The following is a 165,008-nucleotide window of genomic DNA, read 5'->3' on the forward strand; positions in this document are numbered from 1 at the left end:
CAGGCCCTCGGCACCCGCCGCGGCATCCAGCGCGGCCTCACCGTCACCGGCGGTGTGATCACCTCGGCGGGCCTGGTCCTGGCGGCCACGTTCGCCTCCATGGTCACGCTGCCGCTGGTGTTCATGGTCGAGATGGGCTTCGCGGTCGCGTTCGGGGTTCTGCTCGACACCCTCATCGTCCGGTCCCTGCTGCTTCCCGCGCTGTCGTACGACATCGGGCGGCGGATCTGGGCGCCGGGCCGCCTCGCCAAGCGCGAGCCGGTCGCCGACCCGCCCAAGGTGCTCGACCCGGTCGGCTGACGCCGCCACCGACCCCGGCTCCGGCCGGGACGGGAAGGGAAGGGGGCCCGGCTTCGGCCGGGCCCCCTTCGGCTCTTCCGGTCCTGTCGGCTCTTCCGGCTTTGGACGCGGAGTTATCCACAATCGGCGGACGGCCTCCCGGGCGCCTGCGCGAGGTGGCTAATGTCGGCGCATGTCCACTCAGCCTTCCGCCGCACCGCCAGCCGCCGAGATCGGGGTCATCGGCGGCTCCGGGTTCTACTCGTTCCTCCACGACGTCGAGGAGGTGCGGGTCGAGACCCCGTACGGCCCTCCCAGCGACCCCATCGCCGTCGGCGAGCTGGCGGGCCGCCGCGTCGCGTTCGTCCCCCGGCACGGCCGCGACCACCGGTTCCCGCCGCACAAGATCCCGTACCGGGCCAACATGTGGGCGCTGCGCTCACTCGGCGTCCGGCAGGTCCTGGCGCCGAGCGCGGTCGGCTCCCTCACCCCCGGCCACGGCCCGGGCACGCTCGCCATCCCCGACCAGCTCGCCGATCGCACGTCCGGGCGCGAGCAGACCTACTACGAGGCGGGCGCCGCCGTGCACGTGTCGTTCTCCGACCCGTACTGCCCGGCGGGCCGCCGCGCCGCCGCGGAGTCCGCGCGGACGGCCGGCTGGGCCCCCGTCGACCGCGGCACCCTCGTCGTCATCGAGGGGCCGCGCTTCTCGACCCGGGCGGAATCGCAGTGGTTCGCCTCCCAGGGCTGGACGCTCATCGGGATGACCGGCCACCCCGAGGCCGTCCTCGCCCGGGAACTCGCCCTCTGCTACACGTCCCTGTGCCTCGTCACAGACCTCGACGCGGGCATCGAGGAGGGTGAGGGCGTCACCATGGAGGAGGTCCTCCGCGTCTTCGGCGAGAACATCGACCGTCTCCGCACACTCGTGGCCGACGTCGTCAAGACGCTGCCCACCGAGCGCGCCTGCCCCTGCCCGGACGTCCTGGAGGGCATGAAGCTCCCCCTGGAGCTGCCGTGAACGCCCGCTTAGCCGGCCTGCGACGGCCGCTCGCGGCACTGCTCGCCGCGGCCGCCGCCGGCCTCGCCTTCATGGCGCTGCGCCCGGCCCCGCCGCCGTCCGTCCGCGTCCTCGCCGCCGCCCGCGACCTCCCGGCTGGAGCCACCCTCGCCCCATCCGACGTGCACCACGTGGACCTGCCGCCCGCCGCCGTCCCGTCCGGCACCCTCCGCTCCGGCACCGGCCGCGTCCTCGCCGCCCCCATGCGCGAAGGCGAACCCCTCACCGACGCCCGCGTCGTCGGCGACGGCCTGCTCCGCGCCTACGGCCCCGGCACGGTCGCCACCCCGGTCCGCATCGCCGACGGCGACGCCGTCCGCCTCCTCCACCCCGGCGACCACATCGACGTCCTGACCGGCCCGGCACCGCCCGCCTTGCCCGACGCCACCGCGGGCCGGCTACGAGGCGACGCCCGGGTAGTGGTGTCATCGGTGTCCGTCATCACCGTCCCCGCACCGAACGAAGCCGGCGGCCGGCAGGGCGCCCTGATAGTCCTCGCGACCGACAGAGCCCAGGCCCTCGCCCTCGCGGCCGCCCCCGCTCCCCTGACCCTGACGATCGCCCCCCGTCAAGGCGACCCCGTCCCCTGACGACCCGGCCGGCAACGAGTCCGCTTGGCATGTCTCGCCAGGTTTCATTACTATCCGTGGCCGTTCCTGCGCTCCCGTTCCCCCGGCGGGCGCACCCCCGATTCCCCGGAGCCGGCATGAGTGGTTTCAAAAAGTTCCTCCTGCGCGGAAACCTCGTCGAACTCGCGGTCGCGTTCGTCGTCGGAGCAGCGTTCGCCAGCCTCGTGAAGGACTTCGCGAGTTCCTTCATCACACCGCTGATCGCGTTGATCGGCGGCGAGCCCGACTACACGGCCCTGGCCGTGACGATCAACGGCACCAAGTTCCCTTATGGAATCTTCGTGACCTCGGCGATCGCGTTCGTCATCACGGCGGCGATCGTCTACTTCCTCGTGGTGCTGCCGACGGCCAAGCTGATCGAGCGCATGGACCGGGGTAAGGAGGCCACCGAGCACGAGTGCCCGCAGTGCCTCAGCGACATCCCCGTGAAGGCCCGCCGCTGCCGCTACTGCACCGCCGAGGTCGTCCCCGCCACCGAGGTCCCCTACCAGGGCGGCTCCGCCTAGCCTCGGTACGCCCGTGCCGTGTGTCGCCCTCGGGCGATGTCCGAAGGCGACACCCCGCGCGCAGACGGCCATGGAAGGGGCGATTCGGTCCGGGTCATTCGTTCTCGGTGCCGAACTCCCAGTGCCACGGCTCGAACGGGCTGCTGTAGGCCCACGCCGGGTGGATCCATCCGAACTTCCCTGCGTTGGCCTCCATCCAGTTGAACTGGACGGAGCCCGAGCGCTGAATGCCGCCGCAGAGGTCGAGCGCCTGGCCCTTGCCGTGGTTGCTCGTCCCGGGGACGGCCGCGAAACCGGGCCTCCGCGCGTAGACCGAGTGCTGCTCCGACAGGCTCCGGTACGCGTCCGTGACGCACATGTCGCGGCCGAACCGGCGCTTGTACGACGCGTTCAGCTTGTAGAAGCCCAGTGCCGCGTCCGCCCGCAGCTTGTGCCCCTTCTGCGGCAGGGCACAGAGATACTTCGCCGGGATCAGCCCGTTGGGGAACTGCTTGGCGTCGGCGGCGAGGCTCTCGTCGCATTTGAGCTGCAGACGCTTCAGCCTGCTCACCGCCAGCTTGTCGAGCATCGTGTTGAGCTGCTCGGTGAGCTGCGCCGACTTGCTCTTCAACCCGTCCACCTCCTGCTGGAGGCGGGTCTGCTCGACCGCGTTGCGCGACTGCAGTTCCTGGGCGGTCGACGCGAGCCGTTTCCGCCGCGACTGCAGGTCGTCGGCACGGTCCACAAGCGCCTGCTGCGACCTGGCGAGCAACGTCACGTCCGCCGTCGAACGAAGCGCCTGGCTCGGATCGCCCCCACCGAAGATCGCCATGGACCCGACGGATCCGCTCTGCTTGTACGACGAGTTCGCCAGCCTGGCCAGCGGCTCCCGGATCTTGTTCAGCTCCGCCTCGGCCACCGCGAGGTCCTTCAGGGTGCCCCGCAGCTTGACCTGCGAGGCGTCCAGATCCTTCTTCCGGCCCTTCATCTGCTTCGTGGCCTTCTCCAGCTCGTCGCGAGCCTTCGACGCCTCACGGCGCAACGACTCCAGGGTGTCCCCTTCGGCCGCGCCTGCGGCGCCAAGCGGTGAGAGCGTCGTCATCACCAGGAAGACCGCGGTCAGCGCCGCCGACCGGGGGTAAGGCACGGTGGTTTTCCTCCTGATGCCCAAATACGGAACAGCGGCAGAACGGTACTACACGTTCTACGATGACCTGTGCGTAATCGGTTCAGCGGCCACGGTGACCGTCACGATCATCGCGCTGCTCGCACCACCGGCGCATCCACCAGACGTCCTCCCACCCCGGCGGGCACGGCCTCCTGGTCGACGGCGACGGCGACGGCGACGTGGGGCGCCTCGTCCGCCGCGGTGTGGCCCTGGGAGCGGGCGCCCGCCTCGGCGCCTTCGTCGCCGCCTGCGGCTCCTGCTCGGGCGGTATGTACTTCCCGTACGTCGGCTCTCCCGCGGGGGCGGGCGCCACCTTCTGCGCGGAGGTCCCCACCGTCCCCGGAAGGTCCCCCGGCGGCTCTTCACGCGACCCGAACACGATCAAGGTGACCAGCACGACGGGCACCACGACGGCACCGGCGGCGACGCCGATCCATTTGCCCCGGGACGAACTCTCGTCCACCTCGTCTTCGGCGGCCTTGCCACCCGGCTGCCCGCGATGCCGACCCGTCACGGCACCGAAGCGTACCCACAGCGGCCCCAGCAGGCCTAGGGCCCCAGGGCGCCACATAAGAGGGAGCGGGCAACGCGCCCCTTCCCCTACCCTGTAGGTGCCGTCCGCTACGCTCTTGCCGCGAGCGACGACATGCCTCCGTAGCTCAGGGGATAGAGCACCGCTCTCCTAAAGCGGGTGCCGCAGGTTCGAATCCTGCCGGAGGCGCACAGCATCCAAGGCGTCTTCGCCGGCCCGGTTTCCAGCGATCCGATGGCAGGAGGACCGAGGGTCAGGTGTCAGATCATGTGCTCGCCGGCCGCTACCGCCTGGGGGAACGGCTCGGCAGCGGGGGAATGGGCACGGTGTGGGCCGCCGTGGACGTGACGCTGCGCCGCACCGTGGCGATCAAGGAGATCGTCTTCCCGGACGTTCTCACGGCGGAGGAGCGCCGGGTGGCGACCGGCCGGGCACAGCGAGAGGCGCGGGCTGCGGCGCTGATCGACCACCCCGGCGTCATCACCGTGCACGACGTGGTGATCGAGGACGAGCGGCCGTGGATCGTCATGGAGTTGGTGAGCGGCGCGTCCCTTGAGGAGGTGCTCCTGCGGGACGGCCCGCGCCCGCCCCCGGTGGCCGCGCAGATCGGCCTGGAGGTGCTGGACGCGCTTGAGGCCGCACACGCCAAGGGCATCGTGCACCGGGACGTCAAGCCCAGCAACGTGCTGCTCGCCGAGGACGGCCGGGTCGTCCTGACCGACTTCGGCATCGCGAGAATCGACGCCGACCCGGCCCTCACTCGCACCGGGACGTTCGTCGGTTCCCCCGGGTACATCGCCCCGGAGCGGCTGCGGGAGCAGCCGGGCGGTCCCGAGTCCGACCTCTGGTCACTGGCCGCCACCCTCTATACGGCGGTTGAAGGAAGGCCGCCGTTCAGGCGGGACAGTCCGATGGCGGTCCTGGGGGCCGTTCTGGCGGAGGAGCCGGCGCCGCCTCGGCAGGCCGGGTCCCTTGCGCCGCTGCTGTGGTATCTGCTGCGAAAGGACCCGTCCGCGCGGCCGAAGACCGAGGACGTGCGGCGGGTTCTGCGGAATGTGTCCGCGGGGAGGCCGTCGGGGCTGCCCGGCCCGGCTCCGGTCCCGTGGCCCGCTCCCCCGCGGAGAGGGCCCCGGTGGGTGGCGGTTCCCATCGCGGCGGGCGTCGCCGTGGTCACGGTCGGCGCCGTGGCCGTCGGAGCCGTGGCCCTCAACGCCTCCGACGGCGAGGCCCGGGTGACGCCCGAGTCGGCGTCCACCCCTCGGGCGGCGCCTTCCGCGTCGCCGTCCCCGAGTACGTCCGCCCTGCTCGACCTGTGCGGTCTGCTCACCCGGCAGCAGGTGAGCCGGCTGCTGGCCAAGGGCGAGCCCCGGGTCGAGGAGGACGAGGAGTCCTGCGGATGGGCCGCCTCCAAACGCGGATTCCTGATCAGCGACCTCGGCCGCACCACCGGGCGACCGCCTCCGCAGTCGCCCGCCGAGGCGCACAACACGTACGTGAGCACCAAGAACGCGGCCACACCCGGGATCCATTACTGGGGATGGCCCGAGATCAACGTTGACCATGTGAAGGCGCGGGAGACCCGGGCGCGCAAAATCGCCGGGATAGGCGACGAAGCCTTCACCTACACGTCCACGGGTCTGTCGAAGCCCATGGACATATCCGCCGTCGTGCTCCGGGTGAAGAGCACGGTGCTGAGGATCGAGCATTTCTACGAGCGCGGCACCGCGTCCCCGGGTGAGGCCCGCGAAGCGGCACGCTGGGTCGCGCGGGCGGCGGCGAGGTCATGACCGCGCCGCCCCGGACGCTCGCCGGACGGTACACGCTCGTCCGGCGCCTCGGTGAGGGCGGCATGGGCGTGGTGTGGCGTGCCCGCGACGACCTGCTCGGCCGGGACGTGGCGGTCAAGGAGCTTCTGCTCCCCGAACGTCTGAGCCCCGAGCAGCGCGACCTGGCGGCCCAGCGCGCCCTGCGCGAGGCGAGGGCGGCCGCCCTGCTCCGGCACAGGTCGATCGTCACCGTGCACGATGTCGTCGTCGAGGACGGCGGGCCGTGCATCGTCATGGACCTGCTTCCCGGCCGTTCCCTGGACGCGGTGCTCGCCGACGACGGCCCCCTGCCGCCCGATCTGGTGGCGCGCATCGGCTTGGAGATCCTCGGGGCGCTCCGTGCCGCCCACGCCGAAGGGGTCCTGCACAGGGACGTCAAGCCCGCCAACATCTTCCTGCGCGAGGATGGGGCCGCCGTCCTCACCGACTTCGGCATCGCCGCGCTGGAGGGCGAGGCGACGCTGACGCGGCCGGGCTCGCTGATCGGGTCCCCGGCCTATATGGCGCCCGAACGGGTGCGGTACGACTTCGGCGGTGCCGCGTCCGATCTCTGGTCCCTGGGCGCGACGCTCTACGCCCTGACCGAGGGCCGTCCGCCTTTCGCCCGGGGCTCATTGATGGGCACGCTCGGGGCCGTCCTCGCCGACGAGCCGGATCCGCCCCGCGCCGCCGGGCCGCTGGGCCCGCTGCTGGAGCGGCTGCTGGCCAAGGATCCGGCGGCGCGTCTCAGCGCGGAAGCGGCCGAGGCGTACCTGCGCGCCCTGGTGACGGGCGAGCGGACCGTTCCTCCTCCGGCGGCGCTGCCGCCGTCGCCGCGTCTCGCCCATACCGGACGTCCCACCATTCCCGCGCGGTCTCCGAGGACCGGCCGTGCCTGGATCCTCGCCGCCGTCGCCGTCGCCGTGGCGACGGTCGTCGTCATCGGGACCGTCGTGGTCATCGCCACCCGCGATCCGGCCGACCCGCCACCTCCGGTGTCCCGGGCGGAGCCGTCCTCCCGCGCGGCCGAACCGGCCCCTTTCGCGACCGCGCCCTCCCCGTGCGGTCTCATCAGCGCGGAGCAGGCGGGCAGGCTGGTACGCACCTTCCACAATCACGGCGACCAGAGTCCCGACTCGTCCACGGGACGGCCGAGCCGGGACTGCGTCTGGCAGACCTCCGCGCTCGCGGAGGGAGACGAGCGGCTCAGGCTCACGCTCCGCACCGCGACGAGCACGGCCGCGGCCCGCGGCCTGCTCGCCGAGGAGCGGGCCAAGGCCACCGGACGGGTCACGCCGCTCCCCGACCTCGGCGAGGCCGCCTACGCCGCGCCCGGCCCGGTCGGCGATTCCGTGGTCCTCTTCCGTGTCGGCAACCTGGTCGCCGAGATCCAGTACGGCACCGGCCGCGACGGGCAGGACGAACTCGCCCGCCAGGCGGCACGATGGGCCCGCGCATCCCTCGAACGCTCCTAGCCGCTGCAACGACCCGGGTGCCCGGACCGGGAACCCGTGTGAGCCGGAGCGCGACGAGTCGACCCGCGCCCGGGGGGCGGCCGGGCGCGGGTCGAGGTTCGCGGTCCGTCGGGTGCCGGGTTCCTCAGCAGGTCAGGTTGCCGCCGGTGGGCACGCCGAGGATCTGGGTGAACCTCTGGTAGGCGTTCACGCGGCTCTGCACCTGGGCCGGGTTCCGTCCGTCAGTCGCCGCCCGTGTCGGCGAACGCGGGGAAGGAGCCCATGGCCGCGGTCAGGCCGCTGTAGGTGTAGAAGGAGTTGCGGCTCGGGAACATCTGCTGGAACTGCGCCTGGCTCACCACGAAGCCGCCGGGATCGCCGGGGTCTCCCGGGTCGCCGGGCCCGTCGCAGGTGTGCGGGTCCCAGAACCAGTGGCTGATGACGGGGTCGTAGCCGGGGTTCTCATGTACCGCGATGTAGTGGTTGCCGTCGGTGTACCGGACGATGCTGCCCACCGGGTACCACTGCCCGGCCACCCAGTCGGGGGCGTTGCAGGCCGCCGCGGCGGTCGCCGGTGCCGCCGGGATGACGAACAGCGTCGTCATCGCGAGAAGTGCGGCGCCGAGGAGCGTCAGGACGCGCCGCCGCATCACCTGACCTCCAGGTCGATGCAGGCGTAGAACGCGTTGGCGGTGTCGGCGATGTTCCAGATCGCCAGTACCTTCTGGCGGCCGCTGACTCCGCCGAGGTCGACGGTGTGGGACACGCTGGAGGGGGCTGCTGGTCGTGGCCGTCGACCACCGCGACGCGCCGGCCGCCGACGTAGTACTCGTAGTTGAGCGTGCGGTGCCGGGCGGTGAACGTCCAGGTGAAGGTCACCGTGTTGCCGACGGAGGCGGCCCGCCAGCCCTTGCCGTCATCGTCGAGTTCGCGGAAGCGCGCGTTCCCGCCGCTGCAGCTGCGCAGGCCCTTCGGACCTTCGACGCTCTGCGGCTCCCACCGGATGGCGCCGCACTGGACGACGCCCGCCGCACACTGGGCCTGCCGGCTCATCGGCGCGGAGACGTAGCCGTGGGCGTAGGCGGTGGACGCCGGCAGGATCACGGCGACGAGGGGTGCGACGATGGCCACGCTAACCCCGCGTCCGGAAGCGGACAAGACCCCCGAGTTGATCACTGATTTCACCGTGATATGACCAGCGCAGGCCGGAAACCGAACCACCCGCCGAGCCGGACAAGTTCGTCACTGTTTCGGGTGAACAGACGTGGCGACTGGCAATTCATGCCAATCGGAGTCGGTTCCCCGGAGCCGGTGTAATTGCGGAATGATGGACGATCGCCGCCGTCCGGAGGGAACGAGTGTGATGTCGAACGAACCGCGACCGGAGATCGACACGAGCGTGCCGCACTCGGCGCGGATCTGGGATTACTGGCTCGGCGGCAAGGACAACTACCCCGTTGACCGCGAAGCCGGTGACGCCGTCCTGCGGGTGCTGCCGGGGATCGCCGTTTCCGCCAAACAGGACCGGGCCTTCCTCGGCCGCGCGGTGCGATTCCTTGTCTCGCAGGGAGTGCGGCAGTTCCTCGATCTCGGGACGGGTCTGCCCACGGTCGACAACACCCACGAGGTCGCGCAGCGCGTCGCCCCGTCGTCCCGGATCGTCTACGTCGACAATGACCCGCTGGTCCTCGCACACGCCCGGGCCCTGCTGCAAAGCGCTCCCGATGGTGCCTGCGACTACATCGAGGCCGACATCCGCGACACGGAGACGGTCCTGGCCGGTGCGGCCGGCACGCTGGACTTCGACCGTCCGATCGGGCTGATGCTGCTCGGGGTCCTGAACCACATCCTCGACGACGACGAGGCGCAGCGACTCGTCGCGGACCTGGTGCGCGGGCTCGCCCCGGGCAGCCACCTGGTCATCTCCCACACCTGCGACGCCACGACCGACGAGCTGGACGGCGAGGCGATGCGGCAGGCGGTGCGGGAGGTCATGGACCGAGGCGGGACGCCGATCTGCGCCCGGTCCCCGGAACGGATCGAGAGGCTCTTCGCGGGGACGCGCCTTGTGGAGCCCGGGGTGGTGTCGTGCTCGCGATGGCGTCCCGACCCTTCGCCCTGGACCGAGCCGGAGGTCCCGCACTTCAGCGGCGTCGGCGTCGTCGGCGACTCCTGAGACACCGGCCGTATCGGGTTTCGCTTCCGGCACGGCAGAATGGGGCTGTGGCGAAGAAGTGTCCTTGCGGTGCCGGCTCCCGGTATCGGGATTGTTGCGGACGGCTGCATCGGGGTGAGGCGCGGGCGGAGACGGCCGCGGAGTTGATGCGGTCGCGGTTCAGCGCTTTCGCGGAGCGGGACGAGGCGTATCTGCTGAAGAGCTGGCATCCCGCGACGCGGCCTGAACGGGTCGGTTTCGACGCCATGACGCGGTGGACGCGGCTGGAAATCGTCCGGGAGGAAGGCGGCGGGCCCGGGGACGGCAAGGGGACGGTCGAGTTCCGCGCCCATTACCTGGAGGGTTCGGCGCCTGGGGAATTGCACGAGGTCAGCCGGTTCGTCAGGCATGACGGCGACTGGGTTTACGTCCGGGGCAAGGTGAGCTGACATTCCGGCCGGTCGCATGGCCGCGGCACGTTCGGGAATGGCCGGCGGTCACGACGCCGGTGCCGTCCTCAGCCGCCATCCGCAGCGGGCGAGGAGGGTCAGCAGCAGGACGGGAGCGACGAACACGGCGAATGTCCCGCGCGCTCGGCCGCCCCGCGCCCGCCGACCCGCGCACGGCGGCCGGGGAGATCATCGCGTCGGCGGCGTCCGACCCGGGGGCCCGGGCCGCCGACGCCGCGTTCAACGTCCTGCTCACCGAAGAGGGCCTGGACGCCTGGTCACGCGCCTAAGCCTGGCGCCACTCCGGTACCGCGCCGGCCTCGTGCAGGCAGAAGTCGGGTGCGCCCTCCAGCGCCTTCTCCTCCCCGCCCGGCGTGTACGTGACGATCAGCCGCAGCGGTCGCCACGTCGTGTTGTGCGTGGAATGCCAGACGCCCTTGGGAATATGGACGGCGTCGCCCTCGCGGATCGCGAAGGGCCTGCCGTCGTCCACCATCTGCGTCGCCTCACCGGAGATCACGTAGATGACCTCCTCGGCGTTCGGATGGTTGTGCCGCGCGTGCCCCTGACCGGGGTTGACGATCACCTCGCCCAGCGTGCTGCTCGCACCGGGCACCGACGACGGCGTGACGAACCATTTGATCGACCCCCAGTCGAAGGTCATCGTCGTGACGTCTCCGGGGTTCACCAGCATCAGATCTCCAGGTTCTTGAAGGCGGCCACCTGCTGAGTGATGGCCCGCTCGGTCGGCAGCCGCTCGACCGAGGAGGCCCCGAAGAAGCCCACGACGCCCTCGGTCCGCGAGAGCACGTAGGCGGCGTCGTCCGGTTCGGCGATCGGGCCGCCGTGGCAGAGGACGAGGACGTCCGGGCGGACGGCGAAGGCGGCGTCCCGCATGGCCTGCACCCGCTCGACCGCCTCGTCCAGCGTCAGGGCGGTGCCCGCGCCGATGCTGCCCTTGGTGGTGAGCCCGACGTGCGGGACGAGGACGTCGGCGCCCGCCTCCGCCATCGCCCGCGCCTGGTCCTCGTCGAACACGTACGGGGCGGTGACCATGTCGCGCTCGTGCGCGAGCCGCACCATCTCGACTTCCAGGTCGTAGCCCATGCCGGTCTCTTCGATGTTCTGCCGGAACACCCCGTCGTACAACCCGACCGTCGGGAAGTTCTGGACGCCCGCGAACCCCATGGCCTTGAGCCGGTCGAGGAAGACCGGCATCACCCGGAACGGGTCGGTGCCGCACACCCCGGCCAGCACGGCCGTGTCCTTCACGACGGGCAGCACCTCGGAGGCCATCTCCACCACGATCTGGTTCGCGTCCCCGTACGGGAGCAGCCCGGCGAGCGACCCGCGTCCCGCCATCCGGTAGCGCCCCGAGTTGTAGATGATGATCAGATCGACACCGCCGGCCTCCGCGCATTTGGCGGACAGCCCGGTGCCCGCACCCGCGCCGATGACGGGCTTGCCCTCCGCGACGGCACGCCGCAGCCGCTCCAGGACGGTCCCCCGCTTCATTCCGCTCCCCCCGAGATCATCTGGTGCAGCCGGCCGGCCATCGCGCGGCCGAACGACGGGTCGTTGATGTTCACGTCGAGCCTTTCGGTCTCCACCGCGCCCTCCATGGCCGCGAAGCACGCCTCGTCCGCGGCCGGGTCGTGGAAGGGCATCCCCGGCGCGTCCAGCGCCGACACACCCCCGAGCGGGAGGAACAGGACGGTCGGCCCGGTCGCCTCGGCCAGTTTGGCCGCCACCAGCCGTCCCAGCTCCGCCATCTCCTCACGTGTCGTCCGCATCAGCGTCACGGTCGGGTTGTGGACGTAGAGGTTGCGGCCCTCGAACCGCTCGGGGACGGTCTCACGCGGCCCGAAGTTGACCATGTCCAGCGCCCCCGGCGCCACGACCTGCGGAACCCCATGCCGTCCGGCCGCCGTGAGCCGCTCGGGCCCGGCCGACAGGACACCGCCGACGAGGTCGTCCGCCAGCTCGGTCGTGGTCAGATCGAGCACCCCCGCCAGCAGCCCGCTCTCCACAAGCCCCTCAAGGGCCTGGCCCCCGGCCCCGGTCGCGTGGAACACGAGGACCTCGTAGCCGAGCTCGTCCAGCCGCTCCCGCGCCGCGTCCACCGCCGGCGTCGTCACCCCGAACATCGAGGCCGCGACGAGAGGACGCTCGTCCACCTCCGGCGCGGACCGCGCGGCCTCGTGGGCCTTCGCCATCCCGGCCGCCGCTGCCGCCGCGTTCCCGAGGATCAGCCGCGACACCCGGTTCACGCCCGCGATGTCGACGACGCTGTACATCATCGTGACGTCCTTCGCGCCCACGTACGGCGTCACGTCCCCGGACGCCATCGTGGACACGATCAGCTTCGGCAGCCCGATCGGCAGATCCCGGACGGCCCGCGCCGCGATCGACGACCCGCCGCTCCCGCCGACGGCGAGCACGGCGTCCACCCGTTCCAGCCCGGCGACCACGGCCGCCGCGCCCTCACCCATCGCCGTGACGGCCGCACCCCGGTCCCCCGCGTCCCGCAACGCCGCAAGCGACGCGCCCCCGGCCTCCGCGACCCGCTCGGCACCTACATCGGCCTCCACATCGGACGCCCCGACCCCCACGTCGACCAGCACCACATCGCAGCCCAGCTCCCGCACCCGATCACGAAGCCACACATACTCGGCCCCCTTGGTATCGAGCGTCCCCACCAACACCACAGTCGCCATGGAAGACGCATTCCCCACCACCCCACCCCGCAACCGGCACCGGACGGGACGAAGCGGAAGGGGTGGCGCAGCCGGGATTGGGGGGCATCTCAACCGGCGGCGCCACCCCGGCTCTAGGGAGACCCAGCTGAGTTCCGCGTCCTGGCCGCCAGGATGGCCCGGCCGAGTTGTTCCGGGCATCGGGCCCCGACGAGCAGGCGGCCGTCGACAAGCGCCCACCATTCCCGCGTGTGATGGCCGAACCACGCGATGACGCCGTGCCGCTGCGCGAGCGCTCGGGCTGTGTCCTCCCGGATCGGCCGCACGTCAATCACCGCGGTGTCCTCCAGCGGTCCCAGGCTCACGACTCGGCGCTCCAGGTGAGTTCCGCCCACGTGGTCTGGCCGTCCTCGGTGACGTCGTGGCCGATCTTGTCGGCGGTGTGGTAGACGATCAGCAGGCCGCGTCCGTGGTCGTCCTCGTCCGGCGGGACGCCGGGGAGCGGCTGCCAATCGCCGGCCCCGGCGTCGCGGACGGTGATGCGCGCGTGACCGGGCTCGACCTCGACGGTGACGGTGACCTCACCGCCGTCACCGGACGCTGTGTGCCGCAGGGAGTTGCCGACCAGTTCGGAGGCGATGAGCTCGGCGTCGCGCCCGCGAGGGCTGTCGGCGAGCATTCCGCGGACGAAGGCCCTGGCCGCTGGCACCATGCAGGGGCGGCCGGGATAAGTCTGGCTCCACTTCATGGCACCTCCTACGGACGGTGATCGCACTGTCACAGAAAAGCTGTGCGCACAGCTTGCAAGCGGTGCGCACAGCTTGTCAAGCTGTGTCCGAACATTGGCACCCGGCAATCGGAGACACCGTGCCCCAGCCCGCCTATCAGCGCATCGCCGATGATCTACGGAGCCAGATCATCGGCGGGCGGCTCTCAGCAGGCGACAAGGTCCCCTCGCGCGCTCGGCTCCGCGAGCAGTACGACGTCTCCGACCAGGTCGCGATCCAGGCCGTGCGGCTCCTGATCTCCGAAGGCTTCCTGGAGGCCCGCTCGGGATCGGGCACCTACGTCAGGCGCAAGCCCACGCTGAAGCGTCTTGCCCGTTCCTGGTACGGCGAGAGCGGCCGCACCAGTTCCCCGTTCCGCACGGAGATGGCCAGTCAGGGCCGGGCCGGCGACTGGCGGGTCTCGTCACAGACCGCCGCGGCGAGCCCACCGGTCGCGGAGCGGCTCGGCATCGCGGCGGGCGACCCCGTGATGGAGAGCCGGTACATCTTCCTCGCCGACGACGAGCCGGTGATGCTGTCCACGTCGTGGGAGCCGCTGGAGATCACACAGGGCACGCCGGTGATGTTCCCGGAGGAGGGCCCGCACGCGGGCGCCGGGGTCGTCGCGCGGATGCGGGAGATCGGCCGGCACATCGAGACCGCACAGGAAGTCGTCACCGCCCGCCCGGTCCTGGCGGCCGAGGCGGACCGGCTCGGCGAGGCGCTCGGGTCGGTGGTCATGGTGATCACACGGACCTACGCCACGGCGGACCGGCCGGTCGAGACCGCGGACATCGTGGTACCGGTCGACCGTTATGAGTTGGCGTACGTCATTCCTGTCGAGTGACCGGTGGCCGGCGTCGGCCGGGGGTTGGGACGGGGGTTTCGGTGATGACGCCGTCCTCCAGGGTGAGGACTCGGTCGGCTTCGGTGAGGAGGGCCTGGTCGTGGGTGGCGACCAGGACGGTGACGCCTTCGCCGGAGACGACCGCGCGGAGGAGGGGCATGATCGTGGCGGCGGTTTCGGAGTCGAGTTGGCCGGTGGGCTCGTCGGCGAGGAGCAGACGGGGGCGGTTGGCGAGGGCGCGGGCGATCGCCACGCGCTGGCGCTGGCCGCCGGAGAGTTCGTAGGGGCGCTGGGCCGCGTGGTCGGCGAGGCCGACCAGGGAGAGCAGGACGCGGACGCGCTCGTCGCGTTCGGCAGGGGCCGTGCGGACGAGGCGGAGCGGCACCTCGACGTTCTCGGCGGCGGACAGGACGGGGATCAGGCCGTGGGACTGGAAGACGAAGCCGATATCGTCGCGGCGGAGGGCGAGGAGGTCGTTCTCGGGGAGTGTCCCGACGTCGCGGCCGTTGACGCGGACGGCGCCGCCGTCGGGGGTGTCCAGGCCGCCGATCAGGTTGAGGAGGGTCGTCTTGCCCGAGCCGGAGCGGCCCTTGATGGCGACGAGTTCGCCGGGGGCGACCTCGAAGCTCGCGCCGCGCAGGGCCGGGACCTCGACCCTGCCGGTGCGGTAGGTGCGGGTGAGCGCCTCGACGGCGACCATCGGCTCGGTCACGCGGTCTCCTCCCGGTCCGGCCAGACGCCGACGTGGTCGTTCTCCAGGTTGAGCCGCACGCGGTCGCGCATGTCGAGGGCCTCGGTGAACGCCGCGGGGAGCTGGACGCGGCCGGCGCGGTCGAGGACGGCGTACTCCTCGGCGGTCCGGGCCCCGTCGCCGCCGGAGCGGCGGCGGACCTCGCTGCTGGTGCGGCCGTCGCGGATGCCGACCGTCCGGTCGACGTGCTCGGAGATCTGCGCGTCGTGGGTGACGACGACGGTGGTGGTGCCGAGTTCCTCGTTGACCTGGCGGAGCGCGGCGAAGACCTCGGAGGCCGTGGTGGTGTCGAGTTCGCCGGTGGGTTCGTCGGCGAGGACGACGCGGGGTTCGTTGGCGACGGCGACGGCGATCGCGATGCGCTGCTGCTGACCGCCGGACAGCTCGTCGGGACGGCGGCCCGCGCAGTCGCCGACGCCGAGCATGCCGAGCAGTTCGGCGGCGCGGGTGGCGCGTGCGCGGCGGGAGCGTCCGGCGAACCGCATCGGCAGTTCGACGTTCTGCGCGGCGGTCAGGTACGGGAGGAGGTTGCGGGACGTCTGCTGCCAGATGAACCCGACCTGCTCGCGCCGGAACGTCAGCCGTTCCTTGGACGCCATCGTGAGCAGGTCGGAGCCGGCGACGCGGGCGACGCCGGCGGTGGGCACGTCCAGGCCGGACAGGATGTTCAGCAGCGTCGACTTGCCCGAACCGGACGCGCCGACGATGGCGACCAGCTCGCCGGGGTCGACGAGCAGGTCGAGGCCCTGGAGGGCGACGACCTCGACACCGTCGGTCTTGTAGATGCGCACGAGGTTGTCGCAGACGATGTGGGCGCCCTCGCCGTAGACGGGGCCGCGTTCGGCGGCGCGGCGTTCCAGTTCGGCGAGGTCGGGTGCGTCGGTCATTATTCCCCCGTTCTCAGGGCGGTTCCGGGGCGGGTGTCGAAGGCGCGGTCGACGGCGACGGCAGCGGCGGCGGCGAGCAGCAGGGCCGCGGCGAGGCCGAGCAGCGCCGGGACGCCGGGGACGTGGGCCGTGGCGGCGAAGCCCCCGGTGTAGGGGCGCAGGTCGACGACGGGGCCGGTGATCTCGGGCAGCAGGAGGCCGAGCGCCCATCCGGCCCCGACCGCGCAGAGGAGCACGGGCGCGATCTCGACGAGCGCGAGGCCGCGGCTCTGCCGCCGGCTCAGTCCAAGGGCGCGGAGGCGGGCGACGGTGCGGCCCCGGGCGCGGGCGCCGACGACGAGGACGAGCAGCACGGCGAGGAGTCCGTAGGCGCCGCCGATGAGCGCGCCGTCCCGGAACGTGCCGTGGACGACGGACACCAGCGGCTTGCCGGTCATGCCGTCCAGCACGTCCTCCCGCATCCGGATGTCGCGGCCGGGGGCGGCGGCGCGCAGGGCTTCGGCGTCCGGGTCGTGCCCGGCGACGAAGACCTCGGACGGGAAGCCCTCCGCGTCGGCGAGCAGCTTGTACGGGACGACGACGAACGCGGAGCCGGCGTCCAGCCCGGGGAAGCGTTCGATCCGGCCGGACGGCGTGACGCGCAGCGGTGCGAGGCCGGGGCGGCTCAGTGTCACGGCCCCCGAACCGAGAAGGCGGGAGGCGGACGCGGAGACCCACACCCCGGACGAGTCCGGAATGCCGGGCACATCGGGGGCGAGCTCGCGGTAGGCGTCCAGGTCCACGCCGACCACGGTCATCGGCGCCGGGTTCGCCTGGGACGTCACGGTCGTGACGACCCGCACCGGGACCGCCCCGGTCACACCGCGCACCGCGCGGATGCGGTCGAGCGCGGGGGCGTCCAGCGGCCCGGCTTCGATGAAGGCGTCGGCGCCCACCTCGGACCAGGACGCGCGTTCCTGCCCGTCCCGCAGCCCGGTGTCGACGGTCGCGGCGAAACCCGCGACGGCTGTGGCGATCAGCAGGACGACCAGCGGCAGCGTCCCGATGAGGTTCTGCCGGGCGGCGCGGGCGAGGCCGAGGAACGCGACGGCCCCGCGACGCCGGCGCAGGGACGGCCCGGCGGCGCGCAGCAGGTACGGGTAGCCGCGCAGGACGAGCACGCCGAGCGCCGCGCCGAGCAGCACCGGCACGGCGGCGATCAGCGGGTCGGTCCCGGCGGACCCGCCGCGGCGGCGCAGCAGCACGGCGCCGATCACGGCGAGGGCCACCAGGAGGAGGTCGAGGACGAGCCGCCGCCGGGACGGCCGTGCCGCGGCGACGTCGTCCCGCCGGTCCGCCGTCGATTCGAGGCCGCCGCCGCGTTCCCGCGCGAGCATCGCGGCGGACAAGGCCAGGACCGCGGCGACCGGCACGGCGGTCGCGTACACCGATGCCGTCTGCGGCGGCCCCGCGTCCAGCAGCCGTCCCGCCGCATGGCCGAGCCCGGCGGACGGGACGACGGCGAGCGCGGTCAGCCCGCAGGCGGGGGCGGCGAGCTGCCGCAGCGCGGCGCCGCGTGCCCGCATCGTCCCGAGGACGGGCCTGAGCCGGTCGCCGAGCAGCCCGGCGGCCAGCAGCAGCACCCCGGCGGCGACGGCGGCGAGCCCGCCGAGCGCCAGCCCGAGAACGGACCGGGCGGTGTGGAGCCGGTCCGAGTATCCCCGCAGCCGCCCGTCCAGGACGGTCACCACCTGGCAGGAGAACAGGCCGGGGCGGCCCTGCACCGCGGACCGGTAGGCGTCCAGGTCGGCCGCCATGGCGGTGACGGCGGCGGAGTCGACGGCGTCGCGGCGGATCGGGAAGCGCCAGCTGTAGGTGAGCCGCCGGTCCGGGTCGCGGGTGAGCATCGTGTAGCCGCCGACGTCCATCAGGGCGGTGCCCAGATCGGCCTGGACGCCGTCGCCGACCGACGCCTTCGTCGCCCGCAGCATGCTGGGGCGCGCCCGCCAGTACGGATCGGCGGCGTTGACCGGTTCGTACAGGCCGGAGATCCGGACCCGCACAGGCCGGGGCACGTCCCTCTCGCCGAGGGAGAGCCGGTCGCCGGGCTTGTAGCCCATCGCGTCGGCGTACTTCCTGGCGACGATGACCTGGATCTCGGTGTCCTCGCCGCCCGTGCCGGACGGCCGGTTGACCGGCGGGCCGCCGGCGACGAGGCGGATGCGCTCGACGGTGCCCTCGGCCCAGCTGAGGTAGAGCAGCCGCGGAGCCGGCGCGTCCCCCGCGATCGACATGCGGCCGGAGGTGACGGACGGCTCCGGTTCGCCGGCGACGCCGCGCAGGGACGCCGGAAGCAGATCCTGCCAGGCGAGGGAGCCGGCCGTCATCGCCGCCATGTTGGGGATCAGCCGCGCCGCCGTGTCGCCTCCGGAAGTGCCCTCCACGCGCACGTCCGCGCCGGTGCCCACCGCGGCGGCGGCGGCGCGGTCGTACCCGGCGGCGACCCTGGCCGGCAGGACGACGGCGAGCAGCGCGGACACCGCCGTCAGCACGGCCAGCGCCACGAGCGGCGCCCACTGCGCGCGGGCCAGCCGCACGACCGGACCCCTCATCGCTCCTCCCCCGCACGCAGGCCGGCGCCGAGGTCCCGGCGGCGCAGCACCCGGATCACCGGCGCCAGCACAAGGCCGAGCACCACCGCCACCCCGGCGAGCATGCCGAGCACCACGGGCCACCGGACGACGAGTCCGGCGGGCGGGTACGGCTGTGCGGCCTGCACGTTCAGCACCACGTGCGGGACCACCAGCCGCGCCACGACCAGCCCGAGGACCGTCCCGCCCAGCAGGCCGAGCACGACCAGGTACGCCTGCTCGATCGCGAGCATCCCGGCGACCTGCCGGGGATGGACGCCGAGCGCCCGCAGCACCGCGAACTCGCGGGACCGCTCGCCGGCCGTCACCGCCGCGTTCACCACGAACGCGATGACGGCGAACGCGAGCGCCGCGCCGAATCCCAGGACCAGCGCCCCCTGGAGCGCGGCGCCGAGCGGCGCGTCCCGCATCCGCGAGCGCAGCGCGACGCGGTCCCCGGCGACCTCGCCCCAGGCGGGGTGGCCGTTGAGGGCGCGGACGGCGGGGGCGGTGCGGCCGGCCCGCACCGAGGCCCACCACTCCCCGGGCGCGATGCTTCCGGTGTTCGACCCGCCGACGGCGAGCCGGGTCTGGGTGAGCGTCGGCAGGTCCACCAGGACGCCCGGCGTGCCGGGAGGCACGCTCGGCAGTGCGGGCGCCACTCCCACGACCTTGACGGGCTGGTCGCCGTCGACGGTGCTCAGCGTGACGGTGCCGCCCACGCCGGTCTTGGCCAGGCGTGCCGTCTCGCCGGTGATGACGCCCGGCACGGCCGGCAGGAGCTCGGTGTTCCGGACGCCGTGGGACGGCGGCGTGGACGTCCCGAGCACCGCGTCGACCTCCCCGAGCGGGGCACTGCTCGTGCCCCACCCGATGTCCTCCAGCTTGGGCGCGGGGATGGAAAGCCTCCCGAGCGTGCCCTCGGCGTCCTTCATGGTCGGTGCGGTCCGCGCCGTCGGGTCCGGCGGGAAGGCGAACGCGTCCCATCGGGAACCGGCCGGGCGGGCCGCCTCCCCGGTGCCATCGCCCCGCACCCGCAGGATCTCCAGTTCGAGCGGCCCCGCGATGGGGTTGTCGTCGTAGGAGTAGTGGACGCTCCGTACCGCCAGCGGGTAGGACAGCGCGCCGCCCGGCCCGGCAAGGTCGTCCAGTGCGAGGGTGTGCTCGGCGCCGTCGGGGGCGAGGCCGGGAAGGGTCACCCTGCGGGCCAGCCCCTGCCCGTCCACGACCGTCACGGCGATCTTGTAGGCCGGGCCGTCCGGTGGCCGCAGGTCACCCGGCGCCGGTCCGGCGCGGCTGAGCCGCAGGTCGAACAGCAGCCGCTCCGGCCGTCCCGGGACGGTCAGGACCGGCGCGGGAGGACGCAGCCGGGCCAGCTCGTCCAGCCGCAATTCCCGCCGCAGGTCCGGCTGGACGCGCAGCAGCGGGCCGAGCGCCTCCGCGTCCGCGCCGAGCACGACCGACGGCCGCGTGCCGAGGTCGGCGTCCGCGCGCAGCACCGGTGTCGCGGCCGTGACGCCGGGCAGTGCGGCGAACCGCCCGCCCTGCCCGAGCGGCGCCGGGCCTCCGTCGCGCGCGGAGGGGACGAGCCGCAGGTCGGCGCCGCTCTGGAAGTCGGCCTGGTCGATGTGGGATCGGCGCCAGGTCGCCATCGTCGTCACCGAGAGGATCCCGACCGCCATCGCCATGACCAGCAGCAGCACCGGCCCGGTGTAGCGCAGGCGCCGGCGCCCGACCTGCCGGGTGCCGAGGACGGGCGCCAGCCCCCGCCCCCGTGTCGCGACCCGTTCGGCGGCGCGCGACAGCAGCGGCACCGCCCGGAGCAGCAGTACCCCGCCGGCGAGCAGCGCCAGCGCCGGGCCGGACACGATGAACGGGTCCACACCGCCGGGACCGCCGCCCGGACCGCCGCCCGCGCCGTCCACCCCGTACCGGGTGAGCTGCCAGATCGCAAGGCCGGCGACGAGGAGCAGCGCCAGGTCGACGCCCGATCCGAGCGCGCCGCCCCGCGCCGGGCGGCCGATGCCGGCCTGCGCCTCCACGAACGTGCGGTTCGCGCCGCGCAGGGTCGGGACGGTCAGCACGACCGCGCAGGCCAGTGCCGTCAGCACCGAGACGGTCCACAGCGACGCGGACGGCCCCGAGTCCAGCCGCAGCCCCGACGCGCGCACCGCCGGGGCGAACCCGGCGAGCCGCAGCAGGGGCCCGGCCAGCAGCGGGCCGAGCAGCGCGGCGGGCAGGACGATCAGCAGCCCCTCGGCGAGGCCGGCGGCGGCGAGCTGCCGCATTCCCATGCCGCGGGTCCGCAGCAGCGCGACCTCGCCGCGCCGGTGGTCGGCCAGCAGCCGGGCGACCAGCAGCCACGCGCACCCGGCCAGCAGGACGAGCTGGATCACCGGGATGAGCATGGTGGAGCGGGCGACCTGGACGGCGTCGCGCAGCTGCCCGGCCAGGTCCGGCAGCTTCGTCACGACGGCGAACTGCGTCCCGTCTCCGGCCTTCCGGAATGTCTCCTCGCCGGCGGCCACCCGGTCGGCGAGCGGCCCGAGGTCGCCGGTGCCCACGTCGCGCAGGTCGGGCATGACGGTGAAGCGGACGTCGGAGCCGGTGCCGGTGAAGCGTTCCGCGAACACCTCGGGACGCACCACGAGCGGCCCGTACGTCGTGTAGTCGAGGCGTTGGACGCCGGTCGTGATGAGCCGGTCGCCCTGCCAGAAGTAGTGCGCGGGGTCCGGAACGTCGAACAGCCCGACGACCCGGACTTTCACGACCGACTCCTTGTCGACGCGTCCCGTCAGGGTGAAGGCGTCGTCCACGCCGACGTGCATGGCGCCGGCCGCGGCACGCGGCAGGACCGCCTCCACCTCACCGGAACCCGGGGCGGGACCCGGGGCGGCGCCGGGCCAGCGTCCTTCGGTGAGGCGCGCGTGCTTCTCGATCCCGGTGTGGGTCGCGAACGCGGTCAGCTCGGGATGGTCGCCGTCCTCCTGCCCCGGCATCGTGTACGAGTCGCTGCGCGCGCTCATGGAGACCGACAGCGGCACGTCTCCGTAGATCCTGCCGAGCGCGCGGCCGACCTGGTCCCGCACGTCACCGAGCCCACCGGGGCGGACGTGCGTGCCGATCGTCGTCCCGGCCGTCTCGAACGTCGCCTCGGCGAGGGTGCGCCGCACCCCTTCGCGGGTCACCGGCCCGGTGTAGCCGGCCAGGGCCGCGAGGACGGTGGTGGCGAACAGCGCGGTCGCGCCGGCGGCCAGCACCAGCGTCCGGTCGCCGGCCATCCGCCCGATGATGAACCCCCGCCGCCCCATGGCGCTGATGATCATCTGTGTGCGGTGCGTGTCACAAGGGGTCGCAATGATTCTTTGACAAATCGCGACAATCTCGCAATCCGCGACAAATCACTTGGCGGCGGCGCGCCAGATCGAGACGCCTTCCGGCGGGGCGCCCTCCGCGCGCCGCAGAATCTCCTCCGGGTCGAGGGCGGCCCCGGCGTCGAAGGCGTCCCCCGCGTCACCGATCCGCCCGGTGGCGCGGTCGATGTCGTCCTGCTCGGCCGGGCCGGGCGGCAGCCCCGCCTCCTCGCGGATGGCGGCCGCCTTCCCGAGCGTCTCCGCCGCGTCCCGGCGGCGTCCGGCCAGGCCGAACGCGCCCGCCAGCCCCTCCAGCGAGAACGCCAGGTCGCGCGGCGCCTCCAGCCGGATCGCGACGGCCAGCGCGTCCCGCTGGTAGGCGAGGGCCTTCACCGCGTCGCCGCGCGCCTCCGCCGCATACCCGAGCCCGGTCAGGACGAGCGGCAGGTAGAGCGGCGGGAACTCCTCCGGGGAGGAGGCCGCCAGCATGCGCCGCAGCCGGTCCTCCGCGTCGTCGAGGCGTCCTTCGCGACGCGCCACCAGACCGAGGCCGAGGTCGGCGAACGCCACGGCCTGCGCGAACCCCTGCTCCACGGCCACCCGGTGCGCGCGGCCGAACAGCCGCCGGGCGGACGCGTAGTCGCGCCGCAGGTGGGCGACCCAGCCCCGCCACGCCATCCGCACCGCCACGTCCGGCCACAGGCGCAGTTCCTCGGCCATCCGCTGCCCGTCGTGCTGGAGCCGCTCGGCGCGGTCGTAGTCGGCGGTCAGCTCGGCCAGACCGCCGAGCCACTCCACCGCCTGGAGCCGGCCCCAGCGGTCGCCGACCTCGGCGAACAGGGCGGCGGCCCGCTCGGCGTCGCGTTCCAGTGCGGCCGGGTCGCCGTGGGCGTGGGCGTGCTTGGCCCGCAGGATCAGCGCGGCCGCCTCGCCCCAGCGGTCGCCGGACGCCTGGAACGAGGTCAGCGCCTCCTCCAGGGGCGCCGCGCCCGCCCCGACGTCCTCGACCTCGAACTGGGCGAACATCAGGAACCACCGCGCCCAGGCGCCCAGGTGCTCGTCCCCCGCCTCCGCCACGAGGCGGAGCGCCTCGTCCCGCAGCACGGGCCAGTCTCCGCGGGTGCCCTTGAGGACGGACATGCCGGCCCGCCACGTCAGCGTCCGCGCGCGGACGGCGGGTGGACCGTCATGGGCGAGCGCGGCGTCCAGGGAGCGCAGCGCCTCGGTCAGCCTGCCGCGCAGGAACCAGTACCAGGCGAGCGCGTTGGCCAGCCGCAACGCGTCCTCGCCGGTGGCGGCGTCGAGCGCGACACGGAGATTCGCCGACTCGGTGTCGAGCCTGCGCAGCCAGCGCGCCTGCTCGGGCCCGTACAGGTGGCGTTCCGCGCGTTCGGCCAGCTCGACGTAGTGGCGGCTGTGCCGGGTGCGCGTCTCCCGGTCCTCTCCCGCCTCGGCCAGCCGTTCGGCGGCGTAGGCGGCGACCGATTCCAGCAGCCGGTACCGGGGCCCCTCCCCCGGACGTTCCGTCATGACGACCAGCGAACGGTCGACCAGCCGGACCAGCAGGTCCAGGACCTCCGGCTCGGGGACGTCCGCCCCCGCGCACACGGCCTCGGCCGACTCCACCGCGCAGCCGTCGGCGTGCACCGACAGGCGCCGCAGGACGGCCCGCTCCGGCCCGGTCAGCAGATCCCAGCTCCAGTCGATCATCGCGGTGAGGGTCCGCTGCCGGGCCGGGGCGCCCCGGTGGCCGGACGACAGCAGCCGGAACCGGTCGTCGAGCCGGTCGACCAGGCCCTCCACGCCGAGCGTCCGGACCTTGGTCGCGGCCAGTTCCAGGGCGAGGGGAATCCCGTCCAGGCGGCGGCAGACCTCCCCGGCCGGCCCGGCCGTCTGCGCGTCCAGGCGGAAACCCCGGGACGCCGCCTGCGCCCGCGCCGCGAACAGCCGGACCGCGCTCGACCCCGCGGGATCGTCGTCGCGGCCGGGCACGTCCAGCGGGGGGACGGCCCACACCACCTCGCCGGGCAGCCCGAGCGGCTCGCGGCTCGTGGCCAGCACCCGGATCCCCGGCACCCCGCGCAGCAGCCGCTCCACCAGCTCCGCCGCCTGCTCGATCACGTGCTCGCAGTTGTCCAGCACGAGCAGCAGCCGGCGTGCGCCGAGCGCCGCCGCGAGCCGGTCGAGCGCCGTCTCCGGGGCGCCGGGCGCGTCTCGGATGTCGAGGATCCCCGTCACGACCACCGCCAGGTCGGGGACGCCGGCCCGCTCGAACCCCGCCAGCTCCGCCATCCACACGCCGTCGCCGAACCGGTCCACGAGACCGGCCGCCGTCTCCACCGCCAGCCGCGTCTTGCCGACCCCGCCGTGCCCGGTGAGGGTGACGAGCCGGTCGGTGCCGATCCTCGCGCGGATCTCCCGGACGGCGTCGTCCCGCCCGATCAGCTCCGTCGGGGGGACGGGCAGGTTCGACCGCCGCGCGGACGGCGCCGGGGACGGCGGCGCGGCGGGCACGTCAAGGTCGGGGTCCTGCCGCAGGATCGCCCGCTGGAGATCGGCGAGCCCGGACCCGGGATCGAGGCCCAGCTCGCCGGCCAGCAGCGTCCGGTGGCCCTCGTAGCTCTCCAGCGCCTCGTTCTGCCGGCCCGCCCGGTACAGCGCCCGCATGTGCGCGGCCCGCAGCCGCTCACGCAGCGGATGCGCGGCGACCGCGTCACCGAGCTCCCCCGCCAGGACCCCGTGCTCCCCCAGGTCGAGCCGCACCTCGGCGTGCTCCTCCAGCGCGGTCAGCCGCAGCTCCTCCAGCCGCGCGATCGCCGGCCGCGCGAACGGCTCGTCCGCGAAGTCGGCGAACGCCGGTCCGCGCCACAGGTCCAGCGCCCCGGCGAGCAGCACCGACCGCTCCTTCGGCTCCGCGGCCTGGCGGGCGTCGTCCACCAGCCGCCGGAAGCGCCGGGCGTCGACCCGCTCGTCGCCGGCCCCCAGCAGGTAGCCGGCCGGACGCGACTCCACCAGCGCCCGCGCGCCCGGCTCCGCGTCCTCCAGCACGCGCCGCAGCTGCGACACCTTCGCCGACAGCGCGCCCATCGGGTTCCCCGGCAGATCCTCGCCCCACAGGTCGTCGATCAGCCGGTCGGCGGGCACCGGGCGGCCCTCGTGCACCAGCAGGTCCGCCAGCAGCGCCCGGACCTTCAGCCCGGGCACCGCGACGAGCCCGCCGTCGTCGGTCCACACGGCGAGCGCCCCCAGCACCCCGAAACGCACACACCGACCCTAATGCGGGCGGGTGACGGCGCCACCCGGAAATCGACCGTAAGAATCCCGTAAACGATCTGCCGCACAGTGGTTCCAGCAAGCCGGAAAGCACAGGATCGGACCGACGGAGGAAACCATGCGCAAGATCATCAACTCGACGTACGTCTCGCTCGACGGCGTCATCGAGAACCCGCAGAACTGGACCTCGGCCTACTTCCAGGACGAGGCCGCCGCCTACGCCCGCGAGCTGCTGTTCTCCTGCGACGCCCTGCTGATGGGCCGCACGACGTTCGACGGCTTCTCGCAGGCGTGGCCCGCCATGGAGGAGGCGACCGGCGACTTCGGCGTCCGGATGAACAGCCTGCCCCACTACGTCGTCTCCGACTCCCTGCAGAAGCCGGGTTGGGGCGACACCACGGCGATCCGGCGGTCGGACGCCGTCGCCGAGATCAGGAAGCTGAAGGAGCAGGACGGCCAGGACATCCTGCAGTACGGCTTCGGCGCCGTGTCGCGGACGCTCGTGGAGAACGGGCTGCTGGACGAGCTGCGGCTGTGGATCCACCCGGTGATCGTCGGCCCCGCCGACCTGAGCGAGCTGCTCGCGCCCAAGGACTTCTCGGCGTCGTTCGAGCTGGCGGGCACCGAGACGTTCAGCACCGGCGTCATCATCGCGACCTACCGTCCCACCGCGAAATAGGCCGGCGGACGGCAGGACGCGAGCATGCCGAAGCGGGCAGGGCCCCGGCCATGGTGCCGGGGCCTCGCCCGCGCTTCGACGGCCGCCCGTGCTTCGACCGAGCCGCCCGTGCTTCAGCCGAGCGGGCCGAGCCGGTCGAGGATGCTCCGCAGGAGGGCGAGCGTGCGGGTCGGCGGCTCCGCCTGGACGCCGAGCCGGTTCAGCACGTCCCGGTAGCGGATGAGGTCGGACGGCCGGTCCGGGTACAGCGCGCCGGTGAGCTGCTCCAGGTAGACCACGTCGGGCAGTTCGGGTTCGGCGAACCGCAGCAGCGTCATCGGGCCGCCCTCGGCCGCGTGGCCGCCGGCGGCGAACGGCAGGACCTGGACGGTGACGTTCGGGCGCGCCGCCATCTCGATCAGATGGCGGATCTGCTCGCGCATCGTCTCGGCGCCGCCGACCGCGCGGCGCAGCGCCGCCTCGTCGAGGACCGCCCACAGCTTCAGCGGATCGGGACGCTCGAACACGCGGCGGCGCTGCATCCGCAGCTCGACCCGCCGCTCGATCTCGTCCCCCGGCGCTTCCGGGTACCGGGCGGTGAGCAGCGAACGGGCGTAGTCGGCGGTCTGCAGCAGCTCCGGGACGTCCTGGACCTCGTACACGCGGATGACCACGGCGCCCTGCTCCAGCCCCAGATAGGGCTCGAACCAGGACGGCACCACGTCGCCGTACTCCTGCCACCAGCCGGGGACGTTCGCGTCATCGGCCAGTTCCAGCAGCGGCTCGCGAAGCCCCGGGTCGGTCACGCCGTAGTGGGTCAGCAGGTCGGTGACGTCGCGTTCCTTGAAGCCGACGCGGCCCAGCTCCATCCGGCTGATCTTGGAGTGGGACGCGCGGATCTCGTACCCGGCGTCCTCGGTGGAGATCCCGGCCGCCTCACGGAACCGGCGCAGCTGCGCCCCGACCAGCATCCGCAGCACCGTGGGGCCCGCCGCCCGGTCCCGCTGCGCGGGGACGACCGGGGCCGGTTCGTCCGGGGGTTCGCCCGCGCTCATGCCTTGCGCCCGACGGCGCAGAACTCGTCCACGTCGTCCGGCTCGCCGAACGGGCCCGGCTCGACCCGCCACCGCGACACCGGCACGACGCCCGGCTTCAGGATCTCCAGGCCCTCGAAGTACCCGGCGATCAGTTCGGGCGTGCGCAGGTGGTAGGGGGTCTCGCTCGCCTCGTTCCACATCCCGATCGCGGTACGGAACGCCTCGCCGGTGACGACGTCCGTGCCGTCGGCGACCGCGAGGTGGCTGCCGGGAGGCAGCGCGTCGAGCAGGCGCGCGACGATCGAGCGCGCCTCGTCGTGGTCGGGGATCTGGGGCTCGGACGGCACAGCGCCGCCCGCCGAATCACCCACGGTCGCCTCCTCGGACGCGCAAGAACCTTTCCACGGGACAAAGTTACTCGTAAGTGGTCAACTTGCCCACCGAAGCGGAATGTGTGGTTTCGCGGTGATCTGCGGGGATGTGTCGAGCATGCTCCCTTGGCACGACGGTGACCTGGCACGATACGGGTTCTGGAAAATCTTCCGAAGAAGTCGGGAGGGAATGTCGATCCGGTCACCCCTTCTTCGACGCGTCAGTGAAGGGCCGGAGAGACCGGCCCGGGTGAGACAGAGGAGACAGCGATGCGGTTCCTGATGATGACGACGGACACCGGCGCGGACCAGGGCCCGCCGGACGAGGCGCTGCAGATCGAGATGGGCAAGTTCATCGAGGAGATGTCCAAGTCCGGTGTGCTGCTGGCCACCGGCGGCCTGGAGCCGGGCGGCACCCGCATCACCTCGTCCGGCGGCAAGGTCACCGTCACCGACGGCCCGTTCGCCGAGGCGAAGGAGGCCGTCGTCGGCTTCGCGCTGATCGAGGTGCGCACCCGGGAGGAGGCGATCGAGATGTCCAGGCGCTTCTGGCAGATCGTCGGGGACGGCGCGGGCGTCATCAAGCAGGTCTTCGGCCCCGAGGACCCGATGCCCGGCGCGTGAGCCGCCCGGCGGGCTGAGCTTGCGCGGCGGCCGGTGCGGGTGCTCTCATCGGCAGCGTGACTGCCTCGAACGGTTCCGACGTGCGCCGATCCGGCGTGCACGCGAGCATCGACGCGGTGTGGCGGCTGGAGGCCGCCCGCATCATCGCCGGTCTCGCCCGGATGGTGCACGACATCGGGCTCGCCGAGGAACTCGCGCAGGACGCACTGGTCGCCGCGCTCGAACAGTGGCCCGAGTCGGGCGTCCCGGACAACCCGGGCGCCTGGCTCATGGCCGTCGGCAAGCGCCGCGCCATCGACCGGATCCGCCGCCGGCAGCGGCTCGAACACAAACTGGAGGAGATCGGCCGCGACCAGGAGACGCAGGCGCCGCCGGAGATCGACGTCCCCGACGACGAGCACATCGAGGACGACGTCCTGCGCCTCGTGTTCACCGCCTGCCATCCCGTCCTGTCCACGCAGGCCAGGGTCGCGCTGACGCTGCGCATGCTCGGCGGCCTGACCACCGACGAGATCGCGCGGGCGTTCCTCACATCCGAGCCGACGGTCGCGCAGCGGATCGTCCGGGCGAAGCGGACGCTGTCGGACGCGGGCGTGCCGTTCGAGGTGCCCGAGGGCCCCGACCGCGCCGCCCGGCTGTCGTCCGTCCTGGAGGTCGTCTACCTGATCTTCAACGAGGGGTACACGGCGACCGCCGGCGACGACTGGGTGCGGACGGACCTGTGCCAGGAGGCGCTGCGCCTCGGCCGGGTCCTCGCCGGCCTCGCGCCCGGCGAACCCGAGGTGCACGGCCTGGTCGCGCTGATGGAGATCCAGGCGTCCCGCATCCGGGCCCGCACGGGCCCGTCCGGCGAACCCGTCCCGCTCCTCGACCAGGACCGCGGCCGCTGGGACCGCCTCCTCATCCACCGCGGCTTCGCCGCCCTGCTCCGCGCCAAGGAGATCGGCGAGCCGCCCGGCCCCTACGTCCTGCAGGCCGCGATCGCCGCGTGCCACGCGCAGGCGCCCGCCGCCGAGGACACCGACTGGGTGCGGATCGCGTCCCTGTACGAGATCCTCGCGGGCGTCGCCCCGTCCCCCATCGTGGAACTCAACCGCGCGGTGGCCGTCGGCATGGCGCACGGGCCGGAGCGGGGCCTCGAACTCGCCGACGCGCTGGTGGACGAGCCGTCGCTGCGCGGCTACCACCTGCTGCCGAGCGTCCGCGGCGACCTGCTCGCCCGGCTCGGGCGGCCGGACGAGGCCCGCGCGCAGTTCGAGCGCGCCGCGGAACTCACCCGCAACGAGCCCGAACGCAAGATCCTGCTGGATCGCGCCGCATCCCTGGGCGGCGTCCCCCGTTAGACCCGCCCCCTCCCGTGACAGGCACCACTCGTGGTTTGGTACTGATGGGGGCCGGAGACGGAGAGGAATCCCAGTGATCGTTCATTCGGACGTCGCCGCCGCCGCGGTGCGCGTCGAGGACCATGTCCGGCGGACGCCGCTGCTCGCGGTCGACCCCGCCCCGCTCGCGCCCGCGGCACGGATGTGGCTGAAGCTCGAACTGACCCAGCACACCGGGTCGTTCAAGGCGCGCGGCGCGTTCAACCACGTCCTGGCCGCGCGGGACTCGGGACGGCTGCCGGACATCGGGATCGTCGCCGCCTCCGGAGGCAACGCGGGTCTCGCGTTCGCGTACGCGGCGTCGCGGGCGGGCGTCCCCGCCGAGGTGTTCGTCCCCGAGACCGCGCCCGCGGTGAAGGTCGCCCGGCTCCGCGCGCTCGGCGCCGCCGTCACCCAGGTCGGCACCCGGTACGCGGAGGCGCAGGACGCCGCCACCAAGCACGCCGCCGACACCGGGGCGCTGTTCTGCCACGCCTACGACCTGCCAGACGTGTGCGCGGGCCAGGGCACGCTCGGCCTGGAGATCCTGGACCAGACCGGCGGCGAGGCCGACACCGTCCTGCTCGCGGTCGGCGGCGGGGGGCTGATGGCGGGCGTCGCCGCCGCCCTCGACGGCCGCGCCCGCGTCGTCGGCGTCGAACCCGAGCGGATCCCGACCCTCGAACGCGCCCTCCACGCGGGACGCCCGGTCGACGTGGACGTCTCCGGCGTCGCCGCCGACTCCCTCGGCGCCAGCCGGCTCGGCGAGATCGCGTACACGGTCGCGTCCCGCACCGGTGTGCTCCCCGTCCTGGTCACCGAGGAGGCGATCGTCGAGGCCCGCCGGTTCGTCTGGGACGAGTACCGCCTGGCCGTCGAGCACGGGACCGCCGCCGCCGTCGCCGCCCTCCGCTCCGGCGCCTACCGCCCGTCCCCCGGCGAACGCGTCGTGGTCGTCCTGTGCGGCGCCAACACCGACCCGTCCGACCTGATCTGACGCGCCCGCGGCGGCGCCCCGCGCCGGACCGGTGCCCGTGAGCCGCACCGCCGTCCGAAACGCCTCGTCATCGCCCTCTGCTCTCCCGCCGTCCGACTCGTCAGGAGAGAGTCTGCTCGCAGATCGTCCGCGATGTCATCCCACCGCGAGATGAGCTCCGTCTCGTTCTCGCGGCGGGACGAGCGGCCCGCGGGTCAGCCGAGCAGGTCGGCGAGGGTCTCCCGGCGGGACGGGTGACGCAGCTTGTGCATCCCCTTCGACTCGATCTGCCGGATGCGCTCGCGCGTCACCCCGTAGACCTTGCCGACCTCTTCGAGGGTCTTGGGCTCGCCGCCGGACAGGCCGAACCGCAGCGAGATCACGCCCGCCTCCCGTTCGGTGAGCGTCTCCAGCACCGCGTCGAGGCGTCCGCGCAGCATCGAGGACGCGACGACGTCGGCGGGGTCGCCGCCGTCCGGGTCCTCGATGACGTCGCCGAGTTCGCCGTCGCCCTCCTCGCCGAGGGGGGTGTGCAGGGACAGCGGCTCGCGGGCCTGCCGCCGCAGCCATTCGACCTTCTCCGCGGTGACGTCCAGTTCGACGGCCAGTTCCCGCGACGTCGGCTCGCGGCCGAACTCCTGCAGCATCCGCCGCCTGACCCGCGTCATCCGGTTGAGCACCTCGACGACGTGCACGGGGATGCGGATGGTGCGGCTCTGATCGGCCAGCGCGCGGCTGATCGCCTGCTTGATCCACCAGACGGCGTAGGTGGAGAACTTCAGGCCGCGGCGGTACTCGAACTTCTCGACGGCGCGGATGAGCCCGAGGTTGCCCTCCTGGACGAGGTCGTTGAGCGCCAGGCCGTGGCCCATGTAGCGCTTGGCGAGCGAGACGACGAGGCGGAGGTTCGCCTCCACCATGTGCGTCTTGGCTCGGATTCCGTCGGCGGCGATCCACTCCAGGTCCCTGCGGTCCTGGAGGCTGAGCTCGTCACCGAGTGTTTCGAGGCGCTCGCGGGCGAACAGGCCGGCCTCGATGCGCTTGGCCAGTTCGACCTCCTGCTCGGCGGTGAGCAGCGCGGTGCGCCCGATGCGGGAGAGGTAGTCCTTCATCGGGTCGACGAGGTTCACGGTGGCGCGGGGGGATGCGCTCTTCGCGTGGCTGGCGTTCAGGGCGGTGTCCTTTGCTCGTCCGGTTGCTCGTCCGGCCGGGAGGGAACGGGTCACGCGATCTCGGTACCCGGCAGCCTTGCGACATAAACTTAGATCCGACCTACTTTTGTGTCAACTATAAATTTAGGTCGAGCCATGAGAGGATGGCCGCATGGGACTGCGGGAGATGAAGAAGCAGCAGACGCGGGAGAACATCTCGCACCAGGCGACACGCCTCTTCCTGCGCAACGGCTTCGACCGGGTCACGATCGCCGACGTCGCCGCGGCGGCGCAGGTGGCCAAGATGACGGTCACCAACTACTTCCCGCGCAAGGAGGACCTGGCGCTCGACCTCCATGAGATCTTCGTCTCAGGGCCGGCCCGGACCGTCGCCGAACGCGCCCCCGGCGACTCGGCGCTCGCCGCGCTGCGCCGGGGTCTCCTCGACGCGGTCGACCGGCACGACCCCGTGGCCGGCTTCTCCGGCGCCGAGTTCGCCCGCATGATCACCGACAGCCCCGCGCTCGTGGCGCGGCTGCGGGAGTTCCACGAGGAGCGTGAGGCCGCCCTGGCCGCCGTCCTCGCCGAGGAGACCGGCGCCCGGCCGGGCGACGTCCTCCCCCGCGTGGTGGCCGCGCAACTGGGCGGCGTTCTCCGCGTCCTCTTCCAGGAGATCCTCCACCGGACGCTGGAAGGCGAGGACAACGACACCATCGCGGCGGCCGTGGCAGAGTCCGCCCGCCAGGCGTTCGACCTCCTGGAACCGTCCCTGGCCACCTACGCGATACGCCCGGTGACCCGATCCGGCCGCGCGGCCGCCTCCCGTTGAGCCGGTCGGTCAGGTGACCACCAGGAGGAGGTCGCCGGCCTGGACCGGGGTCGTCTGCGGGACGGCCAGGCGGGTGACCGTCCCGGCGACGGGGGCGGTGATGGCGGCCTCCATCTTCATCGCCTCGATGGTGGCGACGACGTCCCCGGCGGCGACCTCGTCGCCCTTGGACACGCGCAGCGTCACCGAGCCGTCGAACGGGGCGGCGACATGGCCGGGCTCCCCCGGGTCGGCGCGCTCGACGGGCGGCGCGTCCGACACGACGGACTTGTCGCGGACGGAGAGCGTGCGGAGCTGGCCGTTCACGGTGCAGATGACCTGCCGGACACCCGCCTCGTCGACGGCGCCGACCGCTTCCAGGCCGGCCAGGACGCGCACCCCCGGTTCGAGGTCGAACGCGACCTCGTGTCCTGTGCGGAGCCCGTAGAGGAACGGGCTCGTGGGCAGGACGGAGAGGTCGCCGTAAGCCGCACGGGTCTCGCGGTAGTCCTTGGCGGGGCCGGGGAAGAGGAGCCGGTCTAGTGTGTCGCGCACCTCGGGTCCGGCCAGGGCCTTCTCCTCCGCGCCGTTGAGTTCGGCTCGTACACCGTGCCCTTGCCGGGGGGTTTGGGGGGGCGTCCCCCCAGAATGAAGCGTCGTGTGATGGCGTCCGGCGAGGGCCTTGGTGCGGAACGGCTCGGGCCAGCCGCCGGGCGGGTCGCCCAGTTCGCCGTTCAGGAACCCGATGACGCTGTCGGGGATGTCGTAGCGCTCCGGGTTCTCGGCGAAGTCGCCGGGGTCGGCGCCGGCGGCGACCAGGTGCAGGGCCAGGTCGCCGACGACCTTGCTGGACGGGGTGACCTTCACCAGGCGCCCGAGGATCACGTCGGCCGCCGCGTACAGGCGCTCGATCTCCTCGAACCGGTCGCCGAGCCCGAGCGCCACGGCCTGCTGCCGCAGGTTGGACAGCTGCCCGCCCGGGATCTCGTGCCGGTAGACGCGCCCGGTCGGCGATGGGAGGCCCATCTCGAACGGGGCATAGAGCTTCCGGACGGCCTCCCAGTACGGCTCCATGACGGTCAGCGAGTCCAGGTCGATGCCGGTGGCGTGATCGGTGAAATCGGTCGCGGCGACGATCGCCTGAAGGGGCGGCTGGCTGGTGGTCCCCGAGAGCGGCGCGGCGGCTCCGTCGACGGCGTCGACACCGGCTTCGATGGCGGCGACGTAGGTGCCGATCTGGCCGCCGGCCGTGTCGTGGGTGTGCAGGTGGACGGGGAGGTCGAAACGCTCGCGGAGAGCGGTGACCAGGGTGCGGGCGGCAGGGGCTCGGAGCAGACCGGCCATGTCCTTGATGCACAGGATGTGGACACCCGCGTCGACCAGCTCCTCTGCGAGGCGCAGGTAGTAGTCGAGGGTGTAGAGCCGCTCGTCCGGGGACGAGAGGTCGCCGGTGTAGCAGAGGGTTCCCTCGACGAGCGCGTGCGTCTGGAGCGCCGCGTCGATGGCGGGACGCATGCGCTCCACGTCGTTGAGCGCGTCGAACACCCGGAAGACGTCCACACCCGTACTGGCGGCCTCGCGCACGAACGCGCGGGCGACCGAATCGGGGTACGGCGTGTATCCGACGGTGTTGCGCCCGCGCAGAAGCATCTGGATGCACAGGTTCGGGGCGGCCTCGCGTATCGCGGCCAGCCTGTCCCAGGGGGATTCGCCCAGGAAGCGGAGCGCGACGTCGTACGTCGCCCCGCCCCACGCCTCCACGGAGAGGAGCTGGGGGGTCATGCGCGCGAGATACGGCGCGGCGGCGAGCAGGTCGTAGGTACGTACTCGCGTGGCGAGGAGGGACTGATGCGCGTCCCGGAACGTGGTGTCGGTGACGGCCAGAGCGCTCTGGTTCCGGAGCTGCTCGGCGAACGCGCGCGCGCCGAGAGTCAGTAGCCGGTCACGGGATCCCTGCGGGAACGGGCCGTCCATGGCCAGCGGCGGCAGCTTCGTCGCCGGGTCGAGGTCGGTGGGCGCCTCGCCGTGCGGCTTGTTGACGGTCACGTCCGCCAGGTACCGGACGAGCCGTGTCGCGCGGTCACCGCTCGACCGGGCCGTGAGCAGCTCGGGGTGCTCGCCGATGTAGGCCGTCGTGACGCCGCCCGCGCGGAAGTCCGGCTCGTCCAGCAGCGCCTGGAGGAACGGGATGTTGGACGCGACGCCCCGGATGCGGAACTCGGCGACGGCCCGGCGCGCCCGCCGCGTCGCCTCCTCGAACGTCCGGCCGCGGCAGGTCAGCTTGACCAGCAGCGAGTCGAAGTGGGGGCTGACGATCGCGCCCCCGTAGGCCGTCCCGGTGTCGAGGCGCACGCCGGCGCCGCCCGGAGACCGGTAGGCCGAGATCTTGCCGGTGTCGGGCCGGAAGTCGTTCGCGGGGTCCTCGGTCGTGATGCGGCACTGGACGGCGAAGCCGCTGACCGTCACCTCGTCCTGCGCGATGCCGAGTCCGGGGAGCGTCTCGCCGCCCGCGATGCGCAGCTGGCTCTGCACCAGGTCGATGCCGGTGACCTCCTCGGTCACGGTGTGCTCGACCTGGATGCGCGGGTTCATCTCGATGAAGACGTGCTCGCCCCGGTCGTTGACGAGGAACTCCACGGTGCCCGCGTTCTCGTATCCGACCTCGCGGGCGAACTTCACCGCGTCCTCGCAGAGCCGCCGCGCGACGTCCGGGTCCAGCTCCGGGGCGGGCGCGATCTCCACGACCTTCTGGTGGCGGCGCTGCACCGAGCAGTCACGTTCGCGCAGGTGGACGACGTGCCCGGCGCCGTCGGCGAGGACCTGCACCTCGATGTGGCGGGGCCGGTCCACCGCCCGCTCCAGGAACACCGCCGGGTCGCCGAACGCGCTCTGCGCCTCGCGGCGCGCCGCGTCCACGGCGGCCTCCAGGTCCTCGCGGTCGTCGACGCGGCGCAGCCCGCGCCCGCCGCCTCCGGCCGCGGCCTTCACGAACAGGGGGAACCCGATCTCATCGGCCGCCACCAGCTCCGCGCCCACCTCGGGCGTCGCCGAGCCGAGCACCGGCAGGCCCGCGCGCCGCGCCGCCGCGACCGCCTCGATCTTGTTGCCCGCCAGGTTCAGCACGGCCGACGGCGGGCCGACGAACTTGATCCCGTTGCGCTCGCACGCCTCCGCCAGTTCCGGGCTCTCCGACAGGAACCCGTAGCCGGGGTAGACGGCGTCGGCCCCGACCCGCAGCGCGGTCTCCACGATCCCGTCCACGTCCAGGTAGGCCCGGACGGGGTGGCCGCGCTCGCCGATCTCGTACGCCTCGTCCGCCTTCTGGCGGTGCAGGGAGAACCGGTCCTCGTGCGCGTAGACGGCCACGCTGGCGATGCCGAGCTCGTAGGCGGCGCGCAGCGCCCGCACGGCGATCTCGCCGCGGTTGGCGACGAGCAGCTTTGTGATCAACGTTCTCTCCCGGGAGGACGGCTCGGGCACGGCCGCCCGGATACCTACCCAGTTGAGCGGCTGGGGCAGCCTCCCGCGCCACCTCAAAGGTGTGAACAAAGTTACAGGACGCGCCTTGTGGGAAAAATGGGCCGTTATTCTCCATGGCCCCGCGTTGGTCGGTCCCCGTCGTTAGGCTGTTCGACCGCGTTGGTGTGCTTTACCGGCGTTGGTGTGCCTTACCGGGTTTGGTGTGCTCCCAGGGGGAAACTGTGCGGCTGCCGGAACATCTGGAACTTCTCGTGTCCGACGACACGGTCATCGATCTGTACGCGTCCGGGCCATGGCGCGTCCCGGACGGACTGTACGACGAGATCCGGAACCGTATCGACACCCTCGTCAAGGATCCGCGCTGCGTCCCGCTGACCACCGGCCAGCACGGCATGATGACAAGCCCCGCCCCGCTGGTCGCCGCCGAGATGATCAGTCTCCTCGCCTACCTGCCGGGCGCCGCGGCCCTCTACTCCGGTCCATTCAACGACCTGTACCAGGAGTTCTTCGGGCGCTACCTGAGCAAGCCGAAGAAGACCGCGAAGCGCAAGCCGGGCACCTGGAGCGCCCTGTCGGGCGAGTTCCGGGCATTCGAATGGCTGGAGGACTGCGGTGACCAGGAGCTGGCGCTCACCCTGGGCCGCGAGTCGCTCGGCGTCTTCGAGGGCCTGGAGCCGTTCGAACGCCGTCGCCGGGCCCTGCTGAAGCTGTACGAGAACCCCCCGGCCGGAAACTGGCTCGGCCTCTCGTTGAAGCGGCGGCGGGACCTGTGGGCGGCGCAGGCCGACGACGACATCATCGCCGCCCTGCCCGAACTCGCCGGGCCCATCAGCCACCTGGAATGGGTGTGCTCGGGCCTGCTTCCCGTCCACGAGCACCTGCGCGAGATCGCGCCGCACGACGAGACCGCCGACGAACTGCTCATCCACCTGCTGCTCCAGGCCGGCCTGGAGCAGGTGCCCGCCGAACTGTCCGTCGTCCTCACCGAGGACCGGTACGGGGAACTGCTCGCACGGTTCGGCGACAAGAGCGGCTCGTTCGACGTGGACGCGTGGTCGCTGACCGAGTGGGCCTGGCTCGCACGCGGCCTCGGCGCCGGAGCCATCGACGCCTGCCGCGGCTGGCTCGACATGGCGATGCGCTTCACCGCCAGCGTCAAGGGGCTCCCGGACGTGCCGTCCAGCCCCGAGCGCGTGTGGATCCCGATCGCCAGGTTCCAGGAGGACGTCCAGCGGCTGTTCGCGCCGCGCCGCCGGATCGCCAACCCGCTCGCCGCGAGCCTCGGCAAGGCCGAGTCCCGCCCGCGCGGCGCCCGCGCCGCCGCGAAGGTGGAGACCGACCTGGTCGGCCAGCCGGACGTCGCCGCCGCGCTGGAGGAGATCGCCACCGGGCCGGGCCCGGTCCGGCTGATGATCGTCGGCCCGGACGGCACCGGCAAGCGCGACGCGGCCCAGGAGATCGTCCGGCTCGTCCAGCGGCACGGCCTCGCCGACCCGCCGCTGTGGCTGGCGGGCGACTTCTTCGCCGGCAAGGACGTCTCGGGCGCCACCATGCACATCTACAACGACGCACGCGACAGCGCGGGCGTGCGGCTCATGGTCATCGACGGCCTCGACGACATGTCCAAGGACGAACGGAGCGGCGAGGCCATCATCGAGCAGTTGCACCGGGCCCTGGACGTCCACGACGACCTGCACATCGTCGCCTTGTGCGAGCCCGGTGGCGACGACCGGATCCGCGAGGTCAACCCCGCGCTCGCATTGCGGTTCCAGGTCGTCCGCACGCATCCGTTCACCGCCGAAGGCCACGCGGAGCTGTTCAACCGGGCCGTCCAGCAGCGCGGGGCGCGCGCGCACAAGCGCGCCCTGACGGCCGCAGGGCAACTGCTCGCCGGCACTCGGCCCGTCCGGAACCTGCGGAACGCCCGCCTCGCACAGCGCCTCGCCGACATCGTCGTGGAATCCGTCCGCGAACGGACGGAGCCCGGTGAGGAACTCGTCGTCAAGCGTCCCGACGTGCCCGACTCGTTCGACTCCCCCGGCGCCGACCCCATGGCGGAACTCGCCGCCCTGACCGGCCTCGGCAGCGTCAAACAGGAGATCGAGCTGCTCATCGCCGGCGCGAAGGCCACGAAGATGCGCCGCGACGCCGGGGTGCCCGTCCCCGCCGCACCCGCCAGGCACACGGTGTTCACCGGAAACCCCGGTACCGGCAAGACGGTCGTCGCACGGCTGTTCGCCCGTGTCCTCAAGGACCTCGGCGTGCTGACGTCCGGGCACCTCGTCGAAGCGACCCGTTCGACCCTCATCGGCACCTACATCGGCGAGACCGCCGTGAAGACGCGCAACGTCGCGCGGCGCGCCGTCGGCGGCGTCCTGTTCATCGACGAGGCGTACTCGCTGATCCAGGAGGGCGTGGAGGAGGACTACGGGCCCGAGGCCATCGCCGAGCTCCTGAAGTTCATGGAGAACCACCGCGACGACCTCGTCGTCATCGTCGCCGGCTACGAGCGCGAGATGCGGCGGTTCATCGCGTCCGACCCCGGTCTCGCGTCCCGCTTCCCCAGCACGGTCCGCTTCCCCGACTTCACCGACGCCGAGCTCATCGAGATCTTCGACGCGCAGGTGGCGTCCGCCGGCCTGGAACTGGAATCCGGGGCCCGCGACAGGGTGGCCGACCTCCTGCGCCGCGCCCCGCGCGGCCGCTCTTTCGGCAACGCCCGCGCCATGCGCAACCTGTGCGAACGCGCCACCGCCCTGCAGGCCCGCCGCGTGACCGCCCTGCGCAAGCCCACCCCGGACGACCTGACCGCCCTGCTCGCCGAGGACATCCCGGACACCCTCTCCGGCGCCACCCGCGCCCGGCCCGTCACCGACCCGCTCGCCGAACTCGACGCCCTCATCGGGCTCGCGGACGTCAAGAAGGAGGTGCACCGCCTCGCCGCCGAGGCCCGCGCCGCCGACCTCCGCCGCGCCGCCGGCCACACGGCCGGCGTGCCGACCCGGCACATGGTGTTCACCGGCAACCCGGGCACCGCCAAGACGACGGTCGCCCGCCTCGTCGCCTCCGTCTACGCCGACCTCGGGCTGCTGTCGTCCGGGCACCTCGTCGAGGTCTCCCGCGCCGACCTCATCGGCTCCTACATCGGCCAGACCGCCCCGCGCGTGCGGGCCGCCGTCGAGCAGGCCCTCGGCGGCGTCCTGTTCATCGACGAGGCGTACTCGCTGGCCGGCGACTCCTACACCCAGGAGGCCGTCTCCACGCTCGTCCAGCTCATGGAGGAGTACCGCGGCGACCTGGTCGTCATCGCCGCGGGCTACGAGCGGGAGATGGAGGCCTTCCTCGCCGGCAACTCCGGGCTCCAATCGCGCTTCCCGAAGCGCCTCGCCTTCCCCGACTACTCCGACGACGAACTCGTCGAGATCTTCGCGCATCTCGCCGCCGCCGAGGGGCTCCAGCTGTCCCCGGACGTCCCGGCGCGCGTGCGCCGCCTGCTCGGCGACGTTCCCCGCGGGCACTCGTTCGGCAACGGGCGGCTCATGCGCAACCTCCTCGACGGCGCCGTCGCCGTCCAGGCCGAACGCCTCACGGCCTCGTCGGACGCGTCCGAACTGTCCACCCTGTCCGCCGCCGACCTCCAGCCGGTCAAGCCGGACTCGTCCGGCGACGGACCGGGCCTGTACCTCTGAGTTCCGGATCCGGCCATAAACGGAACGATCACTCGGAATAAGTCAAAAGATCTTGCGGTTGCAACTACCGTGCGAACGCCCGTGATCCGGGTAGCACCCCCTGTCCACCGACACACGGAGGAGCACCGTGCCGAGCAGCATCCCCACAACCCGTACCGGCCGTGCACGTGAACATGTGAAGACCACGTCGCTGCGGGCCCTCGCGGTCGCGGCGCAGCTGGAACGCAATCACGCCCAGGAGGGTCCGCCGGGCAACGCGAACGGCCGGGTGGAGCGCGACGCAGAGCGTCGGACGCCCGACCCGGCCTGACACCGTTTCGTCCAGCCGGACCCCCGGCCGGACATCCGAGGCCCCCGTGACACCACGGGGGCTTCGGCTTTTCTCAGGGTCTCGCCACGTCGAAGAGCTTGTGGACGGAGGCGCGCGCGCGTTCCGCACCCACGCTGTCGGCCATCGCGGTGAGGTGTTCCGCGCTGAGGACGGCCAGCAGCGCGTGCGCCAGCGCGTCCCCATCGGCGACGATCTCGTCGAGCAGGATCGTCACGTGCCGATGCCAGAAGCCATAGGCGCCGATGCGGTACCGCGCACCCGGTGAAGCCGTTTCCGACATGCGGACCAGGGACAAGTGGGCCAGCACGTAGTCCAGGTAGGCGTCGGCGAAGGCGTGCAGACGTTCGGACGGTGGGACCGCCGAACCCGCATCGCCCGGCCCCAGAGGGGGCGGGCCGGACAGGATCGCGTCCTGCAGGTCGCGTTCACGTTCGTCCAGGAGCGCCACGGCCAAGCCCGCCTTGTCGCCGAAGCGGCGGAACAGGGTTCCCTTGCCGACGCCCGCAGCGGCGGCCACCGCGTCCATCGAGACCGACGCGACGCCGTGCCGGGCGAAGAGCGCGGCGGCGGCTTCGAGCACCTTCACCCGGTTGCGCGCGGCATCCGCGCGCTCCTTGGGGGGCGGCGTGCGCATCAGCTCCAGGTCGACACTCCTCCCGCCGGCCGGACCACGGTCCATCACCGCATCCCCTCCCATCAATCGGACTATAGTCCATTTAGGCCGGTATCGCCGGCTCCTTGATCATTTGCTTTGCGGAGCGCCTACCATCATCTGGCCATAGGCTTGCTGCAATGTCTTGCCGATGAGCCGAAAGTGACGGGGGAGCGAGTGGCGTGACGGACAGGACGATGCCGGACGCCCTTCCGCTGCGGTCGGGCGACCCGACCGAGCTGGGCGGGTACGTGATCTTGGGCCGCTTGGGCGAGGGCGGTCAAGGGGCTGTCTTCCTGGGTCGACCCAGCGGCGCGGCCCAGACCCTCCCCACCGTCGACCACGTCGCCATCAAGCTGCTGCACGGAGGGCTCTCCGGGGACGAGTCCGCCCGCGCGCGCTTCGTCCGCGAACTCGAGGTCGCCAAGCGCGTGGCGCGGTTCTGCACCGCTCAGGTACTGGACGCCGACGTCGCGGGCGACCAGCCCTACATCGTCAGCGAATACGTCCCCGGCGTGTCACTGCATCATGTCGTGCGCACGGAGGGCCCGCGCACGGGTGGCGCGCTGGAACGGCTCGCCATCAGCACCCTTACCGCGCTCACCGCGATCCATCAGGCCGGGATCGTCCACCGCGACTTCAAGCCGCACAACGTGATGATGGGGCCGGACGGCCCCCGCGTCATCGACTTCGGCGTGGCGCGCGCGCTGGGCGCGGCCGGTGAGACGCAGAACGTCGGCACGCCCGCGTACATGGCGCCCGAGCACTTCACCAGCGGTGAGGTCAGCACGGCCTCGGACATGTTCGCCTGGGGCACGACCATGGCGTTCGCCGCGACCGGACGTCCCGCGTTCGGCAACGACGAGATGGCCACGGTCATGCACCGGATCCTTACCGCCGAGCCGGACCTGGGCGACCTGCCCAGCCCGATGCGCGAACTCGTCCTGGCATGCCTGGCCAAGGAGCCCGCGCAGCGCCCGACCGCCCGCGAGGCCCAGGAACGCCTGGTCGGCGCGGCCGGCGGCTCGTCCTCGGCCCCGGCGCCCATCCAGCCGCTGCCCGCGTTCCCCGGAGTCGCGGCCGGTGCGGTACTGCCGCCCGACCACGTCACGGACCCGTCCGGCGTCAGGCACCAGACGGCCCCGCAGCCTCCGCCCTACGGAGAGCAACTCCATCCCCAAGGCGAGCAGCCGCCCTATGGGGCACAGCAGCCGCCCGGTGGGCACATGCAGGGCCCGCCTGGCACGCCCCCGCCGGTTTCCCTAGGGCCACCCCAAGCTCATGGGCTGGACGGTAAGAGGAGCGGGCGTCTCGTCCCGATCGCGGCGGCCGCCGCAGTGGCGGCCGTCCTCGCGAGTGGCGCCGTCTGGGCCGCGACAAGGCCGGGCGACGACAACGGCAACCAGAAGCAGACGGTGGCGTCCGACCAGACCCAGGGCACGCAGGGCGGTTCCGAGTCCGCGAACGGCGCCGGCGGTGAAGCCCAGAGTCCGACGAAGAAGCCCCGGCAACCCAAGGGTGAGCAGAGCCGGAACCCCGCGGACCCGAACTCGTCCCAGAAGCCCGGCACGCCGCGGCAGCCGGGAGATCCTGAACCGACGACGGGCAGTGGCGGCGGGGGCTCCACGCCCGACAAGGAACCGGCCAACAAGTACAGCCCGCAGCAGGTGTGCAACAACGGCGGCCATGGAGGCGGCTACTACGTGCAGCGATCGCTGCGCGTCTCCGGAGGCATCGCCTACCTGCTGTACAACAACTCCACTTACAACTGCGCCGTCACGATAAAGACGGTGAACGTGGGCACCAAGTCCCCGGTGTCGGTCTGGATCCAGAAGCAGGGCGGCAGCACGATCGCCGACAGTGGACAGTTCGACTGGTACGCGGGACCGGTGTACGTGAAGGCACCCGGCACCTGCGTCCGGTTCGGCGGCAACGGCCAGTCCGCCCCCTACGGCAACTGCGGCTGAGGGCCGACGGCCGACCCTCTCAGAGGCCGACCCTCATAGAGGCCGACCCTCATAGAAAAGGCCACCCTCGCGCCTGGGGTGGCCTCTGCTCTGATGGCGGTCGGGTCGACGTTCGGCGCACCGGAGCCGACCCGCCGCGTTTCGGACTGGCCACCGGGGTTCCCGCCCCTAGGAACTTCGTCGTCCCCATTGCGGCGGGTCAAGCGGCGGCTGCTGGCGGTTTTCCTGGGGTGTTTCAGTTACGGGAGGCGATGAGATGGTCGAAGTCGCCATCCTTGGCTCCAAGGATGAGCGCCTCGATCTCCGGACGGGTGTAGATGAGTGCGGGGCCGTCGGGATGACGGGAGTTGCGCATCGCGACCCGCCCGCCCGGCAGTTCGGCGATTTCGACGCAGTTCCCCTGGGAGTTGCTTCGCCGGGACTTCAGCCACCGCGCCCCCTGGAGGTTGGTGGCCGGCATCCCGTTGTCGTAGTAGTTCTGGAGCATCATGTCTCTCTGAGAAGATCACCGAGAAGCTCGACGGTGCGTTCCGGTGTCGCACTGTCGACGCACAGGCGTTCCATCGCCTGCAGATAGGTGTCGACGTCGTCGCGCTTGTCCAGGTACATCGCGCCGGTGAGGTTCTCGACGTAAACCACGTCCGGCAGGTCCTGCTCGGGAAAGCGCAGGATGGTGAACGCGCCCCCCTCGGCGGCGTGGCCTCCGAACCTGAACGGCATGATCTGGATGGTGACGTTCGGCAGCTTGGACATTTCGATGAGGTGCTCGAACTGGCCCCTCATCACCTCCGGGCCGCCGATGGGACGCTTCAGCGCCCCCTCGTCCACCACCGCCCACAGGCGCGGAGCGTCCGGGCCTGTGAGGCGTTCCTGCCGTTGCATGCGGAGTTCCACGCGTTGGTCGATTTCGTGTTCGGCGGCTCCGGCGTTGCCCAAGCGGATCACTGCCCGCGCATACCCCTCCGACTGCAGCAGTCCCGGAACGAACTGCAGTTCATATGTGCGGATCAACGCCGCCGACTCCTCCAGGCCGACATAGGTCTGGAACCAGCCGGGCAGCACATCGTTGTACCGGTGCCACCAGCCTGGGGTGTTGGCCTCCCGCGCAAGCTGCAGCAGCGCCTCGCGTTCTGTCTTGTCGCTGACGCCGTACAGCGAGAGCAGGTCGTCCACGTCTCGCTCTTTGAAGCTGACCCGTCCGAGCTCCAGGCGGCTGATCTTCGACTCCGACGCGCGGATGACGTAGCCGGCGTCCTGACGGGTCACGCCCTTCTGCTCGCGCAGACGGCGAAGCTGCGACCCGAGCAGGATCCGACGAACCGTCGACCCGCTTCCCGGCGTCTCTGAAGTCACGCCCAACCTCCCGGCTATTCGGCGGACAGCGAACCTAGTGTGCCACTGGCCTCAGTGTCCTGCGGTTACCTCCGATCAGCTCGCGTACATTCGCGCCGCCCCACACCCTCACATCGCGGATGCACGTGCATTGGGCCTTGCATTCGCACGCTACGATGCGCAGGATAACGCACGAGACTTCCGAGCACGGCTGCACAACGAGATCACTCTGCGGGGTCCGGTTGGAATGACGTCACGCCACGCGCACGACGACACGCGGTGGGAGCTCGGCCCCTTCGTGGGGCCGGCCGATCCGCACGGCCATGCCGGGTGCTCCACGCCCGTCCCGGAGTCGTCCGACCTGCCCCCTCGCCTGGACACGGCCGTGACGGCCCTGACCGAGCTGCGGGGCCCCACGGTCTCGTTCACGGTCAAGCCCGATCCGGAGTCGGTCACCGAGGCACGACATTTCGCCGTGTCGCGGCTCACCGAATGGGGCGTGCCCGAACTCACCGACGACGTCGGCCTCGTCGTCTCCGAACTCGTGACGAACGCACTACGGCACAGCGGGGGGACGACCCGCGGCCGGCCGGGCGGCCCGGTGATGGACGACGTACACCACGAGGGCGTGTACGACGACCCGGCCGATCCGCTCGGCTCCGCACCGTCCGCCATCAGGCTGCGCCTCGGCCACCAGGCTCCCTGGGTGCTCTGCGGGATCATGGACGCGAGCCCGGCCGCGCCGCGCCGCAAGGAACCGGACTACATCGCCGAGACGGGCCGCGGCCTCCACCTCGTTGAGTCGTTCAGCGTCCGGTGGGGGTGGCGCACCATCCCCCAAGGCAAGATCGTATGGGCCCTCTTCCGTTCCCCATGAGGACCAGGACGGGTTCCGTCCCGCGTAACGACGTGCCATAGGGGTAACAAACGAGTTCCCACTAGGCTCGGCGGGACGGGCGGCAGGCGAGACGAGCGGCAGAGAGGAGAACCGGTGGACTTCGCGGTCGAGCATCGCGTCGAAAAGGGCCTCACGGTCGTGAAGATCAGCGGTGAGATCGACGTCTTCACCAGCCCCCGGCTGCGGGAAGCCCTCCTCGACATCATCGACAACGGCGGCGCCCAGCTGGTCATCGACCTCGGCGAGGTCACGTTCCTGGACTCCACGGGCCTCGGCGTGCTGGTCGGCATCTACCACCGGCTCCGCGCACGGGACGGCTCGATGTCCTTCATGGGCGTCAACGACCGGGTACGGCGCGTCTTCCACGTCACCCAGCTCACCAAGATCTTCGTCTTGCACGCTTCCCTGGAGGAAGCCGTCGCCGCCCACGAGTCCCCGGCCTCCTGACTCGCCACCTCATCCCGATTCGGTGGGGTTCATACGGGTTTGCCTGTACGGGTTATCCACAGTTTGCGTGGGCGCGCCTCCGGCCGCGGGTACCCGGTACGGTGAGACCGAGATCAAGCCCGCCGCCTGGGTACGTCCCGCCGACGCGCGCGGTGCTGTCCGCCAGCCGACCCATCGAACGGACGGAGCGCTCCGTGGCAGAACAGCCGCTGCATGAGCACACGCTCGGCAATGGCCTGCGCGTGGTGGTCTGCGAAGACCATGTCGTACCACTGGCCGCCGTGAACATCTGGTACGGGGTGGGCTCACGACACGAGCGGGCCGGCCGCACCGGGCTCGCCCACCTCTTCGAGCACCTCATGTTCCAGGGCTCGGCGAACGTCGCCGAGGGCGAGCACGCCGCGCTCCTGGAGAGCGCCGGTGCCGCGTTCAACGCCAGCACGTCGTTCGAGCGCACGAACTACTACGAGACGGTGCCGGTCAGCCATCTGGAGCTCGCGCTCTGGCTGGAGGCCGACCGGATGGGCACGCTGCCCGCCGCGCTCACCCAGGCCAACCTCGACAACCAGCGCGACGTGGTGAAGAACGAGCGCCGCCAGCGCTACGACAACCAGCCCTACGGGACGGCGTTCGAGCGGCTGTGCGCGCTGACGTTCCCCGAGCGCCACCCGTACGCGCACACCCCCATCGGCTCCATGGAAGACCTGGACGCCACCACCCTCGAAGACTGCGCGGACTTCTTCGCCACCTGGTACGCGCCGGGCAACGCGGTCCTGTCCGTCGTCGGCGACGTCGACCCCGAGAAGACGCTGAACGCGGTGGAGCGCTACTTCGGCGGGCTGCCCGCCGGCCCGGAGAAGCCGCCCGCGCGGCCCGGCGAACTCGGGCCGCTGAGCGGTGTCCGCGGGGAGACGCTCGACGAGGACGTCCCGTCCCCCGCCTACTTCGCGATGTTCACGCTCCCCACCGACGGCGGAGACGACGTCGAGGCCGCCGAGCTGGCGGTCGAGATCCTCGGCGGCGGCTCCGGCTCCCGCCTGTACGACCGGATGGTGCGGCGCGACGAGATCGCCACCGAGGTGTGGGCCGGGGTGACGCGGCTGGCGTCCGGCCCGTCCCTGGCGATCGTGGACGCGATCGGGCCGGAACCGGACAAGATCGCCGCGGTGCTGGACGAGGAGCTCCGGCGCTTCGCCGACGAGGGCCCGGACGCCGACGAGACCGCCCGCGCCACCGCCCAGGCAGAACGCGGCTTCCTGGAGCAGACCGAGACCGTCACGGGCCTGGCCAACGCCCTGTCGCAGAACGCCACGCAGTTCGACGACCCGGCCCGGGTCTTCACCGCCCCCGGCCGCGCGGCCTCGGTCACCGGAGACGCGATCAAGGAGATGGCGGGCCGCTGGCTGGCGCCGGGCGCCCGCACCGCCCTGACCTACGGAGGCACCTCGTGAGCAGCGGCCTGGACCTGCAGCCTCGTCCCGTCCCCGGGCCCGTCCCGGCCTGGTCGTTCCCGGCCGGCACCGCGGGCCGCGTCCCGGCCGGCCCGGCGACGCTCCGCTGCGACCTGCCCGGGCGCCGCCTCGCCGCGGTCCGGCTCGTCCTGCACGCCGGGGCGGGACGCGAGCCGTCCGATCTCGACGGTGTCGCGACACTCGCTGCGCACGCGCTGACGGAGGGCACCGAGCCGGGCGGCGGCACCGCGCTGACCGCCGCGTTCGAGCGGCTCGGCGCCAGTTTCTTCGCGCACGCCGACCTGACCGCGCTGCGGATCGCGCTGGACGTCCCGACCACGCGGCTCGGCGCGGCCATGGAACTGTTCTCCGAGGTCGTGCGGCGCCCGGCACTCGACGACGCCGACGTGCGGCGGCTCGTCCGCGAACGCCTGGAGGAGATCGCGCAGGAGGATGCCGACCCGGGGTCGCGCGCCATGCGCGAGCTGCGCGCCGTGATGTTTCCCTCCGACGCCCGCGCGGCCCGCCCGACCGGCGGCACCCGCACCTCGGTCGGCGCGCTCCAGGGGTCGGACATCCGCGGCTTCTACGGCTCCGTGGTGCCCGCTGAGGCGACCGCGGTCGTCGCCGGTGATCTGTCCGGGGTCGACGCCGGCGCCGCTCTCACCGCCGCCCTGGAGGGCTGGTCCGGCACCGGGGGGCCGCTGCCGACCGCCGACCGGATCCTGCCGGAGTCGGCCGCCAGGATCGTCGTCGTCGACCGTCCGGGGTCGGTGCAGACGTACCTCAGCTTCGGGCACGGCGTCCCCGACCGCTCCCACCACGACTGGCCGTCCCTGACGGTCGCGTCGCACGTGCTCGGCGGCGGGCTCACGTCCCGGCTCAACGCGGTGCTGCGCGAGGAGAAGGGCTACACCTACGGCATGCGCGCGGGTCTGCTCCGGATGCGGCACTGCGGGCTGTTCATCGCGCAGGGCGCCGTCCACACCGAGGTCACCGCCGACGCCGTCGCCGACGCACTGACCGAGCTGCGCGGCATCCTCTCCCGGGGGATCGACGCCGACGAGCACGGCTCGTCCGTCCGCGCGCTGGCCGACCGGGCTCCCGCCGAGTACGAGACGGCCCGCGCCGTCGCCGCCGAGCTCGCCGACGTGTCCGCCAACGGCCTGGGCGCCGACTACCCGAACGCCTACCTGGCCGCCGTACGCGCCTCCACCCCGGACGGCGTCGCCCGCGCCTACCGCAAGCACGTCGACCCGGAGGCGCTGACCGTCATCGCCGTCGGAGACGCGGCGCAGATCCGCGAACCGCTGGAGAAGCTCGGCTACGCCACCGTCACCGTCACCGCCAAGGAGGAGTGAGGCCTCCGGCCGCGGAACCCCTCCCCGGCAGGAACCGGCAAGGTGCGAACTTCGTACCGTGCCGGAGGAAAAAGCCACGGTATTCCGCTTCGCGGTGTGAACCGATGGCATGGTGGAGTAGGTCTAACTCGCATCGGCCCGCTTCGCGCGGGCCGACTCAAGCGGGCTGACTCGTGCGGGGAAACGTCCTCGCCGCCGGAAGAGGGGAACGGCCGTTGTCCTACGGGCAGATGGCGGGCGGCGGCCCGTCCGTCGACACGATCCTGTCGGAGCCGAACTGCAAACCCGGCGGGGTCGTGGCGGGCAAGGTGCATCTGCGCGGCGGCGCCCAGCCCGTGGAGATCCGGCACGTGACGCTGGCGCTCATGCCGCGCATGCAGAACGGCTACGGCGGTGAGACGGCCGGGCCGGAGGTGTACCGGGGCGCCCTGACGCGCGGTTTCCGGCTGGACACCGCGCAGCAGCGCGACCTCGCGTTCTCCATCCCGCTGCCGTACGAACTGCCGTTCACCACCGTGCTCGGCCACGAACTGCCCGGCTTCACCATCGGGATGTGCACCGAGGTCGACGCGGCCGGCCAGCCCGACCCCGGCGACGTCGACCCGATCTCCGTCGAGCCGCTGGAATCCCAGCAGTGGGTGCTCGCCGCGATCGCCCGGCTCGGCTTCCAGATCTCGAACGTGACGTTCGAGGCGTCCAAGCTGCGGGGCGTCTCCCAGCAGCTGCCGTTCCACCAGGAGATGCACCTCAACCCGCCGACGTCGTACCAGGGCCGGATCGACAAGGTCGGGCTGAGCTTCGTGGCCAGCCCCCGCACCATGGCGTTCGTGCTCCGCGCCGAGGACCGCGAGGCCCCGCCGGACGAGTCGTTCGGCGTCTTCCAGGTCCCGCACGGCGAGGCCGCCGAGACCGACTGGAACACCAAGATCGGCCAGTGGCTGGAGGCCGCTGTCGCGCTGCCACGCTCGTCCCGCCCCGGCTCCGCCCACAGCGCTCCCCCACCCCCTCCGGGCCAGGCACCGCCCCCTCCGGGCCAGATAACACCGCCTCCCGGCCAGATGGCCCATCCTCCGGGCCAGATGACGCCGCCGCCTCCCGGCCAGGCACCGCTGCCCCCTCCCGGCGGCCCCTCCGCCTTCCCGCCCCCGCCGCCACCGGCACAGCCCGCCGCCGCGTCCTACGGAGGCCCCGGCGAGTACGGCGGTCCGGGCAACGCGCAGTTCCCGCCGCCCGCACCCGCCCCGGGCCAGGCGCCCGCCCCCGTGCAGGGCCCCGGCCACGGCCACGCGCCCGGCCCCATGCAGAGCCCCGGCCACGGCCAGGTGCCGCCCCCACCCGGGCCCGCCTACCCACCGGGCCCGTCGCAGCCGCTCCCCCCGCCACCCGGCGGCGTCCCCGGCCACGCACCAGGAGCCTTCCCGCCGCCCCCTCCGGGCGCGCCGCCCGCGCATTCACCCATGCCGGGCCACGGCGGCCCGCCCGCGCCTCCCGGCCACGCGCCGCCCGGGCCGGTACCGCCCCCCGCACCCGGGGGCGCCGCACCGTACCCGCCGCCCGCCCACACCGGGCCGCCGCCGCCCGCCCCGCAGGGTCCCGCGCCGTACCCGCCCGCACCCCACGGCCAGCCAGGCCCGCCGCCCCTGCACGTCCATCACGGTTCGCCGGGCTACCACGGGCACCGCGGCTACGGCGGCTACGGCGGCTACGGCGCCGCCGCGGCCGGTGTGGTCGGCGGAGCCGCCGCGCTCGGCGCAGCCGGAGTCGCGGGCGGCATGGCCGTCGGCGCGATGGGGGACGCGGCCGGATACGCGCAGAATGTCGCCGGCTACGTCGCGGGCGCCCCCGTGGACGCGTTCGGCAACGCCATCGCCGGCTACGCGGGCCAGGCCGCAGGCGACATCGCCGGCAACATGGTCGCGGACGCCGCAGGCGGCGTCGCCGGCGATATGGCGGGGAACGTGGCCGGAGAGATCGCGGGCGGCGCCGCCGAAGTCCTCGGCGGCCTCCTGGGCGGCCTGTTCGGCTGACCCGCACGAACAAACCACCCACCACGGTCCGAAGACGGCTCTGTCCGCGGGGCGGGCGCGGGAAATGCCGGGCCTTTTGGACGAGATCCGCCGCGTCCTCCGCCAACACGGCCGCGGATGGTTATCGTCGAAAGCGCAGCCCCTTTCGAGGAGTCACATGACCACCGTGGTCCTTGTCCTGCTCTGCCTCGCGATCGCCGGACGCGAGCTCTACCTGGCGTCCGACAAGCGGCTCCCCCGCGCGCAGGCGGAACTGCGCGACCTGCGCAACCAGCTGTCCGAACTCGCCCGGCGGCACGAGGCGCTCAGGACCGTGGTCGACGAGGCGACCGAACCCGCCGGCATCACGATCCCGCCGCCGCAGCCCGAAAGCCCGCCTGGCGAGGTGATGGACAGGCTGGATTCCGTCACCGGCCGGCTGGACCGGCTGGAGAAGCAGTTCGGTGACATCTCCGACGAACTGGCGGGCGTCGACCTCGACCGCGATGCCCAGCGTGCCCTCGCCCGCTCGCTGGACGCGGTGGAGCAGGACGTCGTGGAGCTGCACCGGGAGATGCTCGACCGTCTCGACCGCGAGGAAGGCGTCGTCACCGGCGTCCTGCTCAGCGAGGAGGGCGAGGCGGAGGCGCTCCTCGCCGACGCGTACGAACGGTGCGCCGCCGAGTACGGGCTGCGGGCCCGGGTCCGCGACGGGCGTTCCGCGCAGGCCACGGGCACCTACCGGGGAACGGTGTACTACCTTTCGGGCCGACGCCCGGAGGTGCTCGCGGAGGACATGTTCACCCACGTCCGCGGCCTGTACGACCCGCACGACTCCTCCGCCCTGAACGCGCTGCTCACGGAACTGGCGGCGCTGCGCGGCGGAGGCGTCGCGCAGTTCGGCCCGTTCACCGCCGTCAGCACGCAGAGCGCACTGGTCTGCGGCGTCCTCCCGGAGGAGGGCACACCGCCGACCGAGCCGTGGCAGCTCGTGGACCATCTCCGCGAGCTGCCACCCGACCGGCAGAGCGACCTGTCCTGGCTGCGCTCGGACGACTGATCAGGGCCGGACGAAGCGGGGCGCGACCTCCGTCCGGTCCACGTGGAACGCCAGCAGGCACCGGGGCACCCGGGCCGCGTCGAGCTGCAGGCACAGCCCGAGCCCGAGGTCCGGATCGACGAGGACCACGCGCCGCAGCGCCCACAGCGCCTGCCTGACCCGCGCTCGTGTCTCCGGACGCGCCGACTCGTGCAGGGTCCCCGTGACGACCTGGCCCGCGTATCGCCACAGGGCGGCCGAGTCCAGCACCCGTACGCCCGCGGCCGTCAGGTTCGCGACGATCACGACACCGCTGTCGTCGTCCTCCGCCACCGGCGGTACCGGCAGCGCCCCCTCACCCGGCAGATCACGCGGCGCCCGCGGCCCGCCCACGGCACGGTGGTACCGCAGCGGATCGAGCGTGTCGATGACGAACGCCCCGGCGTAGGGCCGCGACGCGCGGGGGCGCCCCGGCCGTTCCCGCAGCGACGTCCGCGCGGTCCGCATACCGAGCTGGGCGCTGAGGTCGAACACCATCCCGGCGTCGTCCAGCCATGCCGGAACCCGGAGCCTGGCCGCGGACTTCCGGTCGAGGGCGTCCATGGTCCGCCACAGCTCATCGGTGCGGCGCGAAAGCGTCGCCGCCATCCCCAGCCCGGGGAACGCCCCCTCCAGCACCGCGAGCATCGCCCGCCACGTCGTGCTACCGACGAACTCGGCCACGAACGCGTCCGCCAGCGCCTTGCGCCGCTCCGGGTCCGCCATCGGCCCCGGCCGCACCGGCGGCGGCGTCATCTCGGGTCTCGTCCGCGGCGGCTCGGCCGACAGCCCCTTCCCCGGCAGGAAAGGCTCGTCACCGGCCCGCTCATGCCGTCCGGAGGATCTGCCCTCGACGCCCCGCCGCGCAGCCGCGTCCCCCGCCGGGGAACCGGCTCCAACGCCCGACGGGTCGTGCGACGGAGACCGTCCCGAAGGCTCGTCCCTGCCCGGCGGCTCACCAGGAGCGCGCCCCGCCGCCGTCCCGAAGGACGGAGCAGGCTGCGGCACGGTGCCCGGCCCACGCGACTGCCAGGTCGCGGGTGAATCCGGCGGAACGCTGGGAGAGGAACCGGCCCCAGCACCCGGCGGAACGTGCGGTTCCCAGGACGAAGGCGACTCGGCTTGCGGGGCGCCCGACGCAGAACCAGCCGGGGAACCGGCCCCGGCCACCGGCGAGGAACCCGCCTCCGAAGCCGACGGGACGTGCGGCTCCCACGACGGGGACGGCTCGGGTTGCGGGGGGCTCGGCGGAGAGGCGGGTTGCGGTGCGGCGCCGGGGTCGTATGGGCGCCGGGCAGGCGGCTCCGTGCCGCTCGTCGGCGAGGCGGGGCGGGTGGGGGGTGGGTTCGCCGGCGCGTGCGGTGTCCATGGGGCGGACGACTCGGGGCGCGGGCGCCTGGGTGGTGGTGGCGGGGATGCCGGCGTGTCCGGAGGGCGGCGGGACGGAGTGTCGCCAGGAGCGTGGCGGAGGGGCTCCACGCCAGAGGGGGGTGTGGCGCCGGGCGGTGGGGTCGGCTGGTGGGGGGTCCAGGGCGGGTCGTTCGCGGGGGCCTCCTCGACGGGGACCCAGTCCGAGGGGGGTTGGTCTTCTTGCGGGGCGGAGCTTCTGCCCGCCACGTGGACGTCTTCCGGGTAGGGGCCGGGACGCGGCCGGGGGGCGGCGTCTTCCGGCTCCGGGGGGCCGGGGTCCTCGGGTTCGGGGCTTGGACGGTCGCGCGGGCCGAATCTCACGTGTCGATCCTGCGCTCAGATCAAGATCATCGGCAAGTTCATCGGCGGCTTTCGGGTGCGCCGAAGAGGGCGGCGCACAGTGATTCGAGACGGTCCGGGCCGTCCTCGGCGGGCAGCACCGTGAGGACGGGAGGCTCGCCGGTGTCGAGGCGCAGGCGGACCGACACCTCGCGGCGCATCGGGTCGTCGGTGCCCTGAGCGGCGGCGATGTCGCGCAGGCCCACGGAGACGAGTTCGGGGACGTCGACGACGAGGGGCTGTTCCCCGGCGGGGAGTTCGTCCAGCCAGAGGTCGAGGACGCGGCGGGCGAGGCCGTTGAGGAGGCGCCCCCACGGTTCCAGGAGGGCGGGTGGGACATTTTCGGTCTGCAGTTCGGGGAGCCCGAATCTGGCCAGGCCCTTGGTGGTGAAGAAGAAGCCGTCCGGGCCCGAGGTGTGCGGGAGCAGCATCCAGTCGGTGAGCCGGAAGGTGCCGTCCGGGCCGGGCAGGGAGCGTTCCAGGTGGGCGAGAGGCAGGACCTGCGGGGTGAAGACGTCGATCACGGGGGCGGTCAGCGCGGCCCCGACGGCGCCGGCGACGGCGCGGGCGGCCCATTCGTGCGCGGGCGGGCGGCCGGGACGGTACGCGGAGCTGACCGCGAGCAGGTGCGCGGCGGAGTCGATGGCCGTGAGGTCGGACGGGGCGGCCCTGTAGGCGGCGAGGAGGTCGCCGGGAAGCGGCGGGAAGTCGCCGGCGGGGCGCTGGTCGAGGGTGAGCATGGGGCTGTCGAGCATGCCGAGGACCAGGTCGCGGAGGGGCGGCCGGGTCCGTCGCGTCACCTCGTCATGGGCCAGTGCGGCCGGGTCGGCGATGGGTGTGGGGAGCGCCACGGCGTAGGTGCCGTAGAGCGTCTCCGGGACCGCCAGCGTCAGATTCCGCCCCAACTGTTCCCCCGGTGGCCTCGATGCACGAATCACCATCGATCAGAGCGGACGGGAACGGCGTAAACCATCCATTGAAACGGGACATTTACCTCACAGGGCCGCGATGCGGGCCCACGACCTCGGACATCAGCGCGGCAGCGGATGTTCGAACCAGACGACCTTCCCCCGTTCGGTGCGGTGCGTGCCCCAGCGCGCGGCGAGGTGGCTGACGAGCTGGAGTCCGCGGCCCGACTCGTCGGTGGCGTCGGTGTTGCGGAGGCGGGGAAGGTCGGCGCCGTCGTCGTGGACCTCGCAGAGCAGGCTTCCGCCCTTGATCACGCGGAGGCCGATGGTTCCGGCGCCGTGCACGAGTGCGTTGGTGACGAGTTCGCTGACGAGCAGTTCGACGGTGTCGGTGAGCGGTTCGAGGCGCCAGTCGGCGAGCCGGCCGGCGACCTGCGTCCGGATCCACGGGATGGTGCTGGGCCGCGGTTCCAGTCGTTCCCAGATGGAGACGTCGTCCTTGGGGATCCCGTCGAACCCGACCGCCACGATGGCGATGTCGTCGGCGGGGGTGGGTGCGGCGAGGGTGTCGAGCAGGGTGTCGCAGGTGCCGTCGAGGTCGGCCGTCGCCCCGGTGAGGCGGCCGCGCAGTTCCTCCAGCCCCTGTTCGAGGTCGCGGTCGCGGCGCTCCAGGAGGCCGTCGGTGCACAGGATGAGCTGCGCCCCGTCCTCGACCTGCACCTCGACGGCCTCGAACGGCACGCCGCCGACGCCGATCGGCACACCGGACGGGACGGTCAGGACGCGGCTTTCGCCGTAGGCCGACACCAGGACGGGCGGGACGTGCCCGGCGTTGGCGAGGGTGCATCTGCGCTCGACGGGGTCGTACACCGCGTACAGGCAGGTGGCGAGGTAGTCCTCGCCGAGCCGGCGGGCGAGGCCGTCGAGCTGGCGCAGGAGCCGAGCGGGCCGCATGTCCTCGGCGGCGAGGGTGCGGACGGCGGTGCGCATCTGCCCCATGATCGCCGCTGAGGTGAGGCCGTGGCCCATGACGTCGCCGACGACGATGCCGAGCCGGCAGCCGGGCAGCGGGATGGCGTCGAACCAGTCGCCGCCGACGTTGACGGCCTGCTCGGCGGGCCGGTAGCGGTAGCGGACGCGCGCGCCGGCGACGTCCGGCGGATCGTCGGGCAGCATGCTGTGCTGCAGTTCCTCGGCGACCTGCACCTCGCGGCGGTACAGCCGGCCGTTGTCGATGCACAGCGCGGCGCGGCGGGCCAGTTCGCCGACCATGGCGAGGTCGAGTTCGCCGAATCCGGGCCGGTCCGGTTTGCGAAGCAGCTTGAACGTCCCGAGCACCCGGCCCCGCGCGATCAGCGGGACGATCAGCAGCGCCCGGCCGGTGAACAGCGGCCGCAGGTCGCGGTCGCCGAACGAGGCGGCGATCTCGGCGGCCCGCCGGGTGTCGACGCGGGGGATGTGGACGGGACGTCCGGTCCGCATGGCCTGGACGAACGGCGAAGCGGACGACAGCAGCAGCGCCTCCCCCTCGGGGACGAGGTCGTCCCAGCGTCCGCACTCGTCGTTGTGGACGACCGCGACGCGGCGCACCTGCGTGGTCTCGTCGATCTCGTCGAGGGGCGGCGCGGAGTCGGCGACGACGCGTTCGAGCAGTTCGACCGCGGCGAAGTCGGCGAGCCGAGGGACCAGCACCTCGGCGAGTTTCCGCGCGGCCTGCAGATGGTCGAGAGAGCTGCCGATCTGCTGGCCGGCCTCGCCGAGGTAGGTCAGCGGCTCCCGGACGGCCATGGTCTCCCACTCTTCTTCGGCGCCCGGTCCGGTATCGGGGGGCGGGTGGGGCGCAGCCGGGGGCGATGCGTGGGGCGGGCGCATCCGGTCGGCCTCCCCGTGCGGGCGGATCTCCTCAGGCGGGAGGGGACCGGGCCCCGGCGGCGGAGCGGGCACGGGACGGGGCGGCGGGACGGGCGGCGCATCCGCGTGCGGGACGATCGGCAGCCGGACGGTCAGCCCGAGCGAGACCGCCGGGCAGCCGAGGCCGAGCACCCGCAAGGTGATCCGTTCGGCCGCGGCCGGTTCCATCGCGGGCAGCAGGCCGGGAAGCAGGTCCGCCAGCCGGGCGGCGAGCCGGGCGGAGGCGGGCCCGGCCGGGGAGGCCAGCGCGGGCTCGACCCGCAGCAGCCGCGCCCCGGCGGCGCGCCGGGCGGCGCCGTCGGGCGGCGCCACGGGCAGGTCGCCCATGGTGACGCCGGGGCCGTCCTCGCGGAGCCGGCGCAGGTCGGCGGCGAGCGCGAGGACGCGGACGTCCAGGCCGCCGGGGTCGGGTTCGATCGGGTAGACCCACCAGCCGACCTCGGCGGGCTCGCCGTCGTCGACGCGCGGCAGGGTGCAGGCGCCGCACCAGACGTGGCCGAAGATCTCCGGCTCGAAGGCGCCGCGGTGTTCGCGCGGGAGCCGCAGCAGCGCGGCGGGCGGGCGGCCCACGGCCTGGTGCCGTCCGGCACCGAACAGGCGGGCGGCGGCGTCGTCCCAGTGGCTGATGCGTCCGCGACCGTTCAGGGTGATGGCGGTCATCCGCGCCACACCCAGTAGCTCATCGACGACCATCTGGTCCCCTCCCCCGGAGCGAAGGACGCTCGACACTTTCGGCCACTCCCGGTAAAGGGGACGTTACCTGGCGTAAGAAGATCGTGTCGGTACTCTGCGGAATTCGGTTCGGCCGGAGGGCCCGAAGCACAGATGGAGACGGCCGCCAAGACGGTGACCGAATGCGGCATAGGACACTAATGCCCCATTGACACCCACCATCCCCCGGCAGACGATCACGCAACCCCCGTTCGTGTTCCCTGCCAGGGAGGCGCAATGCCGCGCACACATTTCCGGCATCGAAGACTCACCCCCATCCTCGCCGCCGCCGCGCTCCTGATCGGAACCCTGGTGGCGGCCCCCGCCCACGCCGCCCCCGGCCCCGCATCCCCCGGCGCGGCCGTGAACGTCTACACCGCCGAGCTGAACCCGGCCCAGGTCGAACTGCTGAACGGCTCCGGCCTCGACCACGAGGACGTCCGTATCACCAAGGGCGCGAAGAAGGGCACCGTCCGCGTCGAGGCCGTGATGAGCGCGCCCCAGGCCGCCTCGCTCAACAGGCAGGGCCTCGGCCTCACGGCGAAGGCCGGCGGCCAGGACGCCCGCGCGCGCACGAAGGCCGCCCCCGACGGCGTCTTCCGCCCCTACAGCGGCCCCGGGAACATCCGCGAGGAACTCCTCAAGGTCGCCTCCGACAATCCCTCCATCGCGACTGCGGTGGAGATCGGCAAGAGCGGCGAAGGCCGGCCGATCACCGCCGTCAAGGTCACCAAGGACGACGGCAACGAGAGGGGACGGCACAAGCGCCACGAGAAGCCCGTCGTCGTCTACCAGGCGGCCCAGCACGCCCGCGAGTGGATCACCCCCGAGATGGTTCGCCGGCTGCTGCACCACTACGTCGACGGGTACGGCACGGACGCCGGCATCACCGGGATCGTCGACACGACCGAGCTGTGGTTCATCCCCGTCATCAACGTCGACGGCTATGACCTGACGTTCCAGGACGGGTTCCGCCTCTGGCGCAAGAACACCCGCGACAACAACGGCGACGGCCAGATCACCGGCATGGACGGCGTCGACCTGAACCGGAACTTCCCCTACAAGTGGGGCTACGACAACGAGGGGTCCTCGGACCAGCCCTCCAACCAGACCTACCGCGGCCCGTCGGCCGGGTCCGAGCCCGAGACCCGTGCCCAGATGGACCTCTACAAGAAGGTCCGCCCCACCTTCCTGATCAACTACCACTCGGCGGCGGAGCTGCTGCTGTACGGCGTCGGGTGGCAGGCCCTGACCGACAGCCCGGACGACGTGATCAATAAGGCGCTGCTGGGCGACATCGACAACCCGGCCGTCCCCGGCTACACGCCGCAGCTGGGCGCCCAGCTCTACACCACCAACGGCGACACCGACGGCTACGCCGACAACGTCGACCACGCCCTGTCGATCACGCCGGAGATGGCGACCTGCGAGTCGGCCGCCGAGTCCGACCCGGACGACGAGTGGGAGCCCGGCGACTGCGGCAGCGGCTTCGAGTTCCCGGACGACGAGACACTCATCCAGAAGGAGTTCGAGAAGAACATCCCGCTCGCCCTGTCGGTCGCCAAGTCGGCGGACGACCCGGACGAGCCCGTGTCCCCCGTCGGACGCACCGCCGCCGACTTCGAGACCGACGCGTTCGGCACGTCCTACGGCCACTCGCAGGAAGTGGCCTCGGTGATCCGCAGGTCACTGCGCCACAAGACGCTCAGCTACCGGATCAACGGCGGCCGCGTGCACCACGACCGGGTGCGCGAGTGGCGCGGCGGCGAGCGGTACGGCGACGAGAACGACACCTACTACGGCGAGTTCCGCGGCACGGTCGAACGGCAGCGGCCCGGCGACAAGGTCGAGGTGTGGTTCACCGGCGTGAAGGGCCGCGACCGTGTCGAGAGCGAACACTTCACCTACACCGTGCGCGACCAGAACAGGGCCGACGTCCTGGTCATCGCGGACGAGGACTACACCGGCGTCAACCCGTCCTACCCACCCGGGACGGACAAGCCCCGGTACGCCGAGCAGTACGCCGATCTGGTCAGGGCCGCCAAGCACAAGCCGCTCATCTGGGACATCGACAAGGACGGCGTCCCGCACGACCTCGGCGTCCTGAAGCACTTCAAGGCCGTCGTCTGGTACCTGGGCGACAACCGCCTCACCCAGGACGAGGCCGACGAGCCCCTGCGGACCGTCATCGGCGACTACCCGGACTCACAGGTGGCCGACCGGGCGAAGGACCTGCTCCTGAACGTCCGCTCGTACCTGAACGAGGGCGGCAAGCTCCTCCACACCGGTGAGACGACCGGATACAACGGACCGCTCGGCCAGGCGAACGGCGGCGGCATCTACTACGGCCTGAAGGGGCATCCGGAGAAGCCGTGCGTGATCACCACGAGCTTCCGTGACGACTGCGAACTTCTGTCGGACGACTTCTTCCAGTACTACCTGGGCGCGTACGACAGGCAGCGCATCGGGGCCCCGACGGAGTTCACCGGCACGAAGGGGCCGTTCGACGGCGTCACGGCCGGACTCCCCGGGACCGCGACGAACCCGCTGAACGAGACGGGCGGGTTCCAGGTCACCTCGACCGTCCTGCCGAAGGACGACTTCCCGCAGTTCGACAGCTGGAAGATCGGCGACTACGCGGGCGCCGCCGCGCCCACCGAACCCGTCGAGGGCGAGTGGTACGTCGCCGGACCCCACCAGGACTCCACCTGGCGGCGCCTGACCCGGACGATCGACCTGTCCGGCGTCACCGCCGCGCAGGCCCCGACCCTCCAGGCCCAGCTCGCCTACAGCACCGAAGCGGGCTTCGACAACGTCATCATCGAGGCGCACACCGCCGGCGGCGACGACTGGACCACGCTGCCCGAGAAGAACGGGCGGACGACCACGACCGTCCCGGCCCAGTGCGAGCAGGGCTACTACCTCGACATGCACCCGTTCCTCAACCACTACCTCACAGGAGGCAACCCCTGCGGCGACACCGGAACGTCCGGTGCATGGAACGCCCTCACGGGCAACTCCAACGGCTGGGTTCCCGCCGCGTTCGACCTGTCCGCCTACGCGGGCAAGCAGGTCGAGGTGTCCTTCTCCTACGTGAGCGACCCCTTCACCGGCGGAACCGGACTGTTCATCGACGACACCAGGCTCACCACGTCCTCCGGTGAGATCGACGCAGAAGGCTTCGAGACAGGCCTCGGCCCCTGGGCGATCCAGGGCGCACCGGAGGGAAGCCCCGGCAACAGCGAGGAGTTCCTCCGCACGCAGGCCCTGATCGACTCCGTCTCGTCGGTCGCGACCAGGGACACCATCCTGTTCGGCTTCGGGTTCGAGCAGGCGGACCCCGCGGACCGGCAGGCCCTGATGGCCAGGGCCCTGAGACACCTCACCCGCTGACCGTCCGTCCCATACCGTTCACCTGCGGCGTGCCGCCCTCATGGAACCTCCGATGAGGGCGCCGCGCCGCAGGTGAACGTCGTCCGGGAGGGTGTGACGGACGACACGCCGCCGCGCGCAACCATTTGGACCCTTCCAGGCGTCTTACATGACAGGAAGACCACCGATGGGTGGGAAGCGCCTGATCGAGCATGGCCCGCGACGTCTCGGAAGACGGGGTCGCCCTGGCATCGCCGACCCGCGCAAACCCCTCGGCCCACCCTCCATGCGCGGCCGAGACCCCTCCGAACCCGTCGGGAACGGTGGCACGTACCACTTGAACGGGGGGCGGTTCGTCCGCCCGGTCCGCGCGTGCCCCCGAACACGCGCCAGCAACCGGCCCTTTCCCGCCGGGCCACTACCTACGGGGAGCGACGATGACCGCTGTGACCACGCCTGTCCGCCGCAACGCGAGCCGCGCCGCGACCGCCGACAGCATGCGGCGCTACGAGCGCGACGTCCTGCCGCTCGCCGACCCGCTGTACGCCAGCGCCGTCCGCATGACCCGCAACTCCGCCGACGCCGAAGACCTCGTCCAGGAGACCCTGGCCAAGGCCTACGTGAACTTCCACCAGTTCCAGGAAGGCACGAACCTGAAGGCGTGGCTGCACCGCATCCTCACCAACAACTTCATCAACACCTACCGCAAGAAGCAGCGCGAGCCCCAGCGCGCCGGCTCCGAGGAGCTGGAGGAGTGGCAGATCGCGCGCGCCGAGGCGCACTCGTCCGGTTTCCGGTCCGCCGAGTCCGAGGCGCTGGACCGCATCCCCGACTCCGAGGTCGTCACCGCCCTGCGCGCCCTCCCGAAGGACTTCCGGGACGCCGTCTACCTCGCCGACGTCGAGGGCTACGCCTACAAGGAGATCGCGGAGATGATGGGCACGCCCATCGGCACGGTCATGTCCCGGCTGCACCGGGGCCGCAAGCAACTCCGTGAGGCCCTCTCCGACCACGTACTCGCCGCATAACCGTTCGCACTCGGTCCCGCAGTTGCCCCGTGACTGCGGGATCGGCCATTTTTCCGCACGATCAGTTACTTTGCGGATACTCTGAGCGATCGTCGATGCCCTTACGCCCTCGACCCTCGGAGTATCGATGCCGAACCTCGCCACCGGCGTCATCGCGGGTGCGGTGATCGCCCTCATGCCGGCGGTGCCGGCGGAGCCGGGGACCTCCCTCAGGCTCACCCTCACCCACCCGGACCGCGCCACGACCGGTGGCAGGGCCACCACGCTGCGTTGCGGACCGCCGGGAGGCGGGCACCCCGAGGCGGCGCGGGCCTGCTCGGAACTGGGCGAATCCGGCGGGGCGTTCACCCACGCGCCGGACGGGCGAATGTGCACCGCGGTCCACTCGCCGGTGATCGCCGAGGCGAAGGGGCGGTGGCACGGAAAGCCCGTACGCTTCCGGGCCGGGTTCGGCAACGACTGCGCCATGCGGTCGCGCACCGGAATGGTCTTCGCCTTCTGACGGCAAGTCCGGTTCACGGAAAGACCGGCTCACGGCAAGTCCGGGCAAGGTCCGATAGCGGAACCGTCCGCATAGGCGCGCCGACCGTGGGTAGGGCGCGCACACGGGCCACGCGAGCCGCCGGCGATTCGGAAGGATGTGCTCGATGCCACCAAGGGTCAGCGACGTGATGACGGCGGCTCCGCAGACGCTGCCGCTGGACGCGACGCTGTACGAAGCCGCCCGGATCATGCGGGACAGGGGAATCGGCGACGTTCTGGTCACCTACGCGGGACGGCTGTGCGGCGTGGTCACCGACCGGGACATCGTCGTCAGGGCGGTCGCCGAGAGCCGCGACACGTCGCTCACCCCTCTCGGTGACGTGTGCACGGCGGAGCTGACCACCGTGCACCCGGACGACGACACCGGGACCGCGGTCCGGCTGATGTGCGAACAGGCCGTCCGGCGCCTCCCCGTCGTGGACGCCGAGCACCGTCCGGTCGGCATCGTCTGCATCGGTGACCTGGCCGTCGCCAACGGCGAGGTCGGTCCACTCCCCGAGATCAGCAAGGCCCCGCCGAACAACTGACCCCGCCAGGCAACGCCCCTCCCCGGTCGAACGAGCCCTCCCACCTGAACCGCCCGTCCCATCGAACGCCCTTGCGAGCAGCCCATCCCTCCCACCACGAAGCAGCAGCGTCCTGGCACTTTCGAGCACTGGGGACTTCGATGAACCGCGGATACAACGGAAGGGGAGCGGGACAGGCGCCGCCGACGCCGGAACCCTCAGCGCAGGATAATCTCGGAGGGGTGAGGCCCACCGAAACGGTTCTGACGGACCAGCTCGCGATGGAGATCGCCCGGCTGGGCGTGGTCGGGGAGTCCTCCGACATCGGCACCCTGCACCGGGTGACGGAGCTGGCCTCGCGCGCCGTCCCCGGATGCGCGGGCGCGGCGAGCGTGCGCTGGGCGCTCCCCGATGCGTCCGGGAACGATCCGGGCACCGTCCCGGCCGTCTCACGCAGCGCCAGGCAGAACGTGCGTGCGCGCGGTACCCGGCCCGGTGCGCCGGTGCCCGAGGAGATCAGGCCCGAGCCGCTGGCGGCCGCGGCCAGCCATCCCGATCTCGCCGAGGTCATCGAGCGGCAGCTGTCCCGCGGGCACGGGCCGATCTTCGACGTGGTGCTGGGCCGCCGGGCGCTGGCGTCCGACGACATCCTCGCCGAGACCCGCTGGCCCGAGGCGATGGCCGACATGCTGCGCCGCGGGGTGCGCTGCTTCACCACGACCCCCCACCTGAACCAGCCCGTCCTCGTCACGCTCTCCCTGTACGGGGTGACGCCGAAGTCCCTCGGTTCCGGCCGGCACGTGCTCGCGTCCCTGCTCATGGCCCAGGGCAGCGCCGCGGTGACCAACACCCGGCAGTACGACGACGTGCACCGCACCGCCGTGCAGTTGCAGGAGGCGGTCGAGGCGCGCGCCGTCGTCGACCAGGCGAAGGGCATCCTCATGCACGCGCTGGGGTGCGACGCGGACAAGGCGTTCGCCGAGATGCGCCGTATCTCACAGACACGTCACGTGAAGCTCACCGCCCTCGCCCAACGTATCGTCGGTGAACAGGGGCTCCCTGAGGCATGAATCTAGGCGCGCGGGGGTGAGGCGCATAGGCTGCGCTCAGTCGAGCCCGGCAGGGCCGGCCGTTGCGCGGTGCGAAGACCGTGGTCCGGTCGGCCGTGCGAAAAGCCGACCTGGTTTCACCGCGTGATGCGGACGAGAGGGTGACCAGATGCACGATCAGCCCGACCAGCTCGAACCCGAGGCCGTGATGCGGGAGATCTCGGACCTCGAAGGGCGCATCGGTGAGCTGCGCCAGGCAGCCGGTGTGCCCGGGCCCGACCTGCGGGCCACGCTGGACGCGGCCCTGGTCGAGCTGGAGCTGGCGCTGACCGTGCTGCGGACGATGGGCACCGAGCACACCGGTGAGCAGGGCGGATCGGCCGCGGCCGAGAACGAGCGGCGGGTGCTTCGCACGGTCTTCCAGGACGCCCCGGTGCCGCTGTTCCTGTTGGACCGCAACACGAGCGTCCGGCGCGTCAACCGGCAGGCGGCGGCGCTGCTCGGCACGTCCGCCGGTTACGTGTCCGGCAAGCAGTTCACGGCGTTCTGCGACATGGCGGGCCGTGCGGCCGTGCGGTCGCAGCTGGCCGCGGCCGTCCGGACGGGTGGGCGCCGCCGTGTCCCGGTCCGTTTCCTCGGCCGCGACCGGCCGGTCGACGCCGTGGTGACGCTGGCCCGCGTGTGGATACGCGGCGAACCGGACCCGATGGTCGTGGTGGCCGCCGGTCCGACGAACACCCCCACCCATCACCAGGCCCCGCCCGTCCGGCAGGGGAAGGCGAAACGGGCGGCGTCCGCCCAGATCGCATCGGCCCAGGCGGTGCCCGCCCGGGCGGTGCCCGCTCCCGCCGCGAAGGCGGCCGCCCAGGACGGGCCCGCCCACCCGAAGACGGCTCCCGGCGCACCGCCGGACGATGAGGCCGTCGCCACGATCGTCCACCGGATGGACGTCCTCGCCACCGCCACTGAACTGCTGCTCGACGAACCGGTCTTCAACGAGACCGTGGCGGTCCGGCGGTGCGCCCGGCTGCTGGCCGCCGAACTCGCCGACTGGGCGTTCATCGACCTGACCGGCCCGAACGGCGGCGCGGGGGCGTCCTCACCGGCCGGGGCGCACGCGGCGGGCTCGGCGCCGCCGCTGCGCCGCCAGGTCGTGATGGGCCCGGAGGACGAGCATTCCGTCGAGGCCGCACGGATGCTGGAGGAGGTCGAGCCCGTCCAGGGCACCCTGCCCCACACCGTGTTCGTCACCCGGCAGAGCGCCCTGCGGCCCCACGTGGAGGACCTCGACATCCTCGGCGTGTGCCCGGACGGCCAGCCCGTCTGCGGCAAGATCGGCGCGACGTCGGTGCTGAGCGTCCCGATCGAGGACGGCGTCCACGCCATTGGAACGATCACGCTGACGGCGAGCGGCGAGTACGGCCCGTTCGATCTCATGGATCTCGGGGTCGTCCAGCGGCTCGGCCGCTACCTGGCCCTGGTGATCCGGGCGGCGCGGCTGTACCGGCGCCGCGCCGAGGTCGCCGAGACGCTGCAGGCCGGGCTGCTGCCGAAATCACTGCCGGCCATTCCGGGCATCAGCGTCGCCGCGAAGTATCTGACGGCGACGCACGGCTCGGAGGTGGGCGGCGACTTCTACGACGTGTTCCGCACCGAGAACGGCTGGGGGCTGATCCTCGGCGACGTGTGCGGCAAGGGCGAGGACGCGGCGGCCGTGACCGCGACGGCCCGGCACTGCGCGCGGCTGGCGGCGCGGTGGAAGGCGCACCCGGGCGACGTCCTCGGCGTCGTGAACGAGGCGCTGCTGGACGAGGACCGGTTCGTCACCGCCGTGATGGCCGGGCTGACCGTGGAGACGGAGCGGGTCATCGTCACCCTCGGCACCGCGGGCCACCCGCCCGCGGTCGTCGTCCGCGCCGACGGGGTGATCAGGTCGGCGTCGCGCGGCGGCGTCCCGCTCGGCCTGTTCGAGGACTTCGAGGCCGGGCTGGACACGGTCGAACTCACCGTCGGCGACACGCTGATCCTGTACTCCGACGGCGTCCTTGAGGCGTGCGACATGCTGCGGCAGGAGTTCGGGCAGGAGCGCATGCTGGAGTGCCTCGCCGGTCACGCGGGTGAATCTCCGGAGGAGATGCTGGCCGCGGTGGAACGGGCGCTGCTGGATTTCTGCGACAGCGACCTGCGCGACGACGTGTCGATGCTCGCGCTGCGGGTGGAACCGCCGTCCCTCGGGTAGGAACGGCCGGCCCGGTCGGTGGACTGATGGTCGTTCAGCCGGGTAAATGCGTTCCATGACCGTCGATCCCTCGAAAAAGCCACGCAACGAGACCGAACACGAACGTCTCGACCGGCAGCTGGTGGAGCTCCTCCAGGGGTTCCGTGTCGCGGTCACCGGCGTGCAGGTGCTCTTCGCGTTCCTGCTCACCGTCCCGTACTCCGCCAACTTCGACAAGGTCGACGGTGCGGGGATACCGCTGTTCTACATCGCGCTGTTCGGGGCGGCGATCGCCTCGATCTGTTTCACCGCGCCGGCCTTCCACCACCGGATCCTGTTCCGGCAGGGGCAGAAGCCGCTGCTGATCCGCCGCGCCAACTTCTTCGGGATCATCGGCGCGTTCGCCCTGATGGCGTCGATGACGGCGGCGACCACGCTGATCGTCGAGTCGCTCGCGGAGACACCGACCTGGACGATCCTCACGGCGGCGTCCCTGGCGGCGTTGTGCACCTACGTGTGGTTCATCCAGCCGTACATGACCCGGCTGAAGGTGAAACGCACCCCGTCGAATCCCGAGAGCACCTGACGCGAGCGCGGCCTCTCAGTAGGCGCGGCTGAAGATGACGCGCTTGCCGTAGGCGGACGGGCGGCCGCACTTCACGCAGTCGCCGGCCTCCTCCGGTGCGTCGGACGCGATGACCCGCGGTGTCGCGGCGGTCTCCGCCTTGATGTCGTCCTCGCAGGCGCCTTCGCCGCAGTGGAACGCGCGGGCCCATCCGGACGCGACCTGCGCGCCGAACGCGTCCCAGCCGTCCACGACGGCGGTGCGGTCCTCGCGGAACGCTTCGGCGCGGCCGAGCAGGAACGACTGGAAGTCGTCGAGGACCCCCGGCAGAACCTCGGCGAGCTTGTCCAGCGGGATCTGCTCCTTGCCCTGCCCCTCGACCGTAGGCAGTCGCCGCACAAGGGTGGCGACGCCCGCGTCGATGTCGCGCTTGCCCAGCTCGATGCGGACGGGGACGCCGCGCATCTCCCACTCGTTGAACTTGAAGCCCGGCGACAGCTGCGGACGGTTGTCGTCGACGTGGACGCGGATGCCCTTCGCCTTGATCGCCGCGCCCAGCCTGCGGGCCTCCGCCGCGGCCTGCTCGCCCTGCTCCTTGCGCCCGATCGGGACGATCACGACCTGGTACGGCGCGATGCGCGGCGGCAGCACGAGGCCCTTGTCGTCCCCGTGCGTCATGATCACGCCGCCGATCATGCGGGTGCTCATGCCCCAGGACGTGGTGTGCGCGAGGGTCAGCCTGCCCGCCTCGTCCTGGTACTGGATCTCGAACGCCTTGGCGAAGTTGGTGCCGAGGTAGTGCGACGTCCCGGCCTGCAGGGCCCGGCCGTCCCGCATCATGCCCTCGATGGTGTACGTGCGGACGGCGCCGGCGAACCGCTCACCGGGCGTCTTCTCCCCCGCGACGACGGGCATCGCCGCCAGGTCGCGCGCGAGGCTGGTGTAGGCGTCCAGGGCCCACATCGTCTCGCGCATCGCGTCGTCCTCGTCGGCGTGCGCGGTGTGGCCCTCCTGCCAGAGGAACTCGGTCGTCCGCAGGAACATCCGGGGCCGCATCTCCCAGCGGACGACGTTCGCCCACTGGTTCAGCAGCAGCGGCAGGTCGCGGTGCGAGTCGATCCACTTGGCCATGTACTCGCCGATGACCGTCTCGGACGTCGGCCGCACGACCAGCGGCTCCTCCAGGTCCTTGCCGCCCGCGTGCGTCACGACGGCCAGCTCGGGGGAGAAGCCCTCGACGTGCTCGGCCTCGCGCTTGAGATACGACTCCGGGATGAACATCGGGAAGCACGCGTTGTCGTGCCCCGCGTCCTTGATCCGCTGGTCCAGGTCGGCCTGGAGCAGCTCCCACATCCGGTAACCGTACGGGCGGATGACCATCGTGCCGCGCACCGGTCCGCGGTCGACGAGCTGGGCCTGCACGACCAGCTCGTTGTACCAGGCGGAGAAATCCTCGCTCTGCGGCGTCACACCTTCTCGACTCACGGCAATCAGGGTACTGACCGGCGGCGGCGGGCAGGAACGATTGGTTAGGCTCGCGGGATGCGCTGGTCCCAGATGTTCGTGCCCACTCTCCGCGAGGACCCCGCCGAGGCGGACGCGCCGAGCCACCGGCTGCTGCTCCGCGCCGGTCTCATCCGGCAGCTGACCGCGGGCCACTACTCGCTGCTGCCGCTGGCCGTCCGCGTCCGCGCGAAGATCATCCAGATCGTGCGGGAGGAGATGAACGCGATCGGCGCGCAGGAGATGCTGCTCCCGGCGCTGCACCCGGCCGAGCCGTGGCAGAAGTCGGGCCGCTGGGAGCTGATGGGCCAGGAGATGTTCCGGCTCCGCGACCGGCGCGGCGCCGACCTCGCCCTCGGCATGACGCACGAGGAGATCTTCGCGACCGTGGCGCGGGAGCTGAGCTCCTACAAGCAGCTGCCGCAGCAGTGGTACCAGTTCCAGACGAAGTTTAGGGACGAGCCGCGCCCCAAGGGCGGCCTCATGCGCACCCGCGAGTTCACCATGAAGGACGCCTACAGCTTCGACATCGACCGTCCCGGCCTGGACGCGTCGTTCGACGCCTACCACGGCGCCTACACGCGGATCTTCGAACGGCTGGACATTCCGGCGCTGCCGTGCGAGGCGTCCAGCGGGACGATGGGCGGCTCCGGCTCGACCGAGTTCATGTGCCCGTCCGACGTCGGCGAGGACCTCGTCGCCCACTGCCCGGCCTGCGGCTACGCGGCGAACATCGAGCGTGCGACCTCGGCGCTGCCCGCTGCTTCGGACGGCCCGGGGCTGGACGCACCGGAACGCTTCGACACACCCGGCGTCCGCACGATCGAAGATCTCTTGGCGTACGACGCGCCGGGCGGCCGGCAGATCAAGACACTCGTCTACATCCTGGACGGCACGCTCACGCTCGTGCTGCTGCGCGGCGATCACCCGCTCAACGAGCAGAAGCTCGTGGACGCGACCGGCGCGACCGAGATCCGCGCCGCCGAGCCGTCCGAGATCCTCGACGCTCTAGGGGCTCTGCCGGGCAGCCTGGGCGCGGTCGGCGTGGCGCTCCCGGTGATCGCGGACGAGGCACTGCGGGGCCGCCGCGACATGTTCACCGGCGCGAACACCGACGACGTCCACCTGCGCGGCGTCTCGGTCGAACGCGACATCGGCGTGGGCACCTGGGCCGACCTGCGCGAGGTCGCCGCCGGCGAACCCTGCGTCCGGTGCGGGTCGCCGCTGGAGATCGTCCGGGCCATCGAGGTGGGCCACATCTTCAAGCTCGGCGACCGCTACGCCCGCGCCCTCGGCGTCGAGGTCCTGGCCCCGGACGGCCGCCTCGTCCCGGTGGTCATGGGCAGCTACGGCATCGGCGTGGAGCGGGCGATGGCCGCGATCGTCGAGACCCACAACGACGAGCGCGGCATCGTCTGGCCGCTCTCCGTGGCGCCGTTCCAGCTCGCGGTCGTCCCGGCCCAGTCGGACGACGCCGAGGTGGCCAAGGCCGCCGAGGACGTCTACGCGGGTCTGGCCACCGCGGGCATCGAGGTGATCATCGACGACCGCTCCGAACGGGCGGGCGTGAAGTTCCGCGACGTGGAACTGACCGGCATCCCGTTCCGCGTGACGATCGGCCGGCGCAGCCTGGCCGAGGGCCTGGCGGAGGTCACCACGCGCGCCACCGGCGAGACGTCCAAGATCGCTCTGGCCGAGGTCGTCGCCCACGTCGAGTCGCTGCTCGCCCCGTAATTGGTTTGACGCGTCCAGCCGGCCTTCCCGAGACTCGGGCACCATGGGACACGTCGAGGTGGGCCACGTCGGCCATGTGCTGCCGGACGGCCGGATGCTGCTGGACGACGTCTCCTTCCGCGTCGGCGACGGCGTCACCGCCGCCCTGGTCGGCCCGAACGGCGCCGGTAAGACGACGCTGCTCCGCCTGATCGCCGGCGACCTGACGCCCCAGTCCGGAACCGTCGGGCACAGCGGCGGCATCGGCGTGATGCGCCAGTTCATCGGCAGCATGCGCGGCGACTCGTCCGTCCACGACCTGCTTCTCTCCCTCGCGCCGCCGCGCGTCCGGTCGGCCGCCGAGGCGGTGGAATCAGCCGAACTCGCGATGATGGAACGCGACGATGAGCCCACCCAGCTTCGCTACGCCACGGCCCTGGCAGGCTGGGGCGACGCGGGCGGCTACGAGATCGAGGTGCTCTGGGACGCCTGCTGCGTCGCCGCGCTGGGCATCTCGTACGACGGCTGCCGCTGGCGCGAAGTCCGCACCCTCTCGGGAGGCGAACAGAAGCGCCTGGCCCTCGAAGCCCTGCTCCGCGGCCCTGACGAGGTCCTCCTCCTGGACGAGCCCGACAACTACCTGGACGTCCCGGGCAAACGCTGGCTGGAAGAGAGACTGCGCGAAACACCCAAAACAATCCTCCTGGTCTCCCACGACCGCGAACTCCTCGACCGTTCCGCCGACCGGATCGTCACCGTCGAGGCGTCCCGCGTCTGGATCCACGGCGGGCGTTTCGCCACCTACGCCGCGGCCCGCCGCGACCGCAACGAGCGCCTCGAAGAACTGCGCCGCCGCTGGGACGAGGAGCACGCGAAACTGAAGGAGCTCGTCAACACTCTCCGCACCAAGGCCACCGTCAACGACGGTTTCGCGTCGCGCTACCGGGCGGCTCAGACGCGCCTGCGCAAGTTCGAGGAGGCGGGCCCGCCCGAGATCCCGCCCCGCGACCAGAACCTCAAGATGCGCCTGCACGGAGGCCGCACCGGCAAACGTGCGGTGATCTGCGAGAGCCTCGAGCTGACGGGCCTCATGAAGCCCTTCGACACCGAGATCTGGTACGGCGAACGCGTAGCGGTCCTGGGCTCCAACGGCTCCGGCAAATCCCACTTCCTACGCCTCCTGACCGCAATAGCCGAAGCACTCCCCCGAGGCGCCACACCGGTAGTACCCGTAGCCCACACCGGCCTGGCCCGCCTGGGCGCGCGCGTCGTCCCCGGCCTTTTCGCGCAAACGCACGCCCGCCCTGACCTGGCGGGCCGCACCCCGTGCGAGATCGTCATGACCGAACACGCCCGCCTGCGCAACGACGCCATGAGCGCCCTGACCCGCTACGAGTTGAACGTCTGCGCGGAACAACCCTTCGAAACCCTTTCAGGCGGCCAACAGGCCCGCCTGCAGATCCTGCTCCTAGAACTAGGCGGCGCCACACTCCTCCTCCTGGACGAGCCGACCGACAACCTGGACCTGGCCAGCGCCGAAGCCCTCCAAGAGGGCCTGGAGTCCTACGAGGGCACGGTCGTCTCCGTAACGCACGACCGCTGGTTCGCCCGCTCCTTCGACCGCCACCTGATCTTCGGCGCCGACGGCTCCGTCTACGAGTCCCCCGAGCCCGTCTGGAACGAGGCCCGGGTGGCCCGTCCCCGCTGAACCCGCAGCGGGGTCACAGGAGGGTGCCGCCGAGTTCCGAGGTCTTGATCACCACCAGGGCGGCCAGCAGGACGAGCATGGCCGCGGCGGCGCCCACCTGGACGAGAAGGCGTCGTTCTCTCGGTGCGTAGGCGAAGGCCAGAGCGATGGCGCCGCCCGCGAGCAGACCGCCCAGGTGGCCCTGCCACGCGGTGACCCCGGCCGAGACGACCAGCCAGATCATCGCGAACACGACGAGCCGGTTGGCCTCGTGCATGGGGTGGCCGAGCCGGCGCATGAAGATCCAGTAGGCCGCGGTGAGCCCGAAGACGCCCCCCGAGGCGCCGATCGCGTTCATGCCCGGGTCGATCAGGTAGCCGAGGACCGAGCCGCCCAGCGCGGCCAGCAGGTACAGGGCGAGGAAGCGCCACCGGCCGAGCATCTCCTCGGTCGGCCGGCCGAGCCGCCACAGCCACCACATGTTCAAGACGATGTGGAGGATCCCGAAACCGCCCTCCGTGGGCAGCAGGTGCACGAACGCGGAGGTGATCAACCGGTACCACTCGCCGTACGCGACGCCGACCGACTCGAACCCCGGGTACGTCCCGCCGTCGGCCGCGTACATCGCACCGTCCGAGCCGATGAGGCCCATGCCCAGGGACCCGAGCTTGTCGGCCAGGTCCGGCTTGGCCAGCTCACCCAGGTAGACCAGCACGTTCACGGCGATCAGGACGTAGGTCGCCCAGGGCGTCACCGAGACCTTGCCACCGAAGACCGTCCGGCCCTGGCGAACGGTCCTGTTGCCCTCGCGCACGCATTCGACGCACTGGTGACGACCTGGACGTGTTCTTCAAGACTCAGGCGCGCGCATTCTGGCGCATGTGGCGAGAGATCAAACGGGAAGGCAAGCACCTGGCCGCCCCGCCCGGCTTCTCAAGGTACGCGTAACTCGAAACCGAGTGCAGCGCAATGCGTTCCTTCGAGTCCTCGGCCGTGCCCGGTCTACTCCAGACGCCTGGCTGGTCATGGGAGAGTCGCGCCCGAACGACGAGTCTCTCAAGATGATCGAGAAGATCCAGGAGGGTCAAGCTCGCGCACGACGAGGACTGCCACCGGACGATCGCGGAATGGGTGGCCCGTGTTCGACCGGATGCACCTGGCCTTCTGCGCCTCGCGGATCGGTTCCGGGGCCGTCGCGGCCCGCCAGTTCCGGGCCATGGGCCCCTACTGCTCCGAGATGCCCTGGGGCGGTTTCGTCATCCTGCCCCGGTTCCGGACCCGCGTGCACCGCCGGCTCACCCTGGCTGCCCACCGGCGTCGCTGAGCAGCTCCCCGTGCCGGGTATGCCGTGTCCCGGTGGAACAGGGACAGGAGCCCTGTCCCTGTTCGGGCGGCGGCGGATAAAGTGCCCGCGTGCGGGTGGTCGTGACTGGGGCGGCGGGGTTCATCGGGAGCCATGTGGTCGACGCGCTTTCGGGCGCGGGGCACGAGGTTCTCGCTGTTGACACGCCCTCGCGGTCGCTGGCGCCCGAGGTGGCGTGGTGGACGTGGGCGGAGGTCGCGGCCCGGCCGGGGGTCGCCGCGGCCGAGGTCGATCTGGCGGTGGACGGGCTGGACGCCGTCGCGGCGGCGGACATCGTCGTCCATCTGGCGGGGCGGCCCGGCGTGCGGGACTCGTGGGGGCCGGGGCGGGCCGTCGCCGAGAGGGACAACGTGACGGCGACGCGGCGGCTGCTCGCGGCATGCGTGGAAAGGCCACCGGGGCGCAGGCCGAAGGTCGTGGTCGCGTCCAGTTCGTCGGTGTACGGGTCGGCGGGGCGGCGGCCGAACCGGGAGGACGACCCGCTGAACCCGGCGAGCCCGTACGCGGTCAGCAAGGTCGAGGTGGAGCGGCTCGCGGGCCTCGCGGCGGACGCCGGGCTGCGCACGGTGCTGCTGAGGTACTTCTCCGTGTACGGGCCTCGCCAACGGCCCGACATGGCGTTTCACCGGTTCGTGGAGGCGGCGCTGGACGGGCGTCCGCTGCCGGTGTTCGGGGACGGGCTCAGGTCGCGGAGCTTCACGCACGTCAGGGATGTCGTCACGGCGACGCTCGCGGCGGTGGCCGAGGAGTTGCCACCCGGTATCGCCATCAATGTCGGCCATCGTGAGCATGTGGCCGTGCGGGATGCGATCACGATGCTGACGGACGCCCTGGGCGTGCAGGCCGAGATTCAGCGGGAGACGCCCGTGGCCGGGGACGCCGCGCGGACGTGGGCCGACATCGGGCGCGCCCGCAAACTGCTGGGCTGGGCGCCCACGATCGGTCTCCGAGACGGGCTCCACGACCAGATCGCCTGGCATCGGGCGCTGCGGACGATGGAGGAGGTGCGGGTCGGGTGAGGCACAGGGCGGCCTATGTCGCGTTCGACCGGTTCCCGTCCAGCAAAGGGTCGGCGGTTCACATCGCCCAGATGGCCGACGAGCTGTTCGCGCACTGCGGCGGCGGGCTCCTCGGCGTGATCGGCGGCGGTGACCTGCCCCGGTACCAGCGGGAGGGGACGCGGGAGATCGTGCGGTTCGACGCGCAGATCCCGAATCTCATCGACCGGGCCGAGGCGTTCTCCGGATGGGTCGCCGACCATCTGGCGCCGCACTGGGACACGCTGGAGATCTGCCACGTCCGGGACCCGTGGAGCGCGCTTCCCGTCGTCGCCGACGGGCGGCGCCACAAGGTCGTGTACGAGGTCAACGGCCTGCCGTCCATCGAGATGAGCCACACGTGGCCGTGGGCGGCGCCGACCACGCTCGGCAAGATCCGCGAACTGGAGCGGTTCTGCCTGGAGCGCAGCGACGCGGTCGTGGTGCCGTCGCGGGTGATCGGCGGCGCCGTCCGGGAACGGGGCGTCCCCGAGGACAAGGTCCACCTCGTGCCGAACGGCGCCGACGTCACCGGCGGAACCGCACGGCCGGCCGACGCACCTGAGCGTTATGTCATCTACGTCGGCGCGATGCAGCCGTGGCAGGGCCTGGACGTGCTGATGCGCGCGTTCGCCCGGCTCGCCGACCTGCCCGCCCTCCGGCTCGTGATCTGCGCGTCCGTTCCGGAGCGGCGGGCGAAGCCGGTGCGGCGGCTGGCCGAGCGGCTCGGGATCGCCGAAAGGATCGACTGGCGGTTCACCCTGCCGCACCACGAGGTCGCCGCGTGGCTTGCGCACGCCGAGGTGTCGCTGGCGCCGCTGACCGGCTGCGCCCGCAACCTCGACCAGGGGTGTGCGCCGCTGAAGGTGATCGAGTCCATGGCGGCCGGTGTGCCGGTGGTGGCCTCGGATCTGCCGGCGGTGCGGGAGCTGATGGCGGACGGGGTGCACGGGCGGCTCGTCCCGGCCGACCGTCCAGCCGAGCTGGCCAGGGCCGTCCGGGTTCTGCTGGAGTACCCGCTGGAGGCCGCCGCGATGGGGCGCAGGGGCCGTGAGCACATCGAAGAGAGCCTGACCTGGGCGCGGTCGCGCGCTCGGCTGGCCGAGGTCTACCGCACTCTCACACAGGTTCGATAGGGGTACGTCATGTTCTGGCGTAAGCAGAAGGCCGCCATCGAGCGTTTCCATCCGCTTCACAAGGCCCTCACCCTGGAGAAGGGCTTCACCGTCACGCTGCGGCGGGACGACTGGGAGCCGGTGATCCAGAGCATCGCGGGGCACGACGCGCAGGTGAAGCGCCGCAAATGGCTGCTGCACGACCGGGTCCGGGGCGTGCTCGTGCCGATGCTGCGGGTGCTCGCGGCCGACATGGCGCCGGGCGGAGTGCTGTCGGTGGCGGCGGACATGCGCGGCCCGGCGGTCCCGGAGAAGAACGGTCCGCAGCAGGACCTGCCCTCCCGCCCCCCGGTGTCGAGGCTGAAGCAGTGGTACTCGTTCGATCCGTGGCTGCGTGCGCGCGCCGAACTGCGCGACGGCAGCGTCGTCGAACTCGTGGTCACCGACCGGGTGCGCAACCGCAGGTACCGCAAGCGGAACCCGCGCGGCAAGATCAAGCTCAAGAGCAAGTCGAAGACGGTGCAGCTGGTGCGGGTCACCCGGCGGCTGCCGAAGGGCGCCGTCGTCCAGCGGCCCCCGTCGCCGCCGCCGAGCTGGGTCAGGGTCCGGGTCAAGCCGGGCACGCGGACGGTGGTCCGCGCGAGCGGGAAGTTCCCCGGCCCGCGGGAGAACCTGGCCCTGGTCGACCTGATCCTGCAGGTGTCGACGGAGCCGTTCCGGTGGACGCCGCCGGGCACGGCCACGAGGAGGACGACATGACCCGCTGCTCCGTGACCACGGGTTTCTTCGTGCTGGGGCGCTGCGGCCAGGTGGCGGCGGCGTCCTGCGCGCAGTGCCGGCGCGCCGTCTGCGCCGCGCACGCCGCGCAGGGCGGGCTGTGCCCGGAATGCGCGGCGGCGCAGGGGTACGGGACGCCGGACCCCCACCACCCGTCCTGGGTGGGCGGATACCGGCGCCACTACTACCGGCGCAGCTCGCAGGTCTACAGCGACGTCCACTGGTATTCGTCGTTCGACGCGTTCGACCGCGGGGCGTTCAACCCCGGTGACGACTACTCGCAAGGCGGCGACTGGGGGGCGGACGATGACACGGGGTTCGTGGACAGCTGATGCCCCGCGTCCTGTGGATCACCGAGCACTATCCGCCGAGCCGGGGCGGCATGTCGCAGTCGTGCGACCGGATCGTGCGGGGTCTGCGCGGCGCGGGCACCGAGGTCGACGTCGCCCACCTGACGCGCCGGGGCCGCCGGTGGGGCGTTGAACGCGAGCACGGCGGGCGGCTGCTGACCGCGCCCCTCGGCGACGACTCCGAGCACGCGCTGCGCCGGCTGTGGACGACGATCACCGCGGAGAACCTGACCGGCTACAGCCATGTGGTCGCGTTCGGCGGCGTGTACGCCATGCTCGCCGCGCCCGTCCTGTCCGCGCTGCTGGACGCGCCGCTCGTCACGCTGCTGCGCGGCAACGACATCGACGTCGGCGTGTTCTCGATGCGGCGGCGCGGCGTGCTGGCGGACGCGCTGCGCGCCTCGTCCCGCGTCTGCGTCGTCGCCCGGTCGCACGCGCCGCTGGTGTCGGCGCTGGCCCCGGACGCCGCCGTCACGTTCGTCGCGAACAGCGTCGACACCGCGCAGTGGCGGATCCTGCCGTCCGAGCGGGAGCGGGGCCGGGCGTGGCGGGACGGCGGCGTCGGGGCGGGACGCCGGACGATCGGCCTCATCGGGCAGCTCAAGGTCAAGAAGGGCGTCGGCTTCTTCCTGGACGCCCTGGCCGCGTCGGGGCACGCGGAGGCGTTCCATCTGCTGCTGGTCGGCGAGGTCGAGGAGTCCGTGCGGGAGGGGCTGGCCGAGCGTGAGATTCCGCACTCGTCGTTGCCGTTCATGGAGCGCTACGACCTGCCGGCCGTCTACGCGGGCTGCGACCTCGTCGCGCTGCCGTCGTTCTACGACGGGATGCCGAACGTGGCGCTGGAGGCGGCGGCGCTCGGCGTGCCGCTGATCGCGTCGGACGGCGGCGGGCTCGCGGACGTCGCGGACGACGAGATCGGGTTCACGTTCCCGGCCGGGGACGCGCACGCCTGCCGCGCGGCGATCGACCGGGCCGCGCGGGCGAGCGCCGAGGAACTGGCCAAGCTCGGCGCGGCGGGCGCGGAACGGATCCGCCGCGACTTCACCCCGGCCGCCGAGACCGCCGGATACCTCGCGGTTCTCGACTCCGTGCGGTGATCGTCTGCTACGCGGCCGGGGACGGGCTGGGGCATCTCACACGGCTCCGGTCGGCCCTGCACACCCTGTCCCCGGACGGGCCGGTGACCGTGGTGACCGGGTCGCCGTTCGCCGCCGATCCGCGCGTCGCGGGCGGCTGGCACGTCGTGGAGAGCGCGGCGGGCCCGGTACCGGACGAGGTGATCGTGGACGCGTTCCCGGCCGGTCTCAGGGGCGAACTCACCCGCTTCCCGCCCGGGACGAGGGTCACGCATCTGGCCCGGCTGCTGCGCTGGGACGCGTACCGGCCGCTGATGCCGGCCGACCCGCCGCGCTTCGACCGCACGTTCGTCCTGGAGTCGCTGAACCCCGCCCATGAGGCCCACCTGCGCGAGGTCTCGGACGAGATCTCACCGCTGGCCCTCATCGACCCCCCATCGGAACCGATCGACGTGGACGGCTGGCTCATCGTGCACAGCGGGCCCGACCTGGAGACACGCGAACTCGTCGCCTACGCGCGGGACATGGCGTCCGCCGAACGGGTCCGCCCGCCCATGACGCTGGTGTCGCCGCGCAGGCCGGACGGTCTTCCCGCGGACATCGCCCACCTGGACGTCTATCCCGCCTGCCCGCCGGGCCCGAACGTCGGGCGCATCATCACCGCGGCCGGGTTCAACGCCGTCCGCCAGTACGCACCCTGGCGGGAACGGCACCGGATGCTGCCGTTCCCGCGCAGCCTCGACGACCAGTACACCCGCGCCGCCCGCGCTAGGCGGGAAGCCTGACGTCGAACTCGATCTCGACGTCGTCGGCGAGCCTGAGGGCGCCGAAGAACGCCGAGTACGGTTTGATGCCCCAGCGGCTCTGCGTCACGGTGACGCCGCCCCGTACGCGGTCACCGTCAAGGGCGGCCGGGATCCGCACCGGCTTCACCCGCCCCATGATCGTGAGGTCGCCCTCGATCTCCTCGTTTCCCGCGATCCGGGTGGAGACGAACGTGATGTGCGGATAGCGGTGGACGTCGAGCACCTTGCGCAGGTTCTTCTTGATCTCCGCGCGGTCCTCGTCGGTCAGGGGCTTCACGCCCCCGGCGCCCTCCCGCACCTCCAGCGCGTCCACGTCGACGGTCACCTCGACGGACGACCCGTCCAGCGGCTCCCGGACCTCGACGGCCGCCGTCCACCGGGTGGCCTCGATGGTCAGGTCGTGGCCGGCCCGCCGCCCGAGCCCGCTGCGGCCCGTCCTGATCAGCAGCCGCCCGTCGTCCGGCCCCAGCTCATACGTTCCTTCGCGTGCCGTCATGACTTCAACACCGCCATGCCCTCACGATGTCACGCGCCCCGCCGGGCCTCGCAGGCACCCCTACACGCACTTCACCTTGGGCTGGGGGCGGTACTCGGTGTGGAACCTCTCACGGCTGACCTTCCGGCCGCCGTCGTCGAGCAGGGTCCGCCAGACATCGATCTCGAAGCCTTTGCGGCCGGCCGTGGGAACGCATGTGCGTCCCCGCCCGACACCCGTCCCGTAGGGCCTGAACCCGTACCGCTCGGACGTCTTCGACCGCACCTGGTACCTGCGTTCGCCCCACAGGCTGACCGTCAGCGACGACGCCGTGGAGGCGACCTGGATGCGCACGGGACGCCCGGTGTCGTTCCGCCAGGTGAAATCCAGGGCCGGGTAGGACACCGCGGCTTCGCGCCCCTCCGGGTACTCCGGCATGTACATGGTGTGTGCGCGCGACTTCCGGATGTCCAGGCCCGCCCGGAACACCGCGTTGAACAACGTCGCGGACACCTGGCAGATGCCGCCGCCCACCTCGTTCACCAGCCGCGAGCCCATGATGGCCGGGGCGGGCACGTAACCGCGGCGCCTGGTGCGCGGCCCGACGACGCCGTTGAACGAGAACGTCCGGCCGGGGGCGACGATGTGCCCGTCCAGGATCCCGGCGGCCAGCTCGATGTTGCGCACCCGGGGCTCCCCCGGCGTGAAATGCGTGGTGTAGCTGCTGATCGGCCGCTCCGGCACGGTCTTCCTCGGCACGGGCCTCGTCTGTAACGGCCGGCCGGGCCGGCCGGCGCCCGTGACGGCCAGCGCCGCCGTGCCCGGCTCCCGCGGTGCCCACAGATAGGCGCCGAGCAGCAGCCCGCTCGTCGCCAGGGCTCCCGCCACGAACGGCCACCACTGCCGGACGCACTCACCGAGCTTCGGCTGGTGCCCACGACGCTGCCGTCTCCGATGGCCCAGCCGTTCCCGGTGACGCAATCGTGTCCGATGGCGCAGTCGATTCCGGCCAGGCCGGGTCCGCCTCACAGATCACACCCCCCGAAGATCCCTTCCGGATCCTGCAACGGACCCTCCCGCTCCCCCGCGGCCAACGCCCGGCCTTTTACCCGACCAAGACGAACCCCCGAACAAGACCAGCCCGCGCACAGGAGGCCGACCGTCCCGGCCGGTGGCGCGGAACCGGCCGGGCGGTCGGGGCTCATCGCGAAGCCGTCAGCGGGCGCGTGCCCCTTCACGCAGCCGCTCGGGGTCGATCTCGCGTCCCGGACGCCTGCGCAGGTATTCGGCTTCGAGCTGGTTCATGCGGCGCGTGTGCTCCCCGTAGGCCTGGTCGGCGGCGTGCCGGAGGGCATCGAGCCTCGTCTGGTAGAGGTGGCCCAGCTCACGGAGCAGGTCGGCGTCGTCGAGCGCGCCGGGGTCGACTCCCGTCTCGGTGTCGTGACTCGTCATTCCGATCCCCCTCCTCCGCGGGCGTCCCGTCCCCTACCCGGCCGCCGCCCGCCGAACCTCGCCGGTGCAGAACACGGCGAGCGCACCGGCGTGCTTGCCGAACCGCAGTGCGGCGGGCAGCGAGGAGACCTCGCCGTCCCGGGCCAGCCGCACGCCCCCGGACGGCGACACCACCTCCAGGCCGCTCGCCCGCCACGCACGGTAACCGGGGGTGATGTGCAGGTGCCCGACCAGGATCGCGGCGAGAGCGCGGACGCGGGGGACGCGGCGTCCCGTGGCGACCATCCGGACGTCGAGCCGCCCGTCGTCGAGACGTTCCCGCCAGGTGGGGGCGGCGCCCCGCGAGCCGTAGACGCAGTTTCCGACGAACGCCAGCCAGACGCGGCGCCTCCGGCCGTCCACGACCAGGTCGACCGGCTCGGAGTGCCACAGCGTGCGCGCGGCGGCGACGGCGAGCGCCGGCCACTTCCCGATCCGGTCCTCCAGCCGCTCCCGCCGGTCGATCATCTCCGTGTAGGCGCCGAAAGCGGCGGTGTTGAGGAACAGGTGCTCCTCGTCGCGCCCGTGCCCGCCGGTCGCCGGTGCGACGTAGGAGACGTCCACGCGGCCGAGCCGCCTGCCCCGGTAGGCCGCGATCGCCTCCGCCGCGGACCCCAGGCCGAGCGCGCGGGCGAAATGGTCGAACGTCCCGCCGGGGACGACCAGCAGCGGGACGTCGTGGCTCAGCGCGGCCCGCGCGGCCGCGTTCACGGTGCCGTCCCCGCCGATGACGGCGAGCACCGCGGCCCGCCCGGCGGCCTCGCCGAACACCTTGTCGATGTCCTCGTCGGGCCCGGTCCGGACGATCTCCGCCGCCGGCAGCTCCCGCTCCAGCAGCCCGATCGCCATCTCCGCACGCCCCGGCAGGATCCCGGCGGCCGCCTCACCGGCCACACCCGACCCGGCATTGACGACCGCGACCAGGCCCCGCCCGTCCTCGGTGACCGGCCCGTCACCGGTGGCCGCGTCCTCGACCCGGGTCACACGGGCCACCGGATGGCGGGCGGGCCACACCACCCGCGTCCCGAGCGCGGCGAGCGCGCCGATCCCCATCCCGGCGAGGACGTCGCCCGGATAGTGGGCGCCGGTGTAGACGCGGGAGAACGCCACCGCGGCGGCCGTCGCCGTGACCGGTACGGCCACCCGGCGCGGCGCCTCCATCGCGACGCCCGTCGCGAACGCGGCGGCGGACGCCGAGTGGCCGGACGGGAAGGCGTGCGACGTCGGCAGCTTCCAGCGGATCCGGATCGGCGGCACCAGATCCACGACGGGACGCCTGCGGCCGAACGCGTGCTTGCCGAGGACGTTCACCGCCGGGCTCGCCACCGCGATCGCGATCGAGCCGCGCAGCGCCGCGCGTCGCAGCCGGGCCCGTCCCGCGAGGCCCATCACGCCCGCGGTCGTGAACCACAGCACACCGTGGTCGGCGAACCGAGACAGCCTCGGCAGGACGTACTCCAGCCCCCGCAGCCGCGCCGCCGCGACCCGGTCGAACGCCCACCGGTCGACCCGTCCGAGCCTGCGCAGCAACCGGGACCGCCGCACGCCCGCGGGCAGCAGACCGGGCCGGGGTTCCGGTTCCGGGCGGCGGCGGGGCCTGCGGACCGGCCGTGACGGCGCGGAGATGCGCCGGGTGTGGTTGACGCGCATGACCGGGGTATCCCCAGGGACGCCGACATGATTCAGCAAAGATCTCAAATCGGGGGTCACATGCGGGCACACGTCACTCTGGACTCACCGACTGCAATAAGCTTCGCGGCATGAGTCACCCGGAACGGCTCGGTTCATCGGGTGGCGAGTCGGTCGGAACGATCGCGGAGCCCCATCACGTGAACGAGACGCTGTCCGACTACGCCGCTCGGTATGGGCTGAGGCAGAGTGCGGCGCGCCCCCCGCTGCGCAAGTACCTCCAGAGTGTGTGGGCCCGGCGGAACTTCATATGGGCGTTCGCGTCCGCCAAGAACATCTCGATGTACAGCGACTCGCGCCTGGGCCAGGTGTGGCAGGTGCTGACACCGCTGCTGAACGCGGCGGTGTACTACCTGGTCTTCGGGTTGCTGCTGGGCATCAGCCGCGGCGTACCGGACTTCATCCCGTTCCTGGTGACCGGCGTCTTCCTGTTCGGATTCACGCAGCGGTCCGTCACCGCCGGGGCCAAGTCCGTCGGGGACAACCTCTCGCTGATCCGGGCGCTGCACTTCCCGCGCGCCACGCTGCCGCTCGCGATCGCGGTCGTGGAGTTCCAGCAGCTGCTGATGGCCCTGACCGTGCTGTTCACGATCATCATCGCCTTCGGTGAGCCGATCACGTTCAACATGCTGCTGTTCGTGCCGGTGGTGCTGCTGCAGCTCATGTTCAACGTGGGCATCAGCATGGTGATGGCCCGGCTGGGCGCGTTCAACCGCGACATCACCCAGCTCCTGCCGTTCGTCATGCGCACCTGGCTGTACATGTCCGGTGTCATCTTCAGCCTGCCCTCGCTGATGAGGCCGGGCTCCAAGCTGGCCGAGTACCCGATCCTGGGTGAACTCCTGGAGCTCAACCCGGCCTACGTGTACCTCGAGCTCAGCCGGTACGTGCTGCTGGGCGAGTACCGGAACTACGTCCATACGGATCTGGGCGTCACCTCGTCGATGCACCTGTGGCTGTACGGCCTCATATGGTCCGTGGTGATGCTGGTCGGCGGGTTCATGTACTTCTACAGAGCCGAGGAGCGTTACGGCCGTGGCTGACACCAAGGTCCGGGGGGCCGTCGAGATCGACCCGAACCGGGAGCCGATCGTCGTCGTCGACGACCTGCACATCGTCTACCGCGTCTACGGAGCGGGCGGCAAGGGCAACGCCGCGTCGGCCTTCTCCCGCGTCCTGCGCCGGCAGCACCGCCCCACGATGACCGAGGTCCACGCGATCAAGGGCCTGTCGTTCATCGCCTACCGGGGCGAGGCCGTCGGCATCATCGGCACCAACGGTTCCGGCAAGTCGACGCTGCTCAAGGCGATCGCGGGGCTGCTGCCGCCGCACAGGGGCGGCGTGTACACCGATGGCCAGCCGTCCCTGCTGGGCGTGAACGCGGCCCTGATGAAGGACCTCACCGGCGAGCGCAACATCGTCCTCGGCTGCCTGGCCATGGGCATGACCCCGGCGGAGACCAAGGCCCGGTACAAGGAGATCGTGGACTTCGCCGGCCTCAAGGAGGGGTTCATCCAGTACCCCATGCGGACCTACTCGTCCGGCATGGGCGCCCGGCTCCGGTTCGCGATCGCCGCCGCCAAGACCCACGACGTGCTGCTGATCGACGAGGCCCTCGCCACCGGCGACGCCAAGTTCAAGGTCAAGAGCAAGCGCCGGATCGAGGAGCTGCGCAAGGAGGCGGGCGCGGTGTTCCTCGTCGCCCACCAGCTGGACGTGGTGAAGGAGACCTGCGACCGCGTCATCTGGATCGACGAGGGCCGGATGCACATGGACGGCGAGCCGGACGAGGTCATCGCCGCCTATACCGAGGCCACCGGCAAATAGCGGGGCCACCGGGAACGTGAAGGCACCGGGCCACCGGCGGGCAATGTGCCGGCTTGGCGTGCCACCGGAGAGTAAGGCCCGCTGAAACACCGGGTCAGTGGTTTGTCAGGACCGGTGAAGAGCAACGCGGGTGACCATCGGGACCGGTGTTGCGGGTGAGACCACAGTGACGCCGAGTTACCGGATCGTCTCTGGATGAAACGGCCTCGTCGATCTACCTTCGAGGGGAGACCTTCAGCGGCGAGGGAGACTCCCGATGGCCGACCGGCTCAGTACCCCCCAAGAGGGGACGACCCTCCACACCCCCCGCACCGACTCCGCCGGAATCAGCAGACGCGGATTCCTGTCCTCCACGGCGCTCGCCGCGGGCGCCTACGGGCTCCTGGCCGGATGCGCCAGCGAGTCCAGCGGACCGCAGGCGAAGAACACCGGCAACGCCCCCAAGGAGGTGTTCACCGCCCCGGCATCGAAGCTGAGCGGCTCCCTCAGCATCCTGATGTGGAGCCACTTCGTGCCCCGGCACGACAAATGGTTCGACAAGTTCGTCGCCGACTGGGGTGAGAAGGTCGGGGTCGACGTCCGCGTCGACCATGTCAACACCGTGGACGTCCCCCGCCGCGCCGCGTCGGAGATCCAGGCGAAACGCGGACACGACCTCATCCAGCACATCGCGCCGTTCTCGCAGTACGAGCCGTCCGTCCTGGACATGTCCGACGTCGTCCAGGAGGCGAACCGGCGGTGGGGGCAGCAGCAGGAGCTGTGCCGCAAGTCGAGCTACAACCCGAACACCAAGCGGTTCTACGCCTACTGCCCCGGCTGGACGCCCGACCCCGGCGACTACCGCAAGTCGATGTGGCAGAAGGTCGGCATGCCGAACGGCCCGGCCAGCTGGGACGACCTGCTGCGCGGCGCCTCGGAGATCAAGAAGCAGACGGGGGTGCCGTGCGGGATCGGACTGTCGCCCGAGACCGACTCGAACATGGCGGCGCGGGCGCTGCTGTGGTCGTTCGGCGGCTCCGTCCAGGACGAGAACGAGCGGGTCGTGATCAACTCCGACGCGACGATCGCCGCCGTGGAGTTCATGACCAAGCTGTTCAAGGAGGCCGAGACCAGCGAGGTCTTCTCCTGGAACCCGGCGTCCAACAACCAGGCGCTCATCGCCGGCAAGTCGTCGTTCATCCTGAACTCGATCTCGGCGTGGCGGACCGCGATGGGCACCAACCGCACGATCGGCGACGACATCTTCTTCGTCCCCGCCCTGCGCGGCCCGAAGGCGGCGTTCGCCGCGCAGCACGTGATCCAGCAGTGGATCGTCCCCAAGCACGCGGAGAACGCGGACGCGGCGAAGGAGTTCCTGCTGCACTACACGGCCAACTTCCCGGCCGTGACGTACCACTCCGAGCTGTACGACCTGCCGGCGTGGCCGTCGCTCGTGCCGCAGCTGAACGGCTGGTTCGACGACGACCCGTGGGGCGCCAAGCCGGCGAACAAGCTCAGCCTGCTGAAGGACTCGGTGTCGTGGAGCGCCAACATCGGCTACCCGGGCCCGTCCAACCCGGCGATCGGCGAGACCTTCAACACGCACATCCTGCCGACGATGTTCGGCCGTGCCGCACGTGGCCAGGCGTCCCCCGCGGACGCCGTCGCGGAGGCGGAGAAGAGCATCAATTCGGTCTTCGACAACTGGCGCTCCCGCGGCCTCGTAGGCGGCTGAGCCCGTGCACAACCTCTGGGCGGAGGCGAGGCCATGCACACGGTCGAGGTGAAGGGGCTGGTCAAGGCGTTCGACGGGCATCTCCGGGCGCGGCGGGGCCGGTCGGAGCAGGTACTGGCCCTGGACGGCGTGGATCTGGCGGCGGAGCCCGGGGAGTATCTGGTGCTGCTCGGGCCGTCCGGGTGCGGGAAGACGACGCTGCTGCGGACGATCGCCGGCCTGGAGCAGCCGACGGAAGGCGAGGTGCTGATCGGCGGGAACGTGGTGAACGGGCTCCCGCCGCGGGTCCGGCAGATCGCGATGGTGTTCCAGTCGTATGCGCTCTACCCGCACAAGACGGTGAAGGACAACATCGTCTTCCCGCTGCGCGCGGAGGGGATGGACAAGGAGGAACGCGAACACAAGGCGAACTGGGCGGCGGAACTGCTGGAGATCCAGCCGCTGCTGCGGCGCAAGCCGCGCCAGCTGTCGGGCGGCGAGCGGCAGCGGGTGGCGCTGGCGCGTGCCCTGGTCCGCGACCCGGCGGTGTTCCTGCTGGACGAGCCGCTGTCCAACCTGGACGCGAAGATGCGCGCGACGGCACGGGACGAGCTGAAGCGCTTCCAGGAGCGGGTCGGCACCACCACGATCTACGTGACCCACGACCAGGCGGAGGCGATGGGCCTCGGTGACCGGATCGCGGTGCTGGAGCAGGGCCGCGTCCGGCAGGTCGGGACGCCGCAGGAGGTGTACGACGACCCGGCCGACACGTTCGTCGCGACGTTCATCGGGTCGCCGCCGATGAACCTCGTCGAGCGCGGCGACCGGCTGGTCGGGTTCCGTCCCGAGCATCTGCTGCCCGCCGAGAACGTCGCGGCGGACGCGCGGGTGACGATGCCGCTGCGGGTCGACCGGATGGAGTACCTGTCCGGCGACCGGCACGTGTACGGGACGGTGACGGGCATCGGCGAGGAGACCCGCGTCATCGCCCGGCTGCCCGCGACCGTGGGGACGCCGCTGGAGGCCGGGGAGACGCACGAGTTCGCGGTGCCCTCGGACCGGCTCCGGTTCTTCGACGCCGAGGCGGGCACCCGGGCGGCCGCGGTGCCGGTCGGGGGCGCCCCATGACGGACGTGAAGACCGAGCCGGAGCCGGACACCGCGCGCAGGCGGGACAGGCGCACGAAGGCCGGGCTCGCCGACCGCGACGGGTTCCTCGCGTGGGTGATGCTGCTGCCGTCGGTCGTCTACATCCTCGCGCTGGTCGGCATCCCGTTCCTGCTGGCGGTCGCGTTCGCGTTCTCGGACGTGACGACCGGCGACCCGTCGTTCGACTTCGTGGGGTTCGCCAACTTCGCCGAGGTGTTCGACGACCGGATCTTCTGGCGCGCCCTGCGGAACACGCTGGTCTTCACCGGCGTGAGCATGGTGCTGATCGTCGTGTTCGGGAAGATCCTCGCCAACATCCTGGTCGCCGACTTCCGCGGCAAGTGGTTCGTCCGGTTCCTGATCCTGCTGCCGTGGACGACGCCGGTGGCGCTGTCGACGATCTCGTGGCTGTGGTTCCTGGACTCGATCTTCTCGCCGCTCGACTGGGTGCTGCGCCAGGTCGGGCTGATCGACGCGAACGTCGTGTGGCTCGGCCGTCCGGGCACCGCGATGGCGTCGGTGATCGCCGTGCACGTGTGGCGGCTGACGCCGCTCGCCGCGGTGATCGTGATGGCGGGGCTGATCGCGATCCCCCGCGACCTCGACGAGGCCGCGCGGATCGACGGCGCCGGGTTCTGGCGGCGGATGTTCGAGGTGACGATCCCGCTGACGATGCCGGTGATCGCCGTCGCCGCGCTGTTCGGCGCGATCCTGACGTTCACCGACATGACCGTCCCGTACGTGCTGACGCGGGGCGGCCCGACGCACTCGACGGACGTGCTGGCGTCGTGGGCGTACTTCCGCGGCATCGAGGGCGGCGACGTCGGGCAGGGCGCCGCGATCGCGTTGTTCCTGTTCCCGCTGCTGCTCGCGGCCGCGGTGGCGATCCTGCGCGCCGTCCGGCGCCTGGAGGCACGATGAGCCCCGAGCGGAGGCGAGGAAGGTGAGCACCGCCCCGGCGTCCGGTGGCAGGGCGCCCGTCAAGGAGGTGTCCGGCGGTGAGATGGAGCGGCTCCGCCGGCGGTACGGGCGGCGGCATGCGGCGTCCCGGTTCGGCGTGTACGCGGCGGCGATCACGGCCGCGCTGCTGTGCGCGCTGCCGTTCCTGTGGAGCGTGATCAGCGCGTTCAAGCAGAACCAGGACCTGTACGACCCGGAGAGCAACCCGTTCTTCTTCAACATGCCGGCGACGCCCGACCATGTGACGTTCCTGTTCACCGACACGCCGTTCATGACGTTCGTGGTCAACACGCTGATCGTGGGCGCGGCGGTGGTGGCGGTGACGCTGGCGCTGGCGCTGCCCGCCGCGTACTCCCTCGCGCGCCTGGACCGCCCGTGGGGGACGCCGATGGGCATCGCGATCTTCATGGTGTATCTGGTGCCGCCGTCGCTGCTGTTCCTGTCGCTGACGCGGGTCGTGGTGGCGCTGCATCTGGAGAACACGCTCTGGTCGATGATCGTGGTGTATCCGACGATCACGGTTCCGGTGTCGGTGTGGCTGCTGATCGGGTTCCTCAAGGCCGTCCCGAAGGACGTGGAGGAGCAGGCCATGGTGGACGGCTACAGCCGGCTCGGCGCGTTCCGGCGGGTGGTGATGCCGCTGGTGTTCCCGGGGATCGTCGCGGTCGTGGTGTTCAGCTTCACGCTCACGTCCAGCGAGTTCGTGTACGCGCTGGCATTCGTGTCGGCGAGCCCGGAGATGGTGATCAGCACCGGGGTGCCCACGCAGCTGGTCCGGGGGGACGTGTTCTTCTGGCAGTCGCTGCAGGCCGCCACGGTGATCACGGCGGTGCCGATCGCGTTCCTGTTCAACCTGTTCCTGGACCGTTTCGTCACCGGGTTCACGATGGGAGCCGTCAAGACCTGACCGTCCCCTGATAGAGATGGAGGGCGAGCAGATCCCTGACGCGCAGTCCCCCGACTAGGAGGTCGCCATGGCCGGCAAGCCACCGCTTCCGCACGAGCACCTGCCCGAGGTCCCCTCGTTCACCGTCACCAGCGACGACGTCACCGACGGCGGGCGCCTCCCCGACGGGCAGGTGTTCGACGACTGGGGCTTCAGCGGCGGCAACCGGTCACCGCACCTGCGCTGGTCGGGGTTCCCCGCGGAGACGAAGAGCTTCGCGGTGACGTGCTTCGACCCGGACGCGCCGACCGGCAGCGGCTTCTGGCACTGGGTCTTGTTCGACGTGCCCGCGGACGTGATCGAGCTGGCCACCGGCGCCGGCACTGAGGACTCCAAGGTCGGTGTCCACGCCCGTAGCGACTTCGGGGTGAAGGCGTACGGCGGCGCGGCACCGCCGCCCGGCGACCCGCACCGCTACGTGTTCACCGTCCACGCCCTGGACGTGGAGTCGCTCGGCCTCGACTCCGACACGTCCCCGGCCGTCGTCGGCTTCAACGTCACGGCGCACACACTGGCCCGCGCCACGATCATCGCGGAGTTCGCCGCCTGATCCCGGCCGTCCCGGCCGTCCCGGGCGCGCGGCCGGTTCACCGCTAACCGGCGTCCGGGACGATCATCGGGGTGCCGGTGACCGGGTCGGGGACGATGACGCAGGACAGGTCGAACACCTCCTTGATCAGGCCCGTGTCGACGATGTCGGCGGGCGCGCCCTCGGCGACGACCCGGCCGTCGCGCATCGCGATGAGGTGGTCGGCGAAGCGGCACGCCTGGTTGATGTCGTGCAGCACGGTGATGATCGTCCGGCCTTCGTCGCGCAACCTCGCCAGCAGGGCGAGCAGCTGGTACTGGTGCGTGATGTCGAGGAAGGTGGTGGGCTCGTCCAGGAGCAGGTAGGACGTCTCCTGCGCGAGGACCATCGCGACCCACACGCGCTGCCGCTGCCCGCCGGACAGGCTCTCGACGGGCCGTTCGGCGAGGTCGGTGACGCCGGCCGCCTTCATCGCGGCGGTCACGGCCCGCTCGTCCTCGCGCGACCAGGTCGACAGCAGCGTCTGGTGCGGGAACCGGCCGCGGCCGACGAGCTGCCGCACCGCGATGTTCTCGGGCGCGACGAGGCCCTGCGGCAGGAAACCGACCTCGCGGGCGATGGCCTTCGGCCGGTAGTCGCGGACGTCGCGGCCGTCGAAGCTCACGCGGCCGGCCGACGGCGCCAGCAGCCGGGCGAACGAGCGCAGCAGCGTCGACTTGCCGCAGGCGTTGGCGCCGACGACGGCGGTGAACGCCCGGTCGGGGACGTCGACGGTCAGGTTCGCCGACACGACCCGGTCGCCGTAGCCGAGGGTGACGCCGGCGGCGGTCAGGCGTCCCGTCGCGGCCTGCTCTTTCGTCACGACCGTCTCATTTCCATGATCAGCAGCCAGATAAGGTAGGTGCCGCCGATCGCCGTGGTGACGACCCCGACGGGCAGCTGGACGGGGGCCAGCACCGTCTGGGCGGCGAGGTCGGCGGCCAGGAGCAGCAGCGCCCCGGTCAGCGCGGCGGGCAGCGCCGGTGTCCCGGCCGCGCCGGCGACGCGGCGGCCGATCTGCGGGGCGGCGAGCGCGACGAACACGATCGGCCCGGTCGCGGAGGTGACGGTGGCGGTGAATCCCACGCCCGCCAGGATGACCAGCAGCCGGTACCGGTTCAGCTCCACCCCGGACGCCGCCGCGACGTCGTCCCCGAGGGCGGCCTGCCCCATGGCCCGGGACAGGGCGGCGAGCAGCAGCGCCAGCACGGCGATGATGAGGAACGGCAGGCGGACCTCGTCCCAGTCCAGGCCGTTCAGCGAGCCCGCGCTCCATCCGGTCGCGGCGATCGCGACGTCCAGTTGCGCGCGCAGGATGATCCACGAGTTGACCGCGGTCAGCATGGCGTTCACCGCGATCCCGATGACGACGAGCCGCAGCCCGCTGAGCCCGGACTTCATCGACAGCACGTAGACGGCGGCGGCCGCGGCGAGCCCGCCGGTGAGGGACCCGGCCGCCAGGCCCCCAGCCGTCCCGCCGAACACGGTGATCGCGATCAGGACACCGGTGTAGGCGCCCGCGTCGAGGCCGATCACGTCGGGGCTGCCGAGCGCGTTGCGGGTGAGGTTCTGGAAGACCGATCCGGCGCAGCCGAGGGCGGCGCCGAACACCAGCGCCGCGCTCACCCGGGGCAGCCGCCATTCCTGCACGACCAGCGCCGCGTCCCCGTACCCGGCGAGCCCCGCCAGGACCTCGCCGGGCGGATCCCAGGCGTCGCCGCGGCACAGCGCGACGACGGCCAGTGCCAGCGCGGCGCCCGCCAGCACGAGCGAGGTGACGGCGGTCCGCCGCTCGATCCGCGCGGACACCCGGCCCGCGCGGACCACCAGCCCGCTCACGGCTCCACCGTCCCGTACCGGCGGACGACCCAGATCAGCGCCGGTCCGCCGAGGAACGCGGTGACGACGGCCACCGGCACCTCACCGGTCGGCAGCAGCACCCGCGACCCGATGTCGGAGACGAGCAGCAGGATGGGTCCGAGCAGCATCGTGTACGCCATCAGCCACGGGACCGACCCGTGGGCGGCACGCCGCGCCAGATGCGGCACGATCAGCCCGACGAAGGCGATCGGGCCCGCGATGGCGGTGGCGGCGCCGGCGAGGACGGTCACGAGGGCGAGTACCGCCACCCTGATCCACGTGACGCGGACGCCGATCGCGTGCGCGACGTCCTCTCCGAGCGCCAGCCCGGCAAGGGGGCGGGCGGCCAGCAGCGCACCGGCGAGGGCGAGGGCGATCGTCAGCGCCGGCACCAGGTACGGCGTCTGCTCGCGCCCGGCGAGCGACCCGACCGACCAGAACCGGTACTTGTCGAGGACATCCGGGTACTGGAGGCGCAGAGCCAGGGTCATGCCCGACAGCACGAAGGTGAAGGCGACGCCGGCGAGGACGAGCCTCAGCGGGACGGTCCTGCCGACGCCGTAGACGACCAGCGCCGCGACCACCGCCCCGGCCAGCGCGAGCGCCAGCCGCGCCGACTGCGATTCGCTGATCCCGAGCACGGTGCCGACCGTGATCGCGAACGCGGCGCCGGCGGTCACCCCGAGGATCCCGGGCTCGGCCAGCGGGTTGCGGGTCAGCGTCTGGACGAGGGTGCCGGAGACGCCGAGGGCCGCGCCCACGCAGATGGCGAGGATCGTCCGCGGCACCCGGATGTCGCGGACGATCAACTGCTCGTTCGTCCCGGTGTAGCCGGTCAGGGCCCGCCAGACCTCCTGCGGCGGGGCCGACCCCGCCCCGACGGCCAGGCTCGCGCCCGTGAGGACGACCATGAGCAGAACCGCCCCCAGCAGGATCACGACCCGCCGGGACGGGCCGGCCGGTGCCGGTGCCGGGCCGGAGGGTGCCGGGCCGGAGGGTGCCGGGCCGGAGGGTGCCGGGCCGGCCGCGGCGAGGCCGGGCCGCTGATCAATCCTCAAGATCGGCCACTCCGAGTTTCCAGTAGCCGGTGAACAGCGCGTCCATTCCTTCCGCGGCCCCGCGGTCCCGCGCCCAGGCGCGCAGTGGCTTGATCGCGCCCGTCTCCCCGGCGGCGAACAGGAACGTGCGGCGGGCGGGCAGGTCGAGCGACATCACGGCGCCGGCCAGCGGGGACCGCCCGCCGTCCCGGACGAGCCAGGTGACCTCCACCCCGTCGCGGGCGGCGAGCGGGTAGGCGTGGTCGGCGGCGTCGGCGGTCTCGACCACCAGCCGGGCGGACACGTCCGGCGGGGACTCCTCCAGCCACCGCGCGGCGGCGGGCAGCGCGGTGGCGTCGACCGCGAACACGTAGTGGTCGTAGTTGTGCGGGAACGCCTTGGCGCCGGGCGGCCCTGCGATCGATACCTCCTCGCCGGGCTGCGCCTCCGCTGCCCACGCCGAGGCGAGCCCGTCCGAGTGCAGGACGAAGTCGAAGTCGATCTCGCACGTGTCCGCGTCGTAGCGCCGGATGGTGTACCTGCGGCTGGGCGGCGGAGGCTTCGGCCAGTCCAGCGACAGGTCGGCGGTGGGGACGGGCAGGCGCCGCGTACCGTCCGCGTCCGGAAAGACGATCTTGACGTGGTCATCGGCCTGGTAGGTGTGGAAGCCGGCCAGCTCCGGGCCGCCCACGGTCAGCCGCACGATGTTCTTCGTGATCTGCTCGCGGCGCAGCAGCCGCCCGGTCCGGATGCAGATCGGGTACCCGATGCGGCGGACCTCCGTGCCCGTCCGGTGGTGCTCAAGCACGCGGCCGCGCGGATCGTGACGCTCCGTCAGCATGTGGCCCCCGCTCACTTCTCCAGCAGCGGCGCGAGCGCCTTGTCGATCTCGTCCAGCGTCCGCGTCGCGGACTCGTAGGTCGCCGCCTCGGTGTAGCGGATTCCGAACGCCATGTCGTTCTTGACGGCGGGCAGGTTCTTCCACAGCTCGGAGTCGAGGACGTACTTCGCCGACTCGCCGGGCTTGCCGCCGGGCTCCAGCGAGTAGGTGACGGCGTCGGCCTCGCCCAGGCTCTCCGGCAGTTCCTCCAGGGACGGGGTCTCGCTGACGTCCTTCGAGCCCCCGCCCTTCTTCTCGACCTCGCCGTAGTAGGTCACGCCGATGTCCTGAGCGATGTTGGTCCCCCATGATTTGCCGAACTCGCGCATGAACGTCCCGGCGGAGACGTCGCCGTATTCGCCGACATGCCCGAATTTGAGTCCTGCGAGTGCGTCCTCGTACTTGGCCTTGAGCTCGCCCGCCTTCTTCTCGTACGCGGTCTTGGCCGCCGCGTGCTCGCCGGACCGGCCGGCGGCGTCGGACTGCCGGAACGACAGCTCGCGCCACGCGGACGGGACCGTCGGGCCGATGGCCACGGTGGGGGCGATCGATTCGAGGCGCTTCATGTCCAGGTCGCCGAGGACGGGCGCGGGGACGCCGATCACGATGAGGTCCGGGTTCGCCTTGGCGATGGCCTCGTAGTTGGTCTCGGCGGCGGTCTCCCCCGCGATCTTGGTCAGGTCGTCGTAGGTCTTGCGGTCCTCCGCCGTCATCAGCGGCAGGCCGCGCTTCCACGACGAGATCCCGGCCAGCTTCGCCCCGGCCTCGATGAGGACGGGCACCGCGTACCCGGTCGCGATGACGCGCTGCGGCTCGACGGGGATCGTGACCTTGCCGTTGTCCGCCTCGAAGACACGGGTCTCGGCGGACGCGCCGGAGCCGGAGTCCGAGCCGGATCCGCAGGCCGTCGCAAGGACGAGCGAGGCGGCCGCCGCGGCGGCGAGTCTCCAGGGTTTACGAGCGTGCATGGTCGCGATCCTTCACGGGGTTTCCAGGGGTACGCGGGGTCGGCACCCCGCTGACATGGTCGAATGCCTGGTTAGGTTAGCCTTACTTAATCCGAGCTCATATCGCTGAGAGGACAAGCTGTGCCGGTCACGAGTCACTACGGGAACGACCCGGAGACCTGCGAGGAGTACGGCTACGGCCTCGGCGCGCCCGGCGGGATCCTCGTGCTCAAGTACCGCTCGGCGGGCGGGCTGGCGATGGGCGAGGGCCGCCAGGACTTCCTGCACCAGCTCTACTGGTCCCCAGACGGCGTGCTCGCGTTGCTGTATGGCTCGTCCACCCTGTTCGCGGGGCCCGGTGAGGCGTTCTGGGTGAAGCGCGCGGTGAGCCACGGCGTGCACGCGGGCGACCGGCAGACGGTCTACCGCGTCTGCCTGCGCGAGGTGCCGCCCGCCCTGGACGGCCTCCGCGCCGGACCGGTGACGGTCGACGCCGAGGCCGCACACCTCATCGAGGCGATCGCCCGCCGGGGCTGCGACGAGGCGGCCGCGCTCACCGCCCGCCGCCGCATCCTGACCGGCCTCGGCGCACCGCCCGCCGGCCCGCCCGCGGGCGTCCAAAGCACAGGTTCCCACAGCACGGGTTCCCACAGCACGGGCGTCTACGGCACGGGCGTCCACGGGGCGGGGTTCGCGCTGACGGTCGCCCGCGCCCTCTCCCGCGACCCCGCCGACCCGACCCGCCTCGACGAATGGGCCGACCGGCTGCGCGTGAGCGTCAAGACCCTCCAGCGCGACTTCCTCCGCGAGTTCGGCATGCCCTACACCCGGTGGCGGACCCGCCTGCGCCTGCGCGCCGCCCGCGTCCTCCTCGACTCCCACCCGGTCACGAAGGTCGCCCACCAGGTCGGCTACGCAAGCCCGTCCGCCTTCATCACGGCCTTCGCCAAGGAGTACGGCCAAACCCCCGGCACCTATGTCACCGATGCCCCGCGGGAAACGCCGGAGCGCGTCTAGTCCGTCGCCGCCCTGCCACGCGGGACGCCGGTCGAAACCGGGCCCCCGCTGCCTTCTACTGCTTCCTTCTTCGGCAGAGTTCGGAACGGGCGCGACCCCGGCGTCAGGGCGTGTCGGTCAGGACGTCGCCGGCGGCCGTGCGGCGGTAGAGGACGGAGCGGCCGGTGCGCTCCCTGGTGACCAGGCCCGACGCGCGCAGCACCGCGAGGTGGTCCCCGACCCCGCCGACGCTCATCCGGAGCCGGGCGCTCAGCCAGGTGGTGGTGGCGGGTTCGGCGAGCAGGCGCAGCAGATCCGCCCGGGTACGGCCGACCAGCTTGGCGAGGGCGTCCTCGTCGCGCGGCGTCCGGCCCTCCCACAGGGCCGCCACTCCCCTGGCCCGGTACATCAGCGTGTACGGCCAGCCCTGCTCGACCGCGAGGCCGAGTTCCGAGAAGACGACGGGCACGAACATCAGCCCGGCGCCGCCGAGCCGGCGGGTGGCATCGCCGCCGCCGGCGATGTCCACCTCGATCACGCCGTCACGCCAGCGCACCTGACGTGACAGACCGTCCAGCGCCTCTGCCCAGCCGTAGGCGGCCAGCCGGCCGGCGCGGTGGACTATGTCGCGTTCCGGAATCGACCGGACCACCGGCCAGTCGGGCTCCAGCAGGGCGCGCCAGGCGGTCTCCAGGCCGGTGGCGAGGCGCTCGACCATGTCCGTCGCGTCCAGGACGTTCCGGACGACGGCGGCAGGCTCGGGCAGGCCCCTCAGATTGCGGGCGACCTCCCGTCGTGCCTGGTCGAGTGGCGTCGCCCGCATCGTGGCGAGCTGCTCGGCGACCGTGAGGTTCGGCCGGGCGGGCGGCGGGCCGACGAAGTCGGCCATGTACCCGAAGCGGCGGCGCAGGAACACCAGCGCCCGAACGGCAGGGTCGCCCGCGATCGTCAGGTACCGGGGCCGCGCCCGCTCCACCCATGGGCGCAACGGCTCCGGCGGCACCCGGCCCGCCGCCAGGCCGAGCGCGTTCATGGTCTCCAGCAGCGGCGCGATCCCGAACCGGCAGGCGGCGATGTCTTCTGGGCCGACCTCGATCCGGTACATGTTTCGTTCCTCCCCGAAACATTGTCGCGGGCCGGAGCCATCGCCGCAGAGTCTCCCTTGTGACCGCTTCCCCCTCCGACTCCGCGCGGTACCGCGACGTTTTCGGGATCCCGGAGTTCCGGACGCTGTTCTCCCTGCAGACGCTGCAGGTGGCCGGCGACTCGATCCGCACGATCGCCTTGTCCGTGCAGACCTTCCAACGGACGGGCTCTCCGGCCGCGGCGGCGCTCGTCTTCGCCGCGAGCATGCTGCCGTACGTGGTGGGCGGCGCGCTGCTGCTCTCGCTCGCCGACCGTGTCCCCGCCCGGCGGCTCCTCACCGGCTACCATCTGCTGCGCTTCGCGGTCACGGCCGTGCTCGCGCTGGGCGGGTTCCCGGTGCCGGCGATCCTGGCGTTGCTGTTCGCGGTGGGGCTGTTCGCGCCGGTCGGGGGCGCGGCCGTCCAGGCACGGCTTCCGGTCCTGCTGCCCGGCGACGGCTACGTGCTCGGCCGGTCGATGTTCACGATGACGAGCGCGGGCGCCCAGATCGCGGGACAGGCCGCGGGCGGCCTGCTGCTGGCGGCGCTCAGCCCGGCCGGGACGCTCTGGCTGGCGGCGGGCGGCGCGGCCCTGGCCACCGTGCTCGCCCGTTTCCGGCTCCCGGACACGCCGGCGGCCGCGGCGAAGACGTCCTCGGGTGCGGCGCGCGAGACGTGGCGGGTCAACCGGCTGCTGCTGGGCGGGCGCACCACGCGCGGGCTGCTGCTCTCCGCCTGGCTGCCGATCTCCCTTTCGGTCGGCGCGGAGGGGATGGCCGTCCCGTACGCGGGCGGTCTGGGGAACCCGGACGCGGCCGGGCTGCTGCTGTCGGCCGCCGCGGCCGGGATGTTCGCGGGGAACCTCATTGTGGGCCGCTTGATCCGCCCCGGCCCGCGCGAACGTCTCACTCTGCCGTTGGCCGCGCTGACCGGTGCGCCGCTGGTGGTGTTCGTGTTCGAGCCCGGCCTGCCGGCGGCCTGCGCGCTGATGGCCGCGGGGACGTTCGGGCTCGGCTACGAGTTGACCGTCCAGCGGCGCCTGGTGGACGCGGTGCCCGAGCGAATCCGCGGGCAGGCCCTGGGCCTGTCGAACAGCGGCCTCATGACGGGCCAGGCCGCCGGGATCGGCGGGGCAGGCGCCCTCGGCGAGTTCCTGGCCCCGTCCCATGTCATCGTGCTGTGCGGTACGGCGACGCTGATCGCCTGCCTCGCCCTGACGCGCCACTTGCGCTGACGGGCCGGTGGTGAGCAGGTGTGGCGTGTCCGCCGGGTGGGCGGACACGCCACGGCGGGTGTTACCGCTGCCAGGGGAAGCGGTCGGCGAAGGCCGGCTTCAGGTCGTCCAGCCAGACCGCGTTGGGGTCGTACTTGGCGTAGAACGGCTTGCCGACCAGTTCGGCGTCGCGGCACTGGATGAGGTGGAGCGCGAACGCCTTCTCGCCGGCCAGGTCGACGACGCCGTCCACGCAGACCTTGCCCGGTGTCGCGGACATGGACGGGCCGCGGACGGTGCGGGCGAGGCCGGAGACGTTCTTGTAGGCGTCCCGGAAGATCCCGTACGCCTCGGCGAGCGGGACGGCGAAGTAGTCCTGCGGGCCCGTGTCGCGCTCGACGAACATGTAGTACGGGATGAGGCCCATCCGGGTCTGGGTGCGCCACATGCTCTCCCAGTCGGCGGCGCGGTCGTTGATCGTCCGGATCAGCGGGGCCTGGGTGCGGATGATCGCGCCGGTGTCGCGGATGCGGCGGCACGCCTCGGTGACCATGAGCGGCTCCAGCTCGCGCGGGTGGGTGAAGTGCGCCATGAACGCCAGGTTCTTGCCCGACTCCACGACCTGCTCGAACAGGCGGAGCATGTCGTCCGCATCGGGGTCGGTGACGAACTTCTGCGGCCAGTAGGCCAGGGACTTGGTGCCGATCCGGATGGATTCCAGCTGGTCGAGCTCCAGCAGCGGCTCGACGTAGCGGCGCAGGACCGTCTCGCCCATGATCATGGCGTCGCCGCCGGTGAACAGGACGCTGGTCACCTCGGGGTGCGCGACGAGGTAGTCGCGCAGGGCGGTGACGTCGTCGCCGGCCATCTTGAGGTCGGCCTCGCCGACGAACTGGGCCCAGCGGAAGCAGTACGTGCAGTACGCGTGGCAGGTCTGGCCCTGCTTGGGGAAGTACAGGACGGTCTCGTCGTACTTGTGCTGCATTCCCGGGATCTTCCCGTCGCCGAAGCTCGGGATGTTGAGTTCCATCTGGCCGGCCGGGTGCGGGTTCAGCTTCATCCGCACCTTGTGGGCGGCGGCCTCGATCTCGGCCTTGGGGGCCTCGCGGCTCAGGAGGCCGGCCAGGTGCGCGACGTCCTCGGGAGGGAGCATGTCCTCCTGCGGGAAGACCAGCCGGTAGATCGGATCGTCGGGCGCGGCCGACCAGTCGATGAGCTCCTCGATGACGTACGCGTTCGTCCGGAACGGCAGGACCGTGGCCACCGCCCGTGTCGCGAGGCGCTGCGCGGGCGACAGCCCCGCGCGAGCGGTGAGCTCGTCAAGGTGCTTCGCCGTGAAGGCGCGGAACTTGCGACCTGTGGACCGCACTGCGGGCGCCGCGTCGTTCACCAGTGTCACGTGTTGGTACTCCTTGCTGTCAGCGGGGAAGTGCGCCCCCGGCGCGTCGTCACGGAACGTGATCGAGACTGCTCAGGTCACCCCCATTCAACCGTTTGGGACGGGTTAATGCCGAATTGATACCCCCTACGTGGCGGGGAAAAAGCTGGTCAAGGACGATCCCGACAAATCGCCTGGACATCATCGTTGACCTTACCGTCCCTTGTACAACGACTACGGCAAGTCAACTTTTCCGTCAGCGAACGGTGAAGACCGGCGAGCGGCACCGGCGGCAGGCGCCGGCGCGGCGCTGCCAGCGGTTTCGCGCCAGAACCGCGCCCCGGGTCACACCACACCCCGAGTTCGGAAATACTGGACGGGCGGCAGGGTCGGGCGGCGGAGGGGGGCACGGTGAACTCCGGGAGGCCTCCGGTGGACTCCGGCGAGCGTGACGAGCCGGGCATCGTGCCCGCCCCGGTGATCGTCCTGACCGTCGTCGCGGCGATCGCCTACGCGACGTTCCTGGTGGGGAGCGTGCTCAACCCCGACCTCGACTTCTTCAACGGCTACGTGAGCGAGCTGTCGGCCGCCGACCAGCCGTTCCACTACATCTACGGCGCCGGGGACCTCGTCACCGGCGTCCTGACGATCCTGGTGGCGCTCAGCACGCTCCGCAAACTCACGCGCAGGCCCCTCGCCACCGCCGGATGGACCTTCCTCGGCCTGTTCGGCTTGTTCGCCATCGGAGACGCGGCCTTCCCGCTGGACTGCGCACCCAGCATGGACACCTGGTGCGCACTGCGGGAGCGTTCGGGGCACGTGTCGCTCTCCCACGAACTCCACGCGGTCACCAGCAGCGCCGTGGTCATCTGCTGGCTGGCGGCGCTCCTGCTGCTGTCACTGGCCGCACGCCGGTACCGGTGGTGGCCGGCCCTGGCCCGCTGGGGCTGGCGGCTCGCACTGGTCCAGACGGTGCTGGCGGCGTGCACGCTGACGGCCATGTACATGGGGCAGTGGCTCGGGGTCGTCCAGCGCGTCCAGATCTGCGTCCTGTGCCTGGGGCTGCTGGTCATCGCCTGGGCCCTGCACGCCGACCGGCGGGACGCGGCGCACACCGCACGCGCCGTCACGGCGGCGGGAGAGGGGGCTCGCCTGTGAGCGAGATCGTGAACGTGGGCCGCGAACAGGTCCACGTGGTCGAGTCCGGGCCCGCGGACGGCGTTCCGCTGCTGCTGACCGCCGGGCTGGGCGGCGCCTGGTTCGACTGGGTCCCGACCACCGAGCTGCTGCGGGACGAGTACCGGGTGACCGTGTTCGACCGTCCGGGGCTCGGCCTCAGCCCGGCCGGGAACGCGCGGCCCACGCTCCGGCGCGACGTCGCGACCCTGGAGGCCCTGGCGGAGCGGGCCGGCCGGCCCGTGATCGTCCTCGCGCACTCGATGGCCGCGTTCCATGCCGAGGCGCTGGCCAGGCTCCGTCCCGGCCTGGTCAGGGGGATGGTGCTGGTCGATCCGAGCTACGAGCGCGACCCGCGCGCGGCCGTCCGCCTGGCGGCCGTGCTGACCCCCCTGGCCGCGGCGACCGGGGTGGTCCTCGGCGCGACACGCCTGGCCAAGGTCGCCGGGCCGTGCGGGCGCCGGCTGATCCTCAGGAAGACCAGCCGCCGCGACGAGGCCGTCCCGGACGACGTCGTGCGGTCCGTGTACGGGCGCGGGACCGTGATCGGAACGGTCATCGCGGAGGAACTGGCCTACCGGGAGATGGCCGCCGACCTGGCGCGGCTGCGCGAGCGCCGTCCGTTCCCGCCCGTCCCGCTGGTGGTCGTGACCGCGCTCGGCGACGTGGCGGACCCCGGCGAGAAGCACGAGTGGGCCGAGGGCCACGCGCGGCTCGCCGCGATGAGCCCGCACGGAAGCCGTGTCGAACTGCCGGACGCGCTGCACATGGTCCCGCTCGACCGGCCGGACGTGCTCGCCGACGCGGTCGCCGAACTGCGCCGGGCGGAGGCCAGGGTGAAAGACGCTGCGGGAGACGCAGTGGGAGACGCGCCGTGAATCGGCTCCTCGCAGCCGTACTGGCCGTGCCGCTCGCCCTGGCGGTGTCGGGCTGCGAGACGACGCAGCGGATCTCCGAAGGGGCGTACCGCAACGCCGTCACGGGCGGCACCGTGGACGAGTTGAAGGCCCAGGGCATCGAGCTGCGGGAACGTCCCGACTGCACGACACCCGAAACCGGAGCGCACTCCGTCGTGCGCGTGAACTGCACCGCCCACACCTGGACGGGCGAGCCGGTCATCGTGGCCGGTGTCGCCTACCGCGCGGACACCGGCCGTCCGCACGAGTCCTATGTCGTGACCGTCGGCGGACGTGAAGTGGTCCGCAAGGACTGCCTCGGCGCCGGCTGCCGCTGAGAACCCGGCAGGGCAACGAATCCGCATACGGAACGAAAAGATCGAACACAAAGCGCATACACCCTCCTACCGTCGGTGACACCGTCAGCGTGGAGATACGTAGCAAGATCCGGCAGATAGGCCGCAAGAAGGCCCTGATCCTGGGGTCCGCCGCGCTGCTCGTGCTCGCGGTGGCGGGCGGCGGCGCCTTTCTGCTGCTGTCCGGCCGCGAAGAGCTGACGTACAAGACCCAGTCCGCGCTGCGCAAGGCGCTGCCGGTGACGGCGGCGGCCGAGCTGCACGAGCGCGGCGTGACGCTGGCGTCGCCGCTGAAGTGCGAGGACCTGCCCGGCTGGACGAAGGAGAGCCTGCGCGTGTCCTGTACCGGCACGACGTCGGACAAGAAACCGGTCGAGGTCCTCGGCAGCGGTGAGCGGGAGACGGCCGAGAGCCACTACACGATCCTCGTGGACGGCCGCCCGGTCGTGGAGAACGCGTCCTGCCTGGGCGCCGACTGCCACGCCGAGGAAGGCTAGCCGTACCGCCCGGAGAGGCCGGTGGCGCCGCCGCCGTACGGGGTGACGATCGCCACTCCCGGCGGGTGCCGCCAAGGCGGGTGAAGGAACGTCCTACGATGCGATGAGCTGCGTTCTTGCGGCGCACCGCTTTTCCTTTCACCCTCCTGGAGCGGCCATGTCCGGCACTGGCGATCCGTCGCGCCCGGCGAGGCGTCACCGTCAGGCCGTCCGTCCGCTGCCGATCGCGGTCGACACGATGGGCGGCGACCATGCCCCGGGGGAGATCATCGCCGGGGCGGTGGACGCGGTCCGCGAGCACGACATCCGGCTCGTGCTGGTGGGGCAGGCCTCGCGGATCCGCCGCGAGCTGGACCGGTACGGCATCGTCGGCAAGATCCCGATCGTGCACGCCGACGAGGCCCTGGACATGGGCGAGGGGGCGCTGGCGAGCTGGCGCAAGCCCCGCTCGTCCATCGCGATCGCCTGCCATCTGATCAAGCAGGGCCGGGCGTCGGCGCTGGTGTCGGCGGGCAGCACCGCCGGGGTCGTCGCGACGTCGCGGCTGCGGCTGAAGGGCCAGCAGGGCGTGATGCGCCCCGCGATCGCGGTGGCGCTGCCGACACGGCCGCGTCCGACGATCCTGCTGGACGCGGGCGCCACCACCGACGTCAAGCCGGAGGGGCTCGTCCAGTTCGCCGCGCTCGGCACCGCGTACGCGCAGATCCTGCTGGGTCTCGACCGCCCGTCCGTCGGGCTCCTCAACATCGGCGCCGAGCCCGGGAAGGGCAACAAGCAGGTCAAGCGGGCGCACGAACTGCTCGCCGGCGGCAGCCACGGCATCGAGTTCGCGGGGAACGTCGAGGGCCACGACCTTCTGACCGGGCGGGTGGACGTCGTCGTCGCGGACGGGTTCACCGGCAACATCGCCCTCAAGACCATGGAGGGCACGATCCGGACGGCGTTCGCGGAGGTCCGCGACGCGATGACGTCCACCCCGGCCGGGCGGATGGGCGCGCTCCTGCAGCGCCGCCGCCTCCAGGACCTGCGCGACCGCCTCGACCCCGACACCTACGGCGGCGGTGTGCTGCTCGGGCTGAACGGGACGGTCGTCACCGCGCACGGCGCGTCCAACGCCCGCGCCATCACGTCGGCGTGCGAACTCGCGCACCGGCTCGCCGCCGGGCGGATCGTCGAGCGGATCCGCGAGCAGGTCGCGCTGACCCGCACGTCCCGGTTCGGCCGCTGGACGCACGGCGACCGCGACGGCGCCGACAAACCGGCCGACAAACCCGCCGACAAGTCCGCCGAGAACGCCTCGCGCGCCCTGGAGGCCCGCGCGTCCGGCAAGGGGCCCGCCGGGGACACCGTCCCCGATCGCAAAGAGCCGCCCACCACGCCGTAGCCCCCGGAAAACCGTGTCCGGGCGGGGGCGGCGCGCCGATAGCCTTGTGGCATGCCCGATCCGCAACTCGTACTCGCCGCCAGGGTCCAGGCCGCGCTCAGCGCCGCCTTCGGGCCGTCTCACGCGGACACCGACCCGGTCATCCGGCCGTCGCAGTTCGCCGACCTTCAGGCCAACGTGGCGCTGCCGCTGGCCAAGAAGCTGGGCCGCAAGCCGCGAGACGTGGCACAGGAGATCGTCGCGAACCTCGACACCGGCGACGTCGTGTCGGACGTGCAGGTCAGCGGGCCGGGCTTCATCAACCTCACGCTGAGCGACGGCTGGATCGCCGCCGAGGCGCAGCACGCCCTGGAGGACGAACGGCTCGCCGTCCCCGCCGCGGACAAGCCGCAGAAGATCGTCGTCGAGTACTCGTCGCCGAACGTGGCGAAGGAGATGCACGTCGGGCACCTGCGGACCACGATCGTCGGGGACGCGATCGCGCGGATCCTGGCGTTCCTCGGCCACGACGTCGTGCGCGACAACCACGTCGGCGACTGGGGCACCCCGTTCGGCATGCTGATCGAGCACCTGATCGACCTCGGCGAGGACGCCGCCGCCCGGGACGACTCATCCGTCAGCGACCTGACCGCGTTCTACCAGGCCGCGCGGGAGAAGTTCGACGGCGACGCCGAGTTCGCCGACCGGTCCCGCAGGCGGGTCGTGGCGCTCCAGGCGGGCGACGCCGAGACGCTGCGGCTCTGGCAGGTCCTCGTGGACGTGTCCAAGCGGTACTTCAACGCCGTCTACGGGCGGCTCGGCGTGACGCTCACCGACGACGACATCAAGGGCGAGAGCTACTACAACGACCTGCTCGCCCCGACCGCCCAGGAGCTTGAGGACAAGGGCATCGCGGTGATCAGCGAGGGGGCGCTGTGCGCGTTCCCGCCCGGGTTCACCGGCCGCGAGGGCGAGCCGCTGCCCGTGATCATCCGCAAGAGCGACGGCGGCTACAACTACTCCACCACCGACCTCGCGACGATCCGGTACCGCGTCGACACCGAGCACGTCGACCGGATGGTCTACGTGGTGGGCGCGCCGCAGTCGCTGCACTTCCAGATGGTGTTCGCCGTGTCGCGGATGGCGGGCTGGCTGAACGGCGACGTCGAGGCCGAGCACGCCCAGATCGGCAACGTCCTCGGTACCGACGGCAAGATCCTGCGGACCCGGGCCGGCGGCACCGTCAAGCTCTCCGAACTCCTCGGCGAGGCCGTCGAGCGCGCGGGCGCCGTGTTCGACGAGATCCAGCACGACGAGCCGTTCGACGACGCGACCCGCGCCGCGATCGTCCAGGACGTGGGCATCGGCGCGGTGAAGTACGCCGACCTGTCGGTCGCCCGCGACAGCGAGTACATCTTCGACTTCGACCGGATGATCTCGTTCCACGGCAAGACCGGCCCGTACCTGCAGTACGCGGCGGCGCGGATCCGGTCGATCTTCCGGAAGGGCGGGCTGGAGCCGCAGGACGCGACCGGCCCGATCGTCCTCGGCCACCCCGCCGAACGCGCGCTGGCGCTGGAGCTGCTCGGGTTCGGCGCCGTCCTGAAGCAGGCCGGCGACACCGCCGAGCCGCACCGGCTCGCGAGCTACGTCTACGCGGTCGCGGACGCCTACACGACGTTCTACGAGAACTGCCCGGTGCTGAAGGCCCCGGACGAGGCGGCGAAGGCGTCCCGCCTGGCCCTGTGCGCAGCGACCCTGCGGACCCTGACCACCGGCCTGGCCCTCCTCGGCGTCCCCACGCCCGACCGGATGTAGGAGTCAGGCCCGGCCTGCGGCGGCGACCCCGCCCCTTTCGCGGGTGACCTGTTCGCGGACGGCCGGGACGACCTCCAGGGCGAACACGGCGAGTTGATCGGGGTCGCCGCCGAACAGGAACGAGTCGATGCCGTGGCCGATGGCCAGTTCCGTCAGCTCGTAGATCCACTGGCGCGGCGGCCCGTGCAGGAAGCCCCGCGAGTCCCGCCCGTCGACCGAGCCCTCCAGGACGTAGACGCGGCGGATCTCGGCGGGGTCGCGGCCCGCCCGTGCGGCGGCGTCGTCGAGGCGGCGCTGGCCGTCCGCGAGACGGCTCGGCGGGACGAGTGACGACGGCGCGATCCAGCCGTCCGCGACACGTCCGGCGAGGTCGAGGCCGCGCGGGCCGGTGACGCCGAGCCAGATGCCGATCTGGTGCGCGGGCGCGGGGCCGCTCTGCACCGCCGTGAACCGGTAGTGCTCGCCCTCGAAACGCAGCCCGTTCTGGTCGCTCCAGTGCAGCCTGATGATCTGCACGGCCTCCTCAAGGGCCTTGCGGGCCGCGGCGGCGCCGAGCCGTCCCGCCCCGTACGCCTCGATGCCGTCCCAGGACGTTCCCGCGCCGAGGCCGAGTTCGACGCGGCCGCCGCTGAGCAGGTCCATCGTCGCGATCGACTTCGCGAGCGCGGCGGGCGGGCGCAGCGGCAGGCACGCCACCGCCGGCAGCACCCGGATCCGGGACGTGACGGCCAGCGCGGCCGCCATCAGCGCGGGCGCGTCCGCCGTGTCACGCCGGTACGGCTGGTCGCGGACGCCGAGGAGGTCGAGGCCGAACCGGTCCGCGTCCTGTGCGGTGCGGATCAGCGGGACGGACGCGTCCGGTGCGAGGGACACACCGAACCGCAGCGGCCCGCGCCGCGTCCGGGCCGGGTTCACTGCAGGTAGCCTTCGACCTCGTCCGGTGGCCGGACCCGCTCGCCGCCGGGGTCCTCGCCGGCCTCCAGCCGGGCGCGGCGGCGGCGCAGCAGGTCCCAGCACTGGTCGAGCGCGACCTCCAGCCCTTCCAGCCGCCGGTGCTCCTCCTCGCGCCCGAGGTCGCCGCGCTGGTAGCGCTCGCGGAGCCGCTGCTCTTCGCCGACGTACTCGTCGATGCGGGCGAGGATGTCCTTGTCGTCCATCGGCCCGTCAGCGGCCACGGTCGCCGGTTTCGGTGAGTCCGCTGAGGAACCCGCCGTCGGTCCGGGTCGAGTGCTGGAGCGAACCGGTCTTCGGTTCGACCATGGGCGACGCGGGCGCGGCGGCCGTCTTCGACTCATCCATCGCGCGGCGGGCGGACGTCTTCCGGGCCGCCGTGGACCCGGTCGTCTTCGGTTTGGGCGTCGACGAGATCCCGGACCCGCGCGACGTGCCGGACCTGGCGGCCGCGGTCGTCCGGGACGCCGCCGGCTTGCGGGCCGCGGCCGGCTTCTTCGCGGTCCCGGACGATGTCGACGCCGTGGACGACTTGCGCGCCGTGGTCGGCTTGGCGGAGCCCGCACGGGCCGACGTCGTCGACTTGGAACCGCTCCTCGCCGCCGACGTCTTCCGCGTCGTCCCGGACTTGGACGGCGTGCTCTTCTTCGCGGTGCTCTTCGTCCCGGTCCTCGCGGTGCTCGTCGTCCCGGTGCTCTTCGACGTGCTCTTCGTCCCCGTGCTCTTCGACGTGCTCTTCGTCCCCGTGCTCTTCGACGCGGTGCTCTTCGCCGCGGAGCTCTTGGTTCCCGTCGACCTGGCCGTCGTGGTGATGACCTTCGCGGCGGCGTCCATCGCCTTCGCGGCGTCGCTCATCGCCTTGGTCGCGCTGGTCATCGCCTTGGTCATCGCCGTCATGGCCTTCGCCGACGAGGACGCCTTGGTCGCCACCGACTTCATCTGCGTGGCGGCCGTCTTGGCCTGGCTCGCCGCCTTGGTGACGCGGGTCGCGGCCGTCGACGACGACGTCCGCGCGGACGACGCCGGCTTCTTCGCCGCCGCGGTCCTGGTTCCGGTCGAACGGCTTGCCGTGGTCTTGGACGACGACTTCGCGGCCGGCGTGCGCTTCGCCGCCGGCTTCCTGGCCGTCGTGGACTTGGACTTGTTCGCTGTCGCGTTCTTCGCGTTCTTCGCGGTCTTGGTAGGCACTGATCTCCCCCCAGTGATGATCAGTTACGGGGAGATCTATTCCACAGTTTGTGACCCTCTACACACGTACCGTCATTTCAGATCAGACGCCCACGGGATGCCAGACGGTCTTGGTCTCCAGGAACGCCGTCATCCGGGCGGTTCCGGGCTCGGCGGCCCAGTCGGCGCCGTCCGGGCGCAGGACGCGCTTGAGGTTCCCGGCGGCCTTGCCTTCGAGGTCCGGGACGTCCTCGGGCGCGGCGCCGGCGAGGTCGATGGCGTTGACGTCCATGTGGCTCGCCAGCCACGGCGCGATCTCCGTGCGGTGCCCGGTGAGGATGTTGACCACCCCGCCGGGCAGGTCGGACGTGGCGAGCACCTCGGCCAGCGTGATCGCCGGCAGCGGCGCCGGTTCCGACGCGACGACCACGGCGGTGTTGCCGGACACGATCGCGGGCGCCGCCACCGAGACCAGGCCGAGCAGCGGCGAGTCGGGCGCGACGACGGCGACGACACCGGTCGGTTCGGGCGTGGAGAAGTTGAAGAACGGCCCGGACACGGGATTGGCGGAACCGGCGACGGCGGCGAGCTTGTCGGCCCACCCCGCGTACCACACCCACCGGTCGACGGCCGCGTCCACCTCGGCGGCGGCCTGCGGTTTCGTCAGGCCCGTCCGGCGGAGCTCGTCCACGAACTGGTCGCGGCGCCCCTCCAGCATCTCGGCGACGCGGTAGAGGATCTGGGCGCGGTTGTAGGCGGTGCGGGACGACCAGCCGGGGAACGCCTTGCGCGCGGCTACGACGGCGTCGCGGGCGTCCTTGCGGGACGCCTGGGAGGCGTTGGCGGCGAAGCGGCCCTTGGCGTCGGTGACCACGTACGACCTGCCGGATTCGGATCGGGGGAACGCGCCGCCGATGAACAGCTTGTAGGTCTTGCGGACCGCGAGACGGCCGGTCCCTGCTTTTTCAGCCATTGAGGTACGCCTCCAGACCGTGGCGTCCGCCCTCGCGGCCGAACCCCGATACCTTGTAGCCGCCGAACGGCGACGCCGGGTCGAACTTGTTGAAGGTGTTGGCCCACACGACCCCGGCGCGCAGCCGCTGCGCCGTCCACAGGATCTGCGAGCCCTTCTCCGTCCAGATCCCGGCCGACAGCCCGTAGGGGGTGTTGTTGGCCTTGGTGACGGCCTCCTCCGGCGTCCGGAACGTCAGCACCGACAGGACCGGCCCGAAGATCTCCTCCCGCGCGATCCGGTGCGACTGGGCGACGCCCGTGAAGATCGTCGGCGCGAACCAGAAGCCCTGCGCGGGCAGGTCGCACGGCGGCGACCAGCGCGTCGCGCCCTCCTGCTCGCCCGCTGCGGAGATCTCCTTGATCTTCGCCAGCTGGGCGGCGGAGTTGATCGCGCCGACATCGGTGTTCTTGTCCAGCGGATCCCCGACCCGCAGCGTCGCCATCCGGGTCTTCAGGCGCTCCAGGACGTCCTCGGCGACCGACTCCTGGACGAGCAGCCGCGATCCCGCGCAGCACACGTGCCCCTGGTTGAAGAAGATCCCGTTCACGATGCCCTCGACGGCCTGGTCGAGTGCGGCGTCGTCGAACACGATGTTGGCGGCCTTGCCGCCGAGTTCGAGCGTCAGCTTCGTGTCCGTGCCGGCCACGGTGCGGGCGATCTGCCGTCCGACCTCGGTGGACCCGGTGAAGGCGATCTTGTCGATCCCCCGGTGCCGGACGAGGGCGCGGCCGGTCTCCCCCGCTCCGGTGATGATGTTGACGACGCCCGGCGGCAGCTCGGCCTGGCGGCAGATGTCGGCGAACAGCAGCGCGGTCAGCGGCGTGGTCTCGGCGGGCTTGAGCACGACGGTGTTGCCGCACGCCAGCGCCGGGGCGATCTTCCAGGCCAGCATGAGCAGCGGGAAGTTCCAGGGGATGACCTGCCCCGCGACGCCCAGCGGCCTGGGGTCGGCGCCGAACCCGGCGTGGCTCAGCTTGTCGGCCCACCCGGCGTAGTAGAAGAACCACGCCGCCACCAGCGGCACGTCCACGTCCCGCGACTCGCGGATCGGCTTGCCGTTGTCGATGGACTCCAGCACCGCCAGTTCCCGCGAGCGCTCCTGGATGATCCGGGCGATCCGGTACAGGTACTTGGCGCGTTCGCGGCCGGGCATCGGCCCCCACACCGTGTCGAACGCCGTCCGCGCGGCCGACACGGCACGGTCGACGTCCGCCTCGTCCGCGCACGCGATGTCGGCCAGCACGCTCTCGTCGGCCGGATTGATCGACTTGAACGGCTCGCCGTGACCGTCGGTGAACTCGCCGTTCACGAACAGCCCGTAGGAGGCGCGGATGTCGACGACCGCCCGCGACTCGGGCGCCGGCGCGTACTCGAAGACCGTGTTCTTGGATGCCATGGGTCAGTCCAACGTGAAGTAGTCGGGGCCGGAGTAGACGCCGGTGGCCATCTTGCGGCGCTGCATCAGCAGATCGTTCAGCACACTGGAGGCGCCCAGCCGGAACCACTCGGGCGTCAGCCAGTCCGGGCCTGCGGTCTCGTTGACCAGCACCAGGTACTTGATCGCGTCCTTGGTCGTCCGGATGCCGCCGGCCGGCTTGACGCCGACCTGCCGTCCGGTGGCCGCGCGGTAGTCGCGGACGGCCTCCAGCATCACCAGCGTCACCGGCGGCGTCGCCGCCGGCGACACCTTCCCCGTCGAGGTCTTGATGAAGTCGGCGCCGGCCCGCATCGCCAGCCAGGACGCCCGCCGGACGTTGTCGTAGGTGGCCAGCTCGCCCGTCTCCAGGATCACCTTCAGATGTGCGGAGCCGCACACGTCCTTGACCGCCGTGATCTCCTCGAAGACCTTGGCGTAGTCACCGGACAGGAACGCGCCCCGGTCGATCACCATGTCGATCTCGGCCGCGCCCGACGCCACCGCCGCCCGGGTGTCGGCGAGCTTCGCCTCCAGCGGCGCCCGCCCGGACGGGAACGACGTCGCCACGCTCGCGACCCCGACCCCCGTCCCCGCCAGGGACCGGACGGCGACGTCCACCAGATCCGAGTACACGCACACCGCGGCCACCCGCGGCACGGACGCGTCCGCCGGATCGGGGTGGGCGGCCTTGGCGCACAGCGCCCGCACCTTCCCCGGCGTGTCCGCGCCCTCCAGGGTGGTCAGATCCACCATCGAGATCGCGAGGTCGATCGCCTCGGCCTTCGCCGTCGTCTTGATGGATCTGGTGGCCAGCCGCGCGGCCCGCTCCTCGGCCCCCACCTGGTCCACGCCCGGCAGGCCGTGCAGGAAGGCGCGCAACTCGGCGGCGCTGTTCAGAGTCTCCGTTGACACGCCCTAAGCATCGCCGAACTACGCCCCGGGCACAAAACAGACAGTCAACGAAGCGGTGTCGTCGTCCAGCCGGGTGCCGACGAACGTCGCCGCGTAGTCGGGCGCCCCGCCGGGTTCCACGCGGACCGGCCGCCTCTTTTCGTCGTCTCCGTTGACAGCCGCTATAGCCACACATCTAAAGTACTAGCATCCTAGTTAAATGGAGGTGGCGGTGATCGAGTTCCATCTGGACGCCGGGTCGGGTGTGTCGCCGTACATGCAGCTCGTCCGGCAGGTGCGGCATGCGCTGCGGCTCGACCTGCTGCGGGTGGGCGATCAGCTGCCGACGGTCAAGGACGTGGTGGCACAGCTCGCGATCAACCCGAACACCGTGCTCAAGGCGTACCGGGAGCTTGAGCACGAGGGCCTCGTCGCACCGCGCCCCGGCGTCGGGACGTTCGTGACGCGCACGCTGGCGGGCGAATCGCTCGCCGCGCACGGCCCGCTGCGTCAAGACCTGAAGCGCTGGCTGGCCAAGGCGCGGCTGGCCGGGCTGGACGACGAGAGCATCGAGGCGCTGTTCATGACGACCTTTCGGTCCGCCAGTCAGGAGGACATAGCATGACCGCGGCCTTGCAGGCCCAGGGACTGGGCAAGAGATACGGGCAGCGGTGGGCGCTGTCCGACTGCACGCTCGACATTCCGGCGGGACGGGTCGTCGGGCTCGTCGGGCCGAACGGGGCGGGGAAGACGACCCTGCTGAACCTGGCGGTCGGCCAGCTCACACCGTCCTCAGGCAGCATCCAGGTGCTCGGCGGACGCCCGGCGAGCGGGCCGGAGCAACTCGCCAAGGTCGGGTACGTCGCGCAGGACACGCCCACCTACGCCGGGCTGAGCATCGCCGACCACCTCAAGCTCGGCGCGCGGCTCAACCCCCGGTGGGACGACGCACTCGCCCGCGACCGCATCGAGCGGCTCGGGCTCCACCCCGCGCAGCGGGCCGGGAAGCTGTCCGGCGGGCAGCGGGCCCAGCTGGCCCTCACCCTCGGCATCGCCAAGCGGCCCGCGCTGCTGATCCTGGACGAGCCGGTCGCCGCGCTCGATCCGCTGGCCCGCCGCGAGTTCCTGCAGGGCCTGCTGGAGGCCGCCGTCGAGCACTCGCTGAGCGTCGTCCTGTCGTCCCATCTGGTGTCGGACCTGGAACGGACCTGCGACTACCTCATCGTGCTCGTCGACTCGCGCGTCCGGGTGGCCGGGGGCGTCGACGACCTCCTCGCCGCCCACCACCGGCTGACCGGGCCGCGCCGCGACCCGGCGACGCTGCCGTCCGGCCAGGAGGTCGTGTCCGAGAGCCACACCGACCGGCAGAGCACCCTCATCGTCCGGACGGACGACCCGATCCACGACCCCGCGTGGACGGTCGGCCGGATCGGGCTGGAAGACCTCGTCCTGGCCTACATGGCACCGGCCCCGACCCGTCCCGCACTGGAGGCGATCCGATGATCTGGCTGACCTTCCGGCAGTTCCGCGTCCAGGGCGCGGTGGTGTTCGGCGGACTCGCGATCCTCGGCGCCGTCCTGGCGGTCACCGGGCCCGGTCTCTCCGACGACTACGACACCCGACTCGCGGCCTGCACCGCCCTCGGCGACTGCTCGAACTTCAACAGGCGGTTCTTCGTCGACCATGAGGTGTACTTCGGCGCGCTGGTCGCCATCGTGCTGTTCCTCCCGGCGCTCATCGGCATCTTCTGGGGTGCGCCGCTGATCACCCGTGAGCTTGAGAACGGAACGCACCGGCTGGTCTGGAACCAGAGCGTCTCCCGTACCCGGTGGCTGGCCGTCAAGCTCGGCCTCGTCGGCCTGGCCGCCGTGGCCGCCGCCGGGCTCGCCGTGTTCGCCGCGAGCTGGTGGTCCGGTCCTCTGGACAAGGCGCTGGCCGAGCGCACGCCGCGGATGGCGCCGCTGTTGTTCGACGCCCGGGGCATCACCCCGATCGGCTACGCGGCCTTCGCCTTCACGCTCGGGGTCACCGTCGGCGTCCTCGTGCGCCGGCTGCTGCCGACCATGGCGATCACGCTGGTCGTGTTCGTCGCCGTCCAGATCCTGATGCCGCTGTGGGTGCGCCCCCACCTCATCCCGCCGGTGAGCAAGACCGTCGCGATCGCGTCCGAGGGCCTTGAGCAGATGACGCTGAACGCGCCCCCGGACTCCCCTTCCGCGAAGATGCAGGTAGAGATGCAGGCGGAACCCGGGGCTTGGACGCTCTCGAACGAGACGATCGACGCGTCCGGCCGCACCGTCGACGCCATACCCGGTTCCGCGTTGGGCAGAGCGTGTGACCCGCCGGGCCCGGGGCCGGACGGCGAGCCGCCCCCGGGCCCGCCGCAGGCGTGCTTCGACAAGATCGCGCAGCTCGGCTACAAGCAGAAGGTGAGCTACCAGCCCGCCGACCGCTTCTGGCCGCTCCAGTGGGCCGAGACGGGAGTGTTCGCCGTCCTCACCCTCGGCCTGACGGGGCTCTGCTTCCACTGGACGCGCCGCCGCATCTCCTAGCCGCCGCGTCGGGGGTGCGGACCGCCCCGGCGGGAGGCGCTCACCTACGTCATCTCCGTCAGGGGGTGAGGGTGATCGTGCGCTGGATGCGTGCCGCCGTCTCGCGCATGCGGTGCGCCGACCTTTCGACCTTGGGGAGCTTGCCGGGGCGGCAGGAGATGGCGAGCGCGCCGACGACGCCGCCCGTGGCGTCGGTGACCGGGACGGCGGCGCAGGCGGTGCCGAGGGAGTACTCCTCGCGGTCGTACTGCAGGCCGCTCGGGGAGTCGAGGGAGCGGAACAGCCGTCCCGGGTCGGTGATGGTGTTCGGGGTCAGGTCGACGAGCGGGTGCCGGGACAGGTAGTCGCGCCGGTGCTCCTCGTCGAACTGGCTCAGCACGCACTTGCCGATGGCGGTGGCGTGCGCGGCGTCCTCGAAGCCGACCCACACGTCCACCCGGGGTGCGCGCGGGCCGTCGGCGATGTCGATGAGGCGGATCTCGTCGTCCACGTGCATGCTGAAGTAGGTCGCGACGCCCAGCTCGTCCCGCAGCGACGACAGGGTCGGGCGGATCCGGGCGAGGAGATGCTGTGTCCTGCTGAGCCCGTGCAGGGACTCGACCCGCTCGCCCAGCACCCAGGCACCGTCGGACAGGCGCGTCGCATAGCCCTCGTGGGCGAGGGTGCGCAGCAGGTGGTAGGCGGTGGCGAGGGGGAGCCGGGCTTCGCGGGCGAGCTGCTTGGCGGGCGCGCCGCTCGGATGCGACGCGACCACCTCCATGAGTCGCAGCGCACGCTGCACGGAGGCGATGAGAGTGGGCTTGCGTGTCTCATCCATTACGTACAGCGAACCCCTCTGGCCTGGTCCGGACAATGGCCTTTGGTGACGGTTCGGTCCATTGGATCACTTCCGCGGCCGGCCCGGGGAGGGTTTCCCGGTTCGGCCACGGGAAATGGCGATCACATGCATGGGACTACTCAGAAGTACAACCGGAGAGTAACTTCGAGGCAGCGGCACGTCGCATCCGAGGACCCGAGACCAGCGGATCCGAATCGGGGACGTGGGGGGCGTCCCCGCCCGAGGGAGGACGCATGAGCCAGAGCAGCCACGCGCACGTCGACGAGCGGACCGCCCGGAAGGTCGCCGAGGAGGCGCGCGAGACGGAATGGCGGCTGCCGAGCTTCGGCAAGCAGCTCTTCCTCGGCGACTTCCGACTCGACCTGATCCACCCGCATCCGCGCCCCGCCGGGGAGGCCCGGCGCAAGGGCGAGGAGTTCCTCGCGCGGCTCACCGAATTCTGCGCCACCAAGATCGACGCGGCACTCATCGAGCGGGAGTCGCGCATCTCGGACGACGTCATCGAAGGCCTGCGCGACCTCGGCGCGCTCGGCATGAAGATCCCGGAGAAGTACGGCGGGCTCGGGCTCAGCCAGCTGTACTACGGCCGGGCCCTGATGGTCGTCGGGTCGGTCAGCCCCGCCCTCGGCGCGCTGCTGTCGGCGCACCAGTCCATCGGCGTCCCGCAGCCGGTCAAGCTGTTCGGGACGCCGGAGCAGATCGACGAATGGCTGCCGCGCTGCGCCAAGCAGGTCAGCGCGTTTCTGCTCACCGAGCCCGACGTCGGCTCCGACCCGGCCCGGCTGCGCGCCACCGCCGTCCCCGACGGCGACGACTACGTCCTCAACGGCGTCAAGCTGTGGACGACCAACGGCGTCATCGCCGACCTCGTCGTCGTCATGGCGCGCGTCCCGAAGGCGGAGGGGCGCCGAGGCGGCATCTCCGCGTTCGTCGTGGACATGTCCACGCCCGGCATCACCGTGGAGAACCGCAACGCGTTCATGGGGCTGCGCGGCATCGAGAACGGCGTCACGCGGTTCCACGACGTCCGCGTCCCGAAGGCGAACCTCATCGGCAAGGAGGGCGCCGGCCTGAAGGTCGCGCTGACCACGCTCAACACCGGGCGGCTGTCGCTGCCCGCGATCTGCGCGGCGAGCGGCAAATGGGCCGCCAGGATCGCGCGGGAATGGTCGAAGGAGCGGGTGCAGTGGGGCCGGCCCGTCGGCGAGCACGAGGCCGTGTCCCGCAAGATCGCGTTCATCGCGGCGACGGCGTACGCGATGGAGGCCATGCTCGACCTGTCCAGCCAGCTCGCCGACGACGAGCGCAACGACATCCGCATCGAGGCGGCGCTGGCCAAGCTGTGGTCGTCGGAGATGGCGTGCCGGGCCGCCGACGAACTGATCCAGGTCCGCGGCGGCCGCGGCTACGAGACGGCCGAGTCGCTCGCGGCGCGCGGCGAACGCGGGGTGCCCGCCGAGCAGGTCCTCCGCGACCTGCGCATCAACCGGATCTTCGAGGGCTCCACCGAGATCATGCATCTGCTGATCGCCCGCGAGGCGGTGGACGCGCACCTGTCGGTCGCCGGCGACATCATCGACCCGGACGCGTCCACCGGGCAGAAGGCGCGGGCGGCGGCGAAGGCGGGCGGGTTCTACGCGCGGTGGCTGCCGACGCTCGTCACCGGGGCCGGGCAGCGCCCGAAGTCCTACGCCGAGTTCGGGGCGCTGGCCAAGCACCTGCGGTACGTCGAGAGGGCGTCCCGCAAGCTGGCCCGTTCGATCTTCTACGCGGCCGGGCGCTGGCAGGGCGGCCTGGAGCAGCGGCAGGGCTTCCTCGGCCGGATGGTCGACATCGGCGCCGAGCTGTACGCGATGAGCGCGGTGTGCGTCCGCGCGCACGCCGACGCGTCGGCCGACGGCCCGCTCGGCAGCGCCGGCCGGGACGGCGAGGGCCCGGCGACGGCGCCCGGCGCGTCGGCGGTGCTGCTCGCGGACGCGTTCTGCCGGCAGTCGCGCGTCCGCGTCGACGAACTGTTCGACGGCCTGTGGCGCAACACCGACGCGACGGACGTGAAACTCGCGCGGGCCGTCCTCGCGGGCGACTTCGCCTGGGTGGAGGAAGGCGTCCTCGACCCGTCCATTCCGGGGCCGTGGATCGCGCCGTCCGAACCGGGTGCGAGCGAGCGGGAGGACGTCCACCGCACCATCGGCTGACCAGTGAGAACGCGCCGGGGCGGTGGGCCGGACGCCTGCCGCGCCCATGCCGTGCGCCGCGCTGCGCGCATGCCGTGCGGCGCGCGGTGTTCGGGCACTGCCGGGCGCCCGGCGCCCGCGGCTGGGTAGACTGGCCCGATCTTCGCGCCTGAGATCGGACCGTCCCGAGCGGATCAGGTCATCCGGTCCGGCGAACGAGAATCCGAGCGCCAACGCACAGCGCCAACGCACCCAGCGAGCGGGAAGTATGCAGTCACCTGGTCAGAAGAAGTCCATCGCAGGCACCCTCCTCAACCTTGTCGGCAGCCGGCAGAAGCGGCCCGCCGGCCCGGCCGCCGCGCCCGCCGCGGGTGACGACGCGGGCGGGGACGTCGTCCAGCCCGCCGCCGGGGAAGGGGCACTGGAGAACCATCTGGGCGGGGACGAGGCCCGCAACTACCGCAAGTACGAGTACGAGACCGTCGCCCCGCACGTCGGGCGGTCCATGCTGGAGGTCGGCTCGGGTCTCGGGCACTTCTCCGAGCAGTTCGCCGGACGCCTCGACTACCTCGTCGTCAGCGACAACGACCCGTACTGCGTCGGTGAGCTGCGCAAGCGCTACGACGGCGACGGCGACGTCGAGGTCATCGACCTGGCGCTGCCCGCCGAGATCGAGATCCGCCGCAAGGTCGACACGGTCGTGATGATGAACGTCCTGGAGCACATCAAGGACGACGTCCAGGCGCTGCGCGACCTCGCCTCCGTCACCGAGCCCGGCGGACGGATCGTCATCTGGGTGCCCGGCTACATGCAGCTGTACGGGGACTTCGACCGCAAGGTCGGGCACGTCACCCGGTACACCCCGGCGACGCTGGAGGCGTCCGTCCGCGAGGCCGGGCTCGTCCCCGAGGTGCTCAAGCCGATCAACTTCCTCGGCGGGATCGCCTGGTGGTTCGCGGTCCGCCGCGGCGGCGCCGGCTACCCCGACCCGAAGCTCGTCAAGATCTACGACCGGACGGTCGTGCCGCTCACCCGCACCATCGAACGCGTGGTCAAGCCGCCGTTCGGGCAGACGGTGTTCTGCGTCGCCCGCGTCCCCCGCTGACACGGCCGGGTCCCGGGCGGGACGCGGCCGAAGCCGTTGACGAGGCCGTGAGAACGAGGACGCCGACGGGGACGGGTCACGGAACGTGGCCCGTCCCCGTCGCTTTTTTCCTGTCCCCGGCATCGGTATGTCCTCCGGTACGCCGCGGCCCTTCGGCAGGACACTGGGCATTGGCCGGAGCGGTCACGGGCCGCCTCTCCTGGCGGAGAAGCACCGCCTGCTTCCGCGGACCGGGTGCGTGAAGGCCGGCCACGAAGTTCCCGTGTGGTCCGACGGTTCGGGGGCGGGGGTCCTGCGGAGGGGAGATCCCCGCCACCGAATCACATCACGGACGCGGCGCCCCGTCCGTTCCGGGCGGTGTCACGTCCGGCGGTGTCACGTCCGGCGGGTGCGGCGAAGAGCGCCAGGCGGTGCGCGGTCGCGGCGGCCTCGCCCCGGCTCGCCACGTCCAGCTTCCCGAGGATGTTGGAGACGTGCACGCTGGCCGTCTTCGCCGAGATGAACAGCGCCTCGGCGATGTCGCGGTTGCTGCGGCCCTCCGCGACCAGGCGCAGCACCTCGTACTCGCGCGGCGTCAGCCCGAGCGGCGCGGACGTCTCGCCGCCGCGCGGGGTGCGGGTGCGGCGCAGCAGGTCCGCGACGCGCTCGCCGAGCGGGGCGGCGCCGAGGCCGCCCGCCAGCTCCGCCGCCGTCCGCAGCCGGGACGCCGCCGCATCGTGGTCGCCGCACGCCAGCGCGGCCTCCGCAGCGTGGAACAGCGCACGCGCCCGGTAGTACGGGTTGCCTAGCGCCTCCCACGCCGCCGCGGACTCCTCCCAGGCGGCCAGGTCGAGAACGCCTCGGGCGCGGGCCAGTTCGGCGCTGAACGTGAGGCAGTGCGCCCGCTGGAGCGGGCCCTTCACGTCGAGGCCGGCGGCGCGTTCCTCGATCCGCCGCAGGTCGCCCGCGGCGGCGGGGCCGAGCTCCGCGCAGACCGACGCGCCGGTGACCAGCGCCGGCCAGGCGTAGCGGGCGTCGTCGGGCAGGCCCGCGTGGTCGAGGACGGGACGCACCGCGTCCAGGGCCTCCTCGGCGTGTCCTTCGGCGAGTGCCACGTTCGCCTCAAGCCAGAGCGTGGCGAAGTAGTCCTGCGTCTTCAGCCACTTCATCTTGAGGTTCATGATGTCGCGGGACGTGACCAGCCGCTCCTTGGCGGTGTCCAGGTCCCCGCGCGACAGCGCCATCCAGCCGGACAGGACGAGCAGCGACGTGCGGGTCGTGACCGCGGGGTCCTGCTCCATGGCGCGGTTCAGCACGGTGACGGCCTCGTCCCACCGGCCGAGCGAGACGAGCGGCTCGGCCCGGTTGATGGACAGGAACGTGCCCTGGGTGCGGGCCACGCCGTGCTCGCGGGCGAGTTCGATGCCGCGTCCGGCGACGGCGGCGGCTTCCTCGTGCCGGCCGGCGCCCTCCAGGAAATGCGTCTTGATCACGTAGTAGCGGAGCAGGACCCGGTGGTCGCCGCAGCTCTCGGCCGTCCGCCCGACCTCGGTGATTCCGGTCTCGTTCTCGTAGTCGACGTCGGCGCAGAACTGTGTGATCAGCGCCTCCGTCTCGGTGACGGGGTCGCCGAGCGCCCGCGCGACGGCCAGGGACTCGGCCGCGACCTTGCGGGCCTCACCGATGTCGGTGGTGAGGCGGACGTAGTTCCCCAGCGTGGCCAGTGCCCGCGCGCGCAGGGCGGTCGGCGGGTCGGGCGGCAGCAGCGCCACCGCGGCCCGCAGGTCCTCGACGAAGCCCGGGCGCGCCATCTGATTGCGCATGCGGCCGCGCAGCTCCAGCAGTACCGCCGCGCGGGCCGGGTCGAGCGGACCCGCCCCGGCTTCGGCTCCGGCCTCGGCTTCGCGGAGGGCCGCGGTGACGAGCTTGATGCCGCGGTCGAACTCGCCGGCCTCGTCGGCGGCGGACGCGGCCTTCTCCAGGACCGTGACGTGGTCGGCGCCGATGCGTTCCGCCGCGTCCGGAACCCGGTCCCACATTTCGAGGACGCGCGACAGCATCGTCAGGCACTCGGCGTAGGCGAGGGCCTTGCGTGCGTGGGCGGCGGCCCGCCAGGACGCGACCAGCGCCCACGTACTGTCGTGGGCCGCCTGCCAGTGGTGGCTCAGCTCGACCCAGAGCCGCCCGGGCGGGACGAGCGACGGGTCGTCCTCCAGGGCTTCGGCATAGCGCCGGTGCAGCCGCGTGTGCTCGCCCGGCAGCAGGTCGTCGTGGACGGCCTCGCGGATCAGGGCATGCCGGAACGCGTAGCCGTCGCCGTCCACGACCAGCACGTTGGCGGCGACGGCGGGGCGCAGCACCCGGGTCAGGGCGGAGTCTCCGAGCCCGGTGACGGTGGCCAGCAGCGCGTGGTCGATGCGGGTGCCGCCGCCGCTGGCGTCCCGCAGGACGTCCTGCGTCTCCTCGGGGAGCCGCTGCACCCCGGCCAGCAGCAGATCGCGCAGCGACTCGGGAAGCTCGCACGCCATCGTGCCGTCGTCGTCGAGCAGGGCCTCGATGAACAGCGGGTTGCCCTCGCTGCGGGCGGCGACCCGCTCGACGAGGCCCGGCGGGACCTGGCGGTGCTCGTCCCCGAGAATCTCGGCCACGAGCGCGGCCACGTCGGCGCGGGACAGCGGTGCGATCTCCAGCCGCCGGACGCGCTCGACCCGCTCCAGCCCGGCGAGCAGCGGACGCAGCGGATGGGTGCGGTGCAGTTCGTCCGACCGGTACGTGACGACGATCAGCACCGGCGCGACGCCGAGGTTGCGGATCAGGAAGGCCAGCAGGTCGCGGGTGGAGCGGTCGGCCCAGTGGGCGTCCTCGATGACCAGCACGACCGGGCCGCGTTCGGCGAGCCGCTCCAGCAGCGTCAGCATGACCTCGAACAGCCGTGCGCGCTCCTCACCGGAGGCGGCGTCGGACTCCGGCTCCCCGAACTCGGGCAGCAGCCGGGCGAGGCCGCCGGTGTCACCGCGCGGGACGAGCCCGGCGACGCCGTCGATGCCGATGTCGCGGACGAGCCCGCGGAGAACGGTCGTGAACGGCGCGAAGGGCAGGCCGTCGGAGCCGAGCTCAAGGCAGCCGCCGGTGAGGACGGTGGCGTGCCCACCGCCGCTCGCGCCTTCCACGGACCGGGTGAACTCGCGGATCAGGCGGGTCTTGCCGAGCCCGGCGTCACCGCCGAGCAGTACGGCCCCGGGTGCCCCGGCGAGCGCGTCCTCCAGTTCGCCCAACTCGGCCGACCGGCCGACCAGGAGGGCACTCATCACACGTGGGCTCACGTCACAAGCATGCCACCCGGATCGGACATTCCCACCTGAATTTCAGTCCGTGAGACGCCGCCGCGAGCGTCCTGCGCGTGATGATTCCGTGACCTGAACCACAGCGAATACACACTGCGGGGGTCGCGAGTGTGTATTGTGTGGCCCATGGCGAGACTCAACATCACGCTCCCCGATGAGCTTGCCGCCACGCTGCAGGGGCTCGCCGAGGAGAAGAAGATCGCCTCGGTGTCCGGGTTCCTGGCTGACGGGGCGCGGCTCAAGCTGGCCTTCCTGCGGGACGCGTCCACCATCGACGACCTGTTCGGCCCGCCGAGTCCGGACGAGCAGGCCATGGTGGACAGGCTCGTCGAACGTGGCGTCCCGGACCGCCGGGACGTCGCGTGATCACCGGTCACGTCTTCGACGCGACCGCTCTCCTGGACCTCGCCACCGGCAAGACGATCTATGTCCGCGCCCGGCTGCGCGCCTCCATCGCCCAGCACGCCACGATCGTCATCCCCGCGACGTCGCTGGCGCGTGCCTGGCAGCTCGTCCCCGACCACGGCCGCGCCGTCCTCGAACGGCTGCCGGGCATGCAGGTCGTGCACGTGGACGACCTCGACGACGTGATCGCCCAGCAGACCGGGCTGCTCGTCACCACGATCCCCACCCTCGGGATGGACGCGGCGCAGGCCGCCTGGTCCGCGCGCTGGCGGCGCTGGCCGCTGATCACCGCGGAACCCGAGGTGTACGAGAGCGTGCCGGGTGTCAGGGTCGAGCAGATACCGTGACCGACACCGAGCGTCCGGACATCGGGATGCGCGTGCTCGGATTCATCCTGCTCGGCTGCGGCGTCCTGGCCGTCGGCCGGGCCGCGACCGGCATCGGTGACTGGCGTTCGGCGGTGCTGTGGGCCGGCATGGGCGTTCCGCTGCTGCTCGGCGGGCTGCTCTCCAACGGGTGGTTCGCCGACCTGTGCGGAGCCCTCGCATGGACGCTGCCCGCCACCATCCTGTTCGCCGGAGTCGTCCTGCTCGTCGACCCCGACTACGCCACCCGCCTGGACGGCCCCAAGAACCGGATGGACGCCGGCTGGCAGTCCTACGGCCTCGGTGTGCTGTTCCTGTTCCTCGGAGCCGCCGGAGTCGCCGGGTGGGCGTTCGCCGTCAAGAGGGCCCTGACCCGCCGCCGCACCTAGCCCCGCTGCGGGCGCGGACTCGCACCGGGCGGCGGGTCAGTGGGTCAGTTCCAGTTCCAGTTGTTCGCTCGCCGGTTCCGGGGGCGGCGGCGGGGAGGACGGGACGGCGGGGCGGCCCCGGCCCGGCCACCACCAGTTGGCGTGGCCGAGCAGGCTCATCAGCGCCGGGACGAGGACGAGCCGGACGATCGTGGCGTCGACCGCGACGGCGACCGCGAGGCCGAGGGCCATCATCTTGACCATCGGGTCGGGCTGCGGGACGAAGCTGGCGAACACAAAGATCATGATGAGCGCGGCCGAGGTGATGAGCCGGGCGGTGGCCCCGATCCCGATCACGACGGACTCGTGCGGGTCGCCCGTCCGCTCGTACTCCTCCTTGATCCGCGACAGCAGGAACACCTCGTAGTCCATGGACAGCCCGAAGATCAGCGCGAACATGAACAGGGGGATGAACGACATGATCGGGATGGCCTGGTCGAGGCCGAGCAGGTTGATGCCCCAGCCCCACTGGAAGACGGCCGTGACGACGCCGAAGGAGGCGCCGATCGACAGCAGGTTCATCAGCGCCGCCTTCACCGGGACGACGATCGACCGGAAGGCGATGACGAGGAGCAGCAGCGCGACGCCCACGACCGCGACGACGACCGTCAGCATGCGGTCCCCGACCGTCTCGGCCAGGTCGATGATCGCGGGGTTCTCGCCGCCGAGGTAGATCTCCGCGTCCGGATGCGCGTCCCGCACCTCGGGGATCTCCACGCTCCGCAACCGGTGGACGAGATCGGTGGTCGTCTCGGCATGGGGCGCGTCCCGCGGTGTGACCCGCAGGATCGCGGTCGTCCCGGTCACGACGGGTTCGCCGACGAAGACGACGCCGGGCGCCTCGGACAGGGCCCGCCTCAACTCCTGCGCGACGAGGACCGCGCGCTCGTCGGGCTTCTTGCTCGTGTCGGGTGCGCCCTTGGGCCGGGACTGCTCGGTGGGCGACGGGTTCGGTGCGGGGACCGCGGGCCCGGTGAGACCGGCCAGGCCTTGCATCCCGTCGACCGTGGGCACCGCCCGTTTCGGTTTGTCGCGCTTCTCCTCCCCGGGCATCTTCGCGACGACCACGAACGGGCCGTAGTGCCCGGCGCCGAACTCCTCCGCGACGATGTCGTAGGCCTGCCGGGTCTCCATCTCCGGCGAGGCCATGCTGTCGGCCATCACACCGAACCGCAGGCTGAGCGTGGGGACGGACAGCGCCAGCAGGACGAGGGCCGCGACGATCGCGTAGGGCCAGGCATGCCGGTCGACATGCCGTCCCCACCTCATCCAGCGCTGCGAACTGCGGTCCGGGCGGACGCGGGGCAGCTTGTACCGGTCGATGCGCTCCCCCAGCGACCCCAGGATGGCGGGCAGCAGGGTCAGCGCGGCGACGACCATGATGGCGACCGCGAGGGCGGTGGTGAGCCCGATCCGCCCGACGAACGCGATCCCGGACAGGAACAGCCCGCAGATCGCGAACACGACGGTGCCGCCGGCGAAGACGACGGCGTGCCCCGAGTGGGCCATGGCGCGTCCGACCGCGGTCTCGACGTCGTCGCCCTCGGCGAGCTGCTGCCGGTAGCGGGTGACGATGAACAGCGCGTAGTCGATTCCGGCGCCGATGCCGAGCATCGCCGCGACCATCGGCGCGGTCGGCGCGATCTGGAACAGCGACGCCAGGAAATGGATCAGCGAGTACGAGACGGCCAGGGCGCAGAGCGACACCAGGATCGGGATGCCCGCCGCGAAGTACGACCCGAACGCCAGCAGCAGCACGCCCATCGCCAGGAAGATCCCGACGCCCTCCTGCGGGCCGCCCTTCGGCTGGTTGAGGATCATCGCGACGATGCCGCCGAACTTCACGTCCAGCCCGGCCATCCGCGCGGGTGCGACGGCCTGGTTCAGCTCGTCGAGGTCGGCCCCGCTGACGTCGCTCATCGTCCCGGTGAAGTTGAGCCGGACGACGACCGCGTCGTCGGACTTCAACCCGCCCATGCCCTGGACGTAGGGGTTCTCGGTGAACGCGACCCGGTCGAGCTTCGAGATGTTGTCGATCGACTCGCCGATGGTGAGCGCGGCGCGCCAGTCGCCCGGGGTGGCCTGGCGGGTCTCGTGGAAGACGACGGTCGCGGTCGGGCCGGTCATCGCCGGGAAGTCCTGGGCGAGCGTGTCGATGGCCCGCTGGGTCTCGGTGCCGGGCAGCGTGCTCTGCTGGCTGAACATGCCGCCGTGCATGAGGCCGAGGACGCCGGCGCCGAGCATCACGACGAACCACAGTTCGAAGACGGCGCGGCGCCGCCGCACGCAGAGCCGCCCGAGCGCCTCCAGGGAACGCGCGATCCTTCCCGGGTCGCCCGACCGTCCCGCCGTCCCGTCGGAGGGGCCCGTACCGCCCTCAGAAAACCGCGCCATGTTCGCAGAAAACACCCATCGCTGCAGTTTTGCAATAGATGCAACTTTGCAGTCATGGTAATGTCCATCACATGGACGGCAGTGCCGATGCGAACGGCGGTCAGGACGCCGCGCGGACGAGCCTGCGGGAGCGCAAGAAACGCCGCACCCGCCAGGCCATCGCGAACGCCGCGCTCCACCTGTTCGCCGAGCGCGGCTACGAGGAGACGACGATCGCCGAGATCGCCGCCGCGGCCGACGTGTCCCCCCGCACGTTCTTCAGCTACTTCCCGTCCAAGGAGGACGTGGTCTTCGCCGAGATCGACGAGCGTCTCGCCGAAGTGTCCGAACAACTGCGCCGCACCCCCGGCGAGACGCCCATGGAGACGATCCGGCGCAGCGTCATGGACGTCCTGGAGGCGCTCGTCTCCGAACACGGCGAGTACGGGGCCGTCCAGATCGCCCTGATCATGGAACGTCCCGGCCTGCAGGCGCGGGGGCTCCAGCGCATGATGGACACGCAGGAGCAGATCGAGGCGCTGCTGCGCGACCTGTGCCCGGGCATCGCGGAGATCGACGCCGTCGCCGCGTCCGGCGTGGCGATCGGCGGCATGCAGGCGGTCGTCGCGCACTGCCGCCGCGAAGGCTACGACCCGCTCTCGATGCGCAAGGCCCTGGACCGCGCCGTGGACATCGTCGAACACGGCCTGGTCTCGGTCGAGGCGCTGACCCGCCCGTCCCCCTGACCGCCGGGCACCGGCCGGCGGAGGCGCCCGCCGCCCGGTGCCCGGTCCGGCACCCGGCCCGCGGCCGGACCCGGCTAGTCCTCGACCCTGATGCGGAGGCGGCGGAAGCCGCGGCCCTTGTTCTCGACCTTCGCGACCGTGATCCGGCCGATCTGCTTGGTGGAGCCGACGTGGGTACCGCCGTCGGCCTGGGTGTCGAGGCCGACGATGTCGACGATGCGGACGTCCTGGACCTCCGGCGGGACGAGGTTCGTCGCCGTCCGGATGATGTCGGGGATCTCGAACGCCTCGGCGCGCGGCAGCGTCCTGATGTCGATGCGGCGGTCGGCCTGGACCTCGGCGTTGCAGGCGTCCTCGACGGCCTGCTTGAACCCGGCCGGGACCTCGCGCAGGTCGAAGTCCATGCGTGCGGCCAGCGGCTCCATGTTGCCGCCAGTGACGAGGCAGCCGTAATCGCGGAACACCACGCCGCACAGGAGGTGCAGGCCGGAGTGGGTGCGCATCAGCGCGGTGCGGCGATCGTCCTCGACGGCTCCCCGCACGACGGTGCCGACCGGCGGGACCGGGTCGTCCTCCACCGGGATCAGCACCAGGTCATCGCCCTTGCGCACCCCGGCGATCCGCGTCTGCACGCCCTGCCAGAGCAGCACCCCGTGGTCCGGCGGCTGCCCGCCGCCGCCCGGATAGAACGCCGACCGGTCGAGGACGATCCCGTCCGGGCCGGCGTCGAGGACGACGGCCTCCCATTCGCGGAGCGCCTGGTCGTCCAGTTCCAGCCGGGTCGTGCGTCCGTGAACGTCGCTGCTCATGCGCTCACTCTAGAGATCACCAGGGACCGTAGGGGCCCGATCGGGAGTCGCCGCGGCCGTTCTTCTTCTTGTACGGGGCGACCGCCGGGCGGACGTCGGCCAGGTAGACGGCGGCGGCGATGAACGCCGCGACCGGCAGGATGCCGATCAGCAGGGCGATCGGGCTGGCCCCCAGCGCGGCGGGCGCCACCGCGTAGGCGAAGCCCACGACGACCGCGACGATCAAGACGATCATCCACATCTTCTTGCGCCACTTGCCGGCCGCGGAGTACGCGCCCTCGGGGACGGTCAGCGAGTCGACCAGCGCCCACGCCTCCATCACGAACGCGATGATCAGCAGCAGCCAGAAGAAGTAGTCCAGCACATTGAAGCCCGACATCGGCGATCAGCGCTCCTGCTCGTCTCGGACGGCGACTCCACGTCGCGCACACGGGGTGTCTGACTACCCCAACCCTATGCGCGCCGTCCAGTGCGAACCGGTAGCCCGCCCTCACCGGCGAAGACGAAGCCGCCTCTGGGAAGACGAAAGAACCCGGCCGGGTGTTCCCCGGCCGGGTTCGCAACCGGCGCTCAGGCGCCGCTCTTCTTCGTGGTGGACCGCGCCTGCGCGGGCTTGCGCGGCTGCGCGGTGCGGGCCCGCGCGGCGGGCTTCGCCTCGGCCTCGGTGATCTCGGCGACGTCGACGGCCTCGCGGTGCACGACCTTCTTGCCGCGCTCGGCGAGCCCGTCGATGAACTCGAACGCCCGGGTGCCGAAATGCGTCGCGTAGGCGACGGCGGCACCGGGCAGGTCCTTGGCGTCGACGCGCTCCTGGTACCTGGTGACCTCGCCGCGGTAGCGGTCCACGGTGTCGCGGACCTGCCCGCGGTACCGGTCGACCTGCTCGCGGACCTCACCCTGGTACTTCGTCACCTGCTCGGGGACCTCGCGGATCTTCTCCACCGCGAAGTCACCGGCGCCGGCCACGGCGTACAGGGCCTTGTTCTCTCGGAGATTGCTGGCCAGCGTCATCCGACCTCTTCCCTTCCGTCTTGCTCTGGCATGGCTCGTACTTGCATGTCGTGCAGCGGCATGGCTCGTTCGGGCGCCGCGTTCTCAGGCACCGCGTCGTCATGCCCGGTGTGCTCTGCCGGGAACACGCCGGCCGCCTCGTTCTCCTTGAGGAACGAGGCGTAGATGTCGAGCAGGACCTGCTTCTGCCGCTCTGTGAGGAGCAGGTCGTCCCGGACGGCGGCCTGCACGTCCGTGTCGGCCTCGCGGTCTTCGAGGATTCCGGCCTGCACGTACAGCACCTCGGCGGAGATCCGCAGCCCCTTCGCGATCTGCTGCAGTATCTCCGCGCTCGGCTTGCGCAGCCCACGCTCGATCTGGCTCAGGTACGGGTTGGATATCCCGGACACGTCCGCGAGCTGACGCAGCGAGATCTTCGCCCGCGTCCGCTGCTCACGGATGTACTCCCCGATGGAGCCGACCTTCGAACTTGCCATGTCTCCACCTTGCGTCATGGTGCTTGCAATTGCAAGCACGGTAGCTAGCACTCGCCCGTGAGTCCGCTCACACGCGTCCGCCGGGCGCCGGGCGGAGACGCGCGGGCATGCGGAGACGTTGCCGGTCCGGGACCGCGGGTCAGCTGACCTTGGAGGACGGGACCGTCCAGGTGTTGCAGACGGCCAGGCGGCTTCCCTCGAAGCCGGTGATGACCCACCCCGCGTAGTGCCGTCCCGAGCCGTGGTCGCGCTTCTCGGGCGGCAGCCGCTCGTCGCCGCGGCCCCGGACGTCCCGGATCATCGCGTTGACCTGCTCCTGCGTCATCGGGAGCGTGACCCGCTCGGTGCCGAGGAACGCGCCGGCGAAGCACTGCGCCTGCAACTCGATGCGCCGGCTCGCCTCGTTGCGCTCGCCGATGTCGCCGGTGTCCATCAGCCGGTCCCCGTAGAGCAGGATCCCGGCGCGGTCCTGGACGTGGTGGCCGTACTCGTGCGCGATCACCCGCGCGAACACCGAGTAGTGGGACAGCGGCTCGCCGCCCGAGGTCTGCACGACGTGCCGGACCCCCACGTACATCGTGTTGTTGGCCGGGCAGTAGAACGCGGACGCCCCCGGCGCCGGGTAGGTGCCGCACGGGCTGCGTCCCGGCTCCGACCAGTACACGCGGTCGGGGGTGTCGAACGGGATCCCGGCCTTGCCGAACTGCTTGGACCACGAGACGTCCAGGCAGTCGCTCAGCACGTTCATGAAGCGGCGCATGGACGTGTCGCTCGGCTGGATGCCCGGCACCCGGCAGCTCACCGGCGTCAGCGCGCCCGTCATGTAGAGCTTGCTGTCCTCGGCCTTCTCGCGCGCGGTCGTCGGCGTGCCGCCGCCGCCGGACGCGGCGGGCGGACGGGTGCCGGCGACACCGTCGGGCCCGCTGAGCACCGCCAGCCCGAGGATCGCGAGGACGGCCAGGGACGTGAGAGCACCGAAGATGCCCGCGATCGTCCCGCCGGCACTGCGCCGCGGCGGCGGACGCATCGGCACATACCTGTACTGATGCGGCGGACCAGGCTGTCGGCCGGGCGGGCCGTAGGGCGGCGGCCCGTACGCGGGCGGGCCATATCCGGGCACGCCTGAGGGACCGTATCCGGGACGGCCGTACGGCGGCGCCGGCGGCCGCTGCGGAGGCGGCGGAGGGTACTGACCAGCCATAGCAGGAAATCATCGCACGCATTGGCGATACCATTTGCCGCCATGTCTGCTCTTGTGGGGTTGTTCCGGATGCGGTCGGTCGTCGTCGTGTTGTCGGCCCTGTCGCTTCTGCCGGTGTTGACCTGCACATCCGCGGCCGCGTCGGAGGTCGCGCAGGCGCCGGCGGCCGTGCGGGAGCGGGCCGCGCAGGAGCGGGTGCTGAAGGACCAGGCCGTCCTCACCGCGGGGCAGGGCGGCGTGATCCGGGTGAAGGAGACGATCGTCTACCGGTTCGCCGGCCACCGGGGCTTCGAGCGGACGTTCCCGACGCGGAGCCACGAAAGCCTGACCGAGGACCGCGTCCACACGCTGTCGAACCTGCGGGCGAGCAGCCCCGACGGCGGCCCTGCGACGGTCACCTCGTCCGTCGAGGACACCCGGACGACCGTCACGGTGACCGGCGGCAAGGAGCTGACCGGCGACCACACGGTCGTCCTGGAGTACGAGGTTCGCGGCGCGATCACGCGGATGGGGCAGGCGGAGGAGCTGCGCTGGCCGGTCATCGGCGGCTGGCAGGTCCCGGTGGACGACGCGCGCGCGACCGTGGACGCCGGCGCGCCGATCCGCAGCGTCAACTGCTTCACCGGGCCGATCGGCAGCACCATCGGCTGCACGCAGTACTACATGAACCACACGCACACGCAGGGCGTCTACGCGCAGAAGGGCATGCTGCCGGGCGAGTACCTCACGGTCGTCGCGGGCCTCCCGGCGGGCACGACCGGCGGGCAGGCCATCTACGAGCGGCGCCACACGGTCGCGACGGCGTTCTCCGTCAACGCCGTCACCGGCGCCGCGCTGGTGGGGCTGCTGGTGCTGCTCGGCGGCGGCCTCGCGGCCCTGTACCTGCTGCGGGGACGCGACGCCCGGGTCGTGGGCAGGAAGGCCGCCGAGGGCGACCACGCGCCCGTCTCCGGGACGGAGTTCGAGCCGCCGGACGGAGTGCGCCCCGGGCAGATCGGCACGCTGATCGACGAGCAGGCCGACGTGATCGACGTGACCGCGACGATCGTCGACCTCGCGGTCCGCGGCTACCTGCTGATCGAGGAGGAGGACCGGGCCCTGACCGGCCGCCTCGACTGGACGCTGCGCCGGCTGGACCGTCCCGTCGTCGACCTGCTGCCCTACGAGCGGATCCTGCTGGACGCGCTGCTGACCGCCCCGGACGGCACCGGACGCGACGCGGTCAGGCTGTCGGAACTCGGCGGGACGTTCGCCACGAAACTCGCCCAGGTGCGGTCCGCGATGTACGACGACGTGGTAAAGCAGGGCTGGTTCGCGCGCCGCCCCGACACCGTCCGGTCCCGGTGGACGGTCGGGGGGATCCTCGTCACCGTCCTCGGCGTCGCCGGTACCGTCGCGCTGGCGCTCACCACCGAATGGGCCCTCGCCGGGCTCGCGCTGATCATCGCGGGTGCGGCGCTGGCGTACGGCGGCCAGTACATGCCCGCCAAGACGGCGCGGGGCGCGACCGTCCTCGCGCACACCATCGGCTTCCGCGCGTTCCTGGAGCGCGGCGCCGTCCCGGACGGCGACGAGGCGGCGGCCCGGCAGCGGATCGCGCTGTTCTCGCGGTTCCTGCCGTACGCGGTCGTGTTCGACACCGTCCCGAAGTGGGCCGAGACGGTGAAGGACGCGGGTGAGCGGGCCGAGGGCGCGGACAACCTCTACTGGTACGAGGGCCCGGCCGAATGGGACCTGTCGAAGTTCGCCGAGTCGATGCGCACGTTCACCCTCGCCACCTCGGGTTCGATCTCCCAGTCGCGCGGCATCTGACGGGCCGCGCCCGGCGGGGCCCGTCTGACGGCCCGGCATGGGCGGACCCGCGGTGACCGCCGGGAGGGGTCTCGGCGATCACCGCGGGCTCGGACGACGCCCGCCGGGTGGGGTGCGGGGCATCGGTGCCGGCTCCGGCGGGCGTCGCGTTCCGGTGCTTCGCGGGGGTCATCGATGTCCGCGCAGGCGCCTCTTGCCCGGTGCGCGCCTCCTCCCCTTCTCGTGTTTCCTGCCGCGACCGCTGCGCGCGGCGGCCTGCGACTCGCCCTCGCGGGCTTCCCGGGCCTCGCGTTCACGTTCGTCCTCGATGTGCCGCATGACCTGCCGGTGGGTCACCGACGGGGCCGGGTCGCGGCGCGTGCGCTGGGACGGGCTGCCCAGGATGACGCCGCCCTGGACGGGCCCACGATGCGGCAGGCCGGTGCCTCCGCCCCGGGGACGCCGCGGTTTGCGGGAGGTCATCAGCGTCATCGTGATCCAGGCGGCGAGCGCGAAGAAGAGGGCGATCGGGCCGACGATGAAGAAGGCGGTGTCGCCCAGGTTGTCGGGGGCGCTGGCGAGCATGGTGACACCTCCTCGACGTCGCCTTTACCCGACGTCAGGGGCTTAACCGTCCGGTTGCGCCGTAAGATGTCTGACGTCTTACTCAAGGGGGTTTCGGTGGGTTTGAGTCCCGTGGCCGGAGGGTCGACCGTCGACGCCGTGCTCGACCAGCTCCAGGCGCAGGTCAGCGACGGCTCCTGGCCGGTCGGCGAACGCATCCCGGCCGAGCACGACCTGGCCGCGCAGCTCGGCGTGAGCCGTCCCGCCGTCCGCGAGGCGATCCGGGCGCTGACGCACGTCGGGGTGCTGGAGGTGCGGCGCGGGGACGGGACGTACGTCCGCAGCTCCACCGACCCGCGTCCGCTGCTGCGGCGGGTGGCCCGCGCGTCCATCCGGGACTTCTTCGAGGTGCAGCTCGCCTACGACGTCCAGGCGGCGCGCCTCGCCGCACGGCGCCGCACCGAGGCCGACCTCGCGCGGCTGGAGGACCTCCTGCGCGCCCGCGACGAGGCCACCGAGGCGGACGCGTTCGGCGCCGCCGACGCGGCCTTCCACCTGGGCGTCGCGGAGGCGTCCCGCAACCCCGTGCTGATCGAGGCGATGCGCTTCTTCATCGACCGGCTGCGCGAGTCGATCCGCGACATCAGGCTCGACCGCGAGGTCCCCGAGGCCGGTCCCGCGGCCCACCGCGCCGTCCTGGACGCGATCGCGGCGGGCGACCCGGGCGGCGCGGCGTGGGCGGCCGCCGCGGTCGTCGAGCCGACCCTCGCCGTCCTGGAGACCCTCGCCGCGCGTGACGGGGTGGATCGGTGACGGGGCGGCGGGCCGGGCTCGCCGGTTCGCTGCTGATGATCGTCCTGGTGGCGGTCAACCTGCGGCCGGCGATCGCGGCGATCGGGCCGGTGCTGACCGAGATCAGCGGCGAGTTCCGGCTGTCGGGGGCGGCGGCGGGCGCGCTGACGACGCTGCCGCTGGTGTTCTTCGGCTCCTACGGGCTGATCGCGGCGTTCCTGCGCCGTGCCCCGCGCGGCGAGACGCTCCTGGTCAGCGCGATGGCGCTGCTCGTCGCGGGGATGCTGCTGCGTCTGCTGGACGCGCCGTTCCCGCTGTTCGCCGGATCGCTGGTCGCCGGTATCGCGATCAGCATCGGCAACATCGCGATGCCCGGGATCATCAAGCGGGACCATCCGTCCAGGATCACCACGGTGACGGCCGTCTACACCGTCGCCGTGACGGCCGGCGCGTCGATCTCGTCCGGGCTCGTCGTGCCGGTGGAGCACATCTTCGACTCCACGTGGCGGCTGCCGCTGGGCCTGCTGGTGGTCCCGGCGGCGCTCGCCGGGCTGCTGTGGGTGCCGAGGGCGCGCCGGGCGGCGCACGCGGCGCGGTCGGCGCCGCCCGCCGCCGCCCCGCGCGGAGTGGCGGCGCAGGTGTGGCGGTCCGGCCTGGCCTGGCACGTCACGGTGTTCATGGGCCTGCAGTCGCTGCTGGCGTACGTCGTTCTCGGCTGGCTCCCCACGATCTGCCAGGACCGCGGGATGGACGAGGCGCCCGCCGGATACGTGCTGGCCCTGTCGGCGGCGATACAGGCGGTGGGGTCGCTGACCGTCCCGGTGCTCGCCAGGCGGACACGTGACCAGCGTCCCCTGGTCCTCACGACGGCGACGCTGGGCGCCGTGGGGTTCATCGGCGTCACCTGGGCACCGATCGAGTCGGTGTGGGTCTGGGCGGTCGTGCTCGGGCTCGGGCAGGGCATCGGGTTCGCCACGGCGCTGTCGTTCATCGGACTGCGCGCCCACAACGCGCACGTCGCGGCGCAACTGTCCGGGATGGCGCAGGGCATCGGCTACCTCATCGCGGCGCTCGGCCCGCTCGCCGTCGGAGCGCTGAACGACGCCACCGGCGGGTGGAGCGTTCCAGTGGCCGGTGTGCTGGTCGTCTGCGCCGTCATGACGGTGCCCGGCCTGGCGGCGGGACGCAACCGCTCGGTGGGAGCGCCCGCCGAACCCCCTGGAGCGGTTAACTCGGCAAATAGCGGACACATCCCCAAGTGACCCGTGCGAGGCCGATACACCGCGCTGGAGGTGGACCGAAATGCTCGCCACGATCCTGGCTGAACCGACCCTGGCCGAAACGGCTCCGACCGGCCACTGGATGTGGGCATGGATCATCCCGGTGGTGGCCGTGGCGGCGCTGGTCGCCCGGCTCTTCATGACGGTCTCGGCGTCGTCCCGGAAGATCCACCCGGATCGCAGAAACGACCAGGACAACCACCGCGGCATGGAGCAGGGCGGCCTGTACACCTACCGGCCCGGCATGTTCTCCCACAGCTACCCGCCGGCGAAGGAGTCGCAGGCCGAGGAGTTCCGGCGCGACAACCCGCAGCCCGGACGGGAACCGAGGAACCCGTGGCCGGACGGCGTCCTGTACGAGCAGACCGTCTTCAAGGAAGAGTTCGAGGAGCTCAAGCCGAGCGGATCGACGGCCGTCAACCCCCCGCGGCGGTGAAGGCGCCGGGGGTCGGGCGGATGGCGCCCACGACGGCGTCACCGCCGCGAACCTCGACCACCGACAACTCGTCCAGCGCCGCCCCGTCGACGCCGCCGTCCGTTCCACCGCCGCCGTCACCGCCTTCCTGAACGCCCAGGGCGCGCAGCAGCGCGACCGTGACGGGCGTCCGGGCCCGCATCGCCCCGTCGTCGATCTTGACGGCGCCGGCCCGTCCGTCGGCGAGCGCGAACGCGTCCACGCCCTCCGCGCCGCACTTGACCAGCAGGCCGGGGACGGCGTCCATGAGCCGCCGCTCCTCGCGCCGCGTACCGGACGTCCACTGCGGGTGCGTGCGCATCGCGTCGGCCACGCGCCGTTCGGGCGTGCCCGGCGCGGCCACGACGAGCCCGCGGAACGCCCGTGCGACCCCTTCCGTGGAAACGGCGAACAGCGGTGCGCCGCAGCCGTCGACCCCGACCGCCGTGACCGGCTCCCCCGCGAGTTCCCCGACCGTCTCCCGGACGGCGAGCTGCAGCGGATGATCGGCGTCCAGGTACGACTCCACCGGCCAGCCGACGGTGACGCAGGTGGCGAGCATCGCGGCGTGCTTGCCCGAGCAGTTCATGCGCAGCCGCGACGCCCCGCCGCCGGACCGCGCGACGTCCTGCTGCGTCGCCGGGTCGAGCGGCCAGCTCTCGGGGCAGCGCAGGTCGGCGGAGCCCAGCCCGGCCCCGGCGAGGATCTTCTCCACCCCTTCGAGGTGGAAGTCCTCGCCCGAGTGGCTGCCGGCGGCGAGCGCGAGGAGCTCCCCGTCCAGGTCGAGCCCGGATCGCAGCATCGCGACCGCCTGCATCGGCTTGTTCGCCGAGCGCGGGAAGACCGGCACACCGGGGTCGCCGGCCCGGACGGCGACCGCCCCGCCGGCGGTGAGCCCGACCGCCGCGCCGCGATGCCGGGACTCCACGAACCCCGACCGTTGCACCTCGACCAGCACAGGATTGATCATGCCTGCGTCTTCCCCGGTCAACGGGGCTTGATGCCTAGCAGCGCGCGGGCGTCCGCGGACGTCATCGGGGGGCGCTGCGCCAGCTCGGCGGCCCGCGCGGCCCGTTCCACGAGCTGGACGTTCGCCGTCACCGGCCGCCCCTTCGCGAACGTGACCGTGTCCTCCATGCCGACCCGCAGGTGCCCGCCCGCCGACAGCGCGGCGAACAGCACCGGCAGGGACGTCCGGCCGATGCCGGTCGCCGACCACGTCGCCCCGTCCGGGAGGGCCTCGACGGCCGCGACGAGCGTCCGCGCGTCCCCCGGCATGCCGCCGGGCACTCCCATGACGAGGTCGCAGTGGACGTGCCCGCCGTAAGGGAGCCCGTGCTCGTCCAGCAGCCGGCGCAGCGCCGCGACCTGGCCGAGGTCGAACAACTCGAACTCCGGGACGACCTCCATCGCCTGTGTGCGCTCGTAGAGCTCCACCATGAACGGCCACGGATTCATGAACACGTCGTCGCCGAAGTTGACCGTCCCGCAGGTCAGCGAGCACATGTCGGGCTCGGCGTCCAGGACGCGCAGCCTGTCCTCGTAAGGGTCGGTGACGGCGCCGCCCGTGGACAGCTGGACGATCAGTCCCGTGCTCTCCCGCAGCGCCCGCACGGTGTCCCGCAGCCGGGACGGGTCGAGCGTGGGCCGCGCGTCGTCGTCGCGGATGTGCACGTGGATCACGGCCGCGCCGGCGGCCTCGCACTCCTTGGCCGTCTGAACCAGTTCCTCAAGGGTGACGGGCAGGGCCGGAACGTCCGCCTTGGCGGACTCCGCGCCGGTGGGCGCCACCGTGATGAGCGTCGTTGCTCCCATAGGCGGCAGAATGCATGGTCATGCGTGCCGTAGTCCAGAGGGTGAGCCAGGCCAGCGTGTCCGTGGACGGACGCGTCGTGGGCGCGATCGACGGGCCGGGCCTGATGGTCCTCGTCGGCGTGACCCATGACGACGACCCCGGAAAGGCCCGCAGGCTGGCCTCGAAGCTGTGGGGGCTGCGGATCCTGCAGGACGAGAAGTCATGCTCCGACGTGAACGCGCCGCTCCTCGTGGTGAGCCAATTCACCCTCTACGGCGACGCGCGGAAGGGCCGCCGCCCGACCTGGACGGCCGCCGCCCCCGGCCCCGTCGCGGAACCGCTGGTCGACGCGGTCGTCCACGAACTGAGGACCCTCGGCGCCAAGGTCGAGACCGGCGAGTTCGGCGCCAACATGAAGGTCTCCCTCGTCAACGACGGCCCCATCACCCTGATCGTGGACGTCTGACGCCCGTCAGGCGGACAGCGCGCGCAGCACGAGACAGGCCACCGCCAGCAGCAGCATCAGCGCCGGGGTGCCCGCGTGCCGCAGATCGTGATGGCGGGCGTGCGCGACCAGCGCCAGGACGAAGTAGGCGCCGAGACATGCGGCCGCCGCGATGCCGATCGGGGGCCATACGAGCCCGGCCGACAGCCCGGCGGCGCCCGCCACCAGAACGCCCGCCATGGCGGGCAGCCGACGCGCGGGGACGCCCACTCGCGCGTAGGAGGCGACGACGTCCGGCTTCCCGGTCAGCTTCATCGCCGCGGAGAACACCAGCAGGGCGGCGAGAAGCGCGGCCACCGGCAGGAGTGCGAGGAACACTAGCTTCCCGCCTCTCGTCCGGCCGACGGCCGCGCCAGCGCCCAGATGTCGGCGACGGGGCCGAGGTGGCGCAGCTTGTCGGGATTGGTGATCGACCGGACGACCTCGATCCGGTCGCCGGGCACCTCCAGGGACCAGATGTTCACCACCCGGTCCCCGGCGTCGCGGATGACGGCGCCCGGCTGCCGGTTGATCTCGCGGGGTTCGAGGCGCAGCCCGAGCCGCGCGATCCGCCGTCCCAGTCCGGCGATCATGCGGGACACGTCGCCGGCCCCGACGATCGGCCGGGCCCACTGGGGCGCCTTGCCGCCGCCGTCGCCGTGCAGCCGCACGTCGGCGGCCAGCAGGCCGGCCAGCCCGGCGACGTCGCCGCGGGTGACCGCGTCGAAGAACCTCGACGCCAGGGCGGCGCGCTGGTCATGCGACGGCTCGAAGCGGGGCGTGGCCGCGGCCATGTGCCCCCGTGCCCGCCGGGCGATCTGCCGGCAGTTCGCCGCCGTCGTGCCCACCACACCGGCGATCTCGTCGAACGGGTAGCCGAACACCTCGTGGAGGATGAAGACGGCGCGCTGCACCGGGCCGAGTCTTTCCAGGACCAGCAGCGCGGCCATCGACAGCGTGTCGGCATAGTCGACGGCGTCCGCGGGGTCCGCCACGTACCAGCCCGGGACGTCGGTGAGGAGCGGCTCGGGCAGCCACTCGCCGACATAGACCTCGCGGCGCGCCCGCGCCGACCGCAGTTCGTCGATCGCCAGCCTGGTGACCACCGCGGACAGGTACGCCTTGGCGGACTTCGGGCGGACGCCGCGTTCCAGAGCCGCGTGGTAGCGCAACCAGGCCTCCTGCACGACGTCCTCGGCGTCGCCGACACTGCCGAGGAGCCGGTAGGCGATCGAGCGGAGCAGCGGTCTGAGCTCCTCGAACCCTTCCGGTTCCGCGGCGCCCGCCGTGCCGGGCACGATGCCGTCCCTCGCCACGTCCGCCGCGTTCCCGGCCGCCGCGTTCCTGTCGGCCGCGTTCCTGTCGGCCGCGTTCCTGTCGGCCGCGTTCCTGTCGGCCGCGTTCCTTTCGGCCACGTCCGAGCGCATCAGCGGGCCGCCCTCTCCGCGGACTCGGTGAGGGCCTCACGGAAGCCCACCCGCCAGCTCGACCAGCGCGGCCGCCACCCCAGCTCCCGCTGGGCGCGCGCGTTCGACGAGCCCCGCGCCGTCGTCATCATGTTCACGGCGACCTCGCCGGCGGCCGCCCGCCCGAGCCACCGCGGCAGCCGCAGCGGCGGCTTGGCCCCGAGGCAGCCGGCCATGTGCGGGAGCCACTCCGAGACCCTCGCCGGCTCGTCGTCGACGATGTTGAAGAGCCCTCCGGCGCCCTGCTCGATGGCGGCCAGCGTGGCCGTGGCCGCGTCGTCGACATGCACCCAGGACGTCATGCCGGCGCCGTCCCCGACGATGGGGAACCGGCGCTTCCGCACCATGTCGACCATGGCGTCGGAGGCACCCGGCCCGTAGAGGGCGCCGTAGCGGAGGACGGTTCCGGCCATCGGGGCCCGGCACACCGCGTCCTCGAGGTACTGGATCGCTTCGAGGCTCTTGCGCTGCGCCGCCGCCGGGTCCGCGTCCAGGGGATCGTCCTCCGTCTTGATCCATTCGCCGGTACGGGCGTTGGGCCAGCCGGTGTAGCTCTGCGCCACCACCTGGCCCACTCCGACGGCCTGCGCCGCGGTGAGCAGGTGGTCGGTGCCCTCCGTCCGGAGCCGGTTGGTGAGGTCGAACCAGCGGTCGAAGTGCTTGAGGTCCTGCTTCCCGGCGAGCGCCGTCATCTGGTGGACGATCACGTCCGGTGCCGCGGCCGCCACCGCCTCCCCGACGGCGGCGGCGTCAAGGCCGTCGAGGACGACCGGACGCGCGCCCAGCGCCTTCAGCGCGGGCGCCTTGGTCTCGCTGGTCGTGGTGGCGGTGACCCGGTGTTCGTGCGCCGCCAGCAGCGCGGTCAGCCGGTGACCGATCACACCCGAAGCGCCTGCGATGAGCACGTGCATGGTCACACCTCTGCGGAGTCGGTGAGCGTTCTGTCACCTCCGAGACGAGACAGGCGGCCGGTTACGTGACACTTCCGGCCTCGGTGCGCGGAGCCGCGGGGAGGGCGCGGGGAGGCCGTCAGCGGAAGCCGTAGATCATGGCGACGAGTGTGGCGGTCGTGCCGAGGGCGGCGAGGAGGATGAGGGAGCGGTCGACGGGGGTGAGGCGGCCGCGCACGTCCGGGGAGTGGACGACGACTCCGGTCTCGGTGCCGGCCTCCTCGTCCTTCTTCTGGAACGGGTTGCGCAGCCCGGCGAGCCGCCACAGCGCGTCGTTCTTCAGCCGCTGGTGGCCGGGGCCGCAGGCGAACAACCGGCCCCGGACGCGTTTCGTGCAGGGATGCCCCTGCCGTTTCAGGACCCGGCACAGCGTCGGGACGAGCAGGAACTCGTACAGGCACCACGTCAGCAGGCCGAGCAGCGCGACCCGCCATGACCGGATCCACCAGGCCGTCCCGGCGAACGCGGCGAACAGCGCCCACCACAGCAGCGCGGACTCCCTGCGGGGGAGCCGCCGGGCGCCCTTCCTGGCCGCCGGCGGCTCCTCTTTCCCCAGGTTCGGCACCATCGGCAGGAATCCACCTTCCCCGGGCGGCGGCCGGTTAGAAATCGTCCTATCAGACGATATTGCCCCCGGGGTCGGCGATCTACCCGTGTTTCGCGGGCCGCCTGCGGAGCTCGATCTGCGCGTTCGCCCCGGTGTCCGGCGACACGATGACCTCCTGCGCCGCCGCGACGCCGCCCGCGAGCAGCTCCGCGTCCACCGGGACGTTCCGCTTGACCAGCGCGAGCGCGACCGGCCCCAGCTCGTGATGCCGCGCCGCCGACCCGACGAACCCGATCGTCCTGCCGCCCGGGATCTCCACCGGGTCACCCGGCGCGGGCAGCCGGTCGACGCTGCCGTCCAGGTGCAGGAACACCAGGCGGCGCGGCGGCCGCCCGAGATTGTGGACGCGGGCGACCGTCTCCTGCCCCCGGTAGCAGCCCTTGTTCAGGTGGACGGCGGTCTCCACGTACCCCGCCTCGTGCGGGATCGTCCGGTGGTCGGTGTCGACGCCCGACCTGGGGCGGTGCTCGGCGATCCGGAGCGCCTCGTACGCCCACATCCCCGCCGGGCGGAGCCCCTCCGGGAACTCGCCGCGAGGGACGATGCGGGTGACGGTGCCGGCGACGTCCGGCCAGGCGAGCCCGTCCGGTTCACCGGGGCCGGTGACCACGTCGTAGGCGTCGGACACGTCCTCGACCTCGACGCGGAGCATGAACCGCATCCGGTCGAGGAACTCCGCCAGCGGCGCCGCGGCCCCGGGCTCCACGTGGGCCCAGACGGCCTCGCCGTCGTCGACCACGAAAAGATGATGTTCGATGTGCCCGTTGGGGCCGAGCAGCAGCGCCTCGGTCGGCTCGAACGGCTTCAGCCCGTCCAGGTGCTGGCTCAGCAGGCTGTGCAGCCAGCTCAGCCGGTCCGGTCCGGAGACCTTGACCACGCCCCGGTTGCTCCGGTCGACGAAGGCCGTCCCGTCCACCAGGGCGCGTTGTTCCTGCGAGGGCTCCCCGTAGTGCGCGGCGACCTCCTGGTCGGGCGCGTCGGCGGCGACGGCTCCGGGCGTCTGCAACAGCGGGCTCTTCATGGTGACCAGGCTACGTCGCGCGGCAGTCCTTGCACCGCCCGTAGACCGTGAGGTGGTGCACGTCGGTCTCGAAGCCGAAGTCGCGCTCCAGGACGTCCGCCAGACCCGACGCCGCGCGGGGGTCGACGTCCTCCACGTTGTGGCAGCCGCGGCACACCAGGTGGATGTGCTCGGCCTCGGCGGCCAGATGGTAGTTCGGCGGCCCGTGCCCGAGATGCGCGTGCTTGACCAGCCCGAGCTCTTCGAGCAGCTCGAGCGTCCGGTACACGGTGGAGATGTTCACGCCGCCGGCGGTCCGCTGCACCTCGGTGCAGATCTCCTCGGGGGTCCCGTGCTCCAGGCTGGTGACCGCCTCAAGGACCAGCTGGCGCTGGGGGGTGACGCGGTACCCCTTCGCCCGCAACTCCTCCTGCCACGACTCGACCATGTACCGAGTCTAGAACCCGTCCCCGCGTTCCGATCCCGGGCAGGGCGCCCGGTCCGGGAAATCCCGCTTGCCTCGCCGCGCGGCGCTCGCATAGCGTGCGAGTACGCGCGAAAGGAGGTGGTCCAGGAAATGATCGATTCTAGGGCTCGCGAGGTGGCTGTCCGCTAGTCGCCGTTCCGCCTCGGCGCCACCGCCCCCGGCGGTGGCAACCGGTCGCGACGGTGACCGGCGAATTCCAGGCAGTTACCCGGTCCCCGGACCGATGGACCCGTCCTGTCCATCGCCCGCCATAAGCGGGAAGGTCCGGGGATCGTTCATGTCCGGGGGGACGCGGCGGGCCGCCCTCGCCGTGGGGAGTGTCAGGCGACCCGCTTGAGCTGGGCCGACAGGTGGGACTGGAGCTTGTGGCCCACCGCCGCCATGTCGTAGGCCCAGCCGAGGTCCTCGCCGATCATGCCGTAGAGGCGGTGCCCGGCCGTCACCTCCTTGGCCGACTCCGTGCGGGCGATGACGTCCGTCTCCAGCTCCACCCGGCTGAACGCGACGTTGCCGACGTAGATCTCGACGATGCCCGTCGGGTGCGCCAGCGTGACCTCCACCCCGTTGTCGGGACGCGGCCTCCAGTAGCCCGTCTCGGTGGCCAGCCGGCGCCCGAGCGTGCCGTCCTCCTCGATCAGCCAGGTCCGGCTCGAGTAGATGAGGAACGGCTTCCCGATATGGGTGAAGGACAGTTCCTGCCCGAAGTTGAACGACTCGATCGTGGGATAGCCGCCGACACCGGCGCCCTCCCAGGTGCCGAGGAGGAACGCCAGCGGCTCAAGGTCGGGGTGCAGCTCAGGATCCATGGACACCGAGCGTAGCGGCGCACGCGCCTCCGCGTCGTCCCGTGTGCGGTCTCTCCGGCGCCGCCCTGCTCTCCGTGCTCGGCTACCTGGACTGAGACGCGCGCCGCCGGCGTCTACTTGAGCCGTCCGAGGCGGATCGCCAGGAGGACGGCGGCGACCGCCATGAGCCCGAGGGCGAGGACGAGAATCCCCGCGTTCACCATCCCACCCATACCGCGAGATGGTACGCGGGACGCCGGGACTAGAGTGCGACTATGGCGAGACCACTGGTCATCAAGGTGACGGCGGGCGCGGACGCTCCCGAGCGCTGCAACCAGGCGTTCACGGTGGCCGCCGCCGCGGCGGCGAGCGGCGTGCCCGTCTCGCTGTGGCTGACCGGCGAGTCCGCGTGGTTCTCCCTGCCGGGGCGGGCCGCCGGATTCTCGCTACCCCACGCCACTCCCCTGGACGACCTCCTGACCGTGGTCCTCACCGCCGGGCGCGTCACGCTCTGCACCCAGTGCGCGGCCCGCCGCGACATCGGACCCGACGACGTCCTGCCCGGCATCCGCATCGCCGGGGCGCCCACCTTCGTCGAGGAGATCACCATGGACGACGTCCAGGCGCTCGTCTACTGAAGGGCGCTCGTCCGCCGACGTCACCGGCATCGCCGATGCCGCCGATGTCACCGGCGTCCTGCGGACGGACGCGGCACCGAGGGCGAGGCCCGCCGTGGCGGCGCCGCCGAGGCCGAGCATGAGGTCCCCGATGGTGTCGCGGTAGATGGACACGCTCTCCGGGGTGTCGAGGATGAAGACGCCGTACTCGAAGAACTCCCAGAGGATCGCGGCGACGGCGCCCATGCCGGCGCAGCACAGCGCCAGCGTCCACGGCCCTGCACCGCCCCAGCGCCGGAGGGCCAGGCCGCCGGCGGTGCAGAGCAGCGCCCAGTTCCCGAAGTGGCAGGCGTCGTCGAACCACGTCACGGTGTCGTACAGGTCGGCGGCGTTGCCGGCGACGTCGATGAGGAACGGCGCCGTCACGAGAAGGTCGAGGTCCCACGGGAACGCCCTCCCCCGCCCGCGCAACGCCCAGATCAGGGTGACGACCATGACGGCGGCCGGATAGGCGGCCACACGGGCGCCCATCGCCTTGTCCGCGAACCGGTCCCACTCGGGGAACACGACGGCGAGCGCGAGGAGGACCGCCAGGGCGGCCTTGGCGGCAAGGGCGAGGGGACGCCAGCGCGAAGTATCCATGCCCGCAGCCTCGCCGCCCGGGACGCACCGCACATCGGCGCAGGTACTCAAATGCACCTGAGTGACTCGGCGCGGGCGGACGCGGGAACCGACGGTAGAAGCGCCTCAGAACGGATATAGGAGAGCCGACGTCCCGTACGACTGGAGCCACCGGATGGTCGAAATATCCGCATGGGCGTGGGGCGCGACGATCGCTTTGATCATCGCGCTCTTCGCCCTTGACCTCGTTGCCGCCGTCCGGCGCCCGCACGCGGTCGGCATCAAGGAGGCGACCTTCTGGTCGATCTTCTACATCGCCGTCGCGCTGCTGTTCGGCCTGGCCGTCTGGGCCTTCGCCGGGTCCACCGCGGGCACGGAGTACTACTCCGGCTACATCGTCGAGAAGAGCCTGTCGGTCGACAACCTCTTCGTGTTCGTGATCATCATGGCGCGGTTCGAGGTCCCCGACGAGTATCAGCAGAAGACGCTGCTGTTCGGCATCGCGGCCGCGCTGGTCCTGCGCGCCATCCTCATCGCGATCGGCGGCGCGGCGATCAGCCTGTTCTCCTTCACCTTCCTGATCTTCGGCCTGGTGCTGATCTGGACGGCGATCCAGCTCATCCGGCACCGCAACGAGGAACCCGACGTCGAGGACACGTTCCTCGTCCGCCGCGCCCGCAAGCTGTTCCCGCTGAGCGACGACTACCACGGCGGCCGGATGCTCGCCCACGAGAACGGCAAGCGCGTCGCGACACCCCTGCTGCTGGTGTTCGTCGCCATCGGCAGCACCGACCTCCTGTTCGCCCTGGACTCCATCCCCGCCGTGTACGGCATCACCCAGAGCGCGTTCCTCGTCTTCGCCGCCAACGCGTTCGCCCTCCTCGGCCTGCGCGCCCTCTACTTCCTCATCGAGGGGCTGCTGGAACGCCTGGTCTACCTGACGATCGGCCTCTCGGCGATCCTCATCTTCATCGGCGTCAAGCTGATCCTGCAGTTCCTGCACGAGGACGTCTCCGACACGATCCCCGAGATCCCGACGACGCTCTCGCTGGTCGTCATCCTGCTGATCCTGGTCGTCACGACCGTCGCCAGCCTGGTCCGCGTCCGCGCCCACCCGGAGGAGAAGGCCAAGCCCGGTTCCCTCCGCAAACGCAAGAAGCAGGAGGAGGAGCAGCCCGCCTCCCGCTGACCCCGGCCGGGTCGGCGACCGCCGACCCCGCCGGCCGGGCCGCCCACCACCATGCGGGCGCGGCGGAGCCGCCGGGGCGCGGCCTCTCTCCGGTCAGCCCATGCTCTTGGCGCCGTCCAGGGACTCCCGGATGATGTCGGCGTGCCCGGCGTGCTGGGCCGTCTCGGCGATGATGTGCAGGAGCGCCCGGCGGGCCGACCAGTCCGTGTCCTCGAACCACGGCGCCTTCGGCAGCGGCTGGGTCGCGTCCAGATCGGGCAGGGCGGCGACCAGTTCGTCGGTGCGGCGGGCGACCTCGGCGTAGGCGTCCAGCACGCCGGTCACCGTCTCGCCGGGCAGCATCCGGAACTCGTCGGCGCGCCGGGCGAAGTCCTCCTCGGTCATGTCGTCGAAGTTCCCCATCGCGGACGGGCCGTCCACGATGAAGTTCGCCCAACTCCGCTCGACCGAGGCGACGTGCTTGATGAGGCCGCCCAGGCACAGCTCACTGGCCGTCGGCCGCAGCCCGGCCTGCTCGTCGGTGAGGTCGCGGACGGTGAAGCGCAGAAAATGGCGGTGCTTGGCCAGCATCGCCAGCAGGTCGGCGCGTTCGCCGGTGACGGGCACCCCGGTGATCGGGTCGTCGGCGATCATTGGTCTCCACCTTCGGTCGGTTCGTTCTCGGTCGGACGACCATCACGCTAGGGGCCTTAGCGGCCACATCCTGACCTGAGTCGGCGGGGACCCGACCATGCCCTCCGAAGCCGTGATCCGTGTGACGGCCGCCACAATAAATGCGGGTGTGGAAAACTCCGGCTCCACCGCAGCCCCGGGACGATCCATTTGCAGTCCCGTGGCAGACTATGTCGATGTTCGTGAGGTCACCCGAGATCGCGGAGAACCAGAAGACCCGGGATCCCTTTTTTGATAACGCCCGGTTCCTCGCGGTGGTCCTGGTCGTCATCGGGCACACGGTGACCCTGCTTCCGCCGACCAATGCGACACACCCGGCGGTACTGCTGCTGCAGACCTTCCGGATGCCTTTGCTGATCATCGTGACCGGCCACCTGGCGCGCAACTTCGTCCTCACCGACGAGAAGGTGCGCGGCCTGATCACGCGGATCGCCCTGCCGTACGTGGTCTTTGAAACGCTCTACTCCCTGTACGCGTGGCATACCGGTGTAGCCGAATTCAAAATGCAGTTCTTTCTGCCGACCTATCTGATGTGGTTTCTCATGTCGGTGATGATCTGGCGCCTGACCGTTCCGTTCTGGCGGAACGTCCGGTGGCCCCTGGCGATCGCCGTGGCGCTCAGCATCCTCTCCTACACCCACGCAATGCCCCACGAACTCACGCTCCGCCGCGTTTTCTCCCTGCTCCCATTCTTTGTTCTGGGAGTATGTTCGGAGCGGAAGCACTTCCAGTTCCTGAAGAAACCCGCATCGGCCGCCGTCGGCGTCCTGGTACTGGCCGGTGGGATCACCTTCTACTACACCGGCGGGCGGTACGTCCCCGAGTACTGGACCTACTGGGACAGGGGCTACGCATGGCTGGACGTCGGACTGTTCCCGGGAGTGCTCATCCACATCGGCGTGCTGCTGCTCGCCACGGCCCTCGCCGTCGCGGTGCTGACTCTCGTCCCCCGCCGGCGGACCTGGTTCACGGCATTCGGCGCCAAGACCATGTACGCCTACCTGCTGCACGGCTTCGGCACGATGACGATCGTCCACTTCGGTCTGCACGAGACCGCTTTCATGCAGACCATTCCCGGGATGCTCATCAGCGCCGCCGGCGCCGCCGTGGTGGCCACCCTCCTGTGCACGCCGCCCGTCACCAAGGTCACCCGCGGGCTCATCGAGCCGAAGGCGACCTGGCTTTTCCCCTCCGCCGCCCCGCCTCCCGGCACCTCAACGACGAAGCCGGTGCAACCGGCCAGACCGGATCGGAACACCCCTCCCGCCGGTACGCCACCGACCGATGTCGTCCCGGCCGGAACCGAACGACAATCCGTGTCTTCGCCGTCGTAGGCGACCGGTCTTCGGCAGCGGTGTGCGGGGTTACACCGAGGCGTTGACCATGGCGGGCTCGAGCGGGGGCGGAGCCTGGGGGGCGAGCAGCCGCTCCATCAGTACGTGCAGGTGCGCGCGGAAGGCTTCGACGGCCGCCGGGTCGTCGGCCATTCTCATCCCCCGGGTGCGGTTGAACAGCCCCGAGCCCAGGAAGCCGTGCACGCACCAGACCATGGTGCCGAGCAGGCAGTAGGTGTCGACGTCCGGGGGCACCAGGTCCCTGATCCTGCGGGCGACGAGCTGGAAGAGGGGCCGCACGTAGCGGTCCTCGAGCTCGGAGATGTCGGCGGCGTCGGCGACCGAGCGCTGTGTCCACAGCGCACGGTTCCGCGGGTTCGCCACATGGAAGTCCAGGTAGGCGTCCGCGATCTCGTGGACGGCCGCCTGCCCGGGGCCGGCGCGCGACACGGCCGCGTCCAGCATCCCCCGCTCCGCTTCGAAGGCCTGGCGCATGACCTCCATGTAGAGCGCGCGTTTGTCCCCGGCGACCTCGACGATCGTCGAAATACTAACGCCCAGAGAGTCGGCGATGAGCTGCAGGGAAGTTCCGTCGTAGCCGAGCTCCCCGAACAGCCTGGTGGCGCAGTCGATGACGCGCTGATGTGCGATGACGTTCGGCATTCCGCCACGCTATGCGGAGAATGGTCGGACAGAACATGCTTTTGGCGGCGAAAGCGTTCAAATTGGGGCAAATTTTTGATCGATCCAAGGTAACCCTTCCGCGCGGCGCCGTTTAAAGCCCTGCGGCCGGGGCCGATCCGGACGAGTCCGGCCAGGCGTCCCCGCCCTGCGCCCCTCACCGGCCAGACTCTCTCGGGTACCGTTTCACGGGCCGGATCGCCGGTTGAGGAGGGTTCTCGGTATGACCACGCCCGTCTGCGTCGTCCTTGGCGCCGGTCCCGGTCTGGGACTCGGTGTCGCCCGCCGCTTCGCCGTCGAGGGCTATTTCGCGGTGCTGGCCGCGCGAACGGCCGAACAGGCCGAATCGCTGGCCGCGCCCCTCCTCGACGAGGGCCACGGCGCGGAAGGCGTGGGCGTGGACCTGACCGATTCCGAGGACGTCACCGGCGTGATCCGCGGGATCGGCGAACGCCACGGCCGGATCGACGTCCTGCATTTCAACCCGAGCGTGTGGCGCGAGAAGGATCCGCTGCACCTCAGCGTGCCCGAACTGCTTGAGGACGTCGCTCTCGGGGCCGGTGCCCTGCTCCCCGCCGTCCAGGCGGCTCGGCCGTTCATGCCGACCGGCGCCCGCCTGCTGGTCACCGGGTCCGCCGCGGCGGACACGCCGTGGCATGGCGCCGCGTCGCTGGGCGTCCAGAAGGCGGCCGTGCGGAACCTCGTCACCAGCCTCGACGCGACCCTCGCACCAGACGGCATCCGCGCCGTGGCGGTCCAGATCAACGGCCTGCTGGACAAGGAGGGGCCGTTCTCACCGGCTCCGATCGCGGACGCGATGTGGCAGGCCGTCAGCAGGCCCGCCGCCGCCTGGACACCGCACGTCCCCTACGACGGCTGAGCCCCGTCCGGCTCGACGCGCGACCGACGCCTTTCTCGCGCTGCGTCACCTCGCGGCCAGGAGGCCCGTGAGCCGCGACGCGATTCCCTCCGCCCCGGGGGCGGCCTTGATCACCTCGGCGAGGCGGCGGGCGTTGTCGCGGTAGGCGGTGTCGCCGAGCACGGTGCGGACCGCCCCCGCGATGTCGGACGGTGTCGCGGGGGCGCCGTCGAGGACGATCCCGGCGCCGAGTTCGGCGACCCGGTGGGCCAGCGCGGGCTGGTCGGCCGCCAGGTTGGGCAGGCAGACCATCGGGACGGCGTCCCCGGTCCGCCGGATGCGGCCGCTCTGGCCCCATGCCTGCCCCGTGGAGAAGCTCGCGACCACGAGCGGACGGTGGTCGCCGGGAGCTCACGGCGACGTCCACCGCGGCTCCCGGGGCGGCTCGAACACCGGCCCCACGAACGCGAACCCGTCCGGAAGGCCGCCGTTGTGCGGGTCGAGGTCCGGGACGCTGGTGACGAGCGTGGTGAAGGGCCGCCAGGCATCCCACAACGTGGGCAACGCGGTGAGGCCGGCACGGGCCCGCACCGCCCCACGAGGCGGACCCGCATCGTGTAGGGCCTTGGCGAAAAGTTCGCACCGGTGCCAGGCGACGCGAGACAGGATCAAGGGAAGGCAGCCATGACGCGTCGGCACAAGACCATGAACCGGTCCCGGTGGAGAGATACCGGCCCGGAAAAATCGCCCTAGCCGACCTGGTGACCGCGGTACGGTGCTTCGGCCCGGCCCGCGTCCGGGTCGTCCGACGGCAGGGGACCGCCGAGCTGCAACTGTCGCCCTGCCCCCCACCCCGACGATCCATCGATGGGATCGCATGCAGACGATTCCCAGTCGGCCGGACAAACCGCGGCCATCGGCCCCGTGGTACCTGGCCGGGTTGCTGCCACTGATCATCGGCATCGCCGCGTCTGTCACGGTCGGCGCGATGGCCAGTGCCGCCCCCGAGCCGGTGGAGGCGTTTCGCACAGGCGAGCGCGCTGACGTCGAACTGGCCGAGGAGGGCTTGACGGTCCTCTTCGGCAAGGGATGGAAAGTGGGCGTCAGCGTTCGCTGCTCGGTGCACGACGCGGATGGCGAACCGGTCCGGCTGACCTACGGCAACACCTCGCAGGAAGTCACCTTTCAGGGGACGAAGTGGTACCCCGCTTATGAGACCTCGGACCCGCAGCCACCCGGCCGGTACACCGTGCTGTGCGAGGCCGACGGCAACGACATCGAGGTGGCCGTGGCACCCAGCCGGGAGCAAGGCCAGGGACAGCTCTTCGACACACTCCAGTACGTCACGCTCCTTGCCGGACTCGCGGTCTCGATGGCCGTGATGCTGCTGATCTTCGTCCTACGGCAGCGGAGTAAGAGGGCGCGCGGATAGGCCCTGAGCTGAGCTGTCAGTGGACCCGCCGGTAGGGCGACGCGCCTCAATCCATCGTCCAGTGGCGCAGTTTCCGCCTGGACACCGCACGTTCCCTACGACGGCTGAGCCCCGTCCGGCTCGACGCGTTCCCGGCTTCGCCAGGGGCTGATGATGCCGACCGGGCCTGTTCGGGAACCATGCCGTCCACCTCGGTGATCGAGATCCGGCCGCGCAGGAGGAGAACCTCCGGCGGCTGGGTGTCGGTGTTGATGGTGACGGCCACGTCGGGACGTTCGCGGAGGGCTTTCAGGCGGCCGGCCGGGCGCATCATGCCCATGGGCGGGCAGCGGATGTCCGTCGCCATGACCAGTTCGCGAGGATCACGATGTGCGATCCGGCGTGGGGGGCCGAGCAGAGGGCGCACCTGACGGCAGGGTGCCACGGCCGGCCCTGGATGCGCAGGTTGCGTGTCCGGGGTTGCCGAACGAACTGCCTGCCCGGTTGACGGTGGCGGAGCCGCAGCACAGACGAAGGCATGGAATCTGGGGAGAGCCCGCAACATTATCGAAACAGACATCCAGGCTCCATGATCAACGAAGGGTGCAATTCCCTGGCATTCGCGCTTACATGGACGAACGATGTGACCGGACGTCGGCCCCGCACGTCACCGGAAACATCCGGCCAAGCATGCAAATGGGCGTAATGCCCGTAGTTGGGTTTCTGCGGAAGGGCTGAAGCGTGGGCGCCGAGCACCCCACCGGGACCGAGACCAAGGTGGAGAAAGACGACCCGCCCAAGCCGTCCGACCGGCCGCCGACACTTCGACCTGACAACCCCGGTTCCCCTGGCCAGCCGTCCCGACTGGAAAGCCGCGCCGCCGCACAAAGACCGCCCGAGGCCGAAACGGACGACAGGCGCGAGACACCGCCTGCCACTCGCAGCCCCCAGGCCGAGCAGAGCAACGACCCGAACCGCGTCGGAACACCCCGTGCGGACTCAATACGGGCCGCCATCGCCAGACAGACCCGGTTGCGCGGTGAGAACAGCACGGAACGGGCTGAAGCACCGGCCACCGCACCCGGTTCCCACGCGGAAAGGGACAACGACACCGGAACGTCCGAGACGCCTCGCGCCGACTCCCGGACGGTCGCTCGCGATGATGTGCCGAGCTCCGAGGACGAGGAAACCGGGGCACCCGAGGGCGAGCAGCGGGACGCGGCCGGGACGCAACCCGGCGGCACCGGCCCGGCAGAAGACGAAGACCGCGAGCAGAACACGGACGAGCCCACAGCAGCAGCCGGAGAGAAGCCGCCCGGTGGCCAGGACGGCACCGTGCCGCGCGAGGATCGGCCGCCTGACATGGACGGGGCCGAGGACGTCGAGCGACCCGCCGAAACTGCGACGTCCGAAGTCGCGGATGCGCAACCACCAGCCGAGGCCGGCGAACACATCGGCGACGAACGGACGGGCCCCGAAGCCGGACGAGAAGCCGAACCGGAAACTGAGACGCCCGACGTCGAGCCGCCGATCCGGCCTGAACGCGAGACCACCGAGGCACCCGACCCGCTCGCGGACGGCCAGGAGCACACAGCGCCGGAGCCGGTGGAGGCCCAAGGCACCCCCGGCGATGAACGACCCGACCGAACCACCGACGAACCCGGCGACGACGGGAACGACCGCGGCCGCGAAGCCCAAGAGGCCGCCGAAGACCCAGCCGAGCCACCGTCCCCGGAGGAGACCAGAGACCCCTTCGCCCACCTACCGACCCGCGCCGACCTCGACCCGGTAGGAGCCGGGGTTTGGACAGCCGACCGTGGCGAACTCGCTCCAGTCAACGAAAACCAAGACTTGCGGGAACCGGCCCCCGAGAGAGATTCGCCGTCCAAAAGGGCAATGCGGGGAATGAGTAATGATGTCGAGGACGCTCTAAAAACCGCCAATAAGATCAATGACGATCTACAAGGCCCCTTAGACGGCCCTCGATCGCCATCAGATTTCCCAACGGGGACCAAAGATATCGCGCCCACCATGAAGGCTGTGGACAATCCGACACAGATCCCTAGTAGCCTGGTAGGTGTCATATCAGCTGCTATGCTGCTATACAGCGCAGGGCGCGGAGCTCAGGCTTTAATCACCGGCTTCCTAAGGAGAAACGATGATCGTGACCGATGATCAGGTGGCGGCGCTGCGTGCCCAGCTTAAGGGAGACTCGGAGAAGCATCGGCGACTTCTCAACCAACTAGACCCCGAGGCAGCCAATGTCGGCTATGTGTCCCTGGTCGGAGGGGCCTTCTTTGAGGCGGCCAGGCGGCGTTTCCTCAAGGACGGCATCCCCGCTGACGACGCCGAGATCATAGATTTTGTCACGTCCGTGCGAATGTGGATCGACGACCAGGGAGACAAACTCGATCCCAACGCCAGCGAAATCATGATCAAGATCGCGATCGAGAAGCTACCTCCCGAGGCCAGGTCAGGCATCAGCGGCGATGACGGTTTTAGGCTTCAGTCCTTTCTGCTGGCGGGCCTCATAAGTGACGCCGGACTTAGCCCGGCTGAACTAGAGAGCTTTCTGGCAACAGCCCGAAGTAATGCAGAGGAAATGCATTCCTAATGGACTTTTCGGGCGTTGTCGTGACCGATGATGATGTCGCCGGGCTTCGCGCATTTCTGGCCGATGGCGACGAAGTCACTAGTCCCCTGTTCATCCCCGAGACGGGGAGTACGACTCCCACCGGTAGCGTGTTGTTCACTGCGGCATTCAGCGTGGCGGTCCTGCAAAAGTTCTCACCGGCCTACACCGTCCCTGACATCATCCGCTACGTCACAGACCTGCGGACCAGGCTCGGAGAGCGCGTACCACGCGTGAATCCACGTGTGACCGAGGGACTGATTCGCGGCGTTCTTGGCGACAAGGACCTTAAGGACCGTGAACCATACGGCGCCGATGAGGAAGCAATATCGATCGCCGTCCTGGCGGTTCTTCTGGACCTCTTCCATGCGGCAAATCTCGACGGTCCCGAACTGGATCGGTTCTTGCGGGACGTCGGCGACTACGCGCGGCGCTGGCTGTCGGAGCATAAGGCCACCGCAGCAAAGTGAAGAACATTACCCCGGCCCGGGTCCGCCTCCGGTCAATCAGTTTACCGTGTATACAGAGATAGTCTCTACTTAGAGATCCTTGAGGGTCTCAGCAAAGCGCCGAAAGTCGTCACGACTTATGATGAGCTTGGAACCTTCCGGGTCCTTGCTATCGCGGACGAAAATGGCGTTAGGACCATGCGCGATCTCGACACACTGGTCTCCGTCTTCGTGGCTCTTGGACGCCTTGCGCCAGGCCGAGCTGCTCAGCTCCATCTCTCCTCAACCACCTTTCTGATAAAGGACCTAGAATCCTCCGTGTTGAGCGCTTGCGCGTTCAACGTGTGCATCACCGCGCTCATCCTTGCCAGCTCTGATGGATCGCGGGTTACTTCACCTCCTGTCGCCTTAACGACGTAAGCGATCTCACTTCGGTCTGCCTGGGTCGCAATTGTGAAGGATGCACGTGCCCCTCGATAGTGGGCGGTCTTGGCCACCTGCACGAACATTCCTTCCTGCCGGGACAGTTCGATCAGGAACTCAAGCTGCTCCCGCATGATCTTCTTCGAGCCGACCTGTCGATAAAAGATGCTCTCTTCCAGGACCACGCTGATCAGTGGTCGCGGGCTTCTGGACAGAAGGTCCTGACGTCTCATTCTGGTGGCTATCGCGTCATCATCGACCAACAGGACACGAGCATACGCCTCTGACTGAAACAGGCCATAGACAAGATGCGTCTCGTACACCCGTAGCTGGTCGGCGGACGCCTCCGCCTTCGGGAACGCGACGAAGTGGGTCGGGTACCTGACCTGCCTGATCTTCTCCAGGAGGTCGTCCCACGCCTCGACGATCTCGCCTCCGGCATTGAGCGTGGTGTCGACGCGTTCGGCGAAGTCCCGGCGGCACTTCGTCCGGCCACATTCCACGTGGCTGATATAGGACCGCGCGACGTTGACGAGGTCCGCCAGTTGGCCCTGCATCAGGCCGGTTGCCTCGCGGTACCGCTTCACCACGGTCCCGAAGCCCGCCAGCTCGGGGTCGATTTTAGGACGGGCGCTACCAGGCAGTGACATGGCTGCTCTCCCCTTTGAAGCTAGTAGCGCACTAGCGGCCGCTACGAAGATGTGGGTACTTCGGCACTCTCCTGAATTCTAAGACCCCTCGTGGCTGAATGGTGTTCGTTCGACAACACAGAGTGATATCTGGCGGGATCTTCCGGTTTGAGGCGAAGAGCCCGCTCGAGATCAGCCGCCATTCAGGCAGGGAGTTCACCGATGCCAGCAGTACTGCTCGTGCCCGAGGCGCCGGCGCTTGTTCTGGAGCCGACCGAGCGGGCGCCCGCGCGGGCGCGCCGGTACCTGACCGAGCGGTTCGCCGAGCTCGGGCACGCCGACGACTACATCGGCCGTCTCGTGGTCACCGAACTGGTCACCAACAGCTACCGGCACGTGGGGTTCGGGCAGATCGTCGTCCAGATCCTGCCCGACCCGCACGAGCCCCTCACCCTCATCGAGGTCTACGACGAGGGGCCGGAGTTGCCCGTCGTCGGGTCCGAGGACCACGACGCCATCGGCGGGCGCGGCCTTCTTCTCATGGCCCGGCTCGTCCACGACTGGGGCGTCCGCCTGCTCAACGAAGGAGGGAAGATCACATGGGCTCGCTGCGCCCGCTGACCGCGTGGACCCGGCGCTGCCTGCTGCGGGGGCGCACCCGGCACGGACGCGCCACCGCGATCCGCTACCTGGACCTGCTCGCCGTCGCCGTCCAGGCCAAGGGCTACAAGTGCGTCAAGCTCTACCAGGCCGACGACCTGCCCACCCGTTCGCCGGTGCTGTGGGTGTTCGCCTTCAGCCCGGCCGACCACGTCCGCGTCGCCGTCACCGCCCGAGCCGTCATCGGCGGCGCCTGGGCCTACCACCGGGCCGGACGCGGCAGGCACGGGTACCTCGCGCCGTGCGGCGACACCAAGTACGCCGCCGACCAGATCGACGGGCTCCTCAAGCACCGCATGTACCCCGCCACCTGGTAGCCGCCGTGAACATCCACCACCCCGGCACCCGGCACGGCTCCGCCCGCACGTCGCCGGCGTCTCCCCTGGAACGGGACCTCGACATCGACCGGGCACTCGACGAACTGCGCCGCGCCTTCCCCGGCCTGTGCATCTGGCACGGCGAGTTCAGCGGATCCTTGTGGGCCCTGCTCCCCGACCGACTGATCGAAGCCAGGACGGCCGCCGACCTGGCCCGGCAACTGCAGGCCGCCCTCGCCCGTCCGCGCGTCCAGATCACGCGCCGCCGCGTCCCGTCCGCCCGCCGGCCGGACGGCACCTGGACCACCCGGCACCTCCCGGGACCCGCATCCCGCAGCAGGTCCAGAGGTCGTTCCCGACGCGTCCTCCACTGGCTTAGGAGGGTGATGCTGGGAACTCGAACGTTCAGGCGTCGATTCGTCCGGCCGCGCGGACGTCGGCACGGCCGGTGTGCAGGTAGCGCGCACGACCCTCGCCGTCGTCTCCCAGAAACGCGACGGGGCCGCGGCCGGGCTCCGCGGGCAGCAGGGAGTCGCCGCGCCAGCCGAGCAGCTCCGTCCGGTACGGCTCGTCGCCGGCCTCGACCGCGAGGCCCAGGGGGACCTGATCGAGCCACAGCCGTCCGCGTTCGTCCCCGCTCACGGTGGTCTCGCTCGTGCTCGACAGATAGACGCCCTCGCAGCGCCGGGCGTCCGGACGCGCCGCGGGGTCCGGGACGGGCTCGGCGGGCGACTCGACGACCCTGCCGAGGATCTCCTTCATCAGCGGCTTGCGGTCGCCGCCGTTGGTGAAGACCGCCACGGACACGTCGCGGCCGGGGTCGACCCGCAGGACGGCCGACTGCCCGATGGTGTTGCCGTTGTGGCCGAACACCGGGCCGCCCGGGAGGTCGTAGAGCTCCCAGCCCAGGCCCCAGGCCGTCCCCCAGCCGATGTCGGGCAGGACGACCTGCGGCTCCCGCATGGCCCGCAGCCCCTCGTCGGCGAGATGCGCGCGGGCGAAGGCCAGCAGGTCGCGCGGGGTCATGGCGAGCATCGACCCGGCGGGGGCGTTCGAGCGCGCCATCGCCCAGACCGGAGCGGGCGTCCCGTTGAGGTGCCCCACCGCCGCGCGATGCAGGATCGCCTCGTACGGATCACTCGCCGCGTGCGTCATACCCAGGGGCGTGAACAGGTGGTCCCGCATGCACCGGTCGAACGGCTCGCCCCGCACGACCTCGACGATCCGCCCGAGCACGCTGTAACCCGCGTTGTTGTAGGAGAACATCTCCCCGGGCTCGAAGATCTGCGGCACGTCGGCCAGCAGCTCCACGTACCTCTCCAGGCAGTCGTCGCCCTTGCCGGTGTCGGTGAAGACGTCCCCCTCGAACCCGGCCGTGTGGCAGAGCAGCTGCCGGACGGTCGCCTTCCGGAACCCGGGAACGTAGCCGTCCACCGGGGCGTCGAGCTCCACCAGCCCCTCCGTGACGAGCCCCATCACCAGCGTCGCCGTCAGCACCTTGGTGACCGACCCGATCTGGAACACCGAGTCGACCGTCGCCTCCACGCGTGTCGCCGTGCTCAGGACCCCCGCGGCCGCCTCGACCACCCGCCCCCCGGTGTCGACGGCGACCGCGACCCCCGGCACCCCGTGCTCCTCCGCCAACCCCGGCAGCCGGTCGCGCAGCCACCCCTCGATCTCATCGATCCCCATTTTCATCCGCCCCACCGTAGACGGCGCTGCGGGAACACCTGACCGGTGAGGGCAGGGTGGCGGAGCGTGGAGCCGGTCAGCCTCTGAGGAGCGGGCGCAGGTGGGCGTAAGCCCAGGCTGTGAGTGGAGTGGGGGTCGTGGTCAGCAGGTCGCGCGGTTGCTCGGGGGTCAGGTCGCGTGTTCCGGCGGTCATGCCGACGATGCCCTCCACGGCGCTGGAAGGCATACCGGCCGACAGGAGTGCGGTACGGACGTCGTCGTCGCTGACGGTTTCGAGCCGGATCGGCCGGTCCAGCGCCCCGGTGAGGATCTCCGCGATCCGCTCATAGGTGAGGTCCTCGGGCCCGTGAACGGCCTGCACCACACGGCCTTTCCACTCGTCGTTCAGCAGCCGCGCGGCCACGATGTCGCCGATGTCGCGCGGATCGACCCACGGCATGGGCATGTCGGGCCGGGCCGACGTGGTCAGCACACCGCCGGCCAGGCCGTCCAGATCCATCAGCAGGTTGGTGAAGAAGTAGCCGCAGCGCAGGTGGAGCGTGTCGGCGCCGGTGGCGTCGAGACGCTCCTCGATCCGGGCCAGTGCGTCGATGTGGCCGACGCCGCCGCGCTTCTCGGCGCCGACGCTGCTCAGCAGGACGACCCGCGCAACGTCGCCGGCGCGGGCCGCCTCGACGATGCCGGAGGCCGTCCGTTCCGAGGTCTCGATCGGGTCCTCGGCCGTGTGCGGAGTCGGATCGACCCAGAACACCGTCCGCGAGCCCGACGTCGCCTCGCGGACGAACGCGGCATCGGTCAGATCACCGCGCCGCACGTCGACGCGCTCGCGGGTCGCCTCGTCCAGCCGTGCCGGGTCGCGGACCAGCACCCTCGGCCGGACGCCGGCCTGCAGCAGCAACCGGACCACGCGGGACCCGACGTGTCCGGTCGGAGTGGTGACGACGATGGTCATCGTGGTGCCCCCTTGCTTGTGACGTTGCCTGGGCCGCCCACGCTACGAACGAAAGGGGTCAGATGATGGCCGCTTTCCCGGCGGGTGCACTCCAAGCAGCACGCCGATGTGAGGGCGCCTGATGTCCGGGGCTAGCTCAGGGGCGAAAGGCCGGAGAGGTCTCGCGGGACGACGGTGTTGCGGTCCGCGTGGCGGTTGCCCAGGGAGAGTTGGGGCCATTGACCGGCCAGTTCCTGGCGGCTGCGTTCGCTCCACGCGCGGGCTTCATCGCTGCGCGTCTTGTAGAAGTTCAGGGCGTAGCCGCCGGTGTGGACGCGGAGAAGGGTGAAGCCGCCCGGGTACTCCTTGACGGCGCCTATTTCCTGCTGGACGACGCGCGGCGCCAAGGGAAATACCGAGCGTTGGTTGCGGTGGGTGTGGCCCGCGTGGTGGAGGAAGACTCCGGGCGCTCGGTTGTAGGCCGTGAGGATGTTCAGGGATTGGCCCGCGTCCAGGGAGCGGGTTCCGGTTATGGCGAGCGGGTCGTTCTCCACGAAGAGGGGGTGGTGGCCGAAGACGAGGGTGGGACGGTCCGGGTCCTTCTTGAGTTCGGCCTCGAACCATGCCTGCTGGGAGGCGGACAGCCCGCCTGCATCGCCGCCGTTTCCGGGCTTGTCGTAGGTGTCGAGGCCGATGACGCGGAGGCCGTTGAGGTCGCGGGTGAAGTACGTCTCGTCGGACGTGGAGAAGGCGTCCTTGAAGCAGTCGTTCCCCTGGTGCTCGCCCGGGGTGCAGGAGGCGTAGGGATCGCCGGAGTGGGCTCGGTCGTGGTTGCCCCGGGCCACCAGATAGTCGGTCCCCAGGGTGCCGAATGTGTCGAGGATGTTCTTGGCGCTCTGCAGGTCGGCGGGTGCCGCTTCGCTTGTCACGTCACCCGCGGCCAGGAGGTAGTGCACGCCTCGGGCTCGGGCGTCGGCGATCAGGGCCTTCGCCATGACTTCGGGGTAGGGCGGGTGGCCCGGAAGTTGCTCGATGCCTTCGATCCAGGGGAGCTGGCCGACCAGTCCGGCGACCGTTTCCCCAAGGTGGAGGTCGTTGCATAGGGCGACTGAGAAAAGGTGGCGGCCCGGGGGCGGCTGCGGGGTCGTGAAAGCGAAGACGTCGCCGTGGGGAGTGCCTGCCGATTGGCCGAAGGCGAGGAACGTGGGGGTGGCCGCTCGGCCTCTGGAAAAGGCTTTGTAGTAGTACGTCCGGCCCGGTTCCAGGCCGGTCAGTTCCACGTAGTGGTACGGGGTGCCCGAGAGGCCGTGGGCCGTGGACGTCAGGCGGGACGGGTGCGTCCCGTAGACCACCTCGGCGTCGGACGGGGCGGGTTTCATGCGGCCCAGGCCGTCGTCCGTGCCGGGAATGCCGGTGTACCAGGTGAGGACGGCCGTCGTCTCGGTGACGGTGACCAGTTCCAGGTTCACCGGCCGGACGTCGTCGGCCGCGCGGGCGGACGTCCCGTCGAGGGCGGGCACGAGGGAGGCGCTCGCGACGATGGCGCTCCAGCGCATGACGTCTCGGCGGCTGGGCCGGCAGCAGATCATGGCCGTTACGGTGGCACCGGCACGGCCGGACGGCCAGACCCAAAGAAAACGGTCGCCGAGGACGAATCCCCGGCGACCGGTCCTGCGCGTCGGCTACGACAAGCCGGCCACCACGAGCCGGCCACCACGAACCGGCCACCACGAGCCGGCTGCGGCGGATCAGCCCGCGACGGCCTTGAGGCGTTCGTCGCGGAGGCGGCCCGCCCAGGAGTCGTCGAGCGGCTGCAGTTCCGTGCCGGTGGCCCAGCGGAGCAGGAGGTCGGCGAGGCCCGGGTTCCGGACGAGGGCCGGGCCGTGCATGTACGTCCCGAGGACGCGGCCGCTATAGGCGCCCTCGAAGCCGTCGCCGTTGCCAACGCCGTGCACGACCTGCGCGAACGGCTGCGCGTCCGGGCCGAGGTGGGTGACGCCCTGGTGGTTCTCGAAACCGGTGATGCGGGGGACGTTCAGCTCGCCCGCGACGTCGCCGACGATCTCGCCGACGGCACGCTGCTCGCCGCGCCCGGAGCGGATGTCGAGGAGGCCGAGGCCGGGGAGGAGCTGCCCCTCCTCGCCGCCGAACTCCCGGCCGAGGATCTGGTAGCCCGCGCAGACGCCGAACACGACGGCACCGGACTCGACCGCGCGGGCGAGGCCGCCGTCGCCCGCGAGGCGCTGCGCCGCGAGGATCTGCGGACGGTCCTCGCCGCCGCCGAGCAGGTAGATGTCGCCGTCGGCGGGGACGGGCTCGTCCGAGCGGAGGTTCACGGTCTCGGTCGGGATGCCGCGCAGGGCGGCGCGGCGCTGCAGGACGATCGTGTTGCCCTGGTCGCCGTAGGTGCTGAGGAGGTCCGGGTAGATCCAGACGATCTTGATCCGGTTCTCTGCTTTGCGGTCAGACGACACGGCCGTACCTCGTTCGGATGTTCTGGAAGGCGGTGTAGTTGGAGATCACGTCCAGGTGTCCGGGCGGGACGGCCATGACCGCCTCGTCGATGTCGTCCACGACGGTGAAGGACACCTCGGCGGCCTCCAGGCGGGCGGCGAGGTCGATGCGGCGTTCGCCGGTGACCCACACGGGACGGCCCTGCAGGATGCGGTAGTCGACGTCCCACAGCCACGACGTGTCGCGGCCGTCCGGGCCCTGCGCGTTGATCGACAGCGCGACGGGGCCGGGCTTGGGCTGCAGGACGTCGAACGCCTCCAGCCAGCCGGCGGGGTTCTTCGACAGCAGCAGCCGGATCTGCCGGCCCTCGTGCTCGACCGTGGTGTAGCGGCCGGCGACGGAGGTGACCTGCGACAGCAGCGGGAGCGCCTGCTCGGGCGGGACGCCGAACTGGGCGGTGACGGCGAGCGCGACCAGGGCGTTCGAGCGGTTCGCGCGGCCGGGCAGGGACAGGCCCGTCAGTGAGAACGTCCGGCCGTCCGGGGCGGTGACCGTGTCGCCCTTCAGCGTCCAGTCGGGACGGGGGCGGGCGAAGGTGCACTGGCGGCACCGCCAGTCGCTGTCCTCGTCGGTGTCCTCGCGGTCGAGGGGGCCGCCGCATTCGGGGCAGCACCAGGAGTCCTCGCGCCAGTGCTGGCCCGCGGCGACCCACGTGACGCTCTTGGCGCTGGACGCGCCCCAGGTGACGAGCGGGTCGTCGCAGTTGGCGATGACGTGGCTCTGCGGGGACGCCTCCAGGGCGCGGCGCCACTTGCCGGCCAGCAGCCAGATCTCGGCGGCACGGTCCATCTGGTCGCGGCTGAGGTTCATCAGCGCGACGACGTTCGCGCCCGTCTCGGCCAGCACCATCGGGACGTATTTCTCGTCACATTCGAGGACGCCGTACCGGGCGGTGGGCGCCGAGGCGAGGGCCGACACGTGGCCGGTGGGCATGTTCGCGCCGAACGCGTTGGTGGCGATCTCTCCCAGCGGCGTCATCGCCGAGGTGATCAGCCGGGTCGTCGTCGTCTTGCCGTTGGTGGCGCTGACGAGGACGAGCTTGCGGTCCTTGGCGAGTCTGGTCAGCAGTTCGGGGTCGAGGCGGAGGCCGACCCGTCCACCGATCACCGAGCCGTCCCCGCGGCCCGCCATGCGGGACATCTTGGCGGCCGTACGACCGAGCGCGACGGCCAGCTGCGAACGCAGCGGAAGATCGCTCATGGACTCCGTCTTCTCTGGATGCGCCGGGAAACCGACTTGAGCCTAGCCGTTCGGCGCGTCGCTCGCGGCGCACCGGCGGCGGGGTTGCGGGCGTTCCGCCGCCCGAGGGACCTTGATGTGATAAGCATCACAGCAGTTCGGGTAAACCGGCATGGTGAATCTTGACCAGTACCGACATGTCGTGATTCGGTGCGACCTCCGGCTGCGGTGTGCCAGATTGCCAACCACGCGTCTGAGAACGGCGTCACCCACTACTTTTGTCGGGAGCCCTGCGGATTTGCGGGGAAGCGAGGGCCGCCCGGTTCGGCGGCCCCGATCGCAAGCGTGGGCAAAGCGGCTATAAGGCGAGGTCTGAGCGATGCAGTGTCCGACGTGCGGGAATGACACGCCCGGGACGCTCGGCAAGTGTTCGCACTGCGAGGCCCCGATCGACGTGTACTCGGTCGGGCCCGCCGTCCCGCTGTCGGCCCCTGTCGCGGACGCCCCCGCGGCCGGCTCCGCCGACGCGCTCGGCGACCGGACGATGATGGTGCCGCCGCCCACGCCCTCCTGGGCCTCCACCGCGAGGCCGCCCGTGACGCCCGACTTCGGGATGCCGTCGCAGCCCTCGCAGCCCTCGCAGACGGCCCCCGAACCCCCGGCCGGCATGCCCCCGACTCCGTCGGCGCCATCGCCCGGGGCAGGGCAGGCGCCCGGAGCAGGACACCTGCCCGGGGCAGGGCAGGCGCCCGCGTCGACGCAGTTGCCGGGGGCGGGGCAGCCGCCGCTTCGGCTGTCCGCGGAGCCGCCCGAGCCGCCCGTGCACCAGTCCGCGGCCCCCTTCGAGACCTCGGCGTCCTTCGAGACCTCGGCGTCCTTCGAGGCCTCGGCGCCCGTCCAGCCCGCGGCGCCCGTCCAGCCGTCGCCGTTCGGCCTGCAGTCCGAGCCGCTCGGCGGGCCGCAGGCCGCCATGCCGACACCGCAGTCGGGTACCCCGACGCCGCCCGCGTCGCCGCTTCCGCCCGCCGACCCCGAAGACACCGCCGCGTGGACGTTCAACCCCTATGAGGACGACGACGAGGCGGAGGCGTCCGCCCCGTCCGGCGGGTTCGGCGCTCCGCCGTCGCCCGGGTGGGGAGGCGGGCTTCCGGCGCTGCCCGCGAACGAGCAGCCCGCGCTGCCGGCCTCCGGCTCTTCGGAGCACATGCCGAACGCGTTCGGGCTGGAACCGCTGCCCGAACCCACGGAGTCGATCGTCCCGGAGTCGTGGTTCGCGCAGCCGCGCAAGCCCGACGGCCCGGACGCCGAAGCGACCCAGATGTGGGGGCGGCAGCAGCCGGGCGCGGACGCCCAGCCGCCCACGATGCTCGACGCGGACGCGACGCAGATCGCCCCCGGCCAAGGGATGCACAGTCCCGGCATGCCCGGCGGCCAAGGCTCGCCCATGGGCTTCGGCGGCGACTTCGACCAGACGCGCATGGACCCGGGCCAAGGCATGGCCGCACCCCCGATGGGCCAGGGCCCCATGGCCCAGGGGCCGCCGATGGGCGGCCCGGCCGGTGGCCCGATGGGCGGCCCGATGGGCGGCCAGGGAATGCCCATGGGTCCGATGGGGCAGGGCGGGCCGGGCGACCCCGCGTACGGCGGCTACCCGCCGAACCAGGGCGGACGTCCCGGCGGCGGGACGAGCAAGCCGCTCATCGCAGCCGTCGCCGCCCTCGTCACGGTCGCGGTCGGCGCCGTGGTGTTCGTCGTGTGGCCGTCCGGCGGCGACTCGTCCGCCGGTGCCGACCCCACGACGTCGCCGTCCAACAAGCAGGTCGCGCAGAAGAACGAGATCCCGACCGAGACCAAGCAGCAGGCCCAGGTCGTGAACAAGGTCCTGGACGACAGCGTCGCCACCCGCCGCGTCCTCGCCGGCGCGCTCGGCCGGGCGGGCAAGTGCCAGACGCTGCCGCAGGCGATCCAGGGGTTCGAGAAGGTCGCCCGGCAGCGCCAGAACCAGCTGGCCCGCACCAAGAACCTCCAGGTCGACAAGCTCGCGAACGGCGAGCGTCTGCGCGGGTCGCTCGCTGAGGCGCTGACGGCGTCGCTGCAGGTCGACCAGGTCCTGCTGCGGTGGGCGCAGCAGAACCAGGCCAACTGCCGGGGCAAGCCTCGCCCGGCCGCCGCGAAGGTTCCCGGACGCGCGGCCGGTGAGCGGCGTGCGACGACGGCCAAGCAGAAGTTCGTCGTCCTGTGGAACCCCGTCGCCAAGAAGACGGGCCAGCCGACGCGCAGTTGGAAGCGGGTCTGACGGCACGGTCACGACCCGGTTGCGATCTTCGGCCGAGCCACTCGGGGCGTGTGACGGCGCAGTATCTTGTCCCCGTTTGGGACGTCACGGGGTAGGGGGACCTCATGCGGTGTCCGGGCTGCGGAAACGACACCAACCCGGCGTTGCCCCAGTGCACGCACTGCAACGCGTCCCTCGGCACCCCACCTGACGTCGCCCCGCCGGGCGTTGCCCCACCGGGCTTCGGCGCGACGGCCTCCGACCCACGCGGCGACGACGACGCGACCTCTCATGATCCGCCGGCGGGCGACGCGACGTCCCATGACCCGCCGGCGGGCGACGCGACGTCCCATGACCCGCCGGCCGGTGACGCGACCACCCGTGACCCGCTGGGCGGCGCGCCGCGCCCCGGTGAACCGATGCCGCCGCCGTGGACCGTGTCGCCGCAGGAGCCCGCCCAATGGGAATCCCCGCCACCCGGACCCCCGCCACCCGGACCCCCGCCCGACCACACGACGCCCATGCCTCCGTCGGGCGAGACGTTCACGCAGCTCTCCCCCGAACCGTGGGCCGACCCGGTCTCCCCGGAGCCGTGGGCCGAACCCGCGATCTGGCAGCCGCCCGCGCCACCGAAACGGAGCACGGTCCCGTACTTCCTGGCCGCAGCGGGTGTCGTCCTTCTCTTCGGGATGGCTCTCGGCATCGTGTTCTGGCCGAGCGGGTCGGAGACGCCCGCGCAGCCCGGTGGCGGCGTCCCGTCCGCGCAGGGGCAGGGCACCGGGCCCGCGACCGAGGAGTCCGGCGACGGCGGCGACAGCGACAGCGGCGACGTCGAAGCCCAGGCCAGGGCGGTGGACGACCTCCTGAAGGACATGGGCACCACCCGCTCCGAACTCGGCGGCGTGGTCGTCGACGGCTGCCCCACCAACGGCCTGCGACGCATCTTGGAAATGCGCATGGGCCAACTGGAGAGGGCCCGCGAACTGGACGTCAGCGCGCTCGACAACGGCGTCCCGATGAAGGACGCGCTCGTCCGCGCGCTGGAGGCGTCGACCGAGTCGAACCAGCGCTACGTGGACATCGCGCCCGGCTGCCCGACCGAGGAAGAGGTCTCGGACGTCAACCAGCGCGCGAGCAGCGCCAAGAGCGAGTTCATCGGCTACTGGGCTCCCGTCGCCGAACAGGCCGGCCTCCCGGCCCGCACCGAAAGCGACATCTGACGCGGCGTCACTCCGCGTCGCGGGACTGGCCGAGGAAGGGGAGCCCCTTGGACGGGTCCTCGAAGGGGGCGACGAACCGCTCGAACCAGCTCAGGACGGGCTCCAGCCACTGCGTGACGCGCATCGTCTCGGCGACGTGGTCGACCTGCTCGTCCTCCTCGAAGCCGATCGCGACGAGGGTGAGGTCCTGGTAGAAGCCCGCCTGGTCGTCGGCGCCGTAAAGGGCGGTGAGGGCGATGGGCCGGTTGCGTTCCAGTTCCATCGACAGCGGGTGGCGGCGCAGGGCGCGGAGGCGGTGGCCGAGCTTCGGGTCCGGCGGCTGTTTCAGGCCGGGGAGCTGGTAGTCGAGGGGCGGCGCGGCGGCGTGCTTGTCCGGGACGCCCTCACCGTAGGGGAACAGGCGGTCGAGTTCGTGCAGCCACCTGACCTGGGGGATGACCCAGTTCGGGCCGGGGGCGGTACCCGGGGACGCGCCGTCGAGGAGACGTCCGGCGACCTCGGCGACGGCGGCGGTCAAATCGGACGGCGGGTAGGCGGTGCGCAGCGACCGTGAGCGCCGCGTCACCGACCTTTCCACGACGGTCGCCAGGGCGCATTCGCGCAGCCGAGGCGTGAGCCGCGACCAGGCACGGCGCAGCTCGGGCGAAACCGCCGGCATCGGCCGGTTCACGACATGGGACAGGACCAGCGTGTCGGCCCACAGCCGAAGCCAGGCCCAGTCGGTGTGACCGGCGATGAGATCGGCCTCGCGCAGCTCGTAGAGGGTGCAGGCCCGCCCGGAACGGCACTCGCAGCCGCAGGCGGCCGAGCGGCGGCCGTCCACCGGCGGCGGCGGCCCCGGCAGCTCCGCCTCCCGGCCCTCCCCCAGCGGCACCCGCACCCGCAGCGGACGGTCCATGCCGTCCGCGAACACCGCCGCGACACCCGGGCGCAGCGACACGACCTCCCGGGACTGATCAACGTCCAGGTTCATCGCCGCACCGACCTGGTGCCGGTCGTCGTAGGCGGGCAGCCGGTGCACGACCTTCAGCGCCGTGTTCTTGATGACGTCCGGGACGAGCTTGGTCGGGATCTGCTCCGCGACGATGATCCCCTCCCCGTACGCGCGGATCTCGGCGAGCATCCCGGCGAACAGCTCGACGGCGTGCGAACTGGTCCGTTCCGGACCCCGGTTGCGCAGCAGTCGGTGCGCCTCCTCGATCACGATCACGTGCCGCAGAGCAGGGCCGTCGCTCCGGTCGCGGCGCCGCTCCCGCATCCGCAGATGCTCGACGATGCGGATGATGAGCGTCCCCATGAGGAACGCCTTGTCCTCATCGTTCGCGACGTCCTCAATGGCGAGGACGATGTTGTCGCGGAGCATCCCGCCGATGTCGGCCGGGTGACCGCCCTCGAAGAACCGTCCCGCCGAACCGATGCGCAGCGAACGCAACCGCACGTCCACGAACCCCTGCACGTCGGCCATCAGCTCACGCCCGTAGCCGACGTCCGAGATGACTTGAAGCGCAGCGTTCTGCAACTGCTCCAGCGTCGGAACGGCGGGCTCGATGAGCGAACCGGGAACACCCCCGCCCGTCACCACGTCCCACCCGTTGTTCTCATAAACCCGCTGCAAGGCCTGCGCCATGATCTGCGGGAACGGCTCCTCGGCATCGAACGCCGCTTGGAACAGCGCCCGAACCATGTCGATGTGCGCCTGCACGGGGTAGCCGGGCTCAGGCGCAAGCGGATTCACCGACAGCGGCACCGACCCCGGATCGGACGGATTCACCACCGTCACCGGCCCGCCGAGATCCCGGATGCGCCCCGCCATCGCCGCGTACTCCGACTTCGCCGGCTCGATCGCCAGCCACGGAATGCCCGCGCGCGTCAACTGCTCCAGCAGATGCCGGACGGTCTGCGACTTGCCCGCACCCGTCGCGCCCGTCACGAACACGTGCCGGTTGATCGTCGAGCGCGGGACGGTGAGCCGTCCGACCTGCCGGTCCTGCCCATCCAGGATCGCGCCCAGTTCGATCTGCGCCTCGCCCTGCCCATCGGTCTCGGACGTGACGTCGAAGTACCCGGCGTCCAGCACCCGCAGCCCCGGAACCTCCCGCCGCGGCAACCCGGCCAGCGCCGCAAGCGCCCCAGCCGTCGCCACGAACGGAAACCGCTGCTCCGGCTCGGACATCCCGCGCACCGGGACAGGCGCCGCACCGGGGCTCAACATCTCCCCGAACGAGCCACTCCCCTGCCCCGACCGAAGCCGGTACGGGTGATGCCCCAGTTCCATCGACCCGACCAGCACCGGCGCGATCTGGCTCAACTCGTCCTGCGTGGCGGCCCCCGCCACCACCCGGACCTGCCACAGCCCCGCCTCGCGGAACGCGTCCAACTCGGCAAGCCGCTGATCCGCCCGAGCGACAGCAAGCCGCGCCTGCTCGTCCTCCCCCCGCCGCAGCATCCGCAACTCGTGATGCAGCTCCCGCATCTCCGAATCGATCAGCCGCTCGTCACCCGGCTCCGCGACGACGAACCACCCGAACGGCCGCTCCATCAACGTGACGAGCGTCGCCTCGAACAGCCCAGGCCCGCCGTCCACCCCCGCCCCCTGCGGCGCGAGCCGCCCGGGACACCGCGTCCACGCCATCCGTCCGGCCTGCCGCAACCACCCGTCCCCTACGGGAACCCCACGGGCACCACTCGGAAACAACAGCCCGTACGACTCCGCCCCAGGCTCCGGCGCCCCGATCGGCCCCGCATTAGTGATCAGCTCCAGCGGAGCCCCACCGCCCGCCGACAACCACCCGACAACGAACGGCCGCCCCAACCGCGCCGCCGACAACGCCGCAGGCAGCACACTGACAAAATCCCACTCAGCAGACGCGTCCCGCTGCGGCGCGGGGATGGCCAAAATCCGATACCAGGGCCCCGGCAGCACGAACTCCCCCACCTCACGGCGCCCCCGCGCCTCCGGCACACTCCGCGAGCCGCCCGCCTGCATCCCCGCAGGCGGCCCTCCCGGCGGCGGTGCTCCCGGAGGCAGCCCAGCCCCCCTCCGGTAGGGCGGCATCCCAGGCGACGGCGAACCAGGGGAAGAAGTCACCCCAGCATCCTGACGCCCCACCCCACCCCAAGCCAATGCCCCACCAGGAAGAGCACTCCACCGCGGCATGACCTACGACCGTTGACGATGATCGTCACCGCCACAAGCGCAACGGCCACCGGTCGTGGAATCACCACCACGGAAGCGCAAGCCCGGTTTCCGAGACGAACGCAGGCGGAACTATTGAAGTTCATACATATTTCCGGTGATCGTGGCGATGAGTCCGTTGTGATGCACGACCACCATGCGACCGGCGCGAGGCGAAATGATGACGACATCGCCCGCGGTTATCACGTCCTCAAATACCTCGGCATAGGAATGCACAAATTCCGAAAAGCCTGTGCCATGGACGAAAAATGGCCCGTAATTCGACTGGAAACTGTGCATCGTTGTTACGATCAGGATACCGGTCGAAACGGGCCGGCAGTAGTCGACCAGCCTCTCGGCGACATCTCGCGGATCGCGATCGTCGGTCGGGAACTCCGTCCAGGCCGCCGGTGAGAGCCCGACGATCTGATCGGGCTCGAACCCACCCGAGCCTGGATTGACCCCTTCCAGTACACGTTCGGCGAGCCTCCAGTTCGGATGGACGAACAAGTTCACCTTCACCCCCATTCGTAAGCATTCAGCACCGGCACGTTTCGGTGTTGCGTGATCGCTGTGGGTGATCGCGGGAGGGTGTGCTTGGGCCGGTTTCGAGGTGGTCAGGCT

152 protein-coding genes, 1 tRNA gene and 3 pseudogenes (1 of these 156 running past the window's edge) are annotated in these 165,008 nt (G+C 71.7%); 82 read left to right on the forward strand and 74 right to left on the reverse strand.

Annotated elements, in window-relative coordinates:
- The 4 genes from ACGFK0_RS28865 to mscL all read left to right on the forward strand — a co-directional run.
- Positions 1-300, forward strand: partial view of an MMPL family transporter gene (locus ACGFK0_RS28865; RefSeq protein WP_392910359.1) — the final stretch only. It extends 1,830 nt beyond the left edge of the window; only the last 300 of its 2,130 coding nucleotides appear in the window; the start codon falls outside the window, past its left edge; it ends in the stop codon at positions 298-300.
- A gap of 172 nt (positions 301-472) precedes the next feature.
- Complete coding sequence (locus ACGFK0_RS28870; protein WP_392910361.1) at positions 473-1,300, forward strand: S-methyl-5'-thioadenosine phosphorylase; 828 nt, start codon at positions 473-475, stop codon at positions 1,298-1,300.
- Complete coding sequence (locus ACGFK0_RS28875; protein ID WP_392910363.1) at positions 1,297-1,929, forward strand: SAF domain-containing protein; 633 nt, start codon at positions 1,297-1,299, stop codon at positions 1,927-1,929. The genes ACGFK0_RS28870 and ACGFK0_RS28875 overlap by 4 nt, the downstream gene beginning before the upstream one ends.
- Before the next feature lie 116 nt (positions 1,930-2,045).
- A complete protein-coding gene (gene mscL / locus ACGFK0_RS28880) occupies positions 2,046-2,474 on the forward strand; it encodes a large conductance mechanosensitive channel protein MscL (protein ID WP_392910366.1) in 429 nt (142 codons plus the stop codon).
- Between the two features lie 94 nt (positions 2,475-2,568).
- Here mscL and ACGFK0_RS28885 read toward each other — a convergent pair whose 3' ends face one another.
- Both ACGFK0_RS28885 and ACGFK0_RS28890 read right to left on the reverse strand, forming a co-directional pair.
- Positions 2,569-3,600, reverse strand: a complete 1,032-nt coding sequence (locus tag ACGFK0_RS28885; RefSeq protein ID WP_392910369.1) for a D-alanyl-D-alanine carboxypeptidase family protein — start codon at positions 3,598-3,600, stop codon at positions 2,569-2,571.
- Positions 3,601-3,682: 82 nt separating this feature from the next.
- Entirely contained in the window at positions 3,683-4,135 is a 453-nt protein-coding gene (locus ACGFK0_RS28890; protein WP_392910371.1) for a hypothetical protein, read from the reverse strand.
- A 134-nt stretch (positions 4,136-4,269) separates the two neighbouring features.
- Here ACGFK0_RS28890 and ACGFK0_RS28895 point away from each other — a divergent pair.
- The 3 genes from ACGFK0_RS28895 (at position 4,270) to ACGFK0_RS28905 (ending at position 7,433) form a co-directional block, all read left to right on the forward strand.
- Positions 4,270-4,342: transfer RNA gene (locus ACGFK0_RS28895), tRNA-Arg, on the forward strand.
- A gap of 68 nt (positions 4,343-4,410) precedes the next feature.
- Positions 4,411-5,940 carry a serine/threonine-protein kinase gene (locus ACGFK0_RS28900; protein WP_392910373.1) on the forward strand — a complete coding sequence of 510 codons (1,530 nt, stop codon included), beginning with the start codon at positions 4,411-4,413 and terminating at the stop codon, positions 5,938-5,940.
- A complete protein-coding gene (locus tag ACGFK0_RS28905) occupies positions 5,937-7,433 on the forward strand; it encodes a serine/threonine-protein kinase (protein WP_392910375.1) in 1,497 nt (498 codons plus the stop codon). The genes ACGFK0_RS28900 and ACGFK0_RS28905 overlap by 4 nt, the downstream gene beginning before the upstream one ends.
- A 221-nt stretch (positions 7,434-7,654) precedes the next feature.
- Here the strand turns inward: ACGFK0_RS28905 and ACGFK0_RS28910 are convergent, their stop codons facing one another.
- Positions 7,655-8,062 (reverse strand): hypothetical protein, encoded by a 408-nt coding sequence (locus ACGFK0_RS28910; RefSeq protein WP_392910377.1) that lies wholly within the window; start codon positions 8,060-8,062, stop codon positions 7,655-7,657.
- Positions 8,062-8,570 (reverse strand): annotated as a pseudogene (locus ACGFK0_RS28915) (lytic polysaccharide monooxygenase auxiliary activity family 9 protein). The gene ACGFK0_RS28910 and the pseudogene ACGFK0_RS28915 overlap by 1 nt, the downstream one beginning before the upstream one ends.
- Positions 8,571-8,775: 205 nt before the next feature.
- Here ACGFK0_RS28915 and ACGFK0_RS28920 point away from each other — a divergent pair.
- From ACGFK0_RS28920 to ACGFK0_RS28930, 3 genes are all read left to right on the forward strand, one after another.
- On the forward strand, positions 8,776-9,588 hold the full coding sequence (locus tag ACGFK0_RS28920) for an SAM-dependent methyltransferase (RefSeq protein ID WP_392910379.1): 813 nt from the start codon (positions 8,776-8,778) through the stop codon (positions 9,586-9,588).
- A 47-nt stretch (positions 9,589-9,635) separates the two neighbouring features.
- Complete coding sequence (locus tag ACGFK0_RS28925) at positions 9,636-10,016, forward strand: YchJ family protein (RefSeq protein ID WP_392910383.1); 381 nt, start codon at positions 9,636-9,638, stop codon at positions 10,014-10,016.
- 131 nt (positions 10,017-10,147) lie between these two features.
- Complete coding sequence (locus tag ACGFK0_RS28930) at positions 10,148-10,306, forward strand: hypothetical protein (RefSeq protein WP_392910385.1); 159 nt, start codon at positions 10,148-10,150, stop codon at positions 10,304-10,306.
- On the opposite strand, the gene ACGFK0_RS28935 is transcribed toward ACGFK0_RS28930, so the two are convergent.
- The 4 genes from ACGFK0_RS28935 to ACGFK0_RS28950 form a co-directional block, all read right to left on the reverse strand.
- Positions 10,303-10,710, reverse strand: a complete 408-nt coding sequence (locus ACGFK0_RS28935; protein ID WP_392910387.1) for a cupin domain-containing protein — start codon at positions 10,708-10,710, stop codon at positions 10,303-10,305. The two genes, ACGFK0_RS28930 and ACGFK0_RS28935, sit on opposite strands and share 4 nt — an antisense overlap.
- Positions 10,710-11,531 (reverse strand): phosphoenolpyruvate hydrolase family protein, encoded by an 822-nt coding sequence (locus tag ACGFK0_RS28940; protein WP_392910389.1) that lies wholly within the window; start codon positions 11,529-11,531, stop codon positions 10,710-10,712. Before ACGFK0_RS28940 ends, ACGFK0_RS28935 begins: the two co-directional genes overlap by 1 nt.
- Entirely contained in the window at positions 11,528-12,733 is a 1,206-nt protein-coding gene (locus ACGFK0_RS28945; protein WP_392910391.1) for a Tm-1-like ATP-binding domain-containing protein, read from the reverse strand. The genes ACGFK0_RS28940 and ACGFK0_RS28945 overlap by 4 nt, the downstream gene beginning before the upstream one ends.
- 340 nt (positions 12,734-13,073) lie before the next feature.
- Positions 13,074-13,460, reverse strand: a complete 387-nt coding sequence (locus ACGFK0_RS28950) for an ATP-binding protein (RefSeq protein WP_392910393.1) — start codon at positions 13,458-13,460, stop codon at positions 13,074-13,076.
- Between the two features lie 119 nt (positions 13,461-13,579).
- Between ACGFK0_RS28950 and ACGFK0_RS28955 the strand changes: the two genes are divergently transcribed.
- Positions 13,580-14,326, forward strand: coding sequence for a GntR family transcriptional regulator (locus tag ACGFK0_RS28955; RefSeq protein WP_392910395.1), 747 nt, complete (start codon positions 13,580-13,582; stop codon positions 14,324-14,326).
- Here ACGFK0_RS28955 and ACGFK0_RS28960 read toward each other — a convergent pair.
- The 5 genes from ACGFK0_RS28960 to ACGFK0_RS28980 all read right to left on the reverse strand — a co-directional run bounded on the left by ACGFK0_RS28960 (position 14,310) and on the right by ACGFK0_RS28980 (position 25,190).
- Entirely contained in the window at positions 14,310-15,038 is a 729-nt protein-coding gene (locus tag ACGFK0_RS28960; RefSeq protein ID WP_392910398.1) for an ABC transporter ATP-binding protein, read from the reverse strand. The two genes, ACGFK0_RS28955 and ACGFK0_RS28960, sit on opposite strands and share 17 nt — an antisense overlap.
- The gene (locus tag ACGFK0_RS28965) at positions 15,035-15,964 is read right to left on the reverse strand and encodes an ABC transporter ATP-binding protein (RefSeq protein ID WP_392910400.1); all 930 of its coding nucleotides are present in this window, start codon (positions 15,962-15,964) and stop codon (positions 15,035-15,037) included. The genes ACGFK0_RS28960 and ACGFK0_RS28965 overlap by 4 nt, the downstream gene beginning before the upstream one ends.
- Positions 15,964-18,555, reverse strand: a complete 2,592-nt coding sequence (locus tag ACGFK0_RS28970) for an FtsX-like permease family protein (protein WP_392910402.1) — start codon at positions 18,553-18,555, stop codon at positions 15,964-15,966. Before ACGFK0_RS28970 ends, ACGFK0_RS28965 begins: the two co-directional genes overlap by 1 nt.
- Positions 18,552-21,899: an FtsX-like permease family protein gene (locus ACGFK0_RS28975; RefSeq protein WP_392910405.1), complete on the reverse strand. Its 3,348-nt coding sequence runs from the start codon at positions 21,897-21,899 to the stop codon at positions 18,552-18,554. The genes ACGFK0_RS28970 and ACGFK0_RS28975 overlap by 4 nt, the downstream gene beginning before the upstream one ends.
- 75 nt (positions 21,900-21,974) lie before the next feature.
- Entirely contained in the window at positions 21,975-25,190 is a 3,216-nt protein-coding gene (locus ACGFK0_RS28980; RefSeq protein ID WP_392910407.1) for a BTAD domain-containing putative transcriptional regulator, read from the reverse strand.
- 127 nt (positions 25,191-25,317) lie between these two features.
- On the opposite strand from ACGFK0_RS28980, the gene ACGFK0_RS28985 reads away from it, so the two are divergent.
- Entirely contained in the window at positions 25,318-25,878 is a 561-nt protein-coding gene (locus ACGFK0_RS28985) for a dihydrofolate reductase family protein (protein ID WP_392910409.1), read from the forward strand.
- 113 nt (positions 25,879-25,991) lie between these two features.
- Here the strand turns inward: ACGFK0_RS28985 and ACGFK0_RS28990 are convergent, their stop codons facing one another.
- Both ACGFK0_RS28990 and ACGFK0_RS28995 read right to left on the reverse strand, forming a co-directional pair.
- Positions 25,992-26,912, reverse strand: coding sequence for a helix-turn-helix domain-containing protein (locus ACGFK0_RS28990; RefSeq protein ID WP_392910411.1), 921 nt, complete (start codon positions 26,910-26,912; stop codon positions 25,992-25,994).
- Positions 26,909-27,265, reverse strand: a complete 357-nt coding sequence (locus ACGFK0_RS28995; protein WP_392910414.1) for an SAM-dependent methyltransferase — start codon at positions 27,263-27,265, stop codon at positions 26,909-26,911. The genes ACGFK0_RS28990 and ACGFK0_RS28995 overlap by 4 nt, the downstream gene beginning before the upstream one ends.
- A gap of 270 nt (positions 27,266-27,535) precedes the next feature.
- On the opposite strand from ACGFK0_RS28995, the gene ACGFK0_RS29000 reads away from it, so the two are divergent.
- From ACGFK0_RS29000 to ACGFK0_RS29010, 3 genes are all read left to right on the forward strand, one after another.
- Positions 27,536-27,889 (forward strand): YciI family protein, encoded by a 354-nt coding sequence (locus ACGFK0_RS29000; RefSeq protein WP_392910416.1) that lies wholly within the window; start codon positions 27,536-27,538, stop codon positions 27,887-27,889.
- 161 nt (positions 27,890-28,050) lie between these two features.
- The gene (locus ACGFK0_RS29005; protein WP_392910688.1) at positions 28,051-29,232 is read left to right on the forward strand and encodes an RNA polymerase sigma factor; all 1,182 of its coding nucleotides are present in this window, start codon (positions 28,051-28,053) and stop codon (positions 29,230-29,232) included.
- Positions 29,233-29,305: 73 nt separating this feature from the next.
- Positions 29,306-30,247 carry a threonine/serine dehydratase gene (locus tag ACGFK0_RS29010; RefSeq protein WP_392910418.1) on the forward strand — a complete coding sequence of 314 codons (942 nt, stop codon included), beginning with the start codon at positions 29,306-29,308 and terminating at the stop codon, positions 30,245-30,247.
- Positions 30,248-30,441: 194 nt separating this feature from the next.
- Here the strand turns inward: ACGFK0_RS29010 and ACGFK0_RS29015 are convergent.
- Positions 30,442-31,383: pseudogene (locus ACGFK0_RS29015) on the reverse strand (RNA polymerase sigma factor); the annotation flags it as partial.
- 166 nt (positions 31,384-31,549) lie between these two features.
- Here ACGFK0_RS29015 and ACGFK0_RS29020 point away from each other — a divergent pair.
- Positions 31,550-32,206 (forward strand): TetR/AcrR family transcriptional regulator, encoded by a 657-nt coding sequence (locus tag ACGFK0_RS29020; protein WP_392910421.1) that lies wholly within the window; start codon positions 31,550-31,552, stop codon positions 32,204-32,206.
- Between the two features lie 9 nt (positions 32,207-32,215).
- Here ACGFK0_RS29020 and ACGFK0_RS29025 read toward each other — a convergent pair whose 3' ends face one another.
- Positions 32,216-35,635 (reverse strand): pyruvate carboxylase, encoded by a 3,420-nt coding sequence (locus ACGFK0_RS29025; RefSeq protein WP_392910423.1) that lies wholly within the window; start codon positions 35,633-35,635, stop codon positions 32,216-32,218.
- 251 nt (positions 35,636-35,886) lie between these two features.
- Here ACGFK0_RS29025 and ACGFK0_RS29030 point away from each other — a divergent pair, with 251 nt between their 5' ends.
- Together ACGFK0_RS29030 and ACGFK0_RS29035 are read left to right on the forward strand one after the other, a co-directional pair.
- Positions 35,887-39,354, forward strand: coding sequence for an AAA family ATPase (locus ACGFK0_RS29030; RefSeq protein ID WP_392910427.1), 3,468 nt, complete (start codon positions 35,887-35,889; stop codon positions 39,352-39,354).
- 127 nt (positions 39,355-39,481) lie between these two features.
- Positions 39,482-39,664, forward strand: coding sequence for a hypothetical protein (locus ACGFK0_RS29035; protein WP_392910429.1), 183 nt, complete (start codon positions 39,482-39,484; stop codon positions 39,662-39,664).
- A gap of 73 nt (positions 39,665-39,737) precedes the next feature.
- Here the strand turns inward: ACGFK0_RS29035 and ACGFK0_RS29040 are convergent, their stop codons facing one another.
- Positions 39,738-40,382 (reverse strand): TetR/AcrR family transcriptional regulator, encoded by a 645-nt coding sequence (locus tag ACGFK0_RS29040; RefSeq protein ID WP_392910431.1) that lies wholly within the window; start codon positions 40,380-40,382, stop codon positions 39,738-39,740.
- 137 nt (positions 40,383-40,519) lie between these two features.
- On the opposite strand from ACGFK0_RS29040, the gene ACGFK0_RS29045 reads away from it, so the two are divergent.
- A complete protein-coding gene (locus tag ACGFK0_RS29045) occupies positions 40,520-42,304 on the forward strand; it encodes a serine/threonine protein kinase (RefSeq protein ID WP_392910434.1) in 1,785 nt (594 codons plus the stop codon).
- A gap of 235 nt (positions 42,305-42,539) precedes the next feature.
- On the opposite strand, the gene ACGFK0_RS29050 is transcribed toward ACGFK0_RS29045, so the two are convergent.
- On the reverse strand, positions 42,540-42,791 hold the full coding sequence (locus tag ACGFK0_RS29050; protein ID WP_392910690.1) for a DUF397 domain-containing protein: 252 nt from the start codon (positions 42,789-42,791) through the stop codon (positions 42,540-42,542).
- Positions 42,791-43,612, reverse strand: coding sequence for a helix-turn-helix domain-containing protein (locus ACGFK0_RS29055; RefSeq protein WP_392910692.1), 822 nt, complete (start codon positions 43,610-43,612; stop codon positions 42,791-42,793). Before ACGFK0_RS29055 ends, ACGFK0_RS29050 begins: the two co-directional genes overlap by 1 nt.
- A gap of 271 nt (positions 43,613-43,883) precedes the next feature.
- Between ACGFK0_RS29055 and ACGFK0_RS29060 the strand changes: the two genes are divergently transcribed.
- From ACGFK0_RS29060 to ACGFK0_RS29085, 6 genes are all read left to right on the forward strand, one after another.
- On the forward strand, positions 43,884-44,513 hold the full coding sequence (locus ACGFK0_RS29060; RefSeq protein ID WP_392910436.1) for an ATP-binding protein: 630 nt from the start codon (positions 43,884-43,886) through the stop codon (positions 44,511-44,513).
- A 114-nt stretch (positions 44,514-44,627) separates the two neighbouring features.
- On the forward strand, positions 44,628-44,981 hold the full coding sequence (locus tag ACGFK0_RS29065) for an STAS domain-containing protein (RefSeq protein ID WP_392910439.1): 354 nt from the start codon (positions 44,628-44,630) through the stop codon (positions 44,979-44,981).
- 194 nt (positions 44,982-45,175) lie between these two features.
- On the forward strand, positions 45,176-46,432 hold the full coding sequence (locus ACGFK0_RS29070) for a M16 family metallopeptidase (RefSeq protein WP_392910442.1): 1,257 nt from the start codon (positions 45,176-45,178) through the stop codon (positions 46,430-46,432).
- Positions 46,429-47,793, forward strand: a complete 1,365-nt coding sequence (locus ACGFK0_RS29075; protein WP_392910444.1) for a M16 family metallopeptidase — start codon at positions 46,429-46,431, stop codon at positions 47,791-47,793. The genes ACGFK0_RS29070 and ACGFK0_RS29075 overlap by 4 nt, the downstream gene beginning before the upstream one ends.
- Before the next feature lie 215 nt (positions 47,794-48,008).
- Positions 48,009-49,820 carry a sporulation protein gene (locus tag ACGFK0_RS29080; RefSeq protein ID WP_392910447.1) on the forward strand — a complete coding sequence of 604 codons (1,812 nt, stop codon included), beginning with the start codon at positions 48,009-48,011 and terminating at the stop codon, positions 49,818-49,820.
- A gap of 157 nt (positions 49,821-49,977) precedes the next feature.
- The gene (locus ACGFK0_RS29085; RefSeq protein WP_392910449.1) at positions 49,978-50,859 is read left to right on the forward strand and encodes a hypothetical protein; all 882 of its coding nucleotides are present in this window, start codon (positions 49,978-49,980) and stop codon (positions 50,857-50,859) included.
- Here ACGFK0_RS29085 and ACGFK0_RS29090 read toward each other — a convergent pair whose 3' ends face one another.
- The 3 genes from ACGFK0_RS29090 to ACGFK0_RS29100 all read right to left on the reverse strand — a co-directional run bounded on the left by ACGFK0_RS29090 (position 50,860) and on the right by ACGFK0_RS29100 (position 56,138).
- The gene (locus ACGFK0_RS29090) at positions 50,860-51,633 is read right to left on the reverse strand and encodes a hypothetical protein (RefSeq protein ID WP_392910452.1); all 774 of its coding nucleotides are present in this window, start codon (positions 51,631-51,633) and stop codon (positions 50,860-50,862) included.
- Between the two features lie 1,013 nt (positions 51,634-52,646).
- A complete protein-coding gene (locus ACGFK0_RS29095) occupies positions 52,647-53,531 on the reverse strand; it encodes a hypothetical protein (protein WP_392910455.1) in 885 nt (294 codons plus the stop codon).
- 126 nt (positions 53,532-53,657) lie between these two features.
- The gene (locus ACGFK0_RS29100; RefSeq protein ID WP_392910458.1) at positions 53,658-56,138 is read right to left on the reverse strand and encodes a SpoIIE family protein phosphatase; all 2,481 of its coding nucleotides are present in this window, start codon (positions 56,136-56,138) and stop codon (positions 53,658-53,660) included.
- 255 nt (positions 56,139-56,393) lie between these two features.
- Between ACGFK0_RS29100 and ACGFK0_RS29105 the strand changes: the two genes are divergently transcribed.
- The 7 genes from ACGFK0_RS29105 (at position 56,394) to ACGFK0_RS29135 (ending at position 65,458) form a co-directional block, all read left to right on the forward strand.
- A complete protein-coding gene (locus ACGFK0_RS29105; protein ID WP_392910460.1) occupies positions 56,394-59,549 on the forward strand; it encodes a M14 family zinc carboxypeptidase in 3,156 nt (1,051 codons plus the stop codon).
- Positions 59,550-60,025: 476 nt separating this feature from the next.
- Positions 60,026-60,556, forward strand: coding sequence for a sigma-70 family RNA polymerase sigma factor (locus tag ACGFK0_RS29110; protein WP_392910694.1), 531 nt, complete (start codon positions 60,026-60,028; stop codon positions 60,554-60,556).
- Between the two features lie 127 nt (positions 60,557-60,683).
- The gene (locus ACGFK0_RS29115; protein WP_392910463.1) at positions 60,684-61,058 is read left to right on the forward strand and encodes an SSI family serine proteinase inhibitor; all 375 of its coding nucleotides are present in this window, start codon (positions 60,684-60,686) and stop codon (positions 61,056-61,058) included.
- A gap of 145 nt (positions 61,059-61,203) precedes the next feature.
- Complete coding sequence (locus tag ACGFK0_RS29120) at positions 61,204-61,626, forward strand: CBS domain-containing protein (protein WP_392910465.1); 423 nt, start codon at positions 61,204-61,206, stop codon at positions 61,624-61,626.
- Positions 61,627-61,847: 221 nt separating this feature from the next.
- Positions 61,848-62,675: an ANTAR domain-containing response regulator gene (locus tag ACGFK0_RS29125; RefSeq protein WP_392910467.1), complete on the forward strand. Its 828-nt coding sequence runs from the start codon at positions 61,848-61,850 to the stop codon at positions 62,673-62,675.
- Between the two features lie 148 nt (positions 62,676-62,823).
- Positions 62,824-64,893 (forward strand): SpoIIE family protein phosphatase, encoded by a 2,070-nt coding sequence (locus tag ACGFK0_RS29130; protein ID WP_392910469.1) that lies wholly within the window; start codon positions 62,824-62,826, stop codon positions 64,891-64,893.
- Between the two features lie 55 nt (positions 64,894-64,948).
- Positions 64,949-65,458, forward strand: coding sequence for a DUF6328 family protein (locus ACGFK0_RS29135; RefSeq protein WP_392910471.1), 510 nt, complete (start codon positions 64,949-64,951; stop codon positions 65,456-65,458).
- A 15-nt stretch (positions 65,459-65,473) separates the two neighbouring features.
- On the opposite strand, the gene proS is transcribed toward ACGFK0_RS29135, so the two are convergent.
- Positions 65,474-66,922 (reverse strand): proline--tRNA ligase, encoded by a 1,449-nt coding sequence (gene proS, locus ACGFK0_RS29140; RefSeq protein ID WP_392910473.1) that lies wholly within the window; start codon positions 66,920-66,922, stop codon positions 65,474-65,476.
- 57 nt (positions 66,923-66,979) lie between these two features.
- Between proS and ACGFK0_RS29145 the strand changes: the two genes are divergently transcribed.
- Positions 66,980-68,674 carry a proline--tRNA ligase gene (locus ACGFK0_RS29145; protein WP_392910476.1) on the forward strand — a complete coding sequence of 565 codons (1,695 nt, stop codon included), beginning with the start codon at positions 66,980-66,982 and terminating at the stop codon, positions 68,672-68,674.
- 43 nt (positions 68,675-68,717) lie between these two features.
- A complete protein-coding gene (locus ACGFK0_RS29150; RefSeq protein ID WP_392910478.1) occupies positions 68,718-70,361 on the forward strand; it encodes an ABC-F family ATP-binding cassette domain-containing protein in 1,644 nt (547 codons plus the stop codon).
- A gap of 13 nt (positions 70,362-70,374) precedes the next feature.
- Here the strand turns inward: ACGFK0_RS29150 and ACGFK0_RS29155 are convergent, their stop codons facing one another.
- Positions 70,375-71,154 (reverse strand): rhomboid family intramembrane serine protease, encoded by a 780-nt coding sequence (locus ACGFK0_RS29155; protein ID WP_392910480.1) that lies wholly within the window; start codon positions 71,152-71,154, stop codon positions 70,375-70,377.
- 324 nt (positions 71,155-71,478) lie between these two features.
- On the opposite strand from ACGFK0_RS29155, the gene ACGFK0_RS29160 reads away from it, so the two are divergent.
- The 7 genes from ACGFK0_RS29160 to ACGFK0_RS29190 all read left to right on the forward strand — a co-directional run bounded on the left by ACGFK0_RS29160 (position 71,479) and on the right by ACGFK0_RS29190 (position 76,843).
- Positions 71,479-71,664 carry a hypothetical protein gene (locus ACGFK0_RS29160; RefSeq protein WP_392910482.1) on the forward strand — a complete coding sequence of 62 codons (186 nt, stop codon included), beginning with the start codon at positions 71,479-71,481 and terminating at the stop codon, positions 71,662-71,664.
- Between the two features lie 89 nt (positions 71,665-71,753).
- Entirely contained in the window at positions 71,754-72,722 is a 969-nt protein-coding gene (locus ACGFK0_RS29165; protein WP_392910484.1) for an NAD-dependent epimerase/dehydratase family protein, read from the forward strand.
- Positions 72,719-73,876, forward strand: coding sequence for a glycosyltransferase family 4 protein (locus ACGFK0_RS29170; protein ID WP_392910486.1), 1,158 nt, complete (start codon positions 72,719-72,721; stop codon positions 73,874-73,876). The genes ACGFK0_RS29165 and ACGFK0_RS29170 overlap by 4 nt, the downstream gene beginning before the upstream one ends.
- A gap of 9 nt (positions 73,877-73,885) precedes the next feature.
- Complete coding sequence (locus ACGFK0_RS29175; protein WP_392910488.1) at positions 73,886-74,614, forward strand: hypothetical protein; 729 nt, start codon at positions 73,886-73,888, stop codon at positions 74,612-74,614.
- Positions 74,611-74,964 (forward strand): hypothetical protein, encoded by a 354-nt coding sequence (locus tag ACGFK0_RS29180; protein ID WP_392910490.1) that lies wholly within the window; start codon positions 74,611-74,613, stop codon positions 74,962-74,964. The genes ACGFK0_RS29175 and ACGFK0_RS29180 overlap by 4 nt, the downstream gene beginning before the upstream one ends.
- Positions 74,964-76,079, forward strand: coding sequence for a glycosyltransferase family 4 protein (locus tag ACGFK0_RS29185; RefSeq protein ID WP_392910492.1), 1,116 nt, complete (start codon positions 74,964-74,966; stop codon positions 76,077-76,079). Before ACGFK0_RS29180 ends, ACGFK0_RS29185 begins: the two co-directional genes overlap by 1 nt.
- The gene (locus tag ACGFK0_RS29190) at positions 76,076-76,843 is read left to right on the forward strand and encodes a hypothetical protein (RefSeq protein ID WP_392910494.1); all 768 of its coding nucleotides are present in this window, start codon (positions 76,076-76,078) and stop codon (positions 76,841-76,843) included. The genes ACGFK0_RS29185 and ACGFK0_RS29190 overlap by 4 nt, the downstream gene beginning before the upstream one ends.
- On the opposite strand, the gene ACGFK0_RS29195 is transcribed toward ACGFK0_RS29190, so the two are convergent.
- The 4 genes from ACGFK0_RS29195 to ACGFK0_RS29210 all read right to left on the reverse strand — a co-directional run bounded on the left by ACGFK0_RS29195 (position 76,827) and on the right by ACGFK0_RS29210 (position 80,480).
- Positions 76,827-77,360 (reverse strand): YceI family protein, encoded by a 534-nt coding sequence (locus tag ACGFK0_RS29195; RefSeq protein ID WP_392910497.1) that lies wholly within the window; start codon positions 77,358-77,360, stop codon positions 76,827-76,829. The two genes, ACGFK0_RS29190 and ACGFK0_RS29195, sit on opposite strands and share 17 nt — an antisense overlap.
- 60 nt (positions 77,361-77,420) lie before the next feature.
- Entirely contained in the window at positions 77,421-78,227 is an 807-nt protein-coding gene (locus ACGFK0_RS29200) for a VanW family protein (protein WP_392910499.1), read from the reverse strand.
- Positions 78,228-78,554: 327 nt separating this feature from the next.
- The gene (locus tag ACGFK0_RS29205) at positions 78,555-78,791 is read right to left on the reverse strand and encodes a DUF6158 family protein (RefSeq protein ID WP_392910501.1); all 237 of its coding nucleotides are present in this window, start codon (positions 78,789-78,791) and stop codon (positions 78,555-78,557) included.
- A gap of 33 nt (positions 78,792-78,824) precedes the next feature.
- Positions 78,825-80,480: a bifunctional phosphatase PAP2/diacylglycerol kinase family protein gene (locus tag ACGFK0_RS29210; protein ID WP_392910503.1), complete on the reverse strand. Its 1,656-nt coding sequence runs from the start codon at positions 80,478-80,480 to the stop codon at positions 78,825-78,827.
- A gap of 110 nt (positions 80,481-80,590) precedes the next feature.
- Between ACGFK0_RS29210 and ACGFK0_RS29215 the strand changes: the two genes are divergently transcribed.
- The 7 genes from ACGFK0_RS29215 (at position 80,591) to ACGFK0_RS29245 (ending at position 87,643) form a co-directional block, all read left to right on the forward strand.
- Positions 80,591-81,562, forward strand: coding sequence for an ABC transporter permease (locus ACGFK0_RS29215; RefSeq protein WP_392910505.1), 972 nt, complete (start codon positions 80,591-80,593; stop codon positions 81,560-81,562).
- Positions 81,555-82,346 (forward strand): ABC transporter ATP-binding protein, encoded by a 792-nt coding sequence (locus tag ACGFK0_RS29220; RefSeq protein WP_392910507.1) that lies wholly within the window; start codon positions 81,555-81,557, stop codon positions 82,344-82,346. Before ACGFK0_RS29215 ends, ACGFK0_RS29220 begins: the two co-directional genes overlap by 8 nt.
- 256 nt (positions 82,347-82,602) lie before the next feature.
- Entirely contained in the window at positions 82,603-84,060 is a 1,458-nt protein-coding gene (locus ACGFK0_RS29225; RefSeq protein WP_392910509.1) for an ABC transporter substrate-binding protein, read from the forward strand.
- A gap of 33 nt (positions 84,061-84,093) precedes the next feature.
- Positions 84,094-85,167 carry an ABC transporter ATP-binding protein gene (locus ACGFK0_RS29230; protein WP_392910511.1) on the forward strand — a complete coding sequence of 358 codons (1,074 nt, stop codon included), beginning with the start codon at positions 84,094-84,096 and terminating at the stop codon, positions 85,165-85,167.
- Positions 85,164-86,108 carry a carbohydrate ABC transporter permease gene (locus ACGFK0_RS29235; protein ID WP_392910513.1) on the forward strand — a complete coding sequence of 315 codons (945 nt, stop codon included), beginning with the start codon at positions 85,164-85,166 and terminating at the stop codon, positions 86,106-86,108. Before ACGFK0_RS29230 ends, ACGFK0_RS29235 begins: the two co-directional genes overlap by 4 nt.
- 22 nt (positions 86,109-86,130) lie before the next feature.
- The gene (locus ACGFK0_RS29240; protein WP_392910515.1) at positions 86,131-87,054 is read left to right on the forward strand and encodes a carbohydrate ABC transporter permease; all 924 of its coding nucleotides are present in this window, start codon (positions 86,131-86,133) and stop codon (positions 87,052-87,054) included.
- A gap of 67 nt (positions 87,055-87,121) precedes the next feature.
- Positions 87,122-87,643 carry a YbhB/YbcL family Raf kinase inhibitor-like protein gene (locus ACGFK0_RS29245; RefSeq protein WP_392910517.1) on the forward strand — a complete coding sequence of 174 codons (522 nt, stop codon included), beginning with the start codon at positions 87,122-87,124 and terminating at the stop codon, positions 87,641-87,643.
- Between the two features lie 43 nt (positions 87,644-87,686).
- Here the strand turns inward: ACGFK0_RS29245 and ACGFK0_RS29250 are convergent, their stop codons facing one another.
- Genes ACGFK0_RS29250 through ACGFK0_RS29270 form a run of 5 tightly spaced genes read right to left on the reverse strand, consistent with a single transcriptional unit; the run spans position 87,687 to position 92,406 of the window.
- Positions 87,687-88,484 carry an ABC transporter ATP-binding protein gene (locus ACGFK0_RS29250; protein WP_392910519.1) on the reverse strand — a complete coding sequence of 266 codons (798 nt, stop codon included), beginning with the start codon at positions 88,482-88,484 and terminating at the stop codon, positions 87,687-87,689.
- Positions 88,481-89,500: a FecCD family ABC transporter permease gene (locus tag ACGFK0_RS29255; RefSeq protein ID WP_392910521.1), complete on the reverse strand. Its 1,020-nt coding sequence runs from the start codon at positions 89,498-89,500 to the stop codon at positions 88,481-88,483. The genes ACGFK0_RS29250 and ACGFK0_RS29255 overlap by 4 nt, the downstream gene beginning before the upstream one ends.
- Positions 89,497-90,579, reverse strand: a complete 1,083-nt coding sequence (locus ACGFK0_RS29260; RefSeq protein ID WP_392910523.1) for a FecCD family ABC transporter permease — start codon at positions 90,577-90,579, stop codon at positions 89,497-89,499. The genes ACGFK0_RS29255 and ACGFK0_RS29260 overlap by 4 nt, the downstream gene beginning before the upstream one ends.
- Positions 90,569-91,399, reverse strand: coding sequence for a siderophore-interacting protein (locus ACGFK0_RS29265; protein WP_392910525.1), 831 nt, complete (start codon positions 91,397-91,399; stop codon positions 90,569-90,571). Before ACGFK0_RS29265 ends, ACGFK0_RS29260 begins: the two co-directional genes overlap by 11 nt.
- 11 nt (positions 91,400-91,410) lie before the next feature.
- Entirely contained in the window at positions 91,411-92,406 is a 996-nt protein-coding gene (locus ACGFK0_RS29270) for an ABC transporter substrate-binding protein (protein ID WP_392910527.1), read from the reverse strand.
- 120 nt (positions 92,407-92,526) lie between these two features.
- On the opposite strand from ACGFK0_RS29270, the gene ACGFK0_RS29275 reads away from it, so the two are divergent.
- The gene (locus ACGFK0_RS29275; protein ID WP_392910529.1) at positions 92,527-93,402 is read left to right on the forward strand and encodes a helix-turn-helix transcriptional regulator; all 876 of its coding nucleotides are present in this window, start codon (positions 92,527-92,529) and stop codon (positions 93,400-93,402) included.
- A 103-nt stretch (positions 93,403-93,505) separates the two neighbouring features.
- Here ACGFK0_RS29275 and ACGFK0_RS29280 read toward each other — a convergent pair whose 3' ends face one another.
- Positions 93,506-94,486: an ArsR/SmtB family transcription factor gene (locus ACGFK0_RS29280; RefSeq protein WP_392910531.1), complete on the reverse strand. Its 981-nt coding sequence runs from the start codon at positions 94,484-94,486 to the stop codon at positions 93,506-93,508.
- Between the two features lie 59 nt (positions 94,487-94,545).
- On the opposite strand from ACGFK0_RS29280, the gene ACGFK0_RS29285 reads away from it, so the two are divergent.
- Positions 94,546-95,739, forward strand: a complete 1,194-nt coding sequence (locus tag ACGFK0_RS29285; protein ID WP_392910534.1) for an MFS transporter — start codon at positions 94,546-94,548, stop codon at positions 95,737-95,739.
- A 61-nt stretch (positions 95,740-95,800) separates the two neighbouring features.
- Here ACGFK0_RS29285 and ACGFK0_RS29290 read toward each other — a convergent pair whose 3' ends face one another.
- On the reverse strand, positions 95,801-97,117 hold the full coding sequence (locus ACGFK0_RS29290; protein ID WP_392910536.1) for a KamA family radical SAM protein: 1,317 nt from the start codon (positions 97,115-97,117) through the stop codon (positions 95,801-95,803).
- A 411-nt stretch (positions 97,118-97,528) separates the two neighbouring features.
- Here ACGFK0_RS29290 and ACGFK0_RS29295 point away from each other — a divergent pair, with 411 nt between their 5' ends.
- From ACGFK0_RS29295 to argS, 6 genes and pseudogenes are all read left to right on the forward strand, one after another.
- Entirely contained in the window at positions 97,529-98,254 is a 726-nt protein-coding gene (locus tag ACGFK0_RS29295; RefSeq protein ID WP_392910538.1) for a DUF998 domain-containing protein, read from the forward strand.
- Complete coding sequence (locus tag ACGFK0_RS29300) at positions 98,251-99,150, forward strand: alpha/beta fold hydrolase (protein WP_392910540.1); 900 nt, start codon at positions 98,251-98,253, stop codon at positions 99,148-99,150. Before ACGFK0_RS29295 ends, ACGFK0_RS29300 begins: the two co-directional genes overlap by 4 nt.
- Positions 99,147-99,506, forward strand: a complete 360-nt coding sequence (locus ACGFK0_RS29305; protein ID WP_392910542.1) for a hypothetical protein — start codon at positions 99,147-99,149, stop codon at positions 99,504-99,506. The genes ACGFK0_RS29300 and ACGFK0_RS29305 overlap by 4 nt, the downstream gene beginning before the upstream one ends.
- Before the next feature lie 89 nt (positions 99,507-99,595).
- Entirely contained in the window at positions 99,596-100,021 is a 426-nt protein-coding gene (locus ACGFK0_RS29310) for a hypothetical protein (RefSeq protein WP_392910544.1), read from the forward strand.
- 157 nt (positions 100,022-100,178) lie between these two features.
- Positions 100,179-101,255 (forward strand): annotated as a pseudogene (gene plsX / locus ACGFK0_RS29315) (phosphate acyltransferase PlsX); the annotation flags it as partial.
- Between the two features lie 201 nt (positions 101,256-101,456).
- On the forward strand, positions 101,457-103,202 hold the full coding sequence (argS, locus tag ACGFK0_RS29320) for an arginine--tRNA ligase (RefSeq protein WP_392910546.1): 1,746 nt from the start codon (positions 101,457-101,459) through the stop codon (positions 103,200-103,202).
- A gap of 3 nt (positions 103,203-103,205) precedes the next feature.
- Here argS and ACGFK0_RS29325 read toward each other — a convergent pair whose 3' ends face one another.
- From ACGFK0_RS29325 to deoC, 6 genes are all read right to left on the reverse strand, one after another.
- Complete coding sequence (locus tag ACGFK0_RS29325) at positions 103,206-104,117, reverse strand: LLM class flavin-dependent oxidoreductase (protein ID WP_392910548.1); 912 nt, start codon at positions 104,115-104,117, stop codon at positions 103,206-103,208.
- Positions 104,114-104,377 carry a DUF2630 family protein gene (locus ACGFK0_RS29330; RefSeq protein WP_392910550.1) on the reverse strand — a complete coding sequence of 88 codons (264 nt, stop codon included), beginning with the start codon at positions 104,375-104,377 and terminating at the stop codon, positions 104,114-104,116. Before ACGFK0_RS29330 ends, ACGFK0_RS29325 begins: the two co-directional genes overlap by 4 nt.
- Positions 104,367-105,341: a hypothetical protein gene (locus tag ACGFK0_RS29335; RefSeq protein ID WP_392910552.1), complete on the reverse strand. Its 975-nt coding sequence runs from the start codon at positions 105,339-105,341 to the stop codon at positions 104,367-104,369. Before ACGFK0_RS29335 ends, ACGFK0_RS29330 begins: the two co-directional genes overlap by 11 nt.
- 82 nt (positions 105,342-105,423) lie before the next feature.
- Positions 105,424-106,293: an aldehyde dehydrogenase family protein gene (locus tag ACGFK0_RS29340; RefSeq protein ID WP_392910555.1), complete on the reverse strand. Its 870-nt coding sequence runs from the start codon at positions 106,291-106,293 to the stop codon at positions 105,424-105,426.
- Positions 106,286-107,731, reverse strand: coding sequence for an aldehyde dehydrogenase family protein (locus ACGFK0_RS29345; protein WP_392910557.1), 1,446 nt, complete (start codon positions 107,729-107,731; stop codon positions 106,286-106,288). The genes ACGFK0_RS29340 and ACGFK0_RS29345 overlap by 8 nt, the downstream gene beginning before the upstream one ends.
- A 3-nt stretch (positions 107,732-107,734) precedes the next feature.
- A complete protein-coding gene (gene deoC / locus ACGFK0_RS29350) occupies positions 107,735-108,664 on the reverse strand; it encodes a deoxyribose-phosphate aldolase (RefSeq protein ID WP_392910559.1) in 930 nt (309 codons plus the stop codon).
- Positions 108,665-108,863: 199 nt separating this feature from the next.
- Between deoC and ACGFK0_RS29355 the strand changes: the two genes are divergently transcribed.
- From ACGFK0_RS29355 to ACGFK0_RS29365, 3 genes are read left to right on the forward strand one after another with little or no spacing between them, the layout of a single operon-like run.
- On the forward strand, positions 108,864-109,268 hold the full coding sequence (locus tag ACGFK0_RS29355; protein ID WP_392910561.1) for a GntR family transcriptional regulator: 405 nt from the start codon (positions 108,864-108,866) through the stop codon (positions 109,266-109,268).
- Positions 109,265-110,146, forward strand: coding sequence for an ABC transporter ATP-binding protein (locus tag ACGFK0_RS29360; RefSeq protein WP_392910563.1), 882 nt, complete (start codon positions 109,265-109,267; stop codon positions 110,144-110,146). The genes ACGFK0_RS29355 and ACGFK0_RS29360 overlap by 4 nt, the downstream gene beginning before the upstream one ends.
- Entirely contained in the window at positions 110,143-111,195 is a 1,053-nt protein-coding gene (locus ACGFK0_RS29365; protein ID WP_392910565.1) for an ABC transporter permease, read from the forward strand. Before ACGFK0_RS29360 ends, ACGFK0_RS29365 begins: the two co-directional genes overlap by 4 nt.
- A 58-nt stretch (positions 111,196-111,253) precedes the next feature.
- On the opposite strand, the gene ACGFK0_RS29370 is transcribed toward ACGFK0_RS29365, so the two are convergent.
- A complete protein-coding gene (locus ACGFK0_RS29370; protein WP_392910567.1) occupies positions 111,254-112,012 on the reverse strand; it encodes an IclR family transcriptional regulator in 759 nt (252 codons plus the stop codon).
- Positions 112,013-112,266: 254 nt separating this feature from the next.
- Here ACGFK0_RS29370 and ACGFK0_RS29375 point away from each other — a divergent pair, with 254 nt between their 5' ends.
- Together ACGFK0_RS29375 and ACGFK0_RS29380 are read left to right on the forward strand one after the other, a co-directional pair.
- Complete coding sequence (locus ACGFK0_RS29375; RefSeq protein ID WP_392910569.1) at positions 112,267-114,228, forward strand: acyl-CoA dehydrogenase family protein; 1,962 nt, start codon at positions 112,267-112,269, stop codon at positions 114,226-114,228.
- A 247-nt stretch (positions 114,229-114,475) separates the two neighbouring features.
- The gene (locus ACGFK0_RS29380) at positions 114,476-115,312 is read left to right on the forward strand and encodes a class I SAM-dependent methyltransferase (protein ID WP_392910571.1); all 837 of its coding nucleotides are present in this window, start codon (positions 114,476-114,478) and stop codon (positions 115,310-115,312) included.
- A 320-nt stretch (positions 115,313-115,632) separates the two neighbouring features.
- Here the strand turns inward: ACGFK0_RS29380 and ACGFK0_RS29385 are convergent, their stop codons facing one another.
- Positions 115,633-118,614 carry an ATP-binding protein gene (locus ACGFK0_RS29385; protein ID WP_392910573.1) on the reverse strand — a complete coding sequence of 994 codons (2,982 nt, stop codon included), beginning with the start codon at positions 118,612-118,614 and terminating at the stop codon, positions 115,633-115,635.
- A 147-nt stretch (positions 118,615-118,761) separates the two neighbouring features.
- On the opposite strand from ACGFK0_RS29385, the gene ACGFK0_RS29390 reads away from it, so the two are divergent.
- From ACGFK0_RS29390 to ACGFK0_RS29400, 3 genes are read left to right on the forward strand one after another with little or no spacing between them, the layout of a single operon-like run.
- Positions 118,762-119,001, forward strand: a complete 240-nt coding sequence (locus ACGFK0_RS29390; RefSeq protein ID WP_358455244.1) for a hypothetical protein — start codon at positions 118,762-118,764, stop codon at positions 118,999-119,001.
- On the forward strand, positions 118,998-119,387 hold the full coding sequence (locus ACGFK0_RS29395; protein WP_392910576.1) for a hypothetical protein: 390 nt from the start codon (positions 118,998-119,000) through the stop codon (positions 119,385-119,387). Before ACGFK0_RS29390 ends, ACGFK0_RS29395 begins: the two co-directional genes overlap by 4 nt.
- Positions 119,384-119,794, forward strand: a complete 411-nt coding sequence (locus ACGFK0_RS29400) for a hypothetical protein (protein ID WP_392910578.1) — start codon at positions 119,384-119,386, stop codon at positions 119,792-119,794. The genes ACGFK0_RS29395 and ACGFK0_RS29400 overlap by 4 nt, the downstream gene beginning before the upstream one ends.
- Positions 119,795-119,830: 36 nt before the next feature.
- On the opposite strand, the gene ACGFK0_RS29405 is transcribed toward ACGFK0_RS29400, so the two are convergent.
- On the reverse strand, positions 119,831-122,227 hold the full coding sequence (locus ACGFK0_RS29405) for an MMPL family transporter (protein ID WP_392910580.1): 2,397 nt from the start codon (positions 122,225-122,227) through the stop codon (positions 119,831-119,833).
- A gap of 71 nt (positions 122,228-122,298) precedes the next feature.
- Here ACGFK0_RS29405 and ACGFK0_RS29410 point away from each other — a divergent pair, with 71 nt between their 5' ends.
- Positions 122,299-122,952 carry a TetR family transcriptional regulator gene (locus tag ACGFK0_RS29410; RefSeq protein WP_392910582.1) on the forward strand — a complete coding sequence of 218 codons (654 nt, stop codon included), beginning with the start codon at positions 122,299-122,301 and terminating at the stop codon, positions 122,950-122,952.
- Positions 122,953-123,026: 74 nt separating this feature from the next.
- Here ACGFK0_RS29410 and ACGFK0_RS29415 read toward each other — a convergent pair whose 3' ends face one another.
- The 5 genes from ACGFK0_RS29415 to ACGFK0_RS29435 form a co-directional block, all read right to left on the reverse strand.
- A complete protein-coding gene (locus ACGFK0_RS29415) occupies positions 123,027-123,761 on the reverse strand; it encodes an alanyl-tRNA editing protein (RefSeq protein WP_392910584.1) in 735 nt (244 codons plus the stop codon).
- Positions 123,762-123,777: 16 nt separating this feature from the next.
- The gene (locus tag ACGFK0_RS29420; protein ID WP_392910586.1) at positions 123,778-124,140 is read right to left on the reverse strand and encodes a DUF2516 family protein; all 363 of its coding nucleotides are present in this window, start codon (positions 124,138-124,140) and stop codon (positions 123,778-123,780) included.
- Between the two features lie 191 nt (positions 124,141-124,331).
- Positions 124,332-124,772 (reverse strand): hypothetical protein, encoded by a 441-nt coding sequence (locus tag ACGFK0_RS29425; protein ID WP_392910588.1) that lies wholly within the window; start codon positions 124,770-124,772, stop codon positions 124,332-124,334.
- Positions 124,769-125,248, reverse strand: coding sequence for a helix-turn-helix domain-containing protein (locus ACGFK0_RS29430; RefSeq protein ID WP_392910590.1), 480 nt, complete (start codon positions 125,246-125,248; stop codon positions 124,769-124,771). Before ACGFK0_RS29430 ends, ACGFK0_RS29425 begins: the two co-directional genes overlap by 4 nt.
- 139 nt (positions 125,249-125,387) lie before the next feature.
- Positions 125,388-126,275 (reverse strand): neutral zinc metallopeptidase, encoded by an 888-nt coding sequence (locus tag ACGFK0_RS29435; protein ID WP_392910592.1) that lies wholly within the window; start codon positions 126,273-126,275, stop codon positions 125,388-125,390.
- Positions 126,276-126,491: 216 nt separating this feature from the next.
- Between ACGFK0_RS29435 and ACGFK0_RS29440 the strand changes: the two genes are divergently transcribed.
- Complete coding sequence (locus ACGFK0_RS29440; RefSeq protein ID WP_392910595.1) at positions 126,492-128,261, forward strand: DUF2207 domain-containing protein; 1,770 nt, start codon at positions 126,492-126,494, stop codon at positions 128,259-128,261.
- A 168-nt stretch (positions 128,262-128,429) separates the two neighbouring features.
- Here ACGFK0_RS29440 and ACGFK0_RS29445 read toward each other — a convergent pair whose 3' ends face one another.
- Entirely contained in the window at positions 128,430-128,825 is a 396-nt protein-coding gene (locus tag ACGFK0_RS29445; protein WP_392910597.1) for a hypothetical protein, read from the reverse strand.
- A 96-nt stretch (positions 128,826-128,921) separates the two neighbouring features.
- On the opposite strand from ACGFK0_RS29445, the gene ACGFK0_RS29450 reads away from it, so the two are divergent.
- From ACGFK0_RS29450 to ACGFK0_RS29460, 3 genes are read left to right on the forward strand one after another with little or no spacing between them, the layout of a single operon-like run.
- Entirely contained in the window at positions 128,922-129,617 is a 696-nt protein-coding gene (locus ACGFK0_RS29450; RefSeq protein ID WP_392910599.1) for a FadR/GntR family transcriptional regulator, read from the forward strand.
- The gene (locus ACGFK0_RS29455; protein ID WP_392910601.1) at positions 129,614-130,858 is read left to right on the forward strand and encodes a CynX/NimT family MFS transporter; all 1,245 of its coding nucleotides are present in this window, start codon (positions 129,614-129,616) and stop codon (positions 130,856-130,858) included. The genes ACGFK0_RS29450 and ACGFK0_RS29455 overlap by 4 nt, the downstream gene beginning before the upstream one ends.
- Positions 130,859-130,898: 40 nt before the next feature.
- Positions 130,899-131,312 (forward strand): hypothetical protein, encoded by a 414-nt coding sequence (locus tag ACGFK0_RS29460; protein WP_392910603.1) that lies wholly within the window; start codon positions 130,899-130,901, stop codon positions 131,310-131,312.
- Here ACGFK0_RS29460 and ACGFK0_RS29465 read toward each other — a convergent pair.
- Positions 131,293-132,300 (reverse strand): asparaginase, encoded by a 1,008-nt coding sequence (locus ACGFK0_RS29465; RefSeq protein ID WP_392910605.1) that lies wholly within the window; start codon positions 132,298-132,300, stop codon positions 131,293-131,295. The two genes, ACGFK0_RS29460 and ACGFK0_RS29465, sit on opposite strands and share 20 nt — an antisense overlap.
- 17 nt (positions 132,301-132,317) lie before the next feature.
- Positions 132,318-133,145 carry a 3-keto-5-aminohexanoate cleavage protein gene (locus ACGFK0_RS29470; RefSeq protein WP_392910607.1) on the reverse strand — a complete coding sequence of 276 codons (828 nt, stop codon included), beginning with the start codon at positions 133,143-133,145 and terminating at the stop codon, positions 132,318-132,320.
- A 20-nt stretch (positions 133,146-133,165) separates the two neighbouring features.
- Here ACGFK0_RS29470 and dtd point away from each other — a divergent pair, with 20 nt between their 5' ends.
- The gene (dtd, locus tag ACGFK0_RS29475) at positions 133,166-133,591 is read left to right on the forward strand and encodes a D-aminoacyl-tRNA deacylase (RefSeq protein WP_392910609.1); all 426 of its coding nucleotides are present in this window, start codon (positions 133,166-133,168) and stop codon (positions 133,589-133,591) included.
- Between the two features lie 6 nt (positions 133,592-133,597).
- Here the strand turns inward: dtd and ACGFK0_RS29480 are convergent, their stop codons facing one another.
- From ACGFK0_RS29480 to ACGFK0_RS29510, 7 genes are all read right to left on the reverse strand, one after another.
- Positions 133,598-133,948 (reverse strand): DoxX family protein, encoded by a 351-nt coding sequence (locus ACGFK0_RS29480; protein WP_392910611.1) that lies wholly within the window; start codon positions 133,946-133,948, stop codon positions 133,598-133,600.
- A complete protein-coding gene (locus tag ACGFK0_RS29485) occupies positions 133,948-135,036 on the reverse strand; it encodes an RNA polymerase sigma-70 factor (protein ID WP_392910613.1) in 1,089 nt (362 codons plus the stop codon). The genes ACGFK0_RS29480 and ACGFK0_RS29485 overlap by 1 nt, the downstream gene beginning before the upstream one ends.
- Positions 135,036-135,986 carry an NAD-dependent epimerase/dehydratase family protein gene (locus ACGFK0_RS29490; protein ID WP_392910615.1) on the reverse strand — a complete coding sequence of 317 codons (951 nt, stop codon included), beginning with the start codon at positions 135,984-135,986 and terminating at the stop codon, positions 135,036-135,038. Before ACGFK0_RS29490 ends, ACGFK0_RS29485 begins: the two co-directional genes overlap by 1 nt.
- A gap of 118 nt (positions 135,987-136,104) precedes the next feature.
- Positions 136,105-136,593, reverse strand: coding sequence for a hypothetical protein (locus ACGFK0_RS29495; RefSeq protein ID WP_392910617.1), 489 nt, complete (start codon positions 136,591-136,593; stop codon positions 136,105-136,107).
- A 79-nt stretch (positions 136,594-136,672) separates the two neighbouring features.
- The gene (locus ACGFK0_RS29500; protein ID WP_392910619.1) at positions 136,673-137,653 is read right to left on the reverse strand and encodes a YgfZ/GcvT domain-containing protein; all 981 of its coding nucleotides are present in this window, start codon (positions 137,651-137,653) and stop codon (positions 136,673-136,675) included.
- Positions 137,654-137,663: 10 nt separating this feature from the next.
- Positions 137,664-138,080: a Fur family transcriptional regulator gene (locus ACGFK0_RS29505; RefSeq protein WP_392910622.1), complete on the reverse strand. Its 417-nt coding sequence runs from the start codon at positions 138,078-138,080 to the stop codon at positions 137,664-137,666.
- 359 nt (positions 138,081-138,439) lie between these two features.
- Positions 138,440-138,925: an FABP family protein gene (locus ACGFK0_RS29510; RefSeq protein WP_392910624.1), complete on the reverse strand. Its 486-nt coding sequence runs from the start codon at positions 138,923-138,925 to the stop codon at positions 138,440-138,442.
- A gap of 254 nt (positions 138,926-139,179) precedes the next feature.
- Here ACGFK0_RS29510 and ACGFK0_RS29515 point away from each other — a divergent pair, with 254 nt between their 5' ends.
- On the forward strand, positions 139,180-139,542 hold the full coding sequence (locus tag ACGFK0_RS29515) for a DsrE family protein (RefSeq protein WP_392910627.1): 363 nt from the start codon (positions 139,180-139,182) through the stop codon (positions 139,540-139,542).
- Between the two features lie 775 nt (positions 139,543-140,317).
- Positions 140,318-141,331 (forward strand): TerC family protein, encoded by a 1,014-nt coding sequence (locus ACGFK0_RS29520; RefSeq protein WP_392910629.1) that lies wholly within the window; start codon positions 140,318-140,320, stop codon positions 141,329-141,331.
- Positions 141,332-141,424: 93 nt separating this feature from the next.
- On the opposite strand, the gene ACGFK0_RS29525 is transcribed toward ACGFK0_RS29520, so the two are convergent.
- Positions 141,425-141,964: a DinB family protein gene (locus tag ACGFK0_RS29525; protein WP_392910631.1), complete on the reverse strand. Its 540-nt coding sequence runs from the start codon at positions 141,962-141,964 to the stop codon at positions 141,425-141,427.
- Positions 141,965-142,179: 215 nt separating this feature from the next.
- On the opposite strand from ACGFK0_RS29525, the gene ACGFK0_RS29530 reads away from it, so the two are divergent.
- The gene (locus ACGFK0_RS29530; RefSeq protein WP_392910633.1) at positions 142,180-143,337 is read left to right on the forward strand and encodes an acyltransferase family protein; all 1,158 of its coding nucleotides are present in this window, start codon (positions 142,180-142,182) and stop codon (positions 143,335-143,337) included.
- 30 nt (positions 143,338-143,367) lie between these two features.
- On the opposite strand, the gene ACGFK0_RS29535 is transcribed toward ACGFK0_RS29530, so the two are convergent.
- Entirely contained in the window at positions 143,368-144,000 is a 633-nt protein-coding gene (locus tag ACGFK0_RS29535) for a TetR/AcrR family transcriptional regulator (RefSeq protein ID WP_392910635.1), read from the reverse strand.
- 241 nt (positions 144,001-144,241) lie between these two features.
- On the opposite strand from ACGFK0_RS29535, the gene ACGFK0_RS29540 reads away from it, so the two are divergent.
- Positions 144,242-144,898: an SDR family oxidoreductase gene (locus ACGFK0_RS29540; RefSeq protein WP_392910637.1), complete on the forward strand. Its 657-nt coding sequence runs from the start codon at positions 144,242-144,244 to the stop codon at positions 144,896-144,898.
- A gap of 45 nt (positions 144,899-144,943) precedes the next feature.
- Here ACGFK0_RS29540 and ACGFK0_RS29545 read toward each other — a convergent pair whose 3' ends face one another.
- Together ACGFK0_RS29545 and ACGFK0_RS29550 are read right to left on the reverse strand one after the other, a co-directional pair.
- On the reverse strand, positions 144,944-145,264 hold the full coding sequence (locus ACGFK0_RS29545) for a glycosyltransferase (RefSeq protein ID WP_392910640.1): 321 nt from the start codon (positions 145,262-145,264) through the stop codon (positions 144,944-144,946).
- 24 nt (positions 145,265-145,288) lie between these two features.
- On the reverse strand, positions 145,289-145,468 hold the full coding sequence (locus tag ACGFK0_RS29550; RefSeq protein WP_392910642.1) for a hypothetical protein: 180 nt from the start codon (positions 145,466-145,468) through the stop codon (positions 145,289-145,291).
- Between the two features lie 286 nt (positions 145,469-145,754).
- On the opposite strand from ACGFK0_RS29550, the gene ACGFK0_RS29555 reads away from it, so the two are divergent.
- Positions 145,755-146,309: a hypothetical protein gene (locus ACGFK0_RS29555; RefSeq protein WP_392910644.1), complete on the forward strand. Its 555-nt coding sequence runs from the start codon at positions 145,755-145,757 to the stop codon at positions 146,307-146,309.
- Positions 146,310-146,355: 46 nt separating this feature from the next.
- Here ACGFK0_RS29555 and ACGFK0_RS29560 read toward each other — a convergent pair whose 3' ends face one another.
- Positions 146,356-146,655: a hypothetical protein gene (locus ACGFK0_RS29560; RefSeq protein WP_392910647.1), complete on the reverse strand. Its 300-nt coding sequence runs from the start codon at positions 146,653-146,655 to the stop codon at positions 146,356-146,358.
- Between the two features lie 374 nt (positions 146,656-147,029).
- Between ACGFK0_RS29560 and ACGFK0_RS29565 the strand changes: the two genes are divergently transcribed.
- Genes ACGFK0_RS29565 through ACGFK0_RS29575 form a run of 3 tightly spaced genes read left to right on the forward strand, consistent with a single transcriptional unit; the run spans position 147,030 to position 149,390 of the window.
- Positions 147,030-148,463 (forward strand): hypothetical protein, encoded by a 1,434-nt coding sequence (locus ACGFK0_RS29565; RefSeq protein ID WP_392910649.1) that lies wholly within the window; start codon positions 147,030-147,032, stop codon positions 148,461-148,463.
- Positions 148,447-148,902, forward strand: a complete 456-nt coding sequence (locus tag ACGFK0_RS29570) for a hypothetical protein (protein WP_392910651.1) — start codon at positions 148,447-148,449, stop codon at positions 148,900-148,902. The genes ACGFK0_RS29565 and ACGFK0_RS29570 overlap by 17 nt, the downstream gene beginning before the upstream one ends.
- Before the next feature lie 20 nt (positions 148,903-148,922).
- Positions 148,923-149,390, forward strand: coding sequence for a hypothetical protein (locus tag ACGFK0_RS29575; RefSeq protein ID WP_392910653.1), 468 nt, complete (start codon positions 148,923-148,925; stop codon positions 149,388-149,390).
- Positions 149,391-149,459: 69 nt separating this feature from the next.
- Here ACGFK0_RS29575 and ACGFK0_RS29580 read toward each other — a convergent pair whose 3' ends face one another.
- On the reverse strand, positions 149,460-149,645 hold the full coding sequence (locus ACGFK0_RS29580) for a DUF397 domain-containing protein (protein ID WP_392910655.1): 186 nt from the start codon (positions 149,643-149,645) through the stop codon (positions 149,460-149,462).
- The gene (locus tag ACGFK0_RS29585) at positions 149,636-150,442 is read right to left on the reverse strand and encodes a helix-turn-helix domain-containing protein (RefSeq protein WP_392910658.1); all 807 of its coding nucleotides are present in this window, start codon (positions 150,440-150,442) and stop codon (positions 149,636-149,638) included. The genes ACGFK0_RS29580 and ACGFK0_RS29585 overlap by 10 nt, the downstream gene beginning before the upstream one ends.
- Positions 150,443-150,643: 201 nt before the next feature.
- Between ACGFK0_RS29585 and ACGFK0_RS29590 the strand changes: the two genes are divergently transcribed.
- Together ACGFK0_RS29590 and ACGFK0_RS29595 are read left to right on the forward strand one after the other, a co-directional pair.
- Positions 150,644-151,042 (forward strand): ATP-binding protein, encoded by a 399-nt coding sequence (locus tag ACGFK0_RS29590; RefSeq protein WP_392910660.1) that lies wholly within the window; start codon positions 150,644-150,646, stop codon positions 151,040-151,042.
- The gene (locus tag ACGFK0_RS29595; RefSeq protein ID WP_392910662.1) at positions 151,021-151,398 is read left to right on the forward strand and encodes a hypothetical protein; all 378 of its coding nucleotides are present in this window, start codon (positions 151,021-151,023) and stop codon (positions 151,396-151,398) included. Before ACGFK0_RS29590 ends, ACGFK0_RS29595 begins: the two co-directional genes overlap by 22 nt.
- Positions 151,399-151,803: 405 nt before the next feature.
- Here ACGFK0_RS29595 and ACGFK0_RS29600 read toward each other — a convergent pair whose 3' ends face one another.
- The 5 genes from ACGFK0_RS29600 to ACGFK0_RS29620 form a co-directional block, all read right to left on the reverse strand.
- On the reverse strand, positions 151,804-153,096 hold the full coding sequence (locus ACGFK0_RS29600; RefSeq protein ID WP_392910664.1) for a serine hydrolase domain-containing protein: 1,293 nt from the start codon (positions 153,094-153,096) through the stop codon (positions 151,804-151,806).
- 70 nt (positions 153,097-153,166) lie between these two features.
- Positions 153,167-154,042 carry an NAD(P)H-binding protein gene (locus ACGFK0_RS29605; RefSeq protein ID WP_392910666.1) on the reverse strand — a complete coding sequence of 292 codons (876 nt, stop codon included), beginning with the start codon at positions 154,040-154,042 and terminating at the stop codon, positions 153,167-153,169.
- A 131-nt stretch (positions 154,043-154,173) separates the two neighbouring features.
- Positions 154,174-155,577 carry a fibronectin type III domain-containing protein gene (locus ACGFK0_RS29610; protein WP_392910668.1) on the reverse strand — a complete coding sequence of 468 codons (1,404 nt, stop codon included), beginning with the start codon at positions 155,575-155,577 and terminating at the stop codon, positions 154,174-154,176.
- Between the two features lie 192 nt (positions 155,578-155,769).
- A complete protein-coding gene (locus tag ACGFK0_RS29615; protein WP_392910670.1) occupies positions 155,770-156,495 on the reverse strand; it encodes a type 1 glutamine amidotransferase in 726 nt (241 codons plus the stop codon).
- The gene (locus ACGFK0_RS29620) at positions 156,485-157,735 is read right to left on the reverse strand and encodes a MurT ligase domain-containing protein (RefSeq protein WP_392910672.1); all 1,251 of its coding nucleotides are present in this window, start codon (positions 157,733-157,735) and stop codon (positions 156,485-156,487) included. The genes ACGFK0_RS29615 and ACGFK0_RS29620 overlap by 11 nt, the downstream gene beginning before the upstream one ends.
- A gap of 358 nt (positions 157,736-158,093) precedes the next feature.
- On the opposite strand from ACGFK0_RS29620, the gene ACGFK0_RS29625 reads away from it, so the two are divergent.
- Together ACGFK0_RS29625 and ACGFK0_RS29630 are read left to right on the forward strand one after the other, a co-directional pair.
- Positions 158,094-160,010 carry a hypothetical protein gene (locus tag ACGFK0_RS29625; protein ID WP_392910674.1) on the forward strand — a complete coding sequence of 639 codons (1,917 nt, stop codon included), beginning with the start codon at positions 158,094-158,096 and terminating at the stop codon, positions 160,008-160,010.
- A 104-nt stretch (positions 160,011-160,114) separates the two neighbouring features.
- Entirely contained in the window at positions 160,115-161,209 is a 1,095-nt protein-coding gene (locus ACGFK0_RS29630) for a hypothetical protein (protein ID WP_392910677.1), read from the forward strand.
- Between the two features lie 7 nt (positions 161,210-161,216).
- On the opposite strand, the gene ACGFK0_RS29635 is transcribed toward ACGFK0_RS29630, so the two are convergent.
- Positions 161,217-163,793 carry an ATP-binding protein gene (locus ACGFK0_RS29635; RefSeq protein ID WP_392910679.1) on the reverse strand — a complete coding sequence of 859 codons (2,577 nt, stop codon included), beginning with the start codon at positions 163,791-163,793 and terminating at the stop codon, positions 161,217-161,219.
- Positions 163,794-164,477: 684 nt separating this feature from the next.
- A partial coding sequence (locus ACGFK0_RS29640) for a hypothetical protein (protein ID WP_392910682.1) occupies positions 164,478-165,008 on the reverse strand: 531 nt, incomplete at its 5' end.

The sequence above is a fragment of the Spirillospora sp. NPDC048823 genome, from assembly GCF_043198445.1.
Lineage (GTDB): Bacteria > Actinomycetota > Actinomycetes > Streptosporangiales > Streptosporangiaceae > Spirillospora.

Coding starts and splice junctions, on each gene's coding strand:
- ACGFK0_RS29215 (WP_392910505.1), top strand. CDS start 80,591: ATGAGTCACCCGGAACGGCTCGGTTCATCGGGTGGCGAGTCGGTCGGA.
- ACGFK0_RS29105 (WP_392910460.1), top strand. CDS start 56,394: ATGCCGCGCACACATTTCCGGCATCGAAGACTCACCCCCATCCTCGCC.
- ACGFK0_RS28910 (WP_392910377.1), bottom strand. CDS start 8,062: ATGCGGCGGCGCGTCCTGACGCTCCTCGGCGCCGCACTTCTCGCGATG.
- ACGFK0_RS28930 (WP_392910385.1), top strand. CDS start 10,148: ATGTCCCGCGCGCTCGGCCGCCCCGCGCCCGCCGACCCGCGCACGGCG.
- ACGFK0_RS29610 (WP_392910668.1), bottom strand. CDS start 155,577: ATGCGCTGGAGCGCCATCGTCGCGAGCGCCTCCCTCGTGCCCGCCCTC.
- ACGFK0_RS29630 (WP_392910677.1), top strand. CDS start 160,115: ATGCGGTGTCCGGGCTGCGGAAACGACACCAACCCGGCGTTGCCCCAG.
- ACGFK0_RS28935 (WP_392910387.1), bottom strand. CDS start 10,710: ATGCTGGTGAACCCCGGAGACGTCACGACGATGACCTTCGACTGGGGG.
- ACGFK0_RS29570 (WP_392910651.1), top strand. CDS start 148,447: ATGATCGTGACCGATGATCAGGTGGCGGCGCTGCGTGCCCAGCTTAAG.
- ACGFK0_RS29585 (WP_392910658.1), bottom strand. CDS start 150,442: ATGTCACTGCCTGGTAGCGCCCGTCCTAAAATCGACCCCGAGCTGGCG.
- ACGFK0_RS29020 (WP_392910421.1), top strand. CDS start 31,550: ATGGGACTGCGGGAGATGAAGAAGCAGCAGACGCGGGAGAACATCTCG.
- ACGFK0_RS29625 (WP_392910674.1), top strand. CDS start 158,094: ATGCAGTGTCCGACGTGCGGGAATGACACGCCCGGGACGCTCGGCAAG.
- ACGFK0_RS29130 (WP_392910469.1), top strand. CDS start 62,824: ATGCACGATCAGCCCGACCAGCTCGAACCCGAGGCCGTGATGCGGGAG.
- ACGFK0_RS28965 (WP_392910400.1), bottom strand. CDS start 15,964: ATGACCGACGCACCCGACCTCGCCGAACTGGAACGCCGCGCCGCCGAA.
- ACGFK0_RS29440 (WP_392910595.1), top strand. CDS start 126,492: ATGTCTGCTCTTGTGGGGTTGTTCCGGATGCGGTCGGTCGTCGTCGTG.
- ACGFK0_RS29345 (WP_392910557.1), bottom strand. CDS start 107,731: ATGGCATCCAAGAACACGGTCTTCGAGTACGCGCCGGCGCCCGAGTCG.
- ACGFK0_RS29555 (WP_392910644.1), top strand. CDS start 145,755: ATGCAGACGATTCCCAGTCGGCCGGACAAACCGCGGCCATCGGCCCCG.
- ACGFK0_RS29210 (WP_392910503.1), bottom strand. CDS start 80,480: ATGCGCGTCAACCACACCCGGCGCATCTCCGCGCCGTCACGGCCGGTC.
- ACGFK0_RS29005 (WP_392910688.1), top strand. CDS start 28,051: ATGGTGCACGACATCGGGCTCGCCGAGGAACTCGCGCAGGACGCACTG.
- ACGFK0_RS29425 (WP_392910588.1), bottom strand. CDS start 124,772: ATGACGCTGGCCAGCAATCTCCGAGAGAACAAGGCCCTGTACGCCGTG.
- ACGFK0_RS29620 (WP_392910672.1), bottom strand. CDS start 157,735: ATGAGCGATCTTCCGCTGCGTTCGCAGCTGGCCGTCGCGCTCGGTCGT.
- ACGFK0_RS29470 (WP_392910607.1), bottom strand. CDS start 133,145: ATGGGAGCAACGACGCTCATCACGGTGGCGCCCACCGGCGCGGAGTCC.
- ACGFK0_RS29085 (WP_392910449.1), top strand. CDS start 49,978: ATGACCACCGTGGTCCTTGTCCTGCTCTGCCTCGCGATCGCCGGACGC.
- ACGFK0_RS29265 (WP_392910525.1), bottom strand. CDS start 91,399: ATGCTGACGGAGCGTCACGATCCGCGCGGCCGCGTGCTTGAGCACCAC.
- ACGFK0_RS28975 (WP_392910405.1), bottom strand. CDS start 21,899: ATGATCATCAGCGCCATGGGGCGGCGGGGGTTCATCATCGGGCGGATG.
- ACGFK0_RS29505 (WP_392910622.1), bottom strand. CDS start 138,080: ATGGTCGAGTCGTGGCAGGAGGAGTTGCGGGCGAAGGGGTACCGCGTC.
- ACGFK0_RS29235 (WP_392910513.1), top strand. CDS start 85,164: ATGACGGACGTGAAGACCGAGCCGGAGCCGGACACCGCGCGCAGGCGG.
- ACGFK0_RS29540 (WP_392910637.1), top strand. CDS start 144,242: ATGACCACGCCCGTCTGCGTCGTCCTTGGCGCCGGTCCCGGTCTGGGA.
- ACGFK0_RS29135 (WP_392910471.1), top strand. CDS start 64,949: ATGACCGTCGATCCCTCGAAAAAGCCACGCAACGAGACCGAACACGAA.
- ACGFK0_RS29580 (WP_392910655.1), bottom strand. CDS start 149,645: ATGGAGCTGAGCAGCTCGGCCTGGCGCAAGGCGTCCAAGAGCCACGAA.
- ACGFK0_RS29100 (WP_392910458.1), bottom strand. CDS start 56,138: ATGGTCGTCGATGAGCTACTGGGTGTGGCGCGGATGACCGCCATCACC.
- ACGFK0_RS29230 (WP_392910511.1), top strand. CDS start 84,094: ATGCACACGGTCGAGGTGAAGGGGCTGGTCAAGGCGTTCGACGGGCAT.
- ACGFK0_RS29280 (WP_392910531.1), bottom strand. CDS start 94,486: ATGTACCGGATCGAGGTCGGCCCAGAAGACATCGCCGCCTGCCGGTTC.
- ACGFK0_RS29535 (WP_392910635.1), bottom strand. CDS start 144,000: ATGCCGAACGTCATCGCACATCAGCGCGTCATCGACTGCGCCACCAGG.
- ACGFK0_RS29515 (WP_392910627.1), top strand. CDS start 139,180: ATGGCGAGACCACTGGTCATCAAGGTGACGGCGGGCGCGGACGCTCCC.
- ACGFK0_RS29490 (WP_392910615.1), bottom strand. CDS start 135,986: ATGCACGTGCTCATCGCAGGCGCTTCGGGTGTGATCGGTCACCGGCTG.
- ACGFK0_RS29530 (WP_392910633.1), top strand. CDS start 142,180: ATGTTCGTGAGGTCACCCGAGATCGCGGAGAACCAGAAGACCCGGGAT.
- ACGFK0_RS29390 (WP_358455244.1), top strand. CDS start 118,762: ATGGCGAGACTCAACATCACGCTCCCCGATGAGCTTGCCGCCACGCTG.
- ACGFK0_RS29520 (WP_392910629.1), top strand. CDS start 140,318: ATGGTCGAAATATCCGCATGGGCGTGGGGCGCGACGATCGCTTTGATC.
- ACGFK0_RS29110 (WP_392910694.1), top strand. CDS start 60,026: ATGCGGCGCTACGAGCGCGACGTCCTGCCGCTCGCCGACCCGCTGTAC.
- ACGFK0_RS29460 (WP_392910603.1), top strand. CDS start 130,899: ATGCTCGCCACGATCCTGGCTGAACCGACCCTGGCCGAAACGGCTCCG.
- ACGFK0_RS29050 (WP_392910690.1), bottom strand. CDS start 42,791: ATGCTCCAGAACTACTACGACAACGGGATGCCGGCCACCAACCTCCAG.
- ACGFK0_RS29600 (WP_392910664.1), bottom strand. CDS start 153,096: ATGAAAATGGGGATCGATGAGATCGAGGGGTGGCTGCGCGACCGGCTG.
- ACGFK0_RS28920 (WP_392910379.1), top strand. CDS start 8,776: ATGTCGAACGAACCGCGACCGGAGATCGACACGAGCGTGCCGCACTCG.
- ACGFK0_RS28970 (WP_392910402.1), bottom strand. CDS start 18,555: ATGAGGGGTCCGGTCGTGCGGCTGGCCCGCGCGCAGTGGGCGCCGCTC.
- ACGFK0_RS29360 (WP_392910563.1), top strand. CDS start 109,265: ATGACCGCGGCCTTGCAGGCCCAGGGACTGGGCAAGAGATACGGGCAG.
- ACGFK0_RS29495 (WP_392910617.1), bottom strand. CDS start 136,593: ATGGTGCCGAACCTGGGGAAAGAGGAGCCGCCGGCGGCCAGGAAGGGC.
- ACGFK0_RS29375 (WP_392910569.1), top strand. CDS start 112,267: ATGAGCCAGAGCAGCCACGCGCACGTCGACGAGCGGACCGCCCGGAAG.
- ACGFK0_RS29245 (WP_392910517.1), top strand. CDS start 87,122: ATGGCCGGCAAGCCACCGCTTCCGCACGAGCACCTGCCCGAGGTCCCC.
- ACGFK0_RS28870 (WP_392910361.1), top strand. CDS start 473: ATGTCCACTCAGCCTTCCGCCGCACCGCCAGCCGCCGAGATCGGGGTC.
- ACGFK0_RS29420 (WP_392910586.1), bottom strand. CDS start 124,140: ATGTCGGGCTTCAATGTGCTGGACTACTTCTTCTGGCTGCTGCTGATC.
- ACGFK0_RS29000 (WP_392910416.1), top strand. CDS start 27,536: ATGCGGTTCCTGATGATGACGACGGACACCGGCGCGGACCAGGGCCCG.
- ACGFK0_RS28990 (WP_392910411.1), bottom strand. CDS start 26,912: ATGAGCGCGGGCGAACCCCCGGACGAACCGGCCCCGGTCGTCCCCGCG.
- dtd (WP_392910609.1), top strand. CDS start 133,166: ATGCGTGCCGTAGTCCAGAGGGTGAGCCAGGCCAGCGTGTCCGTGGAC.
- ACGFK0_RS29205 (WP_392910501.1), bottom strand. CDS start 78,791: ATGACGAGTCACGACACCGAGACGGGAGTCGACCCCGGCGCGCTCGAC.
- ACGFK0_RS29150 (WP_392910478.1), top strand. CDS start 68,718: ATGGGACACGTCGAGGTGGGCCACGTCGGCCATGTGCTGCCGGACGGC.
- ACGFK0_RS28940 (WP_392910389.1), bottom strand. CDS start 11,531: ATGAAGCGGGGGACCGTCCTGGAGCGGCTGCGGCGTGCCGTCGCGGAG.
- ACGFK0_RS29270 (WP_392910527.1), bottom strand. CDS start 92,406: ATGCACGCTCGTAAACCCTGGAGACTCGCCGCCGCGGCGGCCGCCTCG.
- mscL (WP_392910366.1), top strand. CDS start 2,046: ATGAGTGGTTTCAAAAAGTTCCTCCTGCGCGGAAACCTCGTCGAACTC.
- ACGFK0_RS29500 (WP_392910619.1), bottom strand. CDS start 137,653: ATGAAGAGCCCGCTGTTGCAGACGCCCGGAGCCGTCGCCGCCGACGCG.
- ACGFK0_RS29410 (WP_392910582.1), top strand. CDS start 122,299: ATGGACGGCAGTGCCGATGCGAACGGCGGTCAGGACGCCGCGCGGACG.
- ACGFK0_RS29090 (WP_392910452.1), bottom strand. CDS start 51,633: ATGACGCCGCCGCCGGTGCGGCCGGGGCCGATGGCGGACCCGGAGCGG.
- ACGFK0_RS28945 (WP_392910391.1), bottom strand. CDS start 12,733: ATGGCGACTGTGGTGTTGGTGGGGACGCTCGATACCAAGGGGGCCGAG.
- ACGFK0_RS29185 (WP_392910492.1), top strand. CDS start 74,964: ATGCCCCGCGTCCTGTGGATCACCGAGCACTATCCGCCGAGCCGGGGC.
- ACGFK0_RS29180 (WP_392910490.1), top strand. CDS start 74,611: ATGACCCGCTGCTCCGTGACCACGGGTTTCTTCGTGCTGGGGCGCTGC.
- ACGFK0_RS29405 (WP_392910580.1), bottom strand. CDS start 122,227: ATGGCGCGGTTTTCTGAGGGCGGTACGGGCCCCTCCGACGGGACGGCG.
- ACGFK0_RS29340 (WP_392910555.1), bottom strand. CDS start 106,293: ATGGCTGAAAAAGCAGGGACCGGCCGTCTCGCGGTCCGCAAGACCTAC.
- ACGFK0_RS29445 (WP_392910597.1), bottom strand. CDS start 128,825: ATGCTCGCCAGCGCCCCCGACAACCTGGGCGACACCGCCTTCTTCATC.
- ACGFK0_RS29525 (WP_392910631.1), bottom strand. CDS start 141,964: ATGATCGCCGACGACCCGATCACCGGGGTGCCCGTCACCGGCGAACGC.
- ACGFK0_RS28985 (WP_392910409.1), top strand. CDS start 25,318: ATGCGCAAGATCATCAACTCGACGTACGTCTCGCTCGACGGCGTCATC.
- ACGFK0_RS29435 (WP_392910592.1), bottom strand. CDS start 126,275: ATGCGTCCGCCGCCGCGGCGCAGTGCCGGCGGGACGATCGCGGGCATC.
- ACGFK0_RS29195 (WP_392910497.1), bottom strand. CDS start 77,360: ATGACGGCACGCGAAGGAACGTATGAGCTGGGGCCGGACGACGGGCGG.
- ACGFK0_RS29370 (WP_392910567.1), bottom strand. CDS start 112,012: ATGGATGAGACACGCAAGCCCACTCTCATCGCCTCCGTGCAGCGTGCG.
- ACGFK0_RS29595 (WP_392910662.1), top strand. CDS start 151,021: ATGGGCTCGCTGCGCCCGCTGACCGCGTGGACCCGGCGCTGCCTGCTG.
- argS (WP_392910546.1), top strand. CDS start 101,457: ATGCCCGATCCGCAACTCGTACTCGCCGCCAGGGTCCAGGCCGCGCTC.
- ACGFK0_RS29430 (WP_392910590.1), bottom strand. CDS start 125,248: ATGGCAAGTTCGAAGGTCGGCTCCATCGGGGAGTACATCCGTGAGCAG.
- ACGFK0_RS29380 (WP_392910571.1), top strand. CDS start 114,476: ATGCAGTCACCTGGTCAGAAGAAGTCCATCGCAGGCACCCTCCTCAAC.
- ACGFK0_RS29145 (WP_392910476.1), top strand. CDS start 66,980: ATGCGCTGGTCCCAGATGTTCGTGCCCACTCTCCGCGAGGACCCCGCC.
- ACGFK0_RS28950 (WP_392910393.1), bottom strand. CDS start 13,460: ATGAAGTGGAGCCAGACTTATCCCGGCCGCCCCTGCATGGTGCCAGCG.
- ACGFK0_RS29465 (WP_392910605.1), bottom strand. CDS start 132,300: ATGATCAATCCTGTGCTGGTCGAGGTGCAACGGTCGGGGTTCGTGGAG.
- ACGFK0_RS29225 (WP_392910509.1), top strand. CDS start 82,603: ATGGCCGACCGGCTCAGTACCCCCCAAGAGGGGACGACCCTCCACACC.
- ACGFK0_RS29040 (WP_392910431.1), bottom strand. CDS start 40,382: ATGGGAGGGGATGCGGTGATGGACCGTGGTCCGGCCGGCGGGAGGAGT.
- ACGFK0_RS29355 (WP_392910561.1), top strand. CDS start 108,864: ATGGAGGTGGCGGTGATCGAGTTCCATCTGGACGCCGGGTCGGGTGTG.
- ACGFK0_RS29365 (WP_392910565.1), top strand. CDS start 110,143: ATGATCTGGCTGACCTTCCGGCAGTTCCGCGTCCAGGGCGCGGTGGTG.
- ACGFK0_RS29605 (WP_392910666.1), bottom strand. CDS start 154,042: ATGACCATCGTCGTCACCACTCCGACCGGACACGTCGGGTCCCGCGTG.
- ACGFK0_RS29485 (WP_392910613.1), bottom strand. CDS start 135,036: ATGCGCTCGGACGTGGCCGAAAGGAACGCGGCCGACAGGAACGCGGCC.
- ACGFK0_RS29120 (WP_392910465.1), top strand. CDS start 61,204: ATGCCACCAAGGGTCAGCGACGTGATGACGGCGGCTCCGCAGACGCTG.
- ACGFK0_RS28905 (WP_392910375.1), top strand. CDS start 5,937: ATGACCGCGCCGCCCCGGACGCTCGCCGGACGGTACACGCTCGTCCGG.
- ACGFK0_RS29590 (WP_392910660.1), top strand. CDS start 150,644: ATGCCAGCAGTACTGCTCGTGCCCGAGGCGCCGGCGCTTGTTCTGGAG.
- ACGFK0_RS29510 (WP_392910624.1), bottom strand. CDS start 138,925: ATGGATCCTGAGCTGCACCCCGACCTTGAGCCGCTGGCGTTCCTCCTC.
- ACGFK0_RS29115 (WP_392910463.1), top strand. CDS start 60,684: ATGCCGAACCTCGCCACCGGCGTCATCGCGGGTGCGGTGATCGCCCTC.
- ACGFK0_RS29560 (WP_392910647.1), bottom strand. CDS start 146,655: ATGGCGACGGACATCCGCTGCCCGCCCATGGGCATGATGCGCCCGGCC.
- ACGFK0_RS29060 (WP_392910436.1), top strand. CDS start 43,884: ATGACGTCACGCCACGCGCACGACGACACGCGGTGGGAGCTCGGCCCC.
- ACGFK0_RS29175 (WP_392910488.1), top strand. CDS start 73,886: ATGTTCTGGCGTAAGCAGAAGGCCGCCATCGAGCGTTTCCATCCGCTT.
- ACGFK0_RS29415 (WP_392910584.1), bottom strand. CDS start 123,761: ATGAGCAGCGACGTTCACGGACGCACGACCCGGCTGGAACTGGACGAC.